The organism is Rahnella sp. JUb53 (assembly GCF_004346065.1).
Classification (GTDB): Bacteria; Pseudomonadota; Gammaproteobacteria; order Enterobacterales; family Enterobacteriaceae; genus Rahnella; species Rahnella variigena.
On sequence record NZ_SLYT01000001.1, the window covers coordinates 1 to 230686 of the forward strand.

The window sequence follows — 230686 nt, forward strand, 5'->3', positions numbered from 1 at the left end:
ATATGTGGCGACCTCATACCCATCTTGGTGGTCTTTCACCAAACGAATATGAGGTCGCCGCTTAATGGGGTGTCAACTTTTACTAGACCAGAACACCCTTAAAACTCCCTCCCAGACTCCCCCTTCAAAGGAGCAAAAGCAAAACCTGTCTTTCCGGCGGCTTTACTTCACACTCACATCAATATCGCCAAAGTATTTCTTCGAAAGCTCTTTCACCACGCCATCTTTTTGCACTTTAGCGATCGCCGTATCCAGCTTCTCTTTCAGCTGGGTATCGCCTTTGCGCAGGCCGAATGCGATACCGCTGCCGAGGATTTTGTCATCCCGCACGGCGTCGCCGACAAAGCCATAATCTTTACCGTCCGGACGCGACAGGAACCCGCTCTGACCGGCTGGCGCCAGTACTAAAGTGCCATCAAGGCGACCGGAGGACAGATCCAGATAAACCTGATTCTGATCCTGATAAGAGACGATATCTACGCCTTTCGGTGCCCAGTGTGCCTGCGCGTAGCTTTCCTGAATCGAACCCTGCAACACGCCGATATGTTTGCCTTTCAGCGACTCAACCGTTGGCAGCAGGCCGGAATCTTTCTTCGCAATCAGTTTGCTCGGTACGCGGTAAATCACGTTGGTGAAATCAATCGCCTGACGACGTTTTTCTGTCACGTTCATGGCTGAGTTGATCGCATCAAATTTACGCGCCTGCAATGCCGCAATCAGACCGTCGAATGAGGTATCAAACCATTCGCATTTCACGCTGGCGGCGGCGCAGACGGCGTTGCCCAGATCGATATCAAAACCTTGTAACTCACCGGTCGCGCTCTTGGATTCAAACGGCGGATATTGCGCTTCCAGACCAAATTTGAGTGTGGAACCGTCCGCCAGCGCGGAGAAAGAGGCCACGGCACAACCTAACAGCAATGCGATTTTTAACTTTTTCATTATTCACAATTCCCCAGCGTGATGTAGATAAATGCAAAGGCTCAGACGCGACACAGGCGGCGTGCGCCTTCGTACAACGTGTCGTTGTCTTTGGCGAAACTCAGGCGGATAAGCCCGGTGGGTTTGTTATTGCTATAAAAAGCCGAGAGCGGAATGGTGGCAATCTGATGATCGCGGATCAGGCTCAGCACAAATTCGTCGTCGGTCAGCGGGCTGAAATGACTAAAACGCGCCAGCATAAAGAAGCTGCCACGGCTTGGCAGTAATTCAAAGCGGGATTCACTGAGCGCTTCGGCCAGCAGGTCGCGCTTTTGCTGATAAAAATCCGCCAGACCTAAATAACTTTGCGGATCAGCCAGTGCTTCGGCGAAAGCCACCTGCATCGGCGTATCCGCGGAGAACATCATAAACTGATGCACTTTACGGATTTCACTCATCAGCTCTGCCGGTGCCAGGCAATAGCCCACGCGCCAGCCGGTGACGTGATAAGTTTTGCCGAACGACGACACAATCACACTGCGTTCTGCCAGTTGCGGATGGCAGGCCATGCTTTCGTGGCGCTCACCGTCGAACACTACGTGCTCATACACTTCGTCGGACAAAATCACGATATCTGTATTCTGGGTCAGCGCGGTCAGACGCTCGATATCAAAATCCGTAAAGATTGCTCCGGTCGGGTTGTGCGGACTGTTGATGATGATCATTCGCGTGCGGCTGTTGATGGCGCTGGCAACCTGATCCCAGTCGATGCTGAAATCGTCCATCGACAGGCCGATGGCCACCGGTTTCGCCCCCTGCAAACGGACAATCGGTGCGTAGCTGTCAAACGACGGTTCAAAATAAATGACCTCATCGCCCGGATGTACCAGCGCGCTGATGGCGGAATACAGGCCTTCGCTGGCGCTGGCAACCACGGTCACTTCACTGTCGGCGTCATATTTGCAGCCGTAAAGTGCTTCGGCTTTGGCAGAAAGCGCATGACGTAAGGCCGCCACGCCGCTCATCGGCGCGTACTGGTTATGACCTTCGCGCATGGCTTTAGCGACACTTTCAATCAGTGCGGGCTGACAGGAAAAGTTCGGCGCACCTTGCGATAAATTCAGGGCATTATGCTCGGCGCTGAGCTGGCCGATGACGGTAAAAATAGTGGTGCCGACGTCCGGTAATTTAGACTGCGGCGACATGGCGCTCTTCATAGCATTTCCCCAAAAAATACAGGCCGGGCGGCCATAAGAAGGTAAAACAGGGTTTGAATGATTAAGCAACAGTTCCCCTGTGCCGACAATGGAAAGTTTGTCATACTCGTTATGATCTGAAGTCATGGCTTAATGACGTTTATAACGAGGTAACAGTGAGCTTTTCGCCTGAACTGCCGTACCTGAATTTGCCTTCGCTCAACGTGCTGAAAACCTTCGCGGTTGTAGCGCAGACGCTAAATCTGACCCATGCCGCCTCGTTGTTGCATATCACGCAGGGCGCGGTCAGCCGCCAGATAACCGGGCTTGAGTCCACGCTGGGCTATCCGTTGTTTTTGCGTCAGGCCAGAGGGCTGACGCTGACCCCGCGCGGGGCGCAACTTTTACCGCCGGTACAACAGGCGCTGGCGCTGATGGGGGAAGCCCTGAAACGCGTCGGTTCGCACCCTGATACGCTGCGCATTAAATGCCCGACCTGTTCGATGCGCTGGCTGCTGCCGCGCGTTATCCAGCTGCAAAATGATCGCCCGGATATGCAGATTGAGCTGACGGCCTCCATCGCTCATGGCGTGGATTTCAGCAGTGAGCATTTTGATGCTGCCGTAGTCTTTGGCCGTCCGCCGGAATCACCGCGCCGGGCACATCATTTGTTTGATGAAGTGCTGACACCGGTCTGTGTGCCTGATTTTTTGCCGCGTCATAAAGGGCAAACTGCAGTGGCAGATCTTGAGGATAAAACACTGTTGCACCCGACGCGGGATCGTCGCGACTGGTTGTTATGGCTGCGGGAAGAGGGCGTTCAGGGGCTGCCTTCAGCCAAATCCCAGCATTTCGATACGCTGGATTTGGCCATTAATTCTGCGTTGCAGGGATACGGCGTGGCGATTGGCGATCTGACATTAATTGAGGACGATTTGCAGGCGGGGCGGATTGTCGCACCGTTCCCGCTGTGCGTGGCGAGCGGCGCATCTTATACGTTGCTGTATCCGGAAAATCCGACGCCTGCACTAAAAGTAGCGATTGATTTTCTCAATGAAGAAGCGCGGCTCAGCCGGGAAAAGCTGAGCGCGCTGTTATCGACGTCACACCGTTTAGTCAGCGCAAACTGATCAGTACATCGCAGCCAGCGCGCTGGCAATGGCGCTGGTCAGTTTGCTCAACTCTTCTGCCGAAATGATATACGGCGGCATCAGGTAAATCAGCTTGCCGAACGGACGGATCCACACGCCTTGCTCAACGAAGTGTTTCTGCAACTGCGCCATATTCACCGGCTGGCGCATCTCTACCACCCCAATTGCGCCCAGCACCCGCACGTCGGCGACGGCCGGATGTTCCGCCAGTGGCTGTAGTTCGGCTTTCAGTTGTTTTTCAATATTCAGAACCTGTGCCTGCCAGCGGTTTTCGGCTAACAACCGCAGGCTGGCATTGGCGACCGCGCAGGCCAGCGGATTGCCCATAAAGGTCGGGCCATGCATGAAACATCCCGCCTCGCCGTTACTGATCACCTCCGCCACATGACGGGTGGTTAAGGTAGCCGAAAGCGTCATATAGCCTCCGGTCAGCGCTTTGCCGAGACACAGAATATCCGGCGAAATCCCGGCGTGATCGCAGGCAAACAGCTTGCCGGTACGGCCAAACCCGGTGGCAATTTCATCGGCAATCAGCAGCACGCCGTATTCGTCGCATAACTTGCGCACACGTTTGAGATACAACGGATGGTAGATCCGCATTCCACCCGCGCCCTGAACCACCGGTTCCAGAATGACGGCGGCGATTTTGCTGTGGTTCTCATCGAGCATTCTGGCGAAGGGCGTGATATCCGTTTCATCCCATTCGCCGTCAAAGCGGCTTTGCGGCGCATCGGCAAACAGATGCTGCGGCAGATATCCCTGATACAAACTGTGCATCGAATTTTGCGGATCGCACACTGACATCGCGCCAAAGGTATCGCCGTGATAGCCGTTGCGCAGCGTCAGCAAGGTCTGGCGTTTTTCGCCGCGCGCCTGCCAGTATTGCATCGCCATTTTCAGCGCCACTTCGACGGCAACCGAACCCGAATCCGCCAGAAACACGCATTCCAGTCCGGCAGGCGTCATTTCCACCAGACGGCGCGACAGCGCAATCGCTGACGGATGCGTGATCCCGCCAAACATCACATGTGACATTTTGCCGATTTGTTCGACTGCGGCCTGATTGAGCTGCGGGTGATTGTATCCGTGGATCGCTGCCCACCAGGATGACATACCGTCAACCAGCTGACGTCCATCGGCGAGTTGCAACATCACGCCGGACGCGGATTCCACGGCATACGCGGGCAGCGGTTTGGTCATCGAAGTGTACGGATGCCAGATGTGGCGCTGATCGAATTCAATATCGGCGGGTGTCATAAATAAGTCCTGCGGGAGCTAAGTTGTAAACTAAAAAATAATTTTAACGTTGACGGTAAACCAAAACAAATTAAAAATGGTTTACTAATCATAAAACATTAACCCCAAAATCATTCTGGTTGCATTATTTGGAGATGTCGTCATGTCCCACTGGACGCTGGAAAAAACGCAGGCTCTGTTCGATAAGCCGTTCCTGGAGCTGATGTTCGAAGCTCAGCAAATTCACCGTCAGCATTTTGACCCGCGTCAGGTGCAGGTCAGCACCTTGCTGTCGATTAAAACCGGCGCCTGTCCGGAAGACTGTAAATACTGCCCACAGAGTTCCCGTTACAAAACGGGGCTGGAATCTGAACGTCTGATGCAGGTGGAACAGGTGCTGGAATCTGCCCGTCAGGCGAAAGCCGCCGGTTCGACCCGTTTCTGCATGGGCGCCGCGTGGAAAAATCCGCACGACCGTGACATGCCGTATCTCGAACAAATGGTGCAGGGCGTGAAGGAAATGGGCATGGAAACCTGCATGACGCTCGGCACGCTGAACACCACGCAGGCGCAGCGTCTGGCGCACGCTGGTCTGGATTTCTACAACCATAACCTCGATACCTCGCCGGAATTTTACGGCAGCATCATCACCACCCGCAGCTATCAGGAACGTCTGGATACGCTGGCGGAAGTGCGCGGTGCGGGCATTAAAGTCTGTTCCGGCGGAATTGTCGGGCTGGGCGAAACGGTCAAAGATCGCGCCGGTTTGCTGATGCAACTGGCGAACTTGCCGGTACCGCCGGAAAGCGTGCCGATCAACATGCTGGTGAAAGTCAAAGGCACGCCGCTGGCCAATAATGACGATGTGGATCCGTTCGATTTCATCCGCACCATCGCCGTGGCGCGCATCATGATGCCGCAATCTTACGTGCGTCTTTCCGCAGGTCGCGAGCAGATGAGCGAGCAGACGCAGGCGATGTGCTTTATGGCAGGTGCTAACTCGATTTTCTACGGCTGCAAACTGCTGACCACGCCGAATCCGGCGGAAGATAAAGACTTAATTCTGTTTGGCAAACTGGGGCTGAATCCTCAGTCATTCGAAACAGAAATGGGCGACAACCAGCAACAGGCCGCGCTGGCCGAACAACTGGTTCATGCTGATACCGATCAGTTCTACAACGCGGCGGTATAACCGGTGAGCTGGCAAACGCGGATTAACGAAGCTGTCGCGGCGCGTAAACAGGCGGCGGCATTTCGTGTGCGCCAGCCAAATGAGGGCGGCAGCGCGCGTTTTCTGACGCAGGGCGAGCGGCGTTATCTGAATTTTTCGGGCAATGATTATCTCGGCCTGAGTCAGGACCGCGATGTGATCGCCGCGTGGCAGCAGGGCGCGGTGAAATATGGCGTCGGCAGCGGCGGGTCCGGGCACGTCACCGGTTACAGTCAGGCGCATGCCGAGTTTGAGCAGCAACTGGCGGACTGGCAGGGTTATCCGCGTGCGTTGTTGTTTATCTCCGGTTTTGCCGCCAATCAGGCGATCCTTGCTGCGCTGATGCAGGCTGAGGATCGCGTGCTGGCCGACAAACTCAGTCATGCGTCTTTACTGGAAGCCGCGGCACATGCGCCTTCGCAATTACGGCGTTTTCATCACAATCAGCCGGATTCCCTGCATCGTCTGCTGGAAAAGCCGGTGAGCGGTGAAACGCTGGTGGTGACGGAAGGCGTATTCAGTATGGACGGTGACGCTGCGCCATTAGCTGAGCTGCATAATTTGTCGAAAACGCACGGCAGCTGGCTGATGGTGGATGATGCGCACGGCGTGGGCGTGACCGGCAAGGAAGGACGCGGAAGTTGCTGGCAGCAGGGCGTGCGGCCGGAGCTGCTGGTCGTCACATTCGGAAAAGCGTTCGGCTGCAGCGGGGCGGCAGTGCTGTGTGATGATGCGACTGCGGATTATCTTTTGCAGTTCGCCCGTCATCTGATTTACAGCACGGCGATGCCCGCCGCACAGGTGTGTGCGTTACAGGCTGCGCTGGCACGAGTCCGGCAGGGTGATGACTTGCGTGATAAACTGGCGGCCAATATTGCCCGTTTTCGCGCGGGTGCCGCTGGTTTACCTTATCAGCTGACCGGTTCACAGACCGCTATTCAGCCCGTTATTGTGGGTGAGAATCAGCCAGCGCTGGACTTGGCTTCGGCGTTGCGTGAACACGGGTTGTGGATCAGCGCCATCCGTCCGCCGACGGTGCCGCCGGGCAGTGCGCGGTTGCGTATTACCCTGACGGCGGCGCATGAGCCGGAAGATATCGATTTTTTGCTGGAGTCCCTTCATGGGTGCAGTCACTGAATTAGTGAACAAACAAGCGGTGGCCGACGCGTTCAGTCGCGCCGCCATCAGTTATGAAAACGCCGCACAATTGCAGCGTGATGTAGGCGAGGAATTACTGGCGCTGGCAGCGCCGTATCTTAAAGACGCCGGTAATCTGGTCGTCGATGCGGGCTGCGGCACAGGTTATTTCAGCCGTCACTGGAAGGCGCAGGGCAAAAAGGTTATTGCGCTGGATCTCTCAAGCGGCATGTTAGATCGTGCCCGTGAGCTGGATTCTGCCGATGAATACGTGCCGGGCGACATCGAACGTTTGCCGTTCGCCGACAATTCTGTCGACATTTGTTTCAGCAATCTGGCGGTGCAGTGGTGTAACGCGTTGCCGCGCGCGCTGGAAGAAATGCACCGCGTCACCCGCAACGGCGGGCTGGTGCTGTTTTCCACGCTGGCGGAAGGTTCGCTTAACGAACTGGCTGCCGCGTGGATGAAAGTCGATGGCCGCCGTCATGTGAACCAGTTTCTGACGCCGGACAAAATCGCTGAAGCCTGCGCACCGTATCGCCACGAAGTAACCTTCAGCGACCACGTGGCCGAATTCCCCGATGTGATGTCACTGATGCGCTCGCTGAAAGGCATCGGCGCGACGCATATCAAAAATGGCCGCCTCGGCGGTCTGGGCGGACGCGAACGTCTGCAATTGCTGGAAAAACACTACGTCCGGCGCGACGGCATCCTGCCCCTCAATTACCGGCTGGTCTACGGCATTTTGCAGGTCGAAGAACTGATCCCACGTTAACAAAGCTCCTCCCAGGTTTGAAACAGCCGCGGTCTGCTTCCTCCCCCTTCGCAGGGGGAGGAGCAAAACCTGATTTCAATGCGGGGAGGGAGCCAACCAACACCAGACGTTTATTAAAATAAATCATGAAACAAAAATACTTTATTACCGGCACCGACACTGAAGTCGGGAAAACCGTCGCGACCACCGCTTTTTTGCAGGCCGCCGCATGCGCCGGACACACAACAGCCGGATACAAACCGGTGGCATCTGGCAGTGAAATGACCGCCGAAGGGCCACGTAACAGTGATGCTCTGGCGTTGCAGGCTTACAGCACCGTGGGTCTGCGTTATGACGAAGTGAACCCGTGCACTTTTATCGAACCGACCTCACCGCACATCGTCAGCGAACTGGAAAAGCGTCCGGTTGACCCGCAGGTGTTATCCGCAGGTTTACGCCATCTGGAACCGCTGGCGGACTGGGTGATTGTGGAAGGCGCGGGCGGCTGGTATACGCCGCTGACCGCGGATTATACCTTTGCTGACTGGGTTATCGCCGAGCAGTTGCCGGTGGTGTTAGTGGTGGGAATGCGCCTCGGCTGCATTAACCACGCGGTGCTGACGGCGCAGGCCATCGCACAAAGCGGATTGCATCTGGCGGGCTGGATAGCCAACGACGTGCAGGAAACGGGGAAGCATCATCAGGCGTATATGGATACGCTCACGCGTATGCTGCCTGCGCCGCTGCTGGGCGAGATCCCGTACCTGAGCGCCGGACTGGACGTTAATCTGGGACAATATCTTGATCTTGACCGTCTCACGGCATGAAACGTCAGACCGTCAGATAGTTTTTGATTAACTGATCGTCGAGCTGTGCCAGCGTGCCCTGTGCGACATCGCGGCCGCCATCGACCAGACAGAACCGGTCGGCGACGCTGCGGATGAACGGCAGTTTGTGGCCGACCAGCAACAATGTCAGACCCAGATCCCGGTTCAGGCGGTGAATAATGTTGCCCATATTCGCCGCCATCGACGCGCTGGTGTGCTCGGTCGGTTCATCCAGTATCAGTAATTCGGGCTCCTGAACCAGCGCCCGGCTGATCGCCAGCTGTTGCTGCTGGCTTTCATCAAGCTCTCCCGCCTTACGCGTGCCCATCTCTTTTAACGCCGGAAACAGGTCATAGACTTCTTCAGGCACCCGACGCGTCTTATTCCGGCTCGCCATCATGGCGATTTGCAGGTTTTCATCGACACTCATCTGCGAAAAGATCTGCCGCCCCTGAGGCACATAACCGATACCCATCTGTGCGCGGCTTTCCACTGGCAGATTCAGCAGACTTTGCGGCTCTTCATCACGCGATTGCCAGGAAATGGCGCCGCTTTTCACCGGAAGATGGCCCATGATGCAATTGACCAGCGTCGTTTTGCCCACGCCATTTCGCCCGATCAGGCAGGTGCATTGCCCGCGGTACAGTTCGAGATTGATGTCCCAAAGAATATGTTTTTGCCCATAGTACTGATTAACGGATTTTACACTTAACATCAGGCATACCTCCCTCATGGAGCTTTTCACCGGACTGCATTTTGACGGCCACTGTCATGTTTCTGACATTTATGTTCCGCTGTATGTGCGTTCTACAGGGGAATCCTTCACGAAATCTCTTCAAAGAGTGAATTTGCAACTCTCAGGCCAAGTTTTATCAGGCAGTGATAAAAAGAGACGTTACGTGGCTGTTAACAGGCTTCGCACGAATGATTTAGGATTATTCAAGTGTATTGTCAGGATTTTGAGATTCGGCGTGAGCCCTTGTAAAAGAAAACTGCACTTTGGCAGTGCCGGTTTCACTGATTTTGGTGCAAGGTTTGCGCCGTTCGGAAGCTGGATAATCCTCATCAGATGCACTTTTGATTTTTGCAAGAAAGATCAGCCGGTAAATCCAGGGGAAATAGGCATAAATAAGGAGATAAAAAAGATAAAAAATAACTAAAAAAGAGCTCTCAGACGCTGACGAAGCAAAAACTGGTTTTTTACCAACTCCCGCCGCGCCTGGTGTGCTGAGACTTATCCACTATTCCTGTGGATAACCTTGTGCATGAGAGTAAGAAAAGTTGCTACAGCCGAGTCAGAATGCGGCCTCCGCTCAGTTTGCCCGTATTCGCAGCTTTTTGATGATACTGTTTTTAATCAATAAGTTAGATAAAAGCAATACAGGCGTAATTCGTTCGTCATCGTTGTGACAATTTTCGTCAAGCTGTTGTCAGAAAGGGAATAGAGATAAATATCGGGATAAAAATGTCAACTGATGGTGAGAATTTTCATTTGCCGTAACCTAAAAAAGTGCAGTGTCAGCAAGATGTTAAAAGAGGCGCTGATTTTATCGGTTGGAAGCTGGTTTTATATACAGTATTATGACGGCGGTAAAATTTGGGCTGGCAAAATTTGCGAAGTCTTTCATACTATTTTTCCCCGAACTGTTCACCGGTTCAGCCCGTACGGCCTTGTGCATTTTCATTTCAGTCAGGTAGCCCGTCATGAGTAAAGAGTTCAAACTGCATTCCGAATTTAAACCTTCAGGCGATCAGCCTGAGGCGATACGCCGCCTGGAAGAAGGGCTGGAGAACGGGCTGGCGCACCAGACGTTGCTCGGGGTGACCGGTTCAGGCAAAACTTTTACCGTGGCGAATGTGATTGCTGACCTGAACCGTCCGACGATGGTGCTCGCCCCGAACAAAACGCTCGCGGCGCAGCTTTATGGCGAGATGAAAGAGTTCTTTCCGGAGAACGCGGTTGAATATTTTGTCTCCTACTACGATTACTATCAGCCCGAGGCCTATGTCCCGAGCTCAGACACGTTTATTGAAAAAGACGCCTCAGTGAACGAACACATTGAGCAAATGCGTCTTTCCGCGACTAAAGCCCTGCTGGAACGCCGGGATGTCATCGTGGTAGCGTCAGTTTCTGCCATCTACGGTCTGGGTGATCCGGACTTGTATCTTAAGATGATGCTGCATCTGACCAAAGGGATGATTATCGATCAGCGAGCCATCTTGCGGCGTCTGGCGGAGCTGCAATATTCCCGTAACGATCAGGCTTTCCAGCGCAGTACTTTCCGCGTGCGCGGTGAAGTCATTGATGTGTTCCCGGCAGAATCTGACGATCTGGCGCTGCGCATCGAACTGTTCGATCAGGAAGTCGAACGTCTGTCGCTGTTTGATCCGCTGACCGGTCAGGTGCAGCACGAAGTGCCGCGTTTCACCATCTACCCGAAAACGCACTACGTGACCCCACGCGAACGTATCGTGCAGGCGATGGAAGAAATCAAAGTCGAACTGGCGGATCGCCGTAAAGTGCTGCTGGCCAATAACAAACTGCTGGAAGAACAGCGTATCAGTCAGCGCACCCAGTTTGATCTCGAAATGATGAACGAGCTGGGTTATTGCTCCGGTATCGAAAACTACTCGCGCTACCTTTCAGGGCGCGGGCCGGGCGAGGCACCTCCGACACTGTTCGACTATCTGCCTGCCGACGGTTTGCTGATTGTTGATGAATCCCACGTGACCATTCCGCAAATCGGCGGGATGTACAAAGGCGACCGCTCGCGTAAAGAAACGCTGGTTGAATACGGTTTCCGTCTGCCTTCCGCGCTGGATAACCGCCCGATGCGCTTTGAGGAATTCGAAGCGCTGGCGCCGCAAAGTATTTATGTTTCGGCCACGCCGGGTAAATACGAACTGGAGAAATCCGGTGATGATGTGGTCGATCAGGTGGTGCGTCCGACCGGTCTGCTGGATCCGATCATCGAAGTGCGTCCGGTGACCACCCAGGTGGACGACTTGCTGTCTGAAATCCGTAAACGTGTGGCGGTTAACGAGCGTGTGCTGGTCACTACGCTGACCAAGCGTATGGCGGAAGACCTGACCGAGTATCTGGAAGAACACGGCGAGAAAGTACGTTACCTGCACTCTGACATCGATACCGTCGAGCGTGTGGAGATCATCCGCGATTTGCGTCTGGGTGAATTCGATGTGCTGGTCGGCATCAACTTACTGCGAGAAGGGCTGGATATGCCGGAAGTGTCGCTGGTGGCCATTCTGGATGCCGACAAAGAAGGCTTCCTGCGTTCTGAGCGCTCGCTTATCCAGACCATTGGCCGTGCGGCGCGTAACCTCAACGGTAAAGCGATTCTCTACGGTGATAAAATTACCAACTCGATGGCCCGCGCCATTGAAGAAACCGAACGTCGCCGCGCCAGACAGGAAGCGTATAACCTCGAAAACGGCATCACGCCGATGGGGCTGAATAAGAAGATCTCCGACATCCTGCAACTCGGTCAGCCTAAGACCAAAAAGAACAAAGACAAACGCGATGCAGAAGCGGCGCAAACCTTCAAATCGCTCACGCCGAAAGCGCTGGAGCAACGCATCAAAGAGCTGGAAAGCAAGATGTATGCGCACGCGCAGAATCTGGAATTCGAAGAAGCAGCAAACACCCGCGACGAACTGCATGCCTTGCGCGAGCAGTTTATTGCGATTTCATAACGAGAAGGATGGTAGACTGCGCGGCTTAAAAATCATGACCCAGACATTTTAACGAAGAGCGAGCCAATGACTGACACACCACAAAATCCTGGCGCAGCGAAAGATCCGCTGCACGGCGTCACGCTGGAAAAACTGCTGACAACGCTGGTGGATAACTTTGGCTGGCCGGCGCTGGCCTCGCAGGTGAATATCAACTGCTTTAAAAGTGACCCGAGTGTGAAATCCAGCCTGAAATTCTTGCGCCGTACGCCGTGGGCGCGCAAGGAAGTGGAAACGCTGTATCTGGATTTCATTGAAGGTCATCTGCGCCCGGACATGACCCGCAGCAAGCGCCGCACACCGCTCTCAGCACAGGCTCCGCAAAAGCCAAAAGTCAGTACCGCCAAACCGGCTGCTGACAGCCCGTGGAATAACCATCCGCTGGTGAAAAAGTAATTTACGCGCATTTCATTCTGTTCATTTGAGGAGAAGGATCGTGTCAGAGCAACAGGTTCTTATCGTGATCGATATGCAAAACGGGGTGTTCGCCTCCCCGCGTTATGATCGCAGCGGACGGGCTGAGCGCATTAATCAGCTGATTGACCGGGCAGGGCGGGTTATTTTCATCCAGCACGCCGAAGGTGAAATGACCGAAGGCAGTGAATTCTGGCAAGTGTTACCTGAAATTCATCAGCCGGAAGGGGCAGTTTCTGTCACCAAAACCGCCTGTGATTCTTTCTATCGCACTACGCTCGAATCGGTATTGCAGGAACTGAACGCGACCCGTTTTACGGTCTGTGGTTGTGCAACGGATTATTGCGTTGATACCACCATCAAAGTTGCCGCCAGCAAAGGCTATGCCGTGACCGTCGCATCGGACGCGCATACCACCGGCGACCGCACGCATGTGACGGCGCAGCAACTGATCGGCCAGCATAATGAAGTGTGGCGTGAGTTATCCGTGCCGGGGAATCCGGTTACCGTGAAAACTACCGCTGAGATCCTGGCTGACTGGCAGTAAATTCAGTTTCCGGACGCAAAAAAGGCCGCATCGCGCGGCCTTTCCTGTTTCTGCTATTCAGTAAATCAGAGCATCTTTTGCAGCGCTTCTTCGATGGCCGCCCGCAACATATCGCGGTCATGGCGATAGGGCACATCACTGGCTTCAAGCGGGCTCTGAATAATCAGATGTTCAGCGGCGCTTCCGCCAACAGTCACTTTCGGACCGACAATCGCGGCATCCGCACGGCGGCCAATACGCGTTTCTATCATATCCAGTTTGTTATCCAGCGTCAGAGACGCCGCGGCGACGCTGAGTTCTTTCCCCAGATTGCCGATATACACAATGTGCGCACGGCTGCGACGCAGCGCTGTGGTGAGGTCATTCATCAGCAACAGCGGCATCAGGCTGGTGAAGAAACTGCCGGGACCAATCAGGATCAGATTAGCTTCTGCAATCGCCTGCAATGCTTCGCGCGTGGCCGGCACCTGAGGTTCAAGCCGCAGTTCTCGCGGGATCTGCGTCAGTTTATCGACATTCACTTCGCCGTGAACCGTTTCACCGTTGGCATCAATGGCGGCCAGATCGACCGGCTGTTCTGACATCGGGATCAATTCGGCATCCACTTTCAGCAGACTGCGCACCAGATTGATCGCTTCAAGCGGACGCACGGTCAGGTGATCGAGCGCGCGCAGCATCAGATTCCCCAGATTATGCCCGTCGAGTTCGCCCTGCCCGCTGAAGCGATATTCAAACATCGCGGAGGCCAGACTCGGTTCGGTAATCAGCTGATTCAGGCAATTGCGCATATCGCCCCAGGCAATGCCACCCACGGAACGACGTATGCGGCCGGTCGAACCGCCGTTATCCGTGGTGGTCACGATGCCGGTCAGACGCGGGCCGAGAGAGGAGAGGGAGGACATCACGCGGCCAAGCCCGTGACCTCCGCCTAACGCCACCACCCGGTCGAGGTCTGCTAATGTTCGGTTACGCATGGTTTTCCTTTCGATGGGGAGTGGCGATATAAATCAATTTTCTGCGGGGATTTTACCTAACTTTGCAACAAGATGTTATCACTTAAGGGCACGACATTTGCAGACTCAGCGTATTCAAAATCAAACGCTTTTAGCCTTGAAAATGCTGTCTTTTGTCGTGAAAAATCGTTATATATCAAAATGCATAACGAAAAACCATCTTGGCGATCCGGACTTTGCGGCGTTAGAATATGCCCCGTTACCCCCGTATTCATCATCGCTCCGCTATGGATCGGATGAATCAACTCCTAGCCCTGGTTCCTAAGTTGCCTTTCTGACGTCGTTCCCACAGAAACAATATGGAGCCCTGGCCGTGACGAAAGTCACCAGGGTGTATGGCAGAAATGCCCGCATCTCCCGTATCTGGAAAGGTGTTAAGGTGCTTCAACTTACTGATGCTTTTGCCCGCAAGTTTTATTACTTGCGGCTGTCGATCACAGACGTGTGCAATTTTCGTTGCACCTATTGTCTGCCGGACGGCTACAAGCCGCACGGACACAGCAATAAAAGTTTTCTCTCGCTCGATGAAATCCGTCGGGTCAGCCGCGCGTTCGCTCACTTAGGGACAGAAAAAGTGCGCCTGACCGGTGGAGAACCGTCGCTGCGCCGCGATTTCTGCGAGATCATTGCCGCAGTGCGCGAAAATCCTTCCATCAAAACCCTCGCGGTGACCACTAACGGTTATCGTATGGCGCGTGATATCGATAAATGGCGCGATGCCGGTCTGACCAACATCAACGTCAGCGTCGACAGTCTCGATGCCCGCCAGTTTCACGCCATCACCGGTCAGGATAAATTCCGCGATGTGATGGCCGGAATCGACGCGGCTTTTGACGCCGGTTTCAGCAAGGTGAAAGTTAACACCGTGCTGATGCGCGATGTGAATCACGCCAGCCTGAACACGTTCCTCGACTGGATCAAAACCCGTCCGATCCAACTGCGTTTCATCGAACTGATGGAAACCGGCGACGGCGGCGATCTGTTCCGCAAACATCACGTGTCGGGCGAAGTGCTTCGCGAACAGCTGGTGCGTCAGGGCTGGCAGTTGCAGGTTCGCTCCCGCAGCGACGGCCCCGCACAGGTCTTCAGCCATCCGGATTATCTCGGTGAAATCGGTCTGATCATGCCGTACGAAAAAGACTTCTGCGCCAGCTGTAACCGGCTGCGCGTGTCTGCCATCGGCAATCTGCATTTGTGTCTTTTCGGCGAGCAGGGCATCCCTCTGCGTGATTTATTAGCCAACGACATGCAGCAGGACGATCTGATGGACCGCATTCAGGGCGGCCTGAGCCGCAAAAAACAAACTCACTTCCTGCATGAAGGCAATACCGGAATTACCCAGAACCTGTCGTTTATCGGCGGCTGAGTCCGGCATTAATCGTTTAAGGAGCAAACTGATGAGCAAAGCCAGTAAAGAGTTTTTGCCTTTATCTGTGGCGATCATGACGGTTTCCGACCGCCGCACCGACGCTGAAGACACGTCCGGGCATTACCTGAAAGAGGCCGTGACCGAAAGCGGCCATCACGTCGTCGCACAGCAAATTGTCAAAGAAAACATTTACAGCATCCGCGCCGTGGTTTCTGCGTGGATTGCGGATGAAAAAATCCAGGCGATTCTGATCAACGGCGGTACCGGTTTTAACGCCGGCAACAATACGCCGGAAGCGTTGAAACCGCTGTTTGACCGCGAAATCGAAGGTTTTGGCGAGTTGTTCCGCATGGTGTCATTTGAAGATATCGGTACCTCGACCATTCAGTCGCGCGCCATTGGCGGCATCGCCAACCAGACGGTAATTTTCGCTATGCCCGGCTCGACCCGCGCCTGCCAGACCGCCTGGGACAACATCATTGAAGCGCAGCTCGACGCCCGTCAGGGACCATGCAATTTCACTCCACATTTGAAGAAATAAGTATGTCTGAACTCACTCACATTAATGCTTCCGGCGACGCGCACATGGTGGATGTCTCCGGTAAAGCCGAAACGGTTCGCGAAGCGCGAGCCGAAGCCTTTGTTGAAATGGCGGCCGGTACGCTGGCGATGATCATTAACGGCAACCACCACAAAGGTGATGTGTTTGCTACGGCGCGTATCGCCGGCATTCAGGCGGCGAAAAAGACCTGGGATTTAATCCCGCTGTGTCATCCGCTGTTGCTGACCAAAGTGGAAGTGAATCTCGACGCGCAGCCGGAACATAATCGCGTTCGCATCGAATCCCGCTGCCGTCTGAGTGGCAAAACCGGCGTGGAAATGGAAGCGCTGACGGCGGCTTCTGTGGCGGCGCTGACTATTTACGATATGTGTAAAGCGGTGCAGAAAGATATGGTGATCGGCCCGATCCGCCTGCTGGAAAAAACCGGCGGCAAATCCGGAGACTTTAAGGTGGAAGGTAAAGCGGAAGGTAAGGTGGAAGTATGATCGACGTTCTGTTCTTCGCGCAGGTACGCGAACTGACCGGCACCTCCAGCCTGCAACTTGCGGCAGAATTCCCGACGGTGGAAGAATTACGGACTTCGCTGACCGCACGCGGCGACCGCTGGGCACTGGCGCTGGAATCCGGAAAATTACTGGTGGCGGTTAACCAGACGCTGACCACGATGGCGCATCCGCTCACGGCAGGCGATGAAGTGGCCTTCTTCCCACCGGTCACCGGAGGCTGAGATGGACCTGACGAAAATTGTTGTGGATGCCGCGCCGTTCAGCGTGGGTGATGAGTACAACTGGCTGGCGCAATCTGACGCCGACGGTGCTGTGGTGACGTTTACCGGCAAAGTGCGCAATCACAATCTGGGTAATCATGTCAGCGCGTTAACGCTGGAACATTATCCGGGCATGACCGAAAAAGCGCTGGCAGAGATTGTCGCTGAAGCCCGTACCCGCTGGCCACTGCAACGCGTGTCGGTTTATCACCGCGTCGGGCCGATGTATCCGGGCGATGAAATCGTGTTTGTCGGCGTGACCAGCGCGCATCGTGGCATGGCTTTTGAAGCCAATGAATTCATTATGGATCATCTGAAAACCCGCGCACCGTTCTGGAAGCGTGAGGCCACGGAAGAGGGCGACCGCTGGGTTGATGCCCGTGACAGCGATAAACAGGCCGCGGCGCGCTGGTAAATCGCATCTCAACCGCACGCAGACCTTCCATGCTTTTCTCTCTATCTGTGATACGCTTAAAAAATCGGGAGGCTGTTTTGGCCTCATTTTTTGTCCTCCATGCAAAAGGGTAATCATCATGGATCGATATCCACGCAGTAACGGTTCAATTGTTGAACGCGCGAATACCGGCATTCAGGCGTACATGGCGCAAGTGTATGGCTGGATGTTCTGTGGTTTGCTGCTGACCGCATTTGTGGCCTGGTACGCTTCCGGCTCTGAGAAAATCATGAGTTTTGTTTTCTCCAGCCAGATTACTTTCTTCGGTTTGATCATCGCGCAGCTGGCGCTGGTCTTCGTGATTTCCGGCATGGTGAATCGCCTGAGTGGCACGGTCGCCACCGGTCTGTTCATGCTGTATTCCGCGCTGACCGGGCTGACGCTTTCCAGTATTTTCCTGGTCTACACCGGTGATTCGATTTTCGGTACCTTCATTGTCGCCGCCGGTATGTTTGGCGCGATGAGTGTTTACGGATACGTGACCAAGCGTGACCTTACCGGTATCGGCAGCATGTTGTTCATGGCGCTGATCGGCCTGGTGCTGGCATCGCTGGTGAACATGTGGCTGAAAAGCTCCGGCCTCGCGAACATCATTTCTTACGCCGGTGTGCTTATCTTCGTCGGTCTGACGGCGTATGACACACAGAAGCTGAAAAACATGGGTGCGCAGTTGTCTGCTGATGATCGCGATAACTTCCGTAAATACTCCATTGTTGGCGCACTGACGTTGTATCTCGATTTCATCAACCTGTTCCTGATGCTGTTGCGGATTTTCGGCAACCGCCGGTAACGGTTTTTGATTGCAAACGTTTGAGAGGGGCACTGAGAAGTGTCCCTTTTTTTATGCCGGAGCCGCGGCAATGGCGGTTTTTACCACCTTTTGGAAAGGTGATAATTTCGGTTACCGCACACTGGCGGTTTTTTAAAAAAGGATTGAGAAAGTTTCGGTTTTTCAATTGCGGTGCTCGCATAACTCACTGTGCCGAAACCGACCAAAGAGGGCTATGACGAGCCCTCTTTGGAATCTCCACGTCTTGAACTGCGCGCTACCGCTCGCTGGCTATGTTTCAGTTGCCGCAGAGACAGGCTGGAAATCTTGCCGCTGTGCGGTCCCTTCTCACGGTGTTACTCGGCCTGCGGCCTCACCCTTCGGGCCGTCACTTCGTGACGTTGTCTCGCAGAGCTCGACCCGAGCCAAAGGTCTCGAAGCCGCTCCTTTCAGCAAGATTTCTGAATCGCCCGCACGATCTTAAATTCGAAGGCAGACTGTTTATCATCTTTTAGAAAAGTGGATTGGCGTGATCAAAAATGGCACCGAATGAATGGTTCGAGACGTAGGGCTCGAAGCCTGAAATGAGGGAATCGCGCAGCGATGACATTTTGCGCCACCCGGTGATGCGACAGGATATGTCCATCGAGCCTGCGATAGCGCGCAATAAAAAAGCGAGGGGAGTTCAGAGGGGAAAAGCCTTTCCCCTCTGGTCGGTTTCGGCGCAGCAAGTTAAATGAACGACGTCATTAAGAAACCGAAATTTTCTCGATCAATTTTTAAGTCAAAAAGTTTCCGCCATTTCCAAATGGTCATGACCGCCCCGATACCGCGGCTTACGGTATCCGCACTCTTCCCGTCGGTACCCGCCGAAAACTCCACCACACCTGCACGGTGTTAAACAGCACCAGAATCGCCGTCACGATAAACACCCACCGGAAGCCGAGCAGGGCAGAAGCACTGGAGCCAATCAGCGGCCCGACGACATTTCCGAGATACATAAACGACTGGTTGTATCCAAATATCCGGCCTGTGACCTGATCGCTGCTGTATTTCACCAGCAGCGCCTGAACCGCAGGCATCAGCGCGCCATCACCGAAACCGAGCATGAAACGCAAAATACCCAGCTGGGTCGGCGTATTAATCAGCGCCATCAGGCAGAACAGAATGAAGCAAAAGACCAGTGCGGCGATAAGGATACGGTGTGCGCCAATGCGGTCGCCGAGCTTGCCGAGTTTCGGGGCGGCCATCAGCGCGGAAACGCCCGGTACGGCGGCGATTACCCCGCTGATAAACGCGATGTTGCTGGTGTCAGACGAAATCTCGCGGATAAACAGCGTCAGGATCGGGCTGATGGAACCGTTCGCCAGCTGAATCATCATGGTGGTAACGAACAGGCTGACGATGAGCCACGGATAAGGCAGTGTGGTGAATACCGCTTTACCACTCAGCCGGTTGGCTTTGGTCACCGGCACTACGCGTTCTTTTATCAGAAATAATGTGATCAGGAAGCTGATAAACAACATGCCGCTGGTGACGAAAAATACCGTGCGCAGACCGAGATGGTCAGCCATAAAACCGCCGAGCAGCGGGCCGATAATCACACCAGATACCTGACCGGTAGACAAGGTGCCCAGCGCCCAGCCGCTTTTATCCCGTGGCACCTGCGAGGCGACCAGCGCCATCGCATTGGGTATATACCCGGACGTCAGCCCCATCAGCGTACGCAGAATGAAAAGCTGCCAGACGTTGGTGGCGAAACCCTGCAACATCATGACAATCGCCATGCCCAGCGCGGCGCGCAGCAACATCAGCTTGCGGCCTTTACGATCCGCAAGGCTGCCCCACAGCGGCGCCACGATGGCCGAAACCAGAAACGTACCGCTGAACACCAGCCCTGACCACAGGCTCAGCGATTCATGAGATGTGACGCCAAGCTGTTCGATGTAAAGCGGTAAAAAAGGCAGGATCTGACTCATCGCCATGCCGGTGAAAAAACAGCCCAGCCAGACGGAGATTAAATTTACTTTCCAGGTTTCCATGTTGCAGCGAGCGAGCCTTATGGACAGAGGAGTGTGAGAAACGAAGCATAGCAATCAAATCTGTGAAGTGGGACGCAAAAAGTGGGAACCCATTCATCAGATTTATAATTGATTATCCTGTGTCAACATTTGGGATTATCACGACAGATTATGCCGCCGGAAAGCGTCGCCGGAGTCAGCCTCTGTAACCGCCCGTTACAGGCCGGCAGGAGATAAATTCACGCACGGCGGCGTTCTGTGGTAGAATCGACCCAACTGGCGCACTGCAGTTTGTGCCGAATCCTCGTGGTAATGCCTCATTTGCCTCGTCTGATCATCCACTCTTGAAACTGCACCGAACCCCGTTCGGGTTAGAGTGGACTGGAGCTTTTCCTTATATGTCATTTGATTCCCTCGGCTTAAGTGCCGAAATTTTGCGTGCTGTTGAAGAACAGGGCTATCGCGAACCTACGCCTATTCAGCGTCAGGCTATTCCTGTCGTGCTGGAAGGTCGTGACCTGATGGCGAGTGCGCAGACCGGTACCGGTAAAACCGCTGGTTTTACCCTGCCGCTGCTCAATATGCTCAGCCATACCAACGCGCAATTCAAAGGACGTCGCCCGGTTCGTGCGCTGATCCTGACCCCAACCCGTGAGCTGGCGGCGCAGATTGGTGAAAACGTACAGGCTTACAGCAAATACCTGACCCTGCGTTCGCTGGTGGTATTTGGTGGTGTGAGCATCAACCCGCAGATGATGAAACTGCGCGGTGGTGTGGATGTTTTGATCGCAACGCCTGGTCGTTTGCTGGATCTGGAACATCAGCGTGCTGTTGATTTATCTCAGGTTGAAATTCTGGTGCTGGACGAAGCTGACCGCATGCTGGACATGGGCTTCATTCATGACATCCGTCGCGTGCTGGCGAAACTGCCTGCCAGGCGTCAGAACCTGCTGTTCTCCGCGACCTTCTCTGATGAGATTAAAGGTCTGGCGAGCAAGTTGCTGACCAACCCTGCTTCTGTCGAAGTGGCGCGTCGCAACACCGCTTCTGCGCAAATTGAACAAAGCGTTCACTTTGTTGATAAGAAACGTAAAAGAGAATTGCTGTCTCAGATGATCGGCGAAGGCGACTGGAAACAGGTGCTGGTCTTCAACCGTACCAAACATGGCGCAAACCATCTGGCTGAGCAGCTGAATAAAGACGGCATCACTGCCGCCGCTATTCACGGCAACAAAAGTCAGGGCGCGCGTACCCGCGCACTGGCCGATTTCAAAGCCGGTTCTATCCGTGTTCTGGTCGCGACTGACATCGCTGCGCGTGGTCTCGATATCGACCAGCTGCCGCACGTGGTGAACTACGAGCTGCCAAACGTGCCGGAAGATTACGTTCACCGTATCGGCCGTACCGGTCGTGCGGAAGCCACCGGCGAAGCGATTTCTCTGGTGTGCGTTGACGAACACAAACTGCTGCGTGATATCGAGCGCCTGCTGAAACGTGAAATTCCACGCATCGCGCTGGAAGGTTACGAGCCAGACCCGAGCATCAAAGCTGAGCCGATCATTAATGGTCGTCAGGGCAGCGGCGGCGGTGGTCGTGGCGCGCCACGTCAGGGCCAGCGTCCGGGCGCACCGCGCTCTGGTGCTCCACGTTCCGGCGCTCCGCGTCAGGGCGGGAATGGTCAGCGCAGCGGTACCTCAGAAAATCGTGGTTCAGAAAACCGCGGTTCAGCTGAAAACCGTCCGGCACGTTCGCGTCCTGCTCATGCAGGCCAGCGTCGCACCGGCAATGCAGGCAGCGGCAACAAGTAATTGTTATCGCTGTTCTGCAATCAAACCGCCTTCACCGGCGGTTTTTTTTCGTCTGCGATCTACCGGATCCGATTTATCGGATCACATAGGCACAACGCCGCGCGCCCTGCAAAATATGCTCGGTGCGTTGCACATCAGCATCCAGCACTTCGCTGAACACATCGCGTTCTGCCCGGCAAAATCCCTGACAGGTAGCGGCGGCGGCACAAATCGGGCAGTGATTTTCGATAAACAGATAACTGCCATCTTCCTGTAATGTCCAGTCCGCCATATAGCCTTCACGGGTACGGATATCCGTCAGCCTTTGCAATTTTTCTTCCATCGACACCGCCCCGAGCATCGCCTGGTGGTAGTTTTCCTGCGTGATTTTTTCCCGCGAAGTGATCAGCTGATCCAGCGCTGAATCGCCCAGAGAGGTGCGGATCAGCTGCAAAAGTTGTACGGTGAGATCGGCGTGTGCATCGGGGAATCGCGCATGGCCTGCGGCGGTCAGCTGCCAGTATTGTGACGGGCGGCCGACACCCTGGGAAACGGCTTTGGCTTCCACCAGACCTTCTTTTGCCAGCTTCACGAACTGCTGTCGTGCGGCTTCTCCGGTGGTGCCCAAAAGGTGACCGGCATCACTGGCCTGTAATTCCCCGCGCGTTTTCAGAAGCGTCAGCAGGCGTTCTGCCACACTTTGTCTGACGTCATTTTTATTTTCCAAGTCATTGCTTGACATATTACCTCGGCGGGTTCTAGATTACGTAAAACATATTCCAAGTTATTTCTTGTTTTAATCATACCATAACCACAACACGCTTCAATGTGTGGAAAGCACAAACCAAAGGGATGCAGAGAAATGTCGGGAAGTCAGAACGGTTGGGCGGACTTATTCAGTGCAGAAAACCGCGGGAGCGCCATCACCCTCAGTGCCGGTGTCGCGCTCTACGCCACCAACAGTTACATCGTGATCACCATTTTGCCCTCTGTCGTGCAGGATATCGGCGGGCTGGCGTGGTATGCGTGGAATACCACGCTGTACGTTGTGTGCTCCATTCTTGGCTCGGCACTTTCCGCCCGTCTGATGCGGACCGCCGGACCCCGCGGCAGTTATCTGATGGCGACCGGTATTTTTATCGCTGGTGCCGCGATTTGTACCGCCGCGCCAAATATGCCGGTGTTGCTGCTCGGAAGGGCATTGCAGGGGCTGGGCGGCGGATTCCTGTTTGCGCTTTCTTACGCGATGATCAATCTGCTGTTTAAAGAATCTCTCTGGCCGCGGGCAATGGCGCTGATTTCTGCCATGTGGGGGATTGCGACGCTGATCGGCCCGGCAGTGGGCGGGATTTTTGCGGAACTGCACGCCTGGCGCTGGGCATTCGGTTTGCTGTTGCCGGTGACGTCTTTGTTCGGGCTGTGGGTGTGGCGGATCTTGCCGAAAGCGCAGCGTGAAAAACAGGCCGATGAGCCGTTACCGCTGATGCAGCTGGCGTTGCTGACCGGTTCGGTGCTGGTGGTTTCTGCGGGAAGTTTATCCTCCGAAGGCCTGATTAACCTGCTCGGATTCGTGATTGCGGTGGTGATGATGTTAATTCTGCGTCACCGTGAATTTACCGCTGATGTCAGGCTGCTGCCGCGTAATGCGTTACGCCGTTCTTCTCCGCTTTACGGGCTGTATCTGGTGATGAGCCTTCTGATTATCGGTCTGGGCTGCGAACTGTTTGTCCCTTATATGCTGCAACATTTGCACGGTCAGGCGCCGCTGGCGGCTGGCTATATCACGGCAGCCGCGGCAGCGGGCTGGACATTAAGTGAGGTTGCGAGCTCCGGCTGGACAGGTCGCCGTGCCGACAATGCCATTGTCTGCGGGCCGGTGATACTGGCTGCCGGTTTGCTTTTATTGTTGTTTACCGTACCCGTCGCGTTTGGTCTGCCGTGGCTGAATATCAGTGGTGTGGTTCTCGGGCTGACGCTGGCCGGGTTCGGCATCGGCCTTGGCTGGCCGCATCTGCTGACCCGCGTGCTGCAACAGGCTCCGGAGGACGACCGCGAAAAAGCCGGTGCATCAATAACTGTCGTGCAGTCTTTTGCGTCAGCGCTCGGCGCGGCACTGGCGGGCACTGTCGCTAACTTCGCGGGCGTGAGTCAGGGAGATGCCGGTGCGGCCAACGCGGCATTCTGGATGTTCCTGCTGTTTGCCATACCGGCGTTCCTGGCTGTGTGGATTGCCTGGCGCTCGGTAAAAGCCCGGCAGGCCAGCGGCAATGCGCCGGAACACCTGAGCCGTGATTTGTCACAAGGGTAATTGCCCGGCGGCGGGCCATGCGGTAATCTTGCGCGTCATTTTTAAAGGTTGAACAACGATGCGCGTATTACTGGCTCCGATGGAAGGTGTGCTTGATCCTCTGGTTCGTGAACTTCTCACTGAAGTGAACGACTACGATTTGTGCATCACTGAGTTTGTGCGTGTGGTCGATCAGCTGCTGCCCGCCAAAGTTTTCCATCGCCTGTGCCCCGAATTACATCACGACAGCCGTACGCCCTCCGGTACGCGGGTGCGCGTTCAACTGCTCGGACAATATCCGCAATGGCTGGCCGAAAATGCCGCTTTTGCCGTAGAGCTCGGCTCTTACGGAGTGGATCTCAACTGCGGTTGTCCGTCGAAAATGGTCAATGGCAGCGGCGGCGGAGCAACGCTACTTAAAGATCCCGAACTGATTTATCAGGGTGCAAAAGCCATGCGCGCCGCCGTTCCCGCGCATTTGCCGGTGACCGTCAAAGTACGTCTTGGCTGGGATTCCCTTGAGCGCAGTTTTGAAATTGCTGATGCAGTACAGCAGGCCGGTGCCACCGAACTGACCGTTCACGGGCGAACCAAAGAAGACGGTTACAAGCCGGAGCGCATTAACTGGGCCGCGATTGGTGAAATCCGCCAGCGGCTGAGTATTCCGGTGATTGCCAACGGCGAAATCTGGGATTACGAAAGCGGTCAGGCCTGTCTGCAAACTACCGGTTGCGATGCGGTAATGCTAGGGCGTGGCGCGCTGAATATCCCGAACCTCAGCCGCGTGGTGAAGTACAACGAACCGCGTATGCCGTGGCCGGACGTGATGACGCTGTTGCAGAAATACACCCGTCTGGAAAAGCAGGGCGACACCGGTTTGTATCACGTTGCGCGCATCAAACAGTGGCTGAGCTACTTGCGCAAAGAGTACGAAGAAGCGACAGAGTTATTTACTGAAGTGCGCGTGCTTAAGACGTCGAAGGAAATTGCCGGACGCATCAACCGGTGATGCCATGATGTCTTTCCACGGGCAGAGAGACGACAGAATCCGGAGGGACGCTTTTTAAGCGTCCCTTTTTGCATTTCAGGCTAATCTTACGCAAGTGTTCACTTACTCGCCGTTCCACGGTTGGCGGGCGCTGGTGACAGACTTTGTGACAAATAGAATTGAAAAATGCGGGTGCTAAGACTATTCGCGTCACTTATAATTCCGCCCGCTGTTTCGACATAACTCAATGACAACTTTCTAAATACAGAGCAATGCATGTGAAAATCCGTCTTCTGGTTCTGAGCTTATTAGCCTTAAATACAGGCATGTTGTCTGCACCTGCCGCCTTCGCTGCAAAGCAAGAGCAGGCCGTCGCCCCGATTGTTCAAATTGCTTCCGGCAGTGCCATGGTGGTGGATCTTAAAAGCCACGAAGTGATTTATTCCCGAAATCCTGATGAGGTGAGGCCGATTGCCTCCCTGACAAAACTGATGACCGCCATGGTCACGCTGGATGCAAATCTGCCACTCGACGAAGTGATTAACGTCGATATCAGTAATACGCCTGAAATGCGCGGCGTTTTCTCCCGCGTGAAACTCAACAGCGAAATTACCCGTCGCCAGATGATTCAGCTGGCGCTGATGTCTTCAGAAAACCGTGCAGCAGCCAGTCTTGCGGCGCATTATCCCGGCGGTTATTCAGCGTTCATTAAAGCCATGAATAACAAAGCGAAATCGCTGGGAATGACCCATACGCATTATGTGGAACCGACCGGTTTGTCGCCGCACAACGTCTCGACTGCACGCGATTTGACCCGCCTGCTGCTGGCTTCCCAGCGTTATCCGCTGATCGGCCAGCTGAGTACCACAGCGGAAAAAACCGCGGTCTTCAGCCATCCGGCGTATGCCTTGCCATTTCGTAATACCAATCATCTGATCATGAACCCGTCCTGGAATATCCAACTGACAAAGACCGGTTACACCGATGATGCTGGGCATTGTCTGGCGATGCGAACCACCATCAACGGTAAACCGGTTACTCTGGTCGTGATGGATGCTTTCGGAAAATACACCGCTTTTGCCGACGCCAACCGTCTGCGCACCTGGATGGAAACCGGTAAAACCGTGCCCGTTCCGCAAATCGCGAAGAACTATCGTAAGCAGAAAGAGCAGCAGAAGACGCAGCCATCCGTCGAAGAAGCAGACGACTAAAAATATCCTGTATACTTCGGACCGCAATGGCCTTGGCGACGTTCACTCACCCGAATCACTGACTAATGTCAGCTCATCGGGATTCGTTCGCTTGCCGCCTTATTGCAATCCGAATTATTTTGGATATTTCAGCAATCGCTGATAAATGAAAAAGTCCGGCCATGTGCCGGACTTTTTGTTTGCAGGGAATGAACTGATGATCAGAAAATCAGTTTAAAGACACCTGTGAGGGTCAGCAGGCCGACGATAAAGATGATGGCGATGATCCACAGAATAATTTTCATGTTTTCTCCTTAACATACTTTTCAGTCATCATCGGCCGTCCGGCTAAGCCAATGATATTCCTTATCAGTATAGCTTCTGCCTGCATTTTTGCTTTTTGCTCGCTGTTTTTTCAGGCCAGCGCCGCGCGTAAGCCACATTCGGGGCTGGTGAGCGGTTTGCCCATTTGTGTCAGCTGCGCTGCGCCGGTCATTGATGCCTGTGCCAGCACCACACAGACCGCACCTTTCATATATTGCGCATCAGCCGCTGCCGCGATGGCCTGTAAGTATCCCGCCAGATCACCCTGCTTAAACTTTTCCCATGCGCCCGTTACCAGACGGATTTCAAGCTGTGCCTGCGGATGCTTTTCCACCTGTGCGAATAACTCTCGCGTCGGCTCAAGGGTCGTTTCGACTGCACACAGCACGACCACATTACCCGCCGTTTTCATGGCCTGTTGCGCCAGAGCCTGATCGACTCGCAAAACCGGCACCGTGGCTGTTTCGCTGGCAAGCGTTGCGGCTGAACCCAGCGTCGAGCAAGTCAGTAAAACGCGGTCGGCATTTTCACTCAAAGCCAGCAACACATCGGCAGTTTGCTGACGAATATCCTTAGTCAGTCCGCCTGCCTTTTCGGCTGCGGCGAGTAAATCAGGCCGGGACACATGCACAAACTGATGCTGCTCCAGTCCGAGTTCCTGTGCTGCGTTTTCGAATACCGCAATATTGCTGTCCGCCGTGTGTAAACAGGTGATGCGCATCTCATTCTCCTGATAAATTCCAGCCTCTACGTTAATGATTTTTTAGACGTTGTGCAGGCTTATTCGCCTGTAAAAATTTGTTAGTTAGTGTACTAACTCACTACCAAATAAATAATACCTTGATTTAAAATAAATAAAGTATGTACCAGTTGGTACAAAATATCTTACTTTCGCCTAACATCTTCGTATAATCTCCGTCACAAAATAAAAGCCCACCGCAGATGTGGGTACTTCCCCGTCAGACCCCGCTAAAAGGAGTTTTATCGTGAAACGCAGACATTTTCTGACCTCAATGGCGGTGCTGTTATTCAGCACTGCGCTGAAGGTTAAAGCCAAAATTTTCTCCGGTGGTATGCCGTGGATTATCCATTCGGTTCGTCCGCCAAAACCGGTGGTCGCCGGTGAATGGACATTTTTCACGCCCGAAGAAGTCAGCCTGGTGGAAATCCTGGCCGACCGTATCATTCCGGCAGATGAACTCAGTATCGGCGGCAAAGAGGCCGGTTGCGCGGTGTTTCTGGATCGTCAGCTGAGCGGCGATTTCGGCAAAGCGGTAACCACCTATCGTCTCGGACCGGTTATTCAGGACGGGTTGCCACAGGCCGGACCGCAATATAAAGACACGCCAGCCGAACGTTACAAACTGGGGCTGACGGCGCTGAATAACGTCGCGAAATCGCGCAATGGCGGGAAAAACTTTACCGAGCTTTCCGGCGAACAACAGGACGATTTACTGCGTCGCGTGGAATCCGGCGAAATTCCGCTGGCGGGCGTCAATGGCCAGCTGTTCTTCAACATGTTAGTGCAGAACATGCGTGAGGGATTCTTCTCCGACCCGTTATATGGCGGCAACAAAGATATGGCGGGCTGGAAAATGCTCGGTTTCCCCGGTGCACGTTATGACTTCCGGGATGTCATCGACCGCCGTGGCGAAGACTTACATATCGAACCGGTCAGCATGCTGTCCCAATACGAAAAATCATAAAAACCGCCCACGAACGGTCATTGATTGAATTGATTTTGCAGGAGTGAATGTCGTATGAGTAATAAACGTGAAAAGGTCGATGCGGTCATCGTCGGCCTGGGTTGGGCAGGTTCGCTGATGGCGAATGAGTTGACGCTGGCAGGACTGAATGTGGTGGCAATTGAGCGCGGTTCATGGCGCGACACCAGCAACGATTTCCCGACCACTATTGATACCGATGAGCTGCGCTTTGTCAGCCGCCGCGCGATCATGCAGCCGACGGCGGTGGAAACCCTGACATTCCGTAATAACCCGATCCAGCAAGCGTTACCGCTGCGTGAATTTAATACCTACCAGTTTGGTATGAATGTCGGCGGTGCGGGTACGCACTGGAATGGCATGACCTGGCGCTTCCTGCCGTACGATTTCCAGAGCTACAGCCAGACAGTAGAACGTTACGGTAAGAACAAATTTCTTGAAGGCATGCAGGTGCAGGATTGGGGCGTGACCTATGATGACGTCGAACCTTTCTACGACAAATTCGAACGCTACGCGGGTACTTCCGGGAAAGCTGGCAACATTAAGGGTGAAAAAATTGAAGGCGGGAATGTCTTCGAAGGACCGCGCAGCCGCGATTATCCGCTGCCGCCGCTCAAACGCACCCAGCTGTCGATGATCTTTGATAAAGCCACCCGCGAGATGGGCTATCACCCGTTTGCCGTGCCTGCGGGTAACACGTCTGATGCTTATACAAATCCGCTGGGTATTAACATGGCGCCGTGTACTTATTGCGGTTACTGCGAATTCTTCGGCTGCGGCAACTGGTCAAAAAGCAGTCCGAATGCCTGTATCTTACCAGCCGTCATGCAGCGCCCCAATTTCACGGTAATCACCGAATCTGAAGTGTTGCGCGTGAACAAAGCCGCCGACGGCAAAACCGCTACCGGTGTGACTTTTATCGGCAGCGACGGCGTAGTGTGGGAACAACCCGCGGACATCGTGGTGATTTCTGCTTACCAGATGGACAACGTGCGCCTGATGCTGCTTTCCGGCATCGGTAAACCCTACGACCATAAAACCGGCGAAGGCGTTGTAGGCCGCAACTATGCTTATCAGACCGTTTCCGGTGCAGGTTTCTTCTTTGAAGATGAAATGATGAATCCGTTTATCGGTGCCGGTGCGCTGTCGCAGGCGATTGACGATTTCAACGGCGACAACTTCGATCATACCCACCACGATTTTATCGGCGGCGGTGTGGCGCTGGTGCATTCCACCAACGGACGTCCGATTGGCTATTCCAATAACGTGCCGCCGGGCACTCCGCGCTGGGGCGCTGACTGGAAGAAAGCCGTCAAACACAGCTATCAGAACTACAACAACGTCTATTGCATGGGCAACAGCTACCCGCACCGCGATGTGTTCCTCGATTTAGATCCGGAATATAAAGACCGCCACGGCCAGCCGCTGCTGCGCGTGACCTTTGACTGGATCGAAAACGACAAACGCTCAGCGAAATTTATGGCCGACCGCTCGGTTGAGATAGCGCACGCGATGGGCGCAAAGACCGTCGTGCGTCAGGAACCGACCACCAAACCGTTCTCACCGATGGATAACCTTTCCTCGCATACCACCGGTGGCGCCTGCATGGGCGACGATCCGAAAACCAGCGCGGTAAACCGCTATCTGCAAAGCTGGGATGTGCATAACGTCTTTGTCTGCGGCGCTTCAGCCTTTGCTAATAATGGCGGATATAACCCGACCGGTACCGTGGGTGCGCTGACCTTATGGGCAGCAGAAGCCATCAAAACCCAGTATCTGAAGTCTCCTGGTCCGCTGGTGAGGGTTTAAGCATGAGCGTGAAAAAGACATTAGCAATTATCGCGGGCGTGGTTGTCATCGGCGGGCTGGGTTTTGTCGGTTTTAAAACCTGGCACAACGCCAGCCAGTCAGGTGATTTTCAGGCTCCGGCTGCGGCAGCCATGACCGGCAAAACAGCCATTGAACGCGGCAAATATCTGGCACTGGCAGGGGACTGTGTGGCCTGTCATACCGCGCCCGGCGGCGGTAAACCTTTTGCGGGCGGCTACGGGCTGAACACGCCGTTCGGCACGATTTACGCCACTAACATTACGCCTGATAAAGAAACGGGCATTGGCGGATGGACCGATCAGCAGTTCATTAATGCGGTGCGCAACGGCAAAGGGATCAACGGTGAGAATCTGTATCCGGCGATGCCTTACAACGTTTACGCCAAGGTCAGCGATCAGGACCTGAAAGACATCAAAGCGTATCTGAATACCGTGCCTGCCGTGCATTATGACGGCCCGAAAACGGATTTGCCGTTCCCGTATAACATCCGTCTGATGATGTTCGGCTGGAACCTGTTGTTCCTGGATACGGCACCGTTCAAAGCCGATCCGTCGCAGTCGGCAGAATGGAATCGCGGCGCGTATCTGGTGGAAGGGCTGGGGCACTGTACATCGTGCCATACTGCAAAAAATCCTCTGGGCGGTGATAACTTTGGCGTGCATCTGCAGGGCGGAGAATTGCAGGGCTGGTTCGCGCCGGAAATCACCGGCAATACCCGTCAGGGCATTGGCGACTGGAGCAATGACGAAGTGGTGCAGTACGTGAAAACAGGGGCTAACTCGCGTACCGTGGCTGCCGGTCCGATGGCGGAAGCGGTCACGAATTCGCTGCAGCATTTGTCGGATTCAGATCTGCATGCCATCGCGGTTTACCTGAAAAGCTTGCCGGGCAGCAAAGATAATTCCGCGCCTTTAGCCGCTAATTCCGCGATGGCCAACGGCAAAGAACTCTACGCCGATAACTGCGCGGCATGCCATCAGAATTCCGGTGAAGGGGTACGCAACATGATCCCTGCCCTGAAGGGTAATAACGGCGTTCAGGCCACCCGGCCGACCAACATTCTGCACGTGCTGATGAACGGCGGGCAGGGGGCGGCAACGGCAAGCAATCCGACCAGCGCGGACATGCCTGAGTTCGGCTGGAAACTGACCGATCAGCAGATGGCGGATGTCAGTACGTATATCCGTAACGCATGGGGAAATCAGGCGCCGGCGGTCAGCAAAGACGACGTAGCAAAAGCGCGTAAATCTCAGCAGGGTGCTGCCGCATTGCGTAATCCAGAACAGCAGTAAACGCAAGCTAACGTAAGTAATAAAGTTTAAGGAGCCTCGTAAGAGGCTCTTTTTGTTGGTTTTTATTCATCATCTAAATGTAAGATTTCGAAGCATAGATACATAAGCAGTGGCATGTGAAACGAGAAGTAAATTGATTTGATATGGTTATTTATACAGCGCAAAATTCCCCCAGATTAAGAGTTTCTAAACAGGGAAAGCTCATCAGCTCATGTGAGGGACAACAGTCATGTTTCAGCTCAGCACAATGGATATCTCGCCCGTCAATCCGATGCTCTACTTTCCCGGTGCCTCTGCCTGGCCGGAAGAATACAAAGGAAAATTGCTCATGGAAAAGCTCATGCAAAATCAGATCAATAATATCGAAAAACAAGGGATCAAAAACGGTGAGGAAATTGCCGGACTAAATCTTCGTGTAGGGAAGGTGGAACAACAGGTCACTCAGCTGACGGAAGTGGTCACCGACACTAATCTGCGGGTCGGCAAACTGGAGTATCAGATGGTCACGCTCACTGAAGCGGTAACAGATATCGGTGTGCGTGTAGGAAAAACTGAACAGAACATCTCCCGCATCGACGGGCATCTTCTTAGGATTGACGATCGACTGGTGCATATCGACAAACGGTTTGAACAAGTCGATAAACGGTTTGAACAAATCGACAAACGGTTTGAACAGGTGGATGCGCGCTTTGTAAAGATTGAAGCCTCATTAAGCGCCATGCAGAAGATGTTTTATGACCTTATGATCCAACAGACACGCTGGATTATTAGCATGATGCTGGTACTGGTAGGTGCAACTTTTACAGCCGCTCGCTTTATCCATTAAGAGGGGCCTGCTGCGGTCAAACGCTGATTACGATAAGTTGAGCGCAGCAGCAAAACTGGCAATAACGTCTATAATATAGACAGGTCGCCACCTTCCTTGTGCCCTTGTGTGACGGGCATTTCCGAAGGTCTATCACTGCACGCCGCTGGCGGCTTTCGGCGTACAAGGGGGTGTTTCATGGCAAATCATGTCTGGGGACTGTTATCCCATCCTGGTCCCGAACTGCAGCAAATCCAGCGTGAGCGGGAAACCGTTTCACATGTGTATTCCCACCATGTTCTTTTGATGGCGTTGATCCCGGTTGTCTGTTCGTTTATCGGTACAACACAGTTGGGCTGGAATTTCGGTGACGGTCAGACGCTGATGGTTTCCATGTTCACCGCGTCGTATATCGCCGTTATCTTCTATGTTCTGATGCTCGCCGCTGTCGCACTCATGGGGCGCATAATCTACTGGATGGCACGTCGTTATGACAGCCGCCCGACACTCAACAGCTGTATCGTGTTTGCCGGTTATGTTGCCACGCCGATGTTCCTGAGTGGTCTTGTTGCGCTTTATCCGATGGTCTGGTTATGCCTGTTCGTCGGCATCATCGGGCTGTGTTATAGCGGATATCTGTTGTATCTCGGCATTCCTAACTTCCTGAATATCGACCGTCGCGAAGGGTTCCTGTTCTCCAGTTCAACGCTGGCAATGGGCGTTCTGGTATTAGAGTTACTTCTGGCTCTGACGGTGATTATGTGGGGTTACGGAACACAGTTATTTTAACGTAATGGCTATCTTACTTGCCATTTTGCCCCCGGGCAGTGCTCGGCTTCCTCACGTACTTTATGTACGCTGCGGAGCCTCCGCGCTGTCCGGGAACAAACTGCCTGCGCCGACTACGCCATTTGCCTTTTGAAGGACATTATTCCTGCCAGTTTTTCATCTTACTGGTTTTTCCGATCCCCGGATTGAAGCTGTTGGTCGGGTCGGCCTGCCGGTAGAACTCTTTCAGATGCGGTTTTGCCAGATACAGATGTCCGACGTTATGCTCTGCCGGATATTCCGCGCCTTTAGTGTCGAGCAATTCAAGCATCCGGTGTTTCAGTGCCTTGCTGTTCGCGCCTTTTTTGACGATGTAATCCTGATGGAAAACGTGGCACATGAAATGGCCGTAATACAGTTTTGCCACCAGCTGATTGTCGATATCTTCCGGCAATGTTTCGAACCAGTCGCGGTCATTACGGCGCAGTGCAATATCCAGCGCCAGAATATCCTCCACTTCTTTTTCATGTACCGCGTGATAACGCACCGCAGCACCTGCAGCGGCGAAACGGTGCAGGAAAGCTTTTTTGCCTTCGTCAGCCGAGCAGATAAAGAAATCACCCTGACCATCACTGAAGAAACGCGTCAGAAATGTACGTGCCTCATCAATTCCAGGGCCGGACATTTTTAGCAGTAAGTGATGTTCAAACCGGTCACGGTACTGCTTCATGCGAGGTGGAAGGTGATTCGGCAGGGCTTTGCTCAGGCATTGCATTACGCGGTCGCTGAAGTTTTTCGGTAGGAAAGGGACTTTACTGGCATGCGCATCGAATTTCCCTTTCGCGGTAAACATGTCCGGCATTTTGTCGGTGCCAAGCTTATCGATCATCATGAATGTGTCTTTGCCGTAGACTTCGGTGATATCGAAAATATCGCGATGCATGTATTCACCGGCCACCGGCAGGTTCGCAAAATCACGCAGGATCTGACGACGTAATTCGGTCAGCACTGCCGTGTCATTGGTGCCGATATAAAATACCTGCTGTTGCGTTTCAGCCGGGAAAGTATCCAGACGTACGGCGAACACGGCCAGTTTTCCTGCACAACCTGAGGCTTCAAACAGCCGCCGCTCATCGGCGTTAAAACGTGAAGGCGTATCAGCGTCCACTTCACGCACCCGCGCAGCATAATCATGGTCAGATGCCAGACGCTGATCGTGCAGTATGTCACTTTCCAGATAATCAGCTTTTTCCAGACGCGTCAGTATTTCTTCCGGCGTTTCGCCAAGATTAATACCCAAATGGTTAATCAGGCGTAATTCACCCTGTGCGTCGATCTGCGCATAAAGCGCCATTTCGGTATAGGCCGGACCGCGTTTCACCAGCGATCCACCTGAGTTGTTGCAAATCCCACCGACCACCGATGCACCGATGCACGACGAGCCAATTACCGAATGCGGTTCACGGTTATAAGGTTTGAGGATTTTTTCCAGCTTATAAAGGGTGCTGCCGGGGAAGCCAATCACCTGATGACCGCCGTCGAGCAACTGAATTTGATCAAGTTTGAGGGTACTGAAAATGACGATATCGCGGTCATAATCATCACCGCTGGGCGTTGAGCCTTCGGTCAGCCCGGTATTAGCGGCCTGCATAATGACAATCTTATCGGCGGCGATACAGGCTTTAAGCAACTGCCATTGTTGCAGCAGCGTTTGCGGAAATACCACGGCCAGCGCTTTGCCGCCACCTGAACGAAATCCTTTGCGGTAGCGCTCAGTGTTGCTGTCTCCGGTCAGAACATGACGGCTGCCAGCAATCTCTTTGAGCGTGGCGATGAGTGACTGATTATCCATTTCATCTTCCTTTTTAAATGCGTTGCCATCTAATCATAGACTTAAATGATACTTATTAAGTTAAACCCCATTCGGGATATCCGTTAGGTAATTTCACTTAATCTGTTGCATTTTTGTCATGTGCTGTCCATTAAATCGTCATTGATGTGTCATATAACTCGCGCTTAATGAACGCCAGATTATGAAAGCAACCGAGAGACAGCATCATGGCGCAAGCTCAACTTAAGCTGGCACAGGCTGAATACCCTCAGGCCGGGCCACAGCATTTGAACAAAGTTCTGGACGTGAAAGGCCTGGTGAAATCTTATAAATCAGGTCAGCGCGTCCTGAATGACATCAATTTTGATCTGCACGCGGGTGAGTTCGTGGCGGTGATTGGCCGGTCCGGCGCAGGTAAATCCACTCTGTTACACGTACTCAACGGTACCATTACGCTTACCGATGGTAGCGTAGTGTGTCATTACGAAAATGGTGAACAACAGCAACTGGCCGGGCTGACCGGTAAAGCGTTGCGTCGCTGGCGCTCGGGTTGCGGGATGATTTTCCAGGATTTTTGTCTGGTTCCTCGCCTGGATGTGCTGACTAACGTGTTGCTGGGCCGTCTGAGCCATACCTCAACATTCAAATCTTTCTTTAACCAGTTTGACGACGAAGACCGTGCCCGCGCGATTTCTCTGCTCGAGTGGCTGCATATGCTGCCGCATGCGTTGCAGCGCGCTGAAAATCTCTCCGGTGGTCAGATGCAACGTGTGGCGATTTGCCGTGCCCTGATGCAGAACCCGAAAATTCTGCTGGCCGATGAGCCTGTTGCGTCGCTGGATCCGAAAAATACGCTGCGCATCATGAATGCGTTGAAAAAAGTCAGTGAAGAAAATATTGCCGTGATGGTCAACCTGCACTCGGTCGAGCTGGTGAAAGATTATTGCACCCGCGTTATTGGTATCGCCAAAGGGCAAATTATTTTCGACGGTCATCCGGATCAGTTAACTGACGGTATTTTGCAACAGTTATACGGTGAAGAACACGAAGCCATAAACAGTTAAACAACAACGTTATTTATTTTGCAGTACTTATTTCTACTTTCTCTCAATCTACACAAGGTCATCATTACATGAAGAAGTTATTACGTCTGGCAGTTTTCGTAGCAGGTTCTTTTACCGCGATGCACAGCATGGCAGAAGATGCGCCTAAAGAATTGAATTTGGGTATTCTGGGCGGCCAGAATGCGACTCAGCAAATCGGTGATAATCAGTGTGTAAAAGATTTCTTCGATAAAGAATTAAACGTGGATACCAAACTGCGTAATTCCTCTGATTACTCAGGTGTTATTCAGGGATTATTAGGTAAGAAAGTAGACATGGTATTAAGCATGTCGCCATCGTCTTTCGCCTCAGTTTATATTAATAACCCGAAAGCCGTAGATCTGGTCGGTATTGTTATCGACGATACCGATAAATCCCGGGGTTATCACTCGGTGGTTGTGGTGAAAGCCGATAGTCCGTACCAGAAATTGTCTGACCTGAAAGGTAAATCATTCGGCTTCGCGGACCCGGATTCCACGTCCGGCTATCTGATCCCGAACCAGACTTTCAAGAAAGAATTTGGTGGCACGACAGACAACAAGTACAACAACTTCTTCTCCAGTGTCACCTTCTCCGGCGGCCATGAGCAGGATATTCTTGGCGTGCTTAACGGTCAGTTTGAAGGCGCAGTGACCTGGGCATCGATGATTGGCGACCGTGAAACCGGTTATACCTCCGGCGCATTCAACCGCATGATCCGCATGGACCATCCGGATCTGATGAAGAAAATCCGTATTATCTGGGAATCTCCGCTGATCCCTAACGGCCCGATCTTAGTGCGAAGCGATCTGCCACCGGCGTTCAAGGCTAAACTGGTTTCTGCCATCAAGAAACTGGATAAAGAAGACCACGCCTGCTTCGTGAAAGCCGTCGGCGGTAAACAACATATCGGCGAAACGTCCCTGGCTGAATATCAGCAGATTATTGATATGAAGCGTGAGCTGACTAAAGGCGGTCGCTAACCCGTAACTCTCTCCCCTGCGAAGGGGAGGGTTGGGGTGGGGTATTAATGGCAACTCAGGAAGCGAAAGCTTTTACCATTATTGTTTTTTTAATACCCCCTCCTGACCTCCCCCTTCGCAGGGGGAGGAATAATGATTATCGCAAATCGGAAATATTATTTTGAACAAAGACTTCAATCGTTATTACCAGCAGATCCGGGGAAAACAAAAGCGTGAGGCGCTGATCTGGTCAGGGCTGATGCTGTTGTTATATCTGTGGTCAGGCAATGTTTCCGAACTTAATTTAAAAACGATTATTGTCTCCGCGCCGAGCTTGTTTGATTATATTGGTCAGACGGTGCCGGTATTACACTGGTCATTGTTATTTGCTGACGGTCATACAGAAGGTTCACTGGCGTATTGGGGGTATCGTCTTAATATTCAGTTGCCACTGATCTGGGAAACTATTCAGCTGGCGTTATCCTCGACGATATTATCGACCGCGCTGGCGGTTATTCTGGCGTTTCTCGCCGCGGGTAATACGGATTCGCCAAAATGGGTGAAATTCAGTATCCGCACTTTTGTGGCTTTCCTGCGTACCATGCCGGAGCTGGCGTGGGCGGTGATGTGCGTCATGGCCTTTGGCGTCGGCGCTATTCCGGGCTTTATCGCGCTGACTTTACACACCGTCGGCAGTCTGACCAAACTCTTCTACGAATCCATTGAAACCGCATCGGACAAACCGGTGCGCGGTCTGCGAGCCTGCGGAGCGGGACGCTTGCAGCGTATGCGCTTTGCTATGTGGCCGCAGGTTAAACCTATCTTTCTGTCGTACAGTTTTATGCGCCTCGAAATCAACTTCCGTCAGTCTACAATCCTCGGTTTAGTCGGGGCGGGGGGCATCGGGCAAGAACTGATGACGTCAATCAAACTGGACCGTTATGACCAGGTCAGTATGACCTTACTGCTGATCATTCTGGTGGTGTCGGCGATGGATTTTCTATCCGGTAAATTGCGCAAACGCGTCGTGGAGGGCACTTTCTGATGTTAACTGATGCGCTTGAACCTCATGTTGTCAGCAGCCTGAAGCAGCAGCACGGACATTTGTTTGCCGCACAGCGCCGCTATCTGCGTTACCTCGCGATACTGGCTGTCGTCATTGCGTTGTACTACGTCTATTTCTTCAGTTATTTCGGTATTCCGTGGAGCGAAGTGGTGCGCGGCACCCGTGAAGTCGGACGATATTTCCTGCGCATGTTCGTCTGGCATAACGTTTCCGAATGGCCTTTTAAGTATTATTTCACGCAGATTGCGATCACGCTGGCGATCGTTTTTGCGGGCACAATCACTGCGTCTTTCCTTGCTCTGCCACTGTCCTTTCTGGCGGCGCGCAATGTAATGTCTACGCCGCTACTCAGACCGGTTTCCATGATTATTCGCCGACTTCTGGATGTGCTGCGCGGGTTGGATATGGCGATCTGGGGACTTATTTTTGTCCGAGCTGTCGGCATGGGGCCACTGGCCGGCGTGCTGGCGATTGTGATGCAGGATTTAGGCTTACTCGGCAAACTGTACGCCGAAGGACACGAAGCCGTGGAACGCTCGCCGAGCCGTGGTTTACGGGCATTGGGAGCTTCACCGTTGCAAACGCACCGTTTCGGCATTTTCACCCAATCTTTCCCGACATTCCTCGCGCTGTCGCTGTATCAGATTGAATCTAATACCCGTTCTGCAGCGGTTCTCGGTTTTGTCGGCGCGGGTGGGATCGGTCTGGTGTATGCGGAAAATATGCGTTTATGGAACTGGGATGTGGTGATGTTTATCACATTGATTCTGGTCGCCATTGTCATGACTATGGATAAGATCTCCGCCATGTTGCGCGCCAAATATATTCACGGTGAAGAGATTGATTTGTTTGAGCCGGAAGAGCGAAAAATGAAGCCGCCGGTAGAGCTTTACCGTCCTTAATTTATTATCCCGGCAAACAAAACGCATTAAAAAGGCGGCATCCGCAGGGAGGCCGCCTTTTGCTCTCTTATTTATTAGCGAAGGATTACTCGTCGAAATACCAGTAACCCTGATTCACCAGATCCGTTAACAGGACAACAAATTCAGGATCCTGCAACGCATTGCCCAGCTCGTTCTGACTGATCAGAGTGAACCGGCACAGCGCATCGGCGGCTTCATGCTGAGCAGTTTCCAGTGGTTCGCTGTTCACAAAGAAACGTTCATCGACATTCAGTATGCGCAGCCCGCTTAAACGGGTCAGGCTATCGCCCTGCATCAGCGCATCCACAATTTCCTGCGCTTCATAAGGTGGCTCCGCCGGGGCGATATCCAGCTCGTGGCGCGGCGTGGTGGCGAAACGGCCAAACCACTGTTTGAAATCTTCCGGCTGACTGAGCATTTCAACCATCATCTGGCGCACACGTTCCAGCTCATACTCTTCCACTTTCCCGACGTGTTCACGCAGCGTCAAATCCGGATCGCTGTAATGATTGCCGCCCAGATCGTTTTCCAGCGCATAGTCAGCAAAGCTGCTGATGAAATCGCGCGAGTTAGGACCGCGGAAACCGACGGAATAGTTGAGAGCGGTTTCATGGGTGAAACCGTCATGCGGGAAGCCCGGCGGAATGTACAGAATATCGCCAGGTTCGAGATCTTCATCAATGATTGGCGTGAAGGGATCGACATGCAGTAACGCCGGATGCGGACAGAACTGACGCATCGGCAACGCATCGCCTACACGCCAGCGACGGCTGCCCATACCCTGAATGATAAAGACGTCGTACTGGTCGATATGCGGGCCGACACCGCCGCCGGGCACGGAATAGGAAATCATCAGGTCATCTAAACGCCAGTCCGGCAATACGCGGAAAGGTTTCACCAGTTCAGCGGCGGGCAGATGCCAGTGATTCACGGCCTGCGCCAGTAATGACCAGCCGGTTTCACCCAACCCGTCAAAATGTTCGAAAGGCCCGTTGCTTGCCTGCCATTCCCCATTTTTATGGCTCACCAGACGGCTGTCCACTTCCGGCTCCATCGCTAAACCGGCTAACTCATCAGGGGAGATCGGATCGACAAAATTAGAGAACGCTTTTTTAATAACAACAGGTCGTTTTTGCCAGTATTTTTCTAAAAATTCCGGCCAGTCCAGATTGAGTTCATAAGCCATGTGATTTACCAGTGGGAAGACAAACGAGCCTGATTATAGAGAGGCTGTGCTTGAGCGCGCTTTGTCGTGGGTCAAGGCTTGGTAAATGAGGGAGAAACGAGAAGTGCGGAGAGAGGAAAAATCCCCCTTCGCAGGGGGAGAAAAAGCATCAGGACTTAGCGGCCAGCACCACCAGTTTCTGGTTCACAAACTCTTTGATACCTAAATCAGACAATTCGCGACCAAAACCGGAGCGTTTCACACCGCCGAAAGGCAGTTCGGCGGCGGTATCTGTCGGTGAGTTGACGTACACCATTCCGGTTTCAATCTGACTAGCCAGCTTACGGGCGCGGTTCATATCTGTGGTAAACACTGAACCGCCAAGGCCGTAATGAGAGTCGTTGGCGAGTTTCACCAGCTCTTCATCATTTTTGACCACGTACACCTGCGCGACCGGGCCAAAGAACTCTTCGAAGTACGCCGGATTATCACGTGTAATGTGCGTCAGTATGGTCGGCTCAAAGAAATTCCCCGGATTATCACTGACTTTCTTGCCGCCAAAGTGGAGTTTCGCACCGTGCTTCACGGCGTCATCTACCTGTTTGCTCAGAGTTTTCACCGCATCGGCAGAAGACAACGGCCCCAGCGTGGTGGATTTATCCAGCGGGTCACCCATTTTCAACGCTTTAAAGTGTTCGGTGAACTTTTTCAGGAATTCATCGGCGACTTTCTCGTGAATAATGAAACGCTTGGCGGCGGTACAGACCTGACCGGCATTCGATACGCGTGCCTGAGCACCTGCTTTGGCAGCTTTATCGATATCGGCATCATCAAGTACGGCAAACACGTCGTTACCGCCCAGCTCCAGAGTCGATTTCTTCAGCTTACCGGCGGCGCGTGCAGCCACGATGGCACCTGCTTTTTCCGAACCTGTCAGCGCAACGCCCTGAACACGGTCGTCATCGATAATGGAGGCCACCTGATCCTGTGAAATAAACAGATTGGTATAGGCACCTTTTGGCGCACCTGCTTCGGCAACCAGTTTCTCAAAGGTTTCTGCACAATGAGGAACGATACTGGCGTGTTTGACGATTACGCTGTTACCGGAAGCCAGGTTTGGTGCCAGCACGCGCATCAGCTGATAGAACGGGAAGTTCCACGGCTCAACGGCCATGATCACACCAATCGGATGGTGCTCCACCCAGGCTTCACCGAGATCGGATTTATACGGCACAGGTTTGAGAAATTCCTCCGCTTTTTCAGCATAGAATTTCGCAATATCGGCGCAAATCTGCACTTCGCCACGGCTCTGACCGATGAGTTTCCCCATCTCCGTACTGACCACTTCTGCCAGCTCATCGACACGTGAAGCCATCAGTTCTGAAAGTTTATGCAGCACTTTAACGCGTTGCTTAATATCGCCTTGCGCCCAGTCAGATTTATACAGGGCATGTGCCGTGGACAGCGCTTCCTCAACCTGTTTGTCATTATGGGTCTGATATTCTTTGATGAGTTTGTTATTGAACGGATTTATCGTTTGATATGGCATGTGTTGCTCCTTGTTTTGTGGCGTGTCGTCGAAAACAACGGCACGTTGGAATTGAGGTGCGTCCGCCTTACTGCGTTCTTTCTCAACAGAACATTAAGCATAGACGAAAAAACGTGACCTCTGTCCCACAGACACCTCATGCAACACAACCGTTTCGCGTGCTCAGCCCCTATTTTCAAAGGCCCCGGCATACGCGGGCTGTAGCCTGTCTCTAAGAACAATCGGCTTTACGTAACTTTGCGGCGGGCTGTTAATGAATTGTTTTCAGCAAGCGATTGATAAATTTACCGCTCACTTTTATGCTGGCTTTCCTTCAAATTCCCGACATTGAGAAACTCATGAAGCTTGATGCGATTCCGTTTTGCACGACTGACTGGAGCGACGTAACGCCGACACAACATCCGGGCGATACCGGCATGGCGCTGTGGCGTACGCAAAAATTTGGCGATATCCGGGTGCGTATTGTTGAATATTCGGCAGGTTATGAGGCAGATCACTGGTGCAGTAAAGGCCACGTACTGTTTTGTCTGGAAGGAGAGCTTCATACCCGTCTGGAAGATGGTCGTAAATTTACGCTGTCGCCGGGCATGAGTTATCAGGTAGCGGACGATGCCGAAGCGCACCGTTCCTCCACGCCGGTAGGCGCGAAACTGTTTGTTGTTGATTAGGCAAGGCTGTTTTGAGCACGTTTGTTTATAGAAAATTCGCCGTCTGCTGAGGCGGACGACAAGGAGCAGCAGGTGAGTAAATTACGGGTTGGTATCATTTTTGGTGGTAAATCGGCAGAGCACGAAGTGTCATTGCAGTCGGCAAAAAATATTGTAGATGCGATTGATAAGCAACGTTTTGATGTAACATTACTCGGCATTGATAAGAAGGGCGAATGGCATATCAATGATGCCAGCAATTACCTGATCAATGCTGAGAACCCTTCGCTGATTGCCCTGAACCGCTCGAATAATCAGGTTGCGCTGATCCCGGGGCAAACGGAAAATCAGTTAATCGAAACGCACAGCGCCAGCGCGCTTTCACAAGTCGATGTGATTTTCCCGATTGTCCACGGCACACTGGGCGAAGATGGTTCGTTGCAGGGATTGCTGCGTATGGCAAATATCGCCTTCGTCGGTTCGGGCGTATTAGGTTCAGCCGTGAGCATGGATAAAGACGTCACCAAGCGCTTGTTGCGCGATGCTGGTTTATCCGTCGCCCCGTTTGTCTGCCTGACCCGCGCTAATCGCCAGAAACATACCTTTGCCGCAGTCTCTCAACAACTCGGCCTGCCGCTGTTTATCAAGCCTGCCAATCAGGGCTCATCCGTCGGCGTCAGCAAAGTCAGCGATGAAGCGGGATATCAGCGCGCGCTGGATGAAGCGTTCAGTTTCGACCATAAAGTGCTGGTCGAATCCGCCATTAAAGGCCGCGAAATCGAATGCGCGGTGCTCGGCAATGATAATCCGCAGGCAAGCGTCTGCGGAGAAGTTATCCTGCACGATGAGTTTTATTCCTACGATACCAAATACATCAACGAATCCGGCGCTTCCATTGCTGTTCCGGCAGATTTGCCACCGGAAACGCATGACCGCATCCGCGCCATCGCTTTACAGGCGTTTCAGGTGCTGGAATGTCGCGGCATGGCGCGCGTGGACGTATTCCTGACGGAGCAAGGCGAGGTCATCATTAATGAAATCAATACGCTGCCAGGGTTTACCAATATCAGCATGTATCCAAAACTCTGGGCGGCCAGCGGCTTAGGTTACAGCGATTTGATCACCCGCCTGATTGAACTGGCACTGGAGCAACATCAGCAGGACAACCAGTTGAAAAGCTCGGCTAACTGACCGCCTGGTTTAAGGGAAAGATGAAGAAGGCAGGGAGAGATCCCTGCCTTTTGTATTTTTTGGAAATGTTTATTCCACCACCAGCTTCACCTGTTTTCCGGCCAGACTCAGCATCAGAATCAGGGCATCCAGAGTAAATTTATCCGTTTTCTTGTTCACTACGTCGGAAACCCGCGGGCGTGAAACCTGGAGCACTTTAGCTGCATCACCTTGACGCATATTTTGCAGTGCTATCCAGTTGCCAATTTCAGTCATCAGTTGTTCTTTCAGGGCAATGGTCTGTGCGATTTTAGCTTGCGAATCCGCATGTAAAGAGTGCGCTTCATTTTCGCTAAATCCTAAATCAGCAAAGACATTCCCGCCAGCTAGTGTGATATGGCGCGAGGCAACATCAATATCTTCTTTCATTTTCTCTCCTTTGGCGCTCTCTGACGATCTCAGCGTACCGTGTTTTTATGATGGCAATATCGGTCAGACTGGTTTGCTGAGTCTTTTTCGCAAAGCAATGAAGGATGTAAATTGCATCTTCAAATTTTGCGATATAAACATCCCTAAATGTGCCGGCAAAAGCATCAATTTTGATTTCAACCACGCCGGCTCCCCAGTCATTGACGGACTTCCATTGTGTCGGAGGCAGGCCTTGCTGGATCTGCTCAAGTTCATAGCCCGCCCGCTTTTTGACATCAACAGGAAAATTGCGCAAATCTTTGAGTGAACTTCCCCTCCAGTCGATTTTTTTAGTCACCGTCACTTTCCTTGTGTATAAAATTTTATACCTAAATATGCCTCACGCCAACACCTTTATATGACGGCAGGGGCTGTGAGCAAGAAAGTGGATATATGTTTTGCGTGATGCGCCATAACAAATGTGGTTTTGGTGAATCGCAGGCACGAAAAAGGCGGCAAATGCCGCCTCTTCTGCTTACTGCTTTAAAGTATACCGCTGTGCTTATTTATACAGTTCAGCTGTACCGTACAGGTGGTTGTCACCTGAAGCACCGATGATACGGTAAGAACTTGCGCCTGCTTCGCTGGCTTTGGCGCTCAGTTTGTCCTGCAGGCTGCTCAGGCTGTTACCTGACGTTGCGCTGACAACACCAATTGCCTGCTGACCGGCCGGAGCTGACTGAACTTCAGTCGCTGCCAGGGTGGAGAATGAAGCGGTTGCCAGTGCGATAGCGGCGAGAGTCATAGTAATGTTTTTCATGATGGTTTCCTCAATTCGTTTATTGCGCTTTGCCAGGCGTTGTCATCAACGTTCATTTAATGGGCAAAGCTGTCTTCTGTCCGATCTAACATCTAGCTTATTAATCGTTAACTAAATGTCGGTTACCCTTAACGCAAAGCTTCTTACTTATTTGTACAGCTCAGCAGTACCGTGCAGATGATTGTCACCAGAAGCACCGATGATGCGGTATGAACTTGCGCCAGCTTCGTTAGCTTTTGCATTCAGTTTGTTCTGCAGGCTGGATAAATCATTGCTTGAAGAAGCACTTACTACACCGATTGATTGTTGACCAGCCGGTGCAGACTGAACTTCAGTCGCTGCCAGGGTGGTGAAAGAAGCGGTAGCAAGGGCGATTGCAGCTAATGTCATTGTGATATTTTTCATGATGGTCTTCCTTTTAATCTGTTTATCAGCAGGTGATGATTCGGTCAGACGTTGTTAATTAACGTTCGATAATTAAATCTTAGACCTGGATCACATTCTGTGCAACTCATTTATTTATTAATCGTTAACTAATTGTGCGGAACAATCTGCTTACGCATCTTCATCTCTTATTTGTACAGCTCAGCAGTACCGTACATGTGGTTTTCACCGGAAGCACCGATGATGCGGTAAGAGCTTGCACCAGCTTCAGTGGCTTTCGCATTCAGTTTTGACTGCAGCGTACTCAGGTCACCGTTTGAAGAGGCACTGACAGTGCCGATAGTTTGTTCACCCGCTGGTGCAGACTGAACTTCAGTCGCTGCAAGTGTGGAGAAAGAAGCGGTAGCCAGTGTCAGAGCGGCGAGGGTCATTGTGATAGTTTTCATGATGGTGATTCCTGTTCGTTAATTTTTTCGGCAGTGCCCTAATCATTAATAAGGAATAGGGCGCGTCAGTTTCAGGTCAACGTTATCTATTAGTTAACGTTCGATAAGTAAATGGTAAGGGGTGTAGCGGATTTGTGCAAGATGTTTTTTTAATGAGCGTTAACTAATTGTGCTGTGACTCAGATCACGCTCGGAAAGGCTGTTGTTTTTGTTTTGTTAAATTTATGTTTTTAAACTAGATCGCCGGAAAGGAATGAGACAGCCATATCCATAATTTCGCTAAATGAATCTTTAATGATCGCTAAGTTAATGGTTGGCTCTGACCGGAGAGGGTGATAAAACAGGGGGCGGTTACGAAAAAGATAAGGCGACCTGAGCCGCCTTACCGTTATTCCTGCCCTGACTCTCTGTCATCAGGCGCCACGCTTGGGTGTAAACAAAAGCTTGTAGTTAAAAAGCTAGTAGTAAACAGAAGCGGGCTGATGACCAGAGGCCGAAGGTGCAGGTGGCTGAGTCGGAGAAGTGGAAATTCGACCCTGTGCGACTTTTTTGTTCGCGCAGGTAGCCGGGTTACAGAAGTTACTGTCACCGGTCACATTGACCATTCTCACTTCCTGACTCAGTGCTGGCATCATGATAACCTGCTGTGCGGCAACATTGGCAACCGGTACAGCGGTTAATGCCAGAACTGCAAGAAGGATTTTGAAGTTACTCATGATGTTACGTCCTGGGTTTGTTGCTTGTTAAAGCGTCTATAGCTGTGCAACTTTGCGGGTTTGAGTGATTTTCTTATCGCTCGATAATTAAATAATAAACTCCGCTGGACTTGTGTGCAACTATTTTTAATAATGATCGTTAAGTTATTTCTATAACTATTTTAATAACCATAATCACAATGGTGATGGAAGGAGGGTGTATGAGCACTGAACAGACGGCTTTGGTCCGGAAAAGTCGCGGTCGCCCAAAACAGTTCGACCGTGGAACTGCTCTGAGCAAGGCTCTGAATTTATTCTGGCGCCATGGTTACGAGGCCACTTCATTAGCTGATTTGGTCGAAGCAACCGGTGCGAAGGCACCGACTTTGTATGCCGAATTCGGAAACAAAGAAGGGCTCTTTCGCGCAGCCGTTGAACACTATCTGAAAAACTTTTACGAAAAGAGCTCATGTTTATTGAGCAGAACAGATTTGTCCGTCGAAGATACGGTCGGGCGCTACCTGCGCGCCATCGTTGAGCTGTTTACCGACTGCGACACGCCAAGCGGCTGTTTCATGATCAGCGCATCATCCGGGATGTCTTCATCTTCTGCGGACATTGCCGAAATGCTGCGTGCGCGCCACCTCTCGCAGGAACGCACTTTGTTTGAATACTTCGAGAAGAAGAAAGAGAGCGGTGATCTGACGGCGGTAACGGACAGCGCGCTGCTGGCGAAATATCTCGCCTGCACCATTCAGGGCTTCTCCGTTCAGGCACGTGACGGCGCAAGTTCCGCTGAACTTAACCGCCTGATCGACGTGGTCATGAATCTGTGGCCGGAGCTGACGAAAGCCACGGTTGCCAGTAAAGCCGCACACTAAACGCCGAGTTTTAGACAATTGTTAAGAAAGAGAATAGAACGCCAGGTGCTGAGTATTTCGGGCCTGGCGTTGGGCGGTATAGACTTCGAGAAACCGGCAGGTGATCCGGGGCTTTTTGGCCCGGAAAGCATCACCTGGCGAATTCACGGAGACTTCTCCTCGATGCTTTGTGGTGGCGTCAGTGCCTTGCTGCTGCAAATGCTTCATCCGCTGGCGCTCGCTGGTGTCTGGGATCACTCCTCTTTTCGTGAAGACATGCTTGGCCGTCTGCGGCGTACCAGTCAGTTTATTTCCGCTACTACCTTTGCGCCTGTTCGAGACGCCAATGCGTTGATCGAAAAGGTAAAATCCATCCATTTACGCGTCACCGGAACCGATGCTTACGGCACGCCTTATGCTGCCAGCGATCCGGATTTACTGGTCTGGGTGCACGTAGCCGAGGCGTACAGCTTCCTGCAATCGCATCTGCGTTATCGAAATCCTGCGCTCAGTCTGAGCGATCAGAACCGCTATTATCAGGAATTTGCCCGCGTGGCAGAAAGTCTGGGTGCTGTAAACGTGCCGGACAGTGTGGCGGCGGTAGACGAGTATTTGCAGGCGATGCGCCCGCAGTTACGCTGCGATGAGCGTACGCTGGAAGTGGTGAGATTGTTGCAGAATGCGCCCGCGCCAAGCCGTCTTGCAAAACCTGTCGGCAGCCTGATGATTCAGGCGGGTATCGAGCTTTTACCCGAGTGGGCCGCCACACAACTGGGGATTTCCCTTTCCCCGTCTAAACGCAGAAGCATTCGTTTTGCCACCCGTCGCATCGCTGGCGTATTGCGTTGGGCGGTGAGAAACGGCTCATGGCACCGCGCCATGCGCCGGATGGGACGTCTGAACTGACGGTTAAAGATGCGGATAAACGCCCGGACCAATCGGCAAACCGAGCAAATACCAGCCCACCAGCATCAGCAACCACACCACAAAAAATACAATCGGATACGGTAGCACCAGCGAATAGTAGGTGCCAAGCTTCGCCTCTTTGTTGTACCGCTGAAGGAATCCGAGGAACAGCGGCACGAACGGCGACATCGGCGCGAGCGGGATAACCGAAGAATCCGCCACACGGAATACAATCTGTGCGAAGGCCGGATGGAAGCCAAGCAGCATAAACATCGGCACAAAGATCGGAGCCAGAATCGACCAGATGGCTGAGCCGCTGGCGATAAACATACACAGCAATGCCGACAGAAAAATCAGCCCGAGGAACGCCGGAATACCGGTCATACCTAAGTTTTCCAGCACATCCGTCAGCCCGATTGCCATGAATTTCCCCATATTGCTCCAGTTGAAAAACGCCACAAACTGGGAGAGCGGGAATACCATCACAATAAAACCAGCCATCGATTTCATCGGGTCAACCAGCAAGTCCGGTACGTCGCTGGCGCTGCGGATTTGCCTCGTCACCATGCCGTAAGGCACTGAAATAACGAAGAAGAACAAAATAATCAGCGGCACGATGCCCTGAATAAACGGCGAGGGAATAATGCCGCCGGTTTTCGGGTTACGCAGCGGTGCGGCTTCCGGCACTACCAGCAATGCCACCAGTCCGATGAACACCAGTGCCGCAATACCACTGGCCATCAGCCCGCGGTTCTGCTCCGGTGTCAGCTTTTTCATCTCTTCATTGCGTGCGCCCTGATACACCGGCAGGCGCGGTTCCACGAATTTATCGGTGAGGATAGCGCCGACAATGGTCAGCAGAATTACCGACGCGGCCATAAAGTACCAGTTGTCGATCACGCTGACCTGAACCGCCGGATTAATGGCTTTCGCCGCTTCGGTGCTCAGCCCGGATAACAACACATCGGTAGTCACAATCAGCAGATTGGCGGTGAATCCGCAGCCAACACCGGCAATCGCCGCCAGCAAGCCGGCGACCGGATGACGCCCGACGGCCAGAAAAATCAGTGCGCCCAACGGCGGCATGACCACCAGTGCGGCGTCCGAGGAAATATGGCTGAAGAAGGCGATAAAAATCACCATATAACTGGCGTACCGGGCATTCACTTTAGATGCCATTTTGTACATCAGGCTTTGCAACAGCCCGACTCGTTCCGCCAGTCCTGCACCAATCACCAGCGCCAGAATCGACCCCAGCGGGGTAAATCCGCTAAATTTTTGATGACGTTCGGCAAAATCCACTGAATACCTTCCACGCTCAGCAAATTTTTAACGCGGATAATCTCACCGTTCGTCGGGTTCACGGCTGTAATGTTGAACCATGAAATCACCGCACTGGCGACCATCAGCAAAGCAATCAGATAAACAAATAATAAAAACGGGTTGGGAATTTTATTACCGATACGTTCCACCCACTGGAGAAATCCTCCAGGGCTCTGTCCGGAGTCTTGCGCCTGAATACTCATCTGTTAACCCTCTGTCGTGTTTGTCTTTTTTATATTTATGCCGCTCATCCGTGCCGGAACGGGGCGCGAATGAGCGGTTTATTTCATTAACTGACACCAGTGATTTATTTCAATGGCGAAGGTTTCACTCCAGCCGGGATCGGGCACTGATACGGGCGTCGTGCGCGTTGTACATCGCTCTCTTTCTGACAGGCCGCCAGTAAATCCGGCTGAGTGAACAGTTCAATTGCGGTTGAGGACATGACTTTTGCCGCCAGACACATGCCTTTATGGGCGATGGAGGTACGCCCCTGCGACACAATCTGCCAGGTATGCAGCGGGGATCCGACCGCAAAACACGGGCTGAAGCATTGCGCCGTGGGCACCAGCCAGCTGACATCACCGACGTCCGTCGAACCGTAGAGGATATTGCCGTTCGGGGCATACGGAGCAACAGAGTCTGTCAGCGGGGAATGGCGCAGGGTTTCGGCGAATCCGATGCCTTCTGCGCCGCTGGTGCGGGAGATATTCAGCAGATTATTATCAATATCCTGTTCCGTCAGCGTGGCATGAATCGACGCCGCAAACGCCCGCTCTTCGTCGGTGTGATGCGGTGTGCCGAAAGCCTGAACGTACTGATACATGGCGCTTTCCAGCGTGCGGTTAGGCACGTAGTTGGAACAGGCTTTATCAAAGCGCATCGACATTTTTGTGCCGGTCATCAGCGCCGCACCTTTGGCAATATCCACTACGCGGTCGAAAATCGCCTGCGCCTGATCCATTTGCGGCGCGCGTACCAGATACAGCACTTCGGCGTCTGCCTGCACCACGTTTGGCGAAATTCCGCCCGCGTTGGTGATCGCGTAATGCAGGCGCGCTTCCTGAATGATGTGCTCACGGAGGAAGTTCGCGCCGGTATTCATCAGCGTCAGGGCATCCAGCGCGCTGCGGCCCAGATGTGGCGCGGCGGCGGCGTGTGAGGACACGCCTTTAAAGCTGAACGACGCCTGAATATTGGCCAGCGTCTGGTTGCTGAACATGCCGCTGTAGGTTTCCGGATGCCAGGTCAGCGCGGCATCGACGTCATCGAACAACCCTTCGCGCGCCATAAAGGTTTTGCCGGATCCGCCTTCTTCGCCCGGACAGCCGTAAAAACGCACCGTGCCCTGAATGTTTTCACGTTCCATCCAGGCTTTCACTGCCAGCACCCCGCCGAGTGCCGCCGTCCCCAGCAGATTATGGCCGCAACCGTGGCCGTTGCCGTTTTCAATCAATGGCTGAGCCACATCGCAACCGGCTTTCTGGCTTAAACCGGCCAGCGCATCGAATTCGCCGAGCAGGGCGATCACCGGTTTGCCGCTGCCGAAGCTGGCGACAAACGCCGTTTCCATGCCACCGACGCCGCGCTCAACAGTAAATCCGCTGGCGTCGAGTTTGTCGGCCAGTAATGCAGAAGAGAAAGATTCGACAAAGCGGGTTTCAGGATGGTCCCAGATGGCATCGCTGATTTCTGCCAGCGCGGGCTGCTGGTTATCGATAAAGTCATTGATAAAATTGACAATATTTTGTTGATCAGCCATCAGTTATCTCCTTTGAATTCAGTGATATTCAGCGCCAGTGCTGCCAGCGTTTTGATGCCCTGCATCATCACTTTTTCATCGAAATCAAACAGTTCATTGTGATGGCCTGCGCTAAGGTCGGTACCGAAAATCACATAAGAGGCTTCGCCGCCGCGGGATTTCACGCGTTCCATCATGTACGTGGCATCTTCCGAACCGGCCGCGCCTTCCTGACGGTCTATGATCTGTTCGAATTCGCCGAGTTTTTCCGCCTGCCGGTGGATGTAATTCACCCAGGCTGGCGTTGGCGTGCTGCTTTGCGCCGCGCCCATCAGGGTGATGTCGAATTTCACCTGATGCATTTCGGCTGCGCCGGAAATCACTTTCAGCGCCTGCTGGTAAATAAATTCGTTCACTTCATTGGTGGTGCCACGCGTTTCCACTTTCATCGTGGCGCTGGAAGGCACCACATTGCGCCCGGTACCGGCCTGTAAAACGCCGACATTGATGCGTGAATCACCGCCGCTGTGACGCGGGATCGCGTGTAAACCGAGCGTAGCCTGAGCCGCTGCGAGGAGGGCGTTGCGACCGTCTTCCGGCTTGCCGCCCGCATGAGAAGCGACGCCGGTGAAACGCACGTCGAGTTTGGTGGTGGCCATAAACGTATCGTTACCGCAGACGATGTGATTCGCGGGTACGCCGGTGCCGATATGCACGGCGGTGAAATAATCCACATCGTCCACCACGCCCGCCTCGACCATCGATTTCGCGCCACGTGTACCTTCTTCGGCAGGCTGGAAAATCAGTTTGAGGGTGCCGCACAGCTGGTCGCGAACCTGCATCAGCACTTCCGCCAGTCCGAGACCAATGGTCGTATGACCGTCGTGCCCGCAGGCGTGCATCATGCCGTTATTGGCAGAAGCAAATCCTTCGCGGAACGGACGGTGCTGGTCTTCCAGCACTTCGTTTAAATCCAGCGCGTCCATATCCACCCGAAACCCCATCACCGGACCGGGGCGGCCGGTTTCCAGCGTGGCGACAATACCGGTAAAACCGCCGGAGAAATGCGGCATCCAGCGGGCAATCGCGCCCTGTTCCAGCGCACGTTGCTCCTGTTGAGCCAGCACGGCGTCAGAAGGCAAACCCATACGCGAATCAGCGTCTATCACTTCTTTACCGAGTTTCAATGTATAGCCGAGCTTTTCCAGACGTTCCGCCACCAGCGTGGAGGTGCGAAATTCAAGCCAGCCGGATTCTGCGTATTTATGCAGGTCACGACGTTGCGTTTGCAGGGAAGGGAACAGCTTTTCTACACGTTCAGAAATCTCATTAACCATCACGGACTCTCTTTTTGTACAGACATGCAGGCTTTCCGCGCAGCGGCAGAAAGGAGGAAATCAAAGCTTTGGGAAGTGCAGGCCAGCGTGCAGAAAGCGACGAAAGGCGGCCTTAGATGATTTTCAATGTACATAAAGCAATCAGGGCATATAAGATGCCAAAATCTTCTTAGTGATAATCAGGGGTTATCAAAGAATCTCATGCCATCACAAATTAAAATGCATCAGTTACGGGCGTTTGTGTCGGTTGCGCGTCAGGGCAGTATTCGTGCCGCCAGCCGGACGATGAATTTGTCACAGCCTGCGCTGACCAAATCGATTAAAGAACTTGAGGAAGGATTAGGCGCGCGGCTGTTTATCCGCCGTCGTCAGGGCGTGACGTTAACTGACTGTGGTGAGGCGTTCTTTAAGCGCGCAAGCCTGATTCTGGAAGAGCTACGTGTCGCACAGGAAGATATTTCTCAGCGCCTCGGCGGGACCAGCGGCAGGGTGAATCTCGGTGTGGGTGCCAGTATCGCGCGTACTATCATGCCGGAAGTCGTGGACCGTTTTCACCGCGAATTCCCCGATGTGAAGGTGCGGATCGCTGAAGGACAACTGGTATCGATGATCCCCGAACTGCGTCAGGGCGAGCTGGATTTCACGGTGAATACCTATTATCAGGGCCCCTTTGATAACGAACTGTTATATGAAAAGCTTATGGATAAAGAGTACCGCGTGGTGGCAAGACGCGGTCATCCGATGCAAAACGCCCGGTCGATGCAGGAGTTGCGGCATTGCGACTGGACCATGCCGACGCCGCGCGGCAGCTATTACAAATTGCTCAGCGAAGTATTCAGTGAAATGGATGCGGAGCCGAATATCAGCGTGATTTGCGAAACCTTCATGTCGTGCACCAGCCTGATTGCGAAAACAGACTTTCTCAGCGTACTGTCCGTTGATGTGATTAACGATCCGGTGATCGGCCAGAGTCTGGTGGCGCTAGATTTGGATCTGCCGCTGCCGAAAGCAACGTTCTATCTCATTCAGCGGCGTGATACCACGCTGACGCCAATGGCCGCGCATCTGGCACAACTGTTCCGCATGTATTGCCGCTGATGCCGATATTTTGACAAGAAAGCGCCTGTTTTAATGATTTATCGGGGATTTTTGGGAATATTGCCCGTTATCGGGCTGGCTTATCCGTTCTACACTGACCATCACAGGGAATAATAAGCTTCCTGATAATGTTGAGGTCATATGCGCCAGTCCGACATAGTTGCTGAAGTCAGTAACGACAAACAAACCCTGACCGCGCTGGTCGAGCAGGATAACCGCGTGGTGTATTTCTACATTTTTGCGCGTGAAGATTTGCGCGACCGTTTTCCGAAAATGCGTGCCTGTTGGGTACGCAATCTGGTGCCCGCGCCAGTAAACGATGACACGGACGCGATGGAGCAGGGGATGGCCCCGATGCTGGCGGCGCAATATTGCCGGAATCTGGAAGGCGAAGCGCCGCTGGATCCGGCACAAATTCAGATCCTGTGGAATGAAAGCGATGACGGCGCGGCGTTGTGGTATCAGGGATTGTTGCTGGCGGTGATCCCCGGCTGGAGTTTGTATATCGATCATTCGGTGTGTTATTCCGCCGGCTGCATTAAACAGAATCCGCTGACTTTCCCGCTGGGTTCTGCCTCGACCAACACACAATGTGAACTGGCGGAAAAGACCCGTCTTTTCTGGCGTGACTGGCAAAATGAGTTCACTAATCCGTGGCCAAAAATCCAGCGTAAACTGCTGGAATCCTACGAAGACCGCTTTGGCCCGTCGCTGAAATATTATCTGATCAATCAGGGCAACTGGCCGCCGATGGCGATTTCCCAGCATGAAGACGAAGAAAACTATTACTTCTTCACCGTCGGCATGAGCATCCGCCCGATGCCGCAAATCGACATTGTTTTCAACGATGAAGCGGAAAAGCACCGCCGCATCGAGCTGGCTTTTTCAGTTGGCAAAGAATACGTCACCGAAGAAAACGCCGTGCAGATGGCGAGTGCATTATCCGGCTACGCGCAGGTTCCCTGGACCACACTGAGCTGGCTCGGCGAAGGTCACACGCTGATGTCACCCATGGCACCGCTCGGTTTCGAAGGCCACGTGATTTCCTCCGCACTCTGCGGCCCTGCCGACAAAATGCGTTTGCCGAAGATTTACGGCGATCCGGTGAATCAGTTTTGGGTCAGCCCGGTGTTTACCAGCGAACTGGAGTTCGCCCAGGCTAAGCCAAACGGTGGATTTGAACTGGTGGCCGCGATGATCGAGAACGATATCGGGTTTGTGTTTGCGCCGAGAAGCGCGGTGATTTGATGTCAGACCGGACATCGGGCGGTTTCTTCAGAACGAGAAAATTTCGGTTTCTCAATACCTGCGCTCATTTGGCTACTCGTGCCGAAACCGACCAAAGAGGGCTATGACGAGCCCTCTTTGGAATCTCCGCGTCTTAAAATGCGCGCTTCGCTCGCTGGCTATGTTTCAGGTATCGCAGTGACAGGCTGGAAATCTTCCCGCTTCGCGGTGCCTTCGTTACGGGATTGCAGCCTCTGGTCTGCAACCTCTCACTCAGCAAGCTTTCTGAATCGCCCGCACGGTCTTAAATTCAAAACACGGTCTTAAATTCAAAAATCGAATGGGTTTATCTTTTAGAAAAATTGATTGGCGTGCTCAAAATGGCACCGAATGAATGGTTCGAGACCCAAGGCTCGACACCTGAAATGAGGGAATCGCGAAGCGATGACATTTTACGCCACTCACTATTGCCGGGAAATATGTCCGTCGTGCCTGCGGTAGCGCGCAGTGAAAGAGCCCGGGGGGTCTTGGGGGGTGGCGGCGATATGCCGCCCCCCAAGTCGGTGTGGGCCGACGCCCACGGTCTTGACCTTAAGGCCAGTTTGGGGGGCAACCCAAGGCTTTGACGTTAGCAGCGATTAAACCGCTGCCCCCGGTTTAATTTCCTGCTGAAAATCCTCAGCATCAACATCATATCCCGACGGTTCCCACCGTACCGCTGTCAGCACGATCAGTCCCGCCAGTGGCGCTAACGCGATCACCCAGAACACGCCGGTGCCGAGCGCAGCGGAAAGTACCGGGAACAGGAACAGGGAAAGGGTGGAACTGGCGCGCATCAGCGTCTGGTTGAAACCGACACCCATGCCGCGCAGCGACGTCGGGTAGCTCAGTGAAGCAAACGTCATGGTGTGTGAACCAGGCCCGAAGCCCTGACCGAACAGGAATAACGCCAGCATGGCGATGGAAATCGCCGCTTCACCGCCGTCTGCCGGACGGCCAACGACGGCCAGGCCGATCATTGCCACCAGCTGGCAGGCGTATCCGGCGTAAGTCATTTTCCATGCGCCAAATTTCGACACATACCGTACCGCAATCAGGCCGCCGACGAAGGCGAAACACAGGTTCAGGCCGAGTGAGAACAGAATAGTGCTGATCATCGACTGTTGCAGGAAGCTGGATAAAATCACCGGCAGACCGAACGCCACGGCGTTATAGGCAAATGATGAGGCAACGGCGGTGACCGTCGCCAGCACGGTGCGGCGCAGATAAATCCCCTGCAACAGCGTGCCGTAGTTGCGCCATGCGGCTTTGCGTACTTTCACCTGCGGGGTTTTGTCCGCATCGTCCGCAACGACCGCATTGATGTTATAGGATTTTCTCAGGATCGCCGCCGCGCTTTGCAGGTCGCCCTGATTCGCCGCCCAGACCGGAGATTCATTCATGTAACGGTGGCGGATAGCAATAATCAGAATTGCAGGCACTGCGCCGAAACCGAGGATCAGACGCCACAACCAGTCGGTATGCGTGGCTGGCAGCACCGCATAAAGCAGCAGCACCAGCAGATAGGAAACGCTGATCGCCGCGTACCATGTCGGGCACCACATCGCCACGCGCGAGGCTTTATTGCCGCGTCCCTGAAGTTTTGAGAACTCCGCCAGAAACGCCATCGCCACCGGTAAATCGATGCCGACGCCTAATCCCATCACAAAGCGCGAGCCACCGAGCACCCATTCGTTTGGCGCAAAGGCACAGGCCAGCGCGGCAATCACGAAGAAGAACATGTCAGCCATGAACACGCGGTAACGGCCGATTTTGTCGGTCAGATAGCCACCGAACAATGCGCCGACAATCGCCCCGAAGGTAATCGCCGATGCGACAAAGCCCGCGCCGGAAGGCGTCAGACCAAACTGGCGGGTGATGTCTTTCATCCCGAAGGCCAGCGCGCCGAGGTCATAGGCGTCGAGGAAAACGCCGCCCAGCGCAATAGCAATCACGATACGCGCGTCGCTGATTTTCGCCGCGCCGCGGTTTACTAACTGAGTAATATCGGCAGCGGAACGAATCACCACCTGCTGGTCAGACGCAGGATCTGCGCTGTAATCCCCTGAAGAGGCGGCGGGAGAGGCCGCAATTGAATCAGACATTATTGTGTTTACGCTTTTTGACAAAAAAACCAGCATAGAGGCGAGGTGATGCCCGTCACAAGTCCTGATTAGACGTTGAGTGAAAACAAATGGCTATAAGTTAAAACAAAGTGATCTAAGAGGAAGAGGTGAGCATTCTTTTCGGGGGGAACAGGCAATCTTGTTTGAGCGATTTCACGGATAAGCTTCGAACATTTCGGTATTTTACTCCGCTACCGCCGCCTGTTTTTATGGCTCACCCTCCATTCCCCTGCGCGAAATTGGACTATTCTTGTTAGCAGCTTGTTTATACACATGAAAGCTCAAAGACTGAGCCGTCGCCGGGCGACAAAAACCAACATAACCCGATAAGAGGATAGAGTATGACTGCAACAACTGGGCGAGTACGGGGATTTTCCGTGGCAGCGCTGGCGCTGGTTTCTGCGATAAGTTTCAGCGCACAGGCCGCTGATGATGCCGTACGTGTCGGCTCGAAAATTGATACCGAAGGTTCGCTGCTCGGTAACATTATTATTCAGGTGCTGGAAGCCAACGGTATTCATACCACCAATAAATTGCAGCTGGGGACGACGAAAGTAGTGCGCGGCGCGATCACCGCCGGTGAAATCGATATCTATCCGGAATACACCGGTAACGGCGCGTTCTTCTTCTCCGACGATAAAGATCCGGCGTGGAAAAATGCTCAGGCCGGTTTCGATAAAGTTAAAAAGCTGGATTACGACCAGAACAAAATCGTCTGGCTGGATCCGTCTCCGGCTAACAATACCTGGACTATCGCGGTGCGTCAGGACGTGGCGAGTGCGCACAACCTGAAATCGCTGGGTGATTTGGGCAAATACATCAGCAGCGGCGGCGAGTTCAAACTGGCGGCCTCAGCAGAGTTTATCGAGCGTCCGGATGCCTTACCGGCGTTTGAAAATGCTTACGGTTTCAAACTGAATCAGGCGCAGTTACTTTCGCTGGCGGGCGGTGATACGGCGGTAACCATCAAAGCGGCAGCGGAAAAAACCTCCGGTGTGAACGCGGCAATGGCCTACGGCACCGACGGACCGGTGGCGGCGCTTGGCCTGCAAACGCTGGAAGACCCGAAAGGCGTGCAGCCAATTTACGCACCTGCGCCAATCATCCGCGAGGCCGCGCTGAAAGCGCATCCGAACATTCCTGATTTGCTCAAACCGGTGTTTGCTTCGCTCGATACCAAAACATTGCAGGGCCTGAACGCGAAAATCGCGGTGGATGGTCAGGATGCGAAAAAAGTGGCGGCGAAGTATTTGCAGGAAAAAGGTTTCGTTAAAAAATAACCGGGCAGTGACGCCCGGAGCACGGCCTTCGGGTCGTGCTCTTTGATATCAGGTAATGTTTTGACTTATCACTCACCCGTTAAAAACCGCGTCCTGCTGACGCTGGTTTTGCTGCTGTTGCTGGCCGGTTTCGGACTGGCCTTCGTCAGTCATGCGCCTAACCGGCTGGTCTCCGGCAAAGGTATTTCGCTGGCGAGCCTGCTGAATGGCTATTCTGCCTTACTGCTGTTGCCTGCCGTCTTGCTGCTGATCTGCGCCTTTCTGAATCTCTATGGCCGCAATCATCTGGTGGTGATGTTACTGGCTGAAATCCTGCTGACCGCGCTGGTCTGGCTGGCTGGTCACAGTGCGGTTCAGCTTGCCGGTGGCGATGAAGACAGTATCGCGCGCACCTCGCTGGGCGGCGGTTTCTGGGCGGGCGCGGCGCTTTGTCTGCTGATCGCCTCCGACGCTATTTCCCGTTTTACCCGCAATCACAGCCTGCGCATTTTGTTTAATGTGCAGATGATCGTGCCGGTAGTTTTGCTGCTGGCGTACGGTCAGCTTGCCGAACTTTCGCTGCTCAAGGAATACGACAACCGTTCCGACGTGTTTAACGACGCGCTGTGGCAGCATCTCGGCATTTTGTCTGGCACGCTGGTGCCTGCGGTATTGATCGGCCTGCCGGTCGGGTTGCTGTGTCACCGTAAACCCCGCTGGCGCGGGCCGGTATTGTCGGTGCTCAATATTATCCAGACCGTGCCGTCGATTGCGCTGTTTGGTCTGCTGCTCGCGCCGCTGGCCGGGCTGGCAAAAGCGCTGCCGTGGCTGGCGGAGCATGGTATCAGCGGCATCGGGCTGGCTCCGGCAATTATCGCGCTGGTGCTGTATTCGCTGTTGCCGCTGGTGCGCGGCGTGATTGCCGGGCTGGAATCGGTGCCGGAAGCGGTCATTGAATCCGCCCGCGGTATGGGCATGAACCGCGCTCAGGTGTTTTTCCGTGTGCAGATGCCGATTGCCTTGCCGGTTATCCTGACCGGCGTGCGCATCGTGGCGGTGCAGACGGTCGGCATGGCGATGGTCGCCGCGTTGATTGGCGCAGGCGGGCTGGGCGCTATTATGTTCCAGGGCTTGCTCAGCAGCGCGCTGGATCTGGTCCTGCTCGGGGTGATCCCGGCGGTGCTGATGGCGGTGGTCGTCGACAGTCTCTTTAAATTTGCAGTCTCAATTCTGGAAACCACACGCAGATGATTCATTTCAAGCAGGTTAGCAAACACTTTGCCGGAAAAGCGGTCGTGCGCGATCTCACGCTGGAAATGGCCAAAGGCGAATTCACGGTTCTGATTGGCACGTCCGGTTCGGGAAAATCCACCACGCTCAAAATGATCAACCGGCTGGTGGAGCACGATCGCGGTGAGATTTTATTTGCCGGTGAACCGATAGAAAAATTCCGTGCGCAGGATTTGCGTCGCCGGATGGGCTACGCCATTCAGTCGATTGGCCTGTTCCCGCACTGGACGGTGGAAGAGAACATCGCCACCGTGCCGCAGTTACTGAAGTGGCCGAAGGTGAAAATCCGCGACCGTGTGACGGAGTTGCTCGAATTGCTCAATCTGGATCCGAAACAGTTCCGTCATCGTTATCCGCATCAGCTTTCCGGCGGGCAACAGCAGCGCGTCGGTGTGGCGCGTGCGCTGGCCTCGGACCCGGAAGTATTGCTGATGGACGAACCTTTCGGTGCGCTCGATCCGGTGACCCGCGCCACGTTGCAGGAAGAAGTGGCGCGCATCCACAAAATCACCCACCGCACCATTGTGCTGGTGACGCACGATATTGATGAGGCGCTGGCACTGGCCGACCGCATCGTGCTGCTCAACGACGGACAAGTGGTGCAGCAGGGCACACCGCTGGAATTACTGACCCGGCCTGCGACGCCGTTCGTGCGCGATTTCTTTGGTGGCAGCGATATGGGGATCCGATTGCTGTCCCTGCGCGAAGTCGGTTCACTGACGCGGCGCGGCGAACCGTATTCCGGCAGCCAGCCGCCGCTGACGGATTCGATGAGCCTGAGTCAGGCGCTGTCAAAATTTGTCGCGCAACGGGTTCAGCAACTGCCGGTGGTCGATGGACAGGGCCAGCCGCTCGGCGTGCTGCATTTCGCCGATCTGACGACTGAGAGGAATGACGCATGAAACGGATATTCGCAGATCCTCTGATTTGGTTATTCGCTTTACTGCTGGCGCTGATTTTCGGCATGACCTCGCTCGGCGGCCTGTTCCACTGGATGTTCCCTGAGCTCAGCAGGCCGGTATATCAGCAGGAAAGTTTCGCCTCACTGGTGGAAGCACATTTATTACTGGTCGGCATTTCCAGTCTGATCGCGGTGGTGATAGGTGTGGCGGCCGGTGTAGGCGTGACGCGTCCGGCGGGCAAGGAATTCCGCTCACTGGTGGAAACGCTGGTGGCGATGGGGCAGACATTTCCGCCGGTCGCCGTGCTGGCGGTTGCGGTGCCGGTGATGGGATTCAGCGAAAAACCGGCGATTATCGCGCTGGTGCTTTACGGGTTGTTGCCGATTTTGCAGGGAACGATTGCCGGGATTGAATCCGTGCCTGCCTCGGCGCGTGAGATTGCGCAAGGCGTGGGCATGAGCCGCTGGCAGATGTTGCGGAAAGTGGAAATTCCGCTGGCCGCGCCGGTGATTATTTCCGGCATCCGCACGTCGGTGATTATCAATATCGGGACGGCGGCGATTGCCTCATCGGTCGGCACGTTAAGCCTCGGATCACCGATTATTATCGGCCTGAGCGGCTTTAATACGGCTTACGTGTTGCAGGGCGCGGTGATTGTGGCGCTGCTGGCGATTTGCGTGGATATGCTGTTTGAACGCTGGAGCCTGTGGTTACAACGCTGGCAGCAGCGATCGGCAGACGAATCAGTTCGTTGATGCAGAAGACGGCGCAGGGACAACAGAAGGGGCGTCGTTATCGCTGACAGGTTTAGCGTCGTCCTGGATCACCACCGCATAACCGGCAACCATTACGCCGCCAATTGCGCCCATCGCCATCAGACCAAACAGCGCGATAAATAATTTTTTGCCAAGCGAATTCATGTGCAATACCTCAGAAATTTGAACGACGAATTATAAATCGTTTCGTTACCCCTGCAACAGACTATTCATGCTGTGACTACATTATCGTTGCCGTCAGCGAATTTTTTGTCATATGCAGAAACTTTTTAGCAACATTTTGACGCGATCGCACAGATTCCCTTGCCGGAAATCAGGCCAATAGCGTTAACTGTTGGCCTTCATTATCACGCTAATAAGTTCTTCCTATGACTGGTTCCGTCACCCGTTCTCTGCTGCCATTAATTGCTGCACTGTTTGCGTTGTATTTTATCTGGGGTTCTACGTATTTTGTTATCCGCGTCGGCGTGGAAAGCTGGCCGCCGCTAATGATGGCCGGCCTGCGTTTCTTTGTCGCCGGATGCATTTTATTTACATTTCTGCTGCTGCGCGGGCATAAAGTCCCGACGCTGAAACAGTGGATGGCCGCCGGTGCCGTGGGAATTTTGCTGCTCTCGGTCGGCAATGGCCTGGTGACGGTGGCGGAACATATGCAGGTGCCGTCCGGCATTGCCGCCGTGATGGTCGCGACCGTTCCGCTGTTTACCCTGTGTTTCAGCCGCCTGTGGGGAATGCCCAACAGCCGTCTGGAATGGACCGGTGTCGCCATTGGCCTGTTTGGGATTGTGCTGCTCAATACCGGCAGTAATCTGGAAGGGAACCCGTGGGGCGCGGCGCTGATCCTGCTCGCCTCATTAAGCTGGGCATTCGGTTCGGTGTGGAGTTCGCGCCTGCCGCTGCCAGCAGGTCTGATGGCCGGTGCTGCGGAAATGATCATCGCCGGTGTGGTGTTGCTGGTTGCCAGCCGCGTTACCGGCGAACATCTGACCGTGACGCCATCGCTGCACGGTTTTCTGGCACTCGGTTATCTGGTGGTTTTTGGCTCTATGATCGCTATCAGCGCCTATATGTTCTTACTGAAAACCGTGCGTCCGGCTGTCGCCACCAGTTACGCCTATGTGAATCCCATTGTGGCGGTTCTGCTGGGGATCACCTTCGCTGGCGAATCCCTGTCACCGGTCGAATGGGTGGCGTTAGGCGTGATCCTGTGCGCAGTCCTGCTGGTGACGCTGGGGAAATTCGTGTTCGGACGTAAGAAAACTGAGATCACGGAAGTGAAGGTTTAAACCGCTCCCTTTCTCAGATGTGACAGCTGGTTTGTTGTGCTCCTCCCCCTGCGCAGGGGAGGAAGCAGATCGAACTTACCTACTTCTTCTCAAAGAAGATCGACACCCGCGCGACTTCCACGCCGAATTTTGTCAGTGAGGTGACGTTGAACAGGTGCTGTTCATCCTGCTGATAAATCCAGTCATCGAAGGTCAGGCGGTAGGTGCTGCCGCCTGATTTCACATCCATGACGTATTTCCAGTTAAACGCGTTACCGGCGGAATGACCGGTGGCGGTACCGATAATATCGCCCGCCGTGCCGGTATAGCTGCCGTCAGCGAGTTTACGTATATGCCAGACGCGGGTTTGCTTCTCGCCGTCGTCATACACAAAATCCTCATGCAACGTCAGCGTATCGCCCGCCACGTCACCACGAATTTTCACGGTAAAGCGTCGCGTTTGTTTGTTGCTGTAATCCTGCACCATGCCGTACGCCACGCTGTCACCGGCGAACCAGGCAAAAATATCCAGCTTCGGCTGAGCCTGAGCGTAATCCTCAATGTTGGCTTTACAGCCGCTGAGGATCACAATGCAGCCCATCAGTAACGCAAAAAAACCTTGGCGAAAAACAGTCATAAAGCCTCCGGTCAGAGGGATGTCAATCCGATGCGGTAGCACCGGTCAGTTTGCTGCGTAAATCCGGATATTGCGTTTCAGGGGAAAGCCAGATGGCCAGGAACGCATCACGAAAAGCCGGGGTGAATGCGTTGCCCGCCGGATTTATCATCACGCTGTTGGCCGCACGGCTGTAAAACTGCCCGCCGTTTTCTGTGGCGACAAAAACGATTTCACTGCCATTACTGACGTCCGGCCAGGTATTTTCAACGGCGTCCAGCCAGCCATTTTTTTGCGCCTGTGCCAGCAATCCGAGTGCCTGCCACTGTTCTTCTGTGGCTTTGGTCAGTTCCTCGCGATCAATACTGCGCAGGTAATCAATGTCTAATGCCAGTGGCCATTTTTGGGGCTGATATGTACCGTCAGGGGTCAGCAACTGCGAGTTGTAAACCTCAAACGGCCCCCAGCTGAGCGTGGCGTGCCCGACAGGTTTCCACTGTTCCCACGGCACAGCGGCGATAAGCGGGGAGCAGAACATCAGCAGCGCGGCGGTTAAAAGTGCTTTCATCAGCTTCTCCGCAGGGAATGTTGGTTAAGCAAAACCGGCAGGCTGATCAGCGGTAAAAACAGCGCCCAGCCCGCGGCCAGCGCCAGCCAGACGTACAACGGCGTGGCCTGAAGTTGCATCGCACCCAGGTTCATGCCGATAAAATAAGCCAGCGGGCCGCTGACGGCACCCAGCGGAATTAACCAGCACACTTTCAGGCGTAAAACCCCCAGCAGCCACAGCCACCACGCGCTGAAACCCAGCCACAGCGCCATCATCCACGCTGGCACGGCGGCAGAATCAGTAAACTCAAACAGACCCAAAATGCACCACAGCGAATCCATCATAATGCCCAGCGTACAGGCCACCGCGACCCACAAACGGCGGCGCGACGGGGTGAACGCCAGCATCAGAAAACTGCTGATCAGCAGAAAAATAATAAAACGGTCGCGCCCCCAGACTGCCAGCGTCCACCAGACGTCGAAGCCTGCTGCCAGCAACCAGAAGCGCAGGGACATCATCCGCGTCGCTCGGCGGTCAGTTGTACGGTGCTGATGGTGCGGGCGCGGAAACCGGCCTCGCAATAGCACAGATAAAACAGCCACAGGCGGCGGAAATGCTCGTCCTGCCCGTCACCGGTTTGCGTATTCCAGTAACGCTGCACACGCTCGCGCCATTCATGCAGGGTGCGGGCGTAATCGGAACCGATATCAAATAAATCACGCACCACCAGACTGGTGCAGCGCGTCATGGTGTCATTCATGGCGGTGATGGACGGCAGAAAGCCGCCGGGAAACACATAACGCTGGATGAAATCGACTTTGCGGCTGTAAGACGCGTAACGCTGATCGGCAATGGTGATCGCCTGGATAGCCATGCGTCCCTGTGGTTTAAGCAAGGCATTACAGCGTTTGAAAAAGGTGGAGAGATAACGCTTTCCGACCGCTTCGATCATTTCAATCGACACCAGTTTGTCGAACTGGCCGCGCAACGAGCGGTAGTCTTCACACAACACCGTCACGCGGTCGCTCAGCCCGGCTTTTTCAATACGCTCGCAGGCAAAGCGATATTGCTCGCGGGAAATGGTAGTGGTCGTCACCTGGCAGCCGTACTCGCGCGCGGCAAATTCTGCCATCGCGCCCCAGCCGGTACCGATTTCCAGCAGATGATCTCCCGCATGCAGTTGCAGCTGTTCGCAAAGACGGCGCATTTTGGCTTCCTGCGCCTGTTCCAGCGTCATTTGCGGTTCCTGATACCAGGCGGAGGAATAGAGCATTTTCTCATCGAGAAAGCCCTGATAAAAATCGTTGCCCAGATCGTAATGCGCGGAGATGTTTTTTCTTGCCTGGGAAGGGCTGTTGCGACGGAAAAAGTGGATCAGATTATTCGCGGGCGTGCTGAGCCAGCTCAGGCGCGCTTCGAGCTTGTCCACCAGTTTCAGGTTTTCCGCCAGCAGCTGTAACACCGTCGTCAGGTTCGGCGTGGCCCAGTCGCCATCAATAAAACTCTCGCCCGCCGCAATGCTGCCGCCCAGTAAAACACGGCGATAAGCGCGCAGATGATGAACTTCGATTTCGCCCTGCAAAGGCGCTGTGTGATCACCAAAGAAAATGGCGTCTTCGCCCGGTTCCCGCAGGGTCAGACCGGCTCCTTTCAGCTGCCTGAGCACGCTCAGAATCAATGCGCGTGCGGCCTTGCTGCGCCTGTTGTTCGCCCCTTCGCGGGCGAGCTGCACTTCAGGTTGGCTCATGGTCAGTCCTTATCAACGGGAGGATGAGAATAAATGGGGGCCCGTTTCAGCCACAGTTTCAGCGCCTGCCAGTAAATGGTCAGCGCGGTCTTTGCGGTCATCAGGGGCAGCCGCCACAATTGCTGACGCAGCGCCTCGCGGGTCAGCGGGCGGGCGGTCAGAGAAAGGGCAGCATCGAATTCCCGTTCTTTGCGGTGATTTTCGATAGTGATGTGTAACTGTTTTCCAGGAGGTGTCAGGCGCCAGTGATAGACCATGTCCATCGGATTGAAGGGCGACACGTGAAAGGCTTTCGGCACAGGCTGCGAGCCGTCAGGGAGCACCGCGTAGGTGTGGCGTTCATTCCAGGGCGTATTACGCACTTCGGCCAGCATCCAGCGCAAAATTCCGCTTTGATCATAAAGGTAGTAGAAGTTGACCGGATTGAAATAGCAGCCGAAATAACACAGCTGACAGAGCAGCATCACGCGTCCTTCGGGGCGTTCGCCGGTCAGTTCGGCAATTCTCGCCTGGGCTTTGGTTTTGATATCGCCACCGCCGAGATAATCTTTACGGCGAAAACTGGCCGGAGAAAATTTTTCCAGCCGGATACCCAGAGCGGGCAATGCATCCAGTTCATCGAGATCAATCAGCGGCATGAAAATGTCATAGTCAAAACGATGCTCAACCGGCGTAAACCGGCGATGGCGCACCGTGCCAACATACAGCTGGCTGTTCATGACGCCTCCCGTTTTTCCGGCGCAGGTTCTGCCTGTGCACTGAATAACCGCAGGCTCAGTTGTTCCGCCACGTCGCGTGCGCTGTTAACACCGTCTTCATGAAAACCGTTGTACCAGTAAGCGCCGCAAAACCAGGTGTTGTGGTGGCCGTTGATCCGGTAACGCTCCTGCTGCGCGTGGTGGCTGGCCAGATTCAGAACCGGATGCATATAGGTGGCGCGGAATAACACCTTGCTCTCATCAATCGGCGTCAGCGGATTGAGGGAAACACAAAACGTCTGCGGCGCGTTCAGTCCCTGCAAAATATTCATGTTATAGGTCACGCTGGCACGGCGGCTGTGCGCCGGATTGCTGTCGCGAAAATCGCCGCGCCCCGCCGGATGGAGCGTATTAGGCAGCTGATAATTCCAGCTCGCCCAGGCGCGTTTCTCGCGCGGCAGCAGATGGGTGTCGGTATGCAAAATGACGTCATTGGCCTGATAAGGCAGCGCGCCGAGAATGCTTTTTTCTGCGTCCGTTGCGTTCTCACCCAGAATGCTCAGCGCCTGATCGGAATGGCAGGCGAAAACTACCTGATCAAACCGTTCTTCACCCTGTGCTGAATGCAGCGTCACGCCGCCGGATGTGCGGATAACGCCAGTGACCGGTGTACTGGTCAGCAGTTTTACGCTGGCGGGGAGTTTCTCCTGCATCCGGCGGATATATTCCCGCGAACCGCCCGGCACCACCATCCACTGCGGACGGTTAGTGACATCCAGCAGCCCGTGGTTATTGAAAAAGCGCAGAAACATCGACAGCGGGAAATTCGCCATATCGCCGAGAGAAGAGGACCAGATTGCCGCGCCCATCGGCAGCACATAATGCAGGGCGAAGAACGGCGAAAATCCGTTTTGATCCAGCAAATCGGCCAGTGTGTCTTCGTCATTATGCGGATTGAGCAGGCGTGCCTTACACAATTTGTTAAAGCGCAAGATTTCGAAAATGAACTGCCAGAACCGCGGCCTGAACAGGTTGCGGCGCTGGGCAAACAGGCTGTTGAGCGAATGCCCGTTGTATTCGAGTTTGCTGAGCGGATTACGCACAGAAAAGCTCATTTCCGTCGGCTGACCTTCAATGCCCAGCTCTTTGAGCAGGGCGATAAAATGCGGATACGTGCGGGTGTTATAGACAATAAAACCGGTATCGATGGCGTATTCCTGGCCGTCTGAAATCACATCCTGCGTGGCGGTGTGCCCCCCTAACGTTGCCGATGCCTCGAAGACGGTAATTTCACAGTCCGGCTGGTTCTTTGCCAGTAACCAGGCACAACTCAGCCCTGAAATCCCGCTGCCAATGATAGCCACTTTAGTCGTCATTTTATTTCACCATTTTCCGGCATAACCATTTTTGCAGACCGACCGGCAGCAGCGCGGTAGTTTTCAGCAAGCGGGCAAAAAGAGGAGGGAAGGCAATTTCGCTGGCGCCGTGCGCCAGTTTTTTACGGATGTGTTTTGATGCCTGCACCGCCGTCACCATCATCGGCATCGGAAAATCATTGCGTGCTGTCAGCGGCGTTTCGACAAATCCCGGCTGGATCAGGGAAATATGGATCTGACGTTTTGCCAGATCCACCGCCAGAGAACGGGCGAAAAAGGCCAGCGCGGCTTTCGAGGCACCATAAGCTTCACTGCGTGAAAAAGGCAAAAGCCAGGCCACGGAGCCGACCAGCGCCACGCGGCTGCCGGGAGCCAGGCGCGGCAGCAGGGCATCGAGACAATTCACCGGGCCGATGAAATTGGTGTTCATCACGCGGACGACTTTTTCAGCCTCAACCACGCCGTTATCAAGATATTCGCAGGTACCGGCGCACAGGATCACCAGATCGGCCTGCACGTCCTGCAACGCCTGACGGGTTTCTGATAAATCGGTGATATCAAAACGCAGCGGGATAATCAGCGGACTGGCGGCGGCGACCGCAATGAGTTTTTCACCATCACGCCCGCAGGCGATAACTTCCCAGCCTTCTGCGGCATAGTCCTGAGCCAGCTGTTTTCCGATACCCGAACTGGCACCGGTGATCAGGACGCGGCGCATTATTTCAACCTTGCTTTAACCGCGCGGACAGCGCCGCCGAGCACCGGAACATGCTCATACAACATCGCACCGAGATCGTAATAATCGCGCTGATAAGCAATCCGGTTATCTGACAGGCGCAGATGGCTGGCGCCATTGAGGAACATAGCCTGACCTTTTTTCAGTGCCGGATGCGAAAACTCCATCCGCCAGAACAGCGACGCTTCAGCGCCACTGGTCAGCGGAGGCTGAATGTCAAAGCGGCAGTAATTCACTTTTTTGAGCAACTGTGCGAAATAGCGTTCGAGAGCATCCACGCCGTCGTAATGCGACACCGGATCAATGAACACCACATGCGGATGATAAATACGCGAAAGCTGCGGCAGCTGGCTCACATCCAGATGGCTGTAAAATTCGCAAAGCCGGGTCAGAACATCAGCGGGTATCGCGGGTTCAGGAAAATGTTTGATCATTATTTTTTCCTTCCATTACGCACTGGCACTATCTGCAGAACCGGAGGGATGCCTTCACCGTGAAGACTTTCGACATTATCGTTTTCATCTTCGCTGTCTTGTGAGCCAAGCAGCAGGGAAGCACTGCCCAGAAGAAGTATCGACAGGCCCTGTTCAACCCAGTTCAGCAGGCGCTGGCGCTGAATTTGCGTCAGTTTGCCTTCAGCCCATAACAGGATTTGCGAACCACTGAGATTTTCAAGATGCGGGTCATCGAGCGGGACCGGCATGATGTCGATCTGCATTCCTTCCTCGCAGCGCACAATGGCTTCCAGCCATAGCTCGGTGCTGTCCAGATGTCCCCAGCCCACCAGCGTCGCCGGATTGCCGGGACGTTTACGGGCGGCACCCATACACATCACCGCGTGTTCGATGATCAGGCCGTCAAGCTGGCTGCGTAACATCAGCAGGCGCTGATCCCCTGCACTGAGGCGCGAGCGCAAGGGTCTGAGCACATTATTCACAAAAGATGCCGCCGGATATTCACGACCGAGTTCCGTCATCAACTGACGGACTTTATTGCTGCGGCCATCCTGCAATGCGGTCAGCAAACTGTGTTCTGACTGCGACCAGCCGCCCGGCAGTGCATCCACTTTGCCTTCGAGCAGGGATTTCACCTGACCAACAGGTATCCCGCGATTAATCCAGCCCAAAATAGTGCGAATGGTATCAAGGTCATCATCATTAAACAGACGATGGCCGCCTTCGGTGCGCTGCGGTTTTAGCAAGCCGTAACGGCGTTGCCAGGCGCGCAGCGTGACCGGGTTGATACCACAAATTCGGGCGACTTCGCCGATGCTGTAAAGAGACATAATGAATTCCAAAATTTTCGCACTAACTGATCTTAACTCTAGCGCCAGATTGCAAAGCTGTACAACTTTATTATTTTTGTACAACTTGCCTAATACTTTTCGCCTACATTATTTTAACTTGCAATGTTCTCATATCAGAGATATTTTCCCGATATTGAGATTTAACGGCAGGGTAAGAAAATGGAAGAAGGGCAGGAAAGTCAGGATCTGCGTCTCGCTGAGCGTCTGGCAGAATTACGTATCGGGCAGGGCTGGTCACTTGAACAACTGGCGCAACTGACCGGTATCAGCCGTGCCACACTTTCGCGAGTCGAGCGGGCAGAAACCAGCCCGACGGCATCTTTGCTGGGCAAACTGAGCGCGGCTTACGGGCTGACGACTTCACGCCTGCTGATGGCGCTGGAAGATAACCCGCCGGAGCTTATACGCCGCGCGCAGCAACCTGTCTGGCATGATCGCGAAACCGGTTTTGAGCGTCGTTCGGTCTCCGCGCCCGCCCCCGGTTTTCGTGCTGAGCTGATTTCCGGTTTGCTGAAATCAGGCGCGACCATTTCGTATGATTCCCCGCCGGTGGACGGCCTCGAACAGCACATCTGGATGCTGGAAGGTGTACTGGAATTCACCCTCGATGGCCGCTGTTACCGGCTGGAAGCGGGCGACTGTCTGCGTTTTCATCTTCACGGCACAACATCTTTTCACGTACCCGGCCCGCAGGATGCCCGTTACGCCATCGTTATTTCACGTCCTTAACCTCTGATGAAAAGGGTTATTCCCATGCAAAGCAGCAATGAAGAAGTGGTGATCAGCGAAGTGCAGGGTGGCGTGCTGACGCCTGCGGATCTGGATGCGCTGGCGGAGACGCTGATGCAATCCGTCGCACTCGGCGCAAGTATCGGATTCATTTTGCCTTTTGGTTTTGTGCAGGCGCAGGCCTTCTGGCAAAAGCTTTTGCCAGCTTTTGAGCGTGGTGAAAAGCGTCTGCTGGTGGCGCGGGTGGCAGGGAAAATTGCCGGTACTGTGCAGCTGGTGGTCGATCAGCCTGCCAACGGCATCCATCGCGGTGACGTGGTGAAACTGATGGTTCACCCCGACGGCCGCCGTAAAGGGCTCGCCTGTAAGCTGATGACGGCAGTCGAAGCGCTGGCACGCGAAGAAGGTAAAACCCTGCTGGTACTGGATACGGTGACGGGCAGTCCGGCGCAGACATTGTATGAAAATCTCGGTTTCACCCTGAGCGGAACGATCCCGCATTATGCGATGTCGACGGAAGGGATGCTGGAATCGACGAGCGTGATGTATAAATTGCTGATTTGAAATGTTTTAAAGTCAAAACCGTGGGCGTCGGCCCACACCGACTTGGGGGGCGGCCTATCGCCGCCACCCCCCAAGACCCCCCGGGCTCTTTCACTGCACGCTATCGCGGGTACGACGGACATGTTCTGACGCATTTGTGAGTGGCGCAAAATGTCATCGCTTCGCGATTCCCGAATTTCAGGATTCGAGCCTAAGGTCTCGAACCGTTCATTCGGTGCCATTTTTGATCACGCCAATACACTTTTCTAAAAGATGAAGAATAGTCTGTCTTTGAATTTAAGATCGTGCGGGCGATTCAGAAAGCTTGCTGAATGAGAGGTTGCAGACCTAAGGCTGCAATCCCGAAATGAAGGTACCGCGCAGCGGCAAGATTTCCAGCCTGTCGCGGTGTTTGCTGAAACATAGCCAGCGAGCGAAGCGCGCAGTGTAAGAGCCCGGGATTCTCAAGGGGTGCGGCGACAGGCGCCCCTTGAGGCCAGTTTGGGTGGCAACCCAAGGTTTTGTGGGTGTGGGCGGCGAGCCCACGACCTTGACCTTGAAGCCAGTGTGGGTGGCAACCCAAGGTTTTGTGGGTGTGGGTGGCAACCCACGGTGTTGACCTTAAAAAAGCCGAAATATAGCAGCGGCCTCTGCTATCTCTTCTGAATGTACGTCAGCGCCAGCGCCACCGCCAGCACCAGCCCTTTGATGATATCCATCGCGTAATACGGCACCGACAACATCACCAGTCCGTTCGACAGCACGCCTAAAATGACTGCGCCCAGCAGGGTTCCCAGCGCATTCGGTTTACCGGAACCTGCCAGCGAGAAGCCGATGTAGGCGGCGGCAACGGCGTCCATCAGGTAACCGCCTCCGGCATTCACCTGCGAAGACCCGATACGTGACGCCAGCAAAATACCCCCAGCACCGGCCAGAACGGATGACATCACATAGGCAATCACGCGATAACGCGCGGTGCGGATCCCCGCCAGACGTGCGGCCAGCGGGTTACCGCCGATAGCGTACATGCGGCGGCCATGTTTGGTCAGCGACATAAACAGTTGTACCGCAATGGTCACGACGGCCATCACGATGACAATCACCGGCACCTGACCGAGCAGGCTGAACACCGCGGGCACCGTGCCTTCGGCCATGTCACCGCTCGGCAATAACATGTTTTCAGTGATCGAGCCGCCATAGCTGTAAGTCATCGCCGCGCCCTGAATCACAAACAAACTGGCGAGGGTGGCGAGCATGTCAGGGATCTTCAGGATGACAATCAGGAAGGCATTGAACAGGCCGACCAGCGTACACAACGCCAGCGTGATTAAGATGGCTTCGGTGGTGCCGAAACCGTGCCAGACGAACATCGAAATCACCAGCGCATTGGCGAGTGACGCCGTTGACCCGACGGACAAATCGAAGCCGCCGACCGCCAGTGAAATCGATACGCCGATAGCAATCACCGTCACGATGGCAATCGAACGCAAAATGTTGATGATATTCGACGGCTCGAGGAAGTTATCTGATGCCACACCAAAACCGGCAATCAGCAATACCACGGTCAGCAACATGCCCCATTTATACAAAAACTCGAACAGCTGATGACGCCACGGCTGACTCGCTGCGGGCACGCTTTCTTTACTCACCACGGCTTTGTTCACGCGGGTGTTCCTCCGGTTGAATAGACTAATAAGGTTTCTTCGTCGACGTTAGCGGCGTCGAGTTCGGCCACAATGCGGCCATCCCACAACACCAGAATGCGGTCGCATAAACCGACCAGTTCGGCGAACTCACCGGAAGCATAAATAATGCCTTTTCCCTGTTGCGCCAGGCCGTCGATCAGCCTGAACACGTCCGTTTTGGCTTTGATGTCTACGCCTTTGGTCGGTTCGTCGAAGATCAACACCTGACTCTCACTGCGCAGCCATTTTCCGATAGCGACCTTCTGCTGGTTGCCGCCGGAAAGCCGTGCCAGCTTCTGCATCGGCCCGGAAGCGCGAATGCCTAAGCGACTGATAATGTCTTTTGCCCATGACAGTGACTGGCGCGCGTTGAAAATACTCCAGCGCGAAAAAGTGTCGTCAGCGGTCACACTCAGGTTCATCGGGATATTTTCATCAATGAAAATCCCTTCCTTGCGCCGTTCTTCCGGCACTAACGCCAGCCCCTGTTCGACAGAAAGATGCGGTTCTTTCGGCTTCCAGGGTTTGCCATTCAGTTCACCGCTTTCCACCTGACTCGGCGTCGCGCCAAACAGCGCCTTGCACAGTTCAGTTTTTCCGGCACCCGCCAGCCCGGCAATGCCGAGAATTTCGCCACGATGCAGTCGCAGCGAGATATCGCGCAGTTTGTCTTTATCGTGCATCCCATGAATGCTTAGCAGCGTTTCACCGCTGTGCGGCGGACGGCGCGGCGGGTAAATATCGTCGAGCTGATGGCCGATCATTTTCTCAATAATGTGCTCGTTGCTCAGGCCGTCCATGCTGTCATCGCTGACCAGACGCCCGTCGCGCAGCACCGTCATGCGATCACAGATATCACGCAGTTCATGGATACGGTGCGAGATAAACACAATCGCCATTCCGGCGGCTTTCAGCTTGCGTACCAGTGCGAACAGACGCGCACTTTCCGCCTGATCGAGCGGGGCGGTCGGCTCATCGAGGATCAGGAACCGGCATTTATGCGATAACGCCCGCGCCAGCAAAATCAGCTGTTTCTCCGCCAGTGTGCAGCTCTCGATGCGAGCCCGCAGGTTGATGTTCAGCCCAAGCTGTTCGGTCAGTAACTGTGCCTGACGGTAAAGCTGCGGCCAGTTATGCAGATGACCCGGTTCAGAAAGGCGGTCGAGCATGATGTTTTCGGCAACGTTCAGCGTCGGCACCAGCGCGACGTCCACTTCCTGCTGCACCAGATGAATCCCGTGCTCGCGGGCATGATGCGGCAGGCGGATATTCGCGGCTTTGCCGTCGATAGTGATCTGCCCGGTGTAATGTTCATGCGTGCCGGAAAGCACCGCCATCAGTGTCGATTTCCCCGCGCCATTGGCGCCAACTAACGCATGGACGGAGCCGCCTTCCAGCGTGAAATCCACCTGGCGCAGGGCAGGGAAACCTGCAAATGAAATCGAGATATCGCGCATCTCAAGGAGGGAGGTGGTCACTGGGCGTTCGGCCTTATTAAATAGACGGATAGGGATTTAGACGTTTAGCCGTCCATTGGTTTTTTGATTGCAAATTTTTAACATATTGGGGGATTAAATCAAGAGATTAAAAAGGATAAGAGATAACAGAAAGATCTAAGGTCAAGGTTAAGACCGTGGGGGGCGGCCCACACCGACAAAACCTTGGGTTGCCACCCAAACTGGCCTTAAGGTCAAGGTCGTGGGCGTCGGCCCACACCGACAAGACCTTGGGTTGCCACCCAAACTGGCCTCAAGGTCGTGGGCGTCGGCCCACACCGACCAGACCTTGGGTTGCCACCCAAACTGGCCCTAAGAGGCGCCTATCGCCGCGCCTCTTAGGAATCTCCGGCTCTTTCACTGCGCGCTCCGCTCGCTGGCTATGTTTCAGGTATCGCAGCGACAGGCTGGAAATCTTGCCGCTGCGCGGTCCCTTCATTTCGGGATTGCAGCCTTGGGTCTGCAACCTCTCAATCAGCAAGATTTCTGAATCGCCCGCACGATCTTAAATTCAAAGACAGATTGTTTTCATCTTTTAGAAAAGTTGACTGGCGTGATTAAAATTCAGCTGAACGGAGCGGCTTCAAGACCTATGGCTTGAAGACCGAGAGAAGGCAGTGCGAAGCACCTGGATTTGCGCCACTCACTGATGCAACAGGACATGTCCCTTTTGCCCGCGATAGCGCGCAGTGAAAAAAGCGCGGAGTCCAGAGGCCCGCGCGTTACCGGGTCTCTGGTCGGTGTGGGCCGACGCCCACGACCTTGACCTTAAGGCCAGTTTGGGTGGCAACCCAAGGTTTTGTGGGTGTGGGCGGCGAGCCCAAGGTGTTGACCTTATTCCTCGATAAACCTAATCGCCACTCCAAGCGCGTCGGCCGCACGAACCAGAACCCGACCGTCAAGGTCATTAAACGTTATTTCCCCGACCCGCAAACTATTCCGTACTGCCTCCAGCGAACGGGTGGCGAATTCCAGTCCGACCATCCGCGCGCTGCCGTTTTCGCCTTCCGGCACAATGCCGAATTCAGCGGTGGCTTGCTCCGGCGTGATAAACCGGACGGTGGCGCGACCCGCGCGCAGGGCCACTTCCTGCGGTCTGATCTCCAGTGCAGCGGCACCAAATAACTCGCCATAGACTTTTGCGGCGTCCTGCGGATTTGCTGCAGAAATCACGAAGCTGGTGATATCAGCCACGGCGTTCGGGTGGTTTTGCCATTCGTTGCGCCACACCAGTTCCGGCGTCAGGTGATGACAGAAGAAACTGCGGCCATTCGGTACGCGGCTGGCGGCCAGCGGTACGGTACGGAAACGCGCATTCGGCGAGGTGCCATCGTTGAGCGCCACAGGGCGGAAGAATTCTGCCGGTGCGGAACCCGCAATGTTTTGCTGTTGCAGATGTTCGTACACCGCCGATGAATTCTGCGTTTTCCACACCAGACCGGTCAGGCCAAGCGGCGCCTGCCACAGGTCTTTGCGGGTGTGCGCGTTGCCCGGCTCAAAGCCGAGCAGTTCCAGATAGTTTTCGCCGAAAATCGCCAGATGATTACTGGATCCCAGCGAGTGATGGCCACGCGGCGTGAGATGGAATCCCAGACGGCGAAACTGCTGCCCGGCCTGATCCAGTTGTTCGGCGACGTTGATCACCACGTGATCAAGCTGCGGGCGAAGGGGCTGCGGATGTTGAGCTTCAGTCATTAAACGGTTCTCCCAGCGTTAACATCAGACGGTTTGCCCAGGCGAAGAACGCCGCAGACTGCGCCAGATCGACAATCTCAAGTTCGTCTAAACCCTGTTCGCGCAGCGCCGCAATGTGCTGCGCAGTGGCGACCGGCGGGGTAGCGGAAAGCGCGGCGGCGAAATCAATTTCGGCCTGCCAGCGCGGGGATTGTTCTTTGCTGAGAATGCCGCCCGGCGGGGTGTCGATCAGGCGCTGGACATCTTCCGTCTGTTTGGAAAGCTGGCTGGCTTTGCGCGAATGCACCGATGCGCAGTAAATACAGCCGTTGATTTTGCTGGCGACGGTGGCGGCCAGTTCGCGCTCTTTGCGCGGCAGCCCGCCGGAAGTGTAGAAAATTCCTTTGTCGGTCAGCGTGCGCTGTTCGAGCACCGGGAGATTACGGCCTAACAGGCGGAAATAGTCGGAATCCGTATGACCGAATTTCGCCAGGATCGCCTGCTGGGCTTCATCAAATTCTTCCAGCTTTTTCGCCGGTATCCACGGCTCCCAGCCCAGTTCTTCCTGGGTAAAGGCCTGTGGTGCATCGCGGCCGGTGTGGGTATTCGGTTCGGTGCGCCAGAACGCGGCACCGACCGGTTTATTGCTGCCGTTCTCTACCGGCTTGCCACCAATCAGCCGGTAGCTGCGTAGCACACGGCTCTGGAAACTGACGAAAGCGATCAGTTGCGACAGTGTGACAATCGCATCCGCCGACCAGCCAGCTTTTTTCAGTGCCTGCAAATGCGCCGGCGTCGCGCTGGCAGGTTTGAAACTCAGGCGTTCACCGTGCGTCAGCGCAGCGTCGAGACGGGCAGTTTCGTCGATGTCGGGCAAGTCCTGCAAACGTTCGGAATAGTGGTTAGTCAGTTGCGAATCGCCATGCCAGCGCGCGACGTTTTGCGCTAACCGCAGGCGTTCAGCCAGTGAAAAATCCACGCCATCCTGTTCGGTAAACAGCGCGTCATAGCTGCCCTGTGCGTGACGGGTTGCGGCATCACGCGTGTCGCGAGCCTGTTTCAGCGCCGAGTCCGGGGCGATGTCAGCCAGCTTTTCCAGCAGGTCGGTCGAATAGGTAGTCATAGGGCTTCCCTTGAGAATGAGGAGTCGGCAGCGGAGGTGGAAACACGGCGTTGCGGCGTGCGGCGAACCCAGCCGAGCGCGGGCGCAACGTGACGGGCAATCAGTTCGATAGAACGTAAAATGTAAGGGTGCGGCGGATCGATGGAATGCACCTGAAACGCCAGATCGGTGACACGTGCCAGCGCAGTATCGGCCTGCAATGTCGCGGTGACCTGTGCCGCCGTGCCGAGATGCACGTCGAAAGCGCGGATGTAATCGTCCAGCGTATCGCCTTTCACAATCTGCCCGCTGGCGCGGTGGTTTTCGGCCTGACGGCGTAAACCTTTTTGCGCCAGTTCACGGGCTTCATCGCCGTTTTCAGTGACGAATGCGGTACGCGATCCCATGATGCGCGGCGTCACGCCTTCCGGCAGTGCATCCAGATAGGCATCGATAATCGGGTTTTGCAGTTCATCGAGACGTAAATCTGGCGCATCTTGCGGACGTGGCTGGGTGCGCGAAAGCATCAGGCCGTCACCGGATTTACCGGCACGTGCGCCGCCGTCCACCGAGAACGTCGCCTGCCAGACGCGGTTCGCCAGTTGCGGAGCGGCCGGATATAAACGGTTATCGGTGCCCGCCAGCGGTTCGCCGCGCCAGGCGGTGAGCAGGGTTTGCAGATTGTTGCCAAAGGCCTTGCCGCGATCCTGACTTTCCAGCCCGAACGGCGGGAATGACGTCGGCGTACCGCCCGAGCCTAAACCGATTTCAAGCCGTCCGCCGGAAAGTAAATCCAGCACGGCGGTGTCTTCGGCAACGCGCAATGCGTTTTCCATCGGCAGCGTGATCACGCCGGTGCCGAGACGGATAAAGCGGGTATGCGCTGCCACCTGCGCGAGGAAAACCAGCGGCGCAGGCAGGCCGCCTTCGGCCTCGTGAAAATGGTGCTGCGCGACCCACGCGGAATCAAAGCCTAACTGTTCGGCGTGAATAATTTGCTCGGTCGCCAGCCGGTAACGTTCCTGCGCGCTGGTGTTGTCCAGCAGGCGGGTGAAGAATCCAAGACGTTTACTGCTCATAATGTCCCTCTTTTTTTCTGTACGGACGTTCATGTACGGGTTCAGGCGGCGCGGTGGCGGCCGGGTATGGCGTCAATCAGCTGGCGGGTGTAATCGCTGGAAGGCAGGGCGAAAACGTCTTCCACGTCGCCGGAATCTACCTGCTGTCCGCGGTTTAACACCGAGACGCTGTGCGAGATTTGCCGGACGGTTGCCAGGTCGTGCGAGATAAACAAATAGGTCAGGCCGAGTGAATCCTGTAACTGCGAAAGCAATGTCAGGATTTGCGCCTGCACGGTGACGTCGAGCGCCGACGTCGCTTCATCAAGGATCAGCACTTTCGGCTCTAAAATTAATGCGCGTGCTATCGCCACCCGCTGGCGCTGCCCGCCGGACAGCTCACGCGGTTTGCGGCTGAGTAATTCTTCCGGCAGCGCCACGCGGCGGGCGATATCCAGCACCCGTTCACGGCGCACGGCAGCGGGAATTTTTTCGAAATTCAGCAGCGGTTCTTCAATCACTTTGAACAGCGTTTGCGACGGATCCAGCGAGGCGAACGGGTTCTGATACACCAGCTGGATTTTCCTGCGCAGCTGACGCAAGGCTTCGCCTTTCAGGCGCGTGATGTCTTCGCCGTCAATCAGCACACGTCCGCTGTCCGGTTTCTGAAAACCGAGCAGAATGCGCGCCAGCGTGGTTTTGCCGGAGCCGGATTCGCCGACCAGCGAATGCGTGGTACCGCGCAGAATACTAAATGACACATGATCTACAGCGCGGAACGCCGCCTGATTTTTGCCGCCCAGCGTGAAATCATGGGTGATGTTTTCGACCACCAGTACCGGATCTTCCGCCGTGCGAAGTTGCGCACGGTGACGGCCGGAAAGGGCAGGGATATCGGCGAACAGCTGGCGGGTGTAATCACTCTTCGGCGCCTCCAGCACCTCGCGGGTGATGCCCTGTTCCTGCACTTTGCCGTGACGGAACACCAGTAACCGGTCGGCGCGTTCAGCGGCAATCGCCAGGTCATGCGTCACCAGCAACACGGCAGTACCGAATTCGCGGCGCAGTTCGTCGATCAGATCCAGAATGCGTTTTTGCACCGTGACATCCAGTGCGCTGGTTGGCTCATCGGCGATGATCAGCGCCGGTTGCAGGGCAATCGCGATGGCGATCAATACGCGCTGTTTCATGCCGCCGGAAAGTTCATGCGGATACTGTTTAGCCCGCTGTTCAGGATGTGACAGGCCAACGCGGGAAAGCAGCTCCACCACGCGGGCGTCGCGCTGCGCACGCGGCAGCCGCTGATGGATATCAAGAATTTCCGCTACCTGCGAACCGATGGTTTTCACCGGATCCAGCGAACTGGTCGGATCCTGCGGTATCAGGCTGATGCGCGCGCCGCGCAGGGCATCCAGACGGCGCTGCGACCACTGGCTGATGTCCGTGCCGTTCAGGCGAATTTCGCCCTGTTCGATATGACCGTTCTCCGCCAGCAGGCCAATAATCGCCTGTGCGGTGGTGGTTTTCCCTGAGCCGGATTCGCCGACCAGCGCCAGCACTTCCCCGGCGTTAATCGTAAACGATACGTTATGCACCACCGGTTTGCCGTCGTAGGCAATTGATACGTTTTCCAGTTCGAGAACCGGCGGAGCGTCATGCGTAAAAGTGGCCTGTGCGTTCATCGCGTTCTCCTGCGTAATGACTGGCTGATGCGGTTGGCGGAAAGCACCACTAACACCACGACCACGCCGGGGAAGGTGGTCAGCCACCAGGCTGTGGAAATGTAGTTACGGCCTTCGGCAATCAGTAAACCCCATTCCGGCGTCGGCGGCGGTGTGCCGTAACCGAGAAAACTCAGGGTGGAAATCGCCAGGATCGCGCTGCCGAATTGCAGTGCGGAAAAGGCAATCACCGAGGTCAGCGAGTTGGGCAAAATGTGTCGCCACAAAACAGAGAAGAAGGATCCGCCGCTGCCATAAGCGGCTTCGACGTAATCGCTGTGACGCACCAGCACCACTTCAGCACGTGCCAGTCTGGCGAAGTTGGCAACCGACGTCACACCGACGGCAATCGCCGCATGAACCGTGCCGAAACTAAGCAAAATAATCACGCTCAGCGACAGCAGCAGGCCGGGGATGGACAGCAATACGTCGTTGATGCGCATGACAATGGCATCCACCAGACCGCCGCTGGCACCGGCCGCGAGACCGAGTGCGGTGCCGAATACCAGCCCGAGCGCCACGGCGACCAGCGCGCCGGAAAGTGAATGCGATGCGCCGTAGACAATCCGTGCGTACACATCGCGGCCAAGCTGATCCGTGCCCAGCCAGTGTCCGGCCTGCGGCGCGAGACGCTGCGCACCGGCAATCCCTTCGGTGCCGCTGTAATCCGTAAATAAACCAGGCGCAATTGCCCACAAAATGACGGTAGCCATCACCAGCCACGCCAGGATTAATCCCGGTTGCAGGCTGGCCGGTTTCCAGCGGCGGCGCTGTGTGAGCGGCAATGAAAGCGTACTTTTGCCAAGCGGTAAGCTGCTCATGCGGTGGCTCCCCGTGAGTTTTTAGAAGCAGAAGCTTTAAGGCGCGGATCGAGTAACGGATACAGCAAATCGACCAGTAAATTGATGCCGACAAAGGCCGCGGCGGAAATCACCACAATCGCCTGCAATACGGCGACATCCTGATTGTTGACTGCCTGCTGGGTCAGTTGTCCGAGGCCGTTAAGACCGAAGACAGTTTCGGTGATCAGTGCTCCCGCAATCAGTTCGCCGAACAGCAAACCGGCAATGGTCAGCGCCGGAAGCAGGGCGTTGCGCGCCACATGTCGCCACAATACGCCGCTGCGGCTGGCGCCTTTGGCGCGGGCGACGGCGACGAACGGTTGGGTTTGCACCTGATCAATGCTGCGGATGAGGATCTGCGCCAGCGGCGCGGAAATCGGCACCGCCAGCGTGATAATTGGCAAAATCAGCCCGACCCATTCGCCCGGATTGATCACCGGGATCCAGCGCAGGTGGAACGAAAAGAACTGAATCAGCGCGATGCCCAGCCAGAAGGTGGGAATGGAAATAAACAGCGACGGCACTGCCTGTAAGGCGTTTTTCAGCCAGCCGAAATGCAGCAGGCTGGAAAGAAATGCCAGCGCAAAGGCCACCACGGCGGCCAGTGCGAAACCAATCAGTGCCAGACGCAGCGTCGGCGGAAAGTTGCTGCTGAGTAATTCGGTGACCGGTACGCCAGCCTGTATCGAATAGCCCAGATCCCCGCGCAGGAAATTACCCAGCGTATGCAGATATTGTTGCCAGACCGGCACATCGGCGCCGTACGCAGCGCGCATATCGGCGATCTGCGCCGGGCTTAATCCCATGTCCGGGTTCTGGAATTTAATCAGAATCGCGTCGCCGGGGAGCACCTGCAGCAGGATGAAGGAGACGGTAAACGCCGCCCACAGCACCAGCAATGCCTGCCCGAATCGACCGCTTACGTATCGGCTCATGATTGACTCCCGTCTGTTAATGCTTTTCCAGCCAAGCGCCATAGAAGCTCGGACGCCCGACCGCTTCAAAGCTCACGCCTTTGAAATATGGCGCACCGGCAAACACCTGCGGCTCTTCGAAAATTGGAATCACGTATGCCTGATCGAGCAGGTAGTTCTGCACGTCGCCGGTCAGTGCCAGACGTTTTTTCGGATCGACTTCGGCAGAGATCGCGGTCAGCAGATCGTTGAGTTTGTCGTCGCGGAAGCTTTTCACCTTGCTGCTCAGGCCACCTTTTTGCAGCAGCGCATCGCGGTTAGTCGGGTAGAAGGAGCTTTTAATCACGTCCGGATCGGCACGTCCGACTTCCACCACGTTGGCCGGGGTTTTCTCAGGATCGAGGTTATCCGCCACGCGGCTGCCCGCATCGCCCGCCAGAATATTCAGCTTCGCGCCGACCTGGCTCCACTGCTGAGAAACCAGCTGCAACACTTCTTTGTTCTGCGGTTGTGGCAGGGATTCATAAATAGTCAGCGACAGCGTTTTGCCGTCTTTCTGGCGTATGCCGTTCGGACCCGGTTTCCAGCCCGCTTCATCCAGCAGCTTTTTGGACAGCGTCGGGTCGTAAGTCAGTTTGTTACTCAGATCGACATAACCGGCCGCCGTTTTGGCAATCACAGACGTGGCCTGCGGATAGTTTGGCGAGAACAGCGTGTCGACAACCTGTTTGCTGTTGGTGGCGTGCAGCAGCGCCTGACGCACTTTCAGATCTGACACCAGCGCGTTGTCCGGACGGAACGAAATGCTGTCGTTAACGCCTTTGGTCGGCGCGGCATAAATCGGGAAGTTCTGGTCTTTAGCCTGTTTCTCGTCATACGCCTGAACCTGACGGATGAAATCAGCCTGACCCGCCAGCAGCGCGCCGATACGCACGCTGTCTTCGCCGGTGACGATCACTTTGATGCCGTCAAGATTGGCGCGACCCTGCTGTTTGAGGTTTTTCGGCCCCCAGTTGTAATCCTTCCGCGCCGTCAGATCGACTTCACGTCCCAGCGTTTCTTTGCTGACCACGAACGGGCCGGAACCGATGATGTGCGTGGCGTCGCCCAGCGCATCAAAATTGCGATCCAGCGTGCTCAGCGACACCAGACCGGAGCCAATCGTCGCGGTGCCCTGCAGGAAGCCCGGCGAGGATTTTTTGAAATAGAACTTCACGGTCAGCGGATCAACCACTTCGCTGTGGTCGTAATTGTTGATGACTTCGGAAACCGGCAGGTGATGCGCTTTATTGCCCAGACCGTAAGTATCAAAGTTTTTGGCGACCGCGCTGGCGTCCAGCGGCGTGCCGTCGGAGAAGGTCACGCCCGGACGCAGCTTGAATGTGTATTCGGTTTTATCGGCATTGAAAGACCAGGATTCGGCGATCCACGGCTCAATTTCCAGCGTCTTCGGATTCTGATAGGTCAGTTTATCGGTGATCTGATTCAGTATGCCGCCGTTGGGATAGAAGCCGCCTGCGGGCGGATACAGGTTAGTGTGCGCCTGTTGCTCAAGATAAATCAGGGTGCCGCCCTGAACCGGTGTGCCGTCAGCGGCGATGGCGGAAAACGTGCTGGTGAGAAGTGCCCCTAAAGCCAGTGCGCGGGTAACCGCGTTAATCCGGCGAATGTTCTTCATCGTTAAACCCTTTTTCTTATTTGGTGTGATGGCTGGTGAATGACTTATGCGTTCTTAGAACGAAAGTGCTGAGCCCATAACAAACCAATTTAAGGGGGAGGTGAACGAAGGAATTTTGCAATCGTTAGTTGGAAACGGCATTAGGGAAAATGGGCGGGAGGCAGAAAGAAAAAACCAGCGGCTAATCCGGACGGGTGGACCGGATAACCGCTGGCGATCATCAAAAATGATGAGCTAAGGAGAAACTGAGGTCGTCAGTGATCTTTTAATGCAGCTTCTGTGCCAGTTTTTATTTCAGGCTGTGTTTTTACCTGTTTGCTGCGGCTCAGGAAGGCATTCAGCAAAATCGCACCGAAGGTCGCCGTGCCAATGCCGCCCATGCTGAAACCGCCCAGGCTCAGGGTAAAGTTGCCTGCGCCCAGTACCAGCGTGACCGCCACCATGATCAGATTGCCGTTAAGTCCCAGATCCACCTGATTTTGTACCCAGATACGCGCACCGGCCACGGCGATTAATCCGAATACCACAATCGACGCGCCACCGAGTACCGGCCCCGGAATGGTGTGGATCAGTGCACCAAATTTGGGCGAGAAGCCCAACACGATGGCAACGAGGGCGGCGGCGACAAAAATCAGCGTGGAGTAGATTTTAGTTACGGCCATCACGCCGATGTTTTCTGCGTAAGTGGTGACGCCGGTACCGCCCGCCGAGGCGGAAAGTAAGGTCGCCAGACCGTCGCCGACAAACGCGCGGCCCATGTACGGGTCGAGGTTTTTGCCGGTCATGCCTGCCACCGCTTTAATGTGGCCGAGGTTTTCAGCCACCAGAATTACCGCAACCGGTGCAATCATCAGCATGGCGTGAGAGCTGAATACCGGCGTGGTGATGGCCGGCACGCCAAACCATGGCGCTTGTGCCACGGCGCTGAAATCCACCGGAGTACCGAGCCCGAGTCCGTTAGTGATCACCATGTAAATCAGATACGCCGCCACCAGCCCGAGCAGCAGCAAAAGACGCTGCACCAGACCGCGGGTGAACACCGCCACTGAGCCGATACACAGCACGGTCATCACCGCCATCCAGCTGTCGAATGAAGAAGCCGATACGCTGTTAATGGCAATCGGCGCGAGGTTCAGGCCGATCGCCATCACCACCGCACCGGTGACGACCGGCGGCATCAGGCGTTCAATCCAGCGCGTGCCGACCGCCATCACCACAAAACCGATCAGTGTATAAACCACGCCGCAGGCAATAATACCGCCCAGCGCCACGCCGATATTCGGGTTGGCGCCATGGCCGCTGTAGCCGGTCACCGCGATCACCAGCCCGACAAACGCAGCGCTGGAACCGAGATAACTGGGCACACGCCCGCCGACGACCAGGAAGAACAGTAAGGTGCCGATGCCCGACATCAAAATCGCCATGTTGGCGTCAAAACCCATCAGCAAGGGCATTAAGACGGTGGCACCAAACATTGCCACCGTATGTTGCAGACCCATGATCACTGTCGATCCGAACGGCAGTCGTTCATCCGGTGCGATCACCGCGCCATCCAGATTGCCTTCTCTTTTACGCCATTGTGGAAACCAGGTATTTGCCATGCACGACCCTTACTAAGTTGAGAGGATTGAGTTATCAGGCTATCTGACGCATCAGCGGGTGATAGCGCCGGTCGAAATACACCAGTCCGTGGCTGTCGTCGTTGCGTCGCAATGCAACGGCTTCACAAATCAGGATGTCATGGGTGCCGACGCTGGTGATTTGTGTGACTTTGCAGTCAAACGACACCAGCGCGTCGGTGAGGATGGGCGAACCCGTGGCGAGACGCGCCCATTCGGCGGCGTCAAAGCGTTGTTCCATAGGCGTTTTTCCGCCGAATAAATTGGACAGTGACTCATGACAATCAGCCAGCGTGTTTACGCACAGCACCTGATTTTGCGTAAACGCTGAATGCACGGATGCTGAGCGGTTCAGGCAAACCAGTAATGTCGGCGGCGTATCGGTCACGCTGCACACCGCAGAGGCGGTGAAACCTGCACGTCCGCCGGGGCCGTCGGTGGTGATGATATTGACGGCAGAACCGAGCCGCGCCATCGCATCGCGGTATTCTTGTTTCTCAACAGCGGCTTGTTTCTCAACAGCGGCCTGTTTCTCAACGACGGCTTGTTTTTCAACAGCGGCTTGTTTTTCAGCGACGGCTTGTTTCTCCACGGCAGCTTGTTTTTCAACGACGGGCATATCGGTCGCAGACAATGTGGCGTTCAGGGGGGATTGCATGGTCATGTCCTCAGAGGTTTTATTCGTACTGACTAGCGGGTGGCGGTATGCAGCGCTGAATGCCGCCGCAGCCAGTCCAGTAAAATCGGGTTAAAGGTTTCCGGGTCGGTCACGCTCATGGCATGGCCGCCGTACAGCATTTGTGTGTGTTCGCCCTGGGGCAGGCGGGAAGCCAGATCCACCGAACGCGACCACGGCACCAGCAAATCGTCTTTAGCGCTGAAGGCCAGCGTCGGGGCTATCACCTGGTCCAGGCTGTCCGTCAGGTCTGAATCCATCAGCGCCTGCAAGCGGTGCAGCAGGTTTTCCATTCCCTGAAAATGCGCCACCTGATGCTGGCGCTCTTCCTGCAATAACGCCTCATGTTCAGAAAGCCAGTCACCCGGATACAGAAACAGCGGTTGCGCCTGCACATAGGCATCCACGCCGCTGTTGAGCAGCAGATTCTGCCGCACTTCAAAACAGCGCCGCGTCTGGCTGTCGAGCTTCGTCCAGCCGTTAATCACCACCAGACTTTGCAGCAATGCCGGATATCGCAGGGCAAGATGCAGGCCGATAATGCCGCCGAGAGCGTGACCGACCAGATGACAGCGGCTGATTTCCAGCTCGTTGAGCATGCCTGCCAGCTCATCGGCCATGTCTTCCATGCGGTAACCGGCGGGCACCGTGCCCTGACTGACGCCGGTACCGTGCTGGTCGTAAACCACTACACGAAAATGTTCCGCGAGCATCGCCAGCTGTGGCTGCCAGAAGCCGCCGGAACCGCCGAGACCGGAAGAAAGCACGACGGTTTCTGCATCAGCATTTTTCTTACCCAGTATCTTGTAATACATGCTGCTACCTCAGGGAGTTCAGGACAGGTTCCATCGCACGGATTATTTGCCGATATGGGCGATGGACGCGATTTCGATCAGCGCATCCGGTTTCACCAGCCCGCACTGAATGCAGAAACGTGCCGGTTTTTCTCCCGGAAAATATTCGGCATACACCTGATTCACTGCGCCGTAATTTGCCCAGTCGGTGATGAAAATCGAGTTCATGGTGACGTCATCCATGGTGCCGCCTGCGGTTTCGATCACGCTTTTGATGATCTCCAGCACATGACGGGTTTGCGCAGCGGCATCGCCGACATGCACCACGTTATTGTCTTTATCAAACGGCAGGGTGCCGGAAACATACACCACGCCATCGGCGAGAGTGCCCGGAACAAAAGGTGCCAGCGGAACGCCGCTGCCAGCCGGAATAATGGCGCTTTTAGGCATCGTTAATCGTCCTTTTCAGAAAGCGGTCAGGCCGCGTTTTGTTCAGTTTTGTAGCCCACTGCGTCGCAGAAATTGCGCACGCTGGAGACCCAGCCAAAGAAGGTTTCGATGTTATAAATCGCGGCTTTTTGCGCGAATTCAGGTCCGGCCTGATGGGTGGCGTCTTCCAGCACTACGCCGAAATATTCGAGGAAGAAACCGTCGCGCAGGGTGGATTCGACGCAGACGTTGGTGGCGATGCCGGTGAACACCAGATGATGAATACCGTAACTGCGCAGCAGGCTGTCGAGCTGGGTATTGAAGAAGCCGCTGTAGCGCGGTTTGGGTAACACTATGTCGCCAGGCTGCGGTTGCAGTTCATCCACCAGGTCATAATCCCAGTCGCCTTTCGCCAGCAGTTTGCCCATCAGTTCCGGGCGTTTGCGCATGGTTTTCAGCGCGTTGGATTTATGGAAGTTCGGCGAACCGGCACCGCCAGCTTCGACATACTGGTTGTCCCAGCCGTTCTGGAAGAAAATCACTTTGATACCGGCGGCACGGGCGGCAGCAATCGCCACTTTGATATTGGCAATCACCGGCGCGGTGGCGGAAACATCAAAACCGGCCAGATCCAGATAACCGCCCTGTGAGGCATAGGCGTTTTGCATATCCACCACAATCAGCGCCGTTTGCTGCGGCGTGAAAGCAATGGCTTCAGGACGTGCTGTGAGGATCGTTTCCTCGCCGGTATTTTGGGGTTCGCGGCGGACCACAGTTTGATTCTCAACAACGTTCATCATGCGACCTCTTTCTGCTCAGTGCCGACGTGCTGGCGGGTTTTCATTAATGGCTGGATGTAACGGCCGAAGTTTTCAATGCCTTGCACAAAATCATCAAAGGTCAGCAGCACGCCGCCTGCGCCGGGCACGGTGTCGATTTCGTCGAGCATTCTGGCGACGCTGGCGTAAGAACCCACCAGTGTGCCCATGTTGATATTGACCGCCGAAGTCGGGTCAGCCATCTGGCGGACGTTGGTATCGGCGCCGGATTTGGTGTCTTTGCTGCTCTGATCGGTGAGCCACGCCAGCGCATCGGCGTCGGCACCGTCTTTATATAACTCCCATTTGGCACGGGCAGCGGCATCGGTTTCGTCGGCAATCACCATAAACAGGACATAAGAGGACACGTCGCGGTTTTCAGCTTCTGCCGCCGTTTTCATGCGCGCAGCGGTTGGCGCAAAGGCGGTCGGCGTGTTAACGCCTTTACCGAAGCAGAAGTTGAAGTCGGCGTGTTTGGCGGAGAACGCCATACCGGCATCGCTCTGGCCGGCGCAGATCACTTTCATTTCGCTCTGCGGACGCGGGCTGACGCGGCAGTCGTCCATTTTGAAGAATTCGCCGTCGAGCGTGCAGTGGCCGGTGCCCCACAGGTCGCGCAGAACGCTGACGTATTCGGTCAGGTAGTCATAGCGGCGGGTGAAATAGTCGTCGCCCGGCCACATGCCCATTTGTTCGTATTCTGGTTTCTGCCAGCCGGTGACGACATTCACGCCGAAACGGCCATTAGAAATTGAGTCGATAGTCGCCGCCATGCGGGCCACGATCGCCGGAGGCATCACCAGCGTGGCGGCGGTGGCGTAAAGCTGGATGCGGGAGGTCACGGCGGCAAGACCGGCCATCAGCGTGAATGACTCCATGTTGTGTTCCCAAAATTCGGTTTTGCCACCGAAGCCGCGCAGTTTGATCATCGACAGCGCGAAATCGAAATGGTAGTGCTCCGCTTTCTGCACGATGGTTTTGTTCAGTTCGAAGGTCGGTTTGTACTGCGGCGCAGTTTCTGAAATTAACCAGCCGTTGTTGCCGATAGGAATAAAGACACCGATTTTCATAGCTCACCTCGATTGAAAATAATAAGTACCAAAACAAGGGATTGCGAAAATCTCTGCGCGGCTTGAGTGCGTCCTGCGGGTTCCGAATTGCACCGTGCTGAAATCTCCAGACGGAAAGGTTATTGCAAAGCGGATGCCAGTTTTTAAATCATGATGATTATCAGCAGGTTAAAAATGAGTCTGGATGCATGGTGGAGCAAACGGTCTGTTTCAGACCATCTGGTCAAAAATAACTGCACGTTTATCAGGCAGGATTGAGCTTAAATGGTGCAGAATTGTTAATTTTATAATCCTTAATGGTTACGCATTAATATTGTCAGTGTTACTTCCATCATCGGGATGCATAGCGATAGTCGCCTGTAGCGCCATTTGCTATGATTTCAGCCTTGCCGTTTGTCTCAGGGAGACGTTGTGAAGCCATTGGTCGAACCTCCGCAGCCTGCCGCCGGAGAGAAAAAATCCCGTCAGACGGCGGCGAAAACCCCGTCGCGTCGCTCGCGGGCGGTCGCTGCCAAGCGCGGCAATATCATGGCGGCGGCGCTGGAATTCTTTTCGTTGTACGGCATTCATGGCACCAGTCTGGATCAGGTTGCCGAGCGCGCCGACGTGTCAAAAACCAACCTGCTGTATTACTTCCCGTCAAAAGAAGATTTGTATATCGCGGTACTGAAAGGGCTGCTGGATATCTGGCTGGCGCCGCTGAAAGCATTGCAGTCTGATCAGCATCCGCTGGAAGCGATACGTGAATATATCCGTCTGAAACTGTGTGTATCCCGTGACCATCCGCAGGCATCGCGGCTGTTTTGTCTGGAGATGGTGCAGGGCGCGCCGTTACTGAAACAGGAACTGGGCGGGAGTTTGAAAACGCTGGTGGAAGATAAATCGGATGTTATTCGCGGCTGGATCAAAGATGAGCTGATCGCGCCGGTTGATCCGATGCAGCTGATTTTTATGTTGTGGGCAACCACCCAGCATTATGCGGACTTTGGCGTACAAGTTGAGGCTATCACCGGTAAAACGCTCAGCGATCCTGAGTTTTTTGAACAGACGGTGAATAACGTGCAGCACATTATTACCGAAGGCATTCAGCTTCGGGCTTAAAGAGGTCAGGATGGATTCGGTTTCTCAGTTAGTATTGGGCGCGGCGGTCGGTATCGCGGTGATGGGCAAACGCGCGCCGGTGTGGAAATCCGCGCTGGCCGGGGCAGTCTGCGGCACGTTGCCCGATCTGGATGTGTTTTACGATCACGGTGACGCCATCAGTAATATGACGATGCACCGCACTGAAACTCATGCGCTGTTGTATCTGACGTTGATTTCACCGCTGCTGGCCTGGCTGATGGCAAAACTGCTCAGCGGCGGGCGGCATTTCAAACACTGGTGGGGCGCGGTCTGGCTGGCGCTGATCACCCATCCGCTGCTGGACTTAATGACCGTTTACGGTACGCAGCTCGGATTACCTTTCACAAACTATCCGTTTGCGGTCGGCAGCATTTTCATCGTCGATCCGCTGTATACCTTACCGCTGATCATCGGCGTCGGGCTGGCGCTGTACCGCGAGCAACAGCGCGGGATCACGTGGAATAACGTGCTGCTGGGCGTGAGTTGTTTGTATCTGGCCTGTACCGCCTTCGAGCAACATCAGGTGACGCGGCATGTTGGCGAGGAATTACAACGCCAGAATATCGAAAGCACGCAGGTGCTGGTCACGCCGACGCCGCTCAATTCGCTGGTGTGGCGCGTGGTGGTGATGAATAAGGACAGCTACGGCGAAGGGTTTACCTCGCTGCTGCATCCGGATTCACCGATCCGCTTCCGCTTTTATCCGCGCGGCGAAGCGTTATACGAGGCGCATAAAGATAATGCGTTTCTGGCGCGCGTCGCCTGGTTCAGCCACGGTTTCTTCAGCGTAAAAGAGCAGGGTGGCCACATTCTGGTCAGCGATTTACGCATGGGACAGGAACCGGATTACACCTTTGTGTTTGATCTCGGCGAAATGAAACCCGGTATGCCGCCAGAACTGCCGGTGAAAGTGGCATCCGCCAGACCGTCCGCCAGAAAAATGCTGGATCAGTTCTGGCAGGCGCTGGAAGTGGAGTAATCCGCAGTAAGGTGAAAGGAACTTGGTGGCGGATGCCAGTCACTTAAGGAAATGAGGCCCGTGAATTCGGGCCTTCAATGAAGCAAACAGTACTACAAGTCTGATTCCTGCGTTACTTAGAAGCACAGAAATGAATTTGTATTCATAAATGGCTTAATTAAACGGTTGGCATCAGGCATGAATCCCATTCCCGCAGGAAATTATTATATTGTTGAAAGGCCAAAGGGTAGTATCAAAAATAGAATAAGAGCCTGGGGCGTGGATACTTATAAAAGCACATTCTATTATCACGTTGACCATAGTGAATGGTTTGCTTTATATCGAGACGATATGTTAACAGATGATGGGACTATGATTGAAGGCGTGGGACGCGGCGGTTTCAGGTTGCACCCTGGGCAAATATCTGAAGGATGTATCACACTGGCTCATCATTGTGATTTCGCAATGCTGAGAGACGCTTTATTGCGGACAACCATGGTAGAAGTCCCTTGTATGAAGCATTTAATGGCATATGGAACAATTGAGGTAATCGCCAATGGCAGCATATGTCCTTAAAGGACTGCGGGTTTTGGGGTTTCTGACTCTATTCTTTATCAGTTCGAAAATTTACTTTTTTATCTATGGTGATACAGCCATATTAAATGGAAATACAGCATTTCAGGTCGCTGGATTTTTCAACAATAATCCTACGCCAGAAGATGTTTATGCAATCTCAGACTATGCAGTGCTGGTTATCAATATTATCGTGGCAATTGTTGTGTATTCTGTTGGTATAAATTTAATTCCAATCAAAAGTTTATTAGGTAAGGGTTTTTCTCAGCACATTGCGAGCATAGCGAAAGGGATAGCACTCAGGATTTTGAAGGTGGTTTCAGTGATTGGCCTTTTCGCGCTGTTCGTTTGTTGCATCGATTATGACCGATTTGTCTCGCCTGACGCGGAATATGGTCCTGCATTGGTATTTGCAATTACAACCTTTCTTACACTGATGAGTTATGGTTTGTTCGTTTATATGTTGCGTAGGTTAATGAAAAAAAAGAGGCCTGAGCCTGCTGCCGGTCACTTAAGGAAATGAGGCCCGTGAATTCGGGCCTTCAATGAAGCAAACAGCACTACAAGCCTGATTCCTTCGTTCCTCAGAAGCACAGAAAGAATTTGTATTCATAAATGTGCTTAAGTGACGGGTATTAGCCAGGTGGCTCTTTTTTCAATCCCTTCTTATATCAATCATTCAGACTTTGCGGCTGCGGCAGCGCAACCAATAACCGATCCCCAGCACCACAAACCACAACGGCGTGACGAGAAGCGCCTGACGGGTGTCATCCTGTAAGGTCAGCAGCACCAGAACGAAGGCGAAGAAGGCCATACAGACCCAGCACATCAGTTTACCGAGTGGCATTTTGTAGATGGATGCTTCGTGCAACTGAGGGCGTTGACGGCGATAGACCAGGTAAGAGCAAAGAATGATGGTCCAGACGAACATAAACAGAATCGCCGAAACGGTGGTGACCAGCGTGAAGACCGTCACCACGTTTGGGATCAGGTAAATCAGCACCACACCGCCGAGCAGGCAGATACAGGAGAAGGTCAGGCCGTTTGACGGCACCGCGCGGGAAGAGAGTTTACCGAACGCTTTCGGCGCATTGCCTTCCTGTGCCAGACCAAACAACATGCGGCTGGTGGAGAACACGCCGCTGTTAGCGGAAGACGCCGCCGAAGTCAGCACCACGAAGTTGATAATGCTCGCCGCTGCGGGAAGACCGGCCAGTACGAACAGTTCAACAAACGGGCTTTTATCCGCCACTACATGGCTCCACGGTGTGACGGACATAATCATGATCAGCGAGAACACGTAGAACATGATGATGCGCAGCGGAATGGCATTAATCGCGCGCGGCAGGGACTTTTGCGGATCTTTGGTTTCTGCGGCAGTGGTGCCTACCAGCTCGATCCCGACAAACGCGAACACCGCTATCTGGAAACCGGCAAAGAAGCCGCTGACGCCTTTCGGGAAGAATCCGCCATCATTCCATAGATTGCTGAACGAGGCGACGGTGCCTGCTGGTGTCTGGAAGTGGGTCAGCACCATCACCAGTCCGGCGATAATCAGCCCGACGATGGCGACGATTTTGATCATCGCAAACCAGAATTCCATCTCACCGAACATTTTCACCGTGGCAAGATTCAGGCTGAGCAGCACCAGAACGCAGAGCAGGGAGGCGATCCATTGCGAGAGGCCGGGGAACCAGAATTGTGCGTAGGCGGTAATTGCCACGACATCCGCGATGCCGGTCACCACCCAGCAGAACCAGTAGGTCCAGCCGGTGAAATAGCCAGCCCACGGGCCCAGCAGGTCGGCGGCAAAATCGCTGAAAGATTTGTATTCGAGGTTGGACAATAAGAGTTCGCCCATCGCACGCATGACGAAAAACAGCATAAAGCCGATGATCATGTAGACGAAGATGATGGACGGACCGGCGAGGCTGATGGTTTTTCCCGAGCCCATAAACAGGCCGGTACCGATAGCGCCACCGATGGCGATAAGCTGGATATGGCGGTTGGAGAGATTTCGCCGCAGACCTTCCGCGTTCTCTTCCTCTGGCCGGGCGAGGATTTTTGACTCTTCTTGCATGTTGTATAGATTCCTGTTTTTTGCTTTTTGCGTATGAACTCCGCCATATCGCATTCATTTACGGCAATTATTTGAGCTCTGAGGCTCTTATATCCTCTCAGCTGGAACGACAGCCGGAGTGAGTGATTGTAATAATAATGTTAATTTCGAATATGTTATAACCGAGATGAAAAATGCCAGTCAGGGTAAATGTATCGTAATTTTTACATAGTGGATAACTGAGTGTTAATTAATCAGGTATGAGCCGAAGGGGAAGAATAATACCTTTTTTTGGTGTGATGAGCTTCACAAATATTTACCGGAAAGACGGTAAAAAAAGTAAGGGTAAGCGTTTGACATCATCAGGATAGAGGAGAATAATTCGTCCCGTTGGGTCGTTAGCTCAGTCGGTAGAGCAGTTGACTCTTAATCAATTGGTCGGCGGTTCGAACCCGCCACGACCCACCAACAATTCGCAAGCCCTTGCATTATCTCCTGCAGTTTTAATTCTCCTTTCATTATTACGTAATACGTTCTCCGCCAGACAATATAAGCCAGCGAAAAAAATAACGCTTTGTGTTCTCAGAAGGCTTTTGTTCTCAAAAGAAGTCGGTGAAGTTTTGTTTTTAAATCAACCAGCAAGTTGGGATTATTTACGCGAGCCTTGAAGGGTGTAAAGACTGAATGATTTTAGAGGAGTCAGGCCCCTGAATGAGGCCAGAATATGTTAGGGCGAGGTGATACAGGTATATATCAATACATAATTGTCGTATTGGGAGTCTTACCATTCTTAAGCTGTTTTTGCACCCGCATACACAAGCTGAAAATCAGCAGATGAACATGGGTGATAAAAGTACGTTCTTCAGCAAACTGACTGCTGCGTAAAACGACCGTTTCGGATCGGTTCTGTTTGGCAACCAGCAGCTCAATCCCTTTTTCACGAAATTCGTCTTCGTATGCCTTAACTATCCCTGCGGGAGCGATGAGTGTGTAACTGTACATAATCATTCCTGACATTGAGTTGAACATCTGATCGGATAAATCTGATTAAGAATATCAAATACGACCTGATGACTATTAGCAATTCGGGTGATGGTTTTTTATACGGATGTCACAAATCAGCACGACTTTTAAGAGCTGCGGACACTTCACCTGTTGCCGGTACAGGTTTTTTGTTGCCCGTTGCGCGCACGCTGCTATCATTCGTTCATAAACTCAGGGAGATAACGATGAAAAAAACACTGGTGGCCTTGGCTGCTTTATTTTTAGCCGGGTGTGCGAGTAATCCTTATGAACCGACGCTTCAGGTTAAATCAACCTACGCGAATGCCAGCGCGGTTGCGCCAGAAGGGCAAACGCATATCCGTTTGCATCGGTTGGAACAATCTTCGATTATTCCGTTTGAGAAGACCTGCCCGCTGCTGGTGATTCTGGACGGAAAGACAATCGCCACTCTGCATTTCAATCAATATGTGGATTTGAATGTGCCAAACGGTATGCGCAAGATTGAAGTGCGGATTGCCTGTGCGCTGACGAAAACCACCGGCTCGATCACGGTCGATGCGAACGGGAAAAACATCAGTCTGGAAACCGACCGTAGTTTCTTCGGAACCTACAATATCCGGCCTGAAGGCAGCACTAATAAGTAATAAAATGAAAAACCCGCGAAAGCGGGTTTTTTATTGTCAGCCATTTATCTGCATTTTCAGATGTACGGCCTGGACCACTCAAGAATCTGATCGTGCTTCAGCGGGCGTGAGAAATAGAAACCTTGCACCGAATCGCACCGAAGCTCTTCCAGACACAACAGGGTATCGTTGTCTTCAACCCCTTCCGCCACCACCTGATAACTGAGCGCATGCGCCATTTCTATCATCGATTTCACAATGACTTTGCTTTTGTTGTCATTGCTGATGCCCTGAATCAATGACTGGTCCAGTTTCAGCGTATCAGCCGGGATCTTTTGCAGGTAATTCAGATTACTGTAACCGGAGCCGAAATCGTCCAGCGCGATGCTGATCCCCATATTGCGTAGTGCATCCAGCGACGCTACGGCGTGCGGATTATTCGCCAGCGTCTGAGTTTCCAGACATTCGATTTCCAGCATCGAGGGCGATACCTGATGCAGAATCAGCGCGTTGTGAATGCGCTGCACCAGATCCTGCTCTACCAGATTATTGGCGGTGAGGTTAATCGATACCTGAATTTGTGCGCCGCGTTTTTGCCATTCGGCAATTTGCATCACGGCCTGGGTGATCACCCAGTTGGTCAGCGGAGTAATCAGCGGTGTTTTTTCAGCCAGAGGAATAAATTCGGACGGCGAAATCACGCCGAGAGTCGGATGCTGCCAGCGGATCAGCGCTTCAACGCCCTGGAATTTTTTATCGGCCAGACGAATTTTCGGCTGATACAGCAAATGGAAATCTTTGCAGGAGGCAACGGTCGCCATCAGATCATTCAGCAGGTTAAAGGCGCGCCGCTGGATAACATCCGATTCCTGATGATAGGGCATCACCAGCTGGTTTTTGCTGATGGCTTCATGCAATGAGGACATCCCCTGCCGCATGATGTTTTCAGCGCAGTCAGAGGTTGGCGAAAATACCGTATAACCAGCATGCAGGCGGACATTTATCGGAATGTCGCTGGTGATACTTTTCTGAATTCTTGTCGCCGCATTTTCCAGCTGAGTGAAGATTTCTTCCTGCTCATCAATGCGCTTGATGAGTGCAAAGCGACCCAGCATCAGGCTGTACACTTTGTCATTTTCGTTGAGTTCACTGCGCAGGAATGAGCCGATATCTTTGAGGATATTTTCGACTTTGGGGATACCAATGGCACGGCCAATGTCATAGGCGTAGAGCGTATCCAGCGTGTCGATCATTATCAGCAGATAAGCGGTATTGTCCGGCGCTTTGATCAGTTGCGCGATGTCTTCCATCAGACGCTGGCGGTTAGGCAAGCGCGTAACGATATCAACAAAACTCATGCTGCTGCGGGATTCGATAATGTCGATGACAATCGCCGCCAGATCCGAGAGCATTTCTGTTTCCTGAACGGAAAAGTCGCGGGGATTTTTATCTGCCAGGCATAAGCTGCCGACAGCAAAACCTTCACGGGTAATCAGCGGGGCACCGGCGTAAAAGCGCATCCCTTCTTCACCAGTGACCAGCGGGTTCTCGTTAAAACGGGGATCCAGAGTAGCGTCATTCACCACCATCACAGACGAAGAGCGGATGGTGTAATCGCAAAAAGCGATATCCCGTGCGGTATAACACAGCGCGGTATTGGTTTTAGATTTAAACCACTGACGATGCTGGTCAACCAGAGTAATGATGCAAATTGGAATATCAAAAATCTGCTGAGTGAGACGGGTAATCAGATCAAGGACTTCATCCGGATTGCTGTCAGCAATCTTGAGTTTTTGCAGCGCCGCAAGCCGTTTCTTTTCGTTTGGATTCAGAACCCTTTTCATTCTGTACGACCTCTGATCGCCGAGCTGGACGCGTTTAGTTATGCACTATAGCGTGACTTTGATTCATTTATCATTTTCTTTTGTCCGTTTTGCGAGGGTGGCTGTCAGTTAGTCAGGCGCAGGAAGTTATCGTTTGCGTACTATGAATCTACCGGCGCATCGCAGCTGCCTCTAAACCTCAAGGAGAATCGTATGTTAAACGACCCGTCGCAGAAATATCGCCCCTTCCCGCAGGTCAATTTGCCTGACCGGCAGTGGCCGGGAAATGTGCTCAGTGCGGCACCACAATGGTGCTCAAGTGATTTGCGCGACGGTAATCAGGCGCTGGCGGAACCCATGGATAATGCGCGTAAACGTCAGTTTTTCGATTTGCTGATTAAGTGTGGTTTTAAGCAGATTGAAGTCGCATTCCCGTCGGCATCGCAAACCGATTTTGATTTTGTTCGCGGGCTGATTGAAGACAAGCTGATCCCTGATGACGTGGTGATCCAGGTTCTGACGCCATCACGTCCTGATCTGATTGCGCGCACCTTTGAAGCTCTGAAAGACGTGCCACGCGCTATCGTGCATTTATACAACGCCACCGCGCCGGTGTTCCGCGAAGTTGTTTTCAATCAGGATCAGGCTGCAACCCGCGAACTGGCCGTGCGCGGCGCGCAGCAGATCCGCCAGCTTTGCGAACAATATTCGCAAACCGACTGGACGTTCGAATATTCACCGGAAACTTTCTGTTTTACTGAACTGGAGTTCGCGCTGGAAGTGTGTGAAGCCGTGGCGGATGTCTGGGAGCCGGGCGCGCAAAGACCGATGATCATTAATTTACCGGCCACTGTGGAAGTCAGTACACCGAATATTTATGCCGATCAGATTGAATGGTTCTGTCGTCATTTCAGCCGCCGCCAGCAGGTTTCCATCAGCGTGCATCCGCACAATGACCGCGGGACCGGCGTGGCGTGTGCCGAACTGGCCATGCTGGCGGGTGCAGATCGCGTGGAAGGGTGTTTGTTCGGAAACGGTGAACGCACGGGGAACGTAGATCTTGTGACGCTGGCGCTGAATCTCTATACACAAGGTGTCGCGCCTGAACTGGATTTCAGTAATTTGCAGGCTATTGTGGAAGCGGTGGAAGAGTGCAATCAGTTGCCGGTGCATCCGCGCCATCCGTATGCGGGGGAGCTGGTCTTTACAGCGTTTTCTGGTTCGCATCAGGACGCTATCAAGAAAGGGTTTACGGCGCAGAAAGCCTCAGATAGCCCGTACTGGCGCGTGCCGTACCTGCCGCTGGATCCTGCGGATGTCGGATGCAGCTACGAAGCGGTCATTCGCGTCAACAGTCAGTCAGGGAAAAGCGGGGCGGCGTGGCTGCTTGAGCAAAACCACGGTCTGAAATTGCCACGTGGCTTGCAGATTGATTTCAGCAAAGCCGTACAGCGCGAGACCGATACGCATGGCAAAGAAATGAGTACCAGTGATATCTGGCGCCTGTTCCGCCAGCGTTATGGTTTAACTGAACAACCGGCGATCAAACTGCTGGGTTATGACATCCGCAGTGATGAACAAAACGTCTGTCATTTCAGCGCGCGGATCCGTTATCGCAATGAAGATCAGAATATTACCGGCAGCGGCAATGGTCTGCTTTCCGGCGCAGCTGATGCGCTGCGTCGCAGTTTCGACGTGCAACTGGAGATCGGGGATTATCACGAGCATACGCTGGGGCATCAGAGTCACAGCCGTGCGGTAGCCTATCTGAGCTGTCAGGGGCGTCCGGGGGAAACCTGTTACGGCGTGGGGATCGACAGCGATGTTTCCAGCGCGTCTTTGCAGGCGTTGTTTAATGCAGCCAGCGCCATAATGGCTGATTAATGTGGCTGACTGATTTTTCTGGTTAAGCTGTCTGATTAAAGTATTCGCTGGGTGAAACGCCCAGTAAACGGCGGAACATCGCACTAAAGGCACTCGGGCTGTCATAGCCGAGTGCCAGCGCCACATCAATCACTGACACGCCAGCCGCCAGCTGATTCAGTGCTTCGAGTAATTTCGCCTGACGTACCCAGTCACTAAAACGTAATCCTGTTTCACGCTGAAAACGGCGCGAAAGGGTGCGGCTGCTGATCCCCAGCCGTTGTGCGATGTCTTCCAGCTCCCAGGATGAACACAAGTCTGCCCGGATCTGCTGAGTCAGTATCAGAAGCTCCGGCTCCTTCGGTTCCGGAAGATGAAGCGGTAAGCTCGGCAACAGACGTAATTCGTCAAGCAAAAGCTCCATAATGCGTTCGTCGCGACCGCCGGGGAGGTAATCGACCGGAACGGTCAGCGAGGTGAGGATCAGTTCGCGCAGCAAGGGCGAAATTTGAACAACCTGACATTGTGCGGGCAAATCTGCACGGGCCAGAGGCTCAACAAACAGGGTGCGGGCTTTGACACCACCGATAAAACGCAGGCTGTGCTCGACGTAAGCGGGTAACCAGACGCCGCGTCCGGGTGGCACTATCCAGGTTCCGAGCGTGGTATGCACTTCCACCACGCCGGATAAAGTATGAATCAGTTGTGAACAGCTGTGGCTGTGCGCGGGCTCACTGTCGCCATGCTGGTAATCGATAGCCAGAGGGGCTATCGCCTGGTGAGGAGCAAGGAAGTTGTGCTGCATGGATCAATGGTGTTGTTGGTTCTTGGCATCTTCAACGGCTTGTTTCGCTTCTTCTGCCGCTTTCTGAATTTCTTCTTCAGTCAGCTGTTCCGAAACTTCCAGCAGTTCTCCCAGGCCGTCACTGACATGGACATCATCGGCTTTGCTTTTGTTTTCTTTGTTCTTTTCGTCGCTCATGCTTTTGTTCCCGTTAAATGAATTCAGGACTTAACTATAGCAGAGAGTTAGCGCAGAAAGTGCAGGGTATAAACGGGGAAAGGCAGAGCCTGTCGGGCGACAGACTCCTGAATACATTACTGGCGGTATGCGAACTTAATTTGTTGCAGGGAGTTTTTGAAGACTTCAGCCTGTTGCTCGTCTTCCATCTGCGCAACAAAACGCTCCATGTTCAGCATGACTTTACCCGCATCGGCCTGACCGATGGCTTTGAGGATCAGGGTCAGCGTGGCTTTCAGGCAGGCAACTTCGGTCGCCAGTGTTTCAACGTTAGCTTCAGTCGTAAAATCGCAATTACACATTATTTATATCTCCTCAGGCTGGCTGCCAGGCAGCACGCCGATTTCTAAAGGGCAGAAAAATGGGGCTAAAAATGAACTCACCCGTTCGTGCCGGGTGGAAAGTGGCGGCATTTTAGCATAGTTGGCCGGTTTTAGTGCATCGCCGGTGTCGGCGCTGTCAGCGCGTTTATTGGATATAAACATATAGCGCTTTTGTACATGGAGTAAAGAATACTAAACATTATTGCCGGATGAGAACATTTCATCCCCACGTGCAGATTTATTCATATAATCCCGCAGCAATTCGTGCGATCGCAAATAATCATCGGCCATATCATATATATGTGAATGAGGTTTGCTGGCGGTTAAATAGACAGCACTGTTAACAATGGGGTTTAAGCCTCAAAAGACAGCGGGCATTATTTTTTTGCGGGAAAAAAGACAGGATGGATCCTGCTGCTTTACCCTTGATTAAAAAGACTTTTTTATAAATTATTAATACAGCTGATGGCATTTCTCATTTACATTCAGCAAAGTAGTTTTTTGCAGACACTCCTTGGTCAGGAAGACATGTTAGAGTAAAATACGCGGGCTATAATAAATAACTGTGTCTTCCTGATTTAAAAACACTGCCTTGACATGCAGTGGGACGAGTTAGTTGATGCTGGCCTCTAATTGCCACCTTCTCTTCATTTATACGCTGTCTGAGAACAATATTAATGTTCGCCGCGTTGGAATACGTAAGACTGGCCTGAAGACCCTGACGGTGTGTTGCCCTTATTTTTTGGAGAATTCTCTTTGATTAGCGTTCTTCTTGTTGATGACCACGAACTGGTGCGCGCAGGGATCCGACGCATTCTTGAAGATATCAAAGGCATCAAAGTTGTTGGTGAGGCGCAATGCGGTGAAGATGCCGTCAAATGGTGTCGTACCAATGATGTTGATATTGTCCTGATGGATATGAACATGCCAGGTATTGGTGGGCTGGAAGCGACGAAAAAAATCGTCCGTTTCTCCCCGGATATCAAGATCATCATGTTAACGATTTATACTGAAAACCCGTTGCCGGCCAAAGTGATGCAGGCGGGGGCGTCAGGTTATCTGAGCAAAGGTGCTGCACCACAGGAAGTGGTCAATGCGATTCGTCTGGTCGATTCTGGTCAGCGTTATATTGCGTCTGATATTGCACAGCAAATGGCTCTGAGTCAGATAGAACCTCAGTCTGAAACACCGTTTGATTCCTTATCTGAGCGTGAATTACAAATCATGCTGATGATTACCAAGGGACAAAAAGTGAATGAAATTTCAGAACAACTGAACTTGAGTCCGAAGACCGTTAACAGTTATCGTTATAGGATGTTTAGTAAATTAAATATCAGCGGCGATGTTGAGTTAACCCATTTGGCTATTCGACACGGTTTGTTCAACACGGAGACTTTATCAGGCAGTGAGTGATGAGCGTTTCGACCCCAAGGCCTTTCTGAAAACGGTCACCAGCCAGCCCGGCGTCTACAGGATGTATGACGCCAGCGGCACCGTAATCTACGTAGGTAAAGCCAAAGACCTTAAAAAACGTCTTTCGAGCTATTTCCGTGTCCAGGTTTCCAGCCGCAAAACCGAAACTCTGGTCAAAAATATTGCGCAAATCGATGTCACCGTTACGCATACGGAAACGGAAGCGCTGCTCCTCGAGCATAACTACATCAAGCTGTATCAGCCACGTTACAACGTCTTGTTACGTGATGATAAGTCTTACCCGCTGATTTTCCTCAGCGCGGATAATCATCCAAGAATTACGGTTCACCGTGGTGCAAAACACGCCAAAGGCGAGTATTTCGGGCCTTTCCCGAACTCTTATGCCGTGCGTGAAACCCTGGCGTTGCTGCAAAAACTTTTCCCGATCCGCCAGTGCGAAAACAGCGTTTACAGCAACCGCTCGCGCCCTTGTCTGCAATATCAGATTGGCCGTTGCCTGGGGCCGTGCGTCAAAGGGCTGGTGAGTGAAGAAGATTATAAAGATCAGGTTGAATACGTTCGCCTGTTCTTGTCCGGTAAAGATCAGCAGGTAGTTACCCAGCTTGTTAACCGCATGGAAGAAGCCAGCAAATCGCTTCGATTCGAAGATGCCGGACGGATAAGAGATCAGATCCAGGCCGTGCGCCGCGTAACCGAACGTCAGTTCGTGTCCGGTAACAGTGAAGATCTGGATGTCATCGGCGTGGCCTTTGAATCCGGTATGGCTTGTCTGCACGTATTGTTTATCCGGCAGGGCAAAGTGCTGGGCAGCCGCAGCTATTATCCGAAAGTGCCGGGCGGTACTGATCTTGGTGAAGTGGTACAAACGTTTGTCGGGCAATTTTATCTGCAGGGCAGCCAGCAGCGGACACTTCCCGGTGAAATCTTGCTGGACTTCAGTCTGGCGGAAAAAGATCTGCTGGCCGACTCGCTTAGCGAGCTGGCCGGGCGCAAAGTGCAAATACAGAGTAAACCGCGCGGCGATCGTGCACGTTATCTGAAACTGGCGCGCACCAATGCTTCAACAGCCCTGACGACCAAGCTGGCGCAGCAGTCGACAATCCATCAGCGGCTGGCGGAGCTGGCAAAAACCCTGCACCTTGCTGAAATTAACCGCATGGAATGCTTCGACATCAGCCATACTATGGGCGAGCAGACGGTCGCATCTTGTGTGGTTTTCGATGGCAATGGTCCGGTGCGTTCAGAATACCGGCGCTATAACATCAATGGTATTACGCCCGGCGATGACTACGCTGCGATGGCGCAGGTGTTGCAGCGCCGCTATGGTAAAGCGCTGGATGATAATAAAATCCCGGATGTCATCTTTATCGATGGCGGTAAAGGGCAGCTTGGCATGGCGCTGGATGTGTTCAATTCACTGAATGTGGAGTGGGATAAATCCAAACCGTTGCTGATTGGTATCGCCAAGGGGGCGGATCGCAAAGCCGGACTGGAAACGCTGTTCTTTGTGCCAGAAGGCGAGGGGATTGCGCTACCGGCAGATTCCCCGGCTCTGCATGTTATTCAGCATATTCGCGATGATTCACACAATCACGCCATTACAGGTCACCGGCAGAGACGCGCTAAAGTCCGCACTACCAGCGCACTGGAAGAAATCGAAGGCGTCGGGCCGAAACGGCGTCAGGTTTTACTGAAATACATGGGAGGCATTCAGCCATTACTGAATGCCAGCGTAGAGGAAATTGCACAGGTACCGGGTATTTCTATCGCATTGGCAGAAAAGATTCATAATGCGTTGAAACACTAAGGGCGTTGTAGCAACATACTCATAATATCCACACCGGACAAACAGTTACCTTCGCTATGCAATTTAATATACCTACGTGCCTTACCCTGTTTCGCGTTGTACTGATACCGTTCTTCGTGCTGGCCTTTTACCTGCCTTATCCATGGGCACCGCTGGCTTGTGCGTTGATCTTCGTTTTTGCCGCCGCGACTGACTGGTTTGATGGTTATCTGGCACGTCGTCTGAAGCAGACAACCCGCTTCGGTGCGTTTCTTGATCCCGTCGCCGACAAAGTGATGGTGGCTATTGCGCTGGTGCTGGTCGCGGAGTATTTCCACTCCTGGTGGATTACGTTACCTGCTGCGACCATGATTGCCCGTGAAATTATCATTTCAGCATTGCGTGAATGGATGGCTGAAATTGGTAAACGCAGCAGTGTGGCGGTATCGTGGATTGGTAAAGTGAAGACCACAGCGCAAATGCTGTCGCTGGTCGCGTTATTATGGCGTCCGGATGCGATTGTTGTGGGCGTGGGTGTCGTGGCGTTGTACATTGCTGCGGTGCTGACTTTCTGGTCAATGTTCCAATATCTCAACGCTGCGCGCCACGATTTGCTGGAACCCTGATCAAACTGACGTAAAAAACGTCAAACGATCGCCAGAAGCGATAATTTTATTGACTCAATCCGTCAGGTCAGTAGAATGCAACGCATCGGAAGGCAGCCAGTCTTATGCCAGAAGATTAGTTAAAAAAATCAGTACGTTCTGATTAAAGCGGGAATAGCTCAGTTGGTAGAGCACGACCTTGCCAAGGTCGGGGTCGCGAGTTCGAGTCTCGTTTCCCGCTCCAAATTTTATTAAACTGGTTCGTGAATTGGTTTAAGTGCAAGACAAGTAGTAAGATTTAAGGCGCGTTAACAAAGCGGTTATGTAGCGGATTGCAAATCCGCCTAGTCCGGTTCGACTCCGGAACGCGCCTCCAATTTTCCCGGAGCCCGGGTGGTGGAATCGGTAGACACAAGGGATTTAAAATCCCTCGGCCTTAGGCTGTACGAGTTCAAGTCTCGTCCCGGGTACCATGGGAAAATGCAAAGAATAATCAAAAGCAATATAGTAGTAATGTCGTTATAGCCACCTTCGGGTGGTTTTTTTATGTCTGCCTTTCATAATATTATTGATCCCCAACAGCAGGAACAATCGCAATTTTTCTATCATATCTGGCCGTCTGAGACGCCGATTTATGCCCTGATATTGCCTGCTTGTCAGACAGAGACCCTTCAAGATCCGATATCCCCTTCGCCTTCAGATCATGGAATGTGAAATTGAAATCCAGTTCTGGGAATTTCTCCTTTGCTTCTTGCTTTGCCTTCATCCAACGACTGTTAAACCCATCCCGCGTGTACCCCGCCCCTGATGCCTGATGCAGAACAAAAATGCTGCTCATCCCGGCATTAATCGGCAGAGTTCCGGCGAGTGCAATAGCCGCCTTCAAACGCGGACCCCACGCTTAATCTGAGCAACACCAGTTTTGCTTTGCTGGATCATTATGCCATTTTCCAAAAGCTGCATTTTTTTCATGCTCAACACATCAGCCTGGCGGGCAACACAGGTAAGCCAGTTCCATTGCAACTTTCACGACCGTTGGCGCAACGCTATAAAGTGCATCATATTGCTTATCAAAAATGTATGTCGTTCTGGCCTGTTCCTTAAACTGCTTTACGCCTTTACACGGATTCATGTTCACCATGCCGCGCTCATATCTCCAGCGAAACACGCGGGATATAAACGCCCTTTCTCTGTTAGCCTGCGTCCGGCTTTTTACCCCTCGCTTATCCATATACTTTCGAATGTGCTCCGGTCTAATATTATCCGGTTGCACCGCCCCAAACACCGGCATAACTTTCACGGAGTATTTTCGATAGTCTTTTTGTGTTTCTTTCGCCAGCTCCATAAAGTCACCAGAGTTGAAGAACTTCTCCACCAGGCCTTCGAATAAATTCTCATCTTTCTTATCGTTGATTAATGCCTCGTATGCTGCCCAAACCTCAGCAGGGGAGGAGTCAAAACCGCATAGCCGGATAGTGCCGCCATTCTTCGGTTTGAATTCAAAGGCCGAACGGCCCCGACAAGTGCGCGGGGGCATCCAGTTATCGGCCGGGTTTGTGCGTTTTCTTCCCATTAGTCCATGGCTCCAAAATTTGGCTCCTACATTCAATTAACAACAGGTTGTTGACGATGACCCATAGGATCATTGAAATGCTGCCATGTTGTACGAGGCCGGCCATCCTTTCGAATGATTTTGAACTGTCTTTAATGGACGAATACCCCGGCAGTAACGATAAGCAACTGGTAAAGGAGGGGGATCCTTGCATCGTTAAAATAGGCGCTGACACTGTCATTACAGGATATATCGACCGCTGGGCTCCGATGATTTCAGCCTTGAGGCATGAAGTCCGGGCAACGGGCCGAAGTAAGTGTGAGGATCTAGTGGATTGCTCAGCCAAGTGGGATAACAACGTCATCACCGGCGCTACCCCATTACAGATTGCACAGCGTCTGGCAGCGCCCTATAGCATCACCGTATCGAGTGATGTTACCGGTATAAAGAATGTCCCACAGTTTACGCTGAACTGGGGGGAGAGCTCTCAGGAAATCATTGACCGAATCACTCGCTGGGCCGCGCTTCTCTACTATGACCTACCTGATGGCAGCCTCTATCTGACCCGAGTTCGTACGAAGAAGGCCGCCAGCGGCGTAGCGCAGGGAGTCAATATCGAGGCAGCAGCCTATGAAGCCTCGATGGATGAGCGGTTTTCCGAATATACCGGTGTATCAATGACGGTTAACCCGCTGGTTGATGACACCGGTTATGGAGCCGTGACCAAAGCCACCGCGAATGATCCGGACGTTGCCAAAATGCGATACCGGAACCGGATCATCATTGTCGAAAGCACGATGAACACCACCGAGCTGGCGCAGCAGGCGATTGACTGGGAAATGAACCGGCGTTATGGCCGCTCTAAGGTTCTGCAGGTCACCATTGATAACTGGCGCGACAGCGCGGGCAAGCTGTGGGAGCCCAACACCCTGATCCCCGTTAATATCCCCAAGATGGGCATCAATGACGTGCTGTGGCTGCTGGCGGAAGTCACTTTTATCAAAGATGACCAGGGCACGGTGGCGCAGATGGTACTGATGCCGCCGGCGGCATTCTCGGTTCAGCCATATCGTTTCTACAACGTCATTCAGGAGCTGAACAGATGACGATGCTCAACACGCTTTACCGCCGGGCGATGATGATGCTCGGCGTGGGCAGCGTATCGCTGACGAATGATGATGGTGGGATCCAGAAGGTGCAGTATCAGACGCCGCTGGAAGTGCGCAGCCATACGCCGCGCCTGATGGAGTTCGGTTTCTCCTCTTCATTGCCGGATGGTGCCGATGTGCTGATCGCCTACCTTTCGGGCGACCGGTCGAACGCGGTGGTGATTGCCTCCGGTCATAAAGGCAGCCGCAAAACCGGCCTGAGTCTGGGTGAAACCATCATTTATGACCAGTGGGGGCAGCACATCAAACTCACTGAAACGGGAATAGAAATTGATGCAAACGGTCAGCCCGTCAAAGTCATTAATTCAACCACCGTCACCATCGTCGCTTCAGAAGAAATCTATGCTGACACGCCGGTGCTGAAATGTGCAGGGGACATCATTGACAACGCCGGGAGCAATACCACCACGCTGAAAGATCTGCGTGACACGCACAACCACGTTGTTAAAAATGTGCAGAGCGGAAGTTCATCGCCTACAAGCGAAAAACCCGGGGAGTTAGTTGAATGACTGACATTACAACGGTGTGGAATGCTGAACAATCTGTTGGTGACTGGGCTGAAGCTTTCGGTGATCTACAGTCAGGAGACGATTTAGAAACTGCCATTTTAATCAGCCTTTTTACTGACAGGCTGGCGCGGCAAGATGATGAGTATGATGGTGATAATCGTCGCGGCTGGTGGGGGGATCAAGATCAGGATTATCCAATTGGTTCACGGCTATGGCTGTTGCGTCGACAGAAGCTGACTTTAGCCGTTGCAAACAAAGCTCAGGACTTTGCCTCAGAGGCGCTTAAATGGCTTGTCGATGATGGCGTCGTTGCCAGTATTACCCCTGTCTCCCAAATTATTTACCCGAACCGCCTGAACCTTTTCATCACCTATCAAAAACCGGGACAGGACGCTGTGTCTAAGCGTTATTTCTGGGTCTGGGAGTCTTAATCGATGCCATACAATCGGCCAACACTCACTGAGTTACGTGCGCGTAATCTCGCAGCAATTGAAGCAGAATTAAAAGGGGTAGGTACCCCATTACGGTTTTCAAATCTGAATATTCTTGGCACCGCAGATGCTGGTCTAGCTTATCTCCATTATGGCTATCTTGACTGGATAGCGAAGCAGTCAGTGCCGTGGAGCGCGACGGATGAGAATCTTGCGGGGTGGGCTGCGTTAAAAAGCGTGACGCAAAAAGCAGCCAACGCCGGGACAAACAATGCCACCCTTTTCACCGGCACTGCAGGTGCAGCTATTCCGGCGGGTACCGTCTTAAACCGGGGTGATGGTTACCAGTACACGACAGATGCGGAGGTTGATATCGGGGCCTCAGGCACGGCAACTGGCGCAATCACTGCGGTGTTACCCGATCCTAATGATGACCCGACGGGTGGCGGCGATGCGGGGAATACCCCGGCAGGTACCCAACTGACGCTGGATGTCAGCATTTCAGGCGTTGACTCGATAGCGACTATCATCACGGCCATTACGGATGGTGCAGATATTGAAACCGAAGATGCTTTCCGTTCCCGGACACTGCTTGCCTACCAAAATACACCACAGGGCGGAAATGATGATGACTATGAAGCCTGGGCGCTTGCCGTAGCAGGTGTTACGCGGGCGTGGACGGTACGCAGGCTTATGGGGGCCGGTACTGTTGGCGTGTATATCATGATTGACGGCACTGATACCTCAAATAATGGTTTTCCCGTGGGTACCGATGGTATTTCCTCACTCGACAGCTGGTCGGGCACCAAGGCGACCGGGGATCAAAAAAGGGTAGCGGATTATATCTACCCGCTTCAGCCCGTCACGGCACTGGTGTATGTCTGTTCGCCAATTAAAACGACCATCAATTTTACGATTAGCGGCCTGGCATCGGCTAACAGTACAACAACTGCCGCAATTGCCGCTGCCATTGATGGGGTATTGTTCGAGTCCGGCAACCCTCAGGGGGCCACGATTTACCTGTCTGAACTGCTGATTGCCATCAGTAATGTCAGCGGTACGGGTGGGTTTATCCTGACTTCTCCCTCGGCAAATATTACCACCACGACCGGGCAATTGCCGGTAAGGGGTACGGTGACTTATACATGAGCCGGTTTACTTTAGAAGATTACACGTCAGCGCTGCAAAATTTAATGCCAACCGGACTGGTATGGTCACGCAAAACTGATGGTGTTCAAACCGCCGTATTGCGGGCTCTGGCACAGTCATATCAGGACAGTGATGATGCGGCAGTATCATTGCTAATCGGCGCTTTCCCGGCGACGGCAACCATTATGTTAACCGACTGGGAGAAAACGCTCGGGCTCCCGGACGATTGTGCTATTGGGGAAAATGACAGCATTGCCATCAGGCAAAAATCAGTAGTCTCGAAACTTTTTAGTACGGGCGGTCAGTCCGCTGCATATTTCATAGGTGTAGCCAAAGCGCTGGGTTATGACATTACCGTGACGGTTTACCGCCAGTCACGGGCGGGAATGTCAGTTTGCGGTGATGCCCTGAATGGCGATGACTGGCCGTTTACCTGGCTGGTTACCGCGCCTTCAACCACGATCACCTACGCTCAGGCCGGGCAATCTTATGCTGGCGATCCTTTGCGTTCGTGGGGTAATAAGCGGCTTGAATGTCGTCTCAGTAAATTGGCTCCGTCGCACACCATTGTATTATTTGGTTATGCTAATTAATCATTAATCTTCGTAAAACAAAATTAGCGCCTTAACTGGCGAGGACATTTCTATGCAAAAGATTGGGAGTATCACCACTACGGCAGATGCCAATGGTGAATGGACTAATGGCAATGTGGCCGCAGGCATCTCTCCAACTATCATGGATGCCGCCTGGTTTAATACAATTCAGCGTGAACTTGCGAATATAGTGACTGGTGGAGGACTAGTTCTTGATCCAGCGAACGACGCACAGGTTCTTGCGGCACTTAAAAAAATCTTTCTGCAATCAGGCAATAATCTTTCCGAGATTGCCACCGCAGGGACGGCAGCGCAGAGCGCAGCGAGGACGAGCATTTTAGCCGCAGCCATGGCTGGTTTATCCACACAACAGTTCTCAGTAGCAGCAGCGACAAACCCTGCCAATGCCGTGAGGCTGGATCAGTTTCAATATGGGAGTAACGGAAATGGAGTATTTATAAAGTTCCCTGGGGGCATGCAGATTTGCCGCCTTACACTTACAATTCTGCCCAACAACTCAGCCACATGGACCTATCCATTGTCGTTTTCCTCGGCACCGCAGGTGGTAGCTATGCCATTCCCTAGCGGACCACTAACAGCACCAATATGGCTTTCTGCAACAAGTGCGGGATCATGCATTTTTTTCAATAACAACTCGGCTGGTGCTCAGCTTAATGCAATAGCAATTCTTTAAGGGTGATTACATGAAATTTATTCCGGTTGATGCCTCAGGTAATATCATGGGCATGTTTTTGTCAGAAGATCATATTTCACGGGAAGATGAAAATACCTCTATTGAGCTTAGCGATGAGGACTGGGAGAGTGTGGGGCCGGGCTATGTATATGTTAACGGATCGCTGATCCCACCACCGCCAAAGACACCAGAAGAAATTCAGGCTGAAAAAAATGCGGGTAAAATCGCAGCAAACACGGCGAAGAAAGCGCAATTAATTGCAGCAGCGACCGATAGGATATCTGTACTACAAGATGCAGTAGATCTCGACATGGCGACAGCAGACGAAATAGCAGCATTGCCTTTGTGGAAGAAATACCGGGTTCTATTGAGTCGCGTGGATGCTAATACATCGGATGATGTTGCGTGGACGGAGACTCCGGCAAAATAACTTCATGATCACTCGTTTTCAAAAAATTTGATCGCGCAACTATCAAGGCAAGTGTGAAATATTTAGTAGTATATATATTAGTCAATAGGCTTTTGACGAATATGTGAGGAAGCACAATCTTCAACGCCACTGCCAGCAAGTCCAATGCCGACACGTAATAAAGCCCTGTTTTATAACAGGGCTGCCAAGCATTACAGGCAAACTGTGATTTTTTCTGGCCCCTTAACTATGTAATTGTTATTAGGCCATGTATTAGCTTCTGAGCATACTCCTGAAGGGATTGCTGGGTTTGCGTTGACATTAAAAACTAACCCCGTTCTTTTCTGAATTAATGCACTCAGTGACCAGGCAGAAACGCTCAGCCTCCCATTCGTGTTTGAGAAGCCAACTTCCTCACCTTTAACACCCACCGCTGCAAGATCTCTTGATATCCTATCAATCATCCAGTTATCTCTGATGTTGTCGTTCTCCACTATTTGGAGATATGAATTACTTACCATCATCGACAACATCACCAGCGCGACAAGTAATATCACTTTAGTTTTGGTAAACAGCCCATTATCACTCACGGATGCGATCATGATTGCGTATGCGAAAGAAACAGAGAACATTGAACGAGGAGATATATCCCATGTTTGCAACGCAGCTATAGGAGCAATAGCCGCAAGAATGCAAATAAGAAATGCCGGAACGTAGACTGCGGCAACCCCCCCCCTTTTTATAACCGCCAGAAAAAGAAACAGTACCATGATGAAAGAAAGGGACATCGCGTACTGCCAGGGTATCAACCACCAGTCGTTGTAAAAGAAGCTCGGCAAGAAAGATGCAATGTCGTGTAGCCTTGCGTAATAATCCGTAACCAGACTTGCCCGATTGTCCCAATTATTCTCGCCAAGTGACGTCTTAGTAAACTTGAACAAGATAGCGTATAAAACCACACCGCAAATGAATGGCATTAAATTCTTAACTGAACCAGCAACACCATTATTTTTGAAGTTTTTAATAAATTCGAAAAGGTAATAGCTTCCTACGACCACAATCGCTGGTTGGTAATTACCACAGATGAGGATGACAAGTATCGATATCTTCCATCCGTTTCGTTCTGTAGATTTTAACTTTGATTTCTCATTTATTATGACAAGCAGGGATAGACATGCCATGCACAGTGCGAAGCAGACATTAGCAAGGTGGTATACAGACATCATGCTGAATACAGGGTGACTGACAACAACAGCAGGGATGAGAAGGTAAACTAACAACGGTGTTTTATCACCTGATATAGCATCGATAATTAAAGACGATGAGAGAGAGGTGAACAAAAAGAACAGAGGCAAAAATAGTGGAGATGATGAAACTATGTTCACGCCAAGCGAATTAAATACCCATGTGATACCCGCCTGAACAAAGCGGCCCTGCTGCATATAGAAAGAAAGAGGTACGTCTCTCATCTGGAGTAAGTAGTCATCTGGCATGTAGGTAGAAAACATTGCGCGAGAGCACCCAAGATACATGACCACCATAGATATAATGGTGGCTATGAATATCCTTTTCCTTCCTTCAACATCTGACTTTATTGTTGATAACCCATATTCCATTACTGTATTCCCCCCCGCTTATTCTTTTTTACTAGGTACCTTGGCCTTTCTTTTGACTCAACATATATACGCCCAATATACTCACCGAGTACACCTATGCCAATAAGTTGAACCCCACCAAGAAATAGCATTGAAACCATTATCGATGTGTATCCCTTCACGGAGTTACCAAATATTAATGTATCGATGATCATATAGGCCCCGTATAAAAAAGAAAGACCGGCGACTATCAGGCCAATGTAAGTCCATACTCTGAGAGGGAAGGTCGAGAATGAAGTAATCCCTTCAAGTGCAAGGTTCCATAATTTCCACCCATTGAATTTAGATTTACCCGCAACCCTTTCCGCTCTAGCGTACTCAACAACATCAGTCGTCCCACCGACCCATGATAGAATCCCTTTCATGAATAGATTTCTCTCTGGCATCATCATTATGTTGTCTACAACTTCTCGTGACATCAGCCTGAAATCACCAACGTTTTCTTCAATTTGTGGGTAGCTGATTTTGTTATGTAACTTGTAGAACCATTCTGCCGTCTTTCGTTTCAAATGACCGTCTGTGCTTCTATCAATTCGCTTAGCCAGGACTACATCAGCTCCGTTCTGCCAGCGGCTAATTAGCAGAGGTATAACCTCGATTGGATCTTGGAGGTCTACATCGATAGGTATAATGCTATCACCAGTTGCATGCTCAAGACCTGCAAACAGAGCAGACTCCTTACCAAAGTTTCTTGTGAACGACAATGATTTAACGAGTGGATCTGATACAGAAAGTGACTGAATAATGCTTTCAGTGCCGTCTCTGCTTCCATCATTGATAAACACTATCTCCACTTCAAACCCAGCGAGCTCTCGGCGAACAGCCTGATAAAAAATCGGTATCGAGTCTTCTTCATTAAAGACTGGAACAACCAGGGATATTTTCATTTAAATGGCCTGAATATGATGTATTTAGAGAATAAGAAACCAAACACTAAGCTCACGCCTGAGAAGACGGTCAGCGTGAATATGGAGGATAGCTCACACCTGTCTGCCAACCAGCCAACAAACGCCGCCATGCCGCCCATAAACATCACGTAGAGCATGTAGCGCAGAGCTGTTGTTTCACTGCTGAATGTCCATCTTGCATTCGCGAAGAAAGAGAAAGTTACCGAAATGCAAAAAGCACCAAAGTTAGCCAACGCCTGATCGGTTCTGGCCGTGTGGATAATCATGTAAAACGAACCCCAGTGGATTGCTGTATTGATTATCCCAACAGACGCGTAACGGAAAAAACTTTTGAACATAAGTAGGCTCTGTGATTTTTTGTGGATAATCGTACCAGCGTTAGATCTGATAGCAAGGTTTTGTAAAGATTTTTTGGGGTTCAATGGCTGGCTGCATATTTTTATGATTTGGTGAAAACTAAACTCTGATTAATTAAAACCCCGAAAACTCACCAGTCATTAAGCAGCATCAACAGGCGAAAAAAAACCTCCGTTGGTGACGGAGGTTCTCTCAAGAGAAGGAGCCGCGTATCTTTTACGTATCCTTTTCTGTCCAGATGGTGTCAGTGCTCAGTCCTAACCTTACCCATAAATTACTGGTTTATATGAGTTTGTCCCTGCACTGTCCTATCTAAATTGGTGGAGCTGGGGGGATTTGAACCCCCGTCAATTCTCGGGGAAAACTTCATAATTACAAGCTTTCGCCAATTGTAACTTGTTGACTTATTTCAATTAAATTTGATGCCAATATTATGAAATAGTTGGCTAACTCTATGGATCATCTAAAAACCACGCAGGATTTAAAATCCCTCGGCCTTAGGCTGTACGAGTTCAAGTCTCGTCCCGGGTACCATGGGAAAATGCAAAGAATAATCAAAAGCAATATAGTAGTAATGTCGTTATAGCCACCTTCGGGTGGTTTTTTTATGTCTGCAATTCAGGCACTTCCTGCTGCTCCACTCTGATACAACACATTCTGTTGCCACGAAGCTATTGCCACAAAATCGGCGTAATAAAAAAGGCCACCTGCAACAGGGGGCCTTAAGTGTTTCTTCAATAACATCCCTGGCGCAAAGAGCCGCAGTCAGAGTTTTATTTCTGAACAGAATGTTGGTTATCGATAAAAAGAATGAAGAAAATCAGAAATTAAAACAGCCCCGAGGGGCGTTTTTAGGGTCAGAATTCACCCGGTGATTCAGTATTGCTCAGTGCCCTGATAGATAAAGGCAGGTGGTAGTTAGGCTGGCTGGTGAAAAACGCCTGCAGGGCAACGCGTTTCTTACGGTCAATTGAAATCTCTTCCATGGTTTTACGGAAGATACTGTACCGGCCACAAGATGTGCAGGTCACAGTAACAATTTTTGCGGACATATTGACCGACGTCTTATTCGTGCTTTGGCACAACGGACACTCGTCTTGAGCGCTTACAACTGTGGAACTCATAAAACCTCCGGTTTTACTTAGAGCGGGCAGTAGTCTAGCACAAAAAGGCGCCAGTTACTTAACGATAATTTAATTATCAGTGGATTTCAGCGCCAACTCAGTGTAGAGAGCCCACAAACCGCTGATGCCTTGGGAAAAGTGACCCGGCGGTTTTCTTCATACTTTTCATTTCACTTCCCTGCTTCTCACTTCACCTTCCTGCGTTACACTTAAAAGATTCACTTCTCCTATGGATCCTTGCTTAATATGACTTCCGCTTTATACCAGCGTACCGATGGTTCGGTTTACAGACATATTTATATCGTCGGGGATTTACACGGCTGCCTGAGCCTGCTTGAAGAGCAGCTGGCGAGAGTAGCTTTCGACCCGCATCGGGATTTATTGCTATCAGTCGGAGATGTCGCCGACCGCGGGCCTGACAGTGTGGGATGCCTGAGGCTGTTGAATGAGCCCTGGTTTTCCTGTGTCCGGGGCAATCATGAACAAATGGCTATTGATGCAGTGAATGAAGAAAATATCCCCCGCTGGCTGCGCAACGGTGGCGACTGGTTTTATGCACTGGAAGGCGAAAAACAGGAAGAAGCAAAATCACTTATTCTTCAGGCTGATAAGTTGCCACACGTACTTGAACTGACCACCCGTGAAGGCAAACTAATTGTGGTCGCTCACGCGAATTATATTTCAGATGATTATGTTTTCGGCAAGCCTCTGGATGGGTATGAGATTATCTGGAACCGGGATCGCGTTAACTTCGCTCTGGCAGGGCGTTACAAACCCATTTCCGGCGCTGACGAGTTCTATTTCGGCCATACGCCGGTGGAGCCTGCGATGCAGTTTGCTAATCAGTTTTATATTGATACCGGTGCGGTTTTTGACGGCTATCTGACGCTGCGTCAGTTGCAATAAATTGAGGCATTGCAGAGGTTTGCGGTGAGTGCCGGGCAACGGTATAGTGAGCGGCTGCGAAACGGTAAGGGCGTGAGATAACATCATGGAAAGTAAGCGTGAAGACAGGATCCAGCGTCTGTTACTGGCTTTAAAAAAAACCGACAAAATTCATCTGAAAGAAGCGTCGTTGCTGCTCGATGTTTCCGAAATGACGATTCGCCGTGACCTGAATTCCGCCCCCGCCCCGGTTATTCTGCTGGGCGGTTACATCGTTATGGATCCCAAAAATAGCCCTTCCACGCATTATTTTGTCAGTGAACAGAAAATGCGGCAGATAGAAGAAAAGCGACGACTTGCTTCGCGTGCTGCCAGCCTCATCCAGAATAACGATACTGTATTTTTCGATTGCGGCACGACTATGCCTTATGTGATTGAAAAAATTGCCGAAGACTGTGTATTTACCGCTATTTGCTATTCCCTGAATACGTTTCTGGCGTTGCAGGAAAAACCGCACTGCGAGGTTATTTTGTGCGGAGGGGCGTTCAAATCCAGCAACAGTATCTTCACGCCCATAGGGCGCAGCAGTGAACTGGATTTTATCCGGCCCTCGAAAGCGTTCATTTCCGCAGCTGGCGTGAGCATTGAGCATGGCGTGACGTGTTTCAACTTTGATGAGCTGCTGATGAAACATCAGGCCATTGAACGTTCTGCGCAAAGCATTCTGGTGGCTGACAGCAGCAAGTTCGATCAGGTGCGACCGGCTGCGATCGCACCTCTTGCCCGTTTTAATGTGGTGGTCAGCGATACTGAGCCACCACAGGCTTATATCGATTTTTGCGACCAGTCTGACATCCCGTTGCTGGTTTGATCATCTAACGTATCGGCGGAATTTTCTCTACGGACTGATACAGCACCACTTCCCAAATGCCATTTTTCGAGCCATCACTGAGATAGTGCTCAAAACAGGCCTTACCATCCGGACGGTAATGACTGCTGGCGAGCAGCTGGCTGTAAAACTCACGCCAGGCTTTCTCGAAATTCTCATCTGTTATCGTGGTGTGGTATGCCGCATAAGTGCCACCGGGCAGCGTTTGCAACGTCAACCCTTCGGCATCATCAAGAATAAAGTTATCCGCAACGCACACAGAAGGATCAGCACGCAAAGCTTCCGCAGGCGTTGTATCCGGGTTATCGTGAAACCACGTCAGCCATTCTTTTTGCGGCTGATGGTGCCGTGCAACCCATTTTGTCAGTTGCTGAAAGCCGTGATGGATTGACTCCTTATAAGGGCCAACAACCCGGTAGCTCACCAGCTTTTTCGCCGGTCTTTCTACGATTAGTAATGCCACGATGATCTCCTTTTATCTGACATGCAGAGAGTGGATTCCTTTTGGGATGACGCAAATGCCAAACTATAACAGTTTGCCGTTTAACTCCCGGCAACTGCTCTACGCGCTATAACAGTTGTCATGATAAAATTCACTTATCAGATTGCATTATAGTCGTGACGCAATGAGGAAATGAGATGGACGTAATCAAAAGTGTATTAAACAGTGAAATTGATCGTATCAACCATCAGGAAGGGCGCGACGGGAAACCACGCATTAACGCAGAATTTTTTGTGAATCACCCTTGGTTATGTCTGGCCATGCTGGTGGGGTATATCGCGGTGGGCATCGTGATGTACGTTTCGCCTTACATGGGCATCGGTTGGTTCATCGGGTTCACCGCGTTTCTGGTCTTCATGTCGGCAATGTTACTGCTGGAAATCAAACCGGTTTATCGCTATGAAGATATCGGCGTGCTGGACTTACGCGTCTGCTACAACGGTGAATGGTATTTCAGCCGTGAATTATCTTCGGATGCCGTGCAACAAATTCTCAGTTCCGACAGCGTAAGCGCACGGATCAAAAATCGCATTCAGTCGATCGTCAGCCATAAAGGTTTTGTCGATTTTTATGATGTGTACGATCTGGCTCGTCTCGAACAACAACAGCTGCCGGATCCCACCGGAACAGCACAGTTAGCTCATTAATCCCGCGTGTAAACATGGCCACAGGCCATGACGTTACCCTGCATGCTCTGATAAAATAGCGGCTGGACATCATTTTTGTGAATGAATCTGACAAGCGAAAAAGATGTTGAGCCGTGACAGGAGCGACTGTGGAACGTATCAAACTGACTATTCATCATCTGCACAAAATCATTTCGGGCGAGAAACAAGATGCTCAGGCGACCGCACGCATTTATGCCGGGGACGAATTGCTGCTGACTGAAACGATGACCGGGCAGGCGACGCATTTTGATCGCTTCATTAAAGCTGAACGCGATAATGGCAAACCTTTACGCGTTGAATGGGACAGCGACGGCAGCGCTGAAATGTCAGTTTCCCGCGCCGAAGTATGCCCCTGCTGTGGCGGTGACGTCTTACACGGTTGATTTAACCTGGCACTGTCCGCATGTAGAGTAAAAGCCGAACAGAGGTGCATGATGAAATTTATCAATAATGAATTTGAATACCGTAAATGGATTATGGATGAAATATTCCAGGCGAGTGCGGTAGGCGAGACCTCTGAGTTTGCCGATCAGGAAGTGGATGACTTTATCTTTGATGCGCGACCGGTGGCTTATCCGTGTGTGGCTGTCATGATCCAGACGCCGGGAGAGCCGGGCGTCTGTGAGCCGCGCTTCTTTTACAAAGAGCAAATCTTTGAGTGGGCGCATAAAATGGGATTTGGTTTCGACAGCTGAAGGCTGTGGGACACTCATGCGAAAACCCTGAGCGGGACTCAGGGCTTCCTGTTACCGGTATACTCTTACCAGTTTAGGCCTGACGTAATCAGACGTTTTTCCGGTCGATTTTCTCTTCGCCCCAGAAAAGATAGTCGTCCTTGGTTTTAGCGAAGGCGATAGGCAGAACCTCATCGTTTCCTTCTTCCCAAATTTTCTGCGCCAGCTTCTCGTCGTTTTTAGCCAGTTCGAAAATAGCCTCAGCGATTTCGTGAGACGTTTCACGGGTATTTGCCCAGGCTTTGATGTTTGACGTCGTCATCCGGTTCTCCTCGTATTTATCAGCAAAAAGTGTCTCCGTGACACCGTTGTATTCACAATAACTATGGTTTCCGAAAGGTGTTTATGCAAATCCTGCGGGTTTTTGTGGCGTGTCTGTAGCCTTTTATACGCCTTCAGGGCACAAAAAAACCGGCATCTGCCGAGGCGGGTCGTTATACTTAGGCCGATTTCGAACAATTAAGGTGATGAGAATGAGCGACGATATTTTTGATTTTGACATTGATGCTGCACTGGAAACCGCTGAAGTCAAAGCGGCTGAAAAAGCAGCGGAAGTGCCTGAAGCCGTTCAGGACGAAAGTGACTGCGAAGGTTGCAAAATCTGATTTTGTACAACTATGCAGCAAACAAAAAACCGCTTCGGCGGTTTTTTTGTATCTGTCATTTCTTTCTCTTTGCCGATTTTTTGCTGAATATCCTTTACTGACATAGCGTTGCAACCGGTTATCCACAATGGCATTTTGACGCAAATGTAAGGGTAGCGTTAAGGCATTTTTTTTGGGATAAATTCCTATAGAACAGGAAGATAGCTGGCGGTACTTTGTCACCACCTGATAAGCAGGTCGTGAGGTTCACAATGAAAAAATTGATTTTAGTTCTCGCCGTTTTGCTAACTTTGCCAGCTATCGCACAGGCAGACGTCGAGCTCGGAGTTAATATGCCTGGCCTGTCACTGCACATCGGTGATCGCGACAACCGCGGGTACTATTGGGATGGGGGGGACTGGCGTCCGCCAGGCTGGTGGGATCATCATTATCGTGATGAAGGGCGTGGTCACTGGGTGTATTACGAGCCAGCTCCGCCACATTACTGGCATCACGAGCACTGGCATGAAGGCCCGCCACCAGGCTACTGGCGCGATGGACCTCCGGGACACTGGCGCGAAGGCCCGCCTCCGGGACGCTGGTAACAGTTTAAGATAGTCAGGGTAAACACAGTTAAACAGATTTAGGGAACAGGGTTGGCAGTGGCGATGCGAAGGCATCCCCAATGTCAGTTCTGTTCCTCTCAGTTCTTCTCTCAGTTCTCCTCTCTTTATTAAAATGCTTCTTATGAATTAATCACGTCATTAATAATAAAATTTAATCTATTTGTTCAAATTATATTTAATTCAAACATTTGCCATCTAATAACTAAATGTTCATAAAATGAATTTTTCAGAGTAATTGCTGCTTGCTAAAGGCCATTGATATGTTAATTTCTTGTTATATGAAATCAGCAATGGATGGCTCGAACGCGACGCGTGCCTGATGTCATAGTTGCACTTGATAACTGCACTTTAGGGAGAATTTTTTCAGGTTCGCAATAGGTCTTTTACCGAGATTATCCCTATGCAATTTATTAAAAATGATTATGAGTACCGGGTCTGGATGCTGAATGCCTATTTTTATCAAGATGATATGGAGGGGGATAAACTGCTGACCGATGAGGAAATGGATGATTTTCTCTTTGAATACCGGCCACAGGAATATCCATGTTTAGGCTCAGTAACGCCGTCGAAAGAAAGCTCGCTGGAACTGGATATCACTTTCTTTTATCGGGATCATATCAGTGAATGGGCAAAATCGATGGGGCTGATAAATACCAAGTAATACTTTTGCTAAATACTTATTTTCTTTATGAATAATGAAAAGCGCCGTCAGGCGCTTTTTGCTTTTATAACGATGAGTTAATCACTACAAGTTTATAACTACAGGCTTAATTGCCCCGGACTTCAACCAGCACCGGGCAGGGCGAATCTTCGATCACGTCGGCGCTGACCGAGCCTTTCATCATGCGACCAAAAGCGGAAAGCTGGCGGTGGCCGATAACAATCACGGAAGCATTGATCCTTGCGGCTTCCGCCACCAGCGCTTCACCCGCAGGCCCGACAATCAGATTACCTTTGGCACGGATACCCGCCTGCTTTAGTGTCGCCATGGCCTGACCGACGACAGCCCGGGCAGTGTTTTGCTCTGCTTCTGCCGGCGGATAATCAACAATTTCACCCGGTTCATCTCCGTTATCTTCCAGAGCATAAGATTCATCAATACAACAGGTAACATAAACGGTCGAAGGCTGACCTTTAGCCAGCTGACAGGCAAGATTTGTGACAAAAGGCGACTGCTTTGATCCGTCCACCGCCAACAAAATGACATCAAACACGGGAACTCCTTTATTCATTTTTAGGGCTGTTATTTGTTCTCACTCAGCTTGCCGATTTCACCAATCAGGGCGGTTTTGCACTCCAGCAACGCTTCGCGGATTTGTGCTTCTTGGGCTGCGCGTCGGGCCGTCGGGAAAAGTACGGAGACGGAATACCTCCCCAGAATAGTATCTATTGCTACGGCAAGGGTGGTGACGCCGCTGACCGTTTCGCCTTCTTCCATCGCGATTCCGCTTTCACGCACAGCGGCAACTCTTTCCAGCAGGGAATCAAATGTGCGTACAGTATTTTCGGTTGCCGGTTCCAGAACCTCGCCCACCAGAATGCGGATTTCTTCATCCGTTTTCAGCGACAGCAGGGCGCGGCCGCCGGACGTGCTGTATATCGGCAGATTCAAACCGACCCGGGGAACCACGCGTAATTCCCGCTCGGCCACGATGCTGTGAATATTGGCAATCTGGCGGCCACTCGCACGCCCCAGTGAAACAGTTTCCTGCGTGATATCGCAAAGCTGACGCAGGAAAGGGGAGGCGATGGCAATCACATCAGTATGCACGGTGGAAACCAGTTTCAGCAGTGTCGGGCCTAAACGCACGCCGCCGCTGCCTTCTGAGCGCACTAAGCCTTCTTCGGCCAGCGCCGCGACGATGCGCTGCACGGTCGAACGGGGCAGGTCTACCTCATTGGCAATTGCGCCAAGACTCATGCCCTGCGGGTGTTTTCCCAGTGCATTGAGAATGGTCGCTGCGCGCGAGATAACCTGGATCCCACTGCTGCGTTCTTCGTCTGCCGGAATGTCCTGAGCCATCATTTCTCCTTTTCCCCCACCGGTGATCCCAATCTGGATCCTGAGCGGTCAATGTAATGGCTCGCCGGGTTAAAAACAATTTTTAATCACATTGCAATACAGTGCACCGTATTATAGTATTTCTGCTTGTATCGCAATGTGGTGCATTGCATCGAAATGTATGTGATCCATCCGATGTTTGAAGCTCACAGGATACAAACCTGCCTTTTCCTCTCACCGCACTTATAAAGCGGTGAAGTTAACGAGTTGATGAATTTATGAATCAGTCAGTCACGGCGGCACCTGCCGCCACGATGCCTGTTCCGCAGCCTTTCACCCTGAGACTGGTGATCGGGCTAATCGGCGTATTAATCGCCTCGCTCTGTTCAGGTCTTAACGACCGTGTCACTGATATCGCGCTCGCGGATGTGCGTGGTGCATTGAGTATCAGTTCTGATCAGGGTTCCTGGCTGATCGGTGCCTATCAGGCCGCGGAAGTGTCAGCCATGATGCTGGCACCGTGGTTTGCTATGACGTTTTCACTGCGTCGTTTTACTCTGTTCGTCACGACGGGCTTTCTGGTTCTGGCCGCGGTTCTGCCTTATTCCCCCAATTTGCCCGTGTTTATCGCAATGCGTGCTGTGCAGGGGATTTTTGGCGGTGCGTTGCCGCCGTTGCTGATGACTGCGGCACTGCGTTTTATGCCACCGCACCTCAAGTTATACGGGCTGAGTGCCTATGCGCTGACGGCAACATTCGGACCCAATATGGCCACGTCACTGGCGGCAATCTGGACGGATTACGTTGGCTGGGAATGGGTATTCTGGCAGGTGATCCCGCCGTGTCTTCTGGCCTTCGCCATGGTTGCTTACGGTCTGCCACAGGATCCGTTGCGGCTTGAGCGGTTTAAACAGATGGACACTGTCGGAATGCTGACCGGGCCCGCCGGAATTACTTTGTTAGTTCTGGCGTTGCAGCAGGGCGAACGGCTGGACTGGTTCAACTCTCCTCTTATCACGCTGATGTTTTTTGGCGCACTCGGCTTGCTGACACTTTTCCTGGTGAACGAATGGCACCATCCGTTGCCTCTTTTCAAATTACAGATGTTGCGTCGGCATAATCTGGCGCATGGCCTGATCACGCTCTTCGCGCTGATGTTTCTCTTCTTATCCGGCTCGGCATTGCCTGCCAGCTATATGGAGCAAGCTGGCGGATTTCGCGCGGTACAGGTCGGGCCGCTGGCGCTGACCATAGGTGTACCGCAGTTATTGCTCGCACCGCTGGTGGCCTTCGTGCTGACCATGCGCTGGATAGACAGCCGCTGGGTGCTGGCCTGCGGGTTGGGGCTGGTGGGTTTGTCCTGTTTTCTGGGAACGCAGATCACCGGTGTCTGGTCGCGCGAAAACTTTTATCTGATCCAGATAATGCAGGCTTTCGGACAACCGATGGCGGTGCTGCCAATTCTGATGAGCGCCACCAGCGTGGTTCAGCCTCAGGAAGGGCCTTTTGCTTCAGCGATGTTCAACACTACCCGCGGGCTGGGCAGTGTCATGGGCGGTTCCCTTGTGGCCGTTTTTGTCAGCCATCGTGAACAATTCCATTCCAACATTTTACTTAATCATGCCGGCAGTGTGAGTTATCTGCTGTCCCAGCCTTATGCCGGCGACAGCACTTTCCTTGCGCCGCTGAACAGCACGGGTGCAGCGATTTCGACAGAAATCCTTGCTCAGTTTTCCAAAGGTGTGAAACGACAGGCGCTGGTGATGGGGATATCCGACACCTATATGGTCATCATCGGGCTGGCACTGTTCCTGGTTTTGCTGGTCGCCGTTTTGCCGAAAAGGACTTATCCCCCTCAGTCGCTGGTTAAGCGTCCCTGAATGCAGCATCACCTGACTATTTGAATTCACTATAAAAAAAACGAGAGATAAGAATCATGACGAAAACCTCATCCGTCCGCCTGAGCTGGCTGATTGCCGCTGTGGTGGTGATCATCCTGACGGTAGTCGCTTTCTGGATCCTCAGCGGCAACTCACGGCCTGTTACCGATGATGCCTTTGTATCTGCTGATTCCACGCTGGTCGCACCGCGGATTTCTGGCACTATCGCCGAGGTTTATGTGCAGGATAACCAGAACGTGAAAGCGGGGGATGTGCTGGCAAAAATAGACGACCGGGATTACCGCAACGCTGTGCAGACTGCGGAAGCTAATCTGGAAACAGCCAATGCGCAGATGCTAAGCCTGACCGCACAACTGGCTAAGCAGCAACAAACTATTTTGCAGGCGCAGGCACTGGTGAATTCGGATGCCGCAAGCATTGCCTATGCGCGCCAGAGTGCGGACCGCTATAAAAGACTGCTGCAAAACGGCTCTGGCACCGCCGATGCACGTGACGAATCCGATGCCAATTTACGTGCCAAACTGGCGTCGCAGCAAAGTGATATAGCTGCGGCACTGGGCGCTGAAAAGCAGGTGGATGTCCTGAAGGCACAACAGGCGCAGGCAAAAGCCGGAATCGATTCAGCGGCGACTGCGCTGGCGCAGGCTAAACTGAACCTTTCTTATACTGAAATTACTGCGCCGGTTGACGGCGTGGTCGGCCAGCGCTCGGTGCGTATTGGCGGATATGTCAGCGCGGGCACACGCGTTCTGGCGATTGTGCCGCTGAAGGACGCCTATATAGTGGCGAACTATCTGGAGACTCAACTGGGTGATGTGCAGACGCAGCAGCCGGTAGAAATTAAAGTCGATGCGCTGCCGGGCGTGGTGCTGAAAGGCAAAGTGGACAGCATCTCTCCTGCAACCGGCGTGACGTTTTCGCCGATTTCACCTGATAACGCGACAGGAAATTACACTAAAGTGGTGCAACGGCTGGCAGTGAAAATTGTGCTGGATGCGCATCAGCCTGATGCCAGTCGTCTGAAAGTGGGGATGTCGGTGATCCCGTCGATTCAGACAGCGCGCTGATATAGCGCCGGCTCAGCAATTAAAAAGGCGGCTCTGCATCAGCAGGGCCGCCTTTTCTTTATGTCCGCTTCGCAAAAGGGATCAGGATGCCTGATTTTGAGGAGGCGTTGGCTCAGATGCGTTTTTCTTTGCCGGGTGCTGCGGTTTACCTGAGAACAGGAAACGCAGGATCGGGATGCGTTTATGAACCTCATAAAGGAAGAACGCGATACCAAACACAAACACCAGTCCCAGTAAGAAGCCCAGCCAGTCACTGTGGATTTTCGGCGTAATAAATGCACCGTAAATAAGCGTTAACGGGTGGTGGATCAGATAGATAAACAGTGATGAATTCACCAGATAGGTTATCCACGGCGCCTGGAAATTCAGCAGGTAATGGCTGAACGAGAACACCACGTTAACCATCAGGATGCCCAGCAGGGTAGTGATGATGGCATCAATTTCCATCGAATACAGCTGCGGGGTATTTACATGCTGATTGAACATGTATGCCACGAACAGGAAGATGCTGACCACGCCCGCCGTTGCCGAAGGTTTCAGGAACAACTCTTTCAGCCAGGAGAATTTATAAGCAAACGCACCGATGATGAAAAATGGCAGATAAAACAACGTCTGCATAACGATGAAATTAAAAGCACCGTTTGAAAGTAGCTCAGGCGCAAAAAGATACAAGCTTCTGTTAAATACCGCGTAAATTAATCCGATGAACAAAAATATAATTGAGAGTTTTCCTAAGCTGTTTGTCCGGCTTTTTATAATTTGAATACGACTACTCTTAATTTCTTTAATGAATTTGAACAGGTAAAAACAAATACTGGTAAGAATAACTAACGTTAACAGGAACCATAAATGTGAGACCAGCTCCCAGACGGTGGCATTAATTTTCTGATAAAAACCCATGCTGTCCCAGCCGGAGAATTTATCGGTAAATTTCATCAGGAAATACAACTGCGGAATAGTGATGAGCGGGAAGGCCGCCGCCAGCGGGATGGCGACGCGCTCCAGACGTACCTTCAGCCATTGCTGGGGATTGTAGCGCTCATAGAGCATATAAGAAAAATACCCTGAGATAACAAAGAATACCTGCATTCGGAAGGCGTGAATGACATCATTGAATATTGTCAGGCCGTGAGAGGGTATTGCACTGTTTACCGCCCAGATATGACTGGAGTAAATCAATGATATATGGAAAGGAATACCCAGCAGCATCAAATATGCGCGGATGGAGTCTAAGAAGAACTCACGTTGTGGTTTTTGTTCTTTCATTACGTATCCGTGGTAGAGAGCTCATCCTAATTTTAGAGCGTGATTTGTCATAAGGCCTAATTTTACCGGTAAGCAAAAATGACCCTCGTTGACATTAGTTTAGTTTCTAACCTTAAAACATGCTTTGTTATAGGACAAGTTTCCATAGCCGGAGTTTCAACGAATTGATATCCTTGTATCCTGTCGCGCTTAAACGGTTCATCAATGGCTGAACCATCGACTGCTCAAGTTGTCGGAAACCTGACACTTCCCTTAAAATAGTTACAGTTAACGAGTTAAGCGCGCGTAAAGGAGACAAGGTGTCGGATAAAAATTTTTCCATAGGGTCACGTATGATCAAAGTCCGTTTGCTAAGTGCCGCAGTGTTGATGACCATGTTCACCTCATCTGCCTGGGCTTTTTCTATAGATGATGTTGCCAAACAAGCGAAGGCATTAGCCGATAAAGGTTACGAAGCGCCGAAAAGCAATCTTCCGTCTCAGTTCCGCGATCTCAAATTCGCAGATTACCAACAAATTCAATTCAATCATGATAAAGCGTACTGGAAAAACCTGAATACGCCGTTCAAGCTTGAGTTTTATCATCAGGGTATGTACTTCGATACGCCGGTTAAAATCAACGAAGTGACGGCGAACTCAGTTAAAGAAATCAAATACAGCCCGGACTACTTCAACTTTGGCAACGTCAAACATGACGCTGACTCAGTGAAAAACCTCGGCTTTGCCGGCTTTAAAGTGCTTTACCCGATCAATAAAGCCGACAAAGATGATGAAATTATGAGTGTGCTGGGTGCCAGCTACTTCCGCGTCATCGGTAAAGGTCAGGTTTATGGCTTATCCGCGCGTGGTCTGGCAATCGACACGGCACTGGCTTCCGGCGAAGAATTCCCGCGTTTCCGTGAATTCTGGATCGAGCGTCCAAATCCGGATGAAAAACATTTAGTCATTTATGCGTTGCTGGATTCTCCACGTGCAACCGGTGCTTATCGTCTGGACGTTTATCCAGGCAAAGAAGCGACGGTGGATGTGCAGTCTCAGGTTTATCTGCGCGACAAAGTGGGCAAGCTGGGTGTGGCACCATTAACCAGTATGTTCCTGTTTGGCGCAAATCAGCCTTCACCGGTACTGAACTACCGTCCGGCGCTGCATGATTCCAACGGTCTGTCGATTCACGCCGGTAACGGTGAATGGATCTGGCGTCCGCTGAACAATCCGAAACACCTTGCGGTCAGCCAGTTCTCAATGGAAAACCCGAAAGGCTTCGGTCTGCTGCAACGTGGTCGCAGCTTCTCCAACTTCGAAGATTTGGACGATCGTTACGACTTGCGTCCGAGCGGTTGGGTTGAGACCAAAGGCGACTGGGGCAAAGGTAAAGTTGAGCTGGTCGAAATTCCGACGGCTGATGAAACCAATGACAACATCGTTGCTTTCTGGACGCCGGAGCAATTGCCTGATGCAGGCAAACCGCTGAGTCTGAACTATCGTCTACACTTCACCCGTGAAGAAGAGAAGTTACATTCTCCTGATCTGGCGTGGGTTGAACGGACAATGCGTTCTACGGGTGATGTGAAACAGTCGAACCTGATCCGTGAGCCAGATGGCAGTGTTGCTTTCCTGATTGATTTCGTCGGTCCGAATCTGAAAGCACTGAAGAGCGATACGCCGGTGGCGTCTCAGGTCAGCGTTGGTGACAACGGTGATCTGGTTGAAAACTCCGTCCGCTACAATCCTGTCACTAAAGGCTGGCGTCTGACGCTGCGCCTTAAAGTGAAGGATCCGAAGAAAGCGATCGAAATGCGCGCTTCTCTGGCCAATGGCGACAAAACTCTGAGTGAAACCTGGAGCTATCAGCTGCCTGCAAATGAATAAGTCAACGCACTCTACTCAAGATTATGTAGAAGCTTTGCCGCTTACTGATGAACAGAAAGCGGCGCTCACTCAGCAGCTTCCCGTTGCTGAAGAGCAGGCTTTTGCAACCGTCCATCACCGCTTAGGCGGTGATGTGTCGGCCATCGTTGATGCTGCGGATCCTGATGCCCCTTTGGTGTCAGTCAAAGCACGTGTCAGCGCAAGCTGGCCAGATGCCCGGGAGAAGGGCACTCTGGACGAAGTCGATAACGAAGGCCGTACCATCGCCCGCGCGATGCCGCCGGTTAAACGTTCCAGCATGTTCCCTGATGTCTGGCGCACCAACCCGGTCGGTCGTTTCTGGGATAACCTGATGGGGCGCAGTGCGGCTTCCCGCCATCGTGCCTCAGAAATGCCTGAGTCGGAAAAGCGCTGGCGTCATGCCGGTTCTGTTCGTCGTTATATCCTGCTTATCCTGATGCTGGTTCAAACGGCGATCGCTACCTGGTACATGAAAACTATCCTGCCTTATCAGGGCTGGGCGCTCATCGACCCAAGCGATATGCTGAATCAGGACTGGCAACAGTCGGTTCTGCAATTGCTGCCTTATGTCTTACAGACCGGGATTCTGGTGCTGTTTGCGATTCTGTTCTGCTGGGTTTCGGCCGGTTTCTGGACCGCACTGATGGGCTTTTTGCAATTGCTCATCGGTCGTGACAAATACAGCATTACGGCATCGACTAAAGGCAATGAGCCGCTGAATCCGAACAACCGTACTGCGCTAATCATGCCTATTTGTAACGAAGACGTGGAGCGCGTTTTCGCGGGTCTTCGTGCAACGTATGAATCAGTCAAAGCCACGGGTGACCTGGATCAGTTCGATATTTACGTGCTCAGCGACAGTTACGATCCGGATATCTGCGTAGCGGAACAAAAAGCCTGGATGGAAGTGTGCCGTGACGTCGAAGGTCACGGGCGTATTTTCTATCGCCGTCGCCGCCGTCGTGTGAAACGTAAAAGCGGAAACATTGATGACTGGTGCCGTCGCTGGGGCGGGGAATATGCCTACATGGTTATTCTCGATGCCGACAGCGTCATGAGCGGTGAATGTCTGACCGGCCTGGCCCGTCTGATGGATGCTAACCCGAACGCCGGTATTATTCAGTCTGCGCCAAAAGCGTCAGGTATGGATACGCTGTATGCGCGTTGCCAGCAGTTTGCGACCCGCGTTTACGGCCCGCTGTTCACCGCCGGTCTGCACTTCTGGCAGCTGGGCGAATCTCACTACTGGGGCCACAACGCAATTATCCGCGTGAAGCCGTTCATCGAACACTGTGCGCTGGCGCCATTGCCAGGCGAAGGTTCATTTGCCGGTTCCATCATGTCTCATGACTTTGTGGAAGCCGCGCTGATGCGCCGTGCAGGCTGGGGCGTGTGGATTGCCTATGATTTGCCGGGCAGTTACGAAGAGTTACCACCAAACCTGCTGGATGAGCTGAAACGCGACCGCCGCTGGTGTCATGGTAACCTGATGAATTTCCGTCTGTTCCTGGTTAAAGGGATGCACCCGGTTCACCGTGCGGTGTTCCTGACGGGCGTGATGTCTTATCTTTCTGCTCCGTTGTGGTTTACGTTCCTCGCGTTGTCTACCGCATTGCAGGTCGTTCATACGCTGATGGAACCGCAATACTTCCTGCAACCACGTCAGTTGTTCCCGGTGTGGCCGCAGTGGCGTCCTGAACTGGCGATAGCCCTGTTCTCGACCACCATGGTCTTGCTGTTCCTGCCGAAGCTGCTGAGTATTGTGCTGATCTGGGCAAAGGGCGCGAAAGAGTTTGGCGGTGCATTCCGTCTGCTGGTTTCGATGTTCCTCGAGATGTTGTTCTCGGTACTGCTTGCGCCGGTACGTATGCTGTTCCACACCGTTTTCGTGGTCAGCGCGTTCCTTGGCTGGGAAGTGGTCTGGAACTCACCGCAGCGTGATGATGATGACACGCCATGGGGCGAAGCCTTCAAGCGTCATGGATCTCAGCTGTTGCTGGGTGCTGTCTGGGCTGCCGGTATGGCATGGCTGGACTTGCGTTTCCTGTGGTGGCTGGCGCCAATCGTCTTCTCTCTGATCTTGTCGCCGATTGTTTCGGTGTTGTCGAGCCGTGCAACGCTTGGGATTAAGAGTAAACGAGCCAAACTGTTCCTGATCCCGGAAGAGTACAATCCTCCGCGTGAACTGGTGGCGACTGAAGAATACCTGACGCTGAACCGCGAACGTAAGCTGCAGAATGGCTTCATGCACGCGGTATTTGATCCGGGCTTCAACGCACTGGCAACGGCGATGGCAACGTCCCGCCACCTGCTGCGCGATGCCGTTGAAAACGGTCGTCGTGCTCATCTGGAACATGCGCTGAAAACTGGTCCGAAGGATCTGGGTAAAGCGGATCGTCTGATTCTGCTCAGTGATCCGGTGCTGATGGCACGTTTACATTCTGCGGTGTGGACGCAACCGGATCAGCAGGCATGGGGTGCATACTACAACCAGCTGCCTCGTAACGTACAGGCGTTCCCTGTTACGCAGACGCTGGAAGTAAAACCCACCTGACTGACAGTGCAGGGCTAAAAACGGGCAGTATGTGCAAACATACTGCCCGTTTTCTTTATGCGTGAAGACAGGTAATCTTTAGCGGATTACAGTGTAAATTTTACCTCCCCTTAACATTGAAAGTGTCACGCGCGTGCTAAGCTCAGAGCGCAATTTTGCGCTAAAAAGCGTGCTTCTTTTGATTTGATTCGACAGGTTGTGTGAGTGATTAAACGGGTTGTTTTACGTGGATGTGTGCTGGCGTTACTGACCACTCTGCTTGCCGGATGTGGCAGTATTATCAGCCGTACCGTTCCGGGGCAGGGACATGGCAATCAGTATTATCCCGGCGTACAGTGGGATTTGCGTGACAGCCCGTGGCGTTACGTCACCGTCATTGACGTCCCTTTATCAATGATTGTCGACACTTTTATGTTGCCGATTGATGCCCGCCACGGGCCTTATGAATGAGTCTTAATCCGCGCCCTTAATCGATATCGCGGCCGGGATATTCGTCTTCATCATCCCATTCTTCCGCTGCGGCTTCACCTTCTTCGGTATCAAGCTGCGGCTCGTGCTGGAATTCGCCTTCATCCCATTCATATAACGTGGCTTCGTCATCCCACTCTTCTTCGAGTTCTATCTGATCATAGTCCTCGTCAAAGATAGCCTGCGCTGCCGCGCCGCTGCGGAAAGTCAGTGCGTCGACAGCTTCGCCTTCACCGGTGAAAAATTCTGCCTGCCACATGATATCGCCATCCTGCATGATGTATTTTTGCAGGTTGAACTGATCCGGAACGGGCTCCTCATCACCATGGATCCTGTCTTGCGCAGCTTCGAGAAATTCTTCGCGGGCGGCATCAATAGCTTCTTCAAGCGTTGCGTACATGCTCATTGTTGTCTCCTGGATTGAAAGGGAAATAGGGGTGCAGCAAATAGCGTTATTAATGAACAAGTAACGACCATCTGACAGTGAAAAACCTGATTAAATGATTGTTGTCGATAACTGGCAGGATGCAAGTTTTCAGACCAAATCAGTCGGATTTTTTTCTGCTATTCTCAATTTCTTGCTGGTGATTTTCATCGGATAAAAAGAGAGACGGTACAAATGGTTTCACGACAGGCAGTTATGCGGGTGGCGCGTCCGACGGATAATCTCGAGCCGTTAGCGCGAATGTATTGTGAGGGGCTGGGTTTCGGGGAGATCGGCCGTTTTAGCGATCATCAGGGCTTTGATGGTGTGCTGGTAGGGCATCCGCATCACCATTATCATCTGGAGTTCACGCATCACCACGGCACATCGGTGGGGCGGGCGCCGACGCAGGACAATCTCCTGGTGTTTTATATTCCGGATAACGAGGAATGGCGTAGTCAGTGTGAGCTGATGTCAAAAGCGGGTTTTATCGCCGCGCCATCGTTTAATCCTTACTGGGATGAATGCGGTAAAACCTTTGAGGATATCGATGGTTATCGCGTGGTTCTGGCTCAGCGTGACTGGAGCGTCTAGAAACTTGCGTCAGTACAAGCTTTGCGACGCCAGCCAGGCGCTAGTCCGCCATAGCCTGCTTAGGCCGGCGTTGCAGGCACCAGTACGAATATCCCGCATTGAACAGCACGACCATCGCCGTGACGAAAAATACCGTACGGAAGCCGTAACTGGCGGATACCGCCGCGCCCAGTAAAGGACCCGTGACGTTCCCGACGTCGCGGAAAGACTGGTTGTAACTGAACACGCGTCCGGCAACCTGATTGGTACAGTTATAAATCAGCAGCGTCTGCACGGCGGGAAGCAGGGCGCCATCGCAGGCACCCAGAAGAAAGCGCAAAATACCCAGTTGTAATGGCGTCTGGACAAAAGCCATGGGGATCAGAAGCAACACTGACAGCGCCAGCATCGCCACCAGAATTCGCTCCGGGCCAATCCGGTCGCCAAGTTTGCCCAAACGGGGCGCACTCATCAGCGCGGCCACGCCAGGTACCGACGCAATCATCCCACTAATGAACGCCAGATTTTGCGTATTTCCCGCCAGTTCACGCACATATAACGTCAGGATCGGCGCAATTGAGCCGGTCGCAATCTGAATAATCAACGTAGTGACGAAAAGACATAACACCAGCTTGGGGTTTTTCAGCGAAGCAAAAACTTGCTTCCGGTTGAGCATGTCCTTTTTGTTCACCGGCACGAACTGCTCGCGGATGAAATACAGCGTCATCAGAAAACACAGGAATAACACGCAGGCGGTGATGAAGAACACCGGACGCAAACCGTAGCTGTCGGCGAGCAACCCCCCGACCAGCGGGCCGATCAGTGCGCCACTGACCGCACCGGTAGATAACGTGCCCAGCGCCCAGCCGCTTTTATTGCGCGGAATTTGGGTGGCGATCAGCGCATTGGCATTAGGGACGAATCCGCCAAGAAGCCCGAGCAGCGCACGCAGGATCAGGAATTGCCAGATATTTTGTGCAAAGCCCATCAGCGCCATAACAATCGCCATGCCCAGCGCGGAACGCAGCAACATGATTTTACGGCCTTTACGGTCGGCGAGTCCGCCCCAGAAAGGCGAGGCGATAGCAGAAAACAGAAAGGTAATACTGAAAACCAGCCCCGACCACATATTCAGGGATTCATGGCCGGTAACACCGAGGGTTTCTATATACAAGGGCAGGAACGGCATGATCAGGCTGAATGCGGCACCGGTCAGGAAGCAGCCAATCCAGGCAACATACAGATTACGTTTCCAGTTTATAGGATCTGGTGCGATTTCAGGTTCAGGTGCCGGAGTCATAAAATACCGAAAAATGAGGTCAGGTTCGCTCTGGAATGACAGACGGAAACAAGACAGAGCACAAGTAACAATCAATTGGCATGATAATTATGCGCCTAATTATCATTCACTTCAATGATGTTAATGAACTGTAACAGTAAGAACTAAAATACAGGTTTAAAAAAATCGGGGAGTGAAGAAGATCAAACGGAGGGTGAAAAATGCAAAAAAAAACGGCCAGCAACGAAGCTGACCGCGACAGACACAGATTTAATAACAGCCAGGTTGACGCAAAAAAGACCGATTAACGCAAGGCTTCGTTTTTCATAACGGAGTAACGGCCACTGCCCAGGAACATGATCACCAGACCGCCGAAGAAGTACATGGCTTCACCTTCCAGACCCCAGGCTCCGACTTCTGTGGTGGTAAAGAACTTACCGGCGACGACCAGGAACACAGCGACTAAAATATTGAAGGCCATTACCAGCGCAGCAGGGCGGGTGAAAATACCCAGGATAATCAGAACCGGCGCAATCACTTCGCCAATGTAAGCGCCATAGGCGATAAAACCAGGCAGACCGTCAGCCTGCAACATCTGGGCAATCCAGCCGACACCGTTTTCTATTTTAGCCACGCCATGAAATAAAATGAGAATGCCAAAAGTCAGACGTAACAGCAGCTTACCAAAATCCTGATGATCCATGGCGCGGGTAAAAGAAGCGTTCAGTTTAGCCAACATAATGTGTTCCTTTTGAAGGTAACATGCCCGGGTGCAGGCAGGGGGTCACGCGGCTCCAAGATCAGCGGAGTAATCACGTGGAGAAATTATGCAGAGAGTATTGGCCTAAACGGGATGGGATAAAATCTGATAACTTTGAAGATGTCTGTCAAAAAAACTGTCGAAGCAAATCAAAAAACCGGCAGAACCTGAGTCCGCCGGTTTGGTACGTTAATCCCTGAGGGCTTTATAGAGCGACGGTTCCCCTTGCGGGCGCGTTTTGAAGCGGCGGTGCAGCCACATATATTGCTCCGGCGCCTGGCGGATTTCGTTCTCAACCACTTTATTCATATATGTCGCGGCGACAATTTCATCATCCAGCGGGAAGTCAGCCACCTGAGGATGAATGATCATCTCATAGCCTTTTCCACCCGGCAGACGGCGCGGGGTGAACGGGATAATGGCCGGTTTGCCCATCCGTGCCAGCAGATAGGTGCCGGTTGTCGTGGCGGCTTTATCCACGGCAAAGAAAGGAACGAACACGCTGGCACGCGGGCCGTAGTCGTGATCCGGCGCATACCAGATGATGTCGCCCTGCTTGAGACTACGGATCATACCTTTGAGGTCTTTGCGATCAAGCATCCCTTTGTTCGAACGCATACGTCCTTTGGTCTGGATCCAGTCCATCAGCTTATTGTCGTGCGGACGGTAAACGCCCACGCCCGGGTTGTGAATGCCGAAAATGCGGGCGCCCAGCTCCAGCGTCAGGAAATGTACGCCTATCAGCAACACGCCCTGTTTGTTGTCACGTGCGTGCTGGATATGCTCCAGACCGCTGACTTTGAACCAGCGCTCTATACGCCAGTCCGGCCAGAACCAGGCCATACCGGTTTCAAATAAGCCCATTCCCACGGATTCAAAGTTTTTAACCACCATATCTTCACGCTGTTCCGGGTGCATGTCCGGGAAACATAATTCGATATTACGCTGCGCAATTTTATAGCGGTGTTTGAGAAAACGCATAGAGAAGCGGCCCAGTCCGGTGCCAATTCGATAAATGACCGGATAAGGTAATAATACCAGCGCATACAGCAAGCCCAGACCAAGCCAGGTGATCCAGTAGCGTGGGTGAAGCAACGATCGGTTAAAGGTCGGTACCTGAGTCATAGATTCTCTGCGTCAATGGATCGAAGTAGAAAGTTTATAAGCTCTGTCTAGTGCAGCAGCCTGCCACGGAAATACGTCCATATTTCGATGGGAATAAAAGTTGTTCGTAATTATTTGCAGTAAAGTGAAACATTGTGGCATTTTTTTTGGATGAGGTGAAAATTCACGGCACTAATACCTCATTTTACTTATGGATTGGGTGAATGGAAAACAAGTTGGTTTTTTTTCTACTTATCCGTTTTGCCATGGTATACATCGCATCAAATATCAGCAGAGAAACGGTTTTTGTCAATGAAACAGGCAGCCCTGAAGGCTGCCTGTTGTGCTTTTGCGACTGAGGGGTTATTCCGAATGGAACAGACCTTTCAGCCCGTGAGGCTCGCTGCGCCAGTACTGTTTCGGCGCCGAAACTTTGGCGCCCAGTTTCGCGGCGGCATGCCACGGCCAGCGCGGGTTATATAAAATGCCACGAGCGAGGGCAATCATATCAGCCTGACCGGTGCCGATAATGGCTTCAGCCTGTTCCGGTTCGGTGATAAGTCCTACGGCGATCACTGGCATGTTCACATAACGCTTGATGCCGTCAGCGAAAGGCACCTGATAGTTCGGGCCAACAGCGATTTTCTGGTGCGGACTCAGGCCGCCGCTGGAGACGTGAATATAGCTGCAACCCAGCTTATCCAACGCTTTAGCCAGTTCAATGGATTGTTCCAGGTCCCAGCCACCTTCCACCCAGTCAGTGGCAGAGATACGCACACCGATCGGTTTTTCAGCCGGGAATTCGGCACGTATTTCCTGGAAGATTTCCAGCAGCAATCTCATACGGTTTTCCAGTGAGCCACCGTACTGATCCGTGCGCTGGTTTGAAAGCGGTGACAGGAACTGATGCAGCAGATAACCGTGCGCACCGTGCAGTTCGAGCAGGTCTAAGCCCAGGCGATCCGCGCGGCGGACAGTCTCAACGTACGCTTTTTTCAGTTCATCAATACGCGCCAGAGACATCGGCTCAGGTGCTTCAGTACCCTCTGTGAAGGCAATCGCGGAAGGTGCGACCGTTTGCCAGCCGCCGGCGGATTGTGGGATTTGCGCGCCACCGTTCCACGGTGCAGCGCAGGAGGCTTTGCGACCGGCGTGTCCCAGTTGCAGACCCAGCGGCATTTTGCTGTTGGCGCGCAGGCCGGTAATCAGATCTTTCATTGCTGCTTCAGTGGCATCGTCCCATAACCCCAAATCCTCGGCAGAGATACGTCCTGCGGCTTCAACGGCAGTGGCTTCAAGGATGAGCAGACCGGCACCCGAGAAGGACAACTGGCCCAAATGGGCGTGATGCCATTCAGTAGCTTTCCCCTCATCGGAGGAATACTGGCACATTGGGGCGATCACAATGCGGTTTTCCAGCGTCAGCTCGCCTAAGGTAATTGGTTCAAAAAGCTTACTCATATTTCATGCCCCTTAAAATTCAGCGTAGTGAAGAGTTCCCAAGGATGGGTGACATCTAAGAATAGGTTATCGCATTTAAAACATGGGCAATGAACAGCAGGTGTTTTTCTTATGACGAATTTGCAACGGAAGATGTCCTCGTTGTTGCTTTAATGTATAATCTTGCCGCTTCAAAAGTAGCTATTCGGTATCCAATAGTTAAATTCCCCTGAAAGACAGGAACGTACACCATGCCAGTGTTACATAACCGTATTTCTAATGAGGAACTCAGGGCGCGCATGTTGGCTGAAACAGAGCCGCGCACCACCGTTTCTTTTTATAAGTATTTCCAGCTCGAAGATCCGAAAACCTTCCGCGATGCTTTGTATGTCAGCCTGACGCGTCTTAACGTGTTTGGTCGTATTTACGTGGCAAAAGAAGGGATTAACGCGCAAATCAGCGTTCCGCAGAGCAAGTTTGAGGCGTTTAAAACCGAGCTGTTTTCCAGCCATCCGGCGCTGGATCAAATTCGTCTGAACGTGGCGCTGGAAGACGACGGTAAATCCTTCTGGGTGCTGCGTCTCAAAGTGCGTGACCGTATCGTGGCGGACGGGATTGATGATGATTCTTTCGATCCTTCTAACGTGGGGGAGTATCTGAAAGCCGAACAGGTCAACGCCATGATTGACGATCCGGACACGCTGTTTGTTGATATGCGTAACCACTACGAATATGAAGTGGGGCATTTTGACAAAGCGATAGAAGTGCCATCGGATACCTTCCGCGATCAGCTGCCAATGGCCGTTGATATGCTTAAAGAAGACAAAGACAAAAAAATCGTGATGTATTGCACGGGTGGGATCCGCTGTGAAAAAGCCAGCGCCTATATGCTGCATAATGGTTTTAAGAATGTGTATCACGTTGAAGGCGGCATTATTGAATATGCGCGCCGTGCGAAAGAGCAGGGCTTACCGGTCAAATTTAAAGGTAAAAACTTTGTCTTTGATGAACGCATGGGTGAGCGTATTTCTGATGACGTGATCGCGCATTGCCACCAGTGTGGCGAAGCGTGCGACAACCACACCAACTGCAAAAATGACGGCTGCCATCTGTTGTTTATTCAGTGCCCGACGTGTGCGGCGAAGTTTGACGGTTGCTGCAGCGAAATCTGTATGACCGAACTGAAACTGCCGGTGGAAGAACAGCGTGCGCTGCGTGCTGGCCGTGAAAACGGCATCAAGATTTTCAATAAGTCCAAAGGCCTGTTGCAAACCACCATGCACATTCCGTCACCAGAAAACGACTGATCTGCGTCTGAATGCTGAATGACAAAAAGCCCTGAACGGCATTCGCTGTTCAGGGCTTTTTTGGCGCAGTGAATTACTTCTCCTGCACACCTTCCACGGAAATAATCAGCTCCACATTCTGAGACGCAGGACCCAGATCGGTGGTGATGCCGTAATCTTTCAGCGCGATAGTGCCTGCGGCTTCAAAGCCTGCACGATAGCCGCCCCACGGATCCTTGCCCTGACCGAGCAATTTGGCCTGAAGGGTCAGCGGTTTGGTGACGCCGTTGAGAGTGAAATCACCGGTGACTTCCAGATCCTCACCTTCTTTTTTCACTGACGTTGATTTGAACGTTGCCTGCGGATGTTTGCCGACATTCAGGAATTCAGCGCTGCGCAGATGTTTGTCACGTTCGGCATGGTTGGTAAACACGCTGGTGGTGTTGATGGTCACATTCACTTTATCCGCCGCTGGGTCTTTCTCGTCGAAAGTGAATCCGCCGTCAAAATCGTTAAAGCTGCCGTAGAGCCAGCTGTAACCTAAATGTTTGATACGAAACTCGATAAAGGCGTGCTGACCTTCTTTATCAATTTTGTAATTTGCTGCGGTGGCAGAACCGGCGGCCAGTAACAGGGATGCCAGCGTCAGACCCAGAGTGGTTTTTTTCAACATGGTTATTCTCCGTTTATCCATAATGTGAACAACATAAGTAAAGAGCAGAACGTTAACCGGATCAGCGCCCCAGCATGCGTGTCAGGGTGCTGTCGCGGTCAATAAAATGATGTTTAAGCGCTGCAAGCGCGTGGAACCCCGAGACAATCACAATGCCCCACGCCAGCCACAGATGCAGGGTGCCTGCAATGTCCGCCTGCTGATTCAATCCGAACAGCGTTGCGGGTAGTTCAAACCAGCCGAAGACGCTGACGGCCTGGCCTTCAGCAGTCGAAATGAGATAGCCGCTGACAAGAATGCCGAACAACCCGATAAATAACAGAACATGAGCAAGCCACGCGCCGATCCGGGTTTTCGCGCTATAGCTTTCAAGAGGCGCAGGCGGCGGTGAAATAAAGCGCCAGGCCAGACGAAATACCATGGCAATAAATACCAGCACGCCAATACTTTTATGTATTTCCGGCGCACGGTGATACCAGGTGTCGTAATAACCCAGTCCGACCATCCACAATCCCAGTGCAAATAATCCGTAAACGGCCAGTGCAATAATCCAGTGAAGGATTACTGAAATATGACCAAACCGGACGGGCGTATTTTTCCACAACATAAACAGGCAATCTCGACTAAGGCTTTTTGTGGAAATTAAACATTTAGAAACATTCTGGCAAACTATTATTTCCAAAAAAGGCGATTAATTTTACTCTTTCATTATTTTTGATGTTTTTATCATGATCTTATTCAGTGCTTTCGTTTTATCTGCACGAAGATACTGGTTTTTGACTGTAAGGCAGAGCCGGCAAGGGTTTGTCAACTTTTGTCATCGACGGTAAAGTTTGCTTTTCTTCTAAAAATTTGAGTAAAAATAATGATTGCAACAGTGATTAATAAAATTGAATGCTTTTGGCTTGAGGTTTGTTGAATGGCTGAGGATACGGAATAACGCAGTATTTATGTCGGAAAGACTCAATGTTTCTTAAAGAAAGCGTAAAGACTTTTAGGGTTTTGTTCAGACCTGATCGAGATCAGCTTATGCAATAGGATGATATTTATAATCCTTTTTAATTCCGATTAGGAATATTTTTATTGTCTTATATTTGATGTTTCCTGATGAGGTTTCTTTCCCTGAATTCAAAGAGAGCGGCATCCGGCATCACATGGAGAGTGACATTATGTTTACTGCACCAAAACGGTTTACTGCAACAAAACGTTTTGCCGCCATTCCGGTACTGCTGACATTATTCATCGCCCCGCTGGTCGTTCATGCTGCGCAGTCTCTGCCGGTAGTAACCGCGGCCACTATCGAAACTCAGGCTGACGGCGTTGGCCGTACTTATCTCGGGCGCCTTGAGGCCGTTCAGGCGGTGAATATCACCAGCAGGACGGAAGGATTTATTGCCCGCCGCGCCTTTGAAGAAGGGCAGTTCGTGAATGCCGGGGATCTGCTGTATGAAATCGAACCGGCCCTGCATCAGGCCGCGGTTGCTCAGGCAAAGGCCCAGCTGGACAGTGCGAATGCCACCGCGCGCCACGCCCAGACACATCTGAACCGTATTCAGCGTCTGGGAGATGCGCGTACGGTGAGTCAGTCCGATGTCGATACGGCGCTCGCCGCACGTGATACCGCCCGCGCTGCCGTGGCGCAAGCTCAGGCTGCATTGAAAACGCAGGAACTTCAGCTCAGTTACACCCGTATCACCGCGCCCATTTCGGGGCGCATCGGCGTGAGTCATTTTCATACCGGCAGCCTGGTCAGTCCGGCCAGCGGTGTAATGACGGAAATTGTGCAACTTGATCCCGTCCGCGTGGTGATTTCGGTCAACGAGCGGGATGTTCTTAGCGCGACGCATACCAGCGGTGACCTCGGGCAGGCATTTTCTGATACCCATATGGCTTTGTCCCTGCGCTTATCGGATGGCTCACCCTATATGAAAACGCCGGTGTTTGAGTCACTGGGTAACCGCATCGAAGCACAGACAGGAACGTTGCCAGTCAGGCTGACGGTCGCCAATCCTGAGCATCGTTTATTGCCGGGCGGAACAGTCAATGTCACCGCCCAGCCGCACACAGGGGATCAGCTGCCGGTATTGCCGGCGCAGGCTCTGCAGCAAAATGCGACAGGATATTTTGTTCTGCTGGTGAATGCTGAACAGCGCATCGAGGCGCGTCCTGTCCGGCTTGGCGCACAAACTTCTCACGGCTATTTCGTGGCGGAAGGATTGCAGGGCGGCGAAAGTGTCGTGACGGAAGGCCTGCAACAGGTTCAGCCAGGCATGAAGGTCAGTGTACGGGACGCTTCTGACGTCTCAGCCGCCGCTGCTAAGAAAGGTTAAGGAACAACGATGCTTCAGCAATTTATCAAAAGACCCCGTTTTGCGGTGGTGATCGCGCTGGTGACGGCGCTGATGGGTGCCGTTGCACTGAAGGTAATCCCGGTTGAGCAGTATCCTGATATTACGCCACCGGTGGTTTCGGTCAGCGCCACCTATCCCGGTGCCAGCGCGCGCGATGTGGCGGAATCCGTCGCTGCGCCGATTGAAGCGCAGGTCAATGGCGTCAGTAATATGTTGTATATGTCGTCGAACAGCGGCAATAACGGCAGTTACACCCTGACCATTACCTTTGCCAGTGGAACCGATCCGGACACCGCGGCCGTGGAAGTCCAGAACCGTATTTCTCAGGTCAGCTCGCGCCTTCCGCCGGAAGTGCTAAGTACGGGTGTATCGGTACGTAAACAGGCGTCTAATATTCTGATGGGGATCAGCCTGCTTTCACCTAAGAATACGCACGACAAATTATTTATCAGTAACTTTGCCAGCATTCAGTTACGCGATGCGCTGGCGCGTATTGATGGCGTAGGTGATGTCCGGGTTTTCGGTTCGCGTGATTACAGTATGCGGATCTGGCTGGATCCGAACAAAATGGAAGCGCTGGATGTCAGCAGTATTGAAATCAGCACGGCTATCCGCGAGCAAAACGTACAGGCCGCTGCCGGACAGATTGGCGCGTCACCCAGTCCATCGATGCAGCAGCAAACCCTGACCATTAGCGGTGCCGGACGGCTGAGTTCGCCGGAAGAGTTCGGCAATATCATTGTGCGCAAGAATGCCAATGGCGGAACGGTTCGTCTGCGGGACGTCGCGCGAATTGAACTGGGCGCGCAGGATTATCAGGTCAATGCCACACTGAATCAGACGCCATCTGCGTTCCTGTCTGTATATCCCGCGCCGGGAGCGAATGCGCTGAATGTGGCCAATGCGGTGCGTGAAGAGATGACGCGTCAGGCGCGCAATTTTCCTCACGACCTAACCTATGAAATTAAATTCGACTCAACCCGTTTTGTCAGCGCTACGCTGGATGAAATCGCTGTTTCACTGGTGCTGACCTTTATCGTTGTTCTGACAATTGTGTATTTGTTCCTGCAAAGCTTGCGAGCGACATTCATCGTCGCGCTGACCATTCCGGTTTCGTTGCTTGGCACATTTGCTGTGCTGTACGCCTTTGGCTATTCCGCCAATACGCTGAGTTTGTTCGCCATTATTCTGGCCCTGACGGTGGTGGTCGATGATGCCATTGTGGTGGTAGAAAACGTCGAGCGTCTGATGATGGAAGACCCGTCTCTCGGACGCGTTGCCGCCACCCGCAAAGCCCTGAAGCAAATTGCGGGCCCGGTAATTGCGACGACCGTGGTTCTGCTGGCGGTATTTGTCCCGATTGCGGTTTTGCCTGGCATTACCGGCGCCCTGTATCGTCAGTTTGCCGTTACATTGTCTGCTGCGGTGGTGCTTTCCAGTATCAATGCGCTGACGCTGACGCCGGCACTTTGCGCGACGTTGCTCAAACCGCGCCCTGAGAAACCCGCCCGCATTTTCCACCTCTTTAATCAGGGGCTGGACAAGGTGCGTGACAGGTATGTCAAAACCGCTGCGCGTCTGAGTAAACATGCCCTGACCAGCGTGGCGACGGTACTGGTCATAACCGGTGCCTGCGTGTGGGGCTACAACAGCCTGCCAAAATCTTTTCTGCCGGATGAAGATCAGGGCTACTTCTTCGTGAATGTGCAGTTGCCAGATGGTGCATCCCTGAACCGGACTGACGCCGTGCTGGATCAGATGCAGGCTCTTCTGGAGAAGGATCCTGCGGTGGAAGATGTGATCGCCATCAGCGGCTTTAGCCTGATGAGCGGGGGCAGTGCGCCCAATACTGCATTCGGCATAGTATTGCTCAAACCCTGGGGTGAGCGCAGCGCAGTGGATCAGGTGATCGGTCGTCTGCAACCGGCAATGGCGGGCATTCCTTCCGCGATGATCATGGCGATAAATCCGCCGGCGATTTCCGGGCTGGGAACCGCTTCCGGACTGGATTTACGCCTTCAGGCCTTGCAGGGACAATCCCCGCAGGAACTGGCAGAGATTGGGCGAACGATAATCCAGAGTGCTAATCAAAATCCGCAGCTGAGCCGTGTCTTCACTACCTTCAGCGCCTCCGTACCGGAAATTGCTTTAAGTGTGGATCGCGACCGTGCCGCCATGATGCAGGTGCCCGTTGGCAGGATTTTCTCGACATTACAGACGTCTCTGGGCGGCGTGAATGTCAGCGATTTCATCAAGAATAACCGTTTGTTTAACGTGCAGATGCAAAATGAAATGGAAGATCGCCAGCGTGCGGACCAGATTTCGACACTCACTGTGCGCAGTGATAACGGTTCACTGGTAAGCCTTGGGAAAATGGTGGAGCTGACACCGTCACTGGGCGCGCCTTTTATTACGCAATATAACCAGTTCTCGTCGCTGGCGGTGAGCGGGGCGGCGGCGCCGGGCGTCAGTTCCGGTGAGGCGATGGCGCAGATGGAAAATATCCTCACTGAAAAGTTACCGGCAGGATATGGCTATGAATGGAGCGGAATGTCGTTGCAGGAAATTCAGGCCGGAGGGCAGGCAATCCTTATCTATGCCGCGGCACTTCTGTTTGCCTATCTGTTCCTGGTGGCGCAATACGAGAGCTGGAGCATTCCGCTGGTGGTCATGATTTCGGTGATTTTTGCGGTATTTGGCGCTATCGGCGGCCTGCATTTAGCGGGATTAAGTAACGATGTCTATGCTCAAATTGGCATGGTGTTGCTCATCGGGTTGGCCGCGAAAAACGCTATATTGATCGTCGAGTTCTCCAAAGCACGCAGGGAAGAAGGGGCATCCGTCCGCGAAGCAGCGCAGGAAGGGGCGAAACAGCGTTTTCGTGCTGTTATGATGACGGCCATTTCCTTCATTCTCGGCGTGTTACCTCTGGTAATGGCGTCAGGAGCGGGAGCCATGAGCCGTCATATTATCGGTGTCACAGTGTTTAGCGGTATGTTGCTGTCCACGACGGTGGGGATCCTGTTTATCCCGGCGCTGTATGTTCATATTCAGCGTTTACGTGAGTGGACGAAATCCCGCTAAAGGCATGAGGGAAAGAAATTTGCGAAAGACAATGGTGACAACTCAGGGGCTGAGGATCGTCGTGATGATGGCGATGCTGGTGGTGATATTTGCGGGCATTAAATCGGCAGCAGATATCATTGTGCCATTCATTCTGGCGCTGTTTCTGGCTTTCGTGCTCAATCCGCTGATTGTCTTACTGGGAAAATGGCGGGTGCCCCGGGCACTCGCGGTATTACTGGTTGCGACCCTGACGGTATGCCTGATGGTGTTTCTGACCACCAAGTTGCTGATGACCCTGAATGAGTTTGCCCGCACATTGCCGCAGTATCGCGGGCTGATTGCAGCAAAGCTGATCGAAATTGATACCTGGTTCCACTGGTCAGAATTTTCATTAACACCTGAACAACTGGCCGGCTATATTGATCCGGCCTTCATGCTCAATCTGGTCAGCAAGCTTATCAGCTATCTGTCTAATGCCATGGCGGGTTTATTTTTACTGCTTATGACCGTCGCCTTTATGCTGCTCGAAGTTCCGCAACTGCCTTATAAGGTGCAGCAGTTGTCCGAAGATCCGGGTAAGGGCATGGCGAATGTTCAGCGTGCGCTCGACAGCGTAACCCGTTATCTGGTGATCAAAACGCTGATCAGCGTGGTGACCGGGCTGGCGGTGTGGGCGTTGCTGGCCGTTATGGGGATCAGGTTTGCGTTTCTCTGGGGGATGCTGGCTTTTGCGCTCAACTATATCCCCAATATTGGTTCTTTTATCGCGGCAATTCCTCCCATCATTCAGGCATTTTTATTCAATGGCTTCAGTGAAGGACTGATTCTGACCGGCGGATATATCCTGATCAATCTGCTGTTTGGCAGCATTATTGATCCGAAAATTCTTGGCCGCGGGCTTGGGCTTTCAACGCTGGTGGTGTTTGTATCGTTGATTTTTTGGGGATGGCTGATGGGGCCGGTGGGAATGCTGCTGTCAGTACCGCTGACCATTGTGCTGAAAATTGCACTGGAGCCGACCGCTGCTGGTCACAAAATTGCCGTCCTGTTGGGCGACGGAACGCTGAAACGCTAATTTCAGTTTTGCTCTTCTATTCGCTGAGCGAGAATTTCGATGCTTTGAAGCGATATCAGTAATTGCTGACGGGCGGCTAGATCAAGCCCGTCAAACAATCTGTCGATGGCTTCCTGCTTGGGTTTTTTTACCTGCGCCAGTGCCTGTTTGCCGGCTTCTGTCAGCTCAAGCAATTGCGAACGGCGGTCAGTAGGATGGCGACGACGTACCAGTAAACCATCTCTGTCCATCGCATCTATCGCATCTGTGATCGTTCGGGGAGATTGCTGAAGCACGTTGGCCAGCTCAGCCGGACGGCAGGTCCCTTCCTGGGCAATTGCTGTCAGCAGTTTTTCGCGTGCCAGAGAAAGTCCCTGAGCGGACATGGCGGCGTCTACTTGTTTACGCATCAGCCGGATAACCGACAGCAGCGTTTCAGTGATCACCGCCGGAGTTGCATCGTCAGATGTGTGTTCAATCATATTGTGAGGCCGCTCAAAATTAGTCTGCTAACGTTGAGTTTATTGTATCCCTCCGCGGGGGGAGTGCAACCTGCCTGTGGCATGGAGTTAAAAGCACGACGGATAAAGTGGAAGGTTTGAAGCGGAGAAATAGTGATGACAAAGCCCTTAATACCCTGACTGAACAGGATATTAATTAGCTTTGTTGACTTAACTGTAGATTTTGTAAATCTGCTGAAGGTCATCTTTAATCTGACGACTGACGGGTGTTGCGGAAATATCATCGATCGGCCAGAACATATACTTGATGAGATTATAAACGAAGCAGAACTCCAGACGGTTACGCACTTTTATTTTTTGCGCCAGATGACGCTTATGGACATACACCGTACGGCTGCTGATATTCAATTTTCTGGCGATGCGGTAGTTAGGCATTTCCGACATCCAGTAACTCATCACCAGAATCTCCTGATCGCTGAACAAGGTTCTGGGGATCTTGAAATTATTGACTGGCATAAACATTTGCGGGTCTAACGCTATGTCTCGTAATAATGACGTCAGTGACTGTTTGTTGAGAATAAATACTTCGCGGGTAATCGGAATCGGAGTATCACAATCAGGATAATTCGCATCGATATAGCAGTATATACTTGCGCCGTGTCGATACTCGAAGAAGTTTTTTAATTCCTGAGACAATTCGGAGTTGTGACAATACTTCGTCATGTTAACTAAGATAATGTCTGGCTGAAATCCAGGGATTGATTCTAACGCCTGTGAAACATTCACTGCATCAATAATCTGGAGATTATTATTCTCAGCCAGATAAGAGAAAATTCCTAATCGGGTAAAGCCACAGGGTTCAATAATTGAGATTTTCATGTCACGTCCTTGTCATGCGTGTCATTACGCGATGGAAACCACTCCTGTGATTTCTGCGGCTAGCATAGTTTTTTTTCTATAATGCTGTCAATTCGGAAATACCAGACTATTGATCTCGTTCAAAGCGAAATTAGAAATAATCCTTACAGAAATACAATGACAACCATCGTTAAATATCAACGATGGTTGAAACATTTATACATTAACTGAATCTTGAGAGAGAAAAGGGTTTAAGATCAAAAGGAATAGGATGATTGTTAGCGAAGTGAGTAACTATTTCACCTAATACGCTGGAAAATTTGAACCCGTGTCCGCTTAACCCTGAAATAACCAGCGTGTTTTTCTGGTCAGGCAGTGTATCTATAATGAAGTCTTCATCCGCAGTCATATCGTAAGTGCATGATGCACCGCGCAGACTGACCCCAACTCCTGGCAGGAAATGTCGGAAAAAATTGAAGGACTCGGTACCATCCTGACTGATTTTGCCGAAAGGTGACCGTTCCTCCGGTTCTGTGATCCACTGGCCCCCGTTGTGTTTTCCTAGTTTCAGGGCATCTTTGACAGAGGGGAAACCGTAGTACTGATCGCCTTGCTGTGTCTCAAGAGTAAACGCAGGGAAGTGGTTTTCCTCACTATAACGGCCATCTGCATGGAACCAGGCGAAAACTTTACGCAGAGGTTTAACCGGCAATTCAGGCAGAATTTTGGTGACCCAGGTTCCCGCAGATATCAGCATTTTTGCCGCACTGTAGACGCCATCCGCCGTAGTCACCTCAACGCTGTTCTCATGCCATTGAATACTTTCAACCGGGCAATTAAACAACTGCGCGCATCCGGCTTCTCGTGCCAGACGGATATAAGCGGTGACGGCCATTTCACATTGAAGATAACCGGAGTCAGGCTCAAACACGCCTGAGTAACCGTCAGGTAACGTGAATAAAGGCCATTTATCGCGGATCTCGGCGGCGCTCAGGTTCTGTGTGTTCAGGTGATAGGTTTGTGCGCTGTGTTTTACATTGCCGATGAATTCAGAATTTTCGGGACCGATGTTGAGCACGCCGCTGCGATGAAAAATCTTATCGCCGCTCAGTTCTGCCAGTTCATTCCACAGCGTTTGTGCCCTGAGCAGCATAGGTACATAGCGCGCGCCTTCACCATAAGCATGGCGGATCAGGCGGGTTTCACCGTGATGGCTGCCTGCCTGATGGGGCGGCATTGAACTGTCTATCATCAGTACCTTCAATCCGGCACGTGTGGCGTAGTAGCCCGCCGCAGAACCGACGGAACCGCTGCCGACGATGATGAGATCGTAATCCATATTTAAAAATTCCTGAGGTGAGTTTTTAACAAACAGGTTACAGGCATGATAGAGAGTTTACGACGGTGAAGGCAAGCAGGTCAGGGGCAAAGAAAAAGGCACCAGGATGAAATCGCTGGTGCCTCAGGCTGGCAGATTAAAATCAATGTTTTCGGTGATCACTGTATTCGTACTCGTTAGATTCTATCTTTTCAATGCCGGCTTCGAGAATGTTGATCAGTTGTCGGGCAACGTCGGTAGTTAACCACAAAGTTCTGTCTACCTGAGCATCCTCGGGTGTCTGGTCTTTTGAAGACAGGTAATGAAGACGTATCATCATGGCGTCATAAGAGTCGACGGTACTGATATCCCAACCAACAAGCGGGTGTGTCTGAATAACTTCATCATTTCTGTCCATATAGACCCCTTATATTGTAGTGACTAACGTGAGTGACTATCTGAGGATCAATGCGGCTCATTATCAGGTGAGCTTGTTCAGTATAAACAGTTAAATCGATTTATGGTGAGATTTGAGAGTATTAAATTGTAAATAATTTGTGGCGATTAATAATTCAGCAGAATAGTCCGAAGATTAACCAAAATTGTTTTTGGGGGAAGTGTGATTTATGCATTCCAATGGAATAAAAAACCGGACTGCGACGCCCGGTGAAATACAGAAATAGCCTTACGGCGTGGTTTTAATAAACCTGATTATTATAAATAGGGCAGAGAAAATGAATAGGTTTGCAGAAATTTCATAGTGTTACTCATCGTTCTGATTTGAAAACCAGTCGTCGGCACTTTCCCAGGTTTCCTGCAAAATTTCTTCGATCAGATCGCGATCAGTTTTAGCTCCGCCCAATACGGACAGGCTATTTGCTCCCGCATAACGGACCTGAACTTTATTTTCGCGATCAGTAAACTGTTTGTTAATTCTCTTACTCAATTCACCCGATAACGCGTCCAGCGCGCCAACAGGCAGAGGCTTGGTTTTATCGATTGTGACTTCAACACGCATAGGACCTCCTGAATAGATTTGACTGTATATTTATACAGTCAAATCATGATCAGCGCAAGCTACCGTGCTGAGAAATCGTATTTAGTACGATGTCACTTTCCAGTTCAGGGTTTGTCCCGCGAGGAATGGAACAACAGATTCGTTACCCAAAGCAATTTCTTCCGGCTGCGTCACCGACGTGTGCGTCAGTTCGATGAAATCTTCATTGAGCGGCAAACCATAGAAACGCGGACCATTAAGGGAGCAGAATGCCTCGAGATGCTGCAGTGCATTCATCTCTTCGAAGACGGTTGCATAAGCTGATATCGCGAGTGGTGCGTTAAAGCAACCGGCACAGCCACAGCTTGATTCTTTACGGCCTTTGGTGTGCGGGGCGGAATCGGTACCCAGGAAGAAACGGTCAGCACCGCTGGCGATGACTTCACGCAGTGCTTCCTGATGAACGTTGCGTTTAAGAATCGGCAGACAGAACAGATGCGGACGAACTCCGCCTACCAGCATATGGTTGCGGTTAAACATCAGATGCTGTGGCGTAATGGTTGCGCCCAGATATTGATTACCGGAAAGAACATACTGAGCCGCTTCTTTGGTTGTGATGTGCTCGAAGACAATTTTCAGCTCAGGGAACTGACGGCGAACCGGATCCATCACTTCATCGATGAAACGAGCTTCCCGATCAAAAATATCAACATGGCTGTGAGTGACTTCGCCGTGGATAAGCAAAGGCATGCCGATTTTTTGCATACGCTCGAGCACAGGATAAATCGTTTCGACATCCGTAACCCCATGCTGGGAGTTGGTGGTCGCATTGGCCGGATACAGTTTTGCCGCAGTGAAAACACCTTGCTCGAACCCGCGGGCAATTTCTTCCGGATCCAGAGAATCGGTCAGATAGCAGGTCATCAGCGGGGTGAATTTATGCCCGGAAGGCAGCGCGGCCATAATACGTTCACGATAGGCGATTGCCGCAGCGACAGTCGTTACAGGTGGCGTCAGGTTTGGCATGACAATCGCGCGACCAAAGACTTCACTGGTGAAAGGTAACACCGTGCTGAGCATTTCGTCATCACGAAGGTGAATATGCCAGTCATCTGGGCGGCGGATTTTCAAAACTTGCGGTGTTGTGGTCATCAGGCAAAACTCCGGCATTGAGAGACAAGATGTTGGGATCAGGTGCGGTAATGGGAGCATTAACGGCGGGGAACAAGAATAAGCGTAAAACCGTTGTGTTGCATCTGTTAAATAAAGTTCGTATTGAAATCAATGTATCGAAAGGTTCATAGTGGAGGGAGATTTTAGTCACCGTGCTTCATGGTGTGTGCCTGAAGCACGACAAAATAACGGGAGAATCATTATGGAAATCAGAGTTGTTGCCACAATTGTCGCGAAAAAAGAATTCAGGGCAAAAGTGACAGAAGCATTGCTTGACGTAATTGAGCCAAGTCGGCAGGAAGTGGGTTGCCTGCAATATGAGCTGCATCAGGATCTGGATAACGACGGCACTTTTGTTTTCTATGAGCGCTGGGCATCAGAAGATGCGTTGAACCAGCACAACAAGACCGAGCATTTTCAGCATTTCGCCAGAAGCCTGGAAGGGAAACTTGAGGAACTGACGATCCGTCGTCTGAAAAGTCTGGCCTGATTTTCATGGGGCAGCTAACTCGCCAATAAAAAAACCCGCCGAGGCGGGTTTTTAGTTTTGTGACACTGTCAGCTCAACGGAATTACTCTGCTGGCATTTCCGGCTTAGTGGCAGGAGCCGTGGCAGTCGTTACTGCAGCATGGCCACCGGCAGAACCTTTGCCATCAAAGTTGAACTCAGGGCGAACCCAGTCACTTTGACGCGCGGGTTCAGGCACATAGCTAGGTGCTGGTGCTTTCGTCATAGGCGCCGTCGCGAAATGCTTGAAGCGAGGTGCAACAACCGCAGCTTCAGTCACTGCCGGAGCGTGCGCAACGGGGGCAGCCTCCACGGCAGGTTTTACTTCCGCAACCGTTTCTGCTTTCTCTTCCACTTTTACTTCAGGTTCTGCGACTGGCGCAGGTGCCTGAAGTTCAGGTTCAGCAAGCACGACTGTCGGTTCAACGACGGCTGGCTCGTGCGCTTCAGGTGCCACTTCGACAACAGGCGTTTCTTCAACAGGTTCAGCTGTTGCAGGCTCAACCAATACAGGTTCGTCAGCAACAGGCTGTGCCGCTTCTGCAGGTGCAGCTGCTTCTTGCTGAGCAGCTTCAACTACTGTTTCTGACTGAGCAACTGGCTGAGGTGCAACCTCTGCAGCTTCAGAAATGACCGGCGTATTTGCCTGGGCAATCTCAACTTGCTGAGTCAGTACTTCAGGTGCTTCTGCTTCAGTGTTCTGCTGCTCATGGGACTGATATTCAGAAGACTGATATTCAGAAGAGTGGGCCACCGGATAGGTGATCCAAACTTTGCCAGACGCCATTTCCGGAGAAACGAATGCACCTGCCATTGGCATTGGCGACTGAGTCGGGTAACGCTCGTCACGGTAACGACGACGACGCTGACCGCTGACACGCAAGTGACGCGGAGAACGACGTGAACGACGCGGCATTCCATTTTCACGGGCGTTGTCATTCTGATTGTCTTCGTTGTCCGCTGTGTTTGCTGGTTCGGCATCAGAAGATTCTTGCGCAACCACGGCTGGCGCTGGTGCTGCCGGACGAGTGCCGGTGATCAGCAACTGAGCCGCAGCTTCTTCTTCATGATCAACTTCTTCAGATTCGAAGCGGATTTTCTGATTCAGCTGGCGACGCTGACGGCGCTGTGCTGGCTGACGGTCTTCCTGTTCAGTTTCATCAGTAACAACCGGTGCAACAACAACTTGCTCAACAGCAACCGCATCCTGAATTTTCTCTTCAGTTTGTGGTTTACGTTTGTCTTCAGAACGGCGACGCGAACGCTCACGACGAGGTTGTTGCTGCTGTTCTTCGCGAGCAGCAGTTTCAACTTCTTCGTTACGGGTTTCAGTAACAACCGGTTCCTGATTACGACGGCCACGACGCTGATCATCACGTTGTTCGCGATTATTTTCGCGGTTATCACGGCCTTCGCCACGATTATCACGATTGTTATCACGACCTTCGCCCCGCTCACCACGATTACCGCGGTCATTGCGCTCGCCACGTTCACCGTTACGCTCACGGCGTCCGCCCTGACGACGCTGGTTACGGCGTTCGTTATTACGACGGTTTTCGGTTTCAGTTGCTTCCGTAGTCTCTTTTGGTGCTTCAACAGGTTTAACTTCCTGTTGTGGCTCCGGTGCGAACAAGCTCTTCAACCCGCTCAGCAGACGGCTGACAAAACCGGATTTTTCAACAACAGGCGCTGCCGGAGCATTCACTGTGGCTGTTCTGGTTTTGACAGGTTCTTCAGGCACAGCATCCTGCTCGAAGCTGGAAGGAGGTGCTTCGCTTTGCAGCGCGAATGCAGCCAGTGCCGGTTGCTCAGGACGACGACGTTCAGCCGGCAACTCTTCAGAAGGTTGCAGCATTTCTGCTTCGTGGATCTGAGGCAGCAAGTAGCTCAGTGCAGAGATTTCTTCACCTTTACGTACACGCAGAACGTGGTAGTGCGGAGTTTGCATCTGATCGTTAGGTACGATCACTGCACGCACGCCACCCTGACGTTTTTCGATGGCATTCACCGATTCACGTTTTTCGTTCAGCAGGTAAGAAGCGATTGGCACCGGAACGATGGCATGCACTTCTTTGGTGTTTTCTTTCAGCGCTTCTTCTTCAATCAGACGCAGAATCGACAGTGACAGAGATTCGTTGTCACGGACGGTACCGGTACCTGCACAACGCGGGCAAATATGGTGCGTTGATTCACCCAGTGAAGGGCTCAGACGCTGACGGGACATTTCCAGTAAGCCGAAACGGGAAATACGACCAATCTGGATGCGGGCGCGGTCCTGACGAACGGCGTCACGCAGACGGTTTTCCACTTCGCGCTGATGGCGAACTGGCGTCATATCGATGAAGTCGATAACGATCAGGCCACCCAGGTCACGCAGGCGTAACTGGCGGGCAATTTCGTCAGCCGCTTCAAGGTTAGTGTTGAATGCAGTTTCTTCGATATCGCCACCGCGGGTTGCACGCGCGGAGTTGATGTCGATAGCGGTCAACGCTTCAGTGCTGTCGATAACAATCGAGCCGCCGGAAGGCAGACGGACTTCACGCTGGAAAGCGGATTCGATTTGCGATTCGATCTGGTAGTGACTGAACAGCGGAATTTCACCGACGTACGGTTTAATTTTGCTGCTGAAATCAGGACGGCCCAGAGCGGCGATATGCTCTTTTGCCAGGTCGAGGATTTTCGGGTTATCGATAAGGATTTCGCCGATATCCGGACGCAGATAGTCACGGAATGCACGAACGATAACGTTACTTTCCTGATGGATCAGGAATGGGGCAGGGCGGCCTTCAGCAGCTTTCTTGATAGCATCCCAATGCTTGAGACGGAAAGTCAGGTCCCATTGCAGGGCTTCTGCGGATTTGCCGACACCGGCAGTACGCACAATAAGACCCATGCCATCAGGCAGTTGCAGAGAAGACAGCGCTTCTTTCAGTTCAGTACGGTCATCACCTTCAATCCGGCGGGAAATTCCCCCAGCGCGTGGATTATTAGGCATCAGAACTAGATAGCTACCGGCCAGACTGATAAACGTCGTCAGTGCTGCGCCTTTATTTCCACGTTCTTCTTTATCGACCTGAACAATAACTTCCTGACCTTCGCGCAACACATCTTTGATGTTTGGGCGGCCGTGGGAAGAATAGTTGCTAGGGAAATATTCACGGGAAATTTCTTTCAGGGGGAGGAAACCGTGTCGTTCTGCGCCGTAATCTACGAATGCCGCTTCCAGACTAGGTTCAATGCGGGTGATTTTACCTTTGTAAATGTTCGCTTTTTTCTGCTCATGGCCCGGACTTTCAATATCCAAATCATACAGCCGCTGTCCATCTACAAGGGCAACGCGCAACTCTTCTTGCTGAGTCGCGTTAATCAACATTCTTTTCATCGTAACTTACTCATTATTATTCCATTATTGACAGAGCTGCGGGCAAAATGACCTCATGACCGGGTAAACCGTTGGCCCCGAGTCTTCTCGCAAATCGTCAACCTCACGGTTGTCGCTTGCATAGGGGCGCATTATTTCGGTAAGTCTGCTTTTGCTGTATTAAAGACACCAGCGTTATGAAAGCAGCACTTTTATTAGGGGAATAGCTTCTGAATTTAGGTTAACAGATCTCATTCCGTATGCCGGCCAAGCTGCAACCCGCAGCCCGCTAATTGCTTGATTTCACATTACGTCTTACGCCATTGCTGCGTTTTTGCGCAATCAGGCAAATCTATAATTCCTGCGTTTTCCCTAACTTAAGAGAAACAACGCCGAAAGTAGTTTCATTATTCCATTGCAGGCACTGTGATAGCAAGGTGACTTTTCCCATGCGGGTAAGATATTTACCTCAATGAGAGATGTGCCGCATTGTCTGAACTTTCGCTTTCTGTAAAAACAAGGGGTATAGAAGGGTTTTCCTCAGCAGTTACTGGTAAAGTAAGAGTTAAGCACATAAAAATCAGTGGCGCGAACCGTGCCGGATATTTAGAATCGCGAGCCATGAAAACTGAGAATCCAACTGTACAATTAATCCCCATCTCCGAAGACGAAGCCGGTCAGCGCATCGACAACTTCTTACTTAAAATCCTTAAGGGCGTGCCGAAGAGCATGATCTATCGCATTGTGCGTAAAGGTGAGGTGCGGGTTAATAAGAAAAGAATTAAGCCTGAATACAAATTACTTGCCGGTGATGAAGTGCGTGTCCCGCCGGTTCGCGTGGCAGAGCGTGATGAAGCGCCGGTTTCTGCGAAGCTGGATAAAGTCGCGGCTTTAGCAGATTGCATCTTATATGAAGACGACCATTTACTGATCCTGAACAAACCTTCCGGTACTGCCGTACATGGTGGCAGCGGTCTGAGCTTTGGCGTGATCGAAGGTCTGCGAGCCCTGCGTCCGGAAGCGCGCTTCCTTGAACTGGTTCACCGTCTTGACCGTGATACTTCCGGCGTTTTGCTGGTCGCCAAGAAGCGCTCCGCCCTGCGATCACTGCATGAGCAATTGCGCGTTAAAAGTATGCAGAAGGATTACCTGGCGCTGGTGCGCGGTGAATGGCCTTCGCATTGCAAAGTGGTGCAGGCTCCGCTGCTGAAAAATATCCTGCAAAGCGGTGAGCGTGTTGTCAGGGTGAATGCGGAAGGAAAACCTTCTGAAACACGTTTCAAAATTGAAGAGCGTTATGAATTTGCAACGCTGGTGAAAGCCAGCCCGGTGACAGGCAGAACGCACCAGATCCGTGTGCATGCGTTGCACGCTGGTCACCCGATTGCTTTTGATGATCGTTATGGTGAGCGTGATTTCGATGCGAAACTGTCAGGAACGGGTCTGAACCGTCTTTTCCTGCATGCGGCTGCGCTACGTTTTGAACATCCGGCTAGCGGTGAAACCATGCGCATTGAGGCTCCTATGGATGCCAAACTGCGTAACTGCCTGAAAATTTTACGCGGCAAAGCAAACGCTCGTTAAAAAGATCAGCTTATAAAGAGGCGCACTGGTTGCGCCTTTTTTATGCCTCTCAATTAACGGCTTTCAAGCAATGGATTGATGCCGTGTTCGCGCAGTAAGGAGAGCAGGGCAATAAGTGGCAGCCCGATTAGCGTGTTTGGGTCGCGCCCCGTCAGACTGTCGAAAAGCGTAATCCCCAAACCTTCGCATTTAAAGCTACCCGCGCAGTCGTACGGCTCTTCGCGATGTAAATATCCGGTAATTTCTTCATCGGTCAATGGCCGGAAGGTGACGTCAAACGTTTCGCATAACGTCTGCGCTGTTTTTGCATCGCTGTTATAGAGACTCAGGCCGGTATAGAACGTAACCATTTTTCCGCTGGCTGCCCGCAACTGACGGAATGCATTATCGAAAGTGTGCGGCTTTCCGGTGATTTTTCCATCGATAAAGCAAACCTGATCGGAGCCAATGATCAGATGATGCGGATAAGCAGTAGCGAGCGTGTCGGCTTTGGATTGCGCCAGCCGCTGCACCAGTTCTGCCGGATTTTCATCGGGAAAAGGGGTTTCATCAATATCGGGTGAAGCGCAGGTAAATTTCAGCCCGGTTTTCTCCAGCAAGGCTTTCCGGTAGGCCGAGGTCGAGGCTAAAAGTAAATCTGGTGCAGACATAATCATAATTTTTTTTCACAAAGCGTAGCGTTATTGAATCACACATTTTAAACTGTCGTCCGCTGCGGAAGCGAATATTGGTGAAAGGTGCGGTTTTGAGGCCTTTTTCTTTGACTCTCTGTCGTTACAAAGTTAATATGCGCGCCCTATGCAAAAAGTAAAATTACCCCTGACCCTTGATGCGGTCCGCACTGCCCAGAAGCGTTTAGACTATACAGGTGTCTATACTGCAGATCAGGTTACGCGTGTTGCCCAATCAGTGGTCAGTGTGGATTCTGATATACAAACCTCATTGTCGTTTAATATCGACAATCAGCGCCTGGCTGTGATTACCGGCCACTCCGATGTTGCTGTGACTCTGGAATGCCAGAGATGCGGTAAGACGTTTGAGCATCAGGTTCACACAACATATTGTTTTAGCCCTGTCCAGAATGATGAACAGGCTGAGGCATTACCGGAAGCGTACGAGCCTATCGAAGTCGATGATTTTGGCGAAGTCGATTTGCTGGCAATGATTGAAGACGAAATTATTCTTTCACTGCCTGTCGTTCCGGTACATGAATCTGAACACTGTGAAGTGTCCGACGCGGACATGGTATTTGGCAAACTGCCTGAAGAGGCGGAGAAACCTAATCCATTTGCCGTATTAGCGAGTTTAAAGAAAAGTACTTAAGGAGTAAGGTCCATGGCCGTACAACAGAATAAACCAACCCGTTCTAAACGTGGCATGCGTCGTTCACATGACGCTCTGACCACTTCCACTCTGTCTGTGGACAAGACTTCTGGTGAAACTCACCTGCGTCACCACATCACTGCCGACGGTTTCTACCGCGGTCGCAAGGTAATCGGCTGATAATTGCCTGCAACTTATTCACGTGATAAGTGCTGGCAAGGCGATACCTTGACTCGTCTAACCATCGCGTTAGATGTAATGGGCGGAGATTTCGGTCCTTCCGTCACAGTGCCTGCTTCATTGCAGGCACTGATCTCTAATTCTGAATTAGATCTTCTTCTGGTCGGCGATCCCGACGCAATCACACCTTTCTTAGCCAAAGCCGATCCTTCTATAACAGAACGAATTCGGATAATTCCTGCTGAATCAGTTATAGCCAGCGACATGCGCGCGTCGCAAGCTATACGTGCCAGTAAAGGAAGCTCAATGCGTGTGGCGTTGGAACTGATCAAAAGCGGTGATGCACAAGCGTGTGTCAGTGCCGGGAATACCGGCGCTCTGATGGGATTAGCCAAAATGGTGGTCAAGCCACTGGATGGCATTGAACGCCCGGCGCTGATGAGCGTCCTGCCCAATCAGCAACGCAGTAAAACTGTGGTGCTGGATTTGGGGGCGAACGTTGAGTGCGACAGCACAATGTTGGTCCAGTTTGCCGTGATGGGTGCAGTAATGGCGGAGCAGGTGGTGGGTATCAGTAACCCCCGTGTCGCCTTACTCAATATCGGTGAAGAGGAAAGCAAAGGGCTGGATAATATCCGCGAAGCCGCCGCTATTTTAAAAAATACCGCACTAATCAACTATATCGGCTATCTTGAAGGCAATGACCTTCTGACCGGTAAGACAGATGTGATGGTGTGTGACGGCTTCGTGGGCAATGTTACGCTTAAGACCATGGAAGGTGTAATAAGGATGTTTTTGTCACTGTTAAAATCCTCCGGTGAGGGTGGCAAGAAGGCCTGGTGGTTGAAATGGTTGGGACGGATAGTCCAGAAGAAGTTGCTAAAGCGTTTTAGCCACCTCAACCCCGACCAGTATAATGGCGCATGTTTGTTAGGATTACGGGGCATCGTTATTAAAAGCCACGGTGGAGCAAACCAGCGTGCGTTTGCTGTTGCTATCGAACAGGCTGTGCAGGCGGTGCAGCGGCAGGTCCCTCAGCGGATTGCCGCGCGCCTTGAAGCTGTATTACCCAAGAGTGACTGATCGTACATGTATACAAAAATTCTCGGTACGGGGAGCTATTTGCCCGTGCAAGTTCGGACTAATGCCGACTTAGAAAAAATGGTGGATACCTCCGACGAGTGGATTGTCACCCGCACAGGTATTCGTGAACGTCGTATCGCTGCACCGGATGAGACTGTGGCCACAATGGGCCTGCACGCAGCAGAAAAAGCACTTGAAATGGCCGGCGTCAGCGCAAGCGACGTGGGTTTGATCATTGTTGCAACAACCTCATCTTCACATGCATTCCCGAGTTCAGCCTGCCAGGTGCAGAACATGCTGGGCATCAAGGATTCTGCAGCGTTCGATCTGGCCGCCGCTTGTGCAGGTTTTACCTACGCACTGAGCGTTGCCGATCAATACATCAAAAACGGTGCTGTGAAATATGCACTGGTGATCGGCTCTGATGTGTTGTCGCGTAAACTCGATCCTGAAGATCGCGGTACGGTTATTCTGTTCGGTGATGGTGCGGGCGCAGTATTGCTGGGCGCTTCAGAAGAGCAGGGCATCATTTCTACGCATATGCATGCGGATGGTCATTACGGCAACCTGCTGACGCTGGCCTACCCAAGCCAGACTGAGCCGGAAAAACCTGCTTATGTCACCATGGCGGGTAATGAAGTCTTCAAAGTCGCTGTGACTGAACTGGCGCACATTGTTGATGAAACACTGACCGCAAATAATCTCGACCGTACTGCACTTGACTGGCTGGTTCCGCATCAGGCGAATCTGCGCATTATCAGTGCGACAGCGAAAAAGCTGGGTATGGGAATGGACAAAGTCGTGGTTACGCTCGATCGTCATGGCAATACCTCTGCGGCCTCTGTGCCTGCAGCATTTGACGAAGCAGTGCGTGACGGCAGAATTCAGCGCGGGCAATTAGTGTTGCTCGAAGCATTTGGCGGTGGCTTTACCTGGGGCTCGGCGCTGGTACGTTTTTGATTTAACAGGATGATAAAAATGACAAAAATTGCAGTTGTTTTCCCTGGTCAGGGTTCTCAGACGCTCGGTATGCTGGCTGATCTAGCCGCTGCACATCCGGTTGTTGAAGAAACATTTGCCGAAGCTTCTTCGGCGCTGGGATATGATTTATGGCAGCTGGTGCAACAGGGGCCTGCTGAAGAACTGAATAAAACCTGGCAGACGCAGCCTGCGTTGCTGGCCGCTTCCGTCGCTATCTGGCGTGTATGGCAGCAGCAGAACGGCACTCAGCCTGTTCTGATGGCGGGTCATAGTCTGGGCGAATATTCTGCTCTGGTTTGTGCCGGTGTGCTGGATTTCAAACAGGCGATTTCACTGGTTGAACTGCGCGGCAAACTGATGCAGGAAGCGGTTCCGGCAGGTACTGGCGCGATGTACGCTATTATCGGTCTGGATAACGACGCGATTGCCAAAGCCTGTGAAGAGTCTGCTCAGGGGCAGGTTGTCTCTCCGGTTAACTTTAACTCGCCAGGTCAGGTTGTGATCGCGGGTAATAAAGAAGCGGTAGAACGTGCCGGTGCGGCCTGTAAAGAAGCGGGTGCAAAACGCGCTCTGCCTCTGCCTGTCAGCGTGCCATCGCATTGTGCGCTGATGAAGCCTGCTGCGGATAAACTTGCCGTTGCACTGGAAAATGTCACATTCAGCGCACCGCAGTATTCCGTGGTGAACAACGTTGATGTGAAAATTGAAACGTCTCCTGAAGCCATCCGCAGTGCGCTGGTACGCCAGTTGTACAGCCCGGTGCGCTGGACTGAGTCTGTCGAATTTATGGCAGCACAGGGCGTTGAGCAGCTTTTAGAAGTGGGGCCGGGTAAAGTATTGACCGGTCTGACAAAACGTATTGTTGACACCCTGACGGCGGCCGCTGTGAATGACACGGCAAGTCTGGCAGCGGCGTTAGAGCAGTAATAAGAGGATGAGTATGACCTTCGAAGGCAAAATTGCACTTGTTACTGGTGCCAGTCGTGGTATTGGCCGCGCTATTGCAGAGAAACTGGTAGCAGGCGGCGCGAAAGTGATCGGCACAGCGACCAGCGAGAAAGGTGCTGAAGCGATCAGCGAATATTTAGGCGAAAATGGCAAAGGTATTATGCTCAATGTGGTTGATTCTGCATCTATTGAGCAAGTATTGGCGACAATTCGAGCTGAATTTGGCGAAATTGATATTTTAGTTAATAATGCCGGCATTACCCGTGATAACCTTCTCATGCGTATGAAGGATGATGAGTGGCAGGATATCCTGGATACGAATCTGACTTCTGTGTTTCGGCTTTCAAAAGCTGTCATGCGAGCTATGATGAAGAAACGGTGTGGACGGATTATTACAATTGGTTCCGTTGTTGGCACCATGGGTAACGCAGGGCAGGCGAACTACGCGGCGGCTAAAGCTGGCTTGATTGGTTTTAGTAAGTCTTTGGCACGTGAAGTTGCTTCACGTGGCATTACTGTCAACGTCGTCGCTCCCGGCTTTATTGAGACGGATATGACAAGGGCGTTGACAGATGATCAACGCGCAGGCATTTTGTCATCAGTTCCAGCCAACCGGTTGGGCGATGCCAAAGAAATTGCCAGCGCCGTTGCTTTTTTAGCCTCTGACGAGGCCGGCTATATCACGGGTGAAACATTACATGTCAATGGCGGCATGTATATGATTTAAAAATTACGAAATTATTTGCGTTTTTTGCGGTAAAAACCGCAAAATAGAGCAAATTCGTGGTTTGACCAGCCTGGATTTAGTTGCATCTTTTTCAACATTTTATACACTACGAAAACCATCGCGAAAGCGAGTTTTGATAGGAAATTTAAGAGTATGAGCACTATCGAAGAACGCGTTAAGAAAATCATCGTTGAACAGCTGGGTGTTAAACAGGAAGAAGTAGTGAATGCTGCATCTTTCGTAGACGACCTTGGCGCTGATTCTCTCGACACCGTTGAGCTGGTTATGGCTCTGGAAGAAGAGTTTGATACCGAGATCCCTGACGAAGAAGCTGAAAAAATCACTACTGTTCAGGCAGCAATTGATTTTATCAACGCTAGCCAACAGTAAGCGTACATGCTTTAAGTTTAGATAGTTAGGCGGTCATTTGACCGCCTAAGTTTTTTATATCCCACGGTATTACTACTTTTTTCCCTCCCTGGAGGACACACGTGTCTAAGCGTCGAGTTGTAGTGACTGGACTGGGCATGCTGTCTCCTGTCGGCAATACTGTAGAGTCCACTTGGAACGCTCTCCTTGCCGGTCAGAGTGGCATCAGCCTGATCGACCATTTTGATACTAGTGCCTATGCAACGCGTTTTGCTGGCTTAGTAAAAGATTTTAACTGTGAAGACTACATCCCGCGTAAAGATGCCCGCAAGATGGACGCCTTTATTCAGTATGGTATTACTGCCGGTATTCAGGCGATGCAAGACTCCGGGCTTGAAGTGACTGCTGAGAACGCGACACGCATTGGTGCGGCGATCGGTTCTGGCATCGGCGGACTTGGTCTGATTGAAGAAAACCATACGTCATTGGTTAACGGCGGACCTCGCAAAATTAGTCCTTTTTTCGTTCCATCAACCATCGTTAACATGATTGCCGGTCATCTGAGTATCATGTTCGGGTTGCGTGGGCCGAGTATTTCTATTGCTACAGCCTGTACTTCTGGTGTGCATAATATTGGTCATGCAGCACGTATCATCGCCTATAACGATGCTGACGTGATGCTGGCAGGCGGCGCAGAAAAAGCCAGCACCCCGCTGGGTGTCGGTGGTTTCGGTGCAGCACGCGCATTATCCACGCGCAACGATAATCCCCAGGCCGCAAGCCGCCCGTGGGATAAAGATCGTGATGGTTTCGTACTCGGTGACGGTGCCGGAATTATGGTGCTGGAAGAGTACGAACATGCCCGCAAACGCGGTGCAAAAATTTATGCTGAAATCGTCGGCTTTGGTATGAGCAGCGATGCTTACCATATGACCTCTCCACCGGAAGACGGTGCAGGTGCCGCGCTGGCGATGGAAAACGCTTTGCGTGATGCAGGCATTTCTGCGTCGCAAATTGGCTATATCAACGCGCACGGGACTTCTACCCCTGCGGGTGACAAAGCCGAAGCGCAGGCGGTTAAATCTGTCTTTGGTGCGGATTCTCACAAAGTGCTGGTCAGTTCAACCAAGTCTATGACAGGCCACCTGTTAGGTGCGGCGGGGGCGGTGGAGTCTATCTTCACTTTACTCGCGCTGCGTGATCAGGCCGTTCCACCGACCCTGAATCTGGACAATCCAGACGAAGGGTGCGATCTGGACTTTGTACCGCACGAAGCGCGTCAGGTGAAAGACATGCAATATTCACTTTGCAACTCCTTCGGATTCGGCGGAACTAACGGTTCCCTGGTATTCCGCAAGATGTGATTGCGACGGTGTATTATTGAGAAAGGCCCGTTAATCGGGCCTTTTTGCTGTCTGAATAAAAGCATCTGCTATGCGGTAAAGTGGAATCAAACGGCAGCTCAACGGAAGGAGTCTTCCCGCCATTTCGGCCTGCCGGTACGATAAAGTAAGAATGCTCCACTTGCTGCCAGAGGCCTGCTCACGCAGTCTCAGCGGTCGGAGAACGCTAACCCTGAAGTCAGGAGGAAGTAACCATGTGGATTAACGGTGCGGCGGCGACAACATTGCCAGCGGCAGACCGGTCTGTGCAATTTGGCGACGGTTGCTTCACTACGGCCAGGGTGTTGCGCGGTGAAATCCTGCTTCTTCCAGAGCACATTGCGCGGATGCAGCGCGCGGTGTCTGTTTTGCATATTGATGGCGTGAACTGGGCAGCTTTAGAACGCGAAATGATTCAGGCCGCAGGGCAACAGGAAGAGGCTGTCGTTAAAGCCGTTGTGACACGCGGGCAGGGTGGACGAGGCTACAGTTCGGCAGGATGCTCTGAACCGACCCGGATTGTATCTGTGTCCGCTTATCCGGCACATTATCACGCGTTACGGCAGCCCGGTGTAAAACTCGCCCTGAGCCCGGTGACGTTGAGCAAAAATCCGCTGCTGGCGGGCATAAAACACCTCAACCGTCTTGAGCAGGTGATGATCCGCCTGCATCTTGACCAGACGGACGCCCACGAGGCGCTGGTGGTTGACACCTCAGGTTGCCTGGTGGAATGCTGTGCGGCTAATTTATTCTGGCGGAAGGGGAATCAGGTATTTACACCGGATTTATCACAGTCGGGCGTGGATGGCGTTATGCGTCAGCACATTATCCGGCTCATTGAAAACTCGTCGCCCTGGACGCTGCACATTGTCAGTGAACCTGCCGACGTATTGTTTGATGCCGATGAGGTGCTGATTTGTAATGCCCTTATGCCGGTTTTACCCGTGGCACAGGCGTGCGGGTGGCATTACTCATCCCGAGATTTGTACAATTTTTTGCTCCAGAACTGTTAAAAAAGTGAATAAACAATGACAAACAAAAAGACCAAAATCTTCGCCGTTATTGTCCTGATCCTTGCAGGACTGGCGACGTTTGCCTACCAGAAAGTGAAACAGTTTGCGGATCGCCCGATCAATGTCAGCAGTGAAACGATCTTCACCCTGCCTGCCGGTACCGGGCGTGTGGTTCTGGAAACGCTGCTCATCGACAAGAAGCTGATGAAGCCCAATCCGTGGTTCCCATGGTTATTACGTTTAGAGCCTGAACTGAGTGAGTTTAAAGCCGGTACCTACCGTCTGGAAAAAGGCATGACCGTTCGCCAGATGCTGGAGTTGCTGAAAAGTGGTAAAGAAGCTCAATTTAGCATTCGTTTTGTCGAGGGCTTTAAGCTCAGCGACTGGATGAAGGTTTTAGATACTTCAGAGTATCTCAGGCATGAACTTAGCGGCAAAAGCGGTGAAGAGATCGCCGCGGCCTTAGGCATGACCGATACCAAAAATGCCGAAGGCTGGTTGTATCCCGATACTTACCATTACACCGCAGGCATGACGGATTTATCTCTGCTCAAACGCGCCCATGTGCGCATGGAAAAAACCGTTGCGGATATCTGGAAAGACCGCGCTGATTCGCTGCCGTATAAAACGCCTGAAGACATGGTCACTATGGCGTCGATTATTGAAAAAGAAACTGCCGTGAAAGATGAGCGTCCTGAAGTGGCGTCTGTGTTCATCAATCGTCTGCGGATCGGCATGCGTCTGCAAACAGACCCGACCGTTATTTATGGTATGGGTGATAAATACACCGGTAATATCACGAAGAAAGATTTAGAAACGCCGACCCCCTACAATACTTATGTGATCACCGGCCTGCCGCCTTCACCGATTGCGATGCCGAGCGAAGCCTCACTTCAGGCTGCGGCACATCCCGCAAAAACGCCGTATCTTTATTTTGTCGCTGACGGCAAAGGCGGGCATACTTTCAGCACTAACCTTGAGAACCACAACAAGGCGGTTCGTGTGTATATAGAGGCTCTTAAGAACAAGAATGAAAAGTAACTTCATTGTGATTGAAGGCCTGGAAGGGGCGGGGAAAACCACTGCTCATAACGTGGTGGTGGATGCATTGCGCCAGCACGGCGTAGAAGAAATTGTGTTTACCCGTGAGCCGGGCGGTACGCCGCTGGCGGAGAAATTACGCGATTTGTTTAAGCGTGGCGTAGATGGCGAAAAACCGACGGTCAAAGCCGAAGTGCTGATGCTTTACGCTGCCCGTGTCCAGCTGGTTGAGACGGTGATTTTACCCGCTCTGGCGCGTGGCGCGTGGGTGGTAGGTGACCGGCACGATCTCTCCTCACAAGCTTATCAGGGCGGCGGACGTGGGATTGATGCCAAACTAATGACCTCATTGCGCGATACCGTTCTGGGGGATTTCCGCCCTGATCTGACGTTGTATCTGGATTTACCTCCGGCCATCGGCCTGCAACGTGCCCGTGCGCGTGGTGAACTGGATCGTATCGAGCAGGAAGCCTTGCCTTTCTTTGAACGTACGCGCGCCCGTTATCTGGAGCTTGCCGCCGCTGACAGCCGCATTAAAACCATCGATGCCTCGCAGACTATTGAAGAAGTGAAATCATCGATCGAACAGACACTGAAAAACTGGTTTGACGAGCAGGCAACCCGGGAGCATTCATGAACTGGTATCCGTGGCTCAGCGCCCCTTATCGCCAGCTGACAGGGCAATATCTGACAGGCCGCGGGCATCATGCGGTGCTGATGCATGCCGCTGCGGGGATTGGGGATGAGGCGCTGGTATATGGTCTGAGCCGCTGGCTGCTCTGCCAGCACAAGGATGGCGAAAAGAGTTGTGGTTCATGCCACAGCTGTCAGCTGATGATTGCCGGCAACCATCCTGACTGGCATATCCTGCAACCTGAAAAAGGCAAAAACTCGCTGGGCATTGATCCGGTGCGTCAGCTCATCGAAACGCTCTACAATTATTCCCAACAGGGCGGCTCGAAAGTTGTGTGGATCCCGCAAACGGAATTGCTGACTGAAGCCGCAGCGAACGCCTTGCTGAAAACGCTGGAAGAACCCCCGGCGGGCACCTATTTCCTGCTCGGATGCCGCGAACCTTCGGCGTTACTGGCAACGATCCGCAGCCGCTGTTTTTACTGGCATCTGCCGGTGCCGGAAGAAGCGCTGGCGGTGCAGTGGATCAACCGTCAGCTCAGTGCTGATCCTGTCTCGATCAAAACCGCATTGCGTCTGACCAACGGTGCGCCGTTGTCAGCCATTGAACTGTTGCAGCCGGAACGCTGGAAGCAACGCGTGGCGCTATGCCAGCAGCTTTATACGCAATGTCAGCAACAGGATATGCTTTCCCTGTTGCCGCAGCTTAATCATGATGACGCGCCGGAACGTCTGTACTGGCTGGCGACGTTACTGCTTGATGCCATTAAATGGCAGCAGCAGGCAGGGCAGTTCATCATCAACCACGATCAGCAGCCGTTAATTGCGTTGCTCGCCGGTGCGCAGTCCGGCGTGGCTTTACAGCAATCGGTGAGTGCCTGGATGCATTGCCGCCATCAGCTGCTTTCTATCGTCGGTGTTAACCGTGAGTTACTGCTGACCGAACAACTTCTTGAGTGGGAACAGATGCTCCAGGGCACGGTTTCTGCGTCGATTTTCAGTTCCGCGCTTTCCCGCTGAACCCCTTATTTGTCATGAGTTAAATACTATGTTTTTAGTCGATTCCCACTGTCATCTCGACAGCCTTGATTACAATGAGCTGCACTCCGGCGTGGATAATGTGCTGGAAAAAGCCCGTGAACGTGACGTGAAATTTATGCTGGCGGTGGCGACCACATTGCCAGGTTATCGCGCGATGACACAGCTGATTGGTGACCGTCCCGACGTCGCATTTTCCTGCGGTGTGCATCCGCTGAATATTGACGATGGCTATGATTTCGCAGAACTGCGTGAGCTTGCCGCCAGCCCGAAAGTGGTGGCAATGGGTGAAACCGGTCTGGATTATTTTTATCAGAAAGAAGCGCATCAGCTGAAACTGCAACAGGATTCATTCCGCGAGCACATCCGCATTGGCCGCGAGCTTAACAAACCGGTGATCGTCCATACCCGTGATGCCCGTCAGGATACGCTGGATATTCTCAAAGAAGAGAACGCAGGGGAGTGCGGTGGTGTTTTGCATTGCTTCACCGAGGATCTGCCGACGGCAAAATTCCTGCTGGATCTGGGGTTCTTTATCTCGTTCTCAGGGATTGTGACTTTCCGTAACGCTGAAGCGTTGCGTGAAGTGGCCCGTTATGTACCGCTGGATCGTTTGCTGGTGGAAACTGACTCACCGTATCTGGCACCCGTACCACATCGTGGTAAAGAGAACCAGCCTGCTTATGTGCGTGACGTTGCCGATTATATGGCCGTGCTCAAAGGTGTGAGTGTGGAACAGCTGGCTGAAGCGACCACTGCAAACTTTTCACGATTATTTCACATCGATACTTCCTCCCTGATCTAACCTTAGGCTTAGTCATATACGCCAGATTTATTTTACACCTCGTAATTAATCACCAGAATGAGGTATCGTGGCCCCGTTTTTTGCGGGGTCACTGGCGTTTATTTCGGATTAAATGTTGTAAATCGTGGGTTTTTTAAACGCTCTCACTGCATTTTTCAGAAAAACGTGACTGCCATCAAACATTAACAAAGGGAATTATTTTACCCTGCGTAAAAATTAAAAGGGGTGCTCAGACACCCGATAGCAAAGGGCTGTACGACCTTTTGCAAAGCGGTTAGTTATCAGGCTAAACCGCATGAAGTATCAAAAAGCATCATTACTCAGGAGCACACTCAATTATGTTTAAGAACGCGTTTGCAAACCTTCAAAAGGTCGGTAAATCGCTAATGCTGCCAGTATCCGTACTGCCAATCGCAGGTATCCTGCTTGGTGTCGGTTCTGCAAACTTTAGCTGGCTGCCAGTGATCGTTTCCCATGTTATGGCCGAAGCCGGTGGTTCCGTCTTCGCTAACATGCCTCTGATCTTTGCTATCGGTGTGGCGTTAGGCTTCACCAACAACGACGGTGTTTCTGCACTGGCGTCCGTTGTGGCATACGGCATCATGGTGAAAACCATGGCAGTTGTTGCACCACTGGTTCTGCATTTGCCTGCTGAAGAAATTGCAGCCAAGCATCTGGCGGATACCGGCGTACTGGGCGGTATTATCTCCGGTGCGATTGCGGCATACATGTTCAACCGTTTCTACCGCATCAAGTTGCCAGAATACCTGGGCTTCTTTGCCGGTAAACGTTTCGTGCCAATCATCTCTGGTATGGCAGCGATTATCCTGGGTGTGGTTCTGTCCTTCATCTGGCCGCCAATCGGTACAGGTATCCAGACCTTCTCACAATGGGCTGCTTACCAGAACCCGGTTGTGGCATTCGGTATCTACGGCGTTGTAGAACGTGCGCTGGTTCCGTTTGGTCTGCACCATATCTGGAACGTTCCATTCCAGATGCAAATCGGTGAGTACGTGAATTCTGCGGGTCAGGTATTCCACGGCGATATCCCACGTTACATGGCGGGTGACCCGACTGCGGGTAAACTGTCTGGTGGCTTCCTGTTCAAAATGTACGGTCTTCCAGCGGCGGCTATCGCTATCTGGCACTCAGCAAAACCTGAGAACCGTGCAAAAGTCGGCGGCATCATGATTTCCGCTGCACTGACTGCGTTCCTGACCGGTATCACCGAGCCAATCGAATTCTCCTTCATGTTCGTTGCGCCGATTCTGTATGTGATCCACGCGATCCTGGCCGGTCTGGCATTCCCAATCTGTATCCTGTTGGGTATGCGTGACGGTACCAGCTTCTCGCACGGTCTGATTGACTTCATCGTACTGAGCGGCAACAGCAGCAAAATCTGGCTGTTCCCAATCGTGGGTGCGGTGTATGCCGTGGTTTACTACAGCATCTTCCGTTTCCTGATTGCGAAACTGGATCTGAAAACCCCTGGCCGTGAAGACTCTACCAGCGAAACCACAGCGCAGGGCGGTTCTGAAATGTCTGCTTCTCTGGTTCAGGCTTTCGGCGGTAAAGACAACATCACTAACCTCGATGCCTGTATTACCCGTCTGCGCGTCAGCGTAGCGGACGTCTCCAAAGTTGATCAGGCTGGCCTGAAAAAACTGGGTGCGGCAGGTGTAGTGGTTGCAGGTTCTGGTGTTCAGGCGATTTTCGGTACCAAGTCTGACAACCTGAAAACTGATATGGACGAGTACATGCGTAACCATTAATGGTGAGCAATGTCTGGTTCTGAGAAAGGAGGCTTCGGCCTCCTTTTTTCATGCCTGCGATTTGGAGGAACGGTTGCCGCTGCCTCTCGCTGGCGCTTTCTGCGTCAATTAAGCATCAAAAAGCGTAATCAGGTTGAAAGGAATGGAAATTCTAACCCATACTGCGTACAACGCTTTTTACTTTGTTAAGGACAGTTAAGATGGCCGAAGAGACAATTTTCAGCAAAATTATTCGCCGTGAAATTCCCGCAGATGTGGTTTACCAGGACGAACTGGTGACTGCATTCCGCGATATTTCTCCTCAGGCGCCAAGCCACATTCTGATCATTCCGAATACCCTGATCCCGACAATGAATGACGTTGATACCACGCATGAAGCCGCGCTGGGCCGGATGATGACGGTTGCCGCTAAAATTGCTGAACAGGAAGGGATTGCCGAAAGCGGTTACCGCCTGATCGTCAACTGCAACCGCGACGCGGGTCAGGAGGTTTATCATATCCATATGCATCTGGTCGGTGGCCGTGCATTGGGTCCATTGCTGTCACGTCAGTAAGGGTAAACATGCGTTTCCTGATGGCATTATTGCCGGTAATTTTGTTGACAGCCTGCAGCAGCAAGCCAGGCATTGCGCTCAATAATCAGCAAAGAGTGGTCATGGAGTCCCCCGTTCTGACGGCGGGTATTATCCCGAGTTCGCCATCCGTGTCTGATTCCGGTGGGCAGAAAAAAGCCACCAGTACACTGGATAATAACCAGCCACATCCTGTCACCTTGCATTACCGTTTCTATTGGTATGATAAGCAGGGACTGGATTTATTACCGATTGCCGAATCCCGGACCGTCACCGTGCCAGCCAACAGCAGCGTTGACATCAGTTCACTTAATGGCAATCTCGATGCGTACAGTGTGCGCATGTACCTTTATCTCTAAATTCCCGTACGGAGAAGGTTGATGAAAAAGTATTTTCTCATTGTGGCAATGGCTGCTTTGATCCTTGGTGGTTGTACTTTGCCAAACCAGCAACAAACCCAGCAGCCAGAACAACCACAGCAACCGCAACAGCCACTGCCGCCGGTCAATCCGCCAGTGCCAGAGCAGCCACCGGTTCAGCCGGTTCCACAGCCGCCAAAATTCGCGAATATTGACTGGACGGCGACCGTTCAGCCGATGCTGGCAAAAATGCTGAAATCCGATGGTGTGCAGTCCGGCAGCGTGTTGCTGGTGGATAGCGTTAAAAACAGCACTAACGGCTCACTGCAAATGGCCAAGGCGACGGATGCCCTGCGTAATGCACTGGCGAACAACACCACTTTCCAGGTGGTTCCGGCAGATCAGGTGTCTTCGGCCAAACAGTCACTGGGATTATCGCCGGATGACAGCCTGGCGTCGGTCAGCAAAGCCATCGGTCTGGCAAACATCGTGAAGGCCCAGTACGTGCTTTACAGCACCGTAAGCGGTGATGTAAAAGCGCCGACCATGTCGATGCGTCTGATTACCGCACCAAGTGGCGAAATCGTCTGGTCAGGCCGTGGTGCAGTCCAGAACTAACGCTGAGCTTCTGCAATCAGAACTACGGCAACTGATCGAAAAACATTATCCGGCGGTGAAAACCGCCGGATTTCGTTTATTACCGGTCGCCGGACTGACGGGAGAAAGCTGGAAAATTTGTTCGCCTGCCGGTGATTTACTGGCGCGGCATCAGTCTTTTGATAAGCGGATTGCGGGCGCTGACCGGCGACGAGAATCTGCGATTTTGCGGCATGTCGCGCGGCAAAGATCAGGCCCGTGTGTCAGACTTTATTCGCCGCCGTGGCTGATTGTTGACTGGATAGAGGGCACGCCGCATACGGAACAGACCTTCGCAACGCCCGCCACACAGCAGTCACTGAGCCGGACGCTGGTCAGGCTGCACCAGTTACCGCCTTCAGGCTACCGGCTGGATTTACAGCATCAGTTTGCACGTTACTGGCAACATATCGACCGGCGCAGACTCACGCCGCGCTGGTTGCGTTTACATCGCAAGATGATGTCGCAGACACAGCCCGTGCCGCTGAAACTGGCGCTGGTGCATATGGATATCCACGCAGGAAATGTATTGCATACGCCAGACGGCCTGCGGTTGATTGACTGGGAATACGCGGCGGATGCGGATGTTGCCCTGGAGCTGGCTGCGATTGTTCGCGGCAATGGCTGGAGTACGCAGCAGCAAAATGTTTTTCTGCGTGAGTACATCAACGCGGGTGGCTATCAGGATATTTCTCTTTTGCAGCAGCAGGTTAACCGCTGGCTCCCCTGGGTCGATTACCTGATGCTGATGTGGTTTGAAGTGCGCTGGCAGCAGACCGGCGAGCATAAATACCGTGAATGGGCGCAACCGTTGCGGCCGTGATAATCGTCTGAAAAATAAAAAGGAGCGTCCATTTTGTTAGGACCTGTAATGCTGGATGTCGTTGGCTTTGAGCTGGATGCCGAGGAACGTGAAATTTTGCAGCATCCGCTGGTCGGCGGACTGATTTTATTCACCCGAAATTATCATGACGTTGATCAGTTGCATGAACTGATCCGCCAGATCCGCGCCGCGTCCCACGACCGGCTGGTGCTGGCGGTGGATCAGGAAGGTGGACGCGTGCAGCGTTTCCGTGAAGGCTTCACCCGTCTGCCTGCCGCGCAGTCTTTTGCGGCCCTGAATGCGCCGCATGAAGCGAAGCGCCTGGCACAGGAAGGCGGCTGGCTGATGGCGTCAGAAATGATTGCTATGGATATCGATATCAGTTTTGCGCCGGTTCTGGATATCGGTCATATCAGCGCGGCCATTGGCGAGCGTTCGTTCCACGCCGAACCGCAGAAAGCGCTGGATATGGCAGAGCAGTTTATTCTCGGCATGCATGCCGCGGGGATGAAAACCACCGGTAAGCATTTCCCGGGACATGGCGCGGTCAGTGCGGATTCTCATAAAGAAACGCCGCGTGACGATCGCCCGCTGGAGGTGATCCGCGGGCACGACATGGCAATCTTCCGCCAGCTTAATGAACGTAAATTGCTGGATGCCGTCATGCCAGCCCACGTGATTTATACCCAGGCTGACCCGCGTCCGGCCAGCGGTTCACCTTACTGGCTACAGGAAATTTTGCGCAAAGAACTGAATTTCAACGGTGTGATTTTCTCCGATGATATTTCGATGGAAGGTGCCGCGATTATGGGCAGCTATCCGGAACGTGCTCAGGCTTCTCTGGATGCCGGTTGCGATATGATCCTGGCCTGTAACAACCGTCAGGGCGCAGTGAGCGTGCTGGATAACCTGTCTCCGGTCAAAGCTGAACGTGTTGCGCAGTTGTATCATCGCGGACTGTACAGTGGAAAACAGGCCCGTCAGGACCTGCAAAATTCCAGTCGCTGGAAAGACGCAAACCGTGAACTGACCGCGCTCGACGCCCGCTGGCAGGAACATAAAGAAACTGCCCGGTAACGTTTTTCAGTCCGCGTAAGGGTTTCAACGCACATTCAGGATGAGGTAAACGATGATTATCTATTTACATGGCTTCGATTCAACCAGTCCCGGTAACCACGAGAAAGTGTTGCAGCTACAGTTTATTGATCCCGACGTCCGTTTCATCAGCTACAGCACGCTGCATCCGCGCCACGACATGCAACATTTGCTGAAAGAAGTCGATAAAGTGCTGCATGAAACCACCGACAAAAATCCGCTGATTTGCGGTGTCGGGCTCGGCGGGTTCTGGGCTGAACGTATTGGTTTCCTGTGCGGTATCCGCCAGGTGATGTTCAATCCGAACTTATCCCCGCAGGACAATATGACCGGGAAAATCGACCGTCCCGAAGAGTACGAAGACATCGCGACGAAATGCATCAGTGATTTTCGCGAGAAAAACCGCGACCGTTGTCTGGTGATTTTATCCCGCGAAGACGGTGTGCTCGACAGCAAGCAAACCGCTGAGAAACTTCATCACTATTACCCGGTTGAATGGGATGAACATCAGAGCCATAAGTTCAAGGACATCTCGACCCATCTTCAGCGGATCAAAGCGTTCAAAAACATCGCCTGATTTAACATTTCATTTCTGCAATATTTAAAAACCACTGCCCGAAAGCAGTGGTTTTTTTATTTGGTTCATTCCGCGGGATGAAATCATTTTTCCGCCTGTTTTTCCTCTAACCTGCTGATTTAAATCCGTCAAAATACGTGCCATTTCCCTAAGTCAAATTAGCCAAATGAATTTAAATTGACCTATATCAATTTTGGTATGACCAAATCACCACGCGTGATATCCTCCGTCTCAGATACCGATTTAACTTAAGCAACCCTATGTAATATAAGGATAATATTTTTACTCTTATATAACAATTGGTTCACATTTGAGGGGGTCATTTTGACATCACCAATGAAGAAAATTGTGATTATCGGCGGTGGCGCCGGCGGTCTGGAACTGGCAACCAGCCTGGGCCATAAACTTGGCCGCAAGAAAAAAGCGGAGATCATTCTGGTCGATCGCAACCATAGTCATTTGTGGAAACCCCTGTTGCACGAAGTGGCGACCGGCAGCCTGGATGACGGCGTGGATGCGCTGAGCTATCTGGCTCATGCCCGCAATCACGGCTTTACCTTCCAGATTGGCTCACTGACTGACATCGATCGCGAAAATCAGACCATCAAACTGGCTGAAATCTGCGATGAGAACGGCGAAATGCTGGTGCCGGTGCGCGATATTGCGTACGACACTCTGGTGATGGCGCTGGGCAGCACCTCTAACGACTTCGGTACACCGGGCGTGAAAGACAACTGCATCTTCCTGGATAACCCGCATCAGGCGCACCGTTTCCATAACGAAATGCTGAACCTGTTCCTCAAGTTCTCTGCCAGTTCCGATAAGCAGAAGAAAGTGAATATCGCGATTGTCGGTGGCGGTGCGACCGGCGTTGAGCTGTCTGCTGAGCTGCACAATGCGGTCAAACAGCTGCACAGCTACGGTTTTGAAGGTCTGGACAGCGAAGCGCTGAACGTCACGCTGGTGGAAGCAGGTGAGCGTATTCTGCCGGCGTTGCCACCGCGGATTTCTGCGGCGGCACACAATGAGCTGACCAAACTGGGCGTGCGCGTTCTGACGCAAACCATGGTTACCAGCGCGGATAAAAACGGCCTGAACACCAAGTCCGGCGAATTCATTGACGCCGATCTGATGGTCTGGGCGGCGGGGATTAAAGCCCCTGATTTCATGAAAGAGATCGCCGGTCTGGAAACCAACCGTATTAACCAGCTGGTGGTGGAACCGACGTTGCAAACCACACGCGACCCGAACATCTATGCGATTGGTGACTGTGCGTCCTGTCCACAGCCGTCCGGCGGTTTCGTGCCACCGCGTGCTCAGTCAGCACACCAGATGGCCTCCCGCTGCTTTGCAAACATCATGGCGCAGCGCAAAGGGCAGAGCCTGAAACCTTACGTTTATAAAGACCACGGTTCACTGGTTTCCCTTTCACGCTTCAGTACTGTCGGCAGCCTGATGGGTAACCTGATGCGCGGTTCTATGATGGTCGAAGGGCGTCTGGCGCGACTGGTTTATATTTCGCTGTATCGTATGCATCAGATTGCACTGCACGGTTACATTAAAACCGGTCTGATGATGCTGGTCGGTGGCATAAACCGCGTGATCCGCCCGCGTCTTAAACTGCACTGATTCCGTTCAGCGACGTTTTTTTGAACGTCAGCTGAATCGTTTCGTACCTAAAAGCCTGTTAATTACAGGCTTTTTTATTTCTGATGCAATATTTATTACGTTACAAATACCCACACAGCACAAGATCACGTCACTATTACTTTGTCAGCTAAGAATCCTCCGAAACGCCCCTCAGACAGGTCATTTTCCTCACTTACAGATTTCGTCTTATTGTTTGCTTACGTTTTGGTATGCACTATTGACAATAAGTTTACAGACGGCGTTTCACGCACGCCGGACCTCAGATGTGTTGTTGTCCGCTGAGGAGCGCCCTTGAAAGGGCGAATTGCGTGGTAACATTTTCGGAGGAAGTCCTGTGAACAAGTCAATGTTAGCTGGGGTCGGAATTGGTGTGGCTGCGGCGTTGGGCATTGCTGGCGTTGCGAGCATGAACGTCTTTTCGTCTGGCCCGCAATATGCGCAGGTTGTCAGCGCGACGCCAATCAAAGAGACCACGAAAACTCCGCGTCAGGAATGTCGTAACGTCACTGTCACTCATCGCCGTCCTGTGCAGGATGAGCATCAGATCACCGGTTCCGTACTGGGTGCGGTGGCGGGGGGGGTTCTGGGTCACCAGTTTGGTGGTGGCCGCGGACGCGACGTCGCGACGGTAGCTGGTGCGCTGGGTGGCGGTTATGCAGGTAACCGTGTACAAAGCAGCATGCAGGATAACGATACTTACACGACTCAGCAGCAGCGCTGTAAAACCGTGTATGACAAAGAAGATAAAACGCTCGGTTATGATGTGACCTATAAAATAGGCGATCAGCAAGGGAAAGTTCGTATGGACCACGATCCGGGTACACAAATTCCGCTGGATAAAAGCGGTCAGTTGCAGCTTACCCGTTCGTAATCAACCGGTTAGTCCTTACAAAAAAGCCTGAGGCGTAAACCTCAGGCTTTTTTTATGGAATCAACCGTGCATTCAGTCCGTCGTGCTGAGCCGCTTCACTCCATTTTTATGTTTAACGATATCGGCCATGACGGCCAGCGCGATTTCGGCGGGGGTTTTGCTGCCAATTGGCAAGCCTACCGGCGCGTGCAGACGGGTAAAATCATCTGCTGTGAAATCAGCGATGGTTTGCAGACGCTCACGGCGACGTGCGCTGTTGCGCTGCGATCCCATCGCACCGATATAAAATGCCGGGGTATTCACCGCTTCCATCAGGGTCAGATCATCCATTCTCGGGTCATGGGTCAGCGCAACAATGGCGGTATTCGCATGACAGCTTTTTTGCTCGAGATATTTAGCAGGAAACTGTTTTTCCAGACGAATATCCGCCTTCAGCGACGGCAGAAAGTTTTCCAGCACGTCCTCGCGGCACTCACATACCACCACTTCAAATCCCAGCGCGCAGGCAAAATCCGCGCAATACAGCGCGACACTCGACAATCCGGCAATCAGCAGACGCGGCGGGGCGGCCAGATGCAGGGTGATGCAATCATCATTGCGCATCACCTGAGTCGCTTTATGATAATTCGTCAGTTCCAGATGATCGCAGGCTGCGGGCAGGGTAAGTGACTTGGTCAGGGCGTAATGTCCCGCCAGCGCCATGCCCATTCTTTGCAGATAATCCACATTACCTTGCGATGACGGCAAATACTCGATCAGCACATCCAGCGAACCACCGCACGGCAGGGCAATATTTGGCGTCAGACCGCCTTCTCCGTAGCGCACAATCTGGCTGGCTTGCTGATATTCGCCTCTCGCTATGCGTTGCAGGAAATCCTCTTCAACACAGCCACCGGAAAGCGAACCGCAAAAATGCCCCCCGGCTGTTGCCACCATCAATGCGCCGGGCGCACGCGGGGAAGAACCGTAAGTGTTCAGCACCGTACAAAGCCAGACCGGCTGGTGCGCCAGCCATTCCATCGCCTGAGAAATAACCTGATTATCAAGATGCTGCATACGGTTGTCCGTTCTGAAAAAGCGAAGATTTGGGGAGTTGCTCCGGCAGATCGATATCTGCGATCACTGCCGGATTGTTAAAATTCAGTCGTAAAACGTCGCGTCCGCGCAAAAGATCCCGCGCGCCATGATCGCCGCGCAACTGCAAAAGTCCCTCACGCAACGGCCGGGAAAAACCGACCGGATGGCCCGGCTCATTTTGCCAGTATGGCCGTACCACCTGCGCCTGTTGCAGGCTTTTAGCAACCGCGGTGAAAACCTCTGCGGGAACAAAGGGCATATCCGCCAGATGAATCAGCCAGCCGTCCCATTCCGGCGTATCGCGTACGCCGGCAGCAATGGATTCACCGGTTCCGGCACTGCTGACGAGGGTAAAAGGCACGGCTTTACGTGCGCAACTGGCCTGAACCTGCACATTTTCCGGACAGGTGACCACATGGACTGACAAACCACTGCCGGTTAACTGATTCAGCGTGGTTTCAAATACCGTGACAGGATTTTCTGCTGTTTGACTCAGAACGGCATTGAGCTTGTTTCCCTCGCCACCGGCGGCAGAAAACCGCTTTCCTGACCCTGCTGCGAGCAAAATAATTCCGGCCATTTCGCTTCTATCCCTTCTGGTTATTGTTTGCGCAACAGAAATGAATTATCGCACTTTTTTGCGCTCATTTGTGAACAAGATATTAAAAATGTGTTTCTCATCATAGCTTATAAGGTTTTGCGTACCTATAATCGCCCGCGAAAAACAGGATTTTCAGAATATTAGAAAGTGCTGAACAATAAAAAGACATAAAAGAATCAAAGGAATTTATGAGCAATTTCAATCCGTCCAGGCGGCGCTTTGTGAAAGGCGCGGTTATCGCTGGCGTCTCCGTTTATCTCGCGCCGTTGCACAGTCGGGCTTATGCCGCACTGTTCGAAGAAAAAATTCTGCAATCACCCCAGTGGGATGCACAAAACAAACGCGTCCGTTTCCGTATCGATGGCAAAGCGAAAGTTATGGGGCAGAAAGTCTTTGCCCGCGATATCCGCGCCAAAGACATGCCGCACTGGCCCCAGAAGCAGGCGCACGCCTTTATCCTGCGCGTAACTGAAGCCGATAAAGTTTACACCGGTCTGGATCTCTCACTGCTTGGCGACGATCTTCAGCCCGACCAGCTGGTAACGGCCAACGTGCTGGCGCGCGACGGGCTGGCATTCCCGGCCTTTTACGGCGAAGACATGCTGCTGCCGGAAGGCAAAACGCCTGCCTATCTGGGACAAGCCGTGGCGATCCTGGTTTATCAGGATTTTGCCAAATTCCGTTTCGCCAAAAATGCATTGAAATTCAAGGACGGTGTGGTGCGGTACGGCGAGAAAACCGGGCCGCTGGAGCGCGATCCGTGGGGCACGTTCCGCTTTGTGCGCGTCGGGGGTGAAACCGCCTATGAAGACGATAAATTCTCCAGCCTGAAAGATATGCCGGTCTTTCCGGTGGGTATGCGCAAACACCTGCCGGTCTGGCCGGAAGGGCGCGAGGGCGGCAAGCTGGACGAGCAGGGCATGTTCTACGCGGGTGAAATGGCTGATGAACTGAAATCGCCTCCGCAGGACTGGCTGGTGATGTCGCGCCGTTTTACCACGCAATCCGTTGATACTTCCGCGCTTGAGCCGGACAACGCCAACGGCTGGTATGACACTGCGACACAAACGCTGCATATGGTGGTGCCAACGCAGTCGCCGCAGGAAGTGGCGGATGAGATGCCGCGCATGATGGCGAAATCACACCGTACGGTGAAAACGCTGATTATGCATCCGTGCTACACCGTAGGATACGGCTCGAAAGATCACTACAACTTCCCGTATTACGGTGCCGTTGCGGCGATGTACGGTGACGGCACGCCGGTGCGTCTGGCTAACGACCGCTTTGAACAGTTCCAGTCAGCGCTCAAACGCCATGCGTTTGATATGAATTACGACATTGCCGTGAACCGTGAAACCGGCATGGTGCAGTCATTCCATGCGGCAATGACCGCAGACGGCGGCGGGCGCAGCAACTTCACGCCGTCGGTGGTGATGGTTGGCGCAACAGCGGCACAGTCGATTTACTACTTCCCGAAAAGTGATTTATCTGCCGTCGGTCTGGCCTCGCGCGCGCTCGATGCGGGTTCCGCACGCGGCTACGGTACGCTGCAAAGTATGGCCGCCACTGAAATGATGATGGATGAGCTGGCCGCTGAACTGAAGCTGGATCCGATTGCGTTCCGCATGCGCAACGTTCTGAAATCGGGCATGAAAAACACTCAGGGCGCCATTCCGGCGGGCGCTATTCGTGCTGATGAAGTGCTGGAAAAAGCCGCTGTTCATCCGTTATGGACAGAGCGTAAAAAGCGTAAAGCCGAATACGAAAGTCAGAATCCGGGTAAACGCTATGGCGTCGGTTTTGGTTGCGTGCAGAAAGATTTCGGCACCGGCGCGGAAACCTCTTTCGCCCGCGTGGAACTCAGTGAAAAAGGCGAAATCAGCCTGTGGCACAGCGGCGCGGAAATGGGCACGGGGATGTCGACGTCGCAGTCCGTTCTGTGCGCTGAATGGCTGGGGAAACCGGCTGAACAGGCGCATTTCTCGGTGACAGACTGGTCGGTATTGCCGGTGGAAACCAGCGGCGATCCGTACATTATGTCGCAGGAAGAGCAGGACAAACTGCAAACCAATCCACGCTGGTCGCCTTCTTACTGCTCGCCATCCAGCGCCAGTAACTCGGCCTATTACTTCTCTCACAGCACCCGCGAAGCGGCACGCCTGATCTTCGACAACGGCATCTGGCCAGCGGCGATGGCTATCTGGCAAACCGGCATTGGTGGCGGACAGGCTGCGCCTTATGTCGTGCGCAAAGAAGATGCCCGCTGGGTGGAAGGCGGTCTGACCGCCAACGGAATGCAAATTCTCAGCCTCGAAATGCTGGCGAAAAAAGTGTACGAAATGAAAGGCATGACCGGCGCAGCGGTTCACGTATTCAACCGCTGGCAATGGGCAGAAGCCGATTTCACCCTCAATAATGTGCGTCAGCGCATTCCGGTTGATGGCATGTCAGTGCGTCACGGTGCGGATCAATTCCAGACCCTGGCGCGTGACGCGGTGTATTACCCGCCAACACAACGTAACAACGCTTCTGTGACCTATTACAGCGCGGTCGGTACGCTGGCCGAAATCGCAGTCGACATTGCCACCGGCAAGGTCGAACTCCTGACGCACCATTCCATTATGGAGTGCGGCAATCTGATCGTACCTGAGCTGGTTTCAGGTCAGTTGCAGGGTGGGCTGGCGATGGGTATCGGTCACGCATTACACGAGTATTTACCGCTGTACGAAGACGGGCCGGGCAACGGAACGTGGAACTTCAACCGTTACCATTTGCCGCGCGCCAGCGATGTGGCGGTCTGGAAACAGACCAGCGATATCCTGCCTGCGCTGTCGGAAACCGATCCGCCGAAAGGCATGGCTGAAGTGGTGATGATCCCGGTCGTCGCTGCGCTGGTGAACGCCATTGCCGATGCCACCGGCCACCGTTTCCGTGATTTGCCTGTTCGTGCTGAAAATATTCGTGAGGTTTTACAATGAGCATCAAAACCCAGCCAATGACGCTGACCATCAACAATCAACAATACGGCCCGCTGGAGGTTCCTGAAGGCCTGATGATGATTGATTTCCTGCACGAGTATGTGGCGCTGACCGGTTGCCGTCTGGGCTGCGGTCAGGGGATTTGTCACGCCTGCGTGGCGATCGTCGACCATGAAAGTGGCACCAGCGAAGAAGTGCGGACCTGTATCACCGGCGCACATTTCTTCAACGGCAAAAAAGTGCGTACCGTCGAAGGGCACGCGAAAACCGATGACAAAGGCGAAGTCCACCTTTCTCCGGTTCAGCAGGCGTTTCTGGAACATTACAGTTTCCAGTGCGGTTACTGCACGCCGGGTTTTGTGAATGCGGCGACGCTGCTGCTTGAGCGTCTGGAAAAGCACCCGATCCCGCTGGCTGATCTCGAAGCGGCGATTAACGGCGCGCTGGAAAATCACATCTGCCGCTGTACCGGCTACGTGCGGTATTACGAAGCGGTACGCGATGTAGTGATGAAAACCCCAGGCCTGATCCGGGAGCATGCGTGATGAAAAAACGTCTTTTCCTCGCGCTGCTGGTGGTGATTATTATCGTGATCGCCGTGCTCTGGTGGCGGGAAAACCGCACGCTGGATGCGCCGGTGCAGAAAGTCACTGCGGATACGGCGCAGATTGAACGCGGTCATTATCTGGTGCAGGCGTCTGACTGCGCGGCATGTCATACCGCTTCCGGCGGTGCGCCGCTGGCGGGTGGCTATCCGCTGGAAACGCCGTTTGGCAAAATCTTTGGCAGCAATCTGACGCCTTCTGCGGACGACGGCATTGGCCGCTGGACGTCAGACGATTTCTATCTGGCGCTGACCAAAGGCGTGGCGCCGGGCGGACGTCATCTGTATCCGGCGATGCCTTACACTTCATATAAAGGTGTCACCCGCAAAGACTCTGACGATATGTATGCGTTTCTGATGACGCGTCCGGCGGTGGATCAGCCGGTGCCGGAAAACGAAATGCCATTCCCGTTCAACCAGCGTATGGCGATGATCGGCTGGAACCTGTTATTCCGTACCAGCGATCCGATGCCAGCCAGTTCTGAGGGGAATTCTGCCGACTGGCAGCGCGGTCAATACCTGACAGATGTGCTTGGTCATTGCGGCGAATGTCATACACCTCGCGGCAAACTGGGGCAGATGGATACCGACAGTAACCTGAGAGGCGGTACGCTCGGACGCATTACCGCACCAGCGATCACCCCGGAGTCGCTGGCGCAACGTGGCTGGAATCCGGCGGATCTGAGCCGTTTCCTCGCGACCGGCATTGCGCCTCAGGGATCTGCCTTCGACGAGATGCATAAGGTTGTCGACCTCAGCACCCGTCATCTGACCGACGCCGATCACCGTGCGATCGTCACGTACCTGCTGGGCGACAAACCACCGGCGGCGGTGCCGGTCAGTACCGGACAGGGCGGTAATGACGCCGGACGTATCACTTATCTGGATCAGTGTTCCGGTTGCCATATGGCCGATGGCTCCGGCAAACCGCACGTCGCGGTGGCGATGCAAAACAACGCCACCTTGCGCCAGCCGGATGGTCGTAACCTGATCGTTTCCGTGCTTGATGGTTTACCGGCTCAGGATTTCCCGAACGGTGAAAGCATGCAGTCGATGCCTGGTTTTGCGGACCGTCTGAACGATGCGCAAATTGCTGAGATGGTGAATTATCTGCGCGTGACCTTCGGCGGCCTGCCGGGGGATATTTCGGCGGACCAGGTGAAAGCGTTGCGCAAACACTGATTAATCAGCCTGATGAGCCTGTAAAAAAGCCCGGTGAATGATGAGTTCACCGGGCTTTTCTTTTTGCTTCGTCAGACTCAGATCAGATGTTCTGTAAACTCACTCAGCATGTCACCGACAAATTTCAGGCGTTTTGGGCGGTCAGTCAGATCCAACATAAACTTCAGCTTGGTCGGACCGTCGAGACGATACACCTGCGGCTGTTTTTGCAGCAGACCGATCAGGAAGCCCGGATCGACACGGTTCTTATCACCGAATTCGATAAAGCCACCGCGCTCGTTACCTTCGATACGCCGGATGCCCAGCTCTTTAGCCTTCAGGCGCAGCACGGCAATCTGCAACAGATTGCGCGCGGCGTCCGGCAGCGTGCCGAAGCGGTCGATCAGCTCCACGCGCAACTCGTCCAGTTCACCTTCGGTCTTCGCGCTGGCAATGCGTTTGTACAATGACAGGCGGGTATTGACGTCAGGAATGAAATCTTCCGGCAGCAGCGCAGGCATGCGCATTTCGACTTCCGTCTGGCTGGTGGTTAAATCCTCCAGCGACGGCTCGCGGCCTTCCTTCAGCGCTTCGACGGCGTTTTCCAGCAATTCCATATACAGCGAGAAACCGATGCTGGTCATCTGACCGCTCTGGCCTTCACCGAGCAGCTCACCTGCACCACGAATTTCCAGGTCATGCGTCGCCAGCGCGAAACCGGCACCCAGGTCTTCCAGCGAGGCGATGGCTTCCAGACGTTTATGCGCATCAACAGACATGGCTTTCGGCGGCGGCGTCAGCAGATAGGCATAGGCCTGATGATGTGAACGCCCGACGCGGCCACGCAACTGGTGTAACTGCGCCAGACCAAAGTGATCGGCGCGTTCGATAATGATGGTATTCGCCGTCGGAATATCGATACCCGTTTCGATGATGGTGGTACACACCAGCACGTTAAAACGCTGATGATGGAAATCATTCATCACGCGCTCAAGGTCGCGTTCACGCATCTGCCCGTGACCGATAGCAATACGCGCTTCCGGCACCAGTTCGGCCAGACGCTGCGAGGCTTTTTCGATATTCTCAACGTCGTTGTAAAGATAATAAACCTGCCCGCCGCGCAGAATTTCACGCAGTATCGCCTCACGAACCACCAGACTGTCGTACTCGCGCACAAAGGTTTTGACCGCCATACGACGCGCGGGCGGTGTGGCAATAATCGACAGATCGCGCATACCGCTCATCGCCATATTCAGCGTACGCGGTATAGGCGTTGCGGTCAGGGTCAGGATATCCACATCGGCACGCATGGCTTTGATTCGTTCTTTATGGCGCACACCGAAGCGGTGTTCCTCATCGACAATCAGCAGACCGAGATCTTTCCAGCGCAGGTCGCTTTGCAGCAGTTTGTGCGTGCCGATAATAATATCGACTTTGCCTTCGACGGCATCTTCCAGCACCACGTTTTGCTCTTTGGCGCTGCGGAAACGCGACATCATTTCGATGCGCACCGGCCAGCTGGCAAAACGGTCGCGGAAGTTATCAAAGTGCTGCTGTGCCAGCAGCGTGGTCGGCACCAGAACGGCCACCTGTTTGTTGTTGGAAACGGCAAGGAAAGCTGCGCGCATCGCCACTTCGGTTTTCCCGAAACCCACGTCGCCACAGACCAGACGATCCATCGCCAGTGGTTGCGTCATGTCGGTCAGTACAGCATTAATCGCCTGAGCCTGATCCGGCGTGGTTTCAAACGGGAAAGCCTGACAGAACAGCTGATACTGTTCTTTGTCATGCTTAAAGGCGAAACCACTTTTGGCTTCGCGCTGGGCATAGATATCGAGCAGTTCGGCGGCAACGTCGCGTACTTTCTCTGCGGCTTTCTGCCGTGCTTTCGACCAGGCTTCACCACCCAGTTTATGCAGCGGCGCGCTTTCGTCGGCACCCCCGGCATAACGGCTGATCAGATGCAGGGATGACACCGGCACATAGAGTTTGTCTTCACCGGCGTAAGTCAGGATCAGGTATTCGGCAGTAATACCGCCGGTTTCCAGCGTGGTCAGCCCGAGATAACGACCGACGCCGTGCTCGACATGCACCACCGGCTGACCGGGGCGCAGTTCGGCGAGGTTGCGGATCAGCGTATCGGTATTAATCGACCGGCGGCTGTCCTGACGGCGACGCGCCACGCGTTCACCAAGCAGGTCGCTTTCACAGATCAGCGCCAGCTGTTTATCCGCATCCAGAAAACCGCGTTCACATGCGCCAATCATGATGTAACGACCGGCAGTATCGGCTTCTTCGATGCGGGTAATCAGCGTCGGCATCAGCTTGATGCGTGCCAGCAAATCCTGCAACGTTTCGCGGCGGCCTTCACTTTCTACCGAGAAAACCAGACTGCCCGCGAAGGATTCATTGAAGCGACGCAGGTTATCCATCGGCGCTTTATTCTGCGGCTGAACGGATAAATCAGGCAGCTTTTCGTAGCTCAGGTTAGTGTTCGCGGCTTTCTTCGGCAGCGAATCGGTGCTCAATTGCACGCGTGGCCACTCTTTGAGTTCGGCAAATAACGAATCAACGCGCAACCACAGATTTTCCGGTTCCAGCAGCGGACGCATCGGATCGACGCGGCGGCTTTCGTAACGCTGGCAGGCATCCTGCCAGAAACGTTTGGCGGCGGCTTCGAGGTCGCCGGTATTCAGCAGCAGCGTATTTTCCGGCAGATAGCTGAACAGCGTGGTCAGCGGCTGGCTGAAAAACAGCGGCTGCCAGTATTCGATACCGGCCGGGAAGGTGCCTTTGCTGACCTGCTGATACACATGCTCAGCGTCGCGACGCACTTCGAACTTCTCGCGCCACTGGCTGCGGAACAGTTCGATAGCATTTTTGTCGGTCGGGAATTCATGTGCGGGCAGCAGATTGATGTGATCGACTTCGGTCAGCGTGCGCTGGGTATCCACGTCAAAGATACGCAGACTGTCGATTTCATCATCAAAGAAATCAATGCGGTAAGGTTCTTCGCTGCCCATCGGATACAAATCGAGCAGGGCGCCACGGGTGGCAAACTCACCGTGTTCCATCACCTGATCGACGCTGCGGTAACCGGCTTGTTCCAGCTGCGCACGCAGCTTATCGCGGGAAAGTTGCTGGCCTTTTTTCATCACCAGCGCGTGACCGTGCAGGAACTCGTGCGGGCAGACGCGCTGCATCAGCGTATTCACCGGCAGAATGATGATGCCGCGTTCCATAGTCGGAAGCTGATACAAACTGGAAAGGCGCGAAGAAATGATTTCCTGATGCGGAGAAAAACTGTCGTAAGGCAGGGTTTCCCAGTCGGAAATGCTCAGGACTTTGTTTTCAGTAAACTGCTGGATTTCATCGCGCAGGCGCAGGGCATTCTGCATATCAGGTGCGATCAGCAGCAGGGGGCCGGTATGGCGTTCACTGATTTGGGCGCATTCCAGCGCGCAGGCGGAGCCCGTAAGCTGGCCTAACAGGCGGGTGTCGCCCGGACGTTCAGGCAACGAATAACGATAATCTTGAGACATAGGCTGTTTTGAGTTCTCGTTTTGGCGGCTGTCGGAGGCCAATTTGCAGACCGTATCTTGCTTCGCTGGTGTCATCGGGGTCAACCCGTTGACGGTATAAAAGCGTCAACAGAGTCACAAAGTTAAACCGATTACTTTGGGTTAGTGGTTCCATAAAGCGGTGCTAGCCTTTATTATCCTTGATCACTTTAGTCTGCGCCACGCACTTATTTGCGGCCAAGCACTTAAAACGGATGTTATGTATCAACCTGTCGCGTTATTTATAGGTCTGCGCTACATGCGCGGGCGTGCTTCGGACCGCTTCGGGCGGTTTGTCTCCTGGTTATCCACCATTGGTATCACCCTTGGGGTGATGGCGCTGGTAACCGTATTGTCTGTGATGAACGGTTTTGAGAAAGATCTGGAAGGTAACATTCTGGGTCTGATGCCTCAGGCGTTAATCACCACACCGGCCGGATCGCTTGATCCACAGAAAATCACCCATGATCAGGTGTCAGCGCTGAAAAGTGTTAACCGCGCCGTGCCGCTCACCACCGGTGATGTCGTGCTGCAAAGTCCCGGCAGCGTTGCCGTGGGCGTGATGCTCGGTGTCGATCCCACTCAGCATGATCCGCTCGCGAAATACTTAATTGGGGTTGCGCAGCAGGAACTTCAACCCGGTCAGTACAACATCATTCTGGGCGATCAGCTGGCGCAGCAACTCAAAGTGCGTCGCGGTGATCAGCTGCGTCTGATGGTCACCAGCGTCAGCCAGTTTACGCCGGTCGGTCGTGTGCCAAGCCAGCGTCTTTTCAATGTGATCGGGACGTTCTCCGCCAACAGTGAAGTGGATGGTTATCAGATGCTGGTGAACATTCAGGACGCCTCACGTCTGATGCTGTATCCGAAAGGCAACGTGACTGGCTGGCGTCTGTTCCTCGATAAACCGCTGGACGTCGACAGCCTGAGTACGCAAAAGCTGCCGGACGGAGCCAGCTGGAAAGACTGGCGCGAACGTCGCGGTGAGTTGTTCCAGGCGGTGCGTATGGAAAAAAATATGATGGGGCTGCTGCTGAGTCTGATCGTCGCCGTCGCCGCGTTTAACATTATTACGTCACTGGGCTTACTGGTGATGGAGAAACAAGCCGAAGTGGCAATTTTGCAAACGCAGGGGTTAAGCCGCCGCCAGATTATGGCGCTGTTTATGGTGCAGGGCGCCAGTGCCGGTGTGATCGGCGCGTTGCTCGGTGCTGTGCTCGGCGTGGTGCTGGCCACCCAGCTGAATACCATTATGCCGGCTATCGGGCTGATGCTTGATGGCGCGTCGCTGCCGGTCGATATCGAACCGGTTCAGGTTGTTGTCATTGCGCTGGTCGCCATGGCAATCGCCTTATTATCTACGCTTTATCCTTCCTGGCGCGCTGCTGCCACCCATCCCGCAGAGGCTTTACGTTATGAGTAATTCTTTATTATTGCAGTGTGAAAACCTCTGTAAGACTTATCAGGAAGGCAAGATGCACACCGACGTGCTGCGTGACGTGAGCTTCGCCATGCAGCCGGGTGAGATGATGGCGATCGTCGGGACGTCCGGTTCCGGTAAAAGTACCTTGCTGCATCTGCTGGGCGGACTGGATTCACCGACGTCCGGCGAAGTGATTTTCAAAGGTCAGTCGCTGAACAGCATGTCATCTTCTGCCAAATCTGAACTGCGAAACCGCGAACTGGGCTTTATTTATCAGTTCCACCATTTGTTGCCTGATTTCACCGCGCTGGAAAACGTGGCGATGCCGCTGCTGATCGGCAAAAAGAAATCTGCCGAAGTGCAGGAGCGCGCGCTGGCGATGCTTGAGGCGGTTGGGCTGCAACACCGCAGCAATCACCGTCCTTCCGAGCTTTCCGGCGGTGAACGTCAGCGTGTGGCGATTGCCCGTGCGCTGGTGAATAACCCTTCGCTGGTGCTGGCCGATGAACCGACCGGTAACCTCGACCAGCGCAACGCAGACAGCATTTTTGAACTGCTCGGCGAACTGAATGTGCGTCAGGGCACCGCGTTTCTGGTGGTGACTCATGACCTGCAACTGGCCAATCGTCTGACGCGTCAGCTGGAAATGCGTGACGGCAAGCTGCAGCAGGAATCGATGTTGCTGGGAGCGAAGTAATGTCTGGCATTCCTTTTTCATTATTGATTGGTCTGCGCTTTAGTCGTGGGCGCCGCCGCAGCGGTATGGTGTCGCTGATTTCGGTGATTTCAACGTTAGGTATTGCGCTGGGTGTGGCGGTACTGATCGTCGGCCTGAGCGCCATGAACGGCTTCGAGCGTGAGCTGAAAGAGCGAGTGCTGGCGGTGGTTCCCCATGGCGAAATCCGTCCGGTGAACCAGCCGTTTAACAACTGGCAGGGCGTTCTGGATCGTGTGGAAAAAGTGCCGGGCATTGTGGCCGCCGCGCCGTATATCCAGTTCAATGGCCTGATCGAGCACGGTGCAAAACTGCGCGCTATCCAGCTTAAAGGTGTGGATCCGCAGAGCGAACCGCGTGTCAGTGCCGCGCCGAAATTTGTACAAAACAATGCATGGCAGAACTTTAAAGCCGGTCAGCAACAGCTGATCCTCGGTAAAGGCGTTGCCGATGCGGTGGGTGTGAAGCAGGGCGACTGGGTGACGGTGATGATCCCTAACAGTGACCCGGAAATGAAACTGTTGCAGCCAAAACGCATCCGTTTGCAGGTCGCCGGGATTTTGCAGCTCAGCGGACAGCTTGACCACAGTCTGGGCATGGTGCCGCTGGCCGATGCGCAGCAATATCAGGATATGGGCAGCAGCGTGACCGGCATTGATATCAAAGTGAATGATGTCTTTGCGGCGCAAAAATTAGTCCATGATGCGGGTGAAGTGACGCAGGCTTATGTCTACATTAGTAGTTGGATCGGCACATACGGCTATATGTACCGCGATATCCAGATGGTCCGCGCCATCATGTATATGGCGATGGTGCTGGTGATCGGCGTAGCCTGTTTCAACATTGTGTCTACGCTGGTGATGGCAGTGAAAGATAAAAGCAGCGATATTGCGATTTTGCGCACACTGGGCGCAAAAGACGGGCTTATCCGCGCGGTCTTCATCTGGTACGGTTTACTGGCCGGGCTGGTGGGCAGCGTGGCGGGTGTGGTGATTGGCGTGATTGCGGCTTTTCAGCTGACCAACATCGTTAACTTTTTGCAAAAGCTCACCGGCCATCAGTTCCTGTCGGGCGATATTTATTTCATCGACTTCCTGCCATCTGAGGTTCACTGGCTGGATGTCGCGGGCGTGCTGGTCACTGCCCTGATCCTGAGCCTGCTGGCGAGCTGGTATCCGGCGCGTCGTGCAAGCCGTATTGATCCTGCCCGCGTACTCAGCGGCGGTCAGTAATGTTTTTATTAATGCAGTGTTGATGCAGTTTTAATCAGACACAGAGAGAGTAAGGAGCACTTCATGCGCACACGTCATCGTCTGTGTCGGTTTCGCAAAAACAAGCGCATTCGCCATCAGCGGTTCCGGTCGAATATTTTCCACCGTGATTCGATGGCTGCGGCTTCACTGAAAAAGCCGTTTGTGGTGGTGCTGACCGGTGCCGGGATTTCAGCTGAATCCGGTATCCGTACCTTCCGCGCTGCGGACGGTTTGTGGGAAGAACACCGTGTTGAGGATGTGGCGACGCCGGAAGGTTATCGCCGCGACCCGGAACTGGTGCAGCGTTTTTACAACGAACGCCGCCGCCAGTTGCAGGCCGACGATCTCAAACCGAATGCCGCGCATTATGCGCTGGCCACGCTGGAAGAAGCGCTCGGCGATAACTTCCTGCTGGTGACGCAGAACATCGACAATCTGCACGAGCGCGCCGGGAGTTCTCGTGTGATTCATATGCACGGTGAATTGCTGAAAGTACGCTGCACGCAGTCCGGACAAGTGCTGGAGTGGCCGGGCGATCTGAGTGTCGACGACCGCTGTCATTGCTGCCAGTTCCCGGCGCCGCTGCGTCCGCACATTGTCTGGTTCGGTGAAATGCCATTTGGCATGGACGAGATTTACGACGCACTGGCGAAAGCTGACTTCTTCGTGGCGATTGGTACGTCAGGCCATGTTTATCCGGCTGCCGGTTTTGTTCATGAAGCGCGTATTGGCGGTGCCTGTGCGGTTGAACTGAATCTTGAGCCCAGCCAGGTAGAAAGCGAGTTTGATATGAAGCATTACGGTCTGGCGAGTCAGGTCGTGCCGGAATTTGTGCATAAATTTCTGACGAAGAAAGATGAAGCCTGGTCGTAGACCGGGCTTTTTTTTCGACTTAATGGCCGTAAAGCGAAAAATTGCGCCTGTCCCGCAGACATATCTCGTTAAACTTGGCGAAAACTGACCTGACGCAATATTCACGGTTTTCATGCTGCGCATAATAAAAGCCAGCCGCCAGAGGATACCCAAATGAATAAGTTGCTTGATCGTTTTCTTCATTATGTTTCTTTCGATACCCAATCTAAACCCAATGTCAGACATACGCCCAGCACCGACGGGCAACTCAAGCTGGCGCAAGCCCTGCGTAATGAACTGAAAGAACTGGGATTTTCAGATGTCACTCTCAGCGATAAAGGCTGCGTGATGGCAACCTTGCCGGGAAACGTGGCCTGGAAGGTACCGGTGATTGGTTTTATTTCCCATCTGGATACCGCGCCTGATTTCACGGCCAAACACGTTAATCCGCAAATTGTGGAAAATTATCGCGGCGGCGATATTGCACTGGGAAATGGCGACGAAATTTTATCACCGGTAATGTTCCCCGTGTTACATCAGCTTCTCGGCCACACGATCATTACCACCGACGGCAAAACCTTGCTCGGGTCTGATGATAAATCCGGTATCGCAGAAATTATTACCGCGATGGTGCGGCTGAAGGACAGTAATATTCCGCACGGGCCGGTGCGTATCGCCTTCACGCCAGACGAAGAAATCGGCAAAGGCGCGCAGAGTTTTGATATTCCTGCATTCGGCGCGCAGTGGGCCTACACCGTCGACGGTGGCGGAGTGGGGGAGCTGGAGTTTGAGAACTTCAACGCTGCATCGGCCACAATTAAAATTGTCGGTAATAACGTGCATCCGGGCAGTGCCAAAGGGGTGATGGTGAATGCGCTGTCACTGGCGACGCGTTTTCACAACGAACTGCCTGCGGATGAAACCCCTGAGCACACAGAAGGTTATGAAGGTTTCTATCACCTGACGACCATCAAGGGCAACGTTGAGCGCGCGGAAATGCATTACATCATTCGTGATTTCGACAAAACCCAGTTCGAAGCCCGTAAGCAGAAAATTATTGATGTCGCGCATCTGGTCGGCAAAGGGTTGCATCGCGATTGCTATATCGAAGTGACGCTGGACGATCACTACTACAACATGCGCGACAAAGTGGCACAGCACCCGCACATTATTGCGCTGGCGCAGCAGGCGATGAAAGATTGCGACATCGAGCCCATCATGAAGCCTATCCGCGGCGGTACTGATGGCGCACAACTTTCGTTCCGTGGTTTACCCTGCCCGAATATTTTCACCGGCGGCTATAACTTCCACGGTAAACACGAATTTGTGACGCTGGAAGGAATGGAAAAAGCGGTCTCCGTAATTATGCGTATTGCGGAACTGACGGCGGAAAGATCTAAATAAAACCTGGTCAGCCTTTGAGTTATAAAGTGTAACAATACAAGGCTGGTTAGATTAACCTCTAATATCAGCGCGTTACCCCTTCACTTTGGTTATTAAGATATCCTGCCTAAATATATCTTGATTTCGTATCCGTGAAAATAAGTGTGCATGCCAAATCTCTGAACCTTAATCCTTTGAAACGCCTGTTGCGGCTTCGATAGCCCCGTCGGGCCGCGAAAGCCCGACAGCATTGTGTTTGTTATTTTAAAAGCTCCATTCCGTGCAGCGTCATCCGGCAGCCATCTGCGCCATTACCCTGCGTAGTGATCAAACATTTGTCTGGCATGGCTACTGCCCGGAAAGAGAGCTGTAAGTTAAACTGACTACGTTCTTTATCCACCATGATAATATCGTTATTTCTGAGTATAATATTTGAAATATTCGCCTGACTAATTAACTTAATCATACCGGTGCTGGAAATATAAAAGCTGGTGTTGGTCTTATTTCTGTCCAGAGAAACCATAGCGATTTCCAACTTACTGCCATCACTGGCCTTCCAGTTATCCACAGCGCCAAAAAAATCAGGAAAAATGCCCTGATGCAGGAAAGAAGAAAGCGAACCGATATGCTCCTGAATCCATTGATTTTTGGATTCAATGATCTGAGCGGAAAAGTTAATTTTAGATTGAATCTCATTTCCCGGAACGGATATTTTTTTGTTATCAATAAAATAATTCATTCGGGAGAGATCGGCGAGCATACTCGGATTCATGACGGATTTGCCAAACCTGCGGATATCCCGGTCTATATTCTGATTAATTGTATTGTATAATCTACAGGTTATTTCAGATGAGATATTCCGGCTTATGTAAAGATCGGTTTTTTTTGCTTCAGGTTTTTGGAGGGGATGACGGGAAAAAGTATGAGCTTTAGTTAACTCATTTTTTTTCTTGAACAACTGTGTCAAAAACATATCTGGCCTTTAATAACTGGGTTTAGTAATGAAATATAATCCGCAATTATAAGATTAAAAAAGGCTGTTGACTAATATCAATTAATTATTGGTCGCGTGTCAGAGATTAATAACTAAAATATTAAGTTTTTTAATTAATACAGAATGCCGGAGCATCCTGTATTAATAATTAGATTAAATAGTTCTTAATATCAGTCGTTAAAGTACCAGTAACCGCTGTTCACCAGCGCAGACAGCAGCGCAAGGAATGAAGGATCGTCCAGCGCATCACCCAGCATTTCTTTGGTCACGGTTTTGTGACGGGCAATGGCATCCACTGCGCCGATATGTTCCGTGGTCATCGCTTCACCGTTGACGTAACAGGTATCGCCCACACGCAGCACGCGCAGACCGCCAAGTCGTTCCAGCGTTTCACCGGATTCCAGCAACTCATAAATTTCACCTGCCTGATAAGGCGGTTCCGGCGGTGCCAGATCCAGCTCATGACGCGACTGAGAAATAAATTCACCAAACCAGCTGTTGAAATGCGCCGGATTACTGATCAGATCCAGCATCATGCCGCGCAGTTTATCCAGCTCAGCCGGTTGTACTTCGGCAGGATGTTCACGTTCAACCAGTTCCGGATCACTGTAACGGTGACTGCCGAGTTCGCGGGAAAGCACGTAATCCGCAAAGCCACTGACCATTTCACGGGCATTTGGCGCACGGAAACCGACAGAATAATTCAGTGAGTTTTCCAGCGAATAGCCGTCATGCGGAAAACCTGGTGGAATGTAAACGATATCGCCCGGCTCCAGTTCTTCATCAATAATCGCGTCGAACGGCTCGACCTGCAGCAAATCCGGATGCGGGCAATGCTGTTTCATGGCGACTTTTTCGCCCACACGCCAGCGACGACGGCCGGTGCCCTGAATAATAAAGACGTCGTACTGATCCAGATGCGGACCCACGCCGCCGCCCGGAACCGAGAAGGAAATCATCAGGTCATCCATGCGCCAGTCAGGGATATGGCGGAACGGGGTCATCAGATGTGAAGATGGTTCGTGCCAGTGATCGACCGCCTGAACCAGCACCGACCAGCCGGTTTCGCCCAGATGATCGTAACTTTCAAACGGCCCGTGGCTGACATTCCATTTACCGTCGTGATTGCTCACCAGACGGCTGTCCACCTCATTTTCCATCGCCAGTCCTGCCAGTTCGTCAGGCGAGATAGGATCCACAAAATTTTTAAAGCCGCGTTTTAGCACGACAGGACGTTTTTGCCAGTAACGCTGCAGGAAATCATTCCAGTCTAGGTCGAGTTGGTAATCCATAGTATTTCCCTTGCATTAAAAGGAGGGTGGATAAAGAAGAGGGCTGTCTGTAAATGATTATAACGGAAGGTGTTGCGGCTGAGTTGGGCAATTGCCAGCAAATTTCGCATGATGGTTAAGATTACGCCGAAATGTGCTGGCAAAATGGTCGGGTAAACGTTACTCCAGTTCGATGCCTTGTTGCAGGCCGAAACAGACACGCATACTCGCGCCGCCGAGCGGGCTGTCGCTGATGATAATTTTGCCGTCATATTGCTCGATAATGTCGTTGGCCAGTGAAAGTCCCAGACCTTGTCCCGGGCGCAATGTATCCGCACGCTGACCGCGCTGGAAAATCACCTCACGCTTGCTCTCGGGAATACCTGGGCCATCATCTTCAATCAAAATCACAAGTTCATGCTCGGTATGTACAGCGCTGATTTCGACAAATTCCAGACAGTACTTGCAGGCGTTATCAATCACGTTGCCCATGACTTCCATGAAGTCATTTTTCTCTCCGACAAAGGTGATTTCCGGCGAAATATCGACGGTGATCACCACGCCTTTACGCTGATAAACTTTGTTCAGCGCTGAGCACAATCCGTCGAGGATCGCCGGCACGGAATGCACTTCGCGGATCAACAGGTTCTGTTCAGAGCGTAATGTGGCGCGATGCAGGTAGTAACCAATTTGCTGTGAAATGCGGCTGATTTGCTCAAGCATCACGGGTTCCGCTTCTTCGATGGTCATCTGCTTGCCATTACGCAGAGCGCGCAGGGTGGATTGCAAAACCGCCAGCGGGGTTTTCAGGCTGTGCGTCAGATCCGCCAGCGTAGTGCGATAACGATCATAGCGGCCACGTTCGCCGTGCAGCAAAATATTCAGATTACGCACCAGCCCGCGCAGCTCACGGGGCGGGTTTTCATCCAGTAATTCCCGTTCATGAGATTCCAGCTGGGCGACCTGATGGATGACCTCTTTGATTGGGCGCAGACTCCAGTATGCCGCCAGCCATAACAGCGGTACGACTAACAGTAGGTTTGCCAGCAGCACATAACTGAACCATTCCCACACCAGATCTGAACGTTGCAATTCCTGCGGTATGGTATCCACCACAACAATGTTAAGTGTCGGCAGGCGCGCCGTCGCGTTATAGGTGTTGACCGCAATGGAATGGGTCATCGCGTTGGCGTCGGTTTCGTCGTAATCCTTCAGCTTATCCTGCGCTTTCGGGTTATTGCCCAGCACTTCGCTGCTGATTTGCGTGTCGGTATCCAGCTCGTAGAAGCCCGGTTTATTCATCCACGCTTTATCGATATGCGCTTCCAGCTCGGGAATGCGGCGCTCAGCCCACAGCAGTTTTCCGTTGGCGTCGTAAATAAACACCAGCGTTGGCGTGTTGAGGTCGAGATCAGGAGGAACGTTGATGCTCAGCTTGTTGTCGCGCCACTGTGCCAGGCTGAAAAAGAGATTACTTTCGCCGCGCAGCAAACGGTAGGCGGTTTTATCGAAACTCACCATATATCCGACGACTGCCACCAGCCCGTAGGCCAGCGACAGGGCGAGAACGACCGCCGCGGTCGCCATCATAAAACGGACGCGAAGGGAGAAGGGTTTCCTGGTGCGTCCTTTCATGGCGCGTCCTTTCGTGGTGAGGAACATACCCTTACGGGCGGATGTCGAAACGATAACCCTGACCGCGAACGGTCGTGATCACATCAACCGGATGTTCAGCCTGTAATTTTTTACGCAACCGTCCCATCAGCACATCCACGGTGTGGCTTTCGCGCAGTTCGGCATCGGGATAAAGCTGAAGCATCAGGGAATCTTTGCTGACGACTTTTCCGGCGTTGCGGATGAGCGTCTCGATAATCGTATATTCGAACGCGGTCAGTTTAATCGGCTGTTCGTTAACGGTCAGCTCGCGGCGGGACAAATCAATCTGGAAAGGTTGAAGCGTAATGACCTGAGAGGCGAGGCCGCTGTTACGGCGCATCAGTGCCTGCATACGCGCCAGCACTTCTTCAAGATGGAAAGGCTTCGTAACGTAATCGTCGGCACCGGCTTCCAGCACGGCGACTTTATCTTGCCAGCTTTCACGGGCAGTCAGCACCAGAATGGGCAGATTGGTCTGATGGCTGCGCCAGCGGCGGATCAGGCTCAACCCGTCTTCGCCCGGCAAACCCAGATCGACAATCGCTATGTCCGGCGCATGTTCATGCAAAAAATAGTCGGCTTCTTTGGCATCTTCCGCCGCATCCACCTGATGGCCCATTTCCCGCAACTGAACTGAAAGGTGATGACGGAGCAGTGCATTATCTTCAATGACTAAAATTCGCATGGTGATTCCTTATCCTGACAGCACGCAAAAGGGTTTACATATTCTGAGTGCAATTGTAATTGATTCAGAAACATTTTAATCAACCTGAGGTCAACGCACATGTGCTTAAACCTCAACAGAACCTAAACGAATTATAAACGGCTTTTGGCAGAAAGCGCATAAAAAAGGCGACCCGCAGGCCGCCTCATGATCTACACCCTAAAAACTTACTTCAGTTCGTCAACCATGGTGGTGGCGCGACCGATGTAATTGCCCGGTGTCATGGCTTTCAGGCGGATTTTCTCTTCTTCCGGTAATTCCAGAGAATCGATAAACGCCTGCATACCCGCCGCATCAACACGCTTGCCGCGGGTCAGCTCTTTCAGCTTCTCGTAAGGCTTTTCGATACCGTAACGGCGCATCACGGTCTGGATTGGTTCAGCCAGCACTTCCCAGTTGTGATCCAGTTCGTTCGCCAGATTGGCTTCGTTGACTTCCAGCTTGCTGACGCCTTTCATGGTGGCCTGATACGCGATCAGCGCATAGCCCAGACCCACGCCGAGGTTACGCAGCACGGTGGAGTCGGTCAGGTCACGCTGCCAGCGGGAAACTGGCAGTTTGCTGGCAAGATGTTGCAATACGGCGTTGGACAGACCCAGGTTGCCTTCGGAGTTCTCGAAGTCGATCGGATTAACTTTGTGCGGCATGGTGGATGAACCGATCTCGCCCGCGATAGTGCGCTGTTTGAAGTGGTTCAGGGCAATGTAACCCCAGATATCGCGGTCAAAGTCGATCAGGATAGTGTTGAAACGCGCCACACAGTCAAACAGTTCGGCGATGTAGTCATGCGGCTCGATCTGCGTGGTGTACGGGTTCCAGGTCACGCCCAGAGACGTCACGAATTCTTCACTGAACTGGTGCCAGTTCACTTCAGGGTACGCCACGATGTGAGCATTGTAGTTGCCCACTGCGCCGTTGATTTTGCCGAGGATTTCGACGTTTTGCAGCTGCTTAAACTGGCGATCCATACGGTAAGCGACGTTAGCCAGTTCTTTACCGATAGTGGATGGCGTCGCTGGCTGACCGTGAGTACGGGACAGCAGTGGAATATCGCGGTACTTGTGCGCCAGACCTTTCACTGCATCAATAATCTGCTTCCAGTAAGGCAGTACAACATCCTGACGTGCGGTTTGCAGCATCAGCGCGTGGGACAGGTTATTGATGTCTTCGGAGGTACAGGCGAAGTGAATGAATTCAGATACGGCGTGCAGGGCAGGGATGGCCGCCACTTTTTCTTTCAGGAAGTACTCAACCGCTTTGACGTCATGGTTGGTGGTTTTTTCGATATCTTTAATGCGCTGAGCGTCATTAACATCAAAATTGGCCACAATCTGGTCGAGGAAAGCGTTTGCGTCAGCATCAAAAGCAGGAACTTCCTTGATTTCTGCACAGGCTGCCAGTTTTTGCAGCCAACGTACTTCAACCTGCACACGGAATTTCAGCAGGCCAAATTCGCTGAAAATAGTACGCAGCGCGCTGACTTTATCACCGTAGCGTCCATCAACGGGGGAAACGGCGGTCAGTGAGGATAATTCCATCGGTAGCAACTCCTGGGATCTTATTAACAATGAGCGAGAATATTCTTCGCCTGTTCAAACAAGCGATTACGGGAAAACATCAGTTGCAGGCGGCCACCGCCCACCTGGTGCCACAGTACCGCAGAGCGGATACCGGCCAGTAAGATGGCGCGGACTTTGGCCTGAACCTGCGGGTTTTGTAAAATGGCCGGTGAACCGGTGACCTGAATGCGCGGACCGGCCGGGCTGACCACATCGACATAAATCGAGGCCAGGGAGCTGATCATCGTTTCAGATTCCAGCTCAAAATGCGCCAGCTGGCGGTCAAGCTGATCGATACGTTCACCGAGCTGATTCATGGCGGCTTTATTGGCGTACAGCTTGCGTTCAAGCACCATCAGGCTTAATGCGTAACGCGTTAACTCAGCGCCCGGCCCCTGACGGTTAGCGTTCAGCACACCCAGCAGCGTCTCCAGTCCCATCTTCAAATTGGCTTCATTATTACCGTAAACCGCCAGCGTTGACGCCGGATTCATCTCCAGCAGGCTGCGCAGTGACACTGACATTTCTTCCTGCGAGCATTGGCCTTCGTGTGCCAGTTGCTGAACCAGGCGCGCTGCCTGACAGATCCCCGCCAAAGCCAGCGTAATGTCGTAATAATTTTTAGCCACGTTTACTCCTGTAAGCGTTTTGAAACGATGAGACGCAGTGACAATGAAATAGCCCAAATTCATGGCGACAGATCATGCCATAAAACTGCCTCTAAACACAGTTCGGAATCAGTGCAGGGCATCACAGTCGGACAGAAATAAAGCGGGACGCCCGAAAGCGTCCCGTATTCAACGATATATTTACCGCGTATCAGGCCTGAAGCGGCAGGCGCTGTTCGATGATCCCGCCTCCCAGACAGATTTCACCCTGATAAAATACTGCAGACTGACCCGGCGTGACCGCCGCAACCGGTGCCTCGAAACGCACTTCGATACGGTCTTCACCGAGTGGCGTCACCACGCACGGAATATCTTCCTGGCGGTAACGGGTTTTCACGGTGCAGGTCAGCGGTGCGGTCAGCGTTTTGCGATCGACCCAATGCAGTTGTTGGGCAATCAGACCGACGTTCATCAGGCGCGGATGTTCGTGTCCTTGTGCGACGTAGAGAATGTTGTTCTCCACATCCTTTTCCACCGTGTACCACGGCTCTTCGCTGCCGTCTTTCTGGCCGCCGATGCCCAGACCTTTACGCTGGCCGAGTGTGTGATACATCAGCCCCTGATGTTGTCCCATCACCTGACCGTCCACGCTTTTAATCACGCCAGGTTGTGCCGGTAAATAGCGGCCAAGGAAGTCACGGAATTTACGCTCACCGATAAAGCAAATGCCGGTAGAGTCTTTTTTCTTCGCAGTGATCAAATCCAGTTCTTCGGCGATACGACGAACTTCAGGTTTTTCCAGTTCACCGACCGGGAACAGGCTTTGTGCGACCTGCTCGTGACCGAGCGTGTAGAGGAAATAGCTCTGATCTTTGTTGCCATCAACGCCGCGCAGTAAATGGCTGACACCGTCGATATCCTGGCGGCGGACGTAGTGACCGGTCGCGATATAATCCGCGCCCAGATCTTCAGCTGCAAATTCCAGGAAGGCTTTGAATTTGATTTCTTTATTGCACAGGATATCCGGGTTTGGCGTGCGTCCGGCTTTATATTCCTCAAGGAATAATTCGAACACGTTGTCCCAGTATTCCGCCGCGAAATTCACGGTGTGCAGTTCAATACCCAGCTTGTCACAAACGGCTTGTGCATCCGCAAGGTCAGTGGCGGCTGTGCAATATTCTTCGTCGTCATCCTCTTCCCAATTTTTCATGAAGAGGCCCTCAACCTGATAACCCTGCTGTTGCAGAAGGTACGCAGAGACAGAGGAATCGACACCGCCGGACATCCCGACGATCACTTTTTTCTGGCTGTTGTCAGACATAATAGTCCCGAAACACATGAATTAATTGCCCGGTACTGACGGTGTTTATTCTGATGCTTGACTCACGAGGATGAAGGCCGCGCGCATCCAAAACATCACAAAAAACCGAACACCACAGAAACCGAACAGAGAGGAACTGCTTTACTAAGATTCCACGCGAGCTACATCGTGAAGCGCAAAATTTTATCACGTCAGGCCGGTTGCTGCATCGCTGATTAACCGCGTGGCAACAACCGGAAGAGGAGGGTTATTCCGGCAGATTGAAATTGTGCAGAATTTCCAGAGGATAACGCGGCGATTGCTGATAACAGCGAATGCTTTCGGCCACCAGCGGCGAGCGCAGTTGCGCAGAACCGATAATTTCCTCGGCAGTCACCCAGCGGCAACGGTCAATATCAGCATCCTGCGGTGCGGTTTCCAGCATTTCTGGCAGGTCAATCACAAAGGCGAAACGCAGAAACGGCGTGGCGTCTGGTGCCTGCCACTGGTGCAAACCCAGGAAAAATTGTGGCTCCGCGCGGATCCCTGTTTCTTCATACAGCTCACGTTTTGCTGCATTGACTAAGGTTTCATCGGCTTCGAGATGACCGGCAGGCTGATTCCAGGTGACTTTGCCGTGAATGGTTTCTTCGACAACCAGAAACTTTCCCTGTGCCTGAACGATGCAGGCGACAGTAACGTGCGGTTTAAACATGCGGAATTTCCTTCCATTGGCCGGGTTGTAAGTCGCCGAGGGTGAATTCGCCCATACTAAAGCGGATCAGGCGCAGCGTCGGGAATCCCACATGGGCCGTCATGCGGCGTACCTGGCGGTTTCTTCCCTCGTATAACGTGATTTTCAGCCACGCAGTCGGGATAGATTTGCGCTCGCGGATTGGCGGATTTCGCGCCCACAGCCATTCCGGCTCATCGACAATTTCCGCACCCGCAGGCAATGTCGGCCCGTCTTTCAGTGTGATGCCCTCGCGCAGTGATTTTACTGCGGCGTCATCCGGTTCGCCCTCGACCTGAACATAATATACTTTGCCGGTGCGTTTGCCCGGCTGAGTCAGCGCAGCCTGCAGTTTGCCATCGTTAGTCAGCACCAGTAAACCTTCGCTGTCGCGATCCAGACGGCCTGCGGCATAAACGTCTGTTAAAGAAATGTAATCTTTAAGCGTTGCCCGACCGGCCTCATCAGTGAATTGTGGCAGTACATCAAACGGTTTATTGAAAAGAATCACCTTTCCCGGCCCTTTTGGGGCAGATTGTTCTTTGGCAGGCCTTTTGCTGAAACGTTTAACGTTGTGATTTTTAAAAGATAGCGGGTTCATAGGCATTGAAGTTGGAGAGAATTAGCGCATTATACTTGAAAAATGTTTCGGATTGGCTAGCGAGAAATATTCGAGTAATATCGTCCGGCATCTTACAAATTTTTAACAAAAATGCGCTCGAAGGAGAGGTTAATGGAAAGCAAAGTAGTTGTTCCGGCTGAAGGTAAAAAGATTACAGTAGACGCTCAGGGTAAACTGGTCATTCCTAATAATCCTGTTATCCCATTTATCGAAGGTGATGGCATCGGTGTTGACGTAACGCCTGCCATGATCAAAGTCGTTGATGCGGCTGTTCAGAAAGCCTATAAAGGCGAGCGTAAAATCTCCTGGATGGAAATCTACACCGGCGAGAAATCCGTAGAACTGTACGGCAAGGACGTGTGGCTGCCAGAAGAAACTCTGGACCTAATCCGTGATTACCGTGTTGCTATCAAAGGCCCACTGACAACTCCGGTTGGCGGCGGCATTCGCTCCCTGAACGTGGCACTTCGCCAGCAACTCGACCTGTATATCTGTCTGCGTCCGGTTCGTTATTACACCGGCACTCCAAGCCCGGTTAAACGTCCTGAAGACACCGACATGGTTATTTTCCGTGAAAACTCTGAAGATATTTATGCGGGTATCGAGTGGAAAGCGGGTTCTGCTGAAGCAGATAAAGTGATCAAGTTCCTGCAAGACGAAATGGGCGTGAAGAAAATCCGTTTCCCACAAGATTGTGGTATCGGTATCAAACCTTGCTCCGAAGAAGGCACCAAACGTCTGGTTCGCGCTGCGATTGAATACACTATCACCAACGATCGTGATTCACTGACTCTGGTTCACAAAGGCAACATCATGAAGTTCACCGAAGGTGCCTTCAAGGATTGGGGCTACCAGCTGGCGCGCGAAGAGTTCGGCGGTGAGCTGATCGACGGCGGTCCGTGGGTGAAAATCAAGAACCCGAACAACGGCAAAGACATCATCATTAAAGACGTGATCGCGGATGCGTTCCTGCAACAAATCCTGCTGCGTCCTGCTGAATACGACGTTATCGCTTGTATGAACCTGAATGGTGACTACATCTCCGACGCCCTGGCGGCGCAGGTTGGCGGCATCGGTATCGCACCGGGCGCAAACATCGGTTCTGATTGCGCGCTGTTCGAAGCGACGCACGGTACTGCACCGAAATATGCCGGTCAGGACAAAGTGAACCCGGGTTCAATCATCCTGTCCGCAGAAATGATGCTGCGTCATATGGAATGGTTCGAAGCCGCAGACCTGATCGTCAAAGGCATGGAAGGCGCTATCGCTAACAAAACCGTGACTTACGATTTCGAACGTCTGATGGAAGGCGCTAAGCTGCGTAAATGTAGCGAGTTCGCCGACGACATGATCGCAAATATGTAATTGCGATATTGTTGAAGAATCAGCGGAGGCTTAATGCCTCCGTTTTTTTATGTCCGCAATTAACTGATAAATGTCTCTGAACAAGGGCAATGCTTACATAAAAAATTTCAATATCAATAATTTGAGTTAAGTCTGTTGATGCTAAGTACAATTTTTTGGTGGGGATTCAGACGGATAATAGTTTATTTTTTCGGCCTTATTGTGCATCGAGGGCAGCGGTGTTACATATGAGCCACTTTTTACCACAGGAATGACTTTTTGTTGCGCTCACTCCTCTCAAGCTCTCTGTTCCGTATTGATCTGCGACGCCTGATCCTGATTTTAGCCGTGATGAGCGCCTTTGTGACGCTCGCCAACAGCTTTTATGCCAGCTATCGTGTTCAGCGCCAGTTACTTATCGACAATACGCTCGAAGAGAACCGCGTTTACGCGACGAAACTGGCCGCCAGCACCGAACAGTTTCTAAAAAGTATGCAGAAACAGCTTGCCTACAGCAGTGTGATCGCGGCGAGAAATTTTGACGATCCTGCCGTTCTGCAATCTGAAACCGCGCGTCTGAAATACCAGACCGACAGTTTTAATTCTGTCGTGCTCACCAATGCACAAGGCAAAATTCTGGCGACGTCTCCTGACAGCCTGCAACTGGTCGGCCATATTCTTAAAACGCCGGGTGCGCTTGAAGCACTGAAAGAACGCCGGCCGCTGATCAGTAAACCTTATACCTCGGTCGCGCAGAATCTGGTGGTCGTGATTTCGACACCGATTTTTACCGCTGAAGGTAAATACCTCGGGTATATCGCAGGTACTATTTACCTGCGCCAGAAGAGCATTTTGAATGAGCTGCTTGGCGAGCATTATTATCGCGACGGTTCATATATTGCCGTACTGGATAAAGAGCGCCGTATTCTCTATCACCCTGATGTCTATCGCATCGGAGAAGTGGTGAAGCCCCGTCCGCTGACAGAGGCCGTCAGAAAAGAACCCAATGGCAGCCTGATGGTCACTAATCTGGCGGGTCAGAACATGCTGGCCGGTTACGCCGTTGTTCCTTCGTCTGGCTGGGAAATTATTACTCAGCGGCCGACTGATTCGACTCTTAAGCCACTGGAAGGGCTGATGGTCAAAGTACTGAAACATCTGACGCCGCTGGCGCTGTTGACGCTGCTTTGTGTCTGGCTGTTCTCCAGAATGATAGCCCGCCCGCTCTGGTTGCTGGCGCGCAGTGCTAACGAAATGGATAAACCTGATATTTCCAGTAACATCCGTGAAATCCCTTCCTGGTATTTCGAGTCGAACCAGCTCAAGCGTGCTTTGCTGATTGGCATTAATTTATTGCAGAAGAAAATCGGCAAACTTAAATTCGAAACGCAGACCGACCCGATGACGGGTCTGTTCAACCGGCGCGGGCTGGCGATGGCTCTGGAATCAGTAGTGCAAATGCGGCAGCAGTTTTCTGCGATTACCTTGGATATCGACCACTTCAAGACGATCAATGATTCTTACGGGCATGACACCGGCGATGAAGTGATCAGAACACTGGCCGAGCAAATCCGGCATAATGCCCGTGAAAGTGACATTCTGTGCCGCGTGGGCGGGGAAGAGTTTCTGGTGTTGCTGCCAGACACGACGCTGGCGGAAGCAGAAATGATTGCTGAACGTCTGCGCCAGAATGTGGAAATATTGGTGCTGCCGGGGATCCGCCCGATTACGATTTCATTAGGTGTATCTTACTGGAATCAGCAAATGGGCGAACCGGAGACGTCACTGAAACGAGCCGATGAGGCGTTATACAAAGCCAAGCAGGAAGGGCGTAACCGCGTGGTTGTCGTACCTGAATAACGTTTTGCTCAGTCAGGGCATTGTCTGCCCTGACTGAGTTATTTACCGGTAGCCGCTTGCTGTTTCTTTGCCTGAGCCGCCAGATGATGCCCGATGGCGCATCCGGCCACTGCCCCGATGACAGCGTGATGCTTCAGATGACCTGCAACTCCGCCGACTACCGCACCTTTCAGACAGCCTTCTGCCTGCGCCAGTGAACTGACCAAAAGCATGCCCGCCATTGCTACACCCAGAACTGTATTTTTCACCTGATCTCTCCCAAAACGAACAAATAATGCTGTGGCAGAAAATGTCACATCAGGTATCCGGCTGTCATTTTGCTATCTGTAAGCAGGTACTGCCGCTGTTACGCATCACGTGGTCAGAAGCCCGGCGCAGCGGGTCGTTTGAGTTAAGCCGCGGTTACAACTGCGCAGGCGTTTAATGGCTCATTGAACAACGGTTTATATTGCCTGCCGGCAGCGGGCAACATCTACTTTCTTTAACTCTGCTAAACTTAACGTCAGTAACCGGCGAAGATCTTTCTACTTCTTCGCTGTCTCCGGTTATTTTCCACCCGTGAAGAAGGATGCCGCTATGACGCATCAAGAGCAATTGCAGGCCCTGATGGTTCGCATTGACGCGCTGGAACAACGTGAAAGACAACTGACTTATGCCTCCAATGCCTATCAGGCCATTCTGACGACCTTGCTGGGGATTGTGGACAAAACCACTCGTGATCGTGTTATCAGCATGGTTGATCAGGCGCATGATATGGCTTATGCCAAAGCCAGTCTGGAGCAGAAGGGAAATATTCTCGGCGCAGATGACATTACGCAGCGCATTTTCTTATTTGCTCAGGGGCGAGCGGCGCAATCTAAATAACGGCAGGCTGATGATGGATAAACGACTCGTTACCCGAAAGGTTGCGGGGCTTTTGTTTGTCTTGATATCAGGAGCGACGATCAGCTTTGAGCAGATTAATCGCTGCACCGAGCAAGATACGGCGCTGGACGCCGGTCGCCGTGACCAGTTGTTCATCGAGATACCCAATCAGCGCATCGGCACTCAACGGCTCACCTCTGTGGCGCATCTGAATCACGCCATCACCGATAATACGTGCAACTTCGTCCCAAAGCGGTTGGATCTCACTTTCCGAGAATTTCATAACAGCTCCCGTTTGTGTGATTTACGTACAATCTATCATCTGAGTGGCGTGTGGCAAGTGGGTTAGCGGAAAGAAGGTGAGGGCGCGATGGATTTGAAGTGCCTTTCCTTACGCAGTCAAACGCCGTAAGGAAAGGCAGGCAGCATTAGTGCTTAATTACGTACAAGTCTTTGGTGTAAATGTAATTAAGCAGGCTGTCGTTGAAACCACCCACATACGGTTTCACCAGACGTGCGCTGACATAGTGATACAGCGGAATTACCGGAGATTGTTCAGTCAGTACCTGCTCTGCCTGCTGATAGGCTTTGCCAACGTCGGCTTTATCCGTGGCTTTCAGGGCATCATTCAGTGCCTGATCATAGGCTGCATTACTGAACTTCGGCGTGTTCTCGCTGTTGCCTGTGCGCAGCGTATTCAGGAAAGTCGAAGGCTCGTTATAGTCAGCAATCCAGGCATAACGCACGACTTCATACGTCCCCTGATGCATGGTATCGAGCATTGTTTTCCATTCCTGATTCTGTAAAACAGCATCCACACCGAGATTCTTTTTCCACATTGACGCGGCGGCAATCGCAATGCGCTGATGCGATTCAGAAGTGTTGTACAGCAGATTGAATTTCAGCGGATGGTCCGGACCAAAACCGGCTTCGGTCAGCAGCTTTTTGGCTTCTGCGTTACGCTGTTCCTGCGTCAGGCTGGCTTCTTTTGGTTTAGCGAAAGTAAAACCCCCCGTGTTATCTGGCGATAAATGCCATGCCGGAGTTTGCCCCTGACCTAACACTTTATCGGCAATGATCGACTTATCAATGGCCAGATTCAGCGCTTTACGCACGCGGACATCGTTAAACGGCGGCTTTTGCGTGTTCATCGCATAGTAATAGACGGCGAGATAAGGGCTGACGTGAACCTGCGAGCCCAGCTCTTTTTTCAGCGAGGCAAACAGCGGAGAAGGTACGGTATAGGTGATGTCGATTTCACCGGCTTTATAGCGGTTAACATCCGCCGTGCCTGAAGCGATCGGCAAATACGTCACTTTGTTAATGACGGTATGCGAGTTGTCCCAGTAGTTCGGGTTGCGTACGGCGGTGATGCGCTCGTTGACCGTCCAGGTATCAAGCTTGAAAGGACCGCTGCTGACCAGATTTCCAGGCTGAGTCCACTTATCCCCGTATTTTTCAACATCCGCCTGACTGATCGGCGAAAGGGAAGGGTGTGCCAGCATGCCGAGGAAGTAGGAAAGCGGCTGGTCGAGAGTAATTTCCAGCGTTTGTTTATCCAGCGCTTTGATCCCTAACTGAGCAGCGGGCTTTTTGCCGTCAATGATATCTGCGGCGTTCAGCACATGCATGCTGCCGAGATAGCTTTCATAAGGTGAGGCTGTTTTCGGGTCGATCAGGCGTTGCCAGCTGAAGACCACATCCTGCGCGGTAATCGGTGAGCCATCAGACCAGACAATGCCGGGACGTAAATGGAACACCCAGGTTTTGTTATCTTTGGTTTCCCAGCTACCAGCCAGCGAAGGCTGTGCATCCCCCTTGCTGTCGGTAGTGACTAATCCGGCAAACAAATCGCTGAGGATGTTGAACTCCACATCGCTTTCCACTTTATGCGGATCAAGAGAAGCGGGTTCACTGCCATTGTTGCGGGTAATTTCCTGTTTGGCCGCCAGCTCTACACCTGCGGGAACGTTCGCAGCGTAAGTGGTGTAAGAGGCCATAAAGGTGGTGGAGAGAAGAAGCGCGAGAGGTATTTTTTTAAAGCTTCCATAAGTTTTACGTATCGTCATTGCCATTTCCTGCCCTGTCAATATGGTTAAATATCAATGAGTAACAGGGTATTCATACCTTTGTTCGGTCACTTTAGCAATCTTTATGAGACTTTTGTTATTACTCTGTGAAAGGCAACACAGTGGATTAGAAATCAGCGTTTTCGTGCGCCGGGATCCAATAGCCATCAATAAAATCTTCGATAGGATAGCAGCCGGCCTGCCGTAAGCCCTGCTGATGCATTGCAACGGTGCATTGTTTCTGAGTATTAAAGGCATCTACCACCAGGTCTTCACATCCTCCGCCCAGATAACAAATGGTCAAAACTAGAGCGAACATAGCGCGTCTCCTTCTTTGTCATCAGATTAAGCATAGAACTAATGTGTCCGTAAAAAAATGTAATAGCGCGCGTTTGCTGCATATTTGTCCGGTTGAAAAGAGGGGGTAAGGGCAGAAATGGCAGAAAAGAGAATTTCCATAAAGGGCATGATATCCTCGCGACCATAATTTTTATGAATGACGTAATGGAAGGAGCAGCTCATGTCCGAATCTTTAAACAGAGAACAAGAAATCGAATCTGATCTGGTTGCATGCCAGCTGGTGATTAAGCAAATTCTGGATGTGATTGAAATTATTGCGCCAGCAGAAGTACGCGAAAAGATGTCCCATCAGCTGAAAAGCATTGATTTCAGCAAGCATCCGGCAGGTGCCGATCCGGTAACTAAACGTGCCATTGAAAAAGCGATTTCATTGATTGAACTGAAATTCACTAAGCACGACAGCTAAGAATTATTGTCATGCCCGTGCTAACGGGCATGACAAGCCAAAAAAGTGTCTTATTTATTATCGACCACTTCGCCGACTTTTTTGAAAATCGGACAGTTCGCGACACCAATGACTCCGCTGTCAGAATGAATGTACTGAGAGCTGACAATCCCTCTGGCCGTTAAGTACTGGCATTTCAGGCCTAATCCCGCTGCATTCTCGCTGCTTCCGACCGTCACGCCATATCCTGAAAAAAGAAAAATAGCGTAAATCACAGCCAGTACAATAATCGTCTTAACGATACCCATTCTGAAACTCCCTAAATATCTGCTCCTGAACAATTCAGGATATTGATCAGCCTAGTAGAAGTTATTTTTCAGTAAATGTCATTGCAGCAGATTCCTAATCAGAAAAGCCCTGAAGATGTCAAAAAAATTGGCCCCGTAGAAGGGGCCAACGCACTACTGAAGAGTCTTATCAGACAGTCAAATTACCAGCGGTATTTCATACCCAGGTTTGCTGCCCAAGGCTGATCAACATCGCTGCCGCCGAGGTAGTTAACGCCTGTGTAAACGGTGAAGTTTTTGTTCATGTCGAACTGACCCCCTAAACCTAGGCGGACAGCAGAACCATCAACGCCGTTATCGATACGGTCACCGTTGATGTTTGCATCGTTGTTAGCATCTTCATACACATACGCCAGAGTTGCGTAAGGACTGAGTGCCTGATCTGCACCCAGATCGAAGGTATAACCCAGGTTCCCGCCCAACTCATAACGCATGCTGTCATAAGCCTGATCGCTAACATGCATGTTGTTGGTCATGCTGTAATCGTCATCGCCAATAAACACGCCAGTAATGCTTGCGTATGGAGTCAGATACGCCTGTGGAGCGAATTTCCAGTCGTAACCCAGTTTCAGACCAAAGCCCCATGCATCAGTAGTGCTGTCACCTGATACTTGCTGACCGTTGCTCATGGTGCTGTCAGTAGAGTTGTTGAAATGGCTGTAGCTCAGAGAAGAGTCAAAGAATGCGCCATTATTGAAGTTCAGGCTGGAGTAAACGCGTGCTGACTGGCTGTCAGTATCCGCATCCGCATCATCCATAGACAAGCTTGATTTGGCGAAGCTTGCTGCCATACCGACCAGCCACTGGCGTTCGCCACCCCCTTCGGTGACTTTATCCAGACCAACTATAATGCCATTAACGTCCTGATCGTAATCAATTACGCCGTTGTCACCATTTTGCTGACCACCAAAGTAGTTAACCCACACACCACCTTTGTCATTGCCCTGGGTGTGACGTGAACTGTTCATGCGGTTTTCTAAGGTGTCTTGTTCCATATGCCAGGTTGCTGCATTGGAAGAAGGCAGGCTCAGGGCTGCATTGGCGGTAGAGGTAATGCCTTGTTTAGCCAGCACTACAGTATCGTCATATTGCTCAGCCTGATATTTATAGGCACCCAGATCAGCGGTGTTAGCATGAGTAAATGTCGCATTGCCGCCGTAGATGCGGATCAGCTCTTTATTCTCATAATCAGCAACCTGGCCTTCGCCTGTCGCGTTATCAATACGTACCTGATAATTACCGTTAGTCACGCCAATGACGGACAGATGACCGTCAGAGTTGATACCGATGGTGCCCTGATCATAAACATAGTCGGCGGCAGTTTTGTCGCGCGCGTTGTTCATGTCAGAGTTAAGAACATATTCACGGCTACCGATATCGAAAGTACCGTTATCAGTCAGAACCATATTATGCGTATCAACCTGACCCAAACCTAAGTTCAGCTCGGAACCGTTGCCCACAACGATAGTGTTGGCATAAAGAGACGCAGTTTCTTCGGTCAATGATGCCTGACTGCCTGAGTTCAGGCTCAACACATCAGTTTTAACATCGCCGTGCGCGGCAATTTTCAGGGTTGATGCATTGGTCAGAGAAATGTGATCTGCCAGTAATCCTGACTCAACAACATTCACCTGAGAACGGTTATTGACGGTCAGATCATCAATGTTTGAAGATTTGGTCGTGTCCCACTCTGAACCGTTATTCAGCGCGACATTGAACAGACCGCTTTGATAAACATCATCGCCAACCAGGTAGCCATTGGTGCTGCTGAAAACAGAACCCGGCCAGATGCTGTTGGTGCTGCGGTTATACAGAGCTGAATCCATCTGAACATCTGAGGTGGCTGCGCCAACCCATTTGCTGCCATTGTCCAGTGTCAGGTTCAGTTCGTCTGTGTCATCCCAGCCATTGGTATCCAGCACACCATCGGCATTGCTGTCATAACCACCGACGTAATAGTTCTCGTCGAAAGTGCTGACAAAAGCAACGTCACCGGTAATGGTTGAATTATTGAATACGGCATTAGTTTTCATTGCGTTATCAGCTGTTGCACTTGCAACAACAGATAATGCAACGTCATCAGCCTGGGTACCTGCGGCGCTAATATTGCCGTAATCACTTGGCTTATCAGACTGGCCGTAGAAACCGGTGGTTTGCAATTCTGTGTAAGAACCAGAAGTCAGCGAGGAGTCATTAACTGTCAGGGTATTATCAAACGTATTACCGTTATTAACGTCAGTATCAGCCCACTCGTAGCCCTGGGTTAGCGCAATGCCAGCAACGTGAGAGTTGTTCTTAATAACGATGTCACTTTCCTGATCCAATGTCACCGCAACACCCATATCGTAGGTATTCAGGGTTTCATGATCACGCACTTTATTGGCATCAGTTACGTCGTAATCGAAGTGTTCGTAAGAATCGTTAATAGTGGAATTATCAATGGTCAGTTGCAAAGGTGACTGATCATAATCATTACGCGCATCGCCGCAATCGGTCGACATACACTCAGAAGTGATCATGCCGTTGACAGTGGTGTTGGTAATATTCAGCGTGTTGCTAGTGTTGTTATCAAAGCCCAGATAGTGAGTGGAAATAACGCCATTAACTATAGCGTTGTTGATTGAAGAGTAGATGTCTCCGCCAACGTAACCGTTATCTGCACCGTCATCATCTGCATATCCACGATAGCCGATATGACCCGCCAGAGCAGAGTCATGATAGAACGTGTCATATACGGTGCCAGATATATCAGCTGATATCGCCGCAGGTGCTGTTACTGCAACAGCGCAGGCCAGCGCTATTTTAGAAACGAAGAACTTTTTATTCCATGCATGCATTTATTAATCCCTCAACAAAAAATAGTCAGCATGAGTGAGCTGAAAATAATTCAGCTATTATGCTTTCATTTATATAACAGAAGAGACAGAAGAACTGTTCGACGGCGGGATGATATTTTAATGCATGGTTTAATTCAACAAGGAAGTTCCAGTGAAAGTTCATCAAATTTGAAAATTTATATTTAATAATTGCCGTGTTTTTAGTTTTGCATTTCTTTTAATATTTTAATGGTTGTTTTATAGTTTCTAAATAAATGTGTTTTATGGGTAAGCCGAACAGGCTGATTAATCCTGGTCTGATGCGAGCCAGGATGTGTGCTTTCAGGTTAGACGGCTATTTATCATATTGGAATGATGTTGAGATATGGTCTTTCATGAAGTTAATGGCTTCATCCGCTTTCTATTATTTCTTTATGTAATGTATTATTACAGGGTCTGCAAAATTCATTTTTAAGAAATTCGAAAGGGAGATTTTGTTTTTAAAGGCAGAATGAATAATTGGTTTTATTTGACGCAGGTCAACTCTTGTCTGGTTGGTATATATTTATAAGGTGAATGCATTTTAATTTATGATTTACGTATGTGATTATTACAGGATGTTTGCCCGTTAAAAGCCGACGTTTTGTTATATCGTTGTTTAAGATTTTCATCGTAGTATGTGTGTCTGTTCATTCATCCGTTGGACGTCGCCTTGAGCCCTGATAGACGTTGTTTAAACCAAAAGAAACCTGCCCTCAAATTGAAAAAGCCTGTTTTCAATGTCAGGAAGATCGTGATGTTCGTCCTTTTCCTGCTCATCTGCATAGGTCTTTACCTGCTTGCGCTTAACAGCTATTGCGATCAGGGCGGGAACTTTGACTTGGGCGTTTGTGCGATCACTTCATTTATCCCTTTTTAGGGGACCTCTGCCAGAAATTCTGTCTGCCGCCAGCCCGGCAGTAAGAAAAGCCTGTTTTTTCGTTAATGGATTTGTGAATGACTTCCCTGATCAGCCGGTGATGGTAAGATGAAGGCTCTGAACATTCAGTGGTAGGGTAGTCAATGTTTGATTTCGCAATGGGCCAAAACAGCCTGGCTTCATTGGTGCTGTTCGCACTCTCAGCTTTGTTATTTTTGCTGGTATGGTTTTTTGTCAGCCGGGCCAGTGTCAGGGCAAATGAACAAATTGCTTTGTTGCACGAGATAGCTGAGCAACAACGCCAGCAAACCGAGTTGCTTAAGGTTCTCGCTGCACACGCACGAGGCAAAGCGCCCCCTGTTGAAGCAGAGGATGATTCTGCTCTCAGTCTGCGTGGTTTTATTCCTGAACGATAATTTTACATCGTAAACCCGCTTCGGCGGGTTTTTGCTTTTGTTACTCCTTCATAAATCTGTCTTATTCTTCCGGTAGTCTCCACGCATGTGCCCTGCTGGATGGATGAACTGATGATCAAATGGTCGGAAGAAAACGATAGCGAAGTAAACCACAACATTGCTTTACTGACGGGAGAGGAACCTGAGAAGTGGTATCCCTACGGCGGTATGAAGGGCAAAGATTATTGCAACAACCCCTCCGACGCGTGGCCGATTATTTGCGCCAACAAAATCAGCATCAATTTTAAAGAGTTGCAGAGCGATCCCCTCTGGCTGGCTGAGATAAGCAGTCCTCATGGCCAGTGGCAGGCGCAAAGCAAACGGCCTCTGCGTGCCGCTATGGTGTGTTTCCTGCTTAGTAAGACTTGCGCATAAGCAAAAGCGCAGAGATACTCAGATTGTGACAAAGTTTTGCAAAGAAGTGATTCGAATAAGCGTCGCATAAAGCGATGCGTATCAAGTGATTAATGTTTCCTCATTTTGACAGTTGTGTCTAAGGCGGAGTCCATTATGAAGCGCATCATTAAAGGTGATAAAACTCTTTCCCATCTGGTGGTTGCTCATGCAGCTATCGACAGTCATGAAAAAGCCTACGGCAAACGCCGGCAGGGCTGGCCTTCAACCTATCTCATTAAGTATAAAGATGCGCGTGTAGCGGTCGAAGTTGTCACCCGCAGACAATCCTATGTTGCAACCCTCATGATCGGCGCCAGAAATCTGACCAAACTTTGCGGTATGCCTGCCTGAAAATCAGGAATACATCACCGTAATCTCAAACCGTGTCGTTAAACCGACACGGTTTTGTTTTATACAGGCTTTCTCATCAGCTGGCGCCGGTAAACATTTCCCCGGCGGAAAGGGCGCTTCAGCAGCCCTGAAATCAGGCTAATCAGGTCAAGCACCAGCAACATTGTCCCGGTGATCGCCAGAACCATCAGCGTCAGAATGGCGAAGGCGATGACTTTCACTGAAGCAGGGACTTTGATACGGCGAAAACGTGAGCTTAGCCACAGGCGGCCATACTGGGTCTGAATCTGCATAATATGCGTTAGTCGCGCAGTAAATGAGCGCCGGCGTTGAGTAGTGTTCCTGGTCATAAATTTTCTCCTTTTTGAACGTCCTCAGTAAAACACACAGTTATTAAGATTTTCTTAACCGTTGATAGCTGCTGAATTGGCACATATTTTTTCACTTTCTCTCTGTAGTGTGTTTAACAAATATGCTACTTAAAATGATGTGTTCACATTTTCGTTCAAACAGGAAAGCTTTCCCTTGGAGCCCTATGCCTGGTAAAAATCCCTATTACGATCCTTCAAAATCTCATCATACGCCTGACGGTTTCACCAATGTTGAACCGCAGAACCGCCAGGAGGGGGATTTCAAACGCTGGAGAAAGGAACGTAAAGCCCAGCGACTGCCTGCACCGCCAGAGAAAGGCTACGAACATTTCATCAGCCAGTGGTGGCAGACAGCTGATTTTAGCGGAACGGATGATCGTTTATGGTTTTTAGGTCACGCCTGTTTATTGCTGCGCGTGGCCGGACGTTACGTTCTTATGGATCCTGCGTTATCGGATCGCGCCTCGCCGCTGAGTTTCTACGGGCCTAAACGTAAAACGCCCGTTGCTGCACCGGTTGAAAAACTTCCACCTATTGACGTCGTGTTATTTTCCCATAATCACTATGACCATCTTGATCGCGCGACTGTGCGCAAGCTGTTACGACGTTTCCCTGACGTGCAGTTTATGGTGCCTTTGGGCATGAAACCGTGGCTTGAGCGGCGCGGAGCGCGGTATATCGAAGAACTTGACTGGTGGCAGGAACATCAGTTTGGTGATCTGACTTTCTCAGCCGTGCCAGCGCGCCACTGGAGTATGCGGACATTTTGGGATCGCAATCAGTCCCTGTGGTGTGGCTGGGTCGTCAGAAACACTGATTTGCGCTTCTATTTTTCCGGGGACAGTGGTTATAGCAATCAGTTTGAACTGATCGGTCAGCGTCTCGGGCCATTCGATTTAGCCGCCATTCCCATCGGCGCCTATGCACCAAGATGGTTCATGAGCGCGCAGCATATGGATCCGCAGCAGGCTGTGACGGTCTTTTCGCAACTACGTTGTCAGAAAGCCGTGCCAATTCACTGGGGGGTTTTTGAATTAGCTGATGATTCTCTCGATCAACCCTTAAACGAATTAGCGCAGGCGATTTCTCAAAGTGACTCGCCAGAAATGGAATTCAAACCCTTAAAAATCGGCGCAAGCATTTCTAAAGATTGAATATCATTTGCCCGTTGCAGAGGGATTTTAAAGTGCAATTTGGTAGTTATTAAATGAGAATTGTTATCAATCATCGTGATGTTTTTATGATGGCTTACAAAATGAATGGGTTACTGATTTGTTAATTAATATCCATGGAAGGATAATGCTCCCACTGTCAGATATTTTGCGGATGAAATAATTATTCGTATCGATAAGCGCAAAACTGCCGTTGGTGGCGTGTAATCCCTGAGATTGCTTAAGATACAGTGCATTGTGCTGATTAGGTTGTCGTAAAGTCCTCGCCAGTCATGCTGTCGCAGTGACGATTGCGCGCCCGTTTTCCGAGAACATGATAATGATGATTTGAGATTCCGATCACGGTATTTAATATTATATTTTCATAACGATATTTTTTATATGAATAAGTGAGTTTTAAAAGTTTGCGCAAGTGTTATACCGATTTAACCAACTCGCAAACTTTAATTCATTATAATGTCAAAAATGAGATGACAAGAAAACTGTATTAGGAGGGGGAGGGGTTTAGAATTGAATCTCCGAAGGGGGTGAGTGATTTTATGTATTATCGGGTACATGCCTAAGGCGCACAGTTAAGGTGCATTTATTGTAGTCTGCGTTTTGTTTTGCACCATTTTATCCTTCCCTGGCGTAATTGATTATTGCATAACCAGTCATATTGTCTGGCTATGTTTTAAACCGGTTGCCCGTTCTGTTGCACAAGTGTGCACCTGGCCCGACAGACCCGCTGTCACCCGAACGTGACCTGACCCGCGGTGTTGCTTTTCCGCGCCTTATCAGGCCATCAGCAAAAGGTTTTGGCCGATCTTGACAATAAAAATTCAAATAAAGGAGTGTTTTACGCTTACGGTTCTGCATTAAATGATCAATAATCAAAAACAGGTCGTTATTGTTTTGTTTGATATGCAGGTGAAACTGCAAAGCAGAAAAAAGCATGTCTATCAACATATTTCAGCATAACTGAACACGAAGTGCCTTTAACCGGCTCAAATATGTGCGACATGTCCATCACTGATTAAAAATGGCTTGCCATCGAATTCAGAGTATGTGATAACGCATCTGGGTAAAACGAGGTACAGTTCTGTATATGTGTGGCATTTTCAGTATAGAAGTTCTGAGTAAAGACGTTCACGTTGAATACCGCTTCTCTGCCGATTCTAATCTTAGTGCCTCAAGCAGTAACGACTCTAGTTTGTCTATGTAACGCCTACGGGCGGTTTAAACAATCCAAAGGAAATACTCAAGATGGCAAAGATCAAAGGTCAAGTTAAGTGGTTCAACGAGTCTAAAGGTTTCGGTTTCATTACTCCTGCTGACGGCAGCAAAGATGTGTTCGTACACTTCTCTGCAATCCAGGGTAACGGCTTCAAAACTCTGGCCGAAGGCCAGAACGTAGAGTTCGAAATCCAAGACGGCCAGAAAGGCCCGTCAGCAGTTAACGTAACTGCAATCTAAGCAGCGTCAGCTGTAAAAAAACCCGCCAAGGCGGGTTTTTTTGTGTCTGTTTTCAGCATGTTGAGCTGTTATTGCCAGCTCACTTTACCGCAAGATCATAATGCCAGATTGCTGATTTCGCCCGCTGATGCCCGGATGTGAAGGGTCTTTTGCCCGCTGATGACTGTTACGCCGGAAGCTGGTGTATTTGAATGCTGTCCCCTCCGTTGCACTCCCTGCCGTTGTACAAATCGTGCAACTGCCAGCGTGGTCAATTCCTGCAAATCCCAAAGCCTGTAGTTTAGCCTCTGCAATCGCAGCCAGATCAAGGTGACGATGACGCGGCGAAATCAGGGCAGGGGGGAAGTCGAGTTGTTGCATAAATGTATCCACAAGTTCCTGACTGACTTCGTAACAGCAAGCCTGCGCTGCAGGACCGATGGCCACAACCCAGTCACGAGTGTCACCCGACTGATTAATCCGCTGCGCCATTTTCTCCAGAATACCGTCGATAAGTCCCCGCCAGCCAGCGTGAACCGCGGCCACTTCCTTGCCATCTTTGCGGCAAAAAATCACCGGCAGGCAGTCCGCGGTAAAGACGGCCAGAAGAATACCGGGCACGGAGGTGATAAATCCGTCCGCATCGCCACAATCTTGTCCGGGCTGGGTCACATCCACAATCCGTGTGCCATGAACCTGTTTCTTTTCCGGTCGTGTGGCTTCAAAGGCTTTCAGATGAGCAGGCAGCAAGGATTCTTTATCGCCGAAGCCATGTAAAATGCCGGGGATATGGCTGAGTAAAACTGAGCTGTCACTCATCTCGTCTCTCGGTCAGGAAAATGATATCGCTTCAGTGTAGCTGCCTTTTATGCGGATTTTCCAGCAGTTGCAACCTCAGTGCGCCTTCTTTAGACTTACCTCTATTGCGAACTTTCGCCTCCTCAGACTTTCCTTGCAGGTTTTCTCCATGACGTATCAGTGCCCGCTTTGTTTCCAGCCGCTTACGCTGACAGGTCAGCAATGGTATTGCCCGGCCAATCATCAGTTTGATCATGCCAAAGAGGGTTACGTGAATCTGATGCCCGTACAGCACAAACGCTCGAAGCAACCAGGTGACAGTCCGGAAATGATGATTTCCCGTCGTGCATTTCTTGATGCCGGTCATTATCAGCCTTTACGGGACCGTTTGTCGGATATCCTCGATGAAGTCATTCCGGAGGATGCCCAGGCATTACTGGATATCGGCTGCGGGGAAGGGTATTACACTGCAGCTATCGCAGAACGATTAATACAGCGTCGTACGCTGAAAGTCTTTGGCCTGGATGTGGCTAAAGTGGCTATCCGTTATGCCGCCAAACGCTATCACGATGTGTCTTTTTGCGTGGCGTCCAGCCACCGCTTGCCCTTTGCAGACAGCTCTCTGGATGCGGTCATTCGCATTTATGCGCCGTGTAAGGCTCAGGAGCTTTACCGGGCCATTAAACCCGGGGGTTTGGTGGTGACTGTTGCGCCTGGACCGCGTCACTTATATCAGCTGAAAGGGCTGATTTATCAGGATGTACAATTGCATGCCGATCTGGATGAACAACTGGACGGCTTTGAGCGGATCAGCACCGAGGCACTGGCGTACAACATGAGCCTTTCGGGCGCACAGGCATTTGATTTGTTGCAGATGACGCCTTTTGCATGGCGGGCAACAGAGGAAGTGATGGCTGACTTAAAAGCTCAGACGGCCTTTGAGTGTGAAACAGATTTTCTCATCAGAATACATCAGCGCGTCTTAGCTTAAATAGCCCAGATGCTCGAGCAGGATATTCAGTCCAGTTCCGATCAGCACCACGCCCCCTAAAACTTCGGCCCACTTGCCTAAAAGCGGGCCGATAAAGCGTCCGACCATAATTCCTAACGTGGACATCAGCAGGGTTGCCATACCGATAAAGAGTGCGGTCTGGATGATGTTCACTTCCAGTAACGCTAATCCTACGCCAATTGCCAGCGCATCCAGACTTGTGCCAACCGCTGTGGCTGCCAGGATCCAGAAACTATGGTGTGTTGCGGTTGTAAGAGCATCATCCGGTTTATCTTTCAGCCCTTCAACAATCATTCGTGTGCCAAGAATGGACAGCAGAATAAAGGCGAGCCAATGACTCCATTGCATGATGTATTGACTGGCAAATAAGCCCAGCCCCCAGCCAATTAGCGGTGTAATTGCTTCTATTACACCGAAAATCAGGCCAGTACGGAGGGCTTCACGCAGGCAAGGGCGATGAAGGGCAGCACCTTTACCAATGGATACGGCAAAGGCGTCCATCGACATGCCAAATGCCAGAATAAGCGTTGCGGATAAGTTCACGAGTATACTCCCCAAATAACGGCGCAACCTTATCATGATATTTTTATGCAGGACAACACCAAATAAATAAGGGTTTTTATATCCGGGAATAAATTAATGTTATTGCAGATAAAAGGGGTTTTGAATGTAGGGGTAAATAACAATCAGGTTAGTGTGGGAATATTAGAATTAAGCTTAAGCATTAAAGCCATAAATATACCTATGGCTATAAATGATAGTCTTGAGATTACTTCCAGGTTATTGATTTTCAACCATTAACTTGTATATCCTTTCCAGATCGTCAAGTTCATTAACGCGGATTAATAACTTTTTCTGTTCTAATTCAAATACCAATACACCATCTTCTGAAAGGTTCATGCTACGGATCCTGTCATAGGTAATGAAGGTATTGGCAAAATAAAAACCCTTCGGTTTGAACAGCATTTTTGGCCAGCGGATGAACGAGAGATAGAAAGCAATAAGGCCAAGACCAATTAACAGATAATTCGTTACGACAGTACCATTAGCATGGATATTGTTATAAAGCAGGATCGCCAGCAGACCGATGAAAATAATGGAATCCAGTTTATTGCGGCGTCTTAGATTCACACGCAGGCGCGTTTCACCATTTTTAGTTCCCATGATGAACTCATCGTAGATGGCGTAGGCCAGCAACAGGAGGATGAAGAGCGCGAGGACAATATCGGTAACAGACATGAAAACTCCAGCTTACGGCCACAAAAGGCAAATCAAAAACAGCAAAATCAGGTCATAAAAAAACCGGGGGAATGATCCCCCCGGTTTAGCGGTTATCAGAGACCTAACAGGCCAATCCAGTAACCGAAGATACCGATGGCGAAGAAGCCAACGATGATCCACAAGGCATTAACTTTCTTACGCAGCAGCCACATACAACCGAAGGTCAGCAGTAATGGCACCAGGCCTGGCATCAGCTGATCCAGAATCGTCTGGACAGTCGTGACCGTGGTATGGCCTGTCTGGTCGGTGATTTTTGATACCACCAGCGGAATGTTAACGTGCGTCCATTTGTTAACCAGAGCCCCCATGACAAAGAGGCCGAGAATTGACGCCCCCTCGGTCAGTTTCTGCAGGAAGCCGCCGCCCATATCGTTAACGATATCGACACCTTTTTTGTAGCCATAAGACACACCGTAGTAGCGGGTCAGCAGACGTACAAGGTTAAACAGAATGAAGAACAGCAACGGCCCCAGCAGGCTACCGGTCATCGCGATACCCGCACCCAGTGCAGCAAACACCGGACGAACAGTACCCCAGAAGATCGGGTCACCCACACCGGCCAGAGGCCCCATCAGACCGACTTTCAGGCCGTTGATGGCTGCGTCGTCGATAGGTGCGCCGTTAGCACGCTGTTCTTCCATCGCCAGCGTAACACCTAGTACAGGGGCCGCAACATAAGGATGGGTGTTAAAGAATTCCAGGTGGCGTTTGATAGCCGCTTTGCGATCGTCGTTATTTTCAGGGTAGAGACGACGGATGGCAGGCACCATACAGAAGCAGAAGCCCAGAGCCTGCATACGTTCGAAGTTCCATGACCCCTGGAAAAGGTTGGAGCGCATAAACACACCGCGAATATCGCTGGCCGTGAGTTTTTTAACTGCAGTTTGATCAACCATGTCCTTCACCCTTAATCCAATTCGTTGTCGAGATCGTTAACACCCGGTGCAGCCGCTGCCTGCGCAGACTTGTTGTATTTCGGGCTCAACTGGATGTAAAGAACAGCCATCACCACACCAATCACACCCAGTGCAACCAGGTTGAAGTTGGTGAATGCGGCAGTAACGAAACCAAGGTAGAAGAATGGCATCAGGTAGCCAGCACGCATCATGTTGATAACCATGGCGTAACCAACCACAACGATCATACCACCAGCAATGTTCAGACCGTTGGTGACCACTTCAGGGATTGAAGCCAGCAGGTCATGAACAATCGCAGTACCCACAGACACAGCAACAATCACCGCAGGGATTGCGATACGCATTGCCTGCAGGATCAGCGCGGAAACGTGGATCCAGGTAATGGCGTTCAGGTTACCTTTCTCAGCCGCTTTATCCGCTGCGTGCTGGAAGGCAACAGTGATAGTACGAACGATAATGGTTAATACCTGACCGGCAGCCGCCAGCGGGATAGCCAGTGCGATACCGGCACCGACAGACTGTCCGCCTGCGATAACCAGAATGGTAGAGATGATTGAGGCGAGGGCAGCATCCGGCGCAACAGCCGCACCGATGTTCATCCAGCCAAGTGCAATCATTTCCAACGTACCGCCGATGATGATCCCGGTTTTAACATCACCAAGAACAAAACCGATCAAAGTACAGGCAACTAACGGGCGGTGAAACTGAAATTCATCCAGGATCGAACCCATCCCGGCAATACATGCAACAATAAATATCAGCACAATTTGTAGTGTGGTGATCTCCATTGCACTTCTCCTATGACCAAAGGACGCTGAGTATAAACAGGCACATCAGGCAGATAACGTTGAGGGAATCTGCACATTCGTGATGTGCTTATTAATTCATCTTATTAATGAGATCCATCATCTTGAGGCGAGAGTCAGTAGAGACTTTGCGCACTTCAAGTTCGATACCTTTTTCATTCAATTTCTTGAACGCTTCGATATCTTTTTCGTCGACAGACACTGCGTTATTCACCTGAGTTTTACCCTGGCGGAAAGCCATACCACCGATGTTTACGGTAGTGATTTTCACGCCACCCTCAACTAAACGCAGAACGTCAGTCGGGTTAGTGAATAACAACATCACGCGATCGCCAGCGTATTTTGGGTTATCCCAGACACGGATGGCTTTTGCGACGTCAACAACGTGTGCAGTAACACCAGGAGGAGCAACCTGAGTCAGCAACGTTTTACGCACGGTATCGGCAGCCACTTCGTCGCTGACAACAATAATGCGGGTCACGTTGGTTTCTTTGGTCCAGCGGGTCGCGACCTGGCCATGAATTAAACGGTCATCGATACGGGCAAGGCCGATCTTCATATGGTCGTTCGGACCGGCAGGTTTAGCCGGAGCAGCTGCTTTTGGCGCAGGGGCGGCGGCAGGGGCCTGGGCAGCAGGTTCAGGGGCTTTCAGCGCTTTCACGCCGATACGACCTGTTTCTACTGCAATGGCAACCAGTTCTGCGAAAGAAGGGTTGTCATCGCGAGCCATGAAAGTCTCTGCCAGCATTGGGATATTGACACCGGTGACAACTTCGTAATTTTCTTTATCGACAACAATACGGCTGGCGGCATTGAACGGGCTGCCCCCCCAAGTGTCGACCAGGAAAAGGACGCCGCTGCTGGTGTCTAAACCACCCAACTTTGCCGTGTACTTTTCGATCAGGGTTTCGGCGTTCTCGCCCGGAACGAAATCGATATAGGCGACATTATCTTGTTCACCTAAAATCATTTCCGCTGTTTTCAGCAACTGCTCAGCTGCTGACCCGTGCGTGCCGATGATAATAGCAATACTCACTCGCTACCTCCTCTGTTAACTCTTGAAAAGAGTTATGCACATAAGTAATGGTGCTGATGATATCCGCCCGTTTTTATTCCTGAGGCGGACAGGGCATTCCCTGCGTACTAACGTTCCTTAATTTCTGATAAGACAGCAAAACAGTAAAACTGCAGAACCTCAACAGGTTGTGCGACGTGATTTATTTTAGTGTGCGAAAAAATAATTTTTGTGACCGTTGTCCGTTATTGAACGACGTAGTGTGAATACGTTTTCACATTGCACATTAAAACAGCATAGATGTTTCAAAATGATGCGGATCGTAAAAAATCACACTTTATTCAAATAATCATTCCTGATAGAGTGATTTTCCGAATCATTGAACAGGAGTACCGGGCCTCAGCCCTCCCTATGGACTGTCACCGACGTCACTATTCTTCGCACTATCACCTCATTCTTACCGGCAAATACGCCCCACTGGGCCTGATTACTGCCGCACTGAAACCGCTTTCATCTGAGATTTTTATCTTGACCGCCTCTGGCAAGTCTTCTGACCGCCTGACGTCACGCGTTTCTTTGCGTCATTTTTCTTTAACTCATTGCGGAGTCTGACATGGAATTTTTGATGGACCCTTCTATCTGGGTCGGTTTGCTGACGCTTGTTGTCCTGGAAATTGTTCTGGGTATCGACAACCTTGTTTTTATTGCCATTCTTGCGGATAAACTGCCACCTAAGCAGCGCGATAAGGCCCGTATTATCGGCCTTTCGCTGGCGCTGATTATGCGTCTGGGCCTGCTGTCGCTGATTTCGTGGATGGTTAAACTGACCACGCCGCTGTTCAGCATTGCGCAATTCAGCTTCTCAGGGCGGGATCTGATCCTGTTGGTCGGAGGGCTGTTCCTGTTATTTAAAGCTACCACCGAGCTGCATGAGCGGCTGGAAGGGCATGACGAACAGGGAACACCGAACCGCGGCTATGCCAGTTTCTGGTCGGTTGTGGCGCAGATTGTGGTGCTCGACGCCGTCTTCTCGCTGGATGCCGTGATTACAGCAGTCGGTATGGTGAATAATCTGGCTGTGATGATGACCGCCGTGGTGATCGCCATGGGTGTGATGCTGCTGGCGTCTAAATCGCTGACGCGTTTTGTGAACAATCATCCGACGGTAGTGGTGCTGTGTCTCAGCTTCCTGCTGATGATTGGTCTGAGCCTGATAGCGGAAGGTTTTGGCTTCCATATTCCGAAGGGCTACCTGTACGCGGCGATCGGCTTCTCGATTCTGATTGAACTGTTCAACCAGATTGCACGCCGTAACTTCCTGAAAAGCCAGTCTAACCGTCCGATGCGTGAGCGTACCGCCGAGGCCATTCAGCGCCTGATGGGCGGGAAACGTCAGCATCAGAATGAAGATGAGCCAGTCGGTGATGTACTGCCTGCATCAGAAGCTTTTGCAGAAGAAGAGCGCCATATGATAACGGGCGTTCTGACGCTGGCATCGCGTACATTGCGCACTATCATGACGCCGCGCACCGAGATTTCATGGGTGGACTGCGAAAAGTCACCGGCCGAAATCCGCAGTCAGCTGCTGGATACGCCGCACAGTTTGTTCCCGATCTGCCGTCATTCTCTGGATGATGTCATCGGTGTAGTACGTGCGAAAGACCTGCTGGTGGCGCTGGAGAACGGCGAAAACATCGTGGCTTTCGCGGAGAAAACGCCGCCGATTGTGGTGCCGGAAACCATGGATGTGATCAATCTGCTGGCGGTATTACGTAAAGCCAGGGGGCGTCTGGTGGTGGTAAACAATGAGTTTGGTGTGATTCAGGGGCTGGTCACGCCGCTGGACGTGCTGGAAGCCATTGCCGGTGAGTTCCCTGACGAAGATGAAATGCCGGATGTGATCGCTGACGGTGAGTCATGGATTGCGAAAGGCGGGACAGACTTACACCTTCTTCAGCAAGTTCTCGACGTGAACAATCTGGTGAATGCGGATGATGATTTTGCTTCGCTGGCCGGATTGCTGCTGTCGAAATCAGGCCAGATGCCGGTTGCCGGTGAAGTGATTGAAATGGCGTCGCTGCACTTTGAGATCCTTGAGGTGACAGACTATCGCATCGAGCGTGTCCGCATCACCCGGATTAAGTCAGAAGATCAGTGGGACGAAAGCCACTAAAGCTGGCGCAATGCCTGAAGGTAAAACGGCGACTCCGGTCGCCGTTTTTTATGCCTGAAATAGTGCGAATACTTTGGGATTAGACAGAACCCTGAACGTCCTGAGGTTCCATATTTTGGGTCGATTTCTGATAACGTTCCAGCCAGACCGGGAAAACTTCTACCGGCATCGGACGTGCAAAGTAGTATCCCTGCAAAGAGTCCACTCTGCGTTTACGCAGATAATCAACCTGTTCGCGGGTTTCTACCCCTTCAGCAATCAGCTTTAAATTCAGGCGCTGCGCCAGCGTAATAATGGTGTCCGTGACCGTCGCATTGATGGCATCGGTTCCGATGGATGCTGTAAACGCCTGGTCAATCTTCAGCACATCCGGATTCAGCGTTTTGAGATAACTCAGCGAACTGTGGCCGGTACCAAAATCATCAATAGCCAGCAAAATCCCCATGTCCTTGAGTTGAGATATTTCCGCGGCACGCAGTTCCTGAAGACGCGTGCGCTCGGTCAGTTCAAGCATCAGTGAGACAGAAGGCTGAGCCGGAAGCCACAGCTTGCGGATATCATCCACAATTTCCATATTATTAAAATGCTGCGCTGCTACGTTAATGCTGACATAAAAGCCAGGTGTCGCCGGGAAAACCGCCAGATTATCGGCAACGGTTTTAATCAGATAGCGGGTAAGCGAGATGATTAACCCGTGCTGTTCTGCCAGCGGAATAAATACATCAGGCGACACCCATTCCTGCCTGCGGTTTTTCCAGCGCATCAGCGTTTCCACACCGATACAGCGGCCGTCATCGCTGTTAATAATCGGCTGGCAATAGACCTTAAATTCGCGGTGTGAAATGCCGTGGCTGATCGGATAGGCCAGACTGATCCGGCTGCCGGAAAGCAGGTACACCGCGGTAGCCGTCAGCAAACTGATTAACACCGAAAGTGGCAAGTGTGAAGGGAGTTCATTCCAGGCCAGTTCGCTGGCTTTTTCTCCGAAGATGGAGACAGAGAAATCATATTTTTGCGATCTCTCACTCAGCAGAGGAGGGTACGGAAGATCGTCGCTGCTGATGATGTCCTTTTTGCCATACTCGAGATATTGCTTACCAACGTTCAAAACGATATGGCTGGCATAGGGCGGTTGCGGTTCGAGCAGGAAATTCGACAATATGCCAATATTATAAACAAACAGTTCGCCGTTACGGTTATCCGGTGTTGAGGGATTCCAGAGAACCAGTGTCGGGGTATCGACACGGCTCCATTTCGAAGCCCGCAGTTCAAGTTGCGTTAAGCCCTGAGAAAATGACGGCAAAATGTCGTTGAGGCTGAGATCCAGCGCACCGACCAGACTTGAACAGGTGATTTTACCGTCACTGACCAGGCTTATAGAGCGTAATGTCTGCAGCCGGGCGACTTTTTGCTGAAGTAACGATTGCAGGACGTTGCAGCCAAGCGTCTGATCCAGAGGCGTTGATTTTCCGGCAGGTGACGCCGGTTCGAGTAGTTTTTCCAGCTTCTGAACGGTGTGCAGCGCGACACGTTGCTGGTCTTCTGCAATGACCTGTGCTTGTTCGTAAATACGAATGCCAAGCGTCAGAAGCAAAGTACATATCCCCATCGCGCAGGCAAGCGCAATGCGATAGTAGCGATACTTCGCAAGTCCGGTCTGTGAGAACAGCATCGTTCTAATCCTTTTTATCCCGTGTTAATTGCAGGCTCAAATTATTTTTTTAAAGGTTTACCGATGCGTAACAGCCAGTGTGTTTTTATTGATAGTAGCTGTAAATCGTCGGATGCTCAGCCTGAGCTGGGGAAAATACACTCAATTTTAGGGTAAAAATTAAAGAAAACCAGCCTAGGTGACGTTGTCACTTATATTTTCCCCGAAGAACCCGTCCTTTATTTTTCTGTAGTAAGAGTCTTACCGATCGGGGAAATCAGGCGGAAAACAGCATGCCGTACCTGCAGGGTATAATGCAAGTGACACATCCATTATGTTTTGATAATACAACAGGTTGTCATTAACGAAGGTTTTATTGCTGCCAGCTATCGTGTGGATAATATTTCCTGCGGTAAACCGGCTGAAAATGCTTCAGCTGAAGAACCGCAGGAAATTATCAACGCGACAGTAAAATCAGTCGCACTGAACCTTAATCGCCAGACCACCACGCGACGTTTCACGGTATTTTGAATTCATATCTTTACCGGTTTCGTACATGGTTTCGATCACTTTATCCAGAGACACTCTTGGCTCGCTGGTGCGGCGCAGTGCCATCCGGGCAGCGTTAATCGCTTTCACCGAAGCAATGGCATTACGCTCAATGCACGGCACCTGAACCTGTCCGGCTACCGGATCACAAGTCAGACCGAGGTTGTGTTCCATACCAATTTCGGCAGCGACACACACCTGCTCAGGGCTGCCGCCCAGCAATTCCGTTAGACCTGCTGCCGCCATCGAACAGGCTACGCCCACTTCGCCCTGACAACCGACTTCTGCACCAGAAATCGACGCATTCATTTTATACAAAATGCCGATAGCGCCGGAGGTCAGGAAATAGCGCAGGTAAATGTCAGGGCTGACCGACTGAATAAACTGGTCATAATAGGCCAGTACCGCCGGCACAATGCCGCATGCACCGTTGGTTGGCGCAGTCACTACGCGTCCGCCTGCGGCATTTTCTTCGTTAACTGCCAGCGCAAACATATTCACCCAGTCGATCACGTTCATCGGGTCACTGGAAAGCTTATCGTTTGACACCAGCATCCGGCGCAGAGCAGACGCACGGCGCGGTACCCGCAGCGGCCCCGGCAACACGCCTTCAGTATTCAGACCGCGATCGATACACGCCTGCATGGTGTGCCAGATCTTCTCGAAATACTGGTCGATCTCCTGCTTACTGTGTTGCGCCAGCTCGTTCTTCATCACCAGCCCGGATAATGACAGGCCGGTTTCCTTACATTTAGCCAGCATTTCACTGGCCGAATTAAAGCTGTAAGGCACGGTGACTTCGTCGAGAACCGGCTGACCGAAGTGTTCGTCATCGACAATAAAACCGCCGCCGACGGAATAATACGTTTTGCTGTAAATCATTTTATCGCCAGCAAACGCATGGATTTGCATGGCGTTCTCGTGGCGTGGCAAATTCTCACCGCGGAACACCATGCCGGTATCACGCGGGAAATCTACTTCATGCTGAGTGGTGCCCAGCGGCAAACGCTCACGTTGCTCAACGTCGCGGATAAAATGGGGAATTCCGTCAATGTCGACGGTGTCTGGCTGATTACCGGCCAGGCCTAAAATAATGGCGATATCTGTGTGGTGGCCTTTGCCTGTCAGAGACAAAGAACCAAAAACGTCCACGGCGACACGCGTAACGGCAGGCATCATGCCCTTTTCCAGCAGGTCGTCAGCGAACTGTTTACCGGCTTTCATCGGGCCCAAAGTATGGGAACTGGAAGGGCCAATCCCGACCTTGAACATGTCGAAAACGCTAATCACGTCGAATACTCCTGTAATAGATTGCGGCAGGGAACGGGATCCCTGGCTTCCATAAATGAACCACAGCGAGATTTCGTCTTTATGGACGGCTCTCTTGTTCTTATGGATAGACTTATAGTTTAAAAGGGCTGAGAGGCAAAAGTTTCATTTTTCGCATGAAATAAACTTATTTGATGCAAAAGTGTGATCGCTATGTAATCAGAGCGCTCAGACTTCGACCTGTCCGGCGAGCTGGCGGATGATAGCGGCGGTGAGACCCCAGACAAATTGCTGCTGATACCAGGACAAATAAACGCGGTGATGAATGCCCCTGCGATGAATATCAAGCGGGTGATAACGAGCCAGATCAAAAGCTTCACGCAGCGGCATTTCAAATAACTCGGCGACTTCGTCTTCAGCCGGATGCAGCGGCACATCGACGGGTAACAGCCCTACTACCGGTGTGACCCGAAAACCGCTGCTGCTATCCTGCGGCGAAAGTGTGCCTAATACATAAACCTGTTCAGGCGGAATGGCGACTTCTTCCTGCGCTTCACGCAAGGCCGTGGCGATAATCGACGCATCAGAAGCATCCGCCGCGCCGCCGGGAAAGGCGACTTGTCCCGCGTGTTTGCGCAGCTGATCTGATCGGCGTGTCAGTAACAGCGTAGGTTCGGGGCGGCATATGATCGGGATCAGCACCGCAGCGTGACGGGTTCCGCGCAGCGCCGGTGCGGGCTGGCGAGGTTGCTGCAACTGAAAGCGCAATATGAAATCTTCAACAGCGGGGGAAAGTGTCTGAATTGGCGCATGTTGTTCCAGCAAAGTCACGATGATGTTTCTCCTAACTGAGGCAGAATTCGGGCAATCTTATCAAAAGTTTCCTGATATTCTGCCTGTTCCTGACTGTCCGCCACAATCCCGCCGCCTGCCCAGCAATGAATTTTTCCCTGCGACGTGAGTAACGTGCGGATGGTGATGTTGCTGTCCATGGTGCCGCAAAAGCTGATATACGCGATGCTGCCGCAATAGCCGTTGCGGCGATGTGGCTCGAGTTCTTCGATGATTTCCATTGCACGCACTTTCGGTGCGCCGGTAATGGAACCGCCGGGGAAACAGGCGCGTAACAAGGCCGCAGGATGGCACTCTTGCGGTAACTGCGCAGTGATGGTGCTGACCAGATGATGCACCGCCGGAAACTGCTCTACCACAAACAGTTCCGGCACGCGCACGCTGCCGGGTACGGCGACGCGCCCGATGTCATTACGCAGTAAATCTACAATCATCAGGTTCTCGGCACGATCTTTCTCCGATCCTGCCAGACGTTTTGCCTGTCGCGCATCTTCTGTCGGATCTTCGCAACGTGGCAGGGTGCCTTTAATCGGTCGTGTCTGAATCTGGTTTTCTTTAAGCCAGATAAAACGCTCCGGCGAGAGGCTGAGAACGGTGTTTTGCGGCAGACGCAGAAATGCTGAGAAGGGCGCACGGTTGGCCTGATTCAGACGCAGAAAAGCCTGCCATTCATCGCCGTCGTACTGCGTGGAAAAACGTTGCGCCAGATTGATCTGATAACAATCGCCGTCGCGGATATATTCCTGAATCTGCCTGAACTTTTGCCCGTATTCTTCGCGGCTCATATTCGCCTGCCACGGCGCATTCAGCCGGAAAGGCGCTGACGCAGAGCGGATTTGCTGATGCTCATCAAGCCAGCGCAAACGTGCAGAAATATCGCCATGACAAATCAATGTTAAACGCTGCAAATGATGATCGGCGATCAGCGCCCAGTCATAAATCCCGACAGCCATATCGGGCAACTCAATATCGCGTATCGCGATTTGTGGCAGATCCTCAACGCGACGGCCTAAATCATAGCCGAACAGCCCGAGAGCGCCGCCGAGAAACGGAAAGTCAGGCAAGCTTTCTGCGTGTAATCCGCAAGCAGTCAGTTGCTCTTCAAGCAAGGCGAAGGGATCGTCCTGCCGGCATTGTTCCACGCCATTTTTTTCAATCTGCGTCAGCCCGCCACGGGTGGTCAATGTTATCAGCGGATCCGCCACCAGAATATCGAAACGGTTATGCTGATGCTGTGCTGCACCTGAGTGTAAAAGCATCGCCCAGGGCAGGGCGGAAAGCGGTGTGAAACGCTCTGTCAGTGCATCTGGCTGATAAGGTAAGGAGTGAAAAACAACGGACTGGGTGGCTTGCATGGCAGGTATAAGCTTCTCTGGCGCGATGACGTATTTTAGGCCGATCCTAACACAGAACTGAGGGGCTGAAAGCAGCGCAGGCGATTTGCCTTATTTAGGCGTATACTGTGCAACCCCGCCTTGCGCGGGCTTTATTTATCACCAGTACAACAGGACACTCCCATGCTGACAGGTATGCCTTCATTATCACATCATGAACAAGAACAGGCCGCCGATCGTATCCGCCAGTTAATGGAAAACGGCATGAGCAGCGGCGAAGCCATTGCGACCGTTGCAGAAGAAATCCGCGAAACGCATAAAGGCGACCGCGTCACCGTCATTTTTGATGACGAAGACGAATAAAACTGACTGACGGTTTGCGTCACTGCTTGCGTCATGACAAAGAAAAACCGGACCCTTTTCAGGTGTCCGGTTTTTTTTCGTCTCAGCATTCTGAATCGTCTAGCCTTTAACAACCACAGCAGCGGCCGCTTTTTTCGCCTGTTCCACGGCGTCTTCAACATTGTCTGCAATCGCCAGCGCCACACCCAGACGACGTTTGCCACTGATTTCCGGCTTGCCGAACAGACGAACCTGATTGTAGCCCGTCAGCGCATTTTCCAGACCGCTGAACGTGACGTTATTGCTGGTCAGTTCCGGCAGAATCACGGCAGATGCAGAAGGGCCGAACTGGCGGATTTTACCTACAGGAAGGCCGAGGAACGCGCGTACATGCAGAGCAAACTCGGACAGATCCTGAGAAATCAGCGTCACCATACCGGTGTCGTGCGGGCGAGGGGAGACTTCGCTGAAAATCACTTCGTCGCCGCACACGAACAGCTCAACGCCGAACAGGCCTTTGCCGCCCAGCGCTTTCACCACTTTCTCCGCGATGTCTTTTGCACGCTGCAATGCCAGCTCAGTCATCTGCTGTGGCTGCCAGGATTCGCGGTAATCGCCGTCTTCCTGACGGTGTCCGATTGGCGCGCAGAAATGAATGCCGTCAACGGCGCTGATGGTCAGCAAGGTGATTTCGAAATCAAACTTCACCAGTCCTTCAACAATCACGCGTCCGCCGCCTGCACGGCCGCCTTGCTGCGCGTAATCCCATGCGGTCTGTAACTGATCGGCGCTGCGGATCAGGCTCTGGCCTTTACCGGATGAGCTCATGACCGGCTTGATAATGCATGGATAACCGATGGCGTCGACGGCCTGACGGAAAGCCGCTTCATCATCAGCGAACTGATACGTCGATGTCGGTAATTTCAGGGTTTCAGCGGCCAGACGGCGAATGCCTTCGCGGTTCATGGTCAGGCGGGTCGCTTCAGCACAAGGCACCACGTTGTGGCCCTGTTTTTCCAGCTCAACCAGCATGCTGGTTGCGATGGCTTCGATTTCAGGCACGATAAAATCAGGGCGTTCACTTTCGATAACTGCTTTCAACGCGTCGCCGTCGAGCATATTAATCACATGACTGCGATGAGCGACCTGCATCGCCGGTGCATCGGCGTAGCGGTCAACGGCGATCACTTCCAGGCCAAGACGCTGACATTCGATGGCCACTTCTTTACCCAGCTCGCCAGAGCCTAATAACATGACGCGGGTGGCGCCGGTGCGCAGTGCAGTACCAATGGTTAACATAGCTTCGTACCCAGATCTGTGGTGAGTGAAAACAGGAATTTCGGCGCGCAGTATATCTGAAATAAATGACGACGAAAACGATTGCGCGGCACGTCAGGTAAAATTCTCTGTGCAAAAAAACCGTGTTTTACAGGTTTTTTTAGCCTGTTTTCTGCTGTTTAAGGCAGCCGGTGAGCGTCTCTGTTATCATTTAGCCAAACCATGGCGTCAGGCTTCCTGCCGCTGCCCCGATTTTTGCCTCACATAAAGAGTTATCGCCTTGAGCACGCATTCCTTTTCTGCCCTGACATTGCCCGCTGAGCAACTTTCCAACCTGAATGAACTGGGTTACACCGAAATGACCCCGATTCAGGAAGCCTCTTTGCCTGCCATTCTGCAAGGTCAGGACGTTCGCGCTAAAGCCAAAACCGGCAGCGGTAAAACGGCCGCCTTTGGTATTGGTTTGCTGAACAGCATTACCGTTTCACAGTTTGTTGCTCAGGCGCTGGTGCTGTGTCCGACTCGCGAACTGGCCGATCAGGTCAGTAAAGAGTTACGCCGTCTGGCGCGATTTACCCAGAACATCAAAATTCTGACCCTGTGTGGCGGCCAGGCGATCGGGCCCCAGCTCGAATCACTGGTCCATCCGCCGCACATTGTGGTGGGTACGCCGGGCCGTATTCAGGAACATCTGCGTAAAGGCACGCTCAAGCTCGACGAGCTGAAAGTGCTGGTGCTGGATGAAGCTGACCGCATGCTGGACATGGGCTTTAGTGAAGATATCGAAGATGTCGTCAGCTATACGCCGCAGGACCGCCAGACGTTGCTGTTCTCCGCGACCTATCCGGACGGCATTGAGCGCATCAGTTCCAAATTCCAGCGTCAGCCGCTGAAAGTAGAAATCGAAGGTGAAGACGACATTGCCGATATTCAGCAAATCTTCATTGAAGCCGGTAAGCAACAGCGCTTATCCCTGCTGGCTGCGGTGCTGTATCAGT

Annotated in this window: 225 protein-coding genes, 4 tRNA genes, 5 pseudogenes and 1 riboswitch (1 of these 235 cut by a window edge); of the genes and pseudogenes, 126 read left to right on the forward strand and 108 right to left on the reverse strand. The window is 52.1% G+C overall.

Going from position 1 to position 230686, the window contains the following annotated elements; all coding sequences use genetic code 11:
• Positions 1–162: 162 nt before the first annotated feature.
• Positions 163–942 carry an ABC transporter substrate-binding protein gene (locus EC840_RS00005; RefSeq protein WP_112291422.1) on the reverse strand — a complete coding sequence of 260 codons (780 nt, stop codon included), beginning with the start codon at positions 940–942 and terminating at the stop codon, positions 163–165.
• Between the two features lie 41 nt (positions 943–983).
• Positions 984–2138, reverse strand: coding sequence for a methionine aminotransferase (locus tag EC840_RS00010; RefSeq protein WP_132963719.1), 1155 nt, complete (start codon positions 2136–2138; stop codon positions 984–986).
• 155 nt (positions 2139–2293) lie between these two features.
• On the opposite strand from EC840_RS00010, the gene EC840_RS00015 reads away from it, so the two are divergent.
• Complete coding sequence (locus EC840_RS00015) at positions 2294–3247, forward strand: LysR substrate-binding domain-containing protein (protein ID WP_112291420.1); 954 nt, start codon at positions 2294–2296, stop codon at positions 3245–3247.
• On the opposite strand, the gene bioA is transcribed toward EC840_RS00015, so the two are convergent.
• Positions 3248–4525: an adenosylmethionine--8-amino-7-oxononanoate transaminase gene (gene bioA, locus EC840_RS00020; RefSeq protein WP_132963720.1), complete on the reverse strand. Its 1278-nt coding sequence runs from the start codon at positions 4523–4525 to the stop codon at positions 3248–3250.
• A gap of 142 nt (positions 4526–4667) precedes the next feature.
• Between bioA and bioB the strand changes: the two genes are divergently transcribed.
• The 4 genes from bioB (at position 4668) to bioD (ending at position 8432) form a co-directional block, all read left to right on the forward strand.
• The gene (gene bioB / locus EC840_RS00025; RefSeq protein WP_132963721.1) at positions 4668–5696 is read left to right on the forward strand and encodes a biotin synthase BioB; all 1029 of its coding nucleotides are present in this window, start codon (positions 4668–4670) and stop codon (positions 5694–5696) included.
• 3 nt (positions 5697–5699) lie between these two features.
• A complete protein-coding gene (bioF, locus tag EC840_RS00030) occupies positions 5700–6851 on the forward strand; it encodes an 8-amino-7-oxononanoate synthase (RefSeq protein WP_132963722.1) in 1152 nt (383 codons plus the stop codon).
• On the forward strand, positions 6835–7626 hold the full coding sequence (gene bioC, locus EC840_RS00035; protein ID WP_113877902.1) for a malonyl-ACP O-methyltransferase BioC: 792 nt from the start codon (positions 6835–6837) through the stop codon (positions 7624–7626). Before bioF ends, bioC begins: the two co-directional genes overlap by 17 nt.
• 125 nt (positions 7627–7751) lie before the next feature.
• The gene (bioD, locus tag EC840_RS00040; RefSeq protein ID WP_112291703.1) at positions 7752–8432 is read left to right on the forward strand and encodes a dethiobiotin synthase; all 681 of its coding nucleotides are present in this window, start codon (positions 7752–7754) and stop codon (positions 8430–8432) included.
• A 4-nt stretch (positions 8433–8436) separates the two neighbouring features.
• Here bioD and EC840_RS00045 read toward each other — a convergent pair whose 3' ends face one another.
• Positions 8437–9147: an ATP-binding cassette domain-containing protein gene (locus EC840_RS00045; RefSeq protein WP_113877901.1), complete on the reverse strand. Its 711-nt coding sequence runs from the start codon at positions 9145–9147 to the stop codon at positions 8437–8439.
• Between the two features lie 16 nt (positions 9148–9163).
• Here EC840_RS00045 and EC840_RS00050 point away from each other — a divergent pair, with 16 nt between their 5' ends.
• The 4 genes from EC840_RS00050 (at position 9164) to EC840_RS00065 (ending at position 13143) form a co-directional block, all read left to right on the forward strand.
• Positions 9164–9592, forward strand: coding sequence for a hypothetical protein (locus EC840_RS00050; protein WP_113877900.1), 429 nt, complete (start codon positions 9164–9166; stop codon positions 9590–9592).
• A 544-nt stretch (positions 9593–10136) separates the two neighbouring features.
• Positions 10137–12143 (forward strand): excinuclease ABC subunit UvrB, encoded by a 2007-nt coding sequence (gene uvrB / locus EC840_RS00055; protein ID WP_129638409.1) that lies wholly within the window; start codon positions 10137–10139, stop codon positions 12141–12143.
• A 66-nt stretch (positions 12144–12209) separates the two neighbouring features.
• Positions 12210–12578: a VF530 family protein gene (locus tag EC840_RS00060; RefSeq protein ID WP_013576381.1), complete on the forward strand. Its 369-nt coding sequence runs from the start codon at positions 12210–12212 to the stop codon at positions 12576–12578.
• Positions 12579–12618: 40 nt separating this feature from the next.
• On the forward strand, positions 12619–13143 hold the full coding sequence (locus EC840_RS00065; RefSeq protein ID WP_113877897.1) for an isochorismatase family protein: 525 nt from the start codon (positions 12619–12621) through the stop codon (positions 13141–13143).
• A gap of 65 nt (positions 13144–13208) precedes the next feature.
• On the opposite strand, the gene yvcK is transcribed toward EC840_RS00065, so the two are convergent.
• On the reverse strand, positions 13209–14117 hold the full coding sequence (gene yvcK / locus EC840_RS00070; RefSeq protein ID WP_112291711.1) for a uridine diphosphate-N-acetylglucosamine-binding protein YvcK: 909 nt from the start codon (positions 14115–14117) through the stop codon (positions 13209–13211).
• Between the two features lie 272 nt (positions 14118–14389).
• Positions 14390–14546: riboswitch (molybdenum cofactor riboswitch) on the forward strand.
• Between yvcK and moaA the strand changes: the two genes are divergently transcribed.
• The 6 genes from moaA to EC840_RS00100 all read left to right on the forward strand — a co-directional run bounded on the left by moaA (position 14536) and on the right by EC840_RS00100 (position 18097).
• Positions 14536–15522, forward strand: coding sequence for a GTP 3',8-cyclase MoaA (gene moaA / locus EC840_RS00075; protein ID WP_112291713.1), 987 nt, complete (start codon positions 14536–14538; stop codon positions 15520–15522). (Overlaps the previous riboswitch by 11 nt.)
• Positions 15523–15553: 31 nt before the next feature.
• The gene (gene moaB / locus EC840_RS00080) at positions 15554–16066 is read left to right on the forward strand and encodes a molybdenum cofactor biosynthesis protein B (protein ID WP_112291715.1); all 513 of its coding nucleotides are present in this window, start codon (positions 15554–15556) and stop codon (positions 16064–16066) included.
• A gap of 2 nt (positions 16067–16068) precedes the next feature.
• A complete protein-coding gene (gene moaC, locus EC840_RS00085) occupies positions 16069–16572 on the forward strand; it encodes a cyclic pyranopterin monophosphate synthase MoaC (RefSeq protein WP_129638413.1) in 504 nt (167 codons plus the stop codon).
• A complete protein-coding gene (gene moaD / locus EC840_RS00090; protein WP_132963723.1) occupies positions 16569–16814 on the forward strand; it encodes a molybdopterin synthase sulfur carrier subunit in 246 nt (81 codons plus the stop codon). Before moaC ends, moaD begins: the two co-directional genes overlap by 4 nt.
• 1 nt (position 16815) lies before the next feature.
• Complete coding sequence (gene moaE, locus EC840_RS00095) at positions 16816–17268, forward strand: molybdopterin synthase catalytic subunit MoaE (protein WP_112291721.1); 453 nt, start codon at positions 16816–16818, stop codon at positions 17266–17268.
• A 118-nt stretch (positions 17269–17386) separates the two neighbouring features.
• Complete coding sequence (locus EC840_RS00100; protein ID WP_013576373.1) at positions 17387–18097, forward strand: Bax inhibitor-1/YccA family protein; 711 nt, start codon at positions 17387–17389, stop codon at positions 18095–18097.
• Positions 18098–18912: 815 nt separating this feature from the next.
• Here the strand turns inward: EC840_RS00100 and mdtG (EC840_RS00105) are convergent.
• Entirely contained in the window at positions 18913–20118 is a 1206-nt protein-coding gene (mdtG, locus tag EC840_RS00105) for a multidrug efflux MFS transporter MdtG (protein WP_129638414.1), read from the reverse strand.
• A 377-nt stretch (positions 20119–20495) separates the two neighbouring features.
• On the opposite strand from mdtG (EC840_RS00105), the gene rhlE reads away from it, so the two are divergent.
• The gene (rhlE, locus tag EC840_RS00110) at positions 20496–21905 is read left to right on the forward strand and encodes an ATP-dependent RNA helicase RhlE (RefSeq protein WP_113877892.1); all 1410 of its coding nucleotides are present in this window, start codon (positions 20496–20498) and stop codon (positions 21903–21905) included.
• A 73-nt stretch (positions 21906–21978) separates the two neighbouring features.
• On the opposite strand, the gene EC840_RS00115 is transcribed toward rhlE, so the two are convergent.
• Entirely contained in the window at positions 21979–22626 is a 648-nt protein-coding gene (locus tag EC840_RS00115) for a metalloregulator ArsR/SmtB family transcription factor (RefSeq protein WP_120160463.1), read from the reverse strand.
• Between the two features lie 120 nt (positions 22627–22746).
• On the opposite strand from EC840_RS00115, the gene EC840_RS00120 reads away from it, so the two are divergent.
• The 3 genes from EC840_RS00120 to pbpG all read left to right on the forward strand — a co-directional run bounded on the left by EC840_RS00120 (position 22747) and on the right by pbpG (position 26370).
• On the forward strand, positions 22747–24192 hold the full coding sequence (locus EC840_RS00120; protein ID WP_132963724.1) for an MFS transporter: 1446 nt from the start codon (positions 22747–22749) through the stop codon (positions 24190–24192).
• Between the two features lie 58 nt (positions 24193–24250).
• Positions 24251–25180, forward strand: coding sequence for a tRNA dihydrouridine(16) synthase DusC (gene dusC, locus EC840_RS00125; RefSeq protein ID WP_132963725.1), 930 nt, complete (start codon positions 24251–24253; stop codon positions 25178–25180).
• A 251-nt stretch (positions 25181–25431) separates the two neighbouring features.
• On the forward strand, positions 25432–26370 hold the full coding sequence (gene pbpG, locus EC840_RS00130) for a D-alanyl-D-alanine endopeptidase (protein WP_165928996.1): 939 nt from the start codon (positions 25432–25434) through the stop codon (positions 26368–26370).
• Between the two features lie 394 nt (positions 26371–26764).
• Here pbpG and EC840_RS00135 read toward each other — a convergent pair whose 3' ends face one another.
• Positions 26765–27394 carry an aspartate/glutamate racemase family protein gene (locus EC840_RS00135; protein ID WP_132963727.1) on the reverse strand — a complete coding sequence of 210 codons (630 nt, stop codon included), beginning with the start codon at positions 27392–27394 and terminating at the stop codon, positions 26765–26767.
• A gap of 265 nt (positions 27395–27659) precedes the next feature.
• Here EC840_RS00135 and EC840_RS00140 point away from each other — a divergent pair, with 265 nt between their 5' ends.
• The 5 genes from EC840_RS00140 (at position 27660) to EC840_RS00160 (ending at position 33113) form a co-directional block, all read left to right on the forward strand.
• Entirely contained in the window at positions 27660–28379 is a 720-nt protein-coding gene (locus EC840_RS00140; protein ID WP_112291343.1) for a gluconate 2-dehydrogenase subunit 3 family protein, read from the forward strand.
• A gap of 54 nt (positions 28380–28433) precedes the next feature.
• Positions 28434–30206 carry a GMC family oxidoreductase gene (locus tag EC840_RS00145; protein WP_113877885.1) on the forward strand — a complete coding sequence of 591 codons (1773 nt, stop codon included), beginning with the start codon at positions 28434–28436 and terminating at the stop codon, positions 30204–30206.
• A gap of 2 nt (positions 30207–30208) precedes the next feature.
• Positions 30209–31519 (forward strand): cytochrome c, encoded by a 1311-nt coding sequence (locus tag EC840_RS00150; protein WP_132963728.1) that lies wholly within the window; start codon positions 30209–30211, stop codon positions 31517–31519.
• A gap of 229 nt (positions 31520–31748) precedes the next feature.
• Positions 31749–32345 carry a hypothetical protein gene (locus EC840_RS00155; protein WP_120160479.1) on the forward strand — a complete coding sequence of 199 codons (597 nt, stop codon included), beginning with the start codon at positions 31749–31751 and terminating at the stop codon, positions 32343–32345.
• A gap of 177 nt (positions 32346–32522) precedes the next feature.
• Complete coding sequence (locus EC840_RS00160; RefSeq protein WP_113877882.1) at positions 32523–33113, forward strand: Yip1 family protein; 591 nt, start codon at positions 32523–32525, stop codon at positions 33111–33113.
• Positions 33114–33252: 139 nt separating this feature from the next.
• Here the strand turns inward: EC840_RS00160 and dld are convergent, their stop codons facing one another.
• On the reverse strand, positions 33253–34944 hold the full coding sequence (dld, locus tag EC840_RS00165) for a D-lactate dehydrogenase (protein WP_132963729.1): 1692 nt from the start codon (positions 34942–34944) through the stop codon (positions 33253–33255).
• Positions 34945–35150: 206 nt separating this feature from the next.
• Here dld and phnC point away from each other — a divergent pair, with 206 nt between their 5' ends.
• The 4 genes from phnC (at position 35151) to phnE (EC840_RS00185) (ending at position 38935) form a co-directional block, all read left to right on the forward strand.
• Positions 35151–35987 (forward strand): phosphonate ABC transporter ATP-binding protein, encoded by an 837-nt coding sequence (gene phnC / locus EC840_RS00170; RefSeq protein ID WP_132963730.1) that lies wholly within the window; start codon positions 35151–35153, stop codon positions 35985–35987.
• A gap of 68 nt (positions 35988–36055) precedes the next feature.
• Positions 36056–36988, forward strand: coding sequence for a phosphonate ABC transporter substrate-binding protein (phnD, locus tag EC840_RS00175; RefSeq protein WP_112291356.1), 933 nt, complete (start codon positions 36056–36058; stop codon positions 36986–36988).
• 160 nt (positions 36989–37148) lie between these two features.
• Positions 37149–38012 carry a phosphonate ABC transporter, permease protein PhnE gene (gene phnE / locus EC840_RS00180; protein WP_132963731.1) on the forward strand — a complete coding sequence of 288 codons (864 nt, stop codon included), beginning with the start codon at positions 37149–37151 and terminating at the stop codon, positions 38010–38012.
• The gene (gene phnE / locus EC840_RS00185) at positions 38012–38935 is read left to right on the forward strand and encodes a phosphonate ABC transporter, permease protein PhnE (RefSeq protein WP_112291360.1); all 924 of its coding nucleotides are present in this window, start codon (positions 38012–38014) and stop codon (positions 38933–38935) included. The genes phnE (EC840_RS00180) and phnE (EC840_RS00185) overlap by 1 nt, the downstream gene beginning before the upstream one ends.
• 85 nt (positions 38936–39020) lie before the next feature.
• Here the strand turns inward: phnE (EC840_RS00185) and EC840_RS00190 are convergent, their stop codons facing one another.
• Both EC840_RS00190 and EC840_RS00195 read right to left on the reverse strand, forming a co-directional pair.
• A complete protein-coding gene (locus EC840_RS00190; protein WP_132963732.1) occupies positions 39021–40142 on the reverse strand; it encodes a cupin domain-containing protein in 1122 nt (373 codons plus the stop codon).
• A gap of 148 nt (positions 40143–40290) precedes the next feature.
• On the reverse strand, positions 40291–41670 hold the full coding sequence (locus EC840_RS00195; protein ID WP_132963733.1) for an NAD-dependent succinate-semialdehyde dehydrogenase: 1380 nt from the start codon (positions 41668–41670) through the stop codon (positions 40291–40293).
• Between the two features lie 338 nt (positions 41671–42008).
• Between EC840_RS00195 and EC840_RS00200 the strand changes: the two genes are divergently transcribed.
• A complete protein-coding gene (locus EC840_RS00200) occupies positions 42009–42338 on the forward strand; it encodes a DHCW motif cupin fold protein (RefSeq protein ID WP_112291380.1) in 330 nt (109 codons plus the stop codon).
• A 72-nt stretch (positions 42339–42410) separates the two neighbouring features.
• Entirely contained in the window at positions 42411–43508 is a 1098-nt protein-coding gene (gene ddlA, locus EC840_RS00205) for a D-alanine--D-alanine ligase (protein WP_132963734.1), read from the forward strand.
• Between the two features lie 69 nt (positions 43509–43577).
• Here ddlA and EC840_RS00210 read toward each other — a convergent pair whose 3' ends face one another.
• From EC840_RS00210 to EC840_RS00235, 6 genes are all read right to left on the reverse strand, one after another.
• Positions 43578–43916, reverse strand: coding sequence for an XRE family transcriptional regulator (locus EC840_RS00210; protein ID WP_132963735.1), 339 nt, complete (start codon positions 43914–43916; stop codon positions 43578–43580).
• Positions 43900–44253, reverse strand: coding sequence for a type II toxin-antitoxin system RelE/ParE family toxin (locus EC840_RS00215; protein ID WP_132963736.1), 354 nt, complete (start codon positions 44251–44253; stop codon positions 43900–43902). Before EC840_RS00215 ends, EC840_RS00210 begins: the two co-directional genes overlap by 17 nt.
• A 204-nt stretch (positions 44254–44457) precedes the next feature.
• Entirely contained in the window at positions 44458–44715 is a 258-nt protein-coding gene (locus tag EC840_RS00220; protein ID WP_113877874.1) for a DUF1471 domain-containing protein, read from the reverse strand.
• Positions 44716–44862: 147 nt separating this feature from the next.
• Positions 44863–45120 (reverse strand): YdgH/BhsA/McbA-like domain containing protein, encoded by a 258-nt coding sequence (locus tag EC840_RS00225; protein ID WP_112291370.1) that lies wholly within the window; start codon positions 45118–45120, stop codon positions 44863–44865.
• A gap of 167 nt (positions 45121–45287) precedes the next feature.
• Positions 45288–45545: a YdgH/BhsA/McbA-like domain containing protein gene (locus EC840_RS00230; protein ID WP_112291372.1), complete on the reverse strand. Its 258-nt coding sequence runs from the start codon at positions 45543–45545 to the stop codon at positions 45288–45290.
• A 458-nt stretch (positions 45546–46003) separates the two neighbouring features.
• Positions 46004–46261, reverse strand: coding sequence for a hypothetical protein (locus EC840_RS00235; RefSeq protein WP_113877872.1), 258 nt, complete (start codon positions 46259–46261; stop codon positions 46004–46006).
• Between the two features lie 200 nt (positions 46262–46461).
• Between EC840_RS00235 and EC840_RS00240 the strand changes: the two genes are divergently transcribed.
• Positions 46462–47121, forward strand: a complete 660-nt coding sequence (locus EC840_RS00240; RefSeq protein ID WP_113877871.1) for a TetR/AcrR family transcriptional regulator — start codon at positions 46462–46464, stop codon at positions 47119–47121.
• An 18-nt stretch (positions 47122–47139) separates the two neighbouring features.
• Positions 47140–48006, forward strand: coding sequence for an oxygenase MpaB family protein (locus EC840_RS00245; RefSeq protein ID WP_129638426.1), 867 nt, complete (start codon positions 47140–47142; stop codon positions 48004–48006).
• A 3-nt stretch (positions 48007–48009) separates the two neighbouring features.
• Here EC840_RS00245 and abgT read toward each other — a convergent pair.
• The 3 genes and pseudogenes from abgT to EC840_RS00260 form a co-directional block, all read right to left on the reverse strand.
• Positions 48010–49532 (reverse strand): annotated as a pseudogene (gene abgT, locus EC840_RS00250) (p-aminobenzoyl-glutamate transporter).
• Between the two features lie 104 nt (positions 49533–49636).
• Positions 49637–51091, reverse strand: coding sequence for a M20 family metallopeptidase (locus EC840_RS00255; protein WP_132963737.1), 1455 nt, complete (start codon positions 51089–51091; stop codon positions 49637–49639).
• On the reverse strand, positions 51091–52407 hold the full coding sequence (locus tag EC840_RS00260; protein WP_112290831.1) for a M20 family metallo-hydrolase: 1317 nt from the start codon (positions 52405–52407) through the stop codon (positions 51091–51093). The genes EC840_RS00255 and EC840_RS00260 overlap by 1 nt, the downstream gene beginning before the upstream one ends.
• A 201-nt stretch (positions 52408–52608) precedes the next feature.
• Here EC840_RS00260 and EC840_RS00265 point away from each other — a divergent pair, with 201 nt between their 5' ends.
• Together EC840_RS00265 and EC840_RS00270 are read left to right on the forward strand one after the other, a co-directional pair.
• Positions 52609–53505: a LysR family transcriptional regulator gene (locus tag EC840_RS00265; protein ID WP_113877866.1), complete on the forward strand. Its 897-nt coding sequence runs from the start codon at positions 52609–52611 to the stop codon at positions 53503–53505.
• Between the two features lie 141 nt (positions 53506–53646).
• The gene (locus EC840_RS00270) at positions 53647–54753 is read left to right on the forward strand and encodes a suppressor of fused domain protein (protein WP_113877865.1); all 1107 of its coding nucleotides are present in this window, start codon (positions 53647–53649) and stop codon (positions 54751–54753) included.
• Between the two features lie 617 nt (positions 54754–55370).
• On the opposite strand, the gene EC840_RS00275 is transcribed toward EC840_RS00270, so the two are convergent.
• Entirely contained in the window at positions 55371–56876 is a 1506-nt protein-coding gene (locus EC840_RS00275) for an MFS transporter (RefSeq protein WP_129638429.1), read from the reverse strand.
• A 362-nt stretch (positions 56877–57238) separates the two neighbouring features.
• On the opposite strand from EC840_RS00275, the gene EC840_RS00280 reads away from it, so the two are divergent.
• The 4 genes from EC840_RS00280 to EC840_RS00295 are packed head-to-tail and all read left to right on the forward strand — an operon-like array spanning position 57239 to position 61103.
• Positions 57239–58177: an ABC transporter substrate-binding protein gene (locus EC840_RS00280; RefSeq protein WP_112287456.1), complete on the forward strand. Its 939-nt coding sequence runs from the start codon at positions 57239–57241 to the stop codon at positions 58175–58177.
• A 60-nt stretch (positions 58178–58237) separates the two neighbouring features.
• On the forward strand, positions 58238–59407 hold the full coding sequence (locus tag EC840_RS00285) for an ABC transporter permease (RefSeq protein WP_132963738.1): 1170 nt from the start codon (positions 58238–58240) through the stop codon (positions 59405–59407).
• Entirely contained in the window at positions 59404–60348 is a 945-nt protein-coding gene (locus EC840_RS00290; RefSeq protein WP_113877863.1) for an ABC transporter ATP-binding protein, read from the forward strand. The genes EC840_RS00285 and EC840_RS00290 overlap by 4 nt, the downstream gene beginning before the upstream one ends.
• A complete protein-coding gene (locus EC840_RS00295) occupies positions 60345–61103 on the forward strand; it encodes an ABC transporter permease (RefSeq protein ID WP_120160514.1) in 759 nt (252 codons plus the stop codon). The genes EC840_RS00290 and EC840_RS00295 overlap by 4 nt, the downstream gene beginning before the upstream one ends.
• A 63-nt stretch (positions 61104–61166) precedes the next feature.
• Here EC840_RS00295 and EC840_RS25710 read toward each other — a convergent pair.
• Positions 61167–61268: pseudogene (locus EC840_RS25710) on the reverse strand (hypothetical protein); the annotation flags it as partial.
• Positions 61269–61492: 224 nt separating this feature from the next.
• Between EC840_RS25710 and yedA the strand changes: the two are divergent.
• Positions 61493–62410, forward strand: a complete 918-nt coding sequence (yedA, locus tag EC840_RS00300) for a drug/metabolite exporter YedA (RefSeq protein ID WP_132963739.1) — start codon at positions 61493–61495, stop codon at positions 62408–62410.
• Positions 62411–62489: 79 nt separating this feature from the next.
• On the opposite strand, the gene EC840_RS00305 is transcribed toward yedA, so the two are convergent.
• Genes EC840_RS00305 through EC840_RS00345 form a run of 9 tightly spaced genes read right to left on the reverse strand, consistent with a single transcriptional unit; the run spans position 62490 to position 69397 of the window.
• Positions 62490–63026 (reverse strand): DUF3833 domain-containing protein, encoded by a 537-nt coding sequence (locus EC840_RS00305; RefSeq protein ID WP_132963740.1) that lies wholly within the window; start codon positions 63024–63026, stop codon positions 62490–62492.
• A 22-nt stretch (positions 63027–63048) separates the two neighbouring features.
• A complete protein-coding gene (locus EC840_RS00310; protein WP_132963741.1) occupies positions 63049–63573 on the reverse strand; it encodes a hypothetical protein in 525 nt (174 codons plus the stop codon).
• Positions 63573–64073: a DUF2878 domain-containing protein gene (locus EC840_RS00315; protein ID WP_113877858.1), complete on the reverse strand. Its 501-nt coding sequence runs from the start codon at positions 64071–64073 to the stop codon at positions 63573–63575. Before EC840_RS00315 ends, EC840_RS00310 begins: the two co-directional genes overlap by 1 nt.
• Complete coding sequence (locus EC840_RS00320; RefSeq protein WP_132963742.1) at positions 64070–65302, reverse strand: cyclopropane-fatty-acyl-phospholipid synthase family protein; 1233 nt, start codon at positions 65300–65302, stop codon at positions 64070–64072. Before EC840_RS00320 ends, EC840_RS00315 begins: the two co-directional genes overlap by 4 nt.
• Positions 65303–65304: 2 nt before the next feature.
• Positions 65305–66021 (reverse strand): DUF1365 domain-containing protein, encoded by a 717-nt coding sequence (locus tag EC840_RS00325; protein ID WP_112287465.1) that lies wholly within the window; start codon positions 66019–66021, stop codon positions 65305–65307.
• Positions 66018–67376 carry an FAD-dependent oxidoreductase gene (locus EC840_RS00330; RefSeq protein WP_132963743.1) on the reverse strand — a complete coding sequence of 453 codons (1359 nt, stop codon included), beginning with the start codon at positions 67374–67376 and terminating at the stop codon, positions 66018–66020. The genes EC840_RS00325 and EC840_RS00330 overlap by 4 nt, the downstream gene beginning before the upstream one ends.
• A gap of 1 nt (position 67377) precedes the next feature.
• Positions 67378–68094, reverse strand: coding sequence for an SDR family NAD(P)-dependent oxidoreductase (locus EC840_RS00335; RefSeq protein ID WP_132963744.1), 717 nt, complete (start codon positions 68092–68094; stop codon positions 67378–67380).
• Positions 68094–68546 (reverse strand): nuclear transport factor 2 family protein, encoded by a 453-nt coding sequence (locus EC840_RS00340; RefSeq protein ID WP_113877854.1) that lies wholly within the window; start codon positions 68544–68546, stop codon positions 68094–68096. The genes EC840_RS00335 and EC840_RS00340 overlap by 1 nt, the downstream gene beginning before the upstream one ends.
• Positions 68546–69397, reverse strand: a complete 852-nt coding sequence (locus tag EC840_RS00345) for a MerR family transcriptional regulator (protein WP_132963745.1) — start codon at positions 69395–69397, stop codon at positions 68546–68548. The genes EC840_RS00340 and EC840_RS00345 overlap by 1 nt, the downstream gene beginning before the upstream one ends.
• A 180-nt stretch (positions 69398–69577) precedes the next feature.
• Here EC840_RS00345 and EC840_RS00350 point away from each other — a divergent pair, with 180 nt between their 5' ends.
• Positions 69578–70147, forward strand: coding sequence for an XRE family transcriptional regulator (locus EC840_RS00350; RefSeq protein ID WP_112287470.1), 570 nt, complete (start codon positions 69578–69580; stop codon positions 70145–70147).
• A gap of 24 nt (positions 70148–70171) precedes the next feature.
• On the forward strand, positions 70172–70711 hold the full coding sequence (locus EC840_RS00355) for a GNAT family N-acetyltransferase (protein ID WP_132963746.1): 540 nt from the start codon (positions 70172–70174) through the stop codon (positions 70709–70711).
• A gap of 632 nt (positions 70712–71343) precedes the next feature.
• On the opposite strand, the gene EC840_RS00365 is transcribed toward EC840_RS00355, so the two are convergent.
• The 15 genes from EC840_RS00365 to rutA all read right to left on the reverse strand — a co-directional run bounded on the left by EC840_RS00365 (position 71344) and on the right by rutA (position 88266).
• Positions 71344–72339 carry an ABC transporter permease gene (locus EC840_RS00365; protein ID WP_181955518.1) on the reverse strand — a complete coding sequence of 332 codons (996 nt, stop codon included), beginning with the start codon at positions 72337–72339 and terminating at the stop codon, positions 71344–71346.
• Positions 72340–72350: 11 nt separating this feature from the next.
• A complete protein-coding gene (locus tag EC840_RS00370) occupies positions 72351–73832 on the reverse strand; it encodes a sugar ABC transporter ATP-binding protein (protein WP_132964091.1) in 1482 nt (493 codons plus the stop codon).
• An 873-nt stretch (positions 73833–74705) separates the two neighbouring features.
• On the reverse strand, positions 74706–75566 hold the full coding sequence (locus tag EC840_RS00375) for a VOC family protein (protein ID WP_129638441.1): 861 nt from the start codon (positions 75564–75566) through the stop codon (positions 74706–74708).
• Complete coding sequence (locus EC840_RS00380; protein WP_132963747.1) at positions 75559–76668, reverse strand: alkylhydroperoxidase domain protein; 1110 nt, start codon at positions 76666–76668, stop codon at positions 75559–75561. The genes EC840_RS00375 and EC840_RS00380 overlap by 8 nt, the downstream gene beginning before the upstream one ends.
• Positions 76665–77726, reverse strand: a complete 1062-nt coding sequence (locus EC840_RS00385) for a putative FMN-dependent luciferase-like monooxygenase (protein WP_112291223.1) — start codon at positions 77724–77726, stop codon at positions 76665–76667. Before EC840_RS00385 ends, EC840_RS00380 begins: the two co-directional genes overlap by 4 nt.
• A 41-nt stretch (positions 77727–77767) precedes the next feature.
• On the reverse strand, positions 77768–79387 hold the full coding sequence (locus tag EC840_RS00390) for an ABC transporter ATP-binding protein (protein ID WP_132963748.1): 1620 nt from the start codon (positions 79385–79387) through the stop codon (positions 77768–77770).
• Entirely contained in the window at positions 79384–80247 is an 864-nt protein-coding gene (locus EC840_RS00395) for an ABC transporter permease (RefSeq protein ID WP_132963749.1), read from the reverse strand. Before EC840_RS00395 ends, EC840_RS00390 begins: the two co-directional genes overlap by 4 nt.
• Positions 80244–81203, reverse strand: coding sequence for an ABC transporter permease (locus tag EC840_RS00400; protein WP_113878311.1), 960 nt, complete (start codon positions 81201–81203; stop codon positions 80244–80246). The genes EC840_RS00395 and EC840_RS00400 overlap by 4 nt, the downstream gene beginning before the upstream one ends.
• 16 nt (positions 81204–81219) lie before the next feature.
• Positions 81220–82860, reverse strand: a complete 1641-nt coding sequence (locus EC840_RS00405; RefSeq protein ID WP_132963750.1) for a TIGR04028 family ABC transporter substrate-binding protein — start codon at positions 82858–82860, stop codon at positions 81220–81222.
• 254 nt (positions 82861–83114) lie between these two features.
• Positions 83115–84461 (reverse strand): pyrimidine utilization transport protein G, encoded by a 1347-nt coding sequence (gene rutG / locus EC840_RS00410; RefSeq protein ID WP_112291215.1) that lies wholly within the window; start codon positions 84459–84461, stop codon positions 83115–83117.
• A 34-nt stretch (positions 84462–84495) separates the two neighbouring features.
• Positions 84496–85137, reverse strand: coding sequence for an NADH-dependent FMN reductase RutF (gene rutF, locus EC840_RS00415; protein WP_132963751.1), 642 nt, complete (start codon positions 85135–85137; stop codon positions 84496–84498).
• A gap of 32 nt (positions 85138–85169) precedes the next feature.
• Positions 85170–85970, reverse strand: coding sequence for a pyrimidine utilization protein D (rutD, locus tag EC840_RS00420; protein WP_132963752.1), 801 nt, complete (start codon positions 85968–85970; stop codon positions 85170–85172).
• Between the two features lie 42 nt (positions 85971–86012).
• Positions 86013–86399 (reverse strand): pyrimidine utilization protein C, encoded by a 387-nt coding sequence (gene rutC, locus EC840_RS00425; RefSeq protein WP_113878315.1) that lies wholly within the window; start codon positions 86397–86399, stop codon positions 86013–86015.
• A gap of 26 nt (positions 86400–86425) precedes the next feature.
• Complete coding sequence (gene rutB / locus EC840_RS00430) at positions 86426–87178, reverse strand: pyrimidine utilization protein B (protein WP_181955514.1); 753 nt, start codon at positions 87176–87178, stop codon at positions 86426–86428.
• On the reverse strand, positions 87175–88266 hold the full coding sequence (gene rutA, locus EC840_RS00435) for a pyrimidine utilization protein A (RefSeq protein WP_132963753.1): 1092 nt from the start codon (positions 88264–88266) through the stop codon (positions 87175–87177). The genes rutB and rutA overlap by 4 nt, the downstream gene beginning before the upstream one ends.
• 411 nt (positions 88267–88677) lie before the next feature.
• Here rutA and rutR point away from each other — a divergent pair, with 411 nt between their 5' ends.
• The 4 genes from rutR to EC840_RS00455 all read left to right on the forward strand — a co-directional run bounded on the left by rutR (position 88678) and on the right by EC840_RS00455 (position 91442).
• A complete protein-coding gene (gene rutR, locus EC840_RS00440) occupies positions 88678–89367 on the forward strand; it encodes an HTH-type transcriptional regulator RutR (RefSeq protein ID WP_112291207.1) in 690 nt (229 codons plus the stop codon).
• Between the two features lie 10 nt (positions 89368–89377).
• Entirely contained in the window at positions 89378–90367 is a 990-nt protein-coding gene (locus EC840_RS00445) for a metal-dependent hydrolase (protein WP_112291205.1), read from the forward strand.
• A gap of 177 nt (positions 90368–90544) precedes the next feature.
• Positions 90545–90922 (forward strand): DUF2778 domain-containing protein, encoded by a 378-nt coding sequence (locus EC840_RS00450; RefSeq protein WP_132963754.1) that lies wholly within the window; start codon positions 90545–90547, stop codon positions 90920–90922.
• A complete protein-coding gene (locus EC840_RS00455) occupies positions 90903–91442 on the forward strand; it encodes a hypothetical protein (RefSeq protein ID WP_132963755.1) in 540 nt (179 codons plus the stop codon). The genes EC840_RS00450 and EC840_RS00455 overlap by 20 nt, the downstream gene beginning before the upstream one ends.
• Before the next feature lie 156 nt (positions 91443–91598).
• Here the strand turns inward: EC840_RS00455 and cycA are convergent, their stop codons facing one another.
• Positions 91599–92999 (reverse strand): D-serine/D-alanine/glycine transporter, encoded by a 1401-nt coding sequence (gene cycA, locus EC840_RS00460; protein ID WP_113878318.1) that lies wholly within the window; start codon positions 92997–92999, stop codon positions 91599–91601.
• Positions 93000–93370: 371 nt separating this feature from the next.
• Here cycA and EC840_RS00465 point away from each other — a divergent pair.
• Positions 93371–93446, forward strand: a tRNA-Lys gene (locus tag EC840_RS00465).
• 285 nt (positions 93447–93731) lie between these two features.
• On the opposite strand, the gene EC840_RS00470 is transcribed toward EC840_RS00465, so the two are convergent.
• Entirely contained in the window at positions 93732–93980 is a 249-nt protein-coding gene (locus EC840_RS00470; RefSeq protein ID WP_120506137.1) for a hypothetical protein, read from the reverse strand.
• Positions 93981–94207: 227 nt separating this feature from the next.
• On the opposite strand from EC840_RS00470, the gene EC840_RS00475 reads away from it, so the two are divergent.
• Positions 94208–94627 (forward strand): hypothetical protein, encoded by a 420-nt coding sequence (locus EC840_RS00475; protein WP_113878321.1) that lies wholly within the window; start codon positions 94208–94210, stop codon positions 94625–94627.
• 56 nt (positions 94628–94683) lie between these two features.
• Here EC840_RS00475 and EC840_RS00480 read toward each other — a convergent pair whose 3' ends face one another.
• The gene (locus tag EC840_RS00480) at positions 94684–96450 is read right to left on the reverse strand and encodes an EAL domain-containing protein (protein WP_132963756.1); all 1767 of its coding nucleotides are present in this window, start codon (positions 96448–96450) and stop codon (positions 94684–94686) included.
• 192 nt (positions 96451–96642) lie between these two features.
• On the opposite strand from EC840_RS00480, the gene leuA reads away from it, so the two are divergent.
• Positions 96643–98313 (forward strand): 2-isopropylmalate synthase, encoded by a 1671-nt coding sequence (gene leuA, locus EC840_RS00485; protein ID WP_129638451.1) that lies wholly within the window; start codon positions 96643–96645, stop codon positions 98311–98313.
• A gap of 22 nt (positions 98314–98335) precedes the next feature.
• Here leuA and EC840_RS00490 read toward each other — a convergent pair whose 3' ends face one another.
• The 4 genes from EC840_RS00490 to EC840_RS00500 all read right to left on the reverse strand — a co-directional run bounded on the left by EC840_RS00490 (position 98336) and on the right by EC840_RS00500 (position 99798).
• Complete coding sequence (locus EC840_RS00490; RefSeq protein WP_132963757.1) at positions 98336–99097, reverse strand: helix-turn-helix transcriptional regulator; 762 nt, start codon at positions 99095–99097, stop codon at positions 98336–98338.
• Positions 99098–99100: 3 nt separating this feature from the next.
• Positions 99101–99274: a hypothetical protein gene (locus EC840_RS25205; protein WP_165353140.1), complete on the reverse strand. Its 174-nt coding sequence runs from the start codon at positions 99272–99274 to the stop codon at positions 99101–99103.
• A 116-nt stretch (positions 99275–99390) separates the two neighbouring features.
• The gene (locus EC840_RS00495; protein ID WP_132963758.1) at positions 99391–99615 is read right to left on the reverse strand and encodes a DUF2594 family protein; all 225 of its coding nucleotides are present in this window, start codon (positions 99613–99615) and stop codon (positions 99391–99393) included.
• A 3-nt stretch (positions 99616–99618) separates the two neighbouring features.
• Positions 99619–99798, reverse strand: a complete 180-nt coding sequence (locus EC840_RS00500; RefSeq protein ID WP_132963759.1) for a hypothetical protein — start codon at positions 99796–99798, stop codon at positions 99619–99621.
• A gap of 594 nt (positions 99799–100392) precedes the next feature.
• Here EC840_RS00500 and uvrY point away from each other — a divergent pair.
• The 6 genes from uvrY (at position 100393) to EC840_RS00530 (ending at position 103934) form a co-directional block, all read left to right on the forward strand.
• Positions 100393–101049 carry a UvrY/SirA/GacA family response regulator transcription factor gene (gene uvrY, locus EC840_RS00505; RefSeq protein ID WP_013576296.1) on the forward strand — a complete coding sequence of 219 codons (657 nt, stop codon included), beginning with the start codon at positions 100393–100395 and terminating at the stop codon, positions 101047–101049.
• A complete protein-coding gene (gene uvrC, locus EC840_RS00510; protein WP_132963760.1) occupies positions 101042–102877 on the forward strand; it encodes an excinuclease ABC subunit UvrC in 1836 nt (611 codons plus the stop codon). Before uvrY ends, uvrC begins: the two co-directional genes overlap by 8 nt.
• Positions 102878–102933: 56 nt before the next feature.
• The gene (gene pgsA / locus EC840_RS00515; protein ID WP_101077248.1) at positions 102934–103482 is read left to right on the forward strand and encodes a CDP-diacylglycerol--glycerol-3-phosphate 3-phosphatidyltransferase; all 549 of its coding nucleotides are present in this window, start codon (positions 102934–102936) and stop codon (positions 103480–103482) included.
• 147 nt (positions 103483–103629) lie between these two features.
• A tRNA-Gly gene (locus EC840_RS00520) sits at positions 103630–103705 on the forward strand.
• A gap of 58 nt (positions 103706–103763) precedes the next feature.
• Positions 103764–103837: transfer RNA gene (locus tag EC840_RS00525), tRNA-Cys, on the forward strand.
• A gap of 11 nt (positions 103838–103848) precedes the next feature.
• Positions 103849–103934, forward strand: a tRNA-Leu gene (locus EC840_RS00530).
• Positions 103935–104026: 92 nt separating this feature from the next.
• On the opposite strand, the pseudogene EC840_RS00535 reads toward EC840_RS00530, so the two are convergent.
• Positions 104027–105034: pseudogene (locus tag EC840_RS00535) on the reverse strand (tyrosine-type recombinase/integrase).
• 113 nt (positions 105035–105147) lie between these two features.
• Between EC840_RS00535 and EC840_RS00540 the strand changes: the two are divergent.
• The 7 genes and pseudogenes from EC840_RS00540 to EC840_RS00570 all read left to right on the forward strand — a co-directional run.
• Positions 105148–106119: pseudogene (locus EC840_RS00540) on the forward strand (phage baseplate assembly protein); the annotation flags it as partial.
• The gene (locus EC840_RS00545; protein ID WP_132963761.1) at positions 106116–106691 is read left to right on the forward strand and encodes a phage baseplate assembly protein; all 576 of its coding nucleotides are present in this window, start codon (positions 106116–106118) and stop codon (positions 106689–106691) included. The pseudogene EC840_RS00540 and the gene EC840_RS00545, both read left to right, overlap by 4 nt.
• The gene (locus EC840_RS00550; RefSeq protein ID WP_132963762.1) at positions 106688–107122 is read left to right on the forward strand and encodes a phage GP46 family protein; all 435 of its coding nucleotides are present in this window, start codon (positions 106688–106690) and stop codon (positions 107120–107122) included. The genes EC840_RS00545 and EC840_RS00550 overlap by 4 nt, the downstream gene beginning before the upstream one ends.
• Positions 107123–107125: 3 nt before the next feature.
• Entirely contained in the window at positions 107126–108271 is a 1146-nt protein-coding gene (locus EC840_RS00555; RefSeq protein ID WP_132963763.1) for a baseplate J/gp47 family protein, read from the forward strand.
• Positions 108268–108864, forward strand: coding sequence for a YmfQ family protein (locus EC840_RS00560; protein WP_132963764.1), 597 nt, complete (start codon positions 108268–108270; stop codon positions 108862–108864). Before EC840_RS00555 ends, EC840_RS00560 begins: the two co-directional genes overlap by 4 nt.
• Before the next feature lie 52 nt (positions 108865–108916).
• A pseudogene (locus tag EC840_RS25415) lies at positions 108917–109168 on the forward strand (hypothetical protein); the annotation flags it as partial.
• A 400-nt stretch (positions 109169–109568) separates the two neighbouring features.
• Positions 109569–109988, forward strand: a complete 420-nt coding sequence (locus EC840_RS00570; RefSeq protein ID WP_132963766.1) for a tail fiber assembly protein — start codon at positions 109569–109571, stop codon at positions 109986–109988.
• A 191-nt stretch (positions 109989–110179) separates the two neighbouring features.
• Here EC840_RS00570 and EC840_RS00575 read toward each other — a convergent pair whose 3' ends face one another.
• The 4 genes from EC840_RS00575 to EC840_RS00590 all read right to left on the reverse strand — a co-directional run bounded on the left by EC840_RS00575 (position 110180) and on the right by EC840_RS00590 (position 114011).
• Positions 110180–111583, reverse strand: a complete 1404-nt coding sequence (locus tag EC840_RS00575; protein WP_132963767.1) for a hypothetical protein — start codon at positions 111581–111583, stop codon at positions 110180–110182.
• Entirely contained in the window at positions 111583–112509 is a 927-nt protein-coding gene (locus EC840_RS00580) for a glycosyltransferase family 2 protein (RefSeq protein WP_132963768.1), read from the reverse strand. The genes EC840_RS00575 and EC840_RS00580 overlap by 1 nt, the downstream gene beginning before the upstream one ends.
• On the reverse strand, positions 112506–112868 hold the full coding sequence (locus tag EC840_RS00585; RefSeq protein WP_132963769.1) for a GtrA family protein: 363 nt from the start codon (positions 112866–112868) through the stop codon (positions 112506–112508). The genes EC840_RS00580 and EC840_RS00585 overlap by 4 nt, the downstream gene beginning before the upstream one ends.
• Before the next feature lie 876 nt (positions 112869–113744).
• Positions 113745–114011: a hypothetical protein gene (locus EC840_RS00590; RefSeq protein WP_112291193.1), complete on the reverse strand. Its 267-nt coding sequence runs from the start codon at positions 114009–114011 to the stop codon at positions 113745–113747.
• Between the two features lie 246 nt (positions 114012–114257).
• On the opposite strand from EC840_RS00590, the gene EC840_RS00595 reads away from it, so the two are divergent.
• Positions 114258–114917 (forward strand): metallophosphoesterase, encoded by a 660-nt coding sequence (locus EC840_RS00595; RefSeq protein ID WP_132963770.1) that lies wholly within the window; start codon positions 114258–114260, stop codon positions 114915–114917.
• A gap of 85 nt (positions 114918–115002) precedes the next feature.
• Positions 115003–115767: a DNA-binding transcriptional repressor DeoR gene (deoR, locus tag EC840_RS00600; protein WP_132963771.1), complete on the forward strand. Its 765-nt coding sequence runs from the start codon at positions 115003–115005 to the stop codon at positions 115765–115767.
• A gap of 4 nt (positions 115768–115771) precedes the next feature.
• On the opposite strand, the gene EC840_RS00605 is transcribed toward deoR, so the two are convergent.
• Complete coding sequence (locus EC840_RS00605; RefSeq protein WP_132963772.1) at positions 115772–116248, reverse strand: GyrI-like domain-containing protein; 477 nt, start codon at positions 116246–116248, stop codon at positions 115772–115774.
• Positions 116249–116424: 176 nt separating this feature from the next.
• Here EC840_RS00605 and EC840_RS00610 point away from each other — a divergent pair, with 176 nt between their 5' ends.
• The 3 genes from EC840_RS00610 (at position 116425) to EC840_RS00620 (ending at position 117650) form a co-directional block, all read left to right on the forward strand.
• Positions 116425–116934, forward strand: coding sequence for a YlaC family protein (locus tag EC840_RS00610; RefSeq protein WP_120160573.1), 510 nt, complete (start codon positions 116425–116427; stop codon positions 116932–116934).
• Positions 116935–117062: 128 nt separating this feature from the next.
• A complete protein-coding gene (locus tag EC840_RS00615) occupies positions 117063–117338 on the forward strand; it encodes a hypothetical protein (RefSeq protein WP_129638463.1) in 276 nt (91 codons plus the stop codon).
• 51 nt (positions 117339–117389) lie between these two features.
• A complete protein-coding gene (locus tag EC840_RS00620) occupies positions 117390–117650 on the forward strand; it encodes a hypothetical protein (RefSeq protein WP_112291183.1) in 261 nt (86 codons plus the stop codon).
• A gap of 88 nt (positions 117651–117738) precedes the next feature.
• Here EC840_RS00620 and EC840_RS00625 read toward each other — a convergent pair whose 3' ends face one another.
• Positions 117739–117951 (reverse strand): YccJ family protein, encoded by a 213-nt coding sequence (locus EC840_RS00625; protein WP_095921306.1) that lies wholly within the window; start codon positions 117949–117951, stop codon positions 117739–117741.
• Positions 117952–118162: 211 nt separating this feature from the next.
• Here EC840_RS00625 and EC840_RS25660 point away from each other — a divergent pair, with 211 nt between their 5' ends.
• From EC840_RS25660 to EC840_RS00635, 3 genes are all read left to right on the forward strand, one after another.
• Positions 118163–118294, forward strand: a complete 132-nt coding sequence (locus EC840_RS25660) for a hypothetical protein (RefSeq protein WP_013576285.1) — start codon at positions 118163–118165, stop codon at positions 118292–118294.
• A 251-nt stretch (positions 118295–118545) separates the two neighbouring features.
• Entirely contained in the window at positions 118546–118878 is a 333-nt protein-coding gene (locus EC840_RS00630) for a DUF2502 domain-containing protein (protein WP_132963773.1), read from the forward strand.
• 421 nt (positions 118879–119299) lie between these two features.
• A complete protein-coding gene (locus tag EC840_RS00635) occupies positions 119300–119560 on the forward strand; it encodes a hypothetical protein (protein WP_120160579.1) in 261 nt (86 codons plus the stop codon).
• 106 nt (positions 119561–119666) lie between these two features.
• On the opposite strand, the gene EC840_RS00640 is transcribed toward EC840_RS00635, so the two are convergent.
• Both EC840_RS00640 and EC840_RS00645 read right to left on the reverse strand, forming a co-directional pair.
• Complete coding sequence (locus EC840_RS00640; RefSeq protein ID WP_129638465.1) at positions 119667–120113, reverse strand: universal stress protein; 447 nt, start codon at positions 120111–120113, stop codon at positions 119667–119669.
• Positions 120114–120142: 29 nt separating this feature from the next.
• Entirely contained in the window at positions 120143–120922 is a 780-nt protein-coding gene (locus tag EC840_RS00645; protein WP_132963774.1) for an IclR family transcriptional regulator, read from the reverse strand.
• Positions 120923–121179: 257 nt separating this feature from the next.
• Between EC840_RS00645 and EC840_RS00650 the strand changes: the two genes are divergently transcribed.
• Positions 121180–122781 (forward strand): MFS transporter, encoded by a 1602-nt coding sequence (locus EC840_RS00650; protein ID WP_129638467.1) that lies wholly within the window; start codon positions 121180–121182, stop codon positions 122779–122781.
• 56 nt (positions 122782–122837) lie between these two features.
• Complete coding sequence (locus EC840_RS00655; RefSeq protein WP_129638468.1) at positions 122838–123869, forward strand: HlyD family secretion protein; 1032 nt, start codon at positions 122838–122840, stop codon at positions 123867–123869.
• Positions 123870–123950: 81 nt separating this feature from the next.
• On the opposite strand, the gene mdoC is transcribed toward EC840_RS00655, so the two are convergent.
• Positions 123951–125135, reverse strand: coding sequence for a glucans biosynthesis protein MdoC (gene mdoC / locus EC840_RS00660; protein ID WP_129638469.1), 1185 nt, complete (start codon positions 125133–125135; stop codon positions 123951–123953).
• Positions 125136–125467: 332 nt separating this feature from the next.
• Here mdoC and EC840_RS00665 point away from each other — a divergent pair, with 332 nt between their 5' ends.
• The 3 genes from EC840_RS00665 (at position 125468) to EC840_RS00675 (ending at position 130028) form a co-directional block, all read left to right on the forward strand.
• Positions 125468–127003, forward strand: coding sequence for a glucan biosynthesis protein G (locus EC840_RS00665; RefSeq protein ID WP_112291240.1), 1536 nt, complete (start codon positions 125468–125470; stop codon positions 127001–127003).
• Positions 126996–129578, forward strand: coding sequence for a glucans biosynthesis glucosyltransferase MdoH (gene mdoH, locus EC840_RS00670; RefSeq protein WP_132963775.1), 2583 nt, complete (start codon positions 126996–126998; stop codon positions 129576–129578). Before EC840_RS00665 ends, mdoH begins: the two co-directional genes overlap by 8 nt.
• Positions 129579–129782: 204 nt before the next feature.
• A complete protein-coding gene (locus tag EC840_RS00675) occupies positions 129783–130028 on the forward strand; it encodes a YceK/YidQ family lipoprotein (protein ID WP_112291169.1) in 246 nt (81 codons plus the stop codon).
• 16 nt (positions 130029–130044) lie between these two features.
• On the opposite strand, the gene EC840_RS00680 is transcribed toward EC840_RS00675, so the two are convergent.
• Entirely contained in the window at positions 130045–130452 is a 408-nt protein-coding gene (locus tag EC840_RS00680) for a MysB family protein (protein ID WP_112291168.1), read from the reverse strand.
• Between the two features lie 213 nt (positions 130453–130665).
• Between EC840_RS00680 and EC840_RS00685 the strand changes: the two genes are divergently transcribed.
• Complete coding sequence (locus EC840_RS00685; protein WP_120160594.1) at positions 130666–131064, forward strand: VOC family protein; 399 nt, start codon at positions 130666–130668, stop codon at positions 131062–131064.
• Between the two features lie 40 nt (positions 131065–131104).
• Here EC840_RS00685 and mdtG (EC840_RS00690) read toward each other — a convergent pair whose 3' ends face one another.
• From mdtG (EC840_RS00690) to EC840_RS00705, 4 genes are all read right to left on the reverse strand, one after another.
• Entirely contained in the window at positions 131105–132343 is a 1239-nt protein-coding gene (mdtG, locus tag EC840_RS00690) for a multidrug efflux MFS transporter MdtG (protein ID WP_120134625.1), read from the reverse strand.
• Positions 132344–132626: 283 nt separating this feature from the next.
• A complete protein-coding gene (locus EC840_RS00695; RefSeq protein ID WP_132963776.1) occupies positions 132627–133061 on the reverse strand; it encodes a DoxX family protein in 435 nt (144 codons plus the stop codon).
• Between the two features lie 210 nt (positions 133062–133271).
• The gene (locus EC840_RS00700) at positions 133272–134207 is read right to left on the reverse strand and encodes a Kdo(2)-lipid IV(A) acyltransferase (RefSeq protein WP_129638472.1); all 936 of its coding nucleotides are present in this window, start codon (positions 134205–134207) and stop codon (positions 133272–133274) included.
• Positions 134208–134549: 342 nt separating this feature from the next.
• Positions 134550–135647: an NADH:flavin oxidoreductase/NADH oxidase gene (locus EC840_RS00705; RefSeq protein WP_132963777.1), complete on the reverse strand. Its 1098-nt coding sequence runs from the start codon at positions 135645–135647 to the stop codon at positions 134550–134552.
• Between the two features lie 230 nt (positions 135648–135877).
• On the opposite strand from EC840_RS00705, the gene EC840_RS00710 reads away from it, so the two are divergent.
• The gene (locus EC840_RS00710) at positions 135878–136933 is read left to right on the forward strand and encodes a rhodanese-related sulfurtransferase (protein ID WP_132963778.1); all 1056 of its coding nucleotides are present in this window, start codon (positions 135878–135880) and stop codon (positions 136931–136933) included.
• A gap of 73 nt (positions 136934–137006) precedes the next feature.
• On the opposite strand, the gene EC840_RS00715 is transcribed toward EC840_RS00710, so the two are convergent.
• Entirely contained in the window at positions 137007–137582 is a 576-nt protein-coding gene (locus EC840_RS00715; protein ID WP_120160736.1) for a YceI family protein, read from the reverse strand.
• Positions 137583–137646: 64 nt separating this feature from the next.
• Complete coding sequence (locus tag EC840_RS00720) at positions 137647–138192, reverse strand: cytochrome b (protein WP_129638475.1); 546 nt, start codon at positions 138190–138192, stop codon at positions 137647–137649.
• Between the two features lie 562 nt (positions 138193–138754).
• Between EC840_RS00720 and EC840_RS00725 the strand changes: the two genes are divergently transcribed.
• The 3 genes from EC840_RS00725 to EC840_RS00735 are packed head-to-tail and all read left to right on the forward strand — an operon-like array spanning position 138755 to position 144077.
• Positions 138755–139915, forward strand: coding sequence for an efflux RND transporter periplasmic adaptor subunit (locus tag EC840_RS00725; RefSeq protein ID WP_129638476.1), 1161 nt, complete (start codon positions 138755–138757; stop codon positions 139913–139915).
• Between the two features lie 9 nt (positions 139916–139924).
• The gene (locus EC840_RS00730; protein WP_132963779.1) at positions 139925–143020 is read left to right on the forward strand and encodes a multidrug efflux RND transporter permease subunit; all 3096 of its coding nucleotides are present in this window, start codon (positions 139925–139927) and stop codon (positions 143018–143020) included.
• A 19-nt stretch (positions 143021–143039) separates the two neighbouring features.
• Positions 143040–144077, forward strand: coding sequence for an AI-2E family transporter (locus tag EC840_RS00735; protein ID WP_132963780.1), 1038 nt, complete (start codon positions 143040–143042; stop codon positions 144075–144077).
• A 2-nt stretch (positions 144078–144079) separates the two neighbouring features.
• Here EC840_RS00735 and EC840_RS00740 read toward each other — a convergent pair whose 3' ends face one another.
• From EC840_RS00740 to pyrC, 6 genes are all read right to left on the reverse strand, one after another.
• Positions 144080–144538, reverse strand: coding sequence for a MarR family transcriptional regulator (locus EC840_RS00740; RefSeq protein ID WP_112291153.1), 459 nt, complete (start codon positions 144536–144538; stop codon positions 144080–144082).
• Between the two features lie 189 nt (positions 144539–144727).
• Positions 144728–145396, reverse strand: coding sequence for a LuxR C-terminal-related transcriptional regulator (locus EC840_RS00745; protein WP_132963781.1), 669 nt, complete (start codon positions 145394–145396; stop codon positions 144728–144730).
• Between the two features lie 202 nt (positions 145397–145598).
• Complete coding sequence (solA, locus tag EC840_RS00750) at positions 145599–146714, reverse strand: N-methyl-L-tryptophan oxidase (protein WP_132963782.1); 1116 nt, start codon at positions 146712–146714, stop codon at positions 145599–145601.
• Between the two features lie 142 nt (positions 146715–146856).
• The gene (gene bssS / locus EC840_RS00755) at positions 146857–147111 is read right to left on the reverse strand and encodes a biofilm formation regulator BssS (protein ID WP_013576258.1); all 255 of its coding nucleotides are present in this window, start codon (positions 147109–147111) and stop codon (positions 146857–146859) included.
• 345 nt (positions 147112–147456) lie between these two features.
• Positions 147457–147711 carry a DNA damage-inducible protein I gene (gene dinI, locus EC840_RS00760; RefSeq protein WP_112291148.1) on the reverse strand — a complete coding sequence of 85 codons (255 nt, stop codon included), beginning with the start codon at positions 147709–147711 and terminating at the stop codon, positions 147457–147459.
• An 81-nt stretch (positions 147712–147792) separates the two neighbouring features.
• On the reverse strand, positions 147793–148842 hold the full coding sequence (gene pyrC / locus EC840_RS00765) for a dihydroorotase (RefSeq protein ID WP_132963783.1): 1050 nt from the start codon (positions 148840–148842) through the stop codon (positions 147793–147795).
• A 223-nt stretch (positions 148843–149065) separates the two neighbouring features.
• Here pyrC and EC840_RS00770 point away from each other — a divergent pair, with 223 nt between their 5' ends.
• Positions 149066–149353: a putative quinol monooxygenase gene (locus EC840_RS00770; RefSeq protein ID WP_112291145.1), complete on the forward strand. Its 288-nt coding sequence runs from the start codon at positions 149066–149068 to the stop codon at positions 149351–149353.
• 82 nt (positions 149354–149435) lie between these two features.
• Here EC840_RS00770 and rne read toward each other — a convergent pair whose 3' ends face one another.
• Positions 149436–152753 carry a ribonuclease E gene (rne, locus tag EC840_RS00775; protein ID WP_132963784.1) on the reverse strand — a complete coding sequence of 1106 codons (3318 nt, stop codon included), beginning with the start codon at positions 152751–152753 and terminating at the stop codon, positions 149436–149438.
• A gap of 600 nt (positions 152754–153353) precedes the next feature.
• Between rne and rluC the strand changes: the two genes are divergently transcribed.
• Positions 153354–154316, forward strand: coding sequence for a 23S rRNA pseudouridine(955/2504/2580) synthase RluC (gene rluC / locus EC840_RS00785; RefSeq protein WP_129638483.1), 963 nt, complete (start codon positions 153354–153356; stop codon positions 154314–154316).
• A 53-nt stretch (positions 154317–154369) separates the two neighbouring features.
• Here rluC and EC840_RS00790 read toward each other — a convergent pair whose 3' ends face one another.
• Positions 154370–154966, reverse strand: a complete 597-nt coding sequence (locus tag EC840_RS00790) for a nucleoside triphosphate pyrophosphatase (protein ID WP_129639425.1) — start codon at positions 154964–154966, stop codon at positions 154370–154372.
• Positions 154967–155114: 148 nt separating this feature from the next.
• Here EC840_RS00790 and yceD point away from each other — a divergent pair, with 148 nt between their 5' ends.
• The 22 genes from yceD (at position 155115) to EC840_RS00900 (ending at position 174194) form a co-directional block, all read left to right on the forward strand.
• On the forward strand, positions 155115–155639 hold the full coding sequence (gene yceD, locus EC840_RS00795) for a 23S rRNA accumulation protein YceD (RefSeq protein ID WP_112291141.1): 525 nt from the start codon (positions 155115–155117) through the stop codon (positions 155637–155639).
• Positions 155640–155651: 12 nt separating this feature from the next.
• Positions 155652–155819, forward strand: coding sequence for a 50S ribosomal protein L32 (gene rpmF, locus EC840_RS00800; protein WP_013576249.1), 168 nt, complete (start codon positions 155652–155654; stop codon positions 155817–155819).
• 48 nt (positions 155820–155867) lie between these two features.
• Positions 155868–156902, forward strand: coding sequence for a phosphate acyltransferase PlsX (gene plsX / locus EC840_RS00805; RefSeq protein WP_129638484.1), 1035 nt, complete (start codon positions 155868–155870; stop codon positions 156900–156902).
• A gap of 6 nt (positions 156903–156908) precedes the next feature.
• Complete coding sequence (locus EC840_RS00810) at positions 156909–157862, forward strand: beta-ketoacyl-ACP synthase III (RefSeq protein WP_112291138.1); 954 nt, start codon at positions 156909–156911, stop codon at positions 157860–157862.
• Positions 157863–157880: 18 nt separating this feature from the next.
• Positions 157881–158810 carry an ACP S-malonyltransferase gene (gene fabD / locus EC840_RS00815; protein WP_129638485.1) on the forward strand — a complete coding sequence of 310 codons (930 nt, stop codon included), beginning with the start codon at positions 157881–157883 and terminating at the stop codon, positions 158808–158810.
• A gap of 13 nt (positions 158811–158823) precedes the next feature.
• Positions 158824–159558 carry a 3-oxoacyl-ACP reductase FabG gene (fabG, locus tag EC840_RS00820; RefSeq protein WP_112291135.1) on the forward strand — a complete coding sequence of 245 codons (735 nt, stop codon included), beginning with the start codon at positions 158824–158826 and terminating at the stop codon, positions 159556–159558.
• Positions 159559–159711: 153 nt separating this feature from the next.
• Complete coding sequence (acpP, locus tag EC840_RS00825) at positions 159712–159948, forward strand: acyl carrier protein (RefSeq protein WP_015690190.1); 237 nt, start codon at positions 159712–159714, stop codon at positions 159946–159948.
• Between the two features lie 101 nt (positions 159949–160049).
• Positions 160050–161291, forward strand: coding sequence for a beta-ketoacyl-ACP synthase II (gene fabF, locus EC840_RS00830; RefSeq protein ID WP_112291134.1), 1242 nt, complete (start codon positions 160050–160052; stop codon positions 161289–161291).
• A 233-nt stretch (positions 161292–161524) separates the two neighbouring features.
• On the forward strand, positions 161525–162322 hold the full coding sequence (pabC, locus tag EC840_RS00835; protein WP_132963785.1) for an aminodeoxychorismate lyase: 798 nt from the start codon (positions 161525–161527) through the stop codon (positions 162320–162322).
• 15 nt (positions 162323–162337) lie between these two features.
• Positions 162338–163363, forward strand: coding sequence for an endolytic transglycosylase MltG (gene mltG / locus EC840_RS00840; protein WP_132963786.1), 1026 nt, complete (start codon positions 162338–162340; stop codon positions 163361–163363).
• Entirely contained in the window at positions 163353–164000 is a 648-nt protein-coding gene (tmk, locus tag EC840_RS00845; protein WP_129638488.1) for a dTMP kinase, read from the forward strand. Before mltG ends, tmk begins: the two co-directional genes overlap by 11 nt.
• On the forward strand, positions 163997–165016 hold the full coding sequence (gene holB / locus EC840_RS00850) for a DNA polymerase III subunit delta' (protein ID WP_129638489.1): 1020 nt from the start codon (positions 163997–163999) through the stop codon (positions 165014–165016). The genes tmk and holB overlap by 4 nt, the downstream gene beginning before the upstream one ends.
• 28 nt (positions 165017–165044) lie before the next feature.
• Complete coding sequence (locus tag EC840_RS00855) at positions 165045–165839, forward strand: metal-dependent hydrolase (protein WP_129638490.1); 795 nt, start codon at positions 165045–165047, stop codon at positions 165837–165839.
• 338 nt (positions 165840–166177) lie between these two features.
• Entirely contained in the window at positions 166178–167611 is a 1434-nt protein-coding gene (gene ptsG / locus EC840_RS00860) for a PTS glucose transporter subunit IIBC (protein WP_112291126.1), read from the forward strand.
• Positions 167612–167811: 200 nt separating this feature from the next.
• Positions 167812–168165 carry a purine nucleoside phosphoramidase gene (gene hinT, locus EC840_RS00865; protein WP_112291124.1) on the forward strand — a complete coding sequence of 118 codons (354 nt, stop codon included), beginning with the start codon at positions 167812–167814 and terminating at the stop codon, positions 168163–168165.
• 8 nt (positions 168166–168173) lie between these two features.
• Entirely contained in the window at positions 168174–168542 is a 369-nt protein-coding gene (locus tag EC840_RS00870; protein ID WP_112291123.1) for a DUF1425 domain-containing protein, read from the forward strand.
• A gap of 21 nt (positions 168543–168563) precedes the next feature.
• Complete coding sequence (gene lpoB, locus EC840_RS00875; RefSeq protein WP_120160634.1) at positions 168564–169160, forward strand: penicillin-binding protein activator LpoB; 597 nt, start codon at positions 168564–168566, stop codon at positions 169158–169160.
• Positions 169144–170001: a phosphotransferase gene (locus tag EC840_RS00880; protein ID WP_132964092.1), complete on the forward strand. Its 858-nt coding sequence runs from the start codon at positions 169144–169146 to the stop codon at positions 169999–170001. The genes lpoB and EC840_RS00880 overlap by 17 nt, the downstream gene beginning before the upstream one ends.
• Positions 170002–170049: 48 nt before the next feature.
• Positions 170050–171078, forward strand: coding sequence for a beta-N-acetylhexosaminidase (gene nagZ, locus EC840_RS00885; protein WP_112291119.1), 1029 nt, complete (start codon positions 170050–170052; stop codon positions 171076–171078).
• Between the two features lie 52 nt (positions 171079–171130).
• A complete protein-coding gene (ycfP, locus tag EC840_RS00890; RefSeq protein WP_112291118.1) occupies positions 171131–171673 on the forward strand; it encodes an alpha/beta hydrolase YcfP in 543 nt (180 codons plus the stop codon).
• Positions 171674–171997: 324 nt separating this feature from the next.
• Positions 171998–173302 carry an NAD(P)/FAD-dependent oxidoreductase gene (locus tag EC840_RS00895; RefSeq protein ID WP_129638491.1) on the forward strand — a complete coding sequence of 435 codons (1305 nt, stop codon included), beginning with the start codon at positions 171998–172000 and terminating at the stop codon, positions 173300–173302.
• 355 nt (positions 173303–173657) lie between these two features.
• Positions 173658–174194, forward strand: a complete 537-nt coding sequence (locus tag EC840_RS00900; protein ID WP_120160641.1) for a glycine zipper 2TM domain-containing protein — start codon at positions 173658–173660, stop codon at positions 174192–174194.
• Between the two features lie 72 nt (positions 174195–174266).
• Here EC840_RS00900 and EC840_RS00905 read toward each other — a convergent pair whose 3' ends face one another.
• The gene (locus tag EC840_RS00905) at positions 174267–175250 is read right to left on the reverse strand and encodes an XdhC family protein (protein WP_132963787.1); all 984 of its coding nucleotides are present in this window, start codon (positions 175248–175250) and stop codon (positions 174267–174269) included.
• Positions 175237–175851, reverse strand: a complete 615-nt coding sequence (locus tag EC840_RS00910) for a nucleotidyltransferase family protein (RefSeq protein WP_132963788.1) — start codon at positions 175849–175851, stop codon at positions 175237–175239. Before EC840_RS00910 ends, EC840_RS00905 begins: the two co-directional genes overlap by 14 nt.
• A gap of 209 nt (positions 175852–176060) precedes the next feature.
• On the opposite strand from EC840_RS00910, the gene EC840_RS00915 reads away from it, so the two are divergent.
• Genes EC840_RS00915 through EC840_RS00925 form a run of 3 tightly spaced genes read left to right on the forward strand, consistent with a single transcriptional unit; the run spans position 176061 to position 180636 of the window.
• Positions 176061–178850: a molybdopterin cofactor-binding domain-containing protein gene (locus EC840_RS00915; protein WP_132963789.1), complete on the forward strand. Its 2790-nt coding sequence runs from the start codon at positions 176061–176063 to the stop codon at positions 178848–178850.
• Positions 178847–179395, forward strand: coding sequence for a (2Fe-2S)-binding protein (locus tag EC840_RS00920; RefSeq protein ID WP_112291108.1), 549 nt, complete (start codon positions 178847–178849; stop codon positions 179393–179395). The genes EC840_RS00915 and EC840_RS00920 overlap by 4 nt, the downstream gene beginning before the upstream one ends.
• Positions 179395–180636, forward strand: a complete 1242-nt coding sequence (locus tag EC840_RS00925) for a cytochrome c (RefSeq protein ID WP_132963790.1) — start codon at positions 179395–179397, stop codon at positions 180634–180636. Before EC840_RS00920 ends, EC840_RS00925 begins: the two co-directional genes overlap by 1 nt.
• 77 nt (positions 180637–180713) lie before the next feature.
• On the opposite strand, the gene mfd is transcribed toward EC840_RS00925, so the two are convergent.
• Entirely contained in the window at positions 180714–184157 is a 3444-nt protein-coding gene (mfd, locus tag EC840_RS00930) for a transcription-repair coupling factor (RefSeq protein WP_132963791.1), read from the reverse strand.
• Positions 184158–184395: 238 nt separating this feature from the next.
• Between mfd and lolC the strand changes: the two genes are divergently transcribed.
• The 5 genes from lolC (at position 184396) to pepT (ending at position 189822) form a co-directional block, all read left to right on the forward strand.
• Positions 184396–185598, forward strand: coding sequence for a lipoprotein-releasing ABC transporter permease subunit LolC (gene lolC, locus EC840_RS00935; RefSeq protein ID WP_112291105.1), 1203 nt, complete (start codon positions 184396–184398; stop codon positions 185596–185598).
• The gene (gene lolD / locus EC840_RS00940; protein WP_112291103.1) at positions 185591–186295 is read left to right on the forward strand and encodes a lipoprotein-releasing ABC transporter ATP-binding protein LolD; all 705 of its coding nucleotides are present in this window, start codon (positions 185591–185593) and stop codon (positions 186293–186295) included. The genes lolC and lolD overlap by 8 nt, the downstream gene beginning before the upstream one ends.
• Positions 186295–187545 carry a lipoprotein-releasing ABC transporter permease subunit LolE gene (gene lolE / locus EC840_RS00945; RefSeq protein WP_112291102.1) on the forward strand — a complete coding sequence of 417 codons (1251 nt, stop codon included), beginning with the start codon at positions 186295–186297 and terminating at the stop codon, positions 187543–187545. The genes lolD and lolE overlap by 1 nt, the downstream gene beginning before the upstream one ends.
• Positions 187546–187608: 63 nt before the next feature.
• Positions 187609–188439 carry a Sir2 family NAD+-dependent deacetylase gene (gene cobB / locus EC840_RS00950; RefSeq protein ID WP_129638498.1) on the forward strand — a complete coding sequence of 277 codons (831 nt, stop codon included), beginning with the start codon at positions 187609–187611 and terminating at the stop codon, positions 188437–188439.
• 153 nt (positions 188440–188592) lie between these two features.
• The gene (gene pepT / locus EC840_RS00955) at positions 188593–189822 is read left to right on the forward strand and encodes a peptidase T (protein ID WP_112291098.1); all 1230 of its coding nucleotides are present in this window, start codon (positions 188593–188595) and stop codon (positions 189820–189822) included.
• A gap of 238 nt (positions 189823–190060) precedes the next feature.
• On the opposite strand, the gene EC840_RS00960 is transcribed toward pepT, so the two are convergent.
• The 9 genes from EC840_RS00960 to rluE form a co-directional block, all read right to left on the reverse strand.
• Complete coding sequence (locus EC840_RS00960) at positions 190061–190774, reverse strand: hypothetical protein (protein ID WP_129638500.1); 714 nt, start codon at positions 190772–190774, stop codon at positions 190061–190063.
• A gap of 191 nt (positions 190775–190965) precedes the next feature.
• The gene (locus EC840_RS00965) at positions 190966–192087 is read right to left on the reverse strand and encodes a cupin domain-containing protein (protein ID WP_129638501.1); all 1122 of its coding nucleotides are present in this window, start codon (positions 192085–192087) and stop codon (positions 190966–190968) included.
• Positions 192088–192246: 159 nt separating this feature from the next.
• On the reverse strand, positions 192247–193701 hold the full coding sequence (gene phoQ / locus EC840_RS00970) for a two-component system sensor histidine kinase PhoQ (protein WP_120160656.1): 1455 nt from the start codon (positions 193699–193701) through the stop codon (positions 192247–192249).
• Positions 193702–193732: 31 nt separating this feature from the next.
• Entirely contained in the window at positions 193733–194407 is a 675-nt protein-coding gene (phoP, locus tag EC840_RS00975; protein WP_095921366.1) for a two-component system response regulator PhoP, read from the reverse strand.
• Between the two features lie 206 nt (positions 194408–194613).
• Positions 194614–195984, reverse strand: coding sequence for an adenylosuccinate lyase (purB, locus tag EC840_RS00980; protein WP_112291093.1), 1371 nt, complete (start codon positions 195982–195984; stop codon positions 194614–194616).
• 23 nt (positions 195985–196007) lie between these two features.
• Entirely contained in the window at positions 196008–196634 is a 627-nt protein-coding gene (hflD, locus tag EC840_RS00985) for a high frequency lysogenization protein HflD (RefSeq protein WP_112291091.1), read from the reverse strand.
• A 190-nt stretch (positions 196635–196824) separates the two neighbouring features.
• Positions 196825–197934: a tRNA 2-thiouridine(34) synthase MnmA gene (gene mnmA / locus EC840_RS00990; protein WP_112291090.1), complete on the reverse strand. Its 1110-nt coding sequence runs from the start codon at positions 197932–197934 to the stop codon at positions 196825–196827.
• A gap of 247 nt (positions 197935–198181) precedes the next feature.
• The gene (locus EC840_RS00995) at positions 198182–198628 is read right to left on the reverse strand and encodes an NUDIX hydrolase (protein ID WP_132963792.1); all 447 of its coding nucleotides are present in this window, start codon (positions 198626–198628) and stop codon (positions 198182–198184) included.
• On the reverse strand, positions 198621–199247 hold the full coding sequence (rluE, locus tag EC840_RS01000) for a 23S rRNA pseudouridine(2457) synthase RluE (RefSeq protein WP_129638505.1): 627 nt from the start codon (positions 199245–199247) through the stop codon (positions 198621–198623). Before rluE ends, EC840_RS00995 begins: the two co-directional genes overlap by 8 nt.
• A gap of 132 nt (positions 199248–199379) precedes the next feature.
• Between rluE and icd the strand changes: the two genes are divergently transcribed.
• Together icd and EC840_RS01010 are read left to right on the forward strand one after the other, a co-directional pair.
• Positions 199380–200633, forward strand: a complete 1254-nt coding sequence (icd, locus tag EC840_RS01005; protein WP_112291085.1) for an NADP-dependent isocitrate dehydrogenase — start codon at positions 199380–199382, stop codon at positions 200631–200633.
• A gap of 258 nt (positions 200634–200891) precedes the next feature.
• Positions 200892–202472 (forward strand): sensor domain-containing diguanylate cyclase, encoded by a 1581-nt coding sequence (locus EC840_RS01010; protein ID WP_243700996.1) that lies wholly within the window; start codon positions 200892–200894, stop codon positions 202470–202472.
• Positions 202473–202510: 38 nt separating this feature from the next.
• Here the strand turns inward: EC840_RS01010 and EC840_RS01015 are convergent, their stop codons facing one another.
• Positions 202511–202693, reverse strand: coding sequence for a hypothetical protein (locus EC840_RS01015; RefSeq protein ID WP_181955519.1), 183 nt, complete (start codon positions 202691–202693; stop codon positions 202511–202513).
• Between the two features lie 355 nt (positions 202694–203048).
• On the opposite strand from EC840_RS01015, the gene EC840_RS01020 reads away from it, so the two are divergent.
• Complete coding sequence (locus EC840_RS01020) at positions 203049–203336, forward strand: hypothetical protein (protein ID WP_112291083.1); 288 nt, start codon at positions 203049–203051, stop codon at positions 203334–203336.
• A 67-nt stretch (positions 203337–203403) separates the two neighbouring features.
• Here EC840_RS01020 and EC840_RS01025 read toward each other — a convergent pair whose 3' ends face one another.
• The 3 genes from EC840_RS01025 to EC840_RS01035 all read right to left on the reverse strand — a co-directional run bounded on the left by EC840_RS01025 (position 203404) and on the right by EC840_RS01035 (position 205724).
• The gene (locus tag EC840_RS01025) at positions 203404–203619 is read right to left on the reverse strand and encodes a hypothetical protein (protein ID WP_112291082.1); all 216 of its coding nucleotides are present in this window, start codon (positions 203617–203619) and stop codon (positions 203404–203406) included.
• Positions 203620–203764: 145 nt separating this feature from the next.
• Positions 203765–205405 carry an ABC transporter substrate-binding protein gene (locus tag EC840_RS01030; RefSeq protein ID WP_132963793.1) on the reverse strand — a complete coding sequence of 547 codons (1641 nt, stop codon included), beginning with the start codon at positions 205403–205405 and terminating at the stop codon, positions 203765–203767.
• Positions 205406–205532: 127 nt separating this feature from the next.
• On the reverse strand, positions 205533–205724 hold the full coding sequence (locus EC840_RS01035) for a YebW family protein (RefSeq protein ID WP_095921376.1): 192 nt from the start codon (positions 205722–205724) through the stop codon (positions 205533–205535).
• Positions 205725–205925: 201 nt separating this feature from the next.
• On the opposite strand from EC840_RS01035, the gene EC840_RS01040 reads away from it, so the two are divergent.
• On the forward strand, positions 205926–206171 hold the full coding sequence (locus EC840_RS01040; protein WP_015697897.1) for a DUF2766 family protein: 246 nt from the start codon (positions 205926–205928) through the stop codon (positions 206169–206171).
• A gap of 50 nt (positions 206172–206221) precedes the next feature.
• Here EC840_RS01040 and EC840_RS01045 read toward each other — a convergent pair whose 3' ends face one another.
• The gene (locus EC840_RS01045) at positions 206222–206458 is read right to left on the reverse strand and encodes a YobH family protein (RefSeq protein ID WP_112291078.1); all 237 of its coding nucleotides are present in this window, start codon (positions 206456–206458) and stop codon (positions 206222–206224) included.
• Between the two features lie 182 nt (positions 206459–206640).
• Positions 206641–209334 carry an autotransporter outer membrane beta-barrel domain-containing protein gene (locus tag EC840_RS01050; protein WP_132963794.1) on the reverse strand — a complete coding sequence of 898 codons (2694 nt, stop codon included), beginning with the start codon at positions 209332–209334 and terminating at the stop codon, positions 206641–206643.
• A 775-nt stretch (positions 209335–210109) separates the two neighbouring features.
• Between EC840_RS01050 and mgrB the strand changes: the two genes are divergently transcribed.
• The 4 genes from mgrB to EC840_RS01070 all read left to right on the forward strand — a co-directional run bounded on the left by mgrB (position 210110) and on the right by EC840_RS01070 (position 211434).
• Positions 210110–210232, forward strand: a complete 123-nt coding sequence (mgrB, locus tag EC840_RS01055; RefSeq protein WP_162940700.1) for a PhoP/PhoQ regulator MgrB — start codon at positions 210110–210112, stop codon at positions 210230–210232.
• A gap of 143 nt (positions 210233–210375) precedes the next feature.
• Entirely contained in the window at positions 210376–210648 is a 273-nt protein-coding gene (locus EC840_RS01060) for a YebO family protein (protein WP_132963795.1), read from the forward strand.
• Between the two features lie 111 nt (positions 210649–210759).
• Entirely contained in the window at positions 210760–211062 is a 303-nt protein-coding gene (locus EC840_RS01065; RefSeq protein WP_112291072.1) for a phage protein NinX family protein, read from the forward strand.
• A gap of 135 nt (positions 211063–211197) precedes the next feature.
• Positions 211198–211434 (forward strand): DUF4060 family protein, encoded by a 237-nt coding sequence (locus EC840_RS01070; RefSeq protein ID WP_013576199.1) that lies wholly within the window; start codon positions 211198–211200, stop codon positions 211432–211434.
• Between the two features lie 59 nt (positions 211435–211493).
• Here EC840_RS01070 and EC840_RS01075 read toward each other — a convergent pair whose 3' ends face one another.
• Positions 211494–211784 carry a hypothetical protein gene (locus EC840_RS01075; RefSeq protein ID WP_112291070.1) on the reverse strand — a complete coding sequence of 97 codons (291 nt, stop codon included), beginning with the start codon at positions 211782–211784 and terminating at the stop codon, positions 211494–211496.
• 185 nt (positions 211785–211969) lie between these two features.
• Between EC840_RS01075 and EC840_RS01080 the strand changes: the two genes are divergently transcribed.
• The 3 genes from EC840_RS01080 (at position 211970) to cspE (ending at position 214432) form a co-directional block, all read left to right on the forward strand.
• The gene (locus EC840_RS01080; protein WP_112291069.1) at positions 211970–212959 is read left to right on the forward strand and encodes an MBL fold metallo-hydrolase; all 990 of its coding nucleotides are present in this window, start codon (positions 211970–211972) and stop codon (positions 212957–212959) included.
• Between the two features lie 1105 nt (positions 212960–214064).
• Positions 214065–214181: a DUF2627 domain-containing protein gene (locus EC840_RS01085; RefSeq protein ID WP_071823629.1), complete on the forward strand. Its 117-nt coding sequence runs from the start codon at positions 214065–214067 to the stop codon at positions 214179–214181.
• A 41-nt stretch (positions 214182–214222) separates the two neighbouring features.
• The gene (gene cspE, locus EC840_RS01090; RefSeq protein WP_002221949.1) at positions 214223–214432 is read left to right on the forward strand and encodes a transcription antiterminator/RNA stability regulator CspE; all 210 of its coding nucleotides are present in this window, start codon (positions 214223–214225) and stop codon (positions 214430–214432) included.
• An 84-nt stretch (positions 214433–214516) separates the two neighbouring features.
• On the opposite strand, the gene pgeF is transcribed toward cspE, so the two are convergent.
• Positions 214517–215230, reverse strand: a complete 714-nt coding sequence (gene pgeF, locus EC840_RS01095) for a peptidoglycan editing factor PgeF (RefSeq protein WP_132963796.1) — start codon at positions 215228–215230, stop codon at positions 214517–214519.
• 148 nt (positions 215231–215378) lie between these two features.
• Here pgeF and rlmA point away from each other — a divergent pair, with 148 nt between their 5' ends.
• Entirely contained in the window at positions 215379–216200 is an 822-nt protein-coding gene (rlmA, locus tag EC840_RS01100; RefSeq protein WP_129638512.1) for a 23S rRNA (guanine(745)-N(1))-methyltransferase, read from the forward strand.
• Here rlmA and mntP read toward each other — a convergent pair.
• From mntP to manX, 5 genes are all read right to left on the reverse strand, one after another.
• Positions 216192–216764, reverse strand: a complete 573-nt coding sequence (gene mntP / locus EC840_RS01105) for a manganese efflux pump MntP (RefSeq protein ID WP_132963797.1) — start codon at positions 216762–216764, stop codon at positions 216192–216194. The two genes, rlmA and mntP, sit on opposite strands and share 9 nt — an antisense overlap.
• Before the next feature lie 237 nt (positions 216765–217001).
• Positions 217002–217460 carry a DUF986 family protein gene (locus EC840_RS01110; protein WP_120160682.1) on the reverse strand — a complete coding sequence of 153 codons (459 nt, stop codon included), beginning with the start codon at positions 217458–217460 and terminating at the stop codon, positions 217002–217004.
• 95 nt (positions 217461–217555) lie between these two features.
• The gene (locus EC840_RS01115; RefSeq protein ID WP_112291060.1) at positions 217556–218398 is read right to left on the reverse strand and encodes a PTS mannose transporter subunit IID; all 843 of its coding nucleotides are present in this window, start codon (positions 218396–218398) and stop codon (positions 217556–217558) included.
• A gap of 11 nt (positions 218399–218409) precedes the next feature.
• A complete protein-coding gene (locus EC840_RS01120) occupies positions 218410–219207 on the reverse strand; it encodes a PTS mannose/fructose/sorbose transporter subunit IIC (protein ID WP_112291058.1) in 798 nt (265 codons plus the stop codon).
• A gap of 91 nt (positions 219208–219298) precedes the next feature.
• The gene (gene manX, locus EC840_RS01125) at positions 219299–220261 is read right to left on the reverse strand and encodes a PTS mannose transporter subunit IIAB (RefSeq protein ID WP_112291057.1); all 963 of its coding nucleotides are present in this window, start codon (positions 220259–220261) and stop codon (positions 219299–219301) included.
• A 592-nt stretch (positions 220262–220853) separates the two neighbouring features.
• On the opposite strand from manX, the gene EC840_RS01130 reads away from it, so the two are divergent.
• Positions 220854–222413, forward strand: a complete 1560-nt coding sequence (locus EC840_RS01130) for a TerC family protein (protein ID WP_120160685.1) — start codon at positions 220854–220856, stop codon at positions 222411–222413.
• A gap of 79 nt (positions 222414–222492) precedes the next feature.
• On the opposite strand, the gene EC840_RS01135 is transcribed toward EC840_RS01130, so the two are convergent.
• The 4 genes from EC840_RS01135 to pabB form a co-directional block, all read right to left on the reverse strand.
• Positions 222493–224085 (reverse strand): EAL domain-containing protein, encoded by a 1593-nt coding sequence (locus tag EC840_RS01135; RefSeq protein ID WP_132963798.1) that lies wholly within the window; start codon positions 224083–224085, stop codon positions 222493–222495.
• 453 nt (positions 224086–224538) lie between these two features.
• Positions 224539–225903 (reverse strand): L-serine ammonia-lyase, encoded by a 1365-nt coding sequence (locus tag EC840_RS01140; protein WP_120160689.1) that lies wholly within the window; start codon positions 225901–225903, stop codon positions 224539–224541.
• Between the two features lie 207 nt (positions 225904–226110).
• On the reverse strand, positions 226111–226713 hold the full coding sequence (locus EC840_RS01145; protein WP_129638516.1) for a CoA pyrophosphatase: 603 nt from the start codon (positions 226711–226713) through the stop codon (positions 226111–226113).
• Positions 226710–228089, reverse strand: a complete 1380-nt coding sequence (gene pabB / locus EC840_RS01150) for an aminodeoxychorismate synthase component 1 (protein ID WP_132963799.1) — start codon at positions 228087–228089, stop codon at positions 226710–226712. The genes EC840_RS01145 and pabB overlap by 4 nt, the downstream gene beginning before the upstream one ends.
• A 162-nt stretch (positions 228090–228251) precedes the next feature.
• Between pabB and EC840_RS01155 the strand changes: the two genes are divergently transcribed.
• Entirely contained in the window at positions 228252–228431 is a 180-nt protein-coding gene (locus tag EC840_RS01155; protein ID WP_112291045.1) for a YoaH family protein, read from the forward strand.
• Between the two features lie 99 nt (positions 228432–228530).
• Here the strand turns inward: EC840_RS01155 and purT are convergent, their stop codons facing one another.
• Positions 228531–229709, reverse strand: coding sequence for a formate-dependent phosphoribosylglycinamide formyltransferase (gene purT / locus EC840_RS01160; RefSeq protein ID WP_132963800.1), 1179 nt, complete (start codon positions 229707–229709; stop codon positions 228531–228533).
• Between the two features lie 259 nt (positions 229710–229968).
• Here purT and dbpA point away from each other — a divergent pair, with 259 nt between their 5' ends.
• A protein-coding gene (dbpA, locus tag EC840_RS01165) for an ATP-dependent RNA helicase DbpA (protein ID WP_120160697.1) crosses the window boundary here: on the forward strand, positions 229969–230686 show its 5' portion. Its footprint extends 665 nt past the window's final position; the window shows 718 of its 1383 coding nt (coding positions 1–718); it begins with the start codon at positions 229969–229971; its stop codon lies off the right edge, out of view.

Coding starts and splice junctions, on each gene's coding strand:
- mnmA (WP_112291090.1), bottom strand. CDS start 197,934: ATGTCTGACAACAGCCAGAAAAAAGTGATCGTCGGGATGTCCGGCGGT.
- EC840_RS00490 (WP_132963757.1), bottom strand. CDS start 99,097: ATGCAGCACAACTTCCTTGCTCCTCACCAGGCGATAGCCCCTCTGGCT.
- EC840_RS00120 (WP_132963724.1), top strand. CDS start 22,747: ATGTCGGGAAGTCAGAACGGTTGGGCGGACTTATTCAGTGCAGAAAAC.
- EC840_RS00265 (WP_113877866.1), top strand. CDS start 52,609: ATGCCATCACAAATTAAAATGCATCAGTTACGGGCGTTTGTGTCGGTT.
- EC840_RS00230 (WP_112291372.1), bottom strand. CDS start 45,545: ATGAAAACTATCACAATGACCCTCGCCGCTCTGACACTGGCTACCGCT.
- EC840_RS00455 (WP_132963755.1), top strand. CDS start 90,903: ATGGCAGCATATGTCCTTAAAGGACTGCGGGTTTTGGGGTTTCTGACT.
- EC840_RS00740 (WP_112291153.1), bottom strand. CDS start 144,538: ATGATTGAACACACATCTGACGATGCAACTCCGGCGGTGATCACTGAA.
- rhlE (WP_113877892.1), top strand. CDS start 20,496: ATGTCATTTGATTCCCTCGGCTTAAGTGCCGAAATTTTGCGTGCTGTT.
- EC840_RS01065 (WP_112291072.1), top strand. CDS start 210,760: ATGATCAAATGGTCGGAAGAAAACGATAGCGAAGTAAACCACAACATT.
- yvcK (WP_112291711.1), bottom strand. CDS start 14,117: ATGCGTAACCGAACATTAGCAGACCTCGACCGGGTGGTGGCGTTAGGC.
- mfd (WP_132963791.1), bottom strand. CDS start 184,157: ATGTCTCAAGATTATCGTTATTCGTTGCCTGAACGTCCGGGCGACACC.
- rutF (WP_132963751.1), bottom strand. CDS start 85,137: ATGCAATCCCCCCTGAACGCCACATTGTCTGCGACCGATATGCCCGTC.
- EC840_RS00005 (WP_112291422.1), bottom strand. CDS start 942: ATGAAAAAGTTAAAAATCGCATTGCTGTTAGGTTGTGCCGTGGCCTCT.
- EC840_RS00310 (WP_132963741.1), bottom strand. CDS start 63,573: ATGAAAGCACTTTTAACCGCCGCGCTGCTGATGTTCTGCTCCCCGCTT.
- EC840_RS00100 (WP_013576373.1), top strand. CDS start 17,387: ATGGATCGATATCCACGCAGTAACGGTTCAATTGTTGAACGCGCGAAT.
- rutG (WP_112291215.1), bottom strand. CDS start 84,461: ATGGCAAATACCTGGTTTCCACAATGGCGTAAAAGAGAAGGCAATCTG.
- mgrB (WP_162940700.1), top strand. CDS start 210,110: ATGTTCGTCCTTTTCCTGCTCATCTGCATAGGTCTTTACCTGCTTGCG.
- mdoH (WP_132963775.1), top strand. CDS start 126,996: ATGAATAAGTCAACGCACTCTACTCAAGATTATGTAGAAGCTTTGCCG.
- EC840_RS00770 (WP_112291145.1), top strand. CDS start 149,066: ATGGAAATCAGAGTTGTTGCCACAATTGTCGCGAAAAAAGAATTCAGG.
- EC840_RS00345 (WP_132963745.1), bottom strand. CDS start 69,397: ATGTCTCTTTACAGCATCGGCGAAGTCGCCCGAATTTGTGGTATCAAC.
- EC840_RS00445 (WP_112291205.1), top strand. CDS start 89,378: ATGGATTCGGTTTCTCAGTTAGTATTGGGCGCGGCGGTCGGTATCGCG.
- EC840_RS00255 (WP_132963737.1), bottom strand. CDS start 51,091: ATGGCTGATCAACAAAATATTGTCAATTTTATCAATGACTTTATCGAT.
- fabG (WP_112291135.1), top strand. CDS start 158,824: ATGACCTTCGAAGGCAAAATTGCACTTGTTACTGGTGCCAGTCGTGGT.
- EC840_RS00905 (WP_132963787.1), bottom strand. CDS start 175,250: ATGCAGCATCTTGATAATCAGGTTATTTCTCAGGCGATGGAATGGCTG.
- lolC (WP_112291105.1), top strand. CDS start 184,396: ATGTATCAACCTGTCGCGTTATTTATAGGTCTGCGCTACATGCGCGGG.
- EC840_RS00595 (WP_132963770.1), top strand. CDS start 114,258: ATGACTTCCGCTTTATACCAGCGTACCGATGGTTCGGTTTACAGACAT.
- EC840_RS00965 (WP_129638501.1), bottom strand. CDS start 192,087: ATGGATTACCAACTCGACCTAGACTGGAATGATTTCCTGCAGCGTTAC.
- deoR (WP_132963771.1), top strand. CDS start 115,003: ATGGAAAGTAAGCGTGAAGACAGGATCCAGCGTCTGTTACTGGCTTTA.
- mdoC (WP_129638469.1), bottom strand. CDS start 125,135: ATGAAAGAACAAAAACCACAACGTGAGTTCTTCTTAGACTCCATCCGC.
- EC840_RS01035 (WP_095921376.1), bottom strand. CDS start 205,724: ATGTTCGCTCTAGTTTTGACCATTTGTTATCTGGGCGGAGGATGTGAA.
- EC840_RS01155 (WP_112291045.1), top strand. CDS start 228,252: ATGCTGACAGGTATGCCTTCATTATCACATCATGAACAAGAACAGGCC.
- EC840_RS00695 (WP_132963776.1), bottom strand. CDS start 133,061: ATGTTGGCTAAACTGAACGCTTCTTTTACCCGCGCCATGGATCATCAG.
- EC840_RS00400 (WP_113878311.1), bottom strand. CDS start 81,203: ATGAGCCGATACGTAAGCGGTCGATTCGGGCAGGCATTGCTGGTGCTG.
- EC840_RS00060 (WP_013576381.1), top strand. CDS start 12,210: ATGACTGACACACCACAAAATCCTGGCGCAGCGAAAGATCCGCTGCAC.
- EC840_RS00295 (WP_120160514.1), top strand. CDS start 60,345: ATGAAACGGATATTCGCAGATCCTCTGATTTGGTTATTCGCTTTACTG.
- bioC (WP_113877902.1), top strand. CDS start 6,835: ATGGGTGCAGTCACTGAATTAGTGAACAAACAAGCGGTGGCCGACGCG.
- rutD (WP_132963752.1), bottom strand. CDS start 85,970: ATGTATTACAAGATACTGGGTAAGAAAAATGCTGATGCAGAAACCGTC.
- EC840_RS00580 (WP_132963768.1), bottom strand. CDS start 112,509: ATGAAAATATCCCTGGTTGTTCCAGTCTTTAATGAAGAAGACTCGATA.
- moaD (WP_132963723.1), top strand. CDS start 16,569: ATGATCGACGTTCTGTTCTTCGCGCAGGTACGCGAACTGACCGGCACC.
- EC840_RS00545 (WP_132963761.1), top strand. CDS start 106,116: ATGACGATGCTCAACACGCTTTACCGCCGGGCGATGATGATGCTCGGC.
- EC840_RS00730 (WP_132963779.1), top strand. CDS start 139,925: ATGCTTCAGCAATTTATCAAAAGACCCCGTTTTGCGGTGGTGATCGCG.
- EC840_RS00275 (WP_129638429.1), bottom strand. CDS start 56,876: ATGTCTGATTCAATTGCGGCCTCTCCCGCCGCCTCTTCAGGGGATTAC.
- pabC (WP_132963785.1), top strand. CDS start 161,525: ATGTGGATTAACGGTGCGGCGGCGACAACATTGCCAGCGGCAGACCGG.
- EC840_RS01040 (WP_015697897.1), top strand. CDS start 205,926: ATGTCCGAATCTTTAAACAGAGAACAAGAAATCGAATCTGATCTGGTT.
- phnD (WP_112291356.1), top strand. CDS start 36,056: ATGAAGAAGTTATTACGTCTGGCAGTTTTCGTAGCAGGTTCTTTTACC.
- EC840_RS01070 (WP_013576199.1), top strand. CDS start 211,198: ATGAAGCGCATCATTAAAGGTGATAAAACTCTTTCCCATCTGGTGGTT.
- EC840_RS00220 (WP_113877874.1), bottom strand. CDS start 44,715: ATGAAAAACATTACTATGACTCTCGCCGCTATCGCACTGGCAACCGCT.
- EC840_RS00680 (WP_112291168.1), bottom strand. CDS start 130,452: ATGAGCATGTACGCAACGCTTGAAGAAGCTATTGATGCCGCCCGCGAA.
- EC840_RS00630 (WP_132963773.1), top strand. CDS start 118,546: ATGAAAAAATTGATTTTAGTTCTCGCCGTTTTGCTAACTTTGCCAGCT.
- rutA (WP_132963753.1), bottom strand. CDS start 88,266: ATGAAAATCGGTGTCTTTATTCCTATCGGCAACAACGGCTGGTTAATT.
- EC840_RS00555 (WP_132963763.1), top strand. CDS start 107,126: ATGCCATACAATCGGCCAACACTCACTGAGTTACGTGCGCGTAATCTC.
- EC840_RS00585 (WP_132963769.1), bottom strand. CDS start 112,868: ATGTTCAAAAGTTTTTTCCGTTACGCGTCTGTTGGGATAATCAATACA.
- EC840_RS00560 (WP_132963764.1), top strand. CDS start 108,268: ATGAGCCGGTTTACTTTAGAAGATTACACGTCAGCGCTGCAAAATTTA.
- EC840_RS01030 (WP_132963793.1), bottom strand. CDS start 205,405: ATGACGATACGTAAAACTTATGGAAGCTTTAAAAAAATACCTCTCGCG.
- EC840_RS00380 (WP_132963747.1), bottom strand. CDS start 76,668: ATGACTACCTATTCGACCGACCTGCTGGAAAAGCTGGCTGACATCGCC.
- EC840_RS01045 (WP_112291078.1), bottom strand. CDS start 206,458: ATGGGTATCGTTAAGACGATTATTGTACTGGCTGTGATTTACGCTATT.
- pbpG (WP_165928996.1), top strand. CDS start 25,432: ATGCATGTGAAAATCCGTCTTCTGGTTCTGAGCTTATTAGCCTTAAAT.
- EC840_RS01135 (WP_132963798.1), bottom strand. CDS start 224,085: ATGCTGTTCTCACAGACCGGACTTGCGAAGTATCGCTACTATCGCATT.
- hinT (WP_112291124.1), top strand. CDS start 167,812: ATGGCCGAAGAGACAATTTTCAGCAAAATTATTCGCCGTGAAATTCCC.
- rluC (WP_129638483.1), top strand. CDS start 153,354: ATGAAAACTGAGAATCCAACTGTACAATTAATCCCCATCTCCGAAGAC.
- EC840_RS00570 (WP_132963766.1), top strand. CDS start 109,569: ATGAAATTTATTCCGGTTGATGCCTCAGGTAATATCATGGGCATGTTT.
- EC840_RS00495 (WP_132963758.1), bottom strand. CDS start 99,615: ATGTGTAATTGCGATTTTACGACTGAAGCTAACGTTGAAACACTGGCG.
- EC840_RS00395 (WP_132963749.1), bottom strand. CDS start 80,247: ATGAGCAGCTTACCGCTTGGCAAAAGTACGCTTTCATTGCCGCTCACA.
- EC840_RS00350 (WP_112287470.1), top strand. CDS start 69,578: ATGGAAGAAGGGCAGGAAAGTCAGGATCTGCGTCTCGCTGAGCGTCTG.
- EC840_RS00330 (WP_132963743.1), bottom strand. CDS start 67,376: ATGACGACTAAAGTGGCTATCATTGGCAGCGGGATTTCAGGGCTGAGT.
- EC840_RS00725 (WP_129638476.1), top strand. CDS start 138,755: ATGTTTACTGCACCAAAACGGTTTACTGCAACAAAACGTTTTGCCGCC.
- EC840_RS00335 (WP_132963744.1), bottom strand. CDS start 68,094: ATGCGCCGCGTCCTGATCACCGGTGCCAGTTCGGGTATCGGAAAACAG.
- EC840_RS00700 (WP_129638472.1), bottom strand. CDS start 134,207: ATGACTCAGGTACCGACCTTTAACCGATCGTTGCTTCACCCACGCTAC.
- icd (WP_112291085.1), top strand. CDS start 199,380: ATGGAAAGCAAAGTAGTTGTTCCGGCTGAAGGTAAAAAGATTACAGTA.
- purT (WP_132963800.1), bottom strand. CDS start 229,709: ATGTTAACCATTGGTACTGCACTGCGCACCGGCGCCACCCGCGTCATG.
- rluE (WP_129638505.1), bottom strand. CDS start 199,247: ATGAACCCGCTATCTTTTAAAAATCACAACGTTAAACGTTTCAGCAAA.
- bssS (WP_013576258.1), bottom strand. CDS start 147,111: ATGGACAGAAATGATGAAGTTATTCAGACACACCCGCTTGTTGGTTGG.
- EC840_RS00645 (WP_132963774.1), bottom strand. CDS start 120,922: ATGGCTCAGGACATTCCGGCAGACGAAGAACGCAGCAGTGGGATCCAG.
- EC840_RS00910 (WP_132963788.1), bottom strand. CDS start 175,851: ATGGCCGGAATTATTTTGCTCGCAGCAGGGTCAGGAAAGCGGTTTTCT.
- EC840_RS00450 (WP_132963754.1), top strand. CDS start 90,545: ATGAATCCCATTCCCGCAGGAAATTATTATATTGTTGAAAGGCCAAAG.
- EC840_RS00325 (WP_112287465.1), bottom strand. CDS start 66,021: ATGAACAGCCAGCTGTATGTTGGCACGGTGCGCCATCGCCGGTTTACG.
- EC840_RS00210 (WP_132963735.1), bottom strand. CDS start 43,916: ATGAAAGAAGATATTGATGTTGCCTCGCGCCATATCACACTAGCTGGC.
- EC840_RS00960 (WP_129638500.1), bottom strand. CDS start 190,774: ATGTTTTTGACACAGTTGTTCAAGAAAAAAAATGAGTTAACTAAAGCT.
- EC840_RS01025 (WP_112291082.1), bottom strand. CDS start 203,619: ATGAAATTCTCGGAAAGTGAGATCCAACCGCTTTGGGACGAAGTTGCA.
- EC840_RS00620 (WP_112291183.1), top strand. CDS start 117,390: ATGAAATTTATCAATAATGAATTTGAATACCGTAAATGGATTATGGAT.
- bioB (WP_132963721.1), top strand. CDS start 4,668: ATGTCCCACTGGACGCTGGAAAAAACGCAGGCTCTGTTCGATAAGCCG.
- EC840_RS00195 (WP_132963733.1), bottom strand. CDS start 41,670: ATGCCATATCAAACGATAAATCCGTTCAATAACAAACTCATCAAAGAA.
- uvrB (WP_129638409.1), top strand. CDS start 10,137: ATGAGTAAAGAGTTCAAACTGCATTCCGAATTTAAACCTTCAGGCGAT.
- EC840_RS00190 (WP_132963732.1), bottom strand. CDS start 40,142: ATGGCTTATGAACTCAATCTGGACTGGCCGGAATTTTTAGAAAAATAC.
- pepT (WP_112291098.1), top strand. CDS start 188,593: ATGAATAAGTTGCTTGATCGTTTTCTTCATTATGTTTCTTTCGATACC.
- EC840_RS01050 (WP_132963794.1), bottom strand. CDS start 209,334: ATGCATGCATGGAATAAAAAGTTCTTCGTTTCTAAAATAGCGCTGGCC.
- rpmF (WP_013576249.1), top strand. CDS start 155,652: ATGGCCGTACAACAGAATAAACCAACCCGTTCTAAACGTGGCATGCGT.
- rlmA (WP_129638512.1), top strand. CDS start 215,379: ATGACGTATCAGTGCCCGCTTTGTTTCCAGCCGCTTACGCTGACAGGT.
- EC840_RS00260 (WP_112290831.1), bottom strand. CDS start 52,407: ATGGTTAATGAGATTTCTGAACGTGTAGAAAAGCTGTTCCCTTCCCTG.
- EC840_RS00375 (WP_129638441.1), bottom strand. CDS start 75,566: ATGACTGAAGCTCAACATCCGCAGCCCCTTCGCCCGCAGCTTGATCAC.
- EC840_RS00650 (WP_129638467.1), top strand. CDS start 121,180: ATGAATCAGTCAGTCACGGCGGCACCTGCCGCCACGATGCCTGTTCCG.
- mdtG (WP_129638414.1), bottom strand. CDS start 20,118: ATGGAAACCTGGAAAGTAAATTTAATCTCCGTCTGGCTGGGCTGTTTT.
- lolE (WP_112291102.1), top strand. CDS start 186,295: ATGTCTGGCATTCCTTTTTCATTATTGATTGGTCTGCGCTTTAGTCGT.
- EC840_RS00370 (WP_132964091.1), bottom strand. CDS start 73,832: ATGCGCGATATCTCGATTTCATTTGCAGGTTTCCCTGCCCTGCGCCAG.
- EC840_RS00575 (WP_132963767.1), bottom strand. CDS start 111,583: ATGGAATATGGGTTATCAACAATAAAGTCAGATGTTGAAGGAAGGAAA.
- ptsG (WP_112291126.1), top strand. CDS start 166,178: ATGTTTAAGAACGCGTTTGCAAACCTTCAAAAGGTCGGTAAATCGCTA.
- moaE (WP_112291721.1), top strand. CDS start 16,816: ATGGACCTGACGAAAATTGTTGTGGATGCCGCGCCGTTCAGCGTGGGT.
- EC840_RS00160 (WP_113877882.1), top strand. CDS start 32,523: ATGGCAAATCATGTCTGGGGACTGTTATCCCATCCTGGTCCCGAACTG.
- pgeF (WP_132963796.1), bottom strand. CDS start 215,230: ATGAGTGACAGCTCAGTTTTACTCAGCCATATCCCCGGCATTTTACAT.
- cspE (WP_002221949.1), top strand. CDS start 214,223: ATGGCAAAGATCAAAGGTCAAGTTAAGTGGTTCAACGAGTCTAAAGGT.
- EC840_RS00995 (WP_132963792.1), bottom strand. CDS start 198,628: ATGTTTAAACCGCACGTTACTGTCGCCTGCATCGTTCAGGCACAGGGA.
- solA (WP_132963782.1), bottom strand. CDS start 146,714: ATGGATTACGATCTCATCATCGTCGGCAGCGGTTCCGTCGGTTCTGCG.
- EC840_RS00155 (WP_120160479.1), top strand. CDS start 31,749: ATGTTTCAGCTCAGCACAATGGATATCTCGCCCGTCAATCCGATGCTC.
- EC840_RS01080 (WP_112291069.1), top strand. CDS start 211,970: ATGCCTGGTAAAAATCCCTATTACGATCCTTCAAAATCTCATCATACG.
- EC840_RS00870 (WP_112291123.1), top strand. CDS start 168,174: ATGCGTTTCCTGATGGCATTATTGCCGGTAATTTTGTTGACAGCCTGC.
- EC840_RS00710 (WP_132963778.1), top strand. CDS start 135,878: ATGCCAGTGTTACATAACCGTATTTCTAATGAGGAACTCAGGGCGCGC.
- EC840_RS00135 (WP_132963727.1), bottom strand. CDS start 27,394: ATGCGCATCACCTGTTTACACACGGCGGACAGCAATATTGCGGTATTC.
- EC840_RS25660 (WP_013576285.1), top strand. CDS start 118,163: ATGAGCGACGATATTTTTGATTTTGACATTGATGCTGCACTGGAAACC.
- phnC (WP_132963730.1), top strand. CDS start 35,151: ATGGCGCAAGCTCAACTTAAGCTGGCACAGGCTGAATACCCTCAGGCC.
- EC840_RS25205 (WP_165353140.1), bottom strand. CDS start 99,274: ATGAGCGACGAAAAGAACAAAGAAAACAAAAGCAAAGCCGATGATGTC.
- EC840_RS00305 (WP_132963740.1), bottom strand. CDS start 63,026: ATGACTGTTTTTCGCCAAGGTTTTTTTGCGTTACTGATGGGCTGCATT.
- EC840_RS00390 (WP_132963748.1), bottom strand. CDS start 79,387: ATGAACGCACAGGCCACTTTTACGCATGACGCTCCGCCGGTTCTCGAA.
- fabD (WP_129638485.1), top strand. CDS start 157,881: ATGACAAAAATTGCAGTTGTTTTCCCTGGTCAGGGTTCTCAGACGCTC.
- EC840_RS00315 (WP_113877858.1), bottom strand. CDS start 64,073: ATGATGTCCCTGCGCTTCTGGTTGCTGGCAGCAGGCTTCGACGTCTGG.
- EC840_RS00500 (WP_132963759.1), bottom strand. CDS start 99,798: ATGTTTATATCCAATAAACGCGCTGACAGCGCCGACACCGGCGATGCA.
- dinI (WP_112291148.1), bottom strand. CDS start 147,711: ATGCGTGTTGAAGTCACAATCGATAAAACCAAGCCTCTGCCTGTTGGC.
- EC840_RS01130 (WP_120160685.1), top strand. CDS start 220,854: ATGGAATTTTTGATGGACCCTTCTATCTGGGTCGGTTTGCTGACGCTT.
- EC840_RS00745 (WP_132963781.1), bottom strand. CDS start 145,396: ATGAAAATCTCAATTATTGAACCCTGTGGCTTTACCCGATTAGGAATT.
- mltG (WP_132963786.1), top strand. CDS start 162,338: ATGACAAACAAAAAGACCAAAATCTTCGCCGTTATTGTCCTGATCCTT.
- EC840_RS00635 (WP_120160579.1), top strand. CDS start 119,300: ATGCAATTTATTAAAAATGATTATGAGTACCGGGTCTGGATGCTGAAT.
- EC840_RS00340 (WP_113877854.1), bottom strand. CDS start 68,546: ATGATCAAACATTTTCCTGAACCCGCGATACCCGCTGATGTTCTGACC.
- rne (WP_132963784.1), bottom strand. CDS start 152,753: ATGAAAAGAATGTTGATTAACGCGACTCAGCAAGAAGAGTTGCGCGTT.
- dld (WP_132963729.1), bottom strand. CDS start 34,944: ATGGATAATCAGTCACTCATCGCCACGCTCAAAGAGATTGCTGGCAGC.
- nagZ (WP_112291119.1), top strand. CDS start 170,050: ATGCTGGATGTCGTTGGCTTTGAGCTGGATGCCGAGGAACGTGAAATT.
- EC840_RS01120 (WP_112291058.1), bottom strand. CDS start 219,207: ATGGAGATCACCACACTACAAATTGTGCTGATATTTATTGTTGCATGT.
- EC840_RS01085 (WP_071823629.1), top strand. CDS start 214,065: ATGTGTGGCATTTTCAGTATAGAAGTTCTGAGTAAAGACGTTCACGTT.
- EC840_RS01110 (WP_120160682.1), bottom strand. CDS start 217,460: ATGTCTGTTACCGATATTGTCCTCGCGCTCTTCATCCTCCTGTTGCTG.
- EC840_RS00270 (WP_113877865.1), top strand. CDS start 53,647: ATGCGCCAGTCCGACATAGTTGCTGAAGTCAGTAACGACAAACAAACC.
- tmk (WP_129638488.1), top strand. CDS start 163,353: ATGAAAAGTAACTTCATTGTGATTGAAGGCCTGGAAGGGGCGGGGAAA.
- phoP (WP_095921366.1), bottom strand. CDS start 194,407: ATGCGAATTTTAGTCATTGAAGATAATGCACTGCTCCGTCATCACCTT.
- purB (WP_112291093.1), bottom strand. CDS start 195,984: ATGGAATTATCCTCACTGACCGCCGTTTCCCCCGTTGATGGACGCTAC.
- pgsA (WP_101077248.1), top strand. CDS start 102,934: ATGCAATTTAATATACCTACGTGCCTTACCCTGTTTCGCGTTGTACTG.
- EC840_RS00355 (WP_132963746.1), top strand. CDS start 70,172: ATGCAAAGCAGCAATGAAGAAGTGGTGATCAGCGAAGTGCAGGGTGGC.
- EC840_RS00625 (WP_095921306.1), bottom strand. CDS start 117,951: ATGACGACGTCAAACATCAAAGCCTGGGCAAATACCCGTGAAACGTCT.
- EC840_RS00290 (WP_113877863.1), top strand. CDS start 59,404: ATGATTCATTTCAAGCAGGTTAGCAAACACTTTGCCGGAAAAGCGGTC.
- phnE (WP_112291360.1), top strand. CDS start 38,012: ATGTTAACTGATGCGCTTGAACCTCATGTTGTCAGCAGCCTGAAGCAG.
- moaC (WP_129638413.1), top strand. CDS start 16,069: ATGTCTGAACTCACTCACATTAATGCTTCCGGCGACGCGCACATGGTG.
- EC840_RS00115 (WP_120160463.1), bottom strand. CDS start 22,626: ATGTCAAGCAATGACTTGGAAAATAAAAATGACGTCAGACAAAGTGTG.
- acpP (WP_015690190.1), top strand. CDS start 159,712: ATGAGCACTATCGAAGAACGCGTTAAGAAAATCATCGTTGAACAGCTG.
- cycA (WP_113878318.1), bottom strand. CDS start 92,999: ATGCAAGAAGAGTCAAAAATCCTCGCCCGGCCAGAGGAAGAGAACGCG.
- EC840_RS00790 (WP_129639425.1), bottom strand. CDS start 154,966: ATGTCTGCACCAGATTTACTTTTAGCCTCGACCTCGGCCTACCGGAAA.
- pyrC (WP_132963783.1), bottom strand. CDS start 148,842: ATGACCACAACACCGCAAGTTTTGAAAATCCGCCGCCCAGATGACTGG.
- bioD (WP_112291703.1), top strand. CDS start 7,752: ATGAAACAAAAATACTTTATTACCGGCACCGACACTGAAGTCGGGAAA.
- yedA (WP_132963739.1), top strand. CDS start 61,493: ATGACTGGTTCCGTCACCCGTTCTCTGCTGCCATTAATTGCTGCACTG.
- EC840_RS01020 (WP_112291083.1), top strand. CDS start 203,049: ATGACGCATCAAGAGCAATTGCAGGCCCTGATGGTTCGCATTGACGCG.
- leuA (WP_129638451.1), top strand. CDS start 96,643: ATGTTAAACGACCCGTCGCAGAAATATCGCCCCTTCCCGCAGGTCAAT.
- pabB (WP_132963799.1), bottom strand. CDS start 228,089: ATGCAAGCCACCCAGTCCGTTGTTTTTCACTCCTTACCTTATCAGCCA.
- mdtG (WP_120134625.1), bottom strand. CDS start 132,343: ATGACTCCGGCACCTGAACCTGAAATCGCACCAGATCCTATAAACTGG.
- EC840_RS00480 (WP_132963756.1), bottom strand. CDS start 96,450: ATGAAAAGGGTTCTGAATCCAAACGAAAAGAAACGGCTTGCGGCGCTG.
- EC840_RS00010 (WP_132963719.1), bottom strand. CDS start 2,138: ATGAAGAGCGCCATGTCGCCGCAGTCTAAATTACCGGACGTCGGCACC.
- EC840_RS00200 (WP_112291380.1), top strand. CDS start 42,009: ATGAAGCTTGATGCGATTCCGTTTTGCACGACTGACTGGAGCGACGTA.
- EC840_RS00705 (WP_132963777.1), bottom strand. CDS start 135,647: ATGAGTAAGCTTTTTGAACCAATTACCTTAGGCGAGCTGACGCTGGAA.
- EC840_RS00550 (WP_132963762.1), top strand. CDS start 106,688: ATGACTGACATTACAACGGTGTGGAATGCTGAACAATCTGTTGGTGAC.
- lolD (WP_112291103.1), top strand. CDS start 185,591: ATGAGTAATTCTTTATTATTGCAGTGTGAAAACCTCTGTAAGACTTAT.
- EC840_RS00610 (WP_120160573.1), top strand. CDS start 116,425: ATGGACGTAATCAAAAGTGTATTAAACAGTGAAATTGATCGTATCAAC.
- EC840_RS00225 (WP_112291370.1), bottom strand. CDS start 45,120: ATGAAAAATATCACAATGACATTAGCTGCAATCGCCCTTGCTACCGCT.
- EC840_RS01075 (WP_112291070.1), bottom strand. CDS start 211,784: ATGACCAGGAACACTACTCAACGCCGGCGCTCATTTACTGCGCGACTA.
- EC840_RS00915 (WP_132963789.1), top strand. CDS start 176,061: ATGAGCAATTTCAATCCGTCCAGGCGGCGCTTTGTGAAAGGCGCGGTT.
- ycfP (WP_112291118.1), top strand. CDS start 171,131: ATGATTATCTATTTACATGGCTTCGATTCAACCAGTCCCGGTAACCAC.
- EC840_RS00150 (WP_132963728.1), top strand. CDS start 30,209: ATGAGCGTGAAAAAGACATTAGCAATTATCGCGGGCGTGGTTGTCATC.
- EC840_RS00320 (WP_132963742.1), bottom strand. CDS start 65,302: ATGAGCCAACCTGAAGTGCAGCTCGCCCGCGAAGGGGCGAACAACAGG.
- EC840_RS00470 (WP_120506137.1), bottom strand. CDS start 93,980: ATGTACAGTTACACACTCATCGCTCCCGCAGGGATAGTTAAGGCATAC.
- rutC (WP_113878315.1), bottom strand. CDS start 86,399: ATGCCTAAAAGCGCCATTATTCCGGCTGGCAGCGGCGTTCCGCTGGCA.
- EC840_RS00720 (WP_129638475.1), bottom strand. CDS start 138,192: ATGTTGTGGAAAAATACGCCCGTCCGGTTTGGTCATATTTCAGTAATC.
- EC840_RS00280 (WP_112287456.1), top strand. CDS start 57,239: ATGACTGCAACAACTGGGCGAGTACGGGGATTTTCCGTGGCAGCGCTG.
- EC840_RS00385 (WP_112291223.1), bottom strand. CDS start 77,726: ATGAGCAGTAAACGTCTTGGATTCTTCACCCGCCTGCTGGACAACACC.
- EC840_RS00665 (WP_112291240.1), top strand. CDS start 125,468: ATGATCAAAGTCCGTTTGCTAAGTGCCGCAGTGTTGATGACCATGTTC.
- EC840_RS00045 (WP_113877901.1), bottom strand. CDS start 9,147: ATGTTAAGTGTAAAATCCGTTAATCAGTACTATGGGCAAAAACATATT.
- dusC (WP_132963725.1), top strand. CDS start 24,251: ATGCGCGTATTACTGGCTCCGATGGAAGGTGTGCTTGATCCTCTGGTT.
- EC840_RS00050 (WP_113877900.1), top strand. CDS start 9,164: ATGGAGCTTTTCACCGGACTGCATTTTGACGGCCACTGTCATGTTTCT.
- bioA (WP_132963720.1), bottom strand. CDS start 4,525: ATGACACCCGCCGATATTGAATTCGATCAGCGCCACATCTGGCATCCG.
- EC840_RS00240 (WP_113877871.1), top strand. CDS start 46,462: ATGAGCACTGAACAGACGGCTTTGGTCCGGAAAAGTCGCGGTCGCCCA.
- EC840_RS01015 (WP_181955519.1), bottom strand. CDS start 202,693: ATGGCGGGCATGCTTTTGGTCAGTTCACTGGCGCAGGCAGAAGGCTGT.
- EC840_RS01115 (WP_112291060.1), bottom strand. CDS start 218,398: ATGGTTGATCAAACTGCAGTTAAAAAACTCACGGCCAGCGATATTCGC.
- rutB (WP_181955514.1), bottom strand. CDS start 87,178: ATGATGAACGTTGTTGAGAATCAAACTGTGGTCCGCCGCGAACCCCAA.
- EC840_RS00855 (WP_129638490.1), top strand. CDS start 165,045: ATGTTTTTAGTCGATTCCCACTGTCATCTCGACAGCCTTGATTACAAT.
- EC840_RS00685 (WP_120160594.1), top strand. CDS start 130,666: ATGGTTTCACGACAGGCAGTTATGCGGGTGGCGCGTCCGACGGATAAT.
- EC840_RS01060 (WP_132963795.1), top strand. CDS start 210,376: ATGTTTGATTTCGCAATGGGCCAAAACAGCCTGGCTTCATTGGTGCTG.
- EC840_RS00145 (WP_113877885.1), top strand. CDS start 28,434: ATGAGTAATAAACGTGAAAAGGTCGATGCGGTCATCGTCGGCCTGGGT.
- holB (WP_129638489.1), top strand. CDS start 163,997: ATGAACTGGTATCCGTGGCTCAGCGCCCCTTATCGCCAGCTGACAGGG.
- EC840_RS00810 (WP_112291138.1), top strand. CDS start 156,909: ATGTATACAAAAATTCTCGGTACGGGGAGCTATTTGCCCGTGCAAGTT.
- cobB (WP_129638498.1), top strand. CDS start 187,609: ATGCGCACACGTCATCGTCTGTGTCGGTTTCGCAAAAACAAGCGCATT.
- moaB (WP_112291715.1), top strand. CDS start 15,554: ATGAGCAAAGCCAGTAAAGAGTTTTTGCCTTTATCTGTGGCGATCATG.
- EC840_RS00590 (WP_112291193.1), bottom strand. CDS start 114,011: ATGAGTTCCACAGTTGTAAGCGCTCAAGACGAGTGTCCGTTGTGCCAA.
- EC840_RS00235 (WP_113877872.1), bottom strand. CDS start 46,261: ATGAGTAACTTCAAAATCCTTCTTGCAGTTCTGGCATTAACCGCTGTA.
- yceD (WP_112291141.1), top strand. CDS start 155,115: ATGCAAAAAGTAAAATTACCCCTGACCCTTGATGCGGTCCGCACTGCC.
- EC840_RS00920 (WP_112291108.1), top strand. CDS start 178,847: ATGAGCATCAAAACCCAGCCAATGACGCTGACCATCAACAATCAACAA.
- EC840_RS00925 (WP_132963790.1), top strand. CDS start 179,395: ATGAAAAAACGTCTTTTCCTCGCGCTGCTGGTGGTGATTATTATCGTG.
- lpoB (WP_120160634.1), top strand. CDS start 168,564: ATGAAAAAGTATTTTCTCATTGTGGCAATGGCTGCTTTGATCCTTGGT.
- EC840_RS00655 (WP_129638468.1), top strand. CDS start 122,838: ATGACGAAAACCTCATCCGTCCGCCTGAGCTGGCTGATTGCCGCTGTG.
- phoQ (WP_120160656.1), bottom strand. CDS start 193,701: ATGAAAGGACGCACCAGGAAACCCTTCTCCCTTCGCGTCCGTTTTATG.
- EC840_RS00475 (WP_113878321.1), top strand. CDS start 94,208: ATGAAAAAAACACTGGTGGCCTTGGCTGCTTTATTTTTAGCCGGGTGT.
- EC840_RS00405 (WP_132963750.1), bottom strand. CDS start 82,860: ATGAAGAACATTCGCCGGATTAACGCGGTTACCCGCGCACTGGCTTTA.